Origin of the sequence: Acinetobacter sp. SwsAc6 (genome assembly GCF_013391565.1) — a bacterium.
GTDB lineage: Bacteria > Pseudomonadota > Gammaproteobacteria > Pseudomonadales > Moraxellaceae > Acinetobacter > Acinetobacter cumulans.
Genome location: NZ_JACAXE010000002.1, coordinates 57,672 through 223,336, shown reverse-complemented (window position 1 = coordinate 223,336; position 165,665 = coordinate 57,672). Strand labels below are relative to the sequence as shown.

The following is a 165,665-nucleotide window of genomic DNA, read 5'->3' as shown; positions in this document are numbered from 1 at the left end:
TGGAGAGTTTTAGCATCTATACCAATATGTAATTTACGCCATTGACGACGATATTCAGGCTGATGTTTCTTCCTTTTCCATTCACCTTCACCTAAAAACTTTAGACCGGTAGAGTCTACCAGCAAGTTAAGCCCACCACTGCTTTTTTGATAACTAATCGCAATATCAATATGTTTTTGTCTTCTGCAAAGCGTACTGTAATCTGGTGCTGTCCAATTTAATCCACAGAGTTTAATCAGACTTTGAACAAAACCTGTGACCATACGTAAAGAAAGGCGAAATAAAGATTTAATCATTAGACAGCATTGGATGGCGGTGTTGGAATAAGTTTGATTTCGTCCATGCTTGCCTTTTGGCTGCGCATACCATTGAGTCTTAGTGTCAAACCAAATTGAAATATTTCCTCGATTTATTAATGCTCGATTATAAGAAGACCAATTGGTGGTACGATAAATTTTAGGTGCAGGCTTGTTCATTTGGAAATTATATTGTGGAATAAGCCCTTAACGATAGGTTTGTGCAACAAAGCCATCCGCAACTGATTTTTGCTGGCGAAATAACGCCTATGCTGAAACAGATTTTACCGCATCTATATAGCGTAACAGAGCAAATCTGTGTAGTGGATGATGCGCTGATGCTCAATAGTCAAGAACAGCATATTCAATGGGTAGATTCTATGTCAGAGCAAGGTATTCACCACATGAATAGCTACAGCTTAATGCGACTTTGGAATTTATCTGCACCAGCAGAATGGGTTTTATCGGCAAAAGGCATATTACTGGCAATTGCAGAACAGCTGGATATGGATGCGTTGGAGATAGATCCATTAACCGATTTACGTAGCTATGGCCTAGACTCTGTTGCGATGGTTAGCCTAGTGGGCTTATGGCGTGCTAATGGTGCAAATATTAGCTATGAAAGTTTTTGGCAGCATGCAACTGTGGTTGAATTACTCAAAATTTTGCAAGCTAAAATTTAATTTTTGATGAATTGAAATTTATTTTTTATAAAATCGGAAAAATCATCGGGAAATAAGACTTTTCGCATTGTATTTCTTGGCTAAGCTTTTTATTATTGCGCCCTTGTTTTCACGATTGGCCTGGATTGAACATTGAATAATTTTCTAACAGAACATTTAATTCATCGTGATGAAGATTTTATGGTGATTCATAAGCCAGCAGGCTTGCTCACCGTACCAGGAAAAACCGCAGATCTACAGGACTGCTTAATCAATCGCTTAGTTCAAGCAGAACCCAAAACATTACTGATTCATCGCTTAGACCGCGATACCTCAGGTATTTTGGTTTTTGCGCTCTCTAAGTTGGGTCAAAACCGCATCTCCCGTCAGTTTCAAGAACGTCAAACCTCCAAAACCTATCAAGCGATTGTGGCAGGCCATTTGCATGGTGAAGGTACTGTCGATGTCCCTGTGATTTATGATCCAGAACATCCACCTTTACATATTGCTGCGCCAGAACACAATAAGCCAGCTTTAACGTATTGGAAGGTTGCTGAACAGTTTGAAATTAACGGCTCTCCTGTGACGCGGGTAATTTTGACGCCAATTACAGGGCGTTCGCATCAATTACGTGTACACATGCAGTATTTGGGTCATCCAATTATTGGGGATACCTTATATGCAAGCCCAGAACAACAGGCGCTGTCATCACGTTTATGTCTGCATGCGGCGCAATTAAGCTTTAAGCATCCTAAAACTGAACAAGACGTAGAATTTATTTGTCCTATGCCGTTTTAAGGTTTAAACAACTTCGGTTATTAGGCTCACATTTTGGTGAGCTTTATGTCAAAATATATTGCTAAAAGGTGCTATTTTTTGCTCAAATATCAAACAGTGTTTGAGTTTTAAAATATATAGCCTCAATTCAAGATAAAGGTGGAAAAATTGCAGCAGTTTGCTATTGGTCAGCGTTGGTTGTCGGACACAGAAACAGAACTTGGTTTAGGAGTTCTCATTGATGTAGATGAGCGATCTATCAGCATTTTATTCCCCAAAAGCGACGAGACTCGCGTCTATGCACGCCACAATGCGCCTTTATCTCGTATTGTTTTTAACTCAGGCGATGAATTACAAGATCAAGAAGGCTCGACTTGGACCGTTGAATCTGTAGAAGACCGTCATGGGGTGCTCCGTTATAACGTAATTCGCCAGCTTCAGGATGGTACAGAAGAACGTAAAGCACTGAATGAAACGCGTATTGGTGCGAATATTCAGCTGTCTAAACCGCTTGATCGTTTATTGGCCAGCCAAGTCGATTATAAAGAATGGTATGACTTACGTATTGAAGCATTGCTTATGCAAGCCAATATGAAAGCGAGTCCATTACGTGGTTTGGTGGGTTCACGTGTCGGTTTAATTCCGCATCAGCTGTACATTGCGCATGAAGTGGGTAAGCGTTTTGCACCGCGTGTACTTTTGGCAGATGAAGTCGGTTTAGGTAAAACCATTGAAGCCGGTTTAATCATTCACCAGCAGCTGAAAACGGGCCGTTCTGAACGTATTTTGGTGTTGGTGCCAGATTCACTACAGTACCAGTGGATGATTGAAATGCGTCGCCGTTTTAATCTCGAGTTCTCATTGTTTGATTTGACTCGCACGGCATCTATTAAAGAACACGATCCAGACTTAAATCCATTCTTAACAGAACAACGCATTATTGCTTCTGTTGACTTGATGATTGACCACGATGACCTACGTGAACAAGCACTTGAAGCAGGTTTTGATTTGTTGGTGGTCGATGAAGCACATCATTTGATGTGGAATGAAGAAGATGGCGGTAACGACCGTTACGACTTAATTGAAGAATTGGCACAGCAGACGGCGGGTGTATTGCTATTAACAGCAACACCAGAGCAATTAGGTGTAGAAAGCCATTTTGCACGTCTGCGTTTGCTTGATCCATCACGTTTTAATTCGCTTGATCGTTTCTTAGATGAAGAAGAGCAATATCAACAAACTGCAAAAATTGCAGAAGTGTTGATGTCAGATTTTCCATTAGAAGCGGTACATTTAGACGCGGTTGAAGTTTTACTTGGCCAACGTATTGATGATACGCCAGAGCAACGTTTCCGTGCAATTCACGAAATTTTAGATCGCCACGGTACAGGTCGTATTTTATTCCGTAATACACGTGAAGCGATTCAAGGTTTCCCAGGCCGTGATTGTCAGCCAGCGCCATTAACAGCACCAGAAAACTGGTCTAAAGATGGTAAATTGCGTGAGCAAATGTGGCCTGAAGAAGCACAGCTTGATGGTGCTTGGATGGAACATGACCCACGTGTGATGTGGTTAATGGAAAAACTGCGCACAGATTTAAAACACAATAAAGTGTTATTAATCGCACGTAGTGGTCCAGTGGTTGAAGCGCTAGAGAATGTACTTCGTCTACACGCGGGTGTACGTACAGCCATGTTCCATGAAGGCATGAGCTTGCTTGAGCGTGACCAAGCGGCGGCTTACTTTGCAGAAGAGTCATACGGTGCACAAATTTTACTGTGTTCAGAAATTGGTTCAGAAGGTCGTAACTTCCAGTTTGCCTCTGATTTAGTGTTATTCGATTTACCAGCTAACCCAGACGTATTAGAACAGCGTATCGGTCGTTTAGATCGTATCGGTCAAGAAAACCGTATTCAGATTCATGTGCCATACTTGATTGGCACAGCGCAAGAACGTATGTTCCGTTGGTATAACGAAGGCTTGAATATTTTCAGCAATATCTCGCCAACCGCACAAACTTTACAAGAAAACTTTATTGTGCAACTTAAAGATTGCCTATTGGCAGATTTAGGTCAGCAATTTGAAGATTTACTTGAAGAAGTATCTGTACAGCGTGAAGCATTAGAAGCAGAGCTTCAGGCAGGTCGTGACCGTTTGCTAGAGTACAACTCTTGCCGTCCGATTGTGGCACAAGAAATTGTGACTGCGCTTGAAGACTATGATGACAACACTACTTTGCCAATGTTTATGAAGCGTTTTATGGCGTCTACAAACATCGATTTTGATGAGCAAAGCAATGGCACAGTCATTATTAAGCCGACTGATCAAATGCAAGTTCAAGGTCTGACTTTAGATGAAGAAGGCATGACTGCAACGTTCTATCGTGATCAAGCACAATTGCGTGAAGATGCACAGTATTTAACCCTAGAGCATCCATTTACTGAAAGCGTAATGGAGATGATTAATACTCAAGGCTTTGGTAGCACCAATGTCGCGGTATTAAAGTCAGCTGCTTTACCGCAAGGTTCAGTATTGATTGAAGTTTGGTTTAAGGTTGATGTGATTGCACCTAAAGCATTGAATTTACCATCAAGCTTGCCACAACAGCTAGTGCGTGTATTGCTGAGTGAAAAAGGTCAAGACCTATCGCAGAAAATTGCGCCTGAAATCTTGAAGCCATATTTACATCATTTGGATGGCAACAGCTGTCGCCAAGTTGTTAAAGCACGTCGCGATGTGATTGAAGCGCGTTATAACCAAGCTTTGGATATTGCCAAAGCAGCATTACCAAACTTCAAGCAACAAGCCAAAGAAGTGTATGGTAATAAATGGCAGTATGAAATTGATCGTTTGACTTACTTAAAGCAATTTAACCCAAGCATCCGTGAAGATGAAATTGCACGTTTGCAAAAATTGCAGAAAGAAGGTTTAACGTTATTAGATGGTTTATCTGTAACGCCAGAAGCGATTCAAGTGATGGTCGTGGTTAAACCATAAGAAGCAATAATGCAAAAAAATTAAAAGCACCTTCGGGTGCTTTTTTTTAATCAATAAAGTCTTTAGGATCAATAGGAGAGAGCATGTAGGTATTTTTAAGAAACTGAACTGCTTGCTCAAAGTCCTCAACCGGAGGAATAATGGTAAAGCGCTGATTTAACGACTCATAATGTGGATGCTCAGGATCTAATTGAATGATCACGCCATACTGTGAGTTAAGCTGCTCTATATTCACGTGCTTAAAAGTTGGATGTTGCAGTGCAATAGCGCCACAATGAATGCTGAGGGGGGCTAATAAACGAAGAACATGATCGGCTTCTATACCATGAGCAACAAGGACTTCAGGTTGTCGCTCAACACAATCATTGAATAAGGTTTTGTGTAGATCTGTGTCTGACAAACTTAGGTCTAAGTGAATTTGGTGATCTTTTTGTTCAGTGTTGAAATCATCTAAAAAGCGCATGGCTAAACCCTAAAATTGTAAAATATTAAGAGAAATGAAGCATAACCTAGTCACTACGCGTGTTACATATTGCTGTATTAAACGCCCCTTAAATGAGTTAAGAGGCGGGTGTTTAGGTGTTATGCAATAAAACTTTCAAAATGTTGCCAGAGTTTTTCAGCTACTTTTTGTGCCTTATTTGAATCAGGTTTTAATCCCATTTGTTCATTTTCTATCAGTATAAGGTAATCTTTTAAGGCATCTACAGATGCATGTTCATCATCTAAAATATCAAGAAGTCCATCGATATAGCTGTCATATTCATCTTGTAATTCAGGTGAATCTCCAACACCAATAGGGTTCCAATCGTAATTGAGAGTTTGGCGAATATTGAGAATAAATTGCTCTGCTGGATCTGGTTGTGTCATGGTTTATTCCCTTGCGGTGTTATGTTTTTATTTATCACTGTATTATAAAGTGTGTTCACAATTTAGCGACTATTTAGCGTCGTATATTGACGCTTGAATCACATCATAAAGAATTTATGCTGCAATCATTGAATTGTCAAAATAGATATCTTCTACCGTAAGATACTGACTAAAAGCCTGTGCAACTCGAATGACATATTCGGGTGCTAAAGCATTGGATTTTCCTGTAAGTTGATGGAATTCATATTTAAAATATTCCTTGTTATAACGTAAACCTAAAGTGCCTCTGAAATCATGCCAGCGCACTCGAAAGCAATAATATTTTTCATCATGTATGGCTTGTACAAAGCTGAGTATGCAATGCTCCATTTCAGCAGCTTCAGCCATTAATTCTTTGCTATTACAAATTAACTCAAAGGTACATTCATGCAGTACAAATGTGCTGGCTTTAAAGTCAAAAGGGGTATTGGATACGTGTATGTGTTGGCTTTTTTTGTGCCAAATTGCACTATGACGAATCAAGCTTTGTGCAGTTGTTGCAGGGTGAATCAAAGCAATATTTGGCAATTGTGTATATTCCGTTCCCTGAATCTGCTTGCCATAAATAAAATCATTCAGGGATAAATCAACTTCATGAAAAAAGAGATGGCTATTGTTTAGAATGTATAAGTTCAAAGCCAGTGCATGACTATATTGTGCGATATATTGCTCGTACAGCGGTTCATCACTATTGAGTAATATTACGCTCAGATTCAACAGTTGCTCTGGAGTATCTAAGTGTGGAATCAAGTTAAAAATAATCTGCGAGGCATACGCTTTTTTTGTGTGTGTAGAAAAGACCAGTTTTAAGATGGCTATAAATTGTTCAGAAGGTTGGGCAAATAGCTGCTTAATTTGACCTTTATGGCGAAATAAAGGGGCATTTAAATAACAGAGCTGAATTAAATGTGTATAACTAAAATAACTTGGGTCATCGACATGGTTAAAGTCTTGCCGTAAAAGAAACCAATAGAGTCGGTTCGGATTCTCTTGTTCCCAGCGTTTTAAGTGATCTAAATGAGGGCTGAGCTTATGATTAAAATGACCATAGGCCTGCAAATTAAAATGGCTCTCAACGTGTTGAAACCATGTAGCAGTGGTTGGATCTAAGAGTTTATCTAGGATCATCACTTTTAATTGTGCCGCCAGCGTCTGTAGTTGCTGTTTACAACTCTCAATCTGTGTTTGTTCAATTGCAACTACTGGCTGTTTTGGGGATGGGCTTATGGCGGTGGCATCAAAAAAATATGAATACACTTGACGGTAGAGCGCAAACAGTTTCTTTTGTGGCTGATCTTTATATTGTGCTTGGCAATAGTGTGCGATCAGTGCAAATAAGTCATGAATGTTCTGTTGCATAATATGTCTAGCTGAGAGTAGACGATTTAAAAAATATTCAATTTCAGTAAGCGGGTTGGTTGCGGATATTGATTGATAAAAAGCGCAAATTTGCCAAGAGTGCTGTTCATTGCATTGCGGTTGCAAGGCAAAAATAGGACCGAAATGTAGGCTAGCTATTGTTTCGTTATGATGAATTTGAATGTCGTTTAAAGTGTTTTGAAATAATTGAAAAAACTCTTGTATTTCTTGTGTGTTACATTCATTCATCAGTCAATACTCATATTTTGAGATACTGCATTTAATGTAATCGATTTGAGGCTATAAGGTAAACTTATCTCTGTGCAAGACATGAAATTTTGCAGATGTACCCAGTTTTTGGACAATATTCATGTCGAAAGGAAGCAGTGGCGATTTTTATAATCTTGCGCTAAAATTAGCCTACCGAAAATAACATGAAAAATAATAACAATGTCTAAAGCACTCATTACTCTTGGCGCCAAAACTTCACATGGTGGTGTAGTCACTGAAGTTGAAAGCTCTTTTACCATCAATGGCATTGCTGTACATCTTGCAGGGATGAAGCATTTTTGTCCGAAATGTAAATCTGTAGTGGCAGCGACCGCAGCAGATCAATCTACCACAGTGAAAGGTCGAGCAGTTGTTGTTGCAGGAGATAAAACCACATGTGGAGCAAGCTTTTTACCACAACAAGCGATGGTGGTATCCGCTAAATAAAAAGCTCAAAATACATTACAGCTCATCTTTCTTAGATATTGGTCATGATTGGTTTTTAGTTTGAAAATATTCATTGTGAAGATATATTTGAGTTAATACGACAAGTTTATCTAAGTAAGATACCACAGCATTTTTATACTAAGATTGAATGAATACAAGCATGCGTTTATTAGTTCAAATAGAGTGGATTGATCGCTCTTTTTGACTTTTAAATTCAGGCTTGGGAATTTTTAATCTATATATAGAACATCTTTGAAATTTTATTGATATTTTAAGTGTCAATTAATGACCATTTTTTTGATTTTTAGAAAGAACGTTATAGATGGTAATTTTGTATAGTAGCTAAATGTTTTATTTCATCTGCTGTGATCAAATTAATTATAATGAAGTTGTTTATTTTAATTTGTGATGATTTTTTGGTTTATGGTTAATTTCTTGTATTATTTATCATTTTATGAATCTTAATTTTTTATTAATATAAATATAATACCAATTTTTAAGTATTGTGCTCTTTTAGGCTAAGTCATATTTTTAAACATGAGATTATTTAAGAGAGTTTCATGTTATGAAAAATATCAACAGTATTTCAATTCTATTGGGTTGTACCTTATTTTCATTATCTGCACACATCTATGCAAAGCCAGATTGGTCAACAAAAAAATGTAAAAATGATGATCGCGCTTGTTATAGTCTTCCTGAAGTATTAAAAGCGCCTGAAAATATTGATCAGGGGCGCGTTGCATTTTCATTTAGTGATTCTGGTTGTTTAGCGTCATCGCCATTTTATCAAAATAAAACGGATCAATATATTCAAAAAAATTCGGGTATTAGTGGTACAACAAATTTTTTTAAAGGCTATAAGGATGTATGTCAATTTAATAATCAATTAGATTATTCATATATTCTTTATAATGAAGTGCAATCTACGAATAATCCCAAATATAAAGCACGTGTATTTGGTTTATATACTGTACATGATGTGGGTGCATTTGGTCATATTCATGATTGGGAACATGCTGTTTTATGGATGGAAAATGATAAGCCTATTTATTTAAGTATTAGCCGTCATGATGAGACGCGCTATAAAAAGATTGAGAAAGCACCACACTTAAAAGATCAATCCAATGTTTTTGCTGTGAAATATATCTCTAATCTTGGTACACATAGTATGGGCTTTGCTGGTGCAGATAAAAATCATGTGGTGAATAATGCCCATCCAACACCTAATAATGAATGGTTTGGTCTCAAAGCTTCTCAACTGGTCGATATTCGAGAGTTAAATAAAAAATATACGCCAAGTGCTCAAAATTTAGATCCAAAGTATTCAAGTTTTGATGATTTTTTTGCACATCAAAAATTTGAAACAGCTGTACCTCGTGTCAATGATTTACAGTGGATTCAGTGTGCGCGACCTAAAGCTATTGTGAATAGTGGCGTAGATTTTATTGGAAGTTCTAAAAAATGTAGCATAAAAAATATAGAAGAATAATTTTAAATTGAGATTTTATAATCAATTTATCATCAAGTATAACTGGCTTAAATCATGCCAGTTATACGGGGTCTTGCTTCATCTTATTCAGTTTAAATGTATCTTATTATTAAAAAACATGAATTTTATCACAATATACAGCTGATATGATGAGTGATTTGTAGAATATATTGTTTAAAAATAACTATTTATAGGGATGGTGTTTGATCTAAAAATAATAAAAAATTAAAAAAAATGATTGAATGTTAACAATGATTGATTTGAATTTTAGCTTATTAAAACCGTTGCTGGTTTTAGAGGATGACCCAGTCCATCAATTGAGAGTTTCTAAAATATTAAAAACTTTTGGTTATAGAGATGATGATGTTTTTTATGCTCAGACCATTGATTTTGCAAAACAAATTTGTCGTGCAAATGCGATAAAATTTATGTTGGTAGATTTAAAACTGCCCGATGGCAATGGCATAGATTTTATAAAAAGTATACGAGGGAAAATAGCCAGTAGTGTTCCAATTATGGTGCTCTCTTCATGGAATACGTTTGAGGTGATTTATAAAGCTTTACGCGTAGGAGCCTCAGGCTATGTATTAAAAGAAAAAGATGACTTTGAACTCATGTTTTCTATAAGAACCATGCTCAAAGGTGGCGCAATTATTGATCCTGTGATTGCAAAGAAAATTTTAAACCATTTAACTCAAAGTTTAGTGCCTGAATTAGAACACGATGAGCACAATGATATAAATTTATCAGCAAGAGAAAAAGAAATACTAGACTGTGTTGCTACAGGACTAAGCAATCGTGAAATTGGCGTGGAACTAAATATTTCAAAATATACGGTGGATGTACATGTGAGAAATATTTATCAAAAATTAGCGGTAAATTCTCGAACAAAAGCAATTCATGCAGCCAAACAGATTGGGTTAATCCATTAGGCTACATGATCGATCTTTTAACGTATTTTTGCCTCATCTAATTGACGAGCACCTTCTAAGATCATTCGAATCATAATCATTGTTTGCTCGGCCACTTCAGTTCGTTCATTTGTAGGCATATCAATAACTTTAGCCCCCATATTAAACACCAGCTGTGTAATGGCTTTGGCTGCAATATCTGGGTGGGACAGCTTGCTGTTATTTAGTTTTTCCAACACGATTAAATCTTCTCTCAACTCTTGTTGAAAAAAGTTCAATTGACGTTCAACTGCTTTTTTATATGAAAATGAACCTGTATAACCTTCACGCAGGAGCAAACTTAAATTGCCTGTGTCTGCATCAAGCTGCTGTATAAACACTTCAACAGAACTGCGAATAATACTGTTTTGCTTAGAGGCTTTTAGGCGTGCTTCATGCAAAATTTGACGAAGTACCACACCCGCGCGATCAATCAATTCAATTGCCAGTTCATCAATATCTTTAAAATGACGATAAAAACTATTTGGGGCAATACCTGCCTCACGTGCGACTTCACGCAAACTTAAAGAGGCGATACTTTTCTGAGGCCCAATTAAATTAAGTGCCGCTTGAAAGAGTTCGTCTTTTGTAATGGTCGCTTTGCGTCCTACATTGCGAACGGTATGGGTAATTTCAGGTTGCGTTTGTTCTTGGAGCATAGTGTCTATATTCGTATTCAAGGCAGACAGATGCCATGTCTTTCAAAGGATAAGAAACCTTAACATAGATTGACTTGAGCTTAATAGTATTTTGGATGTGAATAATTTATGCGCAAATATATATACAGATATATATACATGTGTATAATAATTACAAAATCCATGAGATGTAGATGACTATGCATGTTCTTGCTAAAGCAAAATCTCCTTTAAGCTTCATTACAGACAGTGTGTTAGATCTAAATGCCATTAATTTTTGGCTTCAAAAAGTGAACCCACTTTGGTCGAGCAACAAAGCTTTAGGTAAAGTTGTGCAGAAGGATACTGCCGCTGAAGGAATGGTTAGTCTAACTATTCAGGTGAATCGTCATTTTAAGTTTGGGCAGGCTGGACAGCATCATCCAGTTTTTGCTGTGGTTGATGGTATTCGCTATGAACGTACATATAGTTTAACCAAGCTCGATGCGCAACATGTATTGCTCACGGTAAAAACCCTACAAGGTGGTAAAGTCAGCACATGGTTGGCTGAGCGCGCTCAGACTGGTGACTTGGTTGAGTTTGGAGCACCTTTTGGTGACATGGTTATTCATGCGATGAACCAACCTTTAGTATTACTGGCAGCAGGAAGTGGTATAACACCTATGCTGAGTCTGCTTAAAGATATGGCCAAGCAGAATCAACTGAAAGATCAGCCAGTTCACTTAATGTATTGGGTGAAAAAACAAAGTGATGCTGCTTTTGTTGAACGCTTTGAAAAGTTAGCGTCTAAGCATCCGGCCTTTAGTTATCAAATTTTTTATACCCAAGAAGATGTTGCTGATTCGCGTTTAAATGCAAGCCATGTAGAGCAATTGACTGATGTAGAAAAGAGCACCGTATATGCTTGTGGACCATCAGGTTTTGTCTCTATCGCAGAACAGCTTTTTTCACATGCGCAGTCCTTCAAAAGTGAAGCATTTAGCATGAGCTTAATGGCGAATGATGATATTGGCTTTGTGAATGTAACACTCACACAATCAAATAAAGTGCTGAGCATTCCAAAAGGCCAATCTATTTTAGTGGCTTTAGAGCAACAAAACATCAAACCAAAACATGGTTGCCGTATGGGTATTTGTAATAAATGTGCCTGTAACAAAGCCGAAGGTTCAACCAAAAATATGGTGAATGGTGCGCAAAACACTGAACCTGGCAACTTGCTCAAAATTTGTGTGAACTCAGCTCAGTCTGATCTTGTCATTGATTTATAAGGTAGGACCATTGCGATGAATATGCCTGTAAAATTTGAATATTTTAAAAACCCAAAAAATAGCGAATTGACGCAAAGTCAGTTAGATGAACTTGCACGTGAGCTTGATGCGATTAAGCAAGAAGTTTTGGATGATCTTGGCGAAAAAGATGCCCAATATATCCGCCGTGTGTATGCAACAATCCGCTACGCATCATTTGCGGGCCGTGCGTTATTGTTTGCGGGATGGTTTCCGCCAGCATGGGTACTTGGTACAGGTTTATTGGGTTTTGCTAAAATCATGGAAAACATGGAATTGGGCCACAATGTCATGCATGGTCAATATGACTGGATGAACGATCCGAAGTTTAATGGCCAAACTTATGAATGGGACATCGTAGGTACAGCAGATAACTGGCGTCAAACACATAACTTTAAACATCATACCTATACCAATATTAAGGGTATGGATGATGACATTGGTTATGGCCTAGTTCGTTTGTTCCCAGAGCAACGTTGGAAGCCTGGTTATCTATTGCAACCGATTTATAGCATTCCATTTTGCTTGTTATTCCAATGGGGCGTAGCCATTCAAAACCTTGAATTGGGCAAATACTTCAAGGGGCGTAAGAGCAAAGAACAGACCCAAGAAGAATGGAAGCCAATGCAAGCCAAAATTGGCAAGCAATTGTTTAAAGATTACGTGTTTTTCCCATTGATTGCAGGCCCTGCAGCTTTACCTGTATTTACAGGTAACTTGGTGGCCAATGGTATTCGTAATATTTGGACCTTTAGTATTATTTTCTGTGGTCACTTTACCAAAGATGTTGAAGTTTTCCCGAAAAAAGTACTGGAAAATGAAAGCCGTGGCCATTGGTACATGCGTCAAATTCGTGGTTCTTCAAACCTGACAGGTTCAGAAGCATTTCACATTTTGACAGGGCACCTCAGCCATCAAATTGAGCATCATTTGTACCCAGATGTACCTGCGCGTCGTTACCGTAAAATGGCACCTAAAGTACAGGCTGTATGTGAAAAATATGGTTTGAACTATAACAATGCAAGCTTAGTAAAACAGTATGGAAGCGTGCTCAAACGTATTGTGAAATATGCGTTCCCATTTAAAAAGTAATTGCTTGATGAGTGATAAAAAAACCTGCTGATGCAGGTTTTTTTATGGTCGGATTTTGTGCTGAGTAGAAACTATTTTATTCAGGTAAGAGAGTTAAGCAGATCGTGCCAGATTTAATTCAGGCAAGCTTTGTGCTTGACCAACCATAAATGGAAAGTCTGCAAGGCTGAGCATTGCAAGGTCTTCATCGCTATTGCCGTAAGCATAGATGCTGTCATAGTCATGCAGGTTGTATTTTTCTAAAATGCGGATTTTTTTCTGTTCATTGCTACAATCTTGAGTTTGGTATCGCCCAGTCATCTTCTGATTGTGGATTTCAACTTCGCTACAAATCAGCTCAATGCCCAGTAATTCACAAATTGGCTTTAAGTAAATGTCGATAGATGCTGAAACCAAAACCACCTGATGACCCAATTGCTGATGACATTTTAATTGATGTAGAAGAGCAGGATCTAAATGTTGAATCAATTCTTTTGCATAGTCATTGGCCAGCTGGTAGAGCGACTCTGCATGGGTATTACGAAACATGGCATGATAGAGCTTTGGACGCATGGCATGTGCAGGGTAAATATTAAGATAGTAGCCCTGAATCCAAGGCAGTATTTTTAAACCTTGCCGTACAATATGCCGCTTCGATAGCGTATAGAAAATAAACCCTGTAAAACTGTCTTTGTTACACAGGGTTCCATCAAAATCAAAAAGGGCTAAATTTTTAAATGTTTTATTCGGCTCATACATGTTTGATAGCGTCCGTTTACGCGAGAAGCGAACCAGTTAGTATTGTAGTCTCTACTTAATTTTGGACCAGAAATAACAACTTCAGGCATTATGGCATAAAACGGTTCTTTGCCCGTTTTTTCTTGATAAAGTTTTGTCACTGCACGGTAAGTGGCTGTTTTTTCAAAATCAATATCTTTTTCCTTTTTCAAATCAGCACGAATTTGATTTGGCGTTAAGATCACATCATTTGTAGAAAAAGCTTTTAATAATTCACGTTCAGATGAACTTTTGGTTGCCAAAGGTGATCCATCTTTAGTGTAGAGGAGTAAATCACCATCTAATGCTAAATCTGAGCCACTCACTTTATTTAACATACTTTGGAAAGCGGCATTACGGCTAGAGTATCGGCCCGAGTTGTAATCTGCGAAGCGATAGATGGGTTTGTCATAATCTGCTTCGTACATCATGAGACGGTGAATACCGTAGTACAAACCGCCGTATTGTGAATACATGTCGGTACGTAAGTCAGCCATATTGCCACTTTGACGTTTATTGTCTTTGGCATAAGTCACCAACACCTGCATTGAACCTAATGTGGTGATGGGATTCATTTTTTCACTGATGTCTTGCCCTAAAAGTTTGGCTGTACCAGTGAGGGCACTCACGTGATAGTGTTTTGCCATATAAGCGAATATTTCACGATATAGCTCATCTAATTGGCGCTCAGTACGAACACGGCTCATTTGACTTAAATAATTATCTTCAGGGCTAGGCTGGGTTTTGAGTACTTCTTGGAAATAGCCCGCGATCGTGCCACCAATTTTATCGCCTAACTTGTCTTTAAATTTTTCATCTAAACGGTCTTGTACTTCTTTCACCGCTTTTTGACCAAGCCCAGGGACTTCCGGGTCAGCATGAAAATTCGATTCTTGGTCTACCACAGCTACAATGGTGCAAACATTCTCTTTGGTTTGTGGAATGCCCAAGTGCTCTGTAATGTCGTAGATGTCTTTTGCCCATGATGTACGTTCTTGCACACGACCTGGAATGGCTTTACGAATTTGTTCGGCATTAAGCGTTGGTTCTTTGTCGTTTGACCACCAAGAGCCATTGCCACATGCGGTCAAGCCAATTGAAAGTGCTAAAACAGAAAGCGTTTTAACACCATAGGTTGGAGCAAAAGATTTTTTCATATTGAAGAAAACACATTCCGAAAAGGGAGGTCTATCTGACGCTAGCAGTATACTATGTCGGCATAAAAAACATGACAATTATCTTCGCGTCATATCTTAAAACGTCACATATATAACGCTATAAGTGCTCAACTGAAGCGCTTAAATGGCATACCTAAAGTAGTAAAAACGACACAAATTAAATGAGCCTTTAAACTTAAAGCTAAGTGAGTGCAGAATAGATATTTTTCAATGAGCTACGCTTAAAAAATATCATAATGCATTTATATTGCCTAGCCCTCCAAAATCAGTGGGGTATAAAAATAATTTTGCCATCTACTATGGGCTAGTCAGACATTTATAGATTGTCGTCAATATTGAGTAAATAAGGGCTTACACGATTGAGCTTAAATGTGTGGCATAACTTGTGAACAGGAGCTGTATTTACGCAGAAGAAAATAATTAAAAACCTTTATTTTTTAAGTTTCTTTTCAGCTTGTCTTGTTAAAAAGTAAGCATGGGAATTCAGTACACCCGTGCTTAGGTAGAGCAACTACAATAATGGATGATTGGAAGGTGTGCTGCAATTCTCGCAATCATATTTGAGCCATAATCCATGAAAATTCGTTTTCTTAAAACGCTAATCGCTGTCTCTCTTGTGGCAAGCTTGGCAAATCAAGCCACAATGGCTGCAACACCAAATCATAGTGCGACAACAAAAACACTTACTGTTATTGGTTATCACGAAATCACCAACAACAAAAATGCATTAATTCCAGAATATGCAGTTAGCACAGCACAGTTCCAACAACATATTGAGTGGTTGGAAAAACAAGGCTTTCACTTTATTACCGTTGATCAGTTGATCAGTGCCAACAAAGGCAAATCAACTTTGCCAGCTAAGCCTGTATTATTGACTGTCGATGATGGCTATGAATCTTTCTATCAAAATGCTTATCCTGTAATTAAAGCCCATAAAATTCCAGTGGTTTTAGCTGTGGTTGGTTCTTGGTTGGAGCCAAAAGCGGGCGCTCAAGTCGATTTTTCAGATGAAAAAATTCCACGCAGTGATATGTTGTCGTGGGATCAGCTTAAAGAAATGCAAAATAGCGGTTTGGTTGAAATTGCCAGTCACAGTTATAACCTGCATCGCGGGATTTTAGGCAATCCACAAGGCAACTCAGAACCTGCTGCAGTAACACGTTTATATGATCCTAAAACATCAAGTTATGAAGCTGATGCACAATATACGCAGCGTATTACCCAAGATTTAAAACACAATAATCAGCTTTTGGTTGCACATGGACTCAAGTCACCGCGTGTGATGGTATGGCCTTATGGCCGCTACAACATGGAGACGGTCAGTATTGCAAAACAATTGGGAATGCCCGTTGCGATTAGTTTAGATGATGGTGCGGATTCTGCGAAAACGTCTTTAGGGCAACTCAATCGTATTTTGGTCGAAGGTAATATGTCGACGACTGAATTGGCACAAGAGATTGAAAACCGTCAGAAGAACTTAGGCGATAACAACCGTCCACAAAAAATTATGCATATTGATTTGGATTATATTTATGATCCAGATCCCGCACAGCAAGAGCGTAATTTAGGGAATTTGCTTGATCGAATTTCGGCGATGAAAGTCAATACCGTCTATTTACAAGCCTTCTCTGACCCAGATGCCAATGGCTCTGCAGATATGGTGTATTTCCCAAATCATTATTTACCAATGCGTGCTGATTTATTTAACCGTGTTGCGTGGCAAATTCAAACGCGTACCAATGTCAGCCGTATCTATGCGTGGATGCCACTGCTTGCATGGGATTTACCAAAAAAGAATCCTGTTTCTGAGGATTTGGTGGAAACACAGCAAAGCAAAGAGGGTGAGCATTTAAATATGGGCTATCACCGTTTGAGCCCATTTTCAGCCGATGCCCGTGCAACCATTGCAGGCATCTATACCGACCTTGCAAAATCAGCGTCATTTAATGGGGTGTTATTCCATGATGATACCACTTTGTCGGATTATGAAGATGCTAGCCCAGATGCCATGAAAGCCTATGCGTCTATTGGTTTGCCACAAGATTTAAATGCAATTCGTAATAATGATGCGCAGCTCCAAAAATGGACAGCATTTAAAACCGAATATATTGATAACTTTGCGATGCAATTGGCTTCAGAAGTTCGTCAGTATCAACCGTTTTTATTAACTGCACGGAATTTATATGCACAAGTGGCATTAAAACCTTATGCAGAAAATTGGTACTCACAATCACTTGAACAATCGCTAAATCGTTATGACTTTACCGCGATTATGGCCATGCCTTATATGGAGCAAGCACCGAACAGTGCCAAGTTCTATCAAGACATTGTCAAACGCGTCAAACAATTCCCAAATGGAATAAAGAAAACCGTATTTGAACTACAAGCTGTGGATTGGCGTACCAATCAAAAAGTACCGTCAGACGAAATGGCTTCAACCATCCAGTCTTTATATGAGCAAGGTGTGATGCACGTGGCTTATTATCCTGATGACCCAATTAAAGATCATCCCGATGTACATGTAATGCGTAAAGCCTTTGATTTGAAATCAAGCAAACTTATTCCTTAGGGGAATTGAATTATGTCAACGCTTCAGCAATTTTGGCATTCAGCATTGCACTTTGTATTTTACTATCCATTGTTTATGTCGTACTTATGGATGGTCGGTGCACTGATTTTTTATTGGAAAGAACGCAAAGATCCGCCATTTTCAGAGCCACCCGCTTTAGCGGAATATCCTAAAGTGGCAGTACTGGTACCATGCTTTAACGAAGGCGATAATGCAGATGAAACCATTAGCCATGCTTTAGGTCTGCAATATCCAAACTTTGAAGTGATCGCCATTAATGATGGTAGTAAAGACAATACAGCTGAAGTGTTGGATCGCCTTGCTGGAAAATATGAAAAGTTACGTGTAGTACATTTAGCCCAAAACCAAGGCAAGGCTATGGCACTGCAAGCAGGCAGTTTGCTGACCGATGCTGAATACCTGATTGGGATTGATGGCGATGCGCTCTTAGACCCGCATGCAGCAACATGGATGGTTCGCCACTTTTTAGAAAATGATGGTGTTGCTGCGGTTACGGGTAATCCACGTATTCGTACCCGTTCAACTTTAATTGGTCGTATTCAAGTCGGTGAGTTTTCTTCGATTGTCGGTATGATTAAACGCGCACAACGTAGCTTTGGTCGCTTATTTACGGTCTCTGGGGTGATTACAGGTTTTCGTAAAAGTGCGGTGCATTCAGTTGGTTATTGGTCACCAGACATGTTAACTGAAGACATTGATATTACTTGGAAGCTACAACGTGAAGGCTGGGACATTCGCTTTGAGCCAAATGCTTTGGTTTGGATCTTAATGCCAGAAACATTTAGCGGCTTATGGAAGCAACGTCTACGTTGGGCAATGGGTGGGGCACAAGTCTTACTTAAAAATATCGATGTGTTGTTTAAACCCAAACTAAACTTTTTATGGCCATTAATGATGGAGCTGATTTTGACTCTAGTTTGGTCATATATGATGCTCATTATGGCGGTTATTTGGGTGCTACATTTTGTGATTCCTATGGGTGGAATTGGTGATTTAGTCAGTTCGCCATTCTTACCTTACGGTACGGGCATGTTATTAGGTGCGACCTGCTTATTGCAATTTGCCCTAAGTAAATGGATGGACAGTCGTTATGAGCCATCATTGGGTAAAAACTATTTCTGGATGATTTGGTATCCATTCGTATTTTGGTTGATTACCATCACGGCCAGTATTGTTGCCTTCCCTAAAGTATTACGACGCGGCACGGGCCAGCGTGCACGTTGGGTGAGTCCTGACCGTGGTATTCGTATAAAATCAGAAAGCTGAGTAAATATAAGATGAAAAATAATAGCTTAATTATCGATTTACGCCGCCAGTTGCCATGGCATAAACGATACGCATCCAATACATCTACAGCCGTGATGTGGGGTATTTGGTTGTTGTTATGGCGCCCAGCCTTGCTGGTGATGGGATTCCTAAGCTTGCAAAAACACCATGTACTTGAGCATTTGTTTGGCTCTTTTGGTACGGGTTTAGAACATGGATTTACAGCATTGGTGGCATGTGCCATTTCACTGTTGCTATGGTCGAATTATGTTCCTGCAAAAACAGTGAAAAAGCAAACGCCAAAAACATTAACAGACTATGTGCACCATTTTGATTTGCCAGTACAGGAAATTGAAAATAGCCGTCAGCAAAAAATTAGCACGGTCTATCACGACGAACATGGCAAAATTATTCATATTGAATAAAGCGCCGTATACGATTGAATCTGAAAACACTCAAGTTCACTTGGGTGTTTTTTTTTCATAAGTACTTAGCCCTTTAAAGCTTTACTAGAGGCTGAGCAAAGTACACTTAGGTGGGATTTAAGCATATTGGCGAAGCTAGAGATTTTTGCGAGAAAGATTTAGACTATACCTCTCCCATAGAAAATCGCTTTTGAGCGTCAGCATCTCGCATTTGTCAGGCAGAAGATGCAGAGTTTTGTATGTCTCATCTTAGTATCTGCAATAGATTCAATAAATATTGCCGTGATGGATAACTTATTCATCCTATAGTTAGGATTTGTGGTAGCAAAATATTTTCTAGGTTTAACCTGTACGAAGTGGAAAAAATTAATGGCGCAGCATGCAGTAATTCAAGAGTTATTTGATAAGCCCATCAGCAAAAAATTGTGGGTTGCCCCGATGGCAGGGGTTACTGATCGGCCATTTCGTACGTTATGTAAATACTTTGGTGCAGGGCATGCGGTCAGTGAAATGATGACGGCAGACAAAACCTTGCGCATGAGTAAAAAGAGTTTATATCGTGCTAATTTTGATGGTGAAATTGCGCCTATTTCAGCGCAAATTGCGGGTTCAGATCCACAAGAACTTGCAGAAGCTGCACGCTTTCAAGTGGCGAATGGTGCGCAAATTGTCGACATCAATATGGGTTGTCCAGCCAAAAAAGTCTGTAATAAATTAGCAGGCTCAGCATTGCTGAAAGATGAAGACCTTGTTGCACGTATCTTAGATAGTGTTGTGGTGGCAGTCGATGTTCCAGTGACTCTTAAAACCCGTTTAGGCTTTTTAAATGGGCATGAAAATATTTTACGTGTGGCGAAACGTGCTGAAGAAGCGGGGATTGCCGCTTTGGCTCTACATGGTCGTACCCGTGAAGATATGTACTTAAACACTGCCCGTTATGCTCTCATTAAAGAAGTTAAAGCTTTACTGAGTATTCCAGTGATTGCCAATGGCGACATCGATACACCAGAAAAAGCCAAATATGTATTGGATTATACAGGTGCGGATGCGGTGATGATTGGCCGTGCAGCGCAAGGTCGCCCTTGGATCTTTAGGGAAATTGCACACTATTTGGAAACTGGTGAACACTTGGCCGCGCCTAATATTGAAGAAGTTAAAAAAGTGCTGTTAGGGCATTTGGCAGAACTCTATGAATTTTATGGTGAATACTCAGGCTGCCGTATTTCACGTAAACATATTGCTTGGTATACCAAGGGTTTACGCTCAAGTAATGAATTCCGTCAAAACATGTATAAAGAAGATTCAACTGCTGCACAATTTAAAGTGGTGGAAGCGTATTTTGATCATTTACTTGATCATGGCGACATTATGAGTGATGTGCAGGTTGAACAAGTAAACTTGCTAGAAACCTAAATCTGTATAGTATTAACGTGCGTAACGTGACACATACGTTTTGCTCATTTAAGAAAAAACCAGCCATAGTGGCTGGTTTTTTATCTTTTGGTTGCTGTAGAGCTTAAGAGGCGTGTGCTTCAGAAGCAGGCGTTACATCAGCTTTAGTATCCGCTTGTGCTGGGGTAACTTGAGTTGATTTTTCTGATTTAAAGTGATGGGTTGTGTCTACGGACACCCCTATGAGCACTAAAATAAGGAGAACAGCTGCCATATATATCCTAATTGTTATCCTGTTGTTGTTTATTTATATGATTTACATATAGCAACATAATATTACTTTTGGATAACAAAGAGGAGTGGCTTATTCAAAAAAACGAGCATTTAGTCTGCGTTAAAATTCATTTCTAAAACCAATTGATTTATTAAGTCTGGTGCTTCTAGGGCACGAATTTTCGCAACTTGGCTTCCCGCCCAAAATGCTCCAAAACCATGATCACCATGTTGTGACGCAAGTTGATGGAGCTGTTTCGCTAAATCATAAGCATAAGGGTAGTCGGCAACTATTGGGCGCTCAGGCGTATCAATTTGACTATGCCAATGATTAATTAATCCACGTGCAGGTCGACCCGATATGCTTGTTGTTATTTGCGTAATAGGCTGATCAAATAATGCTTTACGATAGGCTTCATTGGCATTCGAGCTTTTGCATTGTACAAATGCGGTCCCGAGTTGCACGGCATCTGCACCTAATTTCAGCATATATTTAGCATCTTGGCCTGTCATAATGCCACCTGTTGCAACAATTGGAAGATTGCAGTGTTTTTTCAGTAATTGTACTAAGTCACTGGTTTGAATGCTACTGTCAAAACTTGGGTTGAATATGCCACGATGCCCACCCGCTTCAATACCCTGAGCAATAATGATATCAATGCCTGCCGCTTCAATTGCGCGTGCTTCAATTAAGTTGGTTGCAGTTACCATCGTGATAATGCCTGCTTCTTTTAAGGCTTGAATCTGATGGGGATACGGAATGCCAAAGTGAAAACTGACGGCTTTGGGACGTGTTTCGAGTACAAGCTGTAAAAAATCATCGTGATCTAAAAAACTGGGATAAATACAATCGAGCTGTGTGGGTGCGACTGCGCCGTATTGTTCGAATTGTGGGCGTATATAGTCAATCCACGCTTGGGAGCGTTGCAGATTAAATGCTTGCGATTGATGGCAAAAGAAATTGACCTGAAAAGAATGATCAGTTAAGGCTTGAGTCGCTAAGATTTGTTGCTTGGCTACATCAACACTGCTTGCCCCTAGACCAAGTGCACCTAAGCCCCCTTGATTAGATACCTCAGCAGCCAAAGTGGGTGTGGAAACACCTGCCATTGGAGATAAAAAAATGGGGTGTTTAATGGCTAAATTTTCTAATACATTCATTTTAGTTTTCTCCTCATTATATTTTTACTTTGCCGAAGGCCTAGGTTTTATGCAAATCATATTCGGCATTTTGTTTATAAATAGCAGTAGATAAAAAGAAAAAATGTGCAGAGGATTTTAAACGACATGCTGTGACGTGTAGGCATCTCAATCATACTTTTCCTAATGATGGGCAGCTTATAATTTAGTTGTACTTGATAATTTACGCTGAATTTCTCCTATGTCTGAACGTATTCGTGAAAAATTGCAAATATTGGCAGATGCGGCTAAATATGATGTGTCGTGTTCATCCAGTGGAAGCAAACGCCAAAATAAAGACCGCGGTCTTGGTAATACAGGTAATGGTATTTGCCATAGTTATACCGAAGATGGTCGCTGTGTGTCATTACTCAAAATCTTATTTACCAATGTGTGTATTTTTGACTGTGCCTACTGTGTGTCGCGTCGTTCCAATGATGTGCAACGGGCAGCCTTTACCGTGCAAGAAGTTGTGGATTTAACCATCAACTTTTATCGTCGTAATTATATTGAAGGGCTATTTTTAAGTTCGGGTATTTTTAAGTCAGCCGACCATACTATGGAGCGTATGCTACAAGTGGTCAAGAAATTGCGCTTAGAAGAAAACTTCAACGGCTATATTCATCTGAAAACGATTCCGGGTGCGTCTAAAGAAATTATTACAGAGGCTGGTTTATATGTGGACCGCATGAGTATTAATTTGGAAATGCCGACCGAAGCAGGCTTACAGCAATTTGCACCCGAAAAAAGCCATGCAGAAGTACAAAAAGATTTAGGAATTGTGCGTGACCGTTTAATCGAACTGAAAGATGAACGGAAAATTATTCGGACTGTGCCACAGTTTGTTCCTGCAGGTCAGACCACGCAAATGGTGGTAGGTGCTGCGCAAGAAACGGATCAAGATATTATTATGATGGCGGATCGGCACTATAAAGAATTTAAGCTAAAACGCGTGTATTTTTCGGGCTATATTCCAATTAATGAACAAGAAAAGGCGCTACCAATGGTAGGTTCTGCACCGCCATTGCTCCGTGAAAACCGCTTGTATCAAAGTGATTGGCTCATGCGATTTTACGGCTTTGATGCATCTGAAATAGTAGATGATGCTCATCCAAATTTGGATTTAGATGTAGATCCGAAATTGAGCTGGGCGCTTCGTCATCCAGAGCAATTTCCTATTGATATTAACCGTGCGGATTACCGCATGATAATGCGTGTACCGGGAATTGGCGTACGTTCAGCTAAAAAAATAGTACAGGCAAGACGCTTTGGGCAAATTCATATTGACCAGTTAAAGCGTATGGGTGTGTCTTACAATCGTGCGCAACATTTTATCCGCTGTGTAGATACGCCAAAGTTTCAACGTGACCAAACACCCAGCCAAATTCGCAATCAGATTTTGCAGATGGGCAATTCTAAATATACGCAGCAATTGTCACCTCAGCTTGGTTTTGGGTTCTAAACATGGCGGTCTATCAATTTGATGGAACGATGACTGGGCTATTGAGCTGCGTATTTCGCGCGTTTGAGTTTAAGGAATTTAGTGTACAACTGACCGCTGGACAGCTGCCTCAGTCAGGCTTATTTGATGAGTTTGTTGAGGTTCCATCCAATGAGGAACATGGGCAACGGGTCTGGCAGGGTTTAAAACAAAAGCTTTCAGCACAAGCACTGCGGAATTTTTATTACAGCTTTCTCTCAGAGCAAGATGAAGCATTTCAGCATTGTTTTAATTTTGCAGTTTATGTCTTTCAGTCACAGCGTCTAGTAGATCAGGATTATGGCCATGCCGATGTGTTGGGTATTTCACAATGGGCCAAGCAAGTTGGTCGTGAAAAGCATCGCATGGAGGCATTTGTACGCTTTAAAAAATGCCAAGATGGCTTGTATTTGAGTCTGATTTCGCCAGATTTTAATGTTTTACCTTTAATTGAACGACATTTTTGCCGTCGTTACCAAGATCAGCAATGGCTCATTTATGATGAAAAGCGTAAGTACGGCATTTATTATGATTTAAAAGATGTGCATCAGATACAGATGAATGCGTATGAGGTAGACACAAATCTACAGCTGGGACATAGTCAGGCTTTTAGTGTGCAACTCGACGATGATGAGCTGTTATACGACCAGCTCTGGAAAGATTATTTTAGAAGTGTAAATATTGAAGCGCGTAAAAATATGCGACTGCATGTGCAGTATGTACCAAAACGCTATTGGCGATACATGAATGAGAAATCGCTTTAATTCGGATTTTATGCATAATATGGGCTGTTTTAAAGTTTTAGACCAAAGAGTGCATTTATGAAGTTTGTCCTTGCTTTGAGCATTATGTCCAGCTTAATGCTCAGTGCTTGCACTGCCGATCAAAAGCCATCTGTAGAAGTCAAAGCCACTGATTATGCTGTGACTGATGTGGCAAGTTTGCAACAAAAGATTGATGCCTTAAATACTCAATTGGCATCTGATTATCAGCAATTGAAGCAACAGCAAAATATCGCATTTTCAGATCAATCACCTTTAGATGTCACGAATTTGAGTACCTTGCATTTGCATGCGGTGAGTGCAACCTCGCTTAAACCTGTGAAAGAAGAATACTGTCAGCTCATGAATGCTTATTTTAATGAGCTTTATCGCGTTGGGCATTTTAATTTACAGTGGTTAGATCAAATACAATTAAAGCATCAATCTCAGACAGCATTAGCACCACACTTTGCCAATGCAGATGCTTTTTATGCATTTGCTTTAACTGACTACAGTAGCTATAAGCAAGCACAGCAAATTATGGGCTTTGGTTGCAATTTAAGAGCTGCTTTAAGTCCAAACGCATAATGATAAAGCGCAATAAAAAAAAGACCATATTGATGGTCTTTTTTTCATGAAGCGTATTAACAGCCTGTGAGTTTTTCAGGTTGCGGACGTTCACCAGGGAAAAAGATTGGACGTAGTTTTACACCAATACCATTACCAATAAAAGCAAAGATCAGCCATAACCAACCATGTAAACTGCCCGATGCAATACCACTGAAGTACGCACCAATGTTACAGCCGTATGCTAAGCGTGCACCATAGCCCAACATTAAACCACCAATTACTGCAGCAGCAAGTGAGCGCTTTGGAATATTAAAGTTAGGAGCGAATTTACCCGCAAGGCTAGCTGCCAATAATGCACCAATCATAATGCCAAAGTTCATCATAGAGGTAATATCAAACCACAATGATTCGGCTAAGGCTTTTGCATTGGCAGGTTGTTGCCAGTAGTTCCATGACGCAACATCAATGCCCATAACACTTGCAGATTTGGCAGCCCACACTGCAAGTGCAGAGGTCACACCCCAAGGACGACCTGCAAGCGCCAAGGTTGCAAAGTTGAGGAGGGTTAAAATAATACCGCCCCAAATTAATGGCCATGGGCCACGAATAAAACGCTTCCAGCCATGGTTTTGGCTTACAGGTTCAAGCTCTAAACTACCGTGACGTTTCTTTTCAAAATACACTGTTGCAACAGCAATGAGTGCAAATAATACAAAGTTGATGAAGAGAGCAGGGGCAACACCTAAGCTGGTCACAATAGAAATTGGAGCTAAATGCGGCAGGTTAAACCACCAATCAATATGCGAGGTTGCAATCAGTGAGCCTGTGCAGAAGAAGATCAGCGTCACAATCATGCGCATACTGCCTGAGCCGACAGTATAAAGCGTACCTGATGCACAGCCACCACCCAATTGCATGCCAATACCAAAGATAAAAGCACCAATCATGACAGACATAGAAACAGGGTTTACATTACCTTTGACTGGCGTGCCAAATAACTCACCCGCACCTAAAGCAGGGAAAAAGAGCAACACGGCTAAAGACAACATGATCATTTGTGCACGTAAACCACGGCCACGACGTTCTTTAATAAATACACGCCAGCTCGAAGTAAAGCCAAATGAAGCATGGTAAAGCGTCATACCAAGCGCGCCACCAATAAGGAAAAGGAGGGCTTGTTTAACGCCAACCACTTGATAGGCACCGATCGTACCTAAAATTAAAAGAATAAAAGACACCCAAACCGATACATTTGATCGATTTGCAGGTGCAGCAATAACAGACATAGGAGATTAAATTAAAAATAAAAAATCAGGGCTATTGTATAAAAGTTAACAGCCCTCAAGGGACAATATATATAAATATACTATGTGTATATTTGAATTATTATATTAGTAAAAATTATATGTAAGAAATGCTATAGCGGTGTGACATTAAAGAGAGAACCAATCCAGCTGGAGAAAAGCATGGCAATAATGCCCCAAATACATACGCGCATACTGCCTTTAAGTAGCGATGTACCCGCAGCATAGCTTGAAAGTGCACCCAGTAAAGCCAATGAAACTACACCTACAACCATGACTGTTTGAGCGACATATTGCTCCGAGCTTAGCAAAATAGACAACATGGGAAATAAAGCCCCAATTGAAAATGCCAAAGCTGATGAGCCTGCAGCCAATAAAGGTTTAGCTGCCGTATTATCGTTAATACCAATTTCGTCACGCGCATGCGCTTCTAAAGCATTCTGAGCAGTAAGTTGCACGGCAACATCATGCGCCAGCTCTGGTGTTAAGCCACGAGCAATATAAATGTGAGTAAGTTCTTTGAGCTCTAGCTCTGGATTACGTTGTAATTCACGATGCTCCATAGCAAGGTCAGCTTTTTCAATGTCTTCTTGAGATTTCACTGAAATATATTCGCCTGCAGCCATAGAGGTCGCACCCGAAATTAGACCCGCAATACAGGTAATGAGCAAAGTTTGTGTGGAAGCGCCACTGGCTGCCATGCCCATAATTAAGCTTGTCACAGAAATAATGCCGTCATTTGCGCCCAATACAGACGCACGTAACCAGCCTGTACGTTGCATATAATGTTGTTCTATATGATGAGACGAAGGCATAACACATGCTCCCTTAAGTTAAATATTGTTCTGTTAAGGAGTATAGCCTGTGTGAGCAGATCGACAAAGTAAAATGGTCAATAGCAACAGGCCTTTGATTCCTTAGGGATAATGATGCTGTAAGAGCCGTGTAGTGATATTTTTGAAGACAAAACAAAGCCCTCATGTAGAGGGCTTTGTTGGATGCAATAAAATTATTGCTGTGCTTTTTCTTTAACGTCTGCAGCACCTTGTTCAACGGCACCAGCTGTTGCAGCAGTCGCATCTTTCGCTGCTTCTTTTGCATCATGTGCAGCGGCTTCAGCGTGATTTGCGGCATTGTTTGCAGCATCAGCTGTCGCAGTTGCTGCGTTGTCTACAGCAGTTGCAGTCGCAGTTGCTGCTTCTGATGTTGCATTGGCGATATCATGGCCAGCTTGGTCAGCGGCGTTTTCAAGGTGTTCACCCGTTGTAGCACCAGTTTCAGGAGCTTTGTCTTTGTTACAGCCAACAAGTGCAACAGTGGCAGCTAAACCTAGAGCAACTAATAATTTATTCATTGTACAGTTTCCTTTTTTTGTTATACCCGTAGCATGGGCTGAACATATATTAGCTGAAAGGCTGTTTATAAATCGATCAAAAATTGTTGATTAAGTGTAATTTTTACCAATATGCCTTTTAATATTTGAAATATTATTGCTGGCACAAATAATTTTCTTAACTTGGTATCAGCTCTTCAATTGAAGGTGCTAGAAGGTAGATAAATTCAGCGTCTTCATGGCGCCATAAGTAAATTTCTTCTCCCAATTGTGAGTCTTCATTAGCTCGCATTAACAAGTAATCACCATCGCCATTATGCGCAATTGCAACACTGTTTTCTGGGAAGTCTTCAATTTCTAGAGTGGATGTATGCTCTGCGACAAGATGTTCCATAGTACGCTTAATTCGTTTTACATCACTGGTGTCGTGAAAGGGGAAAAGCCACCATGCTTCAATATCGTCACCATCTTCATATTCGTCTTCATCAGATAAGCTGATCGCGAATTCGCCACCATTTTCAATTTACATTTTTGCTTTATATTTTTCAGGAAATTTAAATCCTAATAGTTCCTCGGCAGTGCTTATAAATTTGTATTCTACTGGAAATGGCTTGAAATTATTCTTTATATATTTTAGATACTTATTAATAAAAGTTGCGTAAATTTAAGTCAATAGTTGAGAGGGTTAAATTGACATATTAAAAATTGAACAATAAAAAAGCCTGCATGGCGCAGGCTTTTTTAACGAGAAATTTACAATTAAAGACCAGCAGCTACTTTAAGCGCTTCAGCTTTATCTGTTTTTTCCCAAGTAAATGCAGTATCAGAACCTTCACGACCAAAGTGGCCATAAGATGCAGTTTGTTGATACATTGGTTGAATCAAGTTCAACATACGTGTAATACCGTATGGACGCAAGTCGAAGTGTTCACGTACCAATGCAATAATCAAATCTTCAGATACTTTTGCAGTGTTGAATGTGTTGATAGAAATAGAAGTTGGCTCAGCAACACCAATGGCATAAGACACTTGGATTTCACATTTGTCTGCAAGACCAGCAGCCACAATGTTTTTAGCAACATAACGACCTGCGTATGCAGCAGAGCGGTCAACTTTAGATGGATCTTTACCAGAGAAAGCACCACCACCGTGACGAGCCATACCGCCGTAAGTATCTACAATAATTTTACGGCCAGTTAAACCACAGTCACCTACAGGGCCGCCAATCACGAACATGCCTGTTGGGTTGATGTGGAATTTAGTACCCGCATGGAACATGTCCGCTGGGATTACTTTTTTCACAATTTCTTCAATTACAGCTTCTTTTAGCTGTGCTTGAGTAATTGAAGGGTCATGCTGAGTAGAAAGCACAACAGCATCTAAGCGTACAGGCTTGCCATTTTCATAGGCAAAAGTTACTTGGCTTTTCGCATCTGGGCGTAACCAAGAAAGTGTACCTTGCTTACGTAACTCTGCTTGTTTTTCCATTAAGCGATGCGCGTATGAAATTGGCGCAGGCATTAATACATCTGTTTCACGGCTAGCATAGCCAAACATTAAACCTTGGTCACCAGCACCTTGATCTTCAGGTTTTTGGCGGTCTACACCTTGTGCAATTTCAGGTGATTGTTTACCAATCATATTGATGACAGCACAAGTTGAGCCATCGAAGCCAAGATCTGAATGATGGTAGCCGATACCATTTACAGTGTTGCGGACAATCGCTTCAAAGTCGACGTTTGCAGTCGTTGTGATTTCACCAGCAAGTACGACCGCACCAGTTTTTACAAGCGTTTCACAAGCGACCCGCGCATAAGGGTCTTCTTTTAAGATCGCATCCAAAATAGCATCACTGATTTGGTCAGCCATTTTATCTGGATGGCCTTCGCTTACAGATTCCGAGGTAAATACAGCGTACTCGCGCATAAGTCCTATCACAGTTAATTTAAAAGACGCAATATGTTACATCGACTTCAGTCTTAGGACTAGCGCATGTCGACCAAAATGAATGAATTTATTTCAATTTATTGGTGTTTTATTTGATATGGTCATTAAAAAAAGTGATAACGCTATCTTTATTAGATGTAAGTGGCTGAAATTTTATACGTTCAGTCATGTAAAGTGCTGACTATAATTCAAGGTTTTTTTGGCCTTTAAGACTTTCAGAGGCTGATTTGTTGCTGTGCTAATGTGTTTAAGTTGTTTCAAAACAAGAGGATGTAATCATATTTTGTAATTGGATGAGTGTAATGTTGTTAAGTTTTTCTATGAAAATTCATTTTTGAATTATAAACATGAATAAAATTCATCTTTTGATTAAGATATTGTATTTTAAGTATTTGTTTTGATTTTTTTGTGGCGTTTACCAGAGTGCAACTGAAGATTCATGTCATCTTAAATATATTTTTGCAGTTTTAGATGCAAAACATATATCGCAAGATTATAAAAATATAGAAAATTTTAAGGCGGTATGTGCTGGATAATTGTGCAAAAAATGATTTCATTACGAATTAATAGCGAAAACTCGGGCTTGAGGCTTTACCCCTTAGCTATTTTTTAAGACAATATACACAGTTTTGAATTTCTATTCACTTTTCTAGTTTCTTTTAGATTTATTTGGACGCTGACCTATGACGACCCCACTTAATGAACGTCGAGTTGCAAACGCAATTCGTGTATTGGCAATGGATGCTGTGCAAAAAGCGAATTCAGGCCATCCAGGCGCGCCAATGGGGATGGCAGATATTGCTGACGTTGTATGGCGTGAGTTTTTAAATCACAATCCTAGCAACCCACAATGGGCTAACCGTGACCGTTTTGTATTGTCTAATGGCCATGGTTCTATGCTTCAGTATGCTTTATTGCATTTGACTGGCTATGATCTTTCAATTGATGACTTAAAAGCATTCCGTCAATTGCACTCTAAAACTCCGGGTCACCCAGAGCTTGGTTATGCACCTGGTATTGAAACAACGACTGGTCCACTTGGCCAAGGTATTGCCAATGCTGTAGGTTTTGCTTTAGCTGAAAAAACTTTAGCTGCGCAATTTAACAAAGATGACATCGCTGTTGTAGATCACTTCACTTACTGTTTCTTGGGTGATGGTTGCTTAATGGAAGGTGTTTCTCACGAAGCATGTTCATTGGCTGGTACTTTAGGTCTAGGTAAACTTGTTGCTTACTATGATGACAACGGCATCTCAATTGATGGCGAAGTAGAAGGCTGGTTCTCTGACGATACAGAGCAACGCTTCTTGGCTTACGGCTGGCAAGTGCTTAAAGTTGATGGTCATGATGCAGATGCGCTTCGTGCAGCAACTTTGGAAGCGAAAGCTGAAACTAAAAAACCAACCATCATTATTTGTAAAACAGTGATTGGTTTAGGTTCTCCAAACAAACAAGGTAAAGAAGATTGCCACGGTGCGCCGCTTGGTAATGACGAAATCGCGTTAACACGTGAAGCTTTAGGTTGGACAGAAGGTCCATTTGAAATTCCTGCTGACGTATATGCAGCTTGGGATGCTAAAGCAAAAGGTTCTGCTTCTGAGTCTGCTTGGAATGAAACATTTGTTGCTTATGCTGCGAAATACCCAACAGAAGCTGCAGAACTTAAACGCCGTCTATCTGGTGATCTTCCTGCTGACTTTGCAGCACAAGCGGATGCTTACATTGCAGAAGTGAATGCTAAAGCAGAAACGATTGCTACACGTAAAGCAAGCCAAAATGCGATCCAAGCATTTGCACCATTACTTCCTGAAATTTTAGGTGGTTCTGCAGATTTAGCAGGCTCTAACCTTACACTTTGGAAAGGCGCTCAAGGCGTTCAAGACAATCCAGCAGGTAACTACGTACACTACGGCGTACGTGAATTTGGTATGACTGCGATTGCTAACGGTGTTGCGCTTCATGGTGGCTTCGTTCCTTACGTAGCTACATTCTTAATGTTTATGGAATATGCGCGTAATGCAGTACGTATGTCTGCATTAATGAAGCAACGTGTGATCCATGTATACACACATGACTCAATTGGTCTTGGTGAAGATGGTCCTACACATCAACCTGTAGAGCAAATTGCATCTTTACGTGGTACGCCTAACCTCAACACATGGCGCCCATGTGACACTGTAGAAGCTTCTATTTCTTGGAAATCTGCATTGTTACGTAGTGAAGGCCCAACAGCGTTAATTTTCTCTCGTCAAAATTTACCATTCCAAACACGTACAGCGGATCAAATTGCTGACGTGGCTAAAGGTGGTTATATCCTTGCGAAGGAAAAAGGCGAACTTAAAGCAATTATTATTGCAACTGGTTCAGAAGTATCATTGGCAATGGAAGCATACGCACAGCTCGAAGGTGTACGTGTAGTATCTATGCCATGTGCTGAAGAGTTTGTGAAGCAAGATGTAGCTTACCGTGAAGCAGTTCTTCCAGTAGCGATTCGTGCTCGTGTTGCTGTAGAAGCAGCACATGTTGACTACTGGTGGAAATTTGTTGGTCTAGATGGTCGCGTAATTGGTATGACAACTTACGGTGAATCTGCACCTGCAAAAGACTTGTACAAACACTTCGGTATCACTACTGATGCTGTTGTTGCGGCAGTTAAAGAAATCACTGCTTAATACCTGTTATTAAACAGTCTTTAAAAGACGCTCTCAATTGAGAGCGTCTTTTATTTTTGAACTTTACAGCAGGGCTGATTACATTGCTGTCAAAAGTTTACCCATACATAGGCAAAACGAAGAAGTGAGATAGAGATGAGTTTATATGAGCAAATCAGTGATGAGATCACTTTAATGGATGCAGGTGAGCAGAAATGGATTGGTCAAGACCTTCCATTAGAAGCCATGGTTGCAGTTGAGCTGTTGTTACAGGATATGGCTGAAGAAAAAATTATTAAGGTACGTCGTAAAAATCATGAAAAAACCACAGGTTTAAAACAGATTGATCGCATCTTGATTGAAAAGCTTTAAGTTTTGAATGCGGTGCTAAAAAAGCTTTGTTCTTTTAAGGAGAATAAAGCTTTTTTTATGTGCATATTTTGTTTATAAAAAACATAGAGCATTCAAAAGAGTAGATCGTGAGTACATTCAATATTCAGGTATTATCGTCGGCGGGCATTCAATATTCAGATTGGTTGCAACTTTGGCAAGGCTATCAACAATTTTATCAAGTACAGTTGACTGAGGAGCTCAGCCTAAATACTTGGCAGAAGTTAACTGATCCGAAGCAAGAACACATCTATGGCTTTGTGGCTTATTTAGACCATGAAGCAGTGGGCTTGGTGCATGTGATTGAACATGACAGCTGTTGGACCATACAACCCTATGCGTATTTACAAGATCTATTTGTGTTGAATGAGCAACGCGGTCAGGGAATTGCTAAAGCTTTGATTGAGCAGGTACATGCTTATACAAAGCAAAGACAATGTGATCGTGTGTATTGGTTAACCCATCAAGACAATGACGTTGCACAAAAGCTTTATGATCAGATTGCACGCAAAACAGGGTTTATTCAATATCGATTAAATTGAGTGGCCAGCTAAAAATGATTTTTAGTCTGACCATTTATCTACAGGGTGAATATCTTTAAATCGCACCAAACATTCATTTAATGTGGCTTAGATGTCGATGTGGATTTTATTCGCTTTTAGATTTTTCTGAAACTTTAAAGTTTTTTGCAGGATCGGCATCTTGTTGGATGGTCCATTCACCAGCAACACGGAAGGAAGATGCAGAAGAATAAGTGTCTTCCATGAATTGGAAATAAGTAATCAGGCCATCTTTGACAATTGCTTTAATTGAAAATGGTGAGGTGAAGGTGCGTTTTGCATATACGGATGTGCAGGTAAACTGCCCAAATACTGCCACTGTTTCACCTTCAGCGAGCATGTCGGTAATTTGAAAATCATCAATTTGCCAATAAGTCCCTAAATTTGCAAAAGTATAAATATAAACATCACGGCCTTGGTAAGAGCCAGCCCAAGGTTCAATTTGTTTTAGTTCAGGGTTACTAAAATTTAAAGAAACATAATCGGCATCTTCAGCGACCAGCTGTGCTGTTGCATCGGCTACCAGTTCTTTTGATGTGTTAAGTAAAAAGGCTAAAACGACATCTTTGGGTTGTTTTGTGCTTAAGGCTTTTTTAATTGCTTGTAAATTTTCTGACATAGGAAATCAACTTTATTTATTCAGGTAGTGAAATTATTTTAGTCATTATAGATAAGCAAAAAAGGGGCGATTGCAAGCAACAGTATCCTAAAATTAGGAAAATAAATGCTAAATATTTATTACTTATAAAGATTGTTGCATTTTTTTTAATTTGAAGTGTTTGAAAATGGTAAATCTGTGTTTTAGCTCAATGTGGCTATAGTCAAACAATAGCGCCAGCGGAATGCTGAAAATAGTCAATTTTTACAAATGTATCGTTCTAAACATGCAACAAAACGTTTTATCTTTAACAGTGTATTTTTAGCAGAACTGTATAAACTGATTTGTATTCTTAAGTGAGATAAAAACATGAACATCAAAGCATTAACAGTAGGTTTAGCACTTGCATCTGTTGCAACTTTTTCTATGGCGAAGCCTGTAGCATATCAAATTGATCCAACACATACGGCAACTGTATTTAATTGGAATCACTTTGGTTTTTCTACACCATCTGCAAACTTTAGTGATATTCAAGGTACGATTAACGTAGATAATGCAAAACCTGCAAATTCATCTGTAGATGTAACTATTCCATTGTCTAGCTTAAATACTAACGTGAAAGCTTTGGATGAACATTTAAAAACAGCGGATTTCTTTAATGCTGAAAAATATCCAAACATCACTTTTAAAAGTACGAAAGTACAAGCTTTAGGTAAAAACAAATACAAAATTACAGGTAACTTAACTGTTAAAGATGTGACTAAGCCTGTAGTGCTGGACGCTGTGTTAAATAAACAAGGCGTGCATCCTATGACAAAAGCTGAATCTATTGGTTTTAACGCAACTACTTCATTTAATCGCTCTGCCTTTGGTGTGGGTGCATACGTACCAAATGTAGGTGATCAAATTACTGTAAATATTACAACTGAAGCATCGGTAAAGAATTAATGCATTAAGATACAATAACTTGCTATGTTTTTATTAAAACGTAGCAAGTTGTTTTGTCTCCAACATCAGCACTTAAATGTGATAATTTAATTCAAATCATCAATAAAATTGGTATTATAAATACAATTCTGCACCAAATCTGCACCAAGAAAATGAAAATCCCAAAACCCATTCTGCGCGGTTCAAGCTGGCGAATCACAGTTACATATCAAAAGCAAAGATATTCAGCCACAAAAGATTCAGCGAAGGAATGTGAAGACTGGGCAACGCTGAAGTTACTTGAACTAAAAACAGGTCGTGCTAATTTAGAGAAAGGAATTAAGCCAAGTTTTCCATTTAAGCAATTATGCGAAAAATATTATGCTGAACGTGGTAGCAAGTTAAAGTCAGCTCATGTCATTCGAAACAAGCTGAATAATATAGATCGGATACTTGGAGACCTAGCGACAAAATCAATTCATGATTTTCAGCCTAACGATATTGCTCGTTGGCGAAATAATCGCGTTTTAGAAGTCAAGAGTAGTACTGCACTTCGTGAATTTGCTATGTTTTCTTCAATTTTTAGCTATGCTCAAAAAGAACTATTCATAATTGAAAACAATGTGTGGTCGACTGTAACCAAGCCTAATAAGGGTAAATCTAGAAATCAAAGAATTTACCCTGAGCAACAAGAGTGTCTTGTTAATGGTTTTAAGTGGGATACCACAACCACACCTGTGCGTGTTATGCACTATGTTTCGTGGTCAATGTTATTCGCCCTGGAGACAGCTATGCGCAAGGGTGAAATATTGGCAATGAGGAGGGCAGATATTAAGGATGGATTTGTACATCTCCCTATGACGAAAAATGGTGAATCCAGAAATGTACCATTATCTGTAGAGGCAAAAAGGCTTTTAGCTTTAATTCCTGACAATCAAGATGTCATTGTGCCAGTCAAAGAAAAGTCTTTTAGGCGGACGTTTTATCGTGTTCGCGGTGAAGTAGGATTGGACGAAATTAACTTTCATGACACCAGGCATGAAGCAATCACAAGAATGGTTAAATTTAGAAAACTCCCTGTTGAAATCTTGGCGAAAATAACAGGGCATAAGACAATTAGTATCTTGATCAATACGTACTACAACCCAGATGCACAGGATCTAGTAGAAATGTTTAATAGCACCGAGAGTTAATTAATTCTCGGTCTACCACGTTTATTTTTTTGGGTAAGTAGTGTGTGGGCGAACTTGGGATTGTAGAGCGACTTTCCGCCTGTACCTTGGTTTATGCTCACTAGCTTTGCTCGAATTGTACTAACGCTAAGATTATATTTCTCAGCTAATTGAGCAGCAGAAACCAACTCGATTTCTACCTCTTTTAATTCCTTAACAATCCCGCCTCCAATATTTTGACCAAGCATCACCTGAGGTGGAGTATCGCACTCAACTTTAATTAAGTATGAGGCCATTTAAGACACCTCCCTTAAACTTTTAACAATTTTATAAGGCAAATCATTTTCAGTAATTTTTTCACATACTAATTTATAAATTGCCTGCACTAATTCGGCGGAAAGCTCAGTAGTAAACCCAACATTTGAAACTGCATGCGATGTAAGCTCTTCTCGGAACTCTTCTAAAAGTTCGATTTCAGCAGGGGATAGGTCAGTCATTGGCTGGCTCCTCATCCAATTCACTTAAAGCATCATTTGGATCTGTTGCTGTTAATTCTATTTGAGCAAGGCATGCTAAATGCCACATGCTTTGCTCTGTTGGGTGTGTTGATTCATACAGATTTCCGTGTTGTGACCTAACGTGCGCATAACCAAGGTGCAGGTAAAATGCCTCAGCAAGATCATGGGTTTGATCAACAATTTGTTTTGCTGTTCTAGTCATTACCTTGCTCCTGTGCTTCGATCATGGTAGTTTCCAATACGGCTTTAGCGCCCAACTTAACCCCGTGATAAAACCCCTTATTCAAAGCATCTTTAAAATCTTTGGACTTGCCATCCCAGCCATAAATAACTTGGCACTCCTTAAAAAGGCCGAGTCCTTGGTTGTGTACTATGGCATCAGGGTGAACCTTTTTAACCAAAACAAATCCTTCAGGCACCGCTTGGGCTTTAGCATCCCATGCAGCACACCACGTCAACCAAGCCTCATGCCTTGGACTTGTAGGAGGATAGCGATGCCCAGTTAAGAGTTCATGTCTATCAAGTCGGCGTTTTAAGTCCTCATAGTCGCAATTACAATCGCGGGCATGAAACTTTTCAAAAGCTACTTGTTTCTGAATATCCATCACGCCACCTTTCTTCAAATTTTTAATAAGCACTTCTAAAATCTGCTCGCCGATCCGTTGGATCAATGGCATCGTGACTGAATTACCAGCTTGCATATACAAGTGACTATCTGCAATTTCAGGCATTTTAAATACATCCATTGAGTAGCCCTGAAACGCAAAGCACTCTTTTGGGGTCAGTTTGCGTATACCATAAGTATCACGGATTAATGGCACGTTATGACCGCCTGCACCCATATTTGCTGTTAAAGTCGGGCAAACATTACTTTTATTTTCGCGCACGTACTTTCTACGCCATTGAAAAACGGTATCCGTAGACTGTATTGCAGCATCTAAAGCTGGGTAATATTTGTGATCAGGTTGATAGTAATACTTTTGATCTACCTGCTCGGTTTCTAAAAAATCATGAATCGTCTTCGTTAATGGAATTACTTCAGGAAACTGAAACTCGGCATGATTAGGAACAAGTGCTTCATTAAACGCCACTATAAAAATACGTTCACGATTTTGAGGCACATTGGCATGCGTCATACTATTCAGAACTTGAAAATAAACGGCATAACCTATTTCTTTTAAAGTGTTTTTAATCACTTCAAAAGTGTTTCCTTTATCGTGAGAAACTAAATTTTTAACATTCTCTAAAAAAATAACATGAGGCTGGTGCTTTTTTGCGATATCCACAATATCAAAAAATAAGGTCCCGCGGGTTTCATTAAATCCCTTTTGATTGCCTGCAATGGAAAATGCTTGGCAGGGGAATCCACCACATAAAATGTCAAATTTTTCAGGAATTTTAGCTTTGGTTTCGTCTAAAGTGATGTCACCTTCAGGATATTCACCATAATTTTGAAAATATGTTTCTTTTGCATGTTGGTTCCACTCGCTTGAAAAAACACAGTGGCCATCGAGGTTTTCTAGCGCCATACGAAAACCACCAACGCCCGCAAACAAATCTATAAATTCGAATTTCACTAGGCCACCTCAACTTCACGTTTATTGCGGGCAAACAATGCGTATGCATCATCTTCACCAAAATGAATGTCAATTAAGAAGAAACCATTTGGTGCAATTGGATTCCATTTTGAAATGTCGCATGTATCCATCATAGCTTCCCAATCATCACTATTTACATGGCCTTCCATCCAAAAAGTCACAGTATCAATATTGAAATGACGCTTTAATTCATCCCAATCTTTTTGATCGATCCATTCAGCACCATCAAATTTTTCAGCTAAATATTTTGAGTATTCAGGATGTGTCCAGGTGCCCATTTCGTCGCGAATAATTTCAGCAGGTTCTAATTGTTTAGCTTCCATCACACCACCTTTATTTCTTCGTCAAGAAAAATTCAATGTATGCACTTAGCGAAAAGCAAAATACGCAAATAACACATAGAACAGCATTTGTTGTTGCAGGCTTATCAGCGTCAATAGCAAAAGCCGCACATACCCCAACCAACATAATCCAAAAAATCATTTCTATATTCCTTAAACTGGCCGCACCTAGTACGGCCATATCTGAATTAACCGAAAAGTTCCGATTCGCGTTTTTGTGCCGCCAAATTTAAGCGCTGTTTATCTTTATCTGACTGTTCTTCGAACTGTGGATCTGTATAGACAGCATTAATATCATCCTGATTTTTAGCAGACTCTATCTGCTTGATTGCACTATCAGTCCAAGTCAGATCAGGTACACCAGCGAACATATCTTGCTGATCCTCTAGGAACTTCTTGCGTAGCTGGTAAACATTGAGAACATCATTTAAATGATCTATTGTCATGTTTGGTTTGCTATCTCGGATCGTCTGCGCAATATCTGTCAACGCTTCAACTGTTTGTGCGCTTTCGATTGAGATCTTCAAACCGTTGGCAGTGCCTTTGCTTTTAATTTCATTGACTGCTGGCACTTGTACTTCTTGCTGAGCTGGCTGTTCCGCTGGCGTAAACTTTTGCTTGTCCTGCTGATATGCATCTTTTAAATAAGCCAAATGAGGTTCGGTTAAAATATCGTTAATAATGAATTGTTCATGAATTTCATTAAGCTCAGCAGCGCTTTGAGCTTTATTCATTTTCAGAATGTACTGCTTTTTTACGTCTGCAGATGTTGGTTTTTTGACTTGTACTTCTACAGTTGGTGGCGCTTGTTCAGCTACTGGTTCAGCTTTTTTTGCAGAAACAGTCTTTTCTGCTACATCATTTGATGTTGAATTTTGGTCATTTGCAGTAGCGCTTTTAACAACATTTTTCTGAATGTTTGCCAATGTTGTTGGTTCTTCTTGTGGCGCAGGCTCAGGCGTAACATCGATCATTGACTCAACTTCTTCATCTTGACTACGTAAACCCATAAGAAGATCAGGGGCATAGATACGGCCGAAGAATGATGCGGCACGGTAACGAAGCATTTGCTCAGGCATAGACTGCCATTTGCTTCCGTTCTTTTGATACCAACCTTCCTTAACTGCCATTTCCATAGTGATAGGAGTTGATTCAAGTCGTTCACCAGTAGCTTTTTCAATAACCCATGCAACGCATTTATAGTTTTTTACACGTGCAGTCTGGTTAGATTCAACTGGTTCTTTTTTACGTGTGTCTTTGTTAAAAATCCAATCAGTTACAGCATAAGGAATTTCAATTTCTTCATCGCCACCAGTGATGTCAAAACGTAAAGGGCTATAACGGCCACTGCTATTGATAGCCGCAATAATGAATTGGCTTGACCAGCTTGGACGACCATCAACTAAGTATAGATTTTGCATGATCATCATTGGATCTGCGCCTAAACGCTGTGCCATATTCAATGCGATGATGCAGTTAGACACACCATTCGGGTTATGTTCAGGCGTGTATAGCCATTTTTTAGCCTGCTGGTCATAACGGTCTTTAACCATGATTGTATTGCGGAATGCTTCGGGAATAATTGTACTATTTGCAAGACTCTCAGCCATGTGTGACATAGCTTGGAACCCACGATAAGTATTAAAGCTTGCTTCAACATCATCTGGTTTACGTTGAGTACGAAGTTGTTCAGTTGTCATTACTTGTGAAGTCATGGATATAATCCTTATATTTTGAAAATTAATTACTTACGAAATTTGCATGTAGAGAAAGCAGGGCAGAATTTTTCACTGCATAGCATTGATTTTGAGTTACCAAAGAACACGCCATTTTTTATGACTTTAGCGGCGTATTGGAGTAGCCCTGGTTCTTCCTCAGTGCCAAGTAAAACCTGAGCAGGAGATTCAATTTCACCAATGCCCACATGCTGACCTTTATCTGTTTTTGCCGTGGTTAGGCCATAAATTCGGGATGGGGCAGTTACTGGCTCTTGGAGTGCATGAGAGGCTAAAACTGTATAAATTCCCATTTGTGGGGTATGGCCAGAAGTTTTGACAACGCCATCATTTCCTACTGAGTTTTTACCTGTCTTAATGTCACCAATACCAAGCTCACCAGCTTCATTTTCATAAATTCGGTCAATAGTTCCAGTAAGCTCAATGCCTAGATCGGCAAGAATTAAGGACTCACAACGAACTTCAACACCGATAAATTTTTGAGTTGGTGCAATCTGAGTGATGTACTTTTGCATCAATGATTGGCCGATAGATTCAGCGCTGTTCTGATCCAAGTCAGTCCAATCAACTTCCTCATTCGGCTGCCAAATTTGGTGATGCAGAATTTCTTCACATTCTTCGGTTGAAACATCGTTACCGATTAGATTTTGATAATCCCATTGAGTAACCGCTTCATGAATCGCTGTACCGAGTCGAGTGCGCGCACCAGCTGGATTGCGCTTATTTAAAAGGTTCTTTGCTTCCCAGCGTGCAGGGCAGTCAAATAAATCACTTAAAGATGAAGCCCGTACTGAAACGATATTTTTTCGAGGTGTGACAAATGCGTTCATAAACTCAACCTCCAAATAGGCCAACTAGAACGAATGTAACGATCAACCAAAGCACAAGTGCAGTCGCAATGAAGATTGCAAAGTCTTTAGCATTAGCCCAAATAATTTCCCAGCGTGAAGTCTGCATTTCGGAAGCAGTAGGGTGTTGATATAGAACAGGCTTTGTATTGCTTTCGTTCTTTGTGAAAGCTGGCGTGTTGCTATGTGATGCGGTTTCTTTCATACTTATCTCGCTCTTTGAGTAAGCCTGCCAGTTGTCGAGACCGTTGCAGGCTTTTTTGTGGATACGAGATTTAGTTTATCAAAGGAAACTTTTAAGTCAACATAAAGTTTATTAAAGGAAACAAAATGTTTTTAACTAGGAAACTTTGTCATTTGATGGGCAAAATAAAACCCATCAACTTGATGGGTTTAGTTTCCTGTTTTATTTGTTTATTTAGTTAAATCTTCCCTAATACTCCATTTATTGGAATTGGGATTGAGTTCAGGATCTAGAATTGCGAGAACATGTCCGACTGCTTGTATATTTAGAATGTTAGTCTCCGTGGTACTTGTGAACCCCCAATAGACAATATTACCTAAATGTATTTTTTCAGATTTTTTATCGTTGAAACCAGTGACTATTTTAGTCCCATCTGAATCAGCCAATTCAATTAAAAATTGTTTTCCAGAATTGTCTTCAATTACATCCCGAACAATACCGAAACTCATAATACCTTGAAAAAAAGTAGCTTTGTTTGTTAAGCAGGCATGTTCAAAAGCTGATTGATTATTTTTAAAATGAATGTTCTTAGCTTCAGGCTTCTTTTTGTATTTAGCCAACACCCTAGCCACCAAAAAGAAAATAATAGCAGTACATATACTTACTAAAATAGATTCCATATCTTCCTCAATATTACCAACTTTCCAAACTAGATATTTGCCAAACCCAGCCGATAATCTCCAACTGTTGATCAATGACATCTTGTGCGCTTAAATGAATTTCAGGATATTCAACAGAATTATCTGAAACTATACGAATACCACCTAAAGGTAAGTTATATAAGCGTTTACAGTAAAATAGACCACCAAAACAAATAGCAAAAATTTTGCCATCTTTAATATTTTTTCTACCTAAATCAACATGGATTGTATCGCCATCTTTAATTGTAGGGTTCATAGAATCACCCATAGCCGTTGCTGCAACAGCATTTTCTTTTGTTATTGATAGATTTCGTAAAGTTGCTTTCGACATTCTTAGTTTGCGTGTTTCGTTTGCAATAGCTTCACTAATTAAGCCACCACCGCAAGCAAATGAAAAATCCTTAAAGAAGGGGATTTCAACTTCATCATCATCTAGTGGCGTATTGCTATCCCATGGTTCCACTTGTGTTAATTCGATAACAGAGTTTCCAGTCAAAAGCCAGTTTTCTGTGGTTTTTAAAACCTTTGAAAGTGCGGGCATAAATTCAGATCTAGGCACATTTGTTCCTGAAACCCACTTCGATACAGCCCCCTTGGTTGCACCAGTGGCCTCCATCAAATCAACTTGCTTGAGCTTTAGATCAGTCATTCTTTGAATTATTCGATCTCTAATTGAACTCATAAAAAAACACTCCGATGAATGTTTCCTATAGTAAACAAACGCATTGAAGAATGCGGAAACTTATGGTTTACTAATGGAAACTATTGGTTTATTGAGGTAAACATGACTGTTGATGATTTAAAGAACCATTTCGGTGTTGATAAAGATATTCAGCTTACTAAAACGGTTTTAGCGGTTACTCGCGGAACAATCAGCAAGTGGAGACACCGTGGCATTCCTTTGGATACACAGGCTCGTATTCAGATTTTGACGAAAAACAAGCTAAAAGCGGACTTGGGGTAATCCTATGTCAGAAAAACTTACTGAAAGCATCACCTTTAAATGTACGTATGAAGAAAAGCGGGATTTAGAAGCAATTGCTAAGTCAGACAACAAAACTTTATCTGAGCACGTTAGAAGTCTTGGCATATCGAATATCTCTGAAGTTCGGGAACGTATAAATCATCTCGCATCATTCATGCGTATGACCACAGATACCGTGGACACGCAAATTTTTGAATTGACGGCTGAACCACTGCAAAAAAGAACAGGCACAAAAAAGGCCCAGTTGCGCGAACAACTGAGCCTTTCTGCCGTTCATACCGAAATATAAACGAGGTAATTAACCAATGCCGAATTTAGCACATGCACTTTCCCAAACTCAAGGCGAAATAGTGCATTTTCCAAAAACAGGACAGAACGCAATGTCTAAAAAGGAAGAAGGGTTTACTCGACTACCTAATGTCTTGATTGACACACAGATCATGGCTGAATTGAACGACAAAGCGTTTAAGTGCCTGATGTTCATTATTCGTCAAACATTAGGTTTTGATCGTGAATCACATACGATCTCTATCACACAGTTTCAAAAGCATTGTGGGATAAAAAAAGAGGAGACAGTTGCTAGAGCAATTGCCGAATTAGAAGACACAAAGTTAATAAAAGTTGATCGCAAAAAAGGTTGCTTAAATAAGTATCTTCTAACTCTCAACCAGTACCACCAAACGGTAGTACCCCCATTAAAAGGGGGTAGCACCATTGAGGGGGGGGAGAGTACCACCCATGAACAGGGGGGGAGTACCCCTGTTGAGCAGGGGACTAATAAAGAAAACCTTAAAGAAAATTTAAATAAAGAAAAAAAGACCCTTCTTGTGGATAACTCTGAAAACGAAATGTTTGATGATTCTGTCAAATACCACGAGGGCGATAAAAAGCAGTACAGCCTAAGGGAACTAGCAAACGTCTACACAGTTCAAACCGATCTTGCTGAACAAGCAAAACGGATCGATCCAAAACTAGATGATGCAAAAATTCTGAGCGAGTTAAAAAACTTTGCCCAGTGGTCTACAAGCAGAGAAAAAACCACAGCGCAAGGCTGGATGAATTACTGGATCTACCGCATTCAAAAACTTGTAGCGCCTAAGGCTAAATCTCAAAAAACAACCAAAGCGAAAAGCAAAAGCTTGTCAGACGCTCAGATTAATTACTTCGTTTCAGAGCTTTGTAACTACAGCACATTCGCTTCTCTGTACTCAAACGTAGGCGAAACACAGAAGTCTTTTGAGGCTCGTATCAGCGCAAATCTCAGAAAACCTGAGTACGCAAAAACATACGGTCCATATCTAGCAGAGCTTGGCTTTGTAGTTGATCTAGGGCCAGAGCTATGAAAAACCAAATCAAACCCGACGATGCATCACACATTGAAACCGATGGCACGTATTGGAAAAACGAACAGGGTATTTGGATGTGGTGGCGTACTGGCTGGGGGTGGTGTCACTTCGTTGGGGTAGTAAACAAAAGACTATTGGATAAATTCACACCATTGTGAGGGTAAACATGACAAAACAACTGCGATGGAGTCAGCAACAGCTAGATGCACACCTAAAAGCACACAGAAATAGGGCAGAAAGCTCGCGTATGCGTCTTAAGGATGAAAATCAAGCAAAGGTAAGGAAAGCAAATAAAAGCGCTGTAAACGTCAATAAAGACTATTTGGAGCCATGCATACAAAATCAGGTTTTAAGCTGTGAAATTGCTACAACACCGCCAAGTGTAAATCACTATTGGGAACGTGCAGGCAAAGGGATGCGATTAAGCGACAAAGCAAGACAGTTTCACGCCGTAATTCGCATATTAATTCCTGCGCTAAGACTAACTTCAAGATTAAAAATGGAAGTGACTTTTCATTTTCCAACACATCAAAAGCGCGACATAGACAATCACTTGAAAGCAACGATCGACAGCTTAGTGAAATGCGGTTTTTGTGAAGACGATGAGCAATTTGATGAGCTACTTGTGAAGCGTGGAAACGTGATCAAAGGTGGTTTGATTCGATTAAAAGTTTGGGAGATGTGAGATGGTTGAAACGGTTGATTCTACAGTTTATGCACAGTCTCCTCGCGCGCGCGCGCGTTTCATTAATCAACGGACGAAGAGGAAGGTTAAAGAATTTCTTGTAAAGCAACGCGGTTATAAGCGTCCAGACTTCAATCGAATGATCTTGGATCTGTGTGCACACTGCGGTTGGACGCATGAAAAGATCGCAGATGTGTTGCCAGTTGCAAATGCTTCAACCGTGTCCGAATGGGCGCGGGGAGGAAAGCCGAACTTTGAGAACGGCGAGGCTTTCATTGAACTTTGGAAGATGGAAACAGGTATCGATATTGTGCCACGTGAAGGCGAATGGATGACCTACAAATACACTGTAGGCCAGCTGGACATATTCGATGATGGTGGGTTGTGTGATCAAGTTATAAGTGAGTTGGAAGCGGCATCAAAAAAGCCCTTGGGGTAAGGGCTCTATTATTGGATTATTTTTTATCTAGTCTTGGATGTTGATCAACATAAAGCTCATATCTATCATCCATTAGTTTTGCATCATAAATTTTAACATTGGTTTTATTTGTTTTATTAAACAATGAAATTGAGTCTTTTAATAATTTATATTTATTAGTAGATCTAAACTTAGTTCCTGTGATTACACTTGATAAAATAGAAGGATTGTATTTGATCAATAGGGAGTCATTCTCATCTCCAAATGCTCGGTATTCATTTTCATAGAACCAACAGTCAGATTTTCTCAGTAGAGCTTTTTCGATAATATCGTAGTTGATATTGCTTTTATTAGATTCACTAAAATTTTTTAGTTGAGTAAGGCTCATTTGAATAATGGGGAATGTATTGTTATATGAGACAGGAATGGGGCATAACTTTTCAGAAAAATCTTTAGAGATTTTAAACTCCAGCATTAAACCTTTATGGTGATCTGCATAATGAGACCACATCAATATATTTAATGGATTAGAATTAAAGCAGGTTATTGGAACTTTCTTTCGTAGAGTATGTATTTCTTGATTTAGTAATAATGTGTGCATTTCTTTAAATTTTTTAATAATAAATTTCCTTGAAAGTTGCCATTCTGCATTGTTCACTGATTTACCAGTTATACTTTCAAATTCATCTTTTGTTAGATTATCTAAATTTGATAACTCCAATTTGAATAAACAATCATAAGGGTCATTAAAGTTACAAGCGTAATTATACTTTAATTCAGTATTTTTAAAGATTCCGAATACTAAGTTATCAGCATCAATAGATATATGCTTATAAAAATAAAAGTATTTATCATCCTGAATAATATGGTCTGCACTATATTTTTCTAGAAAAAATTCGGGAATATGTTCGTTATTCATAAATGCTTATATTGTAAAGTTCAAAACACGAGTACGTTATATTAACTTCTAATTTTACACAACAAACCGCAACACAACACCCCGCACATTAACCCTATCAACCAAAGATAGGGTTTTTTTATGGCTACCGCTCCGCGTCGCGCAACAAAAGTACCAGGTGCAACAACTCCTACAGAAACTACAACAGCTCAAAATGCAGAAGATGCCTTGGAAGCGATTTTAGGCACAGCAGAAACTCCTAATGCAGATGCTAAAGATCAAACGCAAACCGAAGCTGGTTTAGATCCAATGCCTGCAGAGACGGAAGAAAGTTCAAACACCTCCGAATATGCCCAATTAATTGCCAATCAACAGACCATCCTTGAAGGTCAAATTCGCATTGAAAACAAAATTGATCAACTACTTAAAGCTGGCGGTGTAGATACACCTAAAAAAATGCGCTGGGTTCAGGGTAAGCATGGTCTTGAATACAAGGAATCAAAATAATGTGTGGTGGATCTGTAGGGAAAGTAATTGGCTCTGTAACTGATGCTATTGGTCTTACAGATACTAAGGCGGCTAGCAAAGGTTATGACGCTCAGGCGGCAGAAGCACAGGCTAAGCGTGATGCTCAAACGGCAGCGAATGAGGAAACTCAAGCACGTAAAAAGCGTAAAGCATCAACAGTTTTATCTTCGGTAGACGATGATAAGAAAGGCACATTAGGTGGCTAATATGAATGATCTGGCAAACCGTATTTGTAAGCGTTTAGGTGAGCTACGTGCAGAACGTGCCAAATATGAACCACATTGGACTGAGTGTTATAAGTACGGTGCGCCTGAACGTCAGCAAAGCTTTAGCGGTGGAGGTGGGCTTGCTGGTATTAGGGAAAAGCAACGTGCTGACTTATTGGACTCAACAGCGTCTGAAGCAGTTTTAAAAATCGTTGCCACTTTAATTGCTGGCACAACTCCTGCAAATGCACAGTGGTTTAAAGCTGTACCTGACGGCGTAGACGATCCTGCGGTATTGACTGATGGTGAGCATTGGCTTGAGCAAGTATGCCAGTTTATTTTTAGAAATATTCATGGTGCAAATTTCGATAGTGAAAACTTCGACCAGATGGTGGACTTCGTTGTTGCAGGATGGTCTGTACTTTATGAAGATATCGACCGCAAGAAAGGTGGCGGTTATGTATTTCAATCATGGCCTATTGGTGAATGCTTCATTGCATCAACTCGTCAAGACAATATTGTTGACACAATCTACCGAGAGTACAGCTTAACAGCGAGTCAGATCATTACTGAGTTTGGTGAAAACAAAGCAAGTCAGCGTGTGCGAGATGCGTTTGAGAAAACACCAGATCAATCTTTTAAGTTAATCCACGTTATTGAGCCACGTAAGGTCAAGAACACTTCAAGCAACCCAGTTCTACTGCCAAGAAATATGCCTTTCGCTTCGTATCATGTTGAAGTCGATGCAAAGAATATTCTTAAAGAGTCTGGTTATAACGAGTTCCCTTGTGCCGTACCTCGTTTTAGAAAGATACCCGGCAGTGTTTACGGCATTGGTCTGATGTCTACGGCATTGCCTGAGGCTAAAGCAGCAAACTCATTAATGCGCGATACGTTACGAAGTGCAGAGATTGATGTACTTGGGTTTTGGATTGCTGAAGATGATGGGGTTTTAAATCCAAGAACTGTGCGTATTGGCGGTGGCAAAATTGTCACAGCTAATAAAGTGGATTCAATGAAGCGCTTAGATAGCGGGAAGGGCTTTCAGGTCGCTGATGCTTTGCTTGGGCGTATACAAGATTCAATCAAACGTAAACTTATGGCTGACGGTATGGATTCGCCGTACAACCAGCCAATGACTGCTGCTGAAACTTACATGCGTTTAGACATGATCCGTCAACAGATTGGACCACTATATGGCCGCGCACAAGCAGAGATGCTGATCCCAATTTTAGAACGCTCATTCGGTTTGGCATATCGCTCAAAGATCCTCGGTGAGGCACCAGAAGAGCTACAAGGACGTAATACATCTTTTAAATTTACATCCCCGTTGGCACGTACCCAGCAATTAGAAGATGTCGGATCTATTGAGCGCTTTATGGCCTCTATGAGCCCTATTGCTGAGCTAGATCCTAATGCTTTAGACAATATTAATACTGATGCAATTCCACAAGTTTTAGCACAGCGTCTTGGTGTGCCTACTTCTATTTTACGCACTGAAGATCAGTTGAATGCTTACCGTCAGAAAAAGGCTCAAGCACAACAAGCACAACAGGCACAAGAACAGCAAGCGATAGTAGCTCAGCAGATGACTGGTGCAGTTGCGCAAGGCTTGGGCAAGGGATTGGAAGCAGAAATGACAAGTGAGGTGATGCAGTGATTATAGGTTTTGCAGTAATGAGCATCCTTGCATTGATTGCATGTGCATTCCTTTATGCCAAGGAAGCTCAAGTAAAGGACTTAAGCAAACAGCTGTTTGATGAAAAAGGTGTTAGTAGCCATCTACGCAATGAAAAACATCATGAGTGGGAGCGTGCTGAAACTTTTCAGCAAGAAATCATTGCGCATAAACAAGAGATTGCAGATATCAAAGCTACGTTTAAAAACTCTAATGATGACGGTGACTTTGGGAAAGTCATTCATTGGACAAATCAAATGGCTACATCTCAGACCTACTACTTAACTTTTGTTGTAGATCCGAATGGCCGAAAAATTATGAATGACTTCGAAAATAGATTTAAGCGCAGTTTATTCACGAATGATGAGCGTGAAACTTGTCGCCGTATAGGGCAATCAGAAGTATTTGATTTTATTTCAAACCGAATTAGCAATGCGCAATCACCAAATTATAGCGAACAGCTTGAAATAGCATATTTAACAGGACAATTGGAGAGCAATTATGACTGAGCAAACCACAGCACCAGCAACTACAGAAACTCAAACTACAGAGCAAACACAGGTTGCAAACCCTAATGTTACTACTGAAGCAGTAGCAACAGATACGGCGACGACAACACCAGTGGAGCAAACTGCTGAAAAGTCTGAACCACCAGCTGTGCCCGAAAGTGCGGATGCTTATGAAATTGCAATTGATGGTTTTGATGCTAGTGCATTCAAGTCGGAAAATCCCGATGTGTTTGCAAAATTTCATGAGCATGGCTTTACCAATGATCAGGCAAAAGCCGCTATTCAACTTTGGGATGATTATCAGCAAGTCAATATGGAGTCGTTGCAGGGCGAGTGGGGTGATGACTTCAATTTAAATGTAAATCTTGCAAAGCAGGGTATTGAAGCATTGGGTTTTAAGGCTAGCGATATGGATTCACCAACTGGTGCAATTAAGTTGGCGGCCGCTATTGGCAAATATATTCAAGAAGATATGCCCCCTTCAAACACTCAACAAACCGCAGGCGGTGATATTGAATCATTGATGTTGTCAGAAGCATACAGTGATGCCAATCATCCTGATCACAAATCAGTAGCGGCGCGTGTAAGCCAATATTTTAAGAAGCAATACCCAGATAATTAAGGGGCAAGAGAATGTCACAAGACTTCGCAACAAATAATGAGATGATTACGGCGGCTTTTAAGCGCGAATTTCATACCGCATTCGAAACAAAGGCACGCACAACCGAATCAGCTTTACAGGTAATGTGTGCGGATCGTGGTGCTATTGGTGGTTCATCGTTCACAGTCAATGATCTTGGCGATGTGAAAATGAAAGAAATGACTACGCGTTTTCAGGATACTGATTGGTCAGTTCCTGAGGCTGGTACGCGTTTAGCAACAATGAAAGATTACGGTTTATTTGTACCGATTGAACCGCGTGATGAGCCAAAGCTTTCTGCAAATCCGACCAGTGAATATATGCAGGCATGTTTGTCCGCTGAATATGATGAACGTGACCGCACTATTATCAAGTCGCTAGGTGCCAGCGTATTGCGCCGTACAACAGATACAGAAGACTGGACTCCTTTGGCACTTCCATCGACTCAAATTATCGGTGCGAGTGCAACACCGATGAATAAAGCGAAAATTGTTAAAGCTCGTACTTTATTCCGCAAAAATAAAATGGATCGTTTACCACTTTACATGATCTATAACTCTGAAATTTTAGAGCAAATTCTTGTAGATGATGAGCTGACACGTTGGGATCGTGAAACTATTCAAAACATTATGGATGGTGAAATCGCTAAAAAGTGGGCTGGATTCATTTGGTTGCCGTATGAAGAGCTTCCAGACGGTGCAGGCGGTGCTACAGAGGGTCGAACCTTTGCAACAGCTAAAGGCTGTACTCATTTTGGCCGTAATGTAATTTCAAACTTTGATATTGCAGTTCGTCCAGATAAATCAAACGTGAAGCAGATTGGCGGTATTACATCTTACGGTGCAGCACGAAGCTTAGAAGAGAAAGTAGTTCAAATCGACTTCCTTCGTTAATCAGTTTAGCCCAGCATCTTGAGCAATGGTGCTGGGTTCGATACTCAACAAAACGCATTCTTAAAGCCCTCAAGCTAATTAAAACTTGAGGGCTTTTTTATGACTACAACAAAAGTATCTATCTGTAATGCTGCGCTCAGCATGATTGGTGACAGCAGTATTTCTAGCTTTGACGAAGACACAGCACGTGCAGAACGTTGCCGCAGTATCTATGACCAGCAACGTAAAGCTGTTTTGCGGGATCATCCTTGGTCTTGTGCTAAGCGCCGTACTATTCTCGCACCAATTTCAACTCATCCATCATTTGGCTTTACTCATGCATTTCGTTTGCCTGCAGATTATCTACGGATTGTTTCCGCAAATATGGAGCAGTATGAAATAGAGAATCGGCATATTTTGGCAAATACAAATCAGATCAATCTTGAATATATTTTTGATAATGACAATGAAGAAACATGGGATTCAATGCTTGTTGAAGCAATGTCACTCAAAATGGCCTCACGCTTATGTAAGCCTTTAACAGGAAGTGATGCCGCTGGACAGTCAGCATTAGATGAATATGAGCGCCTGATCCGCAAAGCGCGCAATGTGAATGCACAAGAGCGACCATCTGAAAATATGGTTTATGCAGAGTCATCATACATTGGGAGTCGTTACTAATGCGCCAGTGGTTGCTGAAAAACAATTTAAGTAGCGGTGAATTAAGCCCTTTACTTTATACACGCACGGACGTTCAGCAGTATGCGAACGGTGCAAAGTCGCTATTTAACGCCTTGCCGTTGGTTGAAGGTGGTGCAAAGCGTCGCCCTGGTACTCGCTATCGTGGTACGTTTAATGGGGCTATTCGTTTAATTCCCTTTATTCCAAATTCTGAAAACTCTTATCTTCTTATTCTAGGTTTAAGCACAATCAGTGTATTTGATCCGCGTTTGCAAGAAGTGATATGGACAGCTACAACGCCGTATTCGACAGTAAGCATGATCAATGAGATTCAAGTCGCTCACACTCGATACCGCATGTACTTTGTGCAAGGCAATACACCAGTACGGCGTTTAGTGTGTAGCGCAGATTTTTCAAATTGGAGTTTTGAAGAGTTTATCTTTTCAGTTGCGCCGACAGATGAGATCGGCACTTCACCCAACGTGGCGCTTACACCTTCGGGCATAGAAGTAGGTAAAACGATTAATCTCACGGCCACAGCATTCCCAGAATGGAATGATACTGAGCAGTACTTAGCAGGCGATCGTGTAATTTATTTAGGGCAAACTTGGCGTGCAGTTACAGATAATAAAGGCTCAACACCGTCTGCAGAGGTAGAGAATCCCAAATGGGAAACAGTGACAGCAGGGGCACTATCAGTTTTTACAACAGCTGATATTGGGGCTGTTGTTTCAATCAATAGTGGCCAAGTTAAGATTACTTCTATTAGTTCACCTACAGTTGCAAAAGGCGATGTGCTTGTAAAACTCACAGCGGATATACAAGCCATTGCAAAGTCATGGACTTTAAACTCACTGGCATTTACTGCATCAACTGGTTACCCGCGCACGGTGACTTTCTTTAAACAGCGCTTAGTATTTGGCAACACTAAAACAAGCCCTAATCAGCTTTGGTTTTCAGCCATTGGAAGTGACTCAGATTTTTTAGAGTCTACTGAGGATGCGGATGCGTTCAGCATTGCATCATCATCTGCGCAATCAGACAACATTCTGCATTTAGCTCAGCGAGGCGGTGTAGTCGCACTTACAGGTGGTTCAGAGTTTCTGATTACTTCATCAGGGCCAATGACACCAGCATCAGCGCAAATAGAGCAGCATACGTCCTATGGTGCGCAAAAAGACGTACGTCCGTGTATGGTCGGCAGTGAGTTGCTATTTGTTCAGCGTGGTGGTGAACGTCTGCGCGCATTATCGTACCGATATGAGGTGGACGGCCTTGTATCTCCTGAATTATCAGCGATAGCTCCACACATTCCGCAAATGCATGGCGGTATCAAAGAAATTACTTATCAGCAAACGCCCGACTCAATTGTATGGATCGTGCTGAATGACGGCAAGATGGCCAGTATTACACTTAACCGTGATCAAGAGATGAATGCCTGGGCACAACATGACTTTGGCGGTAATGTGAAATCAGTATGTAGTTTGCCTAGAACAACAGGTAGTGATCAGTGCTATTTGATTGTTCAGCGTGGGGCACATCACTTTTTAGAAGAGCTCAGCTATGAAGCAATGTGTGATTGCGAAATACAGTATGAGTTGATGATGTTTACTGATGTTGTTGAAACACTAAATAACCAGCATGTGGCGTGGGTCAATGATGATGGGTATTGGTATGCGGAACGGAAAAATGCGGAGCACGATAGTCAAATTAAGTGGCTTGGTCAGTTATTTACTTTAAAAATTGAACTGTTGCCACCTGATTATTCAAGTGTTCCGAGCACTGCAATGTTTCATAAGATCAATGTCCACAATATCGTACTTTGGATGAATCACTCAATCGGTGGTTATGTTGAATCAAGAGAGCTGAAACACAAAAAGATCAATGGCGATGCGTTTAAAAACCTACCGTTTACTGGTTATGTGGAAGAGCCCTTGGCTGGTTGGTGTTCGTTGCATGAGCTTAATCTAAAGCTAACACACGACAAACCGCTACCATTTCACGTGCAGTCTATTTCTATGTTGGTATCAATCAATGAGAAATAAAATGCAAGTACGTTTAGCGGTGCAATCAGAATTAAATACGATTTTAGATCTTTGTAAAAATCTAATACATGAGTCACCTGTATTCAGCAAACAACGTTTTAACGAGCGAACTACAACTGCCTTCATTAATCATCAAATCAATCATGATTCAGTACTGGTTGTCTTGGATGAATATGAAAATATTATTGGTGCGGCAATTTGTGCAACCTGCATAGATTGGCGCACTGGTGATCGTTTAGCCATTGAACAAGGAATCTATGTTTTACCAGAGTACCGCAATACCAAAGCAGGCATTTTGCTTGTAAGAGGATTTAAGGAATGGGCTGTTGGTCATGAAGCTGACCGTATCCAAATCGGCACTATGTCAGGAATTGAATCTGAGCGTGTTGTAAAGCTTTATGAGCATTTAGGTTTTGAGCTGGTCGGTTATTCATTGGAGCAGGAGATTTAATATGTGTGGTGGTGGAGCAGTAGGAAATATTTTTAGTGGCATTGGCAACATTACAGGCGGACTGCAGGCAGACGCGGAAGCCAAAGGTAATGCAAAAACAGTGCTTTCAATTGCTCAGTCAGAAGCAGAAAAGTTGCGTAGACAAGGTAAGTCAAATGCGTCATCTGCACGTGCAGCAGCTGCTGAAAATGGGCTTGATGTGGATCAAGGTGCAGCTGCAATGCTTCAAGATGAGCATATAGGTGATGCAGAATATAATGCATCAATGACTGTTGCTGAGGCTGGTCATAATGCTTCAAATATTCGACGTGCTGGTAAAATGCAACGCAATAACTATGGCATGAAAGCTACGAGTAATTTCATTGGTGCTGGGGCATCTATTGCGGGGTGGAAATAATGTTAATCCCTCGTTCACAAGGTCAACGTCAAGCAGGTAATGTATCGTTAAGTCAGCACGTTCCATCAACAGGCTTGCAGGATATCGGTCAAGCCATTGGCGGGGTTATGCAGGCACGTGATGAAAAACAACAGGAGCAGGAACTCACAGCCAAACGCTTAGAGCTGATGAATAACAAGCGTGAAGCTGAAGAGGCAAAGCTTAAACTTGATGATGTTCTTACGACTGAAATGGCTGATAAAGTCACTGTTCTAAAAAATGATGTATCCAATGGCGCAAAGACAGCAGAAAATGCGCGTTTAGAAATGCAAGATTGGTCAAAGGTGCGCTATTCGGAAATTCAAAACGAATTACCCGGACACGCACAAAAACAGCTTCAAGAATATTGGCAATCAAGTACAGGAAATCAGACACAGGGTTTCATGGCTTTACAGCTTCGTGCAGATACGCAGAAAGATTCTGCGCTTGCTGACCGTGCCACAGAGATTGCCACGCGCTATGACCGTAAGCAGGGCGCTGAATATCTCGAATCATTCCTGGTTAATTCCAATCTTTCCGAACCTGAAAAGATGGTGCGCCGTAACGCATACCAAGCAACACGTGATCAATTGGATATTGATGACCGCATTACGACAGCGCTGGAAGGTAAAGACACTCAATCATTGCAAGCTATACTGGCAGACTTAAATTCCAATAAGTTCGGCTATTTAGACGGTAAGCAGATCCAGCAGAATAAAGACCGTGTAGCAAGTCGAATTGAGGCATTGAATACGCAATTGAAAGCCGAAGAAAATAAACGCGTTTCGGAGGCTGGTAAGTACTTAAATGAATACAAAAGCAATGTACTGACAGGCCGTGCCCAAGATTCAGATTATGAGGCCAATGTGGGACAGTTGGTGGCTGGAACAGAACATGAAGCAGAGTTTAAATTTCTGAAACAACAGTCTTTGAACTTCCAAAAATTTGCTAATAAATCTACATCTGAGCAATTGTCTTTAATCAATGCGCAGAAAGCTAAGATGAAAAATTCACCCTCTGCAAATGCTTCAGAAGAAGAAAAAATACTAAGTACCTATGAAGGCATGTACAGAGAAAAGTTGGACACGATTAAGCGAAATCCTAATCAAGCTGTTTCAGAAGCTGGTTTAAAAGTGCATAGCCTTAGTGGTGACTTGCTTAAGGCAAATCCTGCTAAATTTATCAGTGGCGCTATTGAAAATGGATCTAGCCAGCTTGCGCTACGTGATCCAAATATCAAAGTGAAGCCAATTTCAGAAGAGGATTTACCAGAAGCAAAACAGGCTTTTGATAAGCTTTCAGTGAATGAAAAACTCAATTTTATTGGTGGTCTTATTCAGCAGAGCAAGGGCATTCAAAACGGTGCAACTTTATGGGGTGCAACTTTAGGCCAGCTGGGTGCTGGAAATCAAAATTATATTGCTGCTGGACTGGCAAAAATGAACGGCTATGGCAGTACTGCAGGCAGACCACTGGCAACGTCAATCATCAATGGCACGCAGATCCTAAAAAACAAGCAGCTGGTTATGCCTAAAGATGCTGAGTTGAAAGCTGCATTTAATGCGTATGTAGGAAATACGGTTACAGGTACAACGTCAAACAACCTATATAACGTATTCCGTGCCGTTTATGCAGATACGATGGAAGCGCGCAATTTGCAACATTCCAAAGCGGATGAACTACCTAATGCAGAAGTACTTAAATTTGCTTTAGCATCAGCAACAGGCGGTGTACATCAGCAAAATGGATCATTCACAAACTATGCAGGCGGGAAGTTGAAAGACTGGAAAGTCTCTATGCCTTATGGCATGACGGATGATGCTTTTGAAAACCGACTAGATGCTGGATATAGCGCGATTTCTTCCAGCACAGGTATCAGTGAATCAGAATTAAAAACGCTTCGCCTGCGCCAATCATCATCAAGAACTAAAAGCGGTGAGCTGCAATACGATTTGTTAGATGAGCGTGGAAAGCCACTAGTCGTTAAAGGTGTTGCATGGCGTATTAAAATGAATGGAGTAACCCGCTAATGGCTTGGATTAATGAAATTGATGACGGTGAACAGCAGTCCATTAATGAAATGAATGCTAAAGGCTTAGGGAAAGCGCCGAAGCAAAAAAAAGAAGTTGGTTTATTTGATGGCGCAGCATCGGCAATACCGCGCGGAGCTCTAGCTGGTGCCGTTAAGGTTGTAGATACGGTAGCAAAGCCTTTTGAACGTGTGGCTGATCATGTTGGCTACTCTATAAGCGATACTTTAGACGGCGGTCTTGATGGTGCGCTTGATGTACGTAAGCCTGCATTTTCAGATATTCATGAGGAAAAAAATAAAGATCGTCGTGACAAATTGGTGATGGAAGTTGAGCAGTTGCAAGACGCGCAGAACTCAGGTTTTGTGGGGAATATGCTTTTTGGTATTTCTGATGTTGCTACACGTGCTTTAGCTGGTGGTGCGGTTGCTGGCCCATGGGGCGCTGCAGCACTTTCAGGTGTTTCAGAAACCAATTACAGCAGAGAGGATCTGATTCATAAGGGTGTCGATGAGAATACTGCAACCAAAACAGCATTAATTGATGGTGGTGTAGCGGCCGTATCTACGGTATTGCCGTTGTCTTATGGATTCAAAGGCGTTGGCGGTGTTGTTAAAGATGCTGCCTTATCTATTGGTGGAGCTACAGCCTTATCACAAGGTGGGCAAGCCGTAAGCGGTGAACTATTAAAATCAGAAGGTTATGACAAGCAGGCAAAAAAATACGAGGTCACGGGTGAAACTGTAGCAACGGATCTGCTACTGAATACATTATTCTTTGGTGCCGCACGTGGTGCTGGCCACTATCTCAATCGTACTCCTGAGCAGATTGAAGCTGACACAACAAAACAGCAGGCAGCCTTGGTTTTAAATGAATTGGAATATGATGAAATTTCAGCGCCAGTACAGCCAAGCAACGCCGTACAAGCCAATAATCATTTAAAGAATTTGGATAGTGCAACCGATGATATTCGTGCTGGTCGTCCTGTTCGCGTACAGCATCCTGTTGCTGGTGAAGAGAAGCAAAAGCCAGTTAATTATGAAGCCATGCCTATACCTACAAATGCCAAAGCAATTGCTCGTAAAGCGCAACAAGAGGGCATTAATCCTTCTGTAGCACTGACTATTAGCCATATTGAGACAGGCGGCAAGTTTGACCACACAGCAAAGAATCCAACGTCAACCGCGCATGGCTTATTTCAGGTATTAGATAAAACTTGGAAAGGGCAAGGTGGTGGTGATCGAAACAATGTGGATGAGCAAATCAAGCAGGGCCTCAAACATATCAAGAATGCCAATGCATCAATGCGTAAAAGTTTGGGCCGTGAACCTGTGGCGCATGAACAGTATTTAGGGCATTTACTTGGGCCAACTGGCGCAAGCAATGTATTAAGGGCTGATCCAAATACACCGCTGATTGATGTGGTGCGTAAATACGACTCTAAGAATGCAGATGCCATTGTAAACAATAACGGCATGGCTGGTTTGACTGTGGGACAGGCTATAACTAAATGGCAAGGCAAGTGGAATCAGTTAAGTGCACGCTATGGAGGCAACGGCACAAGTACTGCAATTGGCATGAATGGTTCAAGCTATGACATGGCTTATGAAGTTAAGAGTCTAGGCGATCTGATTGCATCAAACGATTTAGCGTATGGCGTAAATCCACTATATCCTGGCGAACTTCAACCACGTGACCGTACACGTGAAGCATCACGTCAGCAGATTGAAAACATGGCAAATGACTTGCGACCTGAATTATTGGGTGAATCAAGCATGTTGTCCAATGGTGCCCCAATTATCGGCATGGACAATGTCGTTGAATCAGGTAATGGGCGAACTTTAGCAATTACACGCGCTTATGAAGATGGTAAGGCCGAAGCTTATAATTCATTTGTGAATGATTATGCTGCTCAGCGTGGCTGGGATATTTCAGGTATAGACCGTCCTGTTTTAGTCCGTACGCGCTTAACAGATACAGACCGCGTACAGTTTTCACGTTTAGCGAATGAGGCTGATGTGGCGCAATTCAGTGCATCTGAACGTGCAGTAACAGATATAGATCGTTTGCCTGATTCATCACTTCTTAAAATTAATAACGATGGCACGTTAAATATTGACGGCTCTATGGACTTTGTACGCGGATTTGTTGACCAGTTACCGCAGTCTGAACGATCAGCTGCAATCATGCCTGATGGCCGTTTAAGCCAAGAAGGTAAGCGCCGTATTGAGTCTGCATTGGTTCAGCGTGCTTATGGTGATTCCAATCTTGTTACGAGGCTGGCAGAGGCACTGGACGATCATAGTAAGACCGTTTTAAATGCTTTGCTTCGAATGGCCCCGCAACTGGCGCAACTAGGCGATTTGGTAAAGCAAGGCGGTCGGCATCAAAACACAATTGCTCAAGACTTGGCGCAGGCAGCGCAAAAGCTCAGTGATTTAAAGGCCAACGGTCAAACCGTACCTGACTATTTAAATCAAAATCAGCTCATCGATGACGGTTTAAGTGATGGTGCAAAGCAGTTCTTAAACGTATTCGATACTAATAAACGCAGTGCTAAAGGTATTTCTGAAAATATTCAGTCTGAGATTGATCGGATCGAGGGTATGGGTGATCCGCGCCAAGGCTCATTATTTGGTGATGGTCCTGAAGAATCAGCGGCATTGGATGTGATTTTAAGAAATCCTGATATGCCATTTCCAAACGGGAAAATTGATAGTGATGGTAATCCTGAAATGTACACAGTGAAAGAATATTGGGCTGAACTTGAAGCCGAAGCAAAGCAGGCGCAACAAGACACTTTAGCTGCACAAACTGCGATTAGTTGTGCTTTACAGTTTGGGGAATAAATCGTTTAATAAGTAAACGTGCTTATGCAAAAATACTTAAAACTTGAGGGCTTACAAGTGAGTAAAAAATTATTGGGGTATGTGTTAATTCATCCGACAAAGGAGGATTTTGTAATTGGCATCAATGATAATGAAATGATGGTCACTACACTTTATGATGCTCGGCCTGATAATGCCAAGCGCTTTAAAGACTTTAAAGCAATAGAGAAATTTGTTTCACCCTTGGAAGATTTTCTACTGGATGTTGCAAAACTTTATGATACAGGTAAGCAATATGCTGTTGAATACGAGACATCTATCTCAAGTCATCCTATAAAGCAGGATGAATAACCCAACAAACAAGTCTTAAAAAAATGCTCAGATGCTAAAAACATTTGAGCATTTTTTATGAAAGACCAATGTAAAGCAGCCGTAGCGAAAGCATTAGGCAAAGACTCACTGAATCAGCAAGAAGCCACAGATATTGAAAATCGTATTAAAGATGCGATGAAATCTGTAGCACGCAAAGATATTGATGCTTGGCGCAATTTATCCGATGCAGAAAAGCTCACCAAGGCAGGTGAGTTTGTTGCGCAGGATATTCAAGACCAGCTCAAACGCAAGCACGCCATTGCAGCGCGTGACATCCTCACACAGAATAAAAATCTTACTGCTTTAGATCATCCAACCTTAAGTTCCAGTGAAGTTGTAGACCGCATTGTTGCACCGCATGGCGATATGTCAGGCATTCAATCAATTGATTCAAAAGCACGTGCAACGGCATCAATCTACCGTGGTGAATTGGTGGACTTCTACACGAACATAAAAGGCGGTACAGGTGTATTCACTGATAAAGAATTAGTGCAAAAAATTGTGCGTGAGCGATTTAATGACAACACAGGCGACCCGCTAGCCAAGAAGATAAGCGACAAAATGGGTGAAGTGTTTGAAGGTATGCGCCAGCGCTTCAACCGTTCAGGCGGTGATATTGGCAAGCTGGATGATTGGGGATTACCCCAGACACATGACCTTGCCAAAATAGTTAAGGCTGGCAAAGAAGCATGGGTAAATAAAGCTGAAAAGCTGATTGATACTTCAAAATATGTGCATGAGGATGGCTCATTTTATTCGCAACAACAGATACGTGAATTGCTTGAATACTCATACGATACGCTTAGCAGTAATGGTGCAAACAAAACCGAAGTAGGTCGTCAGTCTTTTGGTGGTAATTCAAAGGTTACATCACGTCACAGTGAAAGCCGTGTACTTCATTTCAAAGATGCTGATGCTTGGCTTGAGTATCAGGCCGATTTCGGCGGCATGCCGTTTGTAGACTTGGTTGAAGCTCACATTAACGGCCTATCTAAAGATATTGCGCTGGTTGAAAATTTAGGCAGTAATCCAAAAAGTGCTATGCGCATTTTAATGGATGCTGCGGAGCAAAAAGATTGGTTAAAAGGTATTGATGCAAGTACTACAGGAAAGTCACGTAAACGCGCACAGACGATGTTTGATGAGTTTACAGGGGCGAATACACCTGAAAGTGAAGTGTTGGCTAATTTGGGCTTAGCGTATCGATCTATGAATGTGGCAAGCATGTTGGGAGGTACAACGCTTTCGTCTATCACTGATCAGGCCATGATTAAGAAGACTGCTTCTATTCATGGCATTGCCTACCGTAAAACATTTGGTGAACTTATTTCCCAATTGAACCCAAAGAATGCGGAAGATCGATATACAGCTCATTCGCTTGGCCTAGCCACAGAAGAAATGCTCGGCAGTATTGCGCGCTGGTCAGATGATGGCCTTACTTCTGTAAGTGGCAAAAGCCAAAAGCTTGCACGTGTATCAAGTGCCATTGCATCACAGGTTATGCGTGTGTCAGGACTGAATGCTTTAACTGCAGCAAGCAAAGTCGGTTTTACCAAAATGTTGATGGAGAAATATGGACGTTTAAGCCGCGACAAGGCATGGTCGGATCTTAGTGAAATGGATCGTGAGCTGATGTCTAAAACAGGACTCAGTGAACGTGTGTGGGAAGTAATGCGCTTGGCTGAGCCAGTTGTCGATCGCAAAGGCAACCAACTTATGTCTGCACGCTCTATATATGAAATTCCAAACGAACAATTAACAGCATTTGGTGACCCGCAAAGAGTAAAAGATGAAATAGCCTCCAGCTTTCAAGCGCATTTGCTTGATGAGCAAGGTATGGCAGTTGTAGAGGCTGGATTGCGTGAACGTACATGGATGAGTGCGGGGCAAAAGAAAGGAACAGCTATGGGCGAAATCCTAAAAGGAATGCTGCAATTTAAATCATTCCCTGCAGCTTTTCTAATGCGTCACGGCAGTCGTGCAATGTCATTTGAAAAAGGGACATCAAAAGCAGCCTATGGCGCGTCAATATTTGCTATGACAACTTTGCTTGGTGCGCTGGTTGTTCAGTTGAAAGAACTGGCAAACGGCAATGATCCGCAGACAGTTTGGGATGAGAACGATCCACAAAAGAGCATTAACTTTTTAACGCGCTCAGCAGTCCAAGGCGGCGGCCTTTCCATTCTTGGTGACATACTTGTGGCCGGTACAGATACCAGCGGGCGCAGTTCTACAGACTTTATGGTTGGGCCATTGGGTTCGGATGCGAAAGCGGTGCTTGGCTTAACTGTCGGCAATTTCACGCAGTATTATGAGGGCAAGGATACCAATGCCGCCAATGAAGCTTTTAAATTGTTAAAAGGCAAAATCCCTGCACAAAACTTGTGGTACACCAAAGCTGCTGCAAATCGAATGATATTTGATGAAATGCAGGATATAGTTGCACCGGGTTACCGTGAAAAATTGCTGAGAAAAGCTGAGCGTGAACATGATCGCACACGGTTTTGGGGTGATGATATAGGCGATATTCAAGCGCCTGATTTTGACCGTATGATTGAATAAAAAAAGGACTGCAGATGCAACTTTTACCTTATTACAATAATTTACTTCCACCTATTGCATGAAATTTTTAATTATTCAATAATACCGTCAGAAACTGACGGTGTATATATGGAACAACCCGACAATATAATAATGTTTTCAGATCTCTCAGAAGCGGTTGCTAAATCGAAGTTGAGAGAGATTGCGAAAGATTCTAGTAAGGTTTTCCTTACAGATCATGTTCGCAAACGTATGAAACAACGAAAAATAACCCTACCCCAAATACTTTGTTGTATGGAGCACGGTCAGTTTGATGAAGGTCCTTATAGAGAAACTAATGGATCTTGGAAAATGAAATTATCTGTAGTTTCTGCAGGTGATGTCATTAGTGCAGTCGTGGCTTTGGACTACGATGATATAACTCAGGACCACTGTATTGTGGTTACTGTAATTAGAGGTTAATTATGTACCATTACACCGAAAGCGGTTTACGCGATGTTTGGTTGGAGAATGGTTACATCGAAAAAGATACAGCGTATGGAAAAGTTGTTTCTTTTGTAGATGTAGAAGGCTTGCATCGTGTGATTGGACTTAACTTAGTTACTCACAAGCCTCGTTTATCAGGTGCTGAAGTTCGCTTTTTGCGAAAAGAAATGAACCTATCACAAAGCGGGTTAGCTGAAATTTTAGGTGTTTCAGAGTCAAGTATTAGGGCTTGGGAAACACATCGGTCTAAAATTCCTAAACCGAGCGATCGCTTGTTAAGGGTTTTATATAAAGGCAGTGTTGAAAAAGGTAGTGATATCAGAAACATGCTAGATAAAATAGCCCATCTTGATCGCCAAAAAAGCGAGACTAAAGCTAGTTTTTCACATCAAAAACAAGGTGGTTGGTCAGAGCAATTGGTTGCATAAAGGGTTCAAATAAAAAAAGCCACTTAGTGTGGCTTTTTTATTGTATTGAAGTTTGATTGAACACACCCAACAAACCGCTATTTAAGCCCTTGTATATATGGATTATATGCGAGGGCTTTTTTTATGACGATTGAAAAGAAACCAGGTCACTTAAAACCTGAAACCAAAGAGAAATTAAAACTCTGTTTAGAAATGGCGGGAACAGATACTGTTGATTTGATCACGGAAGCTTACGGCAAAGATATATTCGAAAAAGAAGGGCGCGGGGATAAGGTTTGGCTCTATAAGGGAGCTAAAGAAGCATTGTCATGTATGGAGAAACTAAAGCGCATTCTGAATGATGATGAACTTACACGTGGCAATACAGATGAGCGTTCTATCACGCCTGAGCAACAGGCAGCACAGCTTCTTGAAAGTGTGGCCAAGAAATTAGAAGAGCGTAAACAACGCCCGAGTTGATTGTGATTAAAGTCAGCTTTGCTGCGTTCTACCTAGTTTATGCCGAGGTCATGAATTGGGTAGTGCCTGATTTTCATTTAGACGTCTGTGATTTTCTAGAGGACTACGGCGCGCTTGGCCTTTTAATGATGCCGCGTGGTCATGGGAAATCTACAATTCTAGACGTTTATAACGCATGGAAGTTGTATTGCAGTCCTGATCATTTAATCTTGCATCAAGGAGCGACAGATCCTGATGCTTATAAGGTTAGTCGAGGTACTGAGCAAGTATTAGAACGTCATCCACTCTGCCAAATATTTAATATTAAAAAGGCGCGCGGTGAAACACAGAAGTGGTGGGTGTCAGGTTCTACTGATGTGCGGCATGGTTCTATTCATGCACGAGGCATCCTATCAAACGTGACTGGTGCACGTGCTAATGAAATCCAAAATGATGACGTAGAAGTTCCGAGTAACATTGGTACACCGGAGGCACGTGAAAAGTTGCTGTACCGCCTATCTGAACAAACACATATTTTAATACCAGGAGGGCAAAAGCTTTTTGTCGGTACGCCGCATACACACGACTCCTTGTACACGCGAATTCAAAAGCTCGGCGCTAAGTGCCTTATTCTAAAAATGTTTGAAAAAGAGAAGCGTTTTGAACAAGTCATAGAGGCAATTACAGACTACAAGCCAGTCTATATTTTTAGCGGAATTGGTACTAATTCCAAACTTTTAAAAGAAGGTACTGATTACTGTGTTGAGCAAAAAGGCAATATTTATCTTATTACTTTTGATGAGTCACACTATCTTATTGATGTTTACAGTGAAGCATTGTGGCCTGAGCGATTCACTCCGCAAATCATGGAAGAACGTCGCCGTGAATGCCGAACAATCAATGAATGGGACTCGCAATACCAGCTGCATGCCAAACCTGTAGGTAATGTCCGTCTTGATCCTGACAAGATGATTCCTTATGAAATAGAGCCAGTATTAAAACGTGCTAATGGTCAGCACATAATGTTACTTGGTGAGCGCCAAATTGTAGGTATTACAATGCGGTGGGATCCATCCAGCGGTAAATTGAAATCAGATATTTCCTCTGTTGCTTTGGTGTTGCACGATGATTTTGGGGTGAAGTACTGGCATAGATCTGTAGCACTCACTGGTGATGTAGTCACACACGATGCACACGGCAATATCATCGGCGGTCAAGTTTGGCAGCTATGCGATCTGATTAAAGACTTCTATGTTACAAGCATCACCATTGAAACTAATGGTATAGGTAACTTTGCACCAGCAGCATTAAAAGGTGCACTAAAAGCTCGCCGTATACGTTGCGGTGTAAAAGAGATTCATAGCACAGGCGCTAAAAATAAACGCATTCTAGAGGCACTAGAAGGTCCATTAGTGTCAGGTCTATTATGGGTGCATACGTCTGTCATTGATACACCAGAAGAAGGTGAGAATAGCTCTAGACAGTACAAGAACATGCGTATGTTTAATCCTGCAGTTACTGAGCAACCTGATGATGATTTAGATTCACTTGCAGGAGCAGTTACAGATTCACCTGAACGTGTCGGGAAAATACACAGACAAAACGAGGTCAATGAGTCGCCTAATTGGAGATCAGACGGTGGTGTTGTTGAAGCTGCCTTGGATTTTGAGCATTAGGGTGAACTCATGGCTGTATCAGAGCAAACGCCATATACTGAATATACTGCGAATGGCACTACCACAAGCTTTGCATTGGAATTTTATTGTGAGAAGAAAGAGCATTTAATTGTACTGGTTGATGATATAGAGCCCACTGTAGGCACATGGTCTTTAGTAAATGGGGCTGTAGTATTTGAGACAGCACCAGCGAATGGGAAAATTATTACGATTCAGCGTAATACACCGTTTAGCCGAAATACAGATTATCAATCCTATAACAACTCATTCCGTCCACCTGCAGTAAATAAAGACTTTGACTGGATCTGGTTAAAGCTTCAGGAGTTAGGGGTAGCTGACTGGATTTTAAGTAATCGTATTAATGCACTGAAAAACTATGTGGATGATCGAGATGATGAGCTAAAAGCCTATCTCATGGAAGAGATTCGCAAGCAGGGTGTAGCTCTGGATCAGCTTGATGAATACTACAATTATTTGATGGAGCGACTGGCTCAGATTGCAGTAGATAAAGGATGGGATGCCTTATTTGTTGTTGACGCAAGTAGGGAAACACAGCAACAAGTCAACTACAATGGCGGTTCTAAGTGGCATTCTCGCGTTGGCGGGTATCAGTTGAATGAACGTGTCGTTCTAGCTAATGGCGACATCGTAAAAAGTACCATTGATGGTAATGTGAATAATCCGAATGTGGATATGACAGATTGGAAAATCAGCAATGGAACTATTGATTTCTATGATTTTTCTGATCTTAGATCGTACAAAGGCGGCGGTATTGTTTGTTATGTTGCAAAAGGCGGAATCGCGGGCCATTTTTTACTGTCCAGCGACACTACAACAGCGGACAATAACGGCACTGTGATCGTCGATGCTAAAAATCGCAGGTGGAAACGGTCATTTGATGGTTCTTATCAAATTAAATGGTTTGATGTGAAACCTGATTCTACAGAAAACAGTACAACCAAAATCAACAATGCAATTGACTTTATTTCAAATTTACCAGTGCCAGAAAATGGTAATGTGTTAGAGTTTGATTCAGGAATTTATTACGCAAACTTAGTGGCAAAACCGCGTGTTAGATTTCATGGCAAGGGAATTAATACTACAATTATCAAAGCTGTAGCAAACTCTACAACACCTGTGGTCTATGCTGATGCAAACATTGCATTTTTCGGTTGGCGAGATATTTCATTCGATGGAAATAAACAAAATGGTGCGACAGGTAAAGGGATATTTTTAGATCATGCACAAAGCGGAAACATAACAGCTAGTAAAATTACTGATAAGTCGGCAACTGGGGGTGCTCCGTATCGCTATAACACATCGTCAAATTTCTCTGTATCAAACTGTAAAGACAATGGCATCCACATCGGGACAGGAACATACGGAAATTATGCAATCATGTGGAGTGATTTTCACTCTGTTTATAATGACGGGCACGGTTTTTATAATAGCTCTACTGATAACTTATTTTACTCATTTTATGCAGAACGGAACGGATTATGCGGTTTATATAATGTCGGTGCTAATAATAAATTCATCGGTGTAAAAACAATCTGGAATGGTGTTAAAAATGTAGATTCAGCAGGAACATACAGCATTGCAAATCGGTGCGATTTGATTGCGGTAGAGTCGCAAGACAACTTTTGCAACGGTATGATTATCGGCGGTGATGACTGTGCATACGATGCACTTATTGATTGTAATGGTTACTCACCGGTGGGTGGCTCTAATGTTTCATCTCGTGTTAGTATTGGTCTCGATGTTCGATCTGGAGCTAGACAGCGTATTAGAGCACGTATTACAAACTATAAAGGTGGTCGATTGGGTGATGGATACTACGCTCTTGAGTATCCCTACAAAATTGACAGCGAAAGCTCTTTTGATGAGTTTGATGTAACAGTTTCAAATGCATGCACAAATAAACCGCCTGTTGGAGCAATCACTCCATCAAGCTTAAGTTCCCCTGTTGTGTCAAATCGCAACTCATCTGTAGTAGATGGCAGCATAACATACACTAAAGATCAACCTGTAATTATTCAGAATCAAGGTCTTCAAATTAATCCATCTGAGTCTGTTGAAATTGTCGGTAGTGTAAAAATTGGCTCTATGTTGTCTTATGCTTTTGAATTTGAGTACAAGTCAAGCTCATATTCAGCACCGCGATTGATTAAATCAAAAGATGGAAAATTTATAATCTATTTAATCAAAACAGGTGCTACAGATGCGCCTTACGTACAAACAACTATAAATGTCGGCGGGACAGACTTTTCAGCAGTTTTTAAAGGTATGGGGCTCGATGCGTTTGATGTTGCTGATATTCGTGACGGGTTACAGGTTCTTGTGAAGGGTAACTTAACATTGACTGGATCAAGACTTGTGCGAGATGAGTCCGTATGCTTTATTGACGCAAATGGATTGATCAAAAATATCCAACGTAGGCAATTATTGGGTTGCACCGAGACTGTTTTTGGCGATTTTAGTGGGTTTGTTGTGTCTGAAGATGCATTGCAGTCGTGGCAGGGTAAAGTTCGCGGATTTGCTTTTTTTGGTGGTAAGGAAGGTCAAAGTGTTGATCTTGGGCAGTACGTGTCAAGTAGCGCTGTAAGCAAATATCGTGACTGCGGTGGCATTTATGCTGATTTTCTTGATTATAATACGAGCAAGTTAATTAATGACCCTCGCTTAAATACTCCAACACCAAGCGAATCTTATCGAGGAATGCGATTGCAAAAATTAGGTGGAGCAGGTGTTGCGGATATTGATCAAGTCTGTGCAAAAAGTGCTGACAATTTGTACACTTGGAAGTCAGTATATTAGTGCACCAATTATTAAGGGGGAATAAATGAACTTCATAGATCAGTTCTATTTGTTCCTAATTTATTTGAGTTTAGATGTAAATTAAAGCCCTTCGGGGCTTTTCTATTACCCCCCCTAAAAGTGCTACTATAAGAAAAACTTATATCGGGGTTAGACCTGAAGTGTATATCAGGGCTAATTATTGATAATGGGTCACAAGTATCACGTGTGTTACGTGCCGTAAATATTGCAGACGGAGTGAATGTACCGGAGGATTTAAAAGCTTATCTTTAATAATTTTAAGGTTTAAACCGAAGTATAACCCGACAAAACACCACAAGCCCTAGCGCCTAATAAGCCTAGGGCTTTTTTAATGTCAAGAAATCAGGGGTAAGCAGTGAATGAACCAAGTACTGCATTGTGGAAAAAATTAAACGAAGTAGCTGAAAAGCTACAGAAAGTTTCAGAACAGCTGATTGAAACCAACGCGATTAATAAAGGTTATCACGCTGCACTTGATCAGCAACGAGAAAAGATTGAAGCGCTTGAGCAGCAAAATCACATTAACCAAGGCGCTATTTCAATGTTGCGTTGGGGGATGGGGTTTGTTTTGAGCGTAGCGCTAACAGGTGGTGCATGGACGATTAATTCAATTAACCAACTCAAACAAGACGTAGCTGTAATTCAGAGCCATAGAGAGGGCAACAAATGAAATTTACATCAGATGATCCATTGAAATATTTATCAGTGAAGTGGCCTTTATGGGGTGCTTTTATTTTAGGTTTACTACCTACTGTTTTACAGCAAGGTATGGATACGCAAGTGATCCCAGCTGAATACCACGCAATACTGTTATCAGTAGTATTGCCGATTTTGAGCTATTTCGGCAAAAAGAAATACCAGCCTGAATTGCATCCTGAGCCAACACTATTAGGCTTTGCCAGTATGCCTGCTGATTCAATTACTTTTGAAGAGGCATTCCGCCGTTTAATTGGACATGAAGGTGGGTACAGCAACGATAAGCGAGATCCGGGCAACTGGACAGGTGGCAAGGTTGGGATCGGCACATTGAAAGGTACGAAGTTTGGCTTAGCAGCCAATACTTATCCCAATTTGGATATTAAAAACATCACATTTGCCCAAGCAAAAGAGATCTATAAAAAAGATTGGTGGGATAAACTCGGCGGCCATGGCCTGCATTCTGCTGTAACTTTTCAACTCTGGGACTTTGCGATTAATGCTGGCAAAAAACGGGCAATCATTGAACTACAGCAAGTTGCAGGTGTGACTGCTGATGGAGTTATTGGCCCCAAAACAATTGAAGCAGTGAATGCTTTGGATTTGAATGATGTCTTACTTTCATTGACAGCTGAGCGCTTAAAGTTCTACACATCACTTTCAACGTGGCCAACGTACGGCAAAGGTTGGACGAATCGTGTAGCGGATAATTTGAAATATGCTGCGCAGGATAACTAAGTTTATGTTATTTTAATGCAAGTAATTCAACCGACTAATTAGAAATAATAAGTCGGTTTTCTGCTTTTTTAAATTGTGGATAAAAATAATAAAACACCAAAAATGCACCAATAGAATATATGTTATTGGTTTTTAATATTAAAATTAATCTACCAAATGTAGGTGACAAAATTACTGTAAACATTACAACTGAAGCTTCTGTACCTGCTGCAAAATAAAGCTTGATGTAAATGCCTCATTACAGCGTCTGAGCATTAAAAAGCACCTCATTATAGAGGTGCTTTTTTTATTGATTTAGGGGATGTTTAGCTTAATCACGATTTAAAATAAGCATGCAACCAAAGCTAATAAATATTCCGCCAGTAATGCCATCAATTTTCTGACTTATTTTTTGATAGTAATGATTAATTTTAGATGTAGAAAACAAGACTGCAACTAATGCAAACCACAATAAGCTTTCAAAAAAGATTAATGCCAGTACAGAGCTTTGTTGAAGTAGTGTGGCGTCAGTATTAATTGCAAGGGCAAATACACTGCTAAAGTACACCAAAGCTTTGGGATTGGCCATGTTGGTTAAAAAGCCTTGTAGAAGCAGTTTTTTACGTGATTTTAGGGTATTTGTTGGGGTGTGTTGTGTAGATGTGGTTGTTGCTGGTTTAAATGCTGACTTTAATAATTGATAGCCTAAGTAACAGAGATAAATTCCCCCGCAGACCATGAGCACTTGTTGAAGCCAGCCTATTTTTTGAAATAAATAATGTAAACCACTCACCGCGCAAATGGACCAAACCAGAATACTTAAAGCAATACCGAGCGCAGCACAAAGAGCATGTGATCGTGATTGACGAATAGCACTTTGCGTGACAAAGAAAAAATCAGGCCCAGGACTCATTAATGCAAATAGATGAATAAGGGCAATACTAATGAGCGCAGTCATGGTTGTTCGTCTTATGATTTAAGGTTGTTGAAGTTATAGGCGCTTTAAGAAGAAAAATAAAGTATTTGTTGAATTGCGTTATGCTGAAGTTGCAATTTTAGAAGTCGAGCATCATATTCTTGCTCCACCTATAAAAGGTGAAGACAAGACTAAATTTAAAACAAGACTAAGTTGAAGCGTGATATCTGAATTAGAGCGATTAAGTATTCGGATTGAGTGCTTGAAGCCATTGGCTAAATATACGACTTGCAATAACTTCTAACTGTGGCGCGTGAGCAATATTCTCTTGGCGTAGTGCAGGAATATTGATTTTGGCCTGAGTTAATTCGGCAGTATGACCAATCAGCCATTTTTCTAAGCTGTTACTGAGTACTTCCAAATGAAACTGTAATGCTAAAATTTGTGAGCCAACTGCAAAGGCTTGGTTTGGGTAAAGTTCAGAACTTGCAAGCAAAGTTGCCTGTGGGGGTAAGTCAAACGTATCACCATGCCAATGTAATACGGGCTGATGGGCTAAGGGTGCTAAGAGATTATTTTCAGTAGGATGGATGGAGAGTGTAGACCAGCCGATTTCTTTGCTATGTCCCGCATATACTTTTGCACCCAAAGCATGTGCAATTAACTGAGCACCTAAACAAATCCCTAAAGTAGGTAGATTTTTTTCCAAACGAACTTTGAGTAAGTCTATTTCTTGTTGTAAGAAAGGATAATTCTCAGTTTCGTATACACCAATAGGACCACCTAAAATAATGGTTAGGCCTTCATGTTCTAGTGCTTTACGTAGGTCATCTACACCTGCTTCAAAATAACGTACGCGATAACCCAATTGATAGCAGACGTCTTCAAAACTACCGAGGTCTTCAAAGGCAAGGTGTTGGATGGCATAAATAGTGTCTGAAAATACGTTACTCATGGTGTTATCTACATGAATAGGAGAGGTGAATAATGTAACGTGCTCGGCTAAAAATAAAAAGTGTAAGCATCTATGTATGTGTGATTTTATGTATGACGAATGCATTATGTCGTGAAGGAGTTGCACTGACTTGAAAAATGGCACAATTTTTATAGGGTTTTACAAATATTAAAAATTAAGCACAAGTGTATATGTATTTTAAATACATGAAGTGGCGAAAAAGTATACTTTTGATGTCAAACAAGCGAATTGGAATTAAAATTGCAACTGTTAATATGAACGCATAATTTCATATCTTAAGATTGACTTAAGGTGAATTAATAAATATATGAATAGTATAATAAAACCTAGAGAAAATAGTATGCGAAGAGAGGTTGAGCAGAATCGCGATGCGAGCTTGTTGCATGCGATTCATAAAATTTTATTAAAGGATTGGGATCCGCTTGGTATTGGATCACGACCTGCTATGCGTGATGAATACGACGAATTCTTACCTAAAATTTTTATGCTCATAAAGTCTGAGGTGAGTGAATCAGAAATTTTTGAATATTTGTGGCGTTTAGAAACAGTTGTTATGGAAAAGCGTGGTAATAAAGCACATACAGCACGCATTGCATCTTTACTCAAGCATATTAAAATTGATCCTTAACTGATTTTTATTTATCACTATATATTTTCAACTATTGTCCTATCCTATAAAAAAACCGGCATATCAAATGCCGGTTTTTTTATAGGTTTAAATATGATAAGGATTAGAATTTTTTCTCTACAGTTAGCATATAGCTTGGAATAGATTCATTTAAACGTGCTTGATATAAGCTACCGTCACTTACTTTCACTAAGCGTTCTTTATAATCTGTGCTAAAGATATTACGTGCATTTAATGAAGCTGACCAGTTGTTATCAAAACGCTTAGTAAAGCTTAAGTCTACCTTGACCCGTTCATTACGGGTACGGTTGTAGTTTTCTGCATTACTGCTGTTATTCAGTAGGCGTGTGTACTCAGGTGTGTAGTTGAGGTTTAAGCTACTAGAAACTCGCCAAGGTTGATAGTTATACGAAACACCTGTACTTGCCGTATAGGGCGCAACATCACTGGCTAAGCGTTTGGCACCATTTTCCTCTTCAATTTCGGCACGAACAGTTGATAATTGTGCATTTAACATGAATGAATGCCCATTATCAGTTTGTTTAAGCGCGTAACGACCTGCAAGTTCAACGCCGTATGTGGTTGCATTGTTTTGGTTGGTTGGGCGTTGTACAAAACGGCAACTAGGATCATTTGCTGTTGTACATACACCGCCTTGCGCATTTTCACTACGAATACTATTTTCAATATAGTCACTAATTTGACGATAGTAGGCCGTTAAATTCACACCACCTGCGGGCGTGTTGTAACCCAGGGTGGTTTCGTAAGCACTGATTTTTTCTGGACGTAAGAGTGGGTTACCACCTTGGTCAGGATTATTTAATGAGCCAGCATCAGCATCAGTAGAGACAGAAACAGTCGGCATTAATTGCTCAGCTCTTGGGCTACGGAAAGCTTGGCTTAAATTGGTTTGTAAAGACCATTGCTCCGTGAAGTCAAAGCGATGTGCAAGTACGGGGCTAAGGTTTTGGTCGCTGTAACTTACTAAGCCAGAACGATTAATCCATTCTTGGCGTGCGCCTAAAGTAAGGGTTTGGCGATCCGTAAACTTCCAACTACCTTCTGCATAAAGTGCGTAGCGCTGTTCGTCTAGGGTTTGTGCAATATTGCTGTCAAGCTCACTGCTTCGAAGGTCCGTACCAAATTTAATTTGCTTGGTTTCATTAAATTTACGTACACCATCATAAGCCAAACCATATTCATTGATTTGCTCATCTATGTAGCTTTGGCGTTTGCTTGAGCGCGTCGACTCAGTCTCATTTTGCTGTTCTATAGATAGGCGGATTTTGTCTGAATCACCTTTATCTTTGCGTTCATAGCGGGTGTTTAAACGAATACTGTCGTTTTTATCATTTTGAATTTGGTCTTGAGCATTACCTTCGCTTTCATTGTTACGATAGAACAATTCAGCAACCAGTTTCTGTTGATCATCAATTTGGTATTCGCCACGCGGTGCAAGCATTTGTGAGCTACGGTTGGTCGTGCGTGTTTGCGTTGTGGTTGTACCTGTTGCATTGGTTGTTTTGCTTACAGAGGTTGTGTCATTCCATGAACTATTTGCAGATAAGCTATACATCCAAGGATCTGTACGGCCATCCATTTGAATGCCAATATTTTTACGTTCTTCTTCTTCTTTGCCTTTTGCCTTGGCTAAACCATATCCCGCACGAACAGAGCCACTGATACGGGTGTCATTTAATGGCTGTTTTAAAATAATATTAATCACTGCAGAGCTAGCAACAGAGGCTTGAGCTACGCTTGGCTGTTTCACAATTTCAATGCGGTCAATCATGTCGGGTGTGATGCTGTCGACCACAGACATACCGCCACGTGGGCCACCTTGTACAGGCTCACCATTAATTAAAAATACAGGTGCACCGCCACCACGGAAACGCATACTGCCATTACCACCCCGTGGGCCTTGACCTGGGCTTGGCAGTTGGAAACCTGCAGCACGACGCAAGGCATCATTCACACTTTGGTCGCCAAACTTTTCCATTTCTTCACGGCTAATCACTGTTTTTGCAACAGCACTAATATCTGGGTCTTTGACCACAGCTGGTGCTTTTGCTACTTGAAAGGTCATGGTGGACAGCGTTTGCACAGGAGTAGGCGGTGCAGGCGTTGGCATCGTTTCTGTAGCCCAAAGTGCTGGAGAGACTGCAAAAAGTGCGCAGCTGAGCGCACTGTATTTAAATGATGTTGGCATGCATTTCATTATTGGATATACCAAATGTAATTTTGCGTAAGAGTAGCTGAAAACTGTGGAGAAAAATGGAGGAAATTGAATTTTAGGCGACAGAATGCATAAAAAAATTCACTCATAAAATCCATACAAATCTTAAGGATATGAAGTCTAAAAATACTGAACACGTATTTCGATTTATGGTCTTTAGCTCAAATGCATTGGCGCCGTAAAGGGTTTAGTAATGGATTCACAGCATGGCTGAATTGAAGCTGAAATTTAGGGTGGAGATATAAGTATTCAATTTTACATCTTGCTAAACCGTTGCTGATTTATAAGGTATATACAACGAACCAAAAAAAGTTCGCAGAATTAGTCACTATTTTTTCTGTGAAAACTTTATGAAAAATAGTGCTTAGGTTAAGATGAGCCATCATTTCGTAGAAGCATTTTGAAAAGCTATGCAACCTTTTGTTCTATATAACTCAGAGCAACGTAAAAAAGTTGAATTTGTACCTCGTAAAGAAGGTCACATCGATATGTATGTATGCGGCATGACTGTATACGACTATTGTCATATCGGTCACGCTCGGGTGATGGTTGCATTTGACTATATTATTCGCTTTTTGCGCAGTCAGGGATGGAATGTAAAATACGTACGTAACATTACCGATATTGACGACAAAATTATTAAGCGTGCCAATGAAAATGGCGAAAGTATTACGGCGCTAACTGATCGCTTTATTCAAGCAATGAATGAAGATGCAGAAAACCTAGGCTGTTTACACCCAGATGAAGCACCACGTGCGACAGATTACATTGACCAAATGCAAAATATGATTGGTAATTTGGTTGATAAAGGTACAGCGTATCCATCTGCAAATGGCGATGTATATTTTGAAGTTGAAAAATTTGCCAAATATGGTCGTTTATCTGGTCGTAAGCTTGAAGATATGCAAGCGGGTGCATCTGAGCGTGTTGATGTAGAAGTTGAGAAAAAGCATCCGTTTGACTTTGTACTTTGGAAACATGCCAAAGAAAATGAACCTTCTTGGGCATCACCTTGGGGCAATGGTCGTCCGGGTTGGCATATTGAATGTTCGGCAATGTCGACTTGCTGCTTAGGTAACCATTTTGACATTCATGGTGGCGGTTCTGACCTAACTTTCCCACATCATGAAAATGAAATTGCACAATCAGAAGCATCTACAGGTGAACAGTATGTAAACTACTGGATGCATGTAGGTTTTATTAATGTCGATGGCGAGAAAATGTCGAAGTCATTGGGTAACTTCTTCACTATTCGTGATGTGATGGATAAGTTCCATCCTGAAGTTATTCGCTACTTTATTGTGTCTTCACACTACCGTAGTCCTGTGAATTTCTCAGACTTTGCACTTAAAGAAGCCAAAACTACGCTGACACGTTTCTACCATTCATTTAAAGCATATCAAGCGCTGTATGGCGATAAACTGGTTGAAACTTTAGATGAAGCACTGGTGGAGCGTTTTAATGCTGCCATGCGTGATGACTTTAATACAGCAGAAGCGATTGCGGTATTGTTTGAAATTAACAAAGCCTTGAATACTGCTGTAAAAGAAGAAAATGCATCTCAAGCAGAAATCTACTATGCAACTTTACGTCATTTGACTAATGTGTTGGGGCTAGTACAGTACAATGTAGATGAGTTTTTAAAGTCTGATATTGGCCAAGAAGCATTAGGTTTGTCTGAAGAGCAAATTGCAGATTTAATTCAACAACGTGTTGATGCGAAAAAGGCAAAAGAATTTGCGCGTGCAGATGAAATTCGTCAATCTTTGCTAGATCAAGGGGTTGTATTGGAAGATACACGCCAAGGTACAGTATGGCGTCGTGCTGATTAATTCGGCAAACGAATGAAAAGAGTGTTGACAGTAATGAAAAAATCTCTATAATTCGTTCCCATATTGCGGGAATAGCTCAGTTGGTAGAGCACAACCTTGCCAAGGTTGGGGTCGCGAGTTCGAGTCTCGTTTCCCGCTCCAAAATTTAAAAAACCTTAGTCTTACGGACTAAGGTTTTTTTTTGCGTCAAATTGTTAAAACAAGGTGTGAAGTCTTAAAAGTTGAACATTTAGAAACGTTCAATTTCATGAGATATGCTAAAATAGCCAAAATTATTCTTAGTTTATGACAACAACTCAGACCTGATTATTGGGAATGAGTGAAAAAGGTAAACCGACTTTGAATCCACAAAATATGCCAAATCAAATTGATTTCCAGAAAACAGCTCTAGAAACACTGAGCATCGAGCGCCATGCACTAGAAGTATTGGCGAATGAAATAGATGATCGCTTTAGCAAAGCCTGTGAAATCATTTTGCAGTGTAAAGGCCGATTAGTCATTAGTGGTATGGGTAAGTCAGGCCATATTGGCCGTAAAATGGCTGCGACTTTTGCCTCTACAGGCACACCTTCATTTTTTATGCATCCTGGTGAAGCGGGTCATGGCGATTTAGGCATGTTGGTGAAAGGCGATGTGCTCATTGCAATTTCATACTCAGGCAAGAGTGATGAAATTATGATGCTGATGCCATTGATTAAGCATGTGGGCGTACCACTTATTACTATTTCAGGCCATGACCGTGGCCCAATGCCACAAAATGCTGATGTCGCTTTAACTTTGGGTGATATTCAAGAAGCATGTCCACTTGGTTTAGCACCGACATCAAGCACGACTGCCACTTTGGCATTGGGTGATGCTTTAGCAGTTGCCTTACTTGAAGCACGTGGCTTCACTTCAGATGATTTTGCACGATCTCATCCTGCAGGTGCTTTGGGTAAGCGCTTGTTGTTACATGTAAAGCATTTAATGCATACAGGTGATGAGTTACCAAAAGTATTACCAGAAACACCAATGAATAAGGTGTTGTATGAAATTTCAAATAAGCGTTTAGGCTTAACCACAATTGTTGATGCCAATGATAAGTTGTTGGGTATTTTTACAGATGGTGACTTGCGTCGTTTAATTGATAAACAACAAGGTTTTGATGTGAATTTACCTGTATCCGAGGTTATGATTCAGCATCCTTCAACGATTTCAAAAGAAGCGCGTGCTGTAGAAGCACTTGAGCAAATGAATGTGAAGAAAATTAACCAATTTGTTGTTGTAGATGACGAAAATAAAGTCATTGGTGTCATTGGTATGCATGATTTGATTCAAGCTGGGGTAAATTAATTAATGGCATCTTATGTGTTATTAGAGCAAGCGCGTCATGTAAGTGCGTTGGTGCTAGATGTAGACGGAATTCTAAGTGATGGTTTTGTAACACTCACCAATACAGGTGATGAGCTGAAATCATTTGATATTCGTGACGGATTGGGCATGAAATTGGTTCAGCAAGCTGGAATCAAAGTCATTATTATTACAGGCCGTAAAAGCAATATCGTTGAAAAGCGCATGTCTGATTTGGGTGTGGACTTGGTGTACCAAGGCCGTGAAGATAAAGGCGTAGCACTGCGTGAAGCGTGTGCCAAGCTCAACCTTGACCCGCAAGAATGCTTGTATATGGGTGATGATTGGCCGGATTTGTCTGCTTTTGCAATCGCTGGAATGAAAGTCACTGTGCCGAATGGCCATGTTGAAGTTCGTCGCCGTGCTGATTTAGTTACACAAGCAACAGGCGGTCGTGGCGCAGTACGTGAAATTTGCGATATGTTGTTGGTAGCCAAAGGGGTTTATCAAGAACTACTTGAAAAATATGCCAGTGCCCCGAATTAATAAACTAAACATTCATTAAATGTGGATAAATGCCCCGCTTATGGATACAAAATTTTTATATGTGACTGCTATTGCAATTGCAGCTGTAAGCGGTGGTTATTACTACTACAGTGGTAAAGGCAATAAACTTCAGGCTGAATCTTCACGCAGTATGAATTATTCTGCGGATAATATTCATCTGACACAAACCGATGAGAACGGCAAGCTATATGTCCGTGCTCAAGTCGATCGACTTGAACAAAACGTACAACAGAAAACCGCACAATTGTCGAATTTAAATGCTTCTACTTATACCAATGGTCAAGTTGACGCGACTTTTTTTGCAAAAACAGCCAATGGCTATAATGACAATGAAAAAGTTGTGCTAAAAGATCAAGTAAAGGCAACAAAATTGATGGCTGAAGGGCAAATGCAATTTACAACTGATGAGTTGACGGCATTTCCTAAAACCCGTGAAATTGAAACCAATAAACAAGTTTTGGTGCAATCACCACAGGCTGAGTTCGTTAGTAATGGACTTAAAGCAAATCTAAATGATGGGCAGTACGAATTTTTTAATATTCGAGGAAAGTATGAACCTAAATCTTAAATCAAAATTATCAACAGCATTCTTAAAGCGAGTTGCGTTATTAGGTTCATTGGCTGTCGTTTCTGTGGGCGCATTTGCTTTACCTTCAGACCGTAATCAGCCAATTTCATTGGTTGCTGACCGTGCAACGTTTAATGAAAAAACAGGTGTAACCACCTATTCAGGAAATGTGATTATTGAGCAAGGTACAATGAAGTTACAGGCTAACTCGATTGTAGCTAACCTCAATAGCGGTCGCAAAATTAGCACTATTACAGCTACAGGTAGCCCAGCACATTTCCAGCAAAAGACTGATCCAGCAAAAGGTCCAGCAAAAGGGCAAGCGCAAAAAATTATTTATAATGCCGAAACAGGTATTATTACCTTGTCTGGTAATGCTTTATTAGAGCAAGAAGGTGCATCTATTCGTGGTACTAACCTCAAATACAGCATGAACAAAGGTGATATTGTTGCCGAAGGTACCCCAAATAAAACGGGTTCTGAAGGTGGTCGTGTGAAAATTGTGATTCCACCATCAAGCGCTAAATCATTCCCAGGAGCAAGTGATTAATGGATCAATCTGCTCATAAGGTACAGACTTTATGCATTAAGCATTTAGCAAAAAACTATAGCAAACGTTGGGTGGTAAAAGACGTTTCTTTCAATATGCAAAGTGGTCAAATTGTTGGCCTGCTTGGGCCAAATGGTGCAGGTAAAACCACTAGCTTTTACATGGTGGTCGGGCTAGTAAGAATGGACAAAGGTGAAATTCATTTAGATGATTTAGACCTGTCTGATCTAGCCATGCATGAGCGTGCTCGTAAAGGAATTGGTTACTTACCGCAAGAAGCTTCTATTTTTAGAAAATTGACAATTTCTGAAAATATTATGGCGATTTTGGAAACGCGTAAAGACCTGAATAAACAACAACGTCAGCAACGTTTACAAGAGCTTTTGGCGGATTTCAAAATCACGCATATTAAAGATTCTTTAGGTATGAGTGTGTCGGGTGGTGAGCGTCGTCGTGCTGAAATTGCACGTGCTTTAGCAGCTGATCCAAAGTTCATGCTATTAGATGAACCATTTGCTGGTGTCGATCCTATTTCGGTAGGTGATATTAAAGACATTATTCGGACCTTAAAAGACCGTGGAATTGGTGTACTAATCACGGATCATAATGTGCGTGAAACCTTAGCAATTTGCGAGCATGCTTACATTGTGAGTGAAGGTGCAGTGATTGCTGAAGGCTCGCCAACTGAAATTCTAGAGAATGAAATTGTTCGTAAAGTTTATCTTGGAGATGACTTTACCGTTTAGATACATAAAAAACCTCAAAAATGTGACTTATGTCATTGTTTTGGGGTTTTTAAATTATTAGAATAATAAGAATAATCAGTAAAAAGATAAAAATATTTGCTGATACAGTATACACTTGATTAAAAAATAGAATTGTTCAAAAGAGCGTTAATAAAAGTAGAAAGGATTGGGGGCATCATAAAATATGATAACTAAAAGAGGGAGCTTTGTTATTTTGCTTTTACCATTCTCTATATCTATGGTACATGCAGAGTCGACAAGCAAAGATTATTTACACTCTTTTAAAGACGGAATTAGTCAGATTTTTTCACCAAAGCCGACTCGTTCAGCCGATAAAATAGACATTACTGAGCTCAGTAAATTTCCACTTGATACATCTCGTGTAGCTGAACTTCCAGTGATTGGGCGTGCAGACAATGCACCATTAACACAATATGGAAATATTGCGCCACGTCGATTAAGTTTTAAAGAAGCGGTACACATTGCTGTACAGCGACGCCCAGAAATCACTCAATCTATTTCGTCTGTAGCAGAGCAGGCGTCAAATATCGATTTAGCAAAATCTAAATACTATCCTCAACTTTCGGGTGGCTTGCAAACAGCCGATTTAACCAAAGCTGAGCGCGGTGGTCAGGTCGTTTCATTGAGTGCGTCACAAATGCTTTACGATTTTGGTAAGGTTAAAAGTGGCGTAAATATTGAAGAAGCCAAGATGTTGCAGCAGCAAGCACGAGTATTGGTCAGTTTAGATGAAATTTCTTATGATGTTGCTAGTGCAATTGTTAATGCAAAACGCTATCAAGAAATCACCAACATTGCTCGACAACAGATTAAAGGCATTGGGCGTATTGCAGAAATTGCAAATCTACGTGCAAAAGCTGGGATTAGTAGTCAAGCCGATCCGATTCAAGCACAGTCCAATTTAGAAGCAGCTGAATCTAATTTAGTGGTACAAGAAACCCAGTTAAAACAGTACCAGCAACGCCTTAGAACCTTACTAGGTTTTGATGTATCCAATGTTGAGTGGGATATTCCAGATGAATTGGTGCGCAAAGCAGAATTGTACCAAGATCCAGATTTCACTCAAATTCCAAATATGATGTTGGCGCAATCTGGGGTAGAGGTCGCTAAACTTCAAAAGCAACAAGCCAAATTGAGCGCTTATCCAACCATTAATGTGCGTGGCAGTTTAAGCCAAGCTGTAAATGGCCGTAACCCAAATAACAACAAGGATGATGGTTTTTATAATTCCATCATGCTTGAAGCAAGCAGTAATTTTTATCAAGGTGGAGCGATTGCAGCACAAACTCGTGCAGCGAGTTATGCTGAGGAAGCAGCACGTGCACAGGTCAATACATCTTATTTGGACGTATTGGATCAAGTTCGTTTAATCCGTGAACAAATTGAAAACAAAAAGCGTCAAATGTCTATTTTGGTACAGCGTCGTGAGACTACAGTGCGTACCAAAGAACTTTATCAAGAACAATATAAGCTAGGCACTCGAACTGTCGTTGATCTATTAAACGCAGAACAGGCCATTCATAGCGCAGCTCAAGAAATCGTTTCTTCTCAGTACGATGTTTATGCAGCACTTGTGCAATACATACAAGTGACAGGGCGTACGCGTGCGACTTACGATTTAAATAATACGACTATTCAGGGGTTTGAAGTCCAGCCATGAGTAATACAATAAATTATCAGCCGTGGCTTCAAGCGGTGTTAAACATCGCTAAGCACTACCGCATAGAACCATCAGAAGAGCGTATCCGTTTACAATTGGATTGGAACCAGCACGCCAATGTAGATGAAATGCTCGGTGTTATGGCGAAGCAAATCGGCCTCAATGTACGTAAAAATAAATTTGATAGTAGTTTTTTAAATCCGTGGCGCTTGCCGTTGCTGATTGATTTTAACAGTGGTGAAGTGGGGATTATCGAACGCATAGATGTGGACGGTAATGCTAGTGTGCAACTCAGTGGAGATGAAGGCTTATCTCAAGTTTTTCCAATTGAGCGTTTAAGTCATGGTGTGCGAAATATTTATATTTTGCGCCCTGAATCCTCTGTGCCAGACATGCGTGTCGATGAGTACATTAAGCCATTTGAAAAGAACTGGTTTTGGTCAATTGTACTAACAGACTGGAAGCGCTATATCGATATTATGTTTGCATCTTTAATGGCAAATATTTTAGCGCTTGCTACGGTCGTGTTCTCCATGAATGTGTATGACCGTGTAGTGCCATCGCAATCTATTCCAACGCTATGGGTCTTGGCAGGTGGTGTACTCATTGCAGCTATCTTTGAGTTTGCCTTACGTGTTGCACGTATTCACTTATCAGACATTATTGGTAAGCGTTCCGACTTACGTATTTCCGACCGTGTATTTGGTCATGCATTACGTATTAAGAATAATGAACGCTCAAAATCTACAGGTACTTTCATTTCACAAATTCGTGAGCTTGAAGGTGTACGTGAACTGGTGACTTCAACTACAGTTACAGCCATTGCAGACTTGCCATTCTTCTTCCTGTTCTTGGGGATTTTCTGGCTCATAGGTGGTAACCTATTTTGGGTGATGGTAGCCATTGTACCTTTAATGATTTTGCCAGGCATTTTTGCACAAAAACCATTGGCGCGTTTGGCACAAATGGGTATGCGTGAATCCGCTATTCGTAATGCGATGCTGGTAGAAGCTGTACAAGGTATTGAAGATATTAAGCTTTTGCGTGCAGAATCACGCTTCCAAAACCAATGGAATCACATGAATGAAGTGTCTGCCAGTGTCAGTATGGAACAACGTAAAATCGTTGGTCTGATGAGTGCATGGACACAAAAAGTACAAGGTTTGGCCTTTGCAATTGTGGTTTTGGTGGGATGTTTTGCGGTAATGAAAGGTGAGATGACCACAGGTGCATTGGTTGCTTGTTCAATTTTATCTTCACGTATGTTGGCACCTATTTCACAGCTCACAGGTGTATTGGGTCGCCTACAACAAGCCAAAGTTGCAAAAACGGGCTTAGATGAACTGATGAAACGTTCAGTCGATCAACCTGACTATTCACATTTGGTACATCGTCCAGTGATTCAGGGGAACTATGAGCTGAATGGTGTAGTTTTCAAATATGGTGAAGATGACCCACGTCCTAGCTTGGTCATTCCAAAACTTGAAATTAAACCAGGTGAAAAAATTGCAATCTTAGGCCGTAACGGCGCGGGTAAATCAACCCTATTGCAATTGCTATCTGGTATGCAAACGCCAATTCAAGGCAAGGTCAAACTTGATGGTATTGATTTGGGCCTAATTGATCCATCTGACGTGCGTCGTGATATGGGTTTATTGAATCAAAACTCACAATTATTTTATGGTTCTATACGTGAAAATTTAACTTTAGGCGCGCCGTTGGCAACCGATGAGCAAGTGATGCAAGCATTACAACTCACAGGTGCATTGGCATTCGTTCAAGAGAAAAAAGAAGGTCTCGACCACGTTATTTTGGAAGGTGGCGTTGGTTTCTCTGGCGGTCAGCGTCAAGCTTTACTCCTTGCGCGGTTATTAATTCGTCAACCCAATATTTTGTTATTAGATGAACCAACAGCAGCAATTGATGATGTCTCTGAAAAGCAGTTGATCAATCATTTGAAGCTGTACCTACGCAATAGAACGATGATTGTGGCAACGCATCGTCGTGCTGTGTTGGAGTTGGTTGATCGAATTATTGTGGTCAATGACGGAAAAATTGTGATGGATGGTCCACGTGACCAAATCCTTAACCAATCTGGTGGTGCGCAAAACCGCGGTACGGGAGCAAGCACATGAGTGAAAATAATCAAGAAATACAGCGCTCAAACAAAGTTTCGTATCAAGAGCCACCATTACCTAAAGCCAGTCTGATTATTTGGATTATCTGTATTGGTTTATTGGTGATATTGGTTTGGGCGTGGTTGTTTAAGTTGGAAGAAGTGTCAACGGGCACAGGTAAAATTATTCCATCTTCAAAAGAACAAGTTATTCAGTCTTTAGAAGGCGGTATTATTACCAAAATGAATGTGCGCGAAGGCCAAATTGTGGAGCAAGGTCAGGTTCTTGCACAGTTAGACCCAACCCGTTTAGAGTCCAATGTAGGCGAGTCAGAGTCTTTATTGATAGCTTCACGTGCAACCTCGGCGCGTTTACGTGCGGAAGTAAATGGTACGCCTTTAAGCTTTCCACCTGAAGTACAGCGTGATCCAAAATTAGTACGTGAAGAAACCGCGCTTTACCAAAGCCGTCGTGACAACCTTGAACAATCACTGGCGGGTTTAAAGCAGTCTTTACTATTAATTGAAGAAGAATTAGCAATGACAGCACCACTTGTTGCTAAAGGTGCAGCCAGTGAAGTGGAAGTGATTCGTTTAAAAAGTCGTGCCAATGAATTACGCAACCAAATGAATGACGTGCGAAATCAATATTATGTGAAATCGCGTGAAGAGTTGTCTAAAGCCAATACTGATGTGGAAACACAACAACAAGTGGTACGTGGTAAGTCTGATACTTTAAGTCGCACCACCTTTAAGTCGCCTGTACGCGGTGTAGTGAAAGAAATTGATGTGATGACCTTGGGTGGTGTTGTACCACAAAATGGCAAGCTGATGACTATTGTACCGTTGGATGAGCAACTCTTGGTTGAAGCGCGTATTTCACCACGAGACATTGCATTTATTCATCCGGGTCAAGAAGCCTTGGTAAAAATCACCGCTTATGATTATTCAATTTTTGGTGGACTAAAAGGTAAGGTAACTGTTATTTCACCAGATACACTGCGTGATGAAGTGAAACAAGATCAGTTCTATTACCGTGTTTATATTCGTACAGACAGTGATAAATTAGTGAATAAAGCTGGCAAAAGCTTTGCAATTACACCAGGTATGGTGGCGACTGTAGATATTCGTACAGGCCAAAAAACAGTATTGGATTATTTGGTTAAACCGTTTAACAAGGCACGTGAAGCATTGCGTGAACGTTAATCCAAACTAAGTTAGCTTTGTTTTTATACAGCCTCCGCATGCGGGGGCTTTTTCATCTCTGCCAAAAATAAAAACACGTTATAATTAGGCGTTTGGATTTTACTTTGTAGACGTTATGCCATTTACCATTGCCAGTCAGGTCAGCTTTGAAGAAGACATAAAAAAAAGTCGCTTTCAAGCGATTGCTGTGCCTGTTGAAAATGAACAGGACGTTAAAGATTTTTTAGAATTAAACAAAGATGTGAGTACAACACATCAATGCTGGGCATGGAAAATTGGTCATCATGTACGATTTAATGATGATGGTGAACCTTCGGGTACAGCAGGACGTCCAATTTTAGCGACGATTGAAGGCAATGAGCTGACCAATATTTTGGTTTTAGTCAATCGTTGGTATGGAGGCATCAAATTAGGCACAGGTGGCTTGGTGCGTGCTTATGGCGGTTGTGCTGGGCAGTGCTTACTACTGGCAGAAAAAATTGAATTAATTGAAAAGAAAAAAGTAAGTTTCAGCTGTCAGTTTAATGAATGGGCAATTTTTCAATACGAATTGAATCAGCAACAAATTGAATATACTGAAGAATATACTGCAACTGGTGTAAGCGTCATTGCGCTGTTGCAAGTCCATCAAATTGAGCCACTGACTTTAAAAATTCAAGATGTAAGTCGAGGCCGTGAGCAATTAAAAGTGATTGAAGACATACAAAATGACTGAGCAAGATCCTTTACTGAAATATCGTGAACAGCATAAGCATCGTTTAAATTATATGTCTTGGTTGTACTGGAACTTAAAACCGAAAAACCGCGTATGGGCAGAGCAATGGCAGCAAGAATACCAAGCTTATCTGATGGAGATGGAAACAGTAGAAATTGGCAAAAACTGTTTTATTTCACCGTTGGCACATATTTTTGCTGAACCTGGCCGTAAAATTATTATTGGTGATAATACCTTTATTGCAGCGGACTGTACCTTGCATGGCCCATTGGATATTGGGAATGAAGTTGCCATTAACCACCATTGCATTTTAGATGGCGGTCGAGCAGGGATTAAATTACATGACCAAGTTCGTATAGCTGCTTATAGCCATCTATATGCGTTTGACCATGGTATGGATTTAGAGCAACCTATTTATCAGCAAGCTGTTCGTTCGCAGGGTATTGAAATAGGGCGTGATGTATGGCTTGGGGCGCATGTGGGCATAAAAGATGGCGTGACCATACATGAACAAGCCGTGATTGGTATGAATAGCATGGTGACCAAAGATGTAGAAGCTCGTACGATCGTGGGAGGAAATCCTGCGAAATTTATACGTTTTCGGGATTAAGCATGAAAAAAGGCGGGTGCAAGCTAGGAAAATCATACACAAAAGCCTGCACAGTCTTAAAAACTTGTGATACTTTAAAAATAACAACAACAGATAGCCCAAAAGAAGCAAGAGAGGCTAATGATGAAGCGTGTTATTGCTTGTATAGATTCTTCGCCGTGTATAAATGCATTGGCTGAAGCTGCCGTTTGGATTGCCAAACAAACCCAGCGTGAACTGGTGTTACTGCAAGTACTGGACTACTATCCAGCCAGTTATCACTTGGGTGAAATCAGTGGCGTGATAGGTTTTGAAAGTAATGCAATGCTCCTTAAAGAGCTGGCAGAGCTAGAACAAAAACAAAGCGAATTGGCACAAGATTATAGCAATAACTTGCTTAAGCACATTTCAGAACTCATTCATGAAAAACATGACCTACAACCTGCACATATTCAGCTCAAGGGTGATTTTTTAGAACAAAGCTTTAAGGAACTCCGAAGTGACGATATTGTTGTCATTGGTCGAGTAGGTGAGCGCTCTGCGGAACGCAATAAGCCAATGGGGAGCAATGTTGAAAACTTCATCCGTGGTGCCAAATGCACAGTCATGACCGTGGGCGCTAGCTTTAAACCACCGACACGGTTTATTTTTGCCTACGAATATTCACCTACTTGTGTAGATCTCATGAAGCGTATTGCACAAAGTGATTTACTGCGTTTATTGCAATGCCATTTACTCTACGTTGGCGATCATCCTGAAATTTTAAATGAACCTTTGCAGTATCTGCAAAATTCGGGACTGGATGTGGTCACTGAGTATCGCTATGGTGATGTAGCTGAAAATATTTTGTCTTATCAGCAAGAACATGCGATTCAACTGATTGTATTAGGCGCCTTTAGTCACAGTAAAATTCATCAATTCTTTTTGGGAAGTATTACGACGACAATTTTCCGTAACTCAACAGTTCCTTTGCTAGTGGTAAAGTAAACTTGATTTAATTGAATTGAGTGATTTATTGAATTTTTGGTGTAAATAATAGCCAAAGTTATCCTCACTTACTGTGGATAACTTTGTGACTAATATTTGTAAGCTAATGTTTTTAAATAAATAAAAACAAAAGTTTGTTTTTTGTACAATTGTGTTATTTTACAATTGCAATTGCAAAACCGTCATGGCCTTTGCTACCAATTGTTTGCAAAGCAGTGCTTGATAATAAACGTGGATGGTTTTGCATTGCGCGGAACATGTCGCGAATACCTTCAATACTAGGCTTATGATTTTCTGGATTTAAGATTTCACCGGCACGAATCACATTGTCTAATACAATAATTGTTCCTGAGTGCGAAAGCTTCAAACTCAGTTCTAAATATTCAGGATAGCTTTGTTTGTCAGCATCGATAAAAATAAAATCAAAGGCTTCAGTGTCATCAGGTAGAGAACGTAAAATATCTGCAGCACGACCACATTTAAGCTCAATGGTTTGAGCTAAATTGGCACGATCAATATTTTCTTGGCCTAAGGCTGCATGTGTATCACGACCTTCAATCGTCAGAATATAACCATCTTCAGGTAGGGCACGCGCCAGCCACATTGTGCTATAAGCCGCAAATGTTCCAAGCTCTAAAACACGTTTGCATTTGTTCATTTGAATGAGCATTTGCAATAGCATCCCTTGATTGGGTGCAACAGCAAGGTGGTCTGGGAAGCCACGTTCTTCTGTGTGTTTTAGAGTTTGAGTCAGAATAGGATCTTCTGGAATTAAATGTGAATCGATATACGTATCAATGTCTGTCCACATTTGTTGCATAACTTGAGCACCTCATTTTTGATGCAGACATTTTAAACCTTTCCCGCTGAAGCGCAATTTTTTGAAGCGGATCTCTGCGTATATACACAAAAAAATAGCCTCCGAAGAGGCTATATCATCACATTGTCATGCATTAGTAATTACACATAGAGCTACGACTACTTAAATCAGGCCCCCAGGTACGATAACCTTGGGTATCAATATGAATTTGCCCAGATGCATATAAACCTAATCCCATATTTAGGCTTTGTCCATGTTGTGACCAGAATTGGCATAATTTGAATTTGGAGTTTTCAATATATGCATAATCTTCTGGCTGCGGATATTCTGGGCCAATACGGAAATCGATGGCTGAGTTATAAAGGTGACGTGAAGAACTTGCACCACCAGCACATTGGTTTAAAGGCAAGTCACGATATACAGAGGTCACGCTAAAGTCGGTCAGTACGTTGGCTGCGATTAAGTATTTAAATACACGAAGCGTTGGAATTTGATTGGCCCAAAGCTCACGACTGGGCACCATGTATTGTTCTCGACCACATTTTTGCCAATCTCGCGCAGTACGCATTAATTCAAAGCTAGGAATAATATTTCCCACGCCATTTTTTTCTAAAAAAACTTCATATTCCCGCACGCGACGTAAATGATCTGCAACAGCAATCCAGTTGTTATACGCATAGGGCACAGTTTTAGGAGGAATGGGGCGCTGAAAACTAACACGCTCTTGTGGTATGAAAATACGTTTTCCTGATGGATCTGTAATGATCTGTCCTTTTTTAGGAGAAGATGTACAGCCAACAAAAACGATAGGGACTAATACAATACCGAGTAGTCCCTTTATCAAATTCTTCATTATAGAAAACAATTATTTATAAACTCTTATTATTTTAATCCAAATTAAGTGAAAAAAATGGAAAATATTGCAATCAAATGTGTGCTTTGGGTATAAAAAAGATCAGCAGAGGCTGATCTTTTTTATGACTTGGTAACGGACGATTACTTTTCTAAGTATTGTAATTTGTCTGTTTTACCATTCCACTCTTCACGGTCAGCTGGCTGATCACCAATTTGTGTGATGTTTGGCCATTTTTGTGAAAGTTCAGTATTCAGCTCAAGGAACACTTCTTGACCTTCTGGAAGCTCATCTTCAGAGAAAATAGCATTTGCAGGGCACTCTGGTTCGCATAGTGCACAGTCAATGCATTCATCTGGATTAATTACAAGGAAGTTTGGACCTTCATAGAAACAGTCTACTGGGCAAACTTCTACGCAGTCTTGATATTTACATTTAATACAGTTTTCAGTGACAACAAAGGTCATGGCGACAGCTACCTAAAAATATGGTTCTAATAACTAATGCTGTATTTTAGGCAAAAATACCCCTAACTAACAATTCCTTTTATTGATATTTATTATATGCAAGGCTGTTAAATTTGATAAAAACTGAACAATTTGATCGAAAAGTGCCTGTAATGAGAATCATCTGCAAAACCTACGGATCATTTGAAGATACGTAGGTTTTTGTTACATATTAATTAGGCTTTGAGTTGGTCCTTTAAAGCATAGAGTTGTTGTAACGCCTCACGGGGACTGAGATTATCGACATCTAAGTTCTTAAGAATTTCAAGCGCAGGCGATGCTACTTCAACTTCGACCACACGCTCTATAATTTCAGGCGTTGCAAGCGCGCTAAACAAGTCATTTTGTACGCCTTGATTGAGCTGTTGCTTCTGCTGTTTTTCCAAAATATGTAAACGATTTTGTGCATCTTTAATTACACTGTTTGGAATACCTGCTAATTTTGCCACTTGTAAGCCATGACTCTGACTTGCAGGGCCGTGTTGTACTTTATGTAGCAAGATTAAATTACCATTCAATTCCTTGGCTGTAACATGGAAGTTTTCAATGGCAGCTTCTTTGCCCAGTTCGGTCAATTCAAAATAATGCGTAGCAAATAAACATAAGCATTTAATGCGCTTAGTCAGATCATTTACACATGCCCATGCTAAAGATAAGCCATCATAAGTACTGGTACCACGGCCAACTTCATCCATGAGCACCAAAGACTGATTTGTCGCGTGGTGCAAAATTTGTGAAGTTTCCGTCATTTCCACCATAAATGTCGATTTGCCTGTAGATAAATCATCTGCTGAGCCAATACGTGTAAAGATACGGTCGATTGGACCCAATAGCGCCGATTTTGCAGGAACATAACTACCACAGTAGGCCAGTAAAGCAATCAGTGCCGTTTGACGCATAAACGTCGATTTACCACCCATATTTGGCCCTGTAATAATGGCCATACGGTGATTGAAATCAAGACTGGTGTCGTTGGGGGTGAAGGCAGCTTTGCTGAGTGCTTCGACCACAGGATGACGGCCTGCTTGAATTTGCAAACCAATTTCAGGACTAAACTCTGGTCGTGCCCAATTTCGCAAACGGGCTTGATGAGCAAAGTTGGTCAACAAATCAATTTGAGCAATGGCGCTGCTCATCATTTGTAAGTGTCCAATATCTTGGCGTAGCTCTTCGAGTAGCATTTCAAAGAGCATTTTTTCACGCGCCAAAGCACGTGATTCACTAGAAAGAACCTTGTCTTCAAAAGATTTGAGCTCTGGGGTGATATAACGCTCAGCATTTTTTAAAGTCTGTCGACGAATATAATGATCTGGTGCTTGTTCGGCTTGAGCCCGTGTGAGCTCAATATAATAACCACTGACACGGTTATAGCCGATTTTTAAGGTAGAAATTCCTGTATTTGCACGCTCTTGGATTTCGAGATCAATTAAGTACTGGCCAGCATGATCACGAATTTTACGTAATTCATCTAGCTCGGTATCAAAACCTTCGGCGATCACATTACCATCACGAAGCAGTACAGGTGGATTCTCCACAATAGCGCTCATAAGGCGTTCATGTAGACCGTGAAAATCACCTAACTCAGTATTTAATTCAAGCAAAAGCTGAGATTGCTTTTGCTCGATCAGTGGCAATAAGGCATGGCGCAAATAAGGGATTTGTGCACAGGCTTGACGTAGTTGAACCAAATCACGTGGGCGTGCACTGCCTAAGGCCACTCGACTGAGGACGCGTTCAATATCGCCAATCTCTTTAAGTACTAAACGCGTAGGGACTTCATGGCAACCTTGTAAAAGTGCCTGCGTTGCATCGAGGCGGGCATCCAGTAGAGCTGTATCACGAAGTGGTTGCATCAGCGTTCGACTGAGTAGACGTCCGCCCATTGCAGTTTGGCAGTCATTAATCAATTGAAATAACGAGGTGCCATGTTCAAATAAGGGTTCAATCAGTTCTAAATTACGACGTGTAACTGGATCAAGCGCAATAAAGTCTGTGCTTTGTTCTAACTGAATTGAGCGAATATGTGGCAAAGCGGTTTTTTGAGTCTCTTTGGCATAATGAATAAGCGCCGCTGCAGCCGCTTTTGCCAAAGGTAAATGATCAATACCAAAGCCTGAAAGTGTAGATACACCCAATTGGTCGCATAAAGTTTTTTGAGCATTGTTCAGATTAAAATCGACATTTGGGCGCTTAGTTACAGGGCAGTCTAGTTGGCGTTTGGTCTGCTCTATGATGTTTTGGTCAATGACGTTTTCATCAATAATAATTTCACTTGGCATTAAACGTGAAAGTTCAATGCTCAGTTGTTCGATATTAAATTCGAGTTGCTGTACTTTAAAAATACCAGCACTCAAGTCAAGCAGTGCAATGCCAATTTGATTTTGTTGGATGCATAAAGACACTAAGTTTGAGCTTTGATGTGCGGTTAATAGCGCATCGTCTGTCAGTGTGCCTGGTGTAATAATACGGACAACGCCGCGCTCTACAGGGCCTTTACCTGTCACTTCACCAATCTGTTCACAAATTACAACGGTTTCTCCTTTTTTAACCAGTCGTGCTAAATAACCTTCAGCAGCATGATAGGGTACGCCTGCCATTGGAATAGGTTCACCATTGGCTTTGCCACGATGTGTAAGCGTGATGCCTAAGATTTTGGCTGCTTTGTGGGCATCTTCAAAGAACAGTTCATAAAAGTCACCCATACGGTAGAACATTAATGAATGCGGGTGCTGCATTTTGACGCCCATGTATTGTTGCATCATTGGGGTCAAGCTGGAAAGATCAGCCATAAGTTCTGAACTGGTCATTGAAAAAAATCCTTCATCCTTTGTAAAGTGAGTACAAACTCAAATATGACGTAGCGTACAGTACAGCGGAGTCATTGCTCAGCTAGTGCAATTACTGTATTGGCTTTTTCATTTATTTGTAGCGCAAAAGCGAATGTGCAAGTTTAGCAAAATTCAAAACAGAGCAACATGCTCGTTTTATGGGAAATATAGAGTGCTTTGAATGGCGGGTGAAAAACCATTCACTCCTGCGAGTGATAATTGATTTGTTGTGCACGTTTGCATTGTATGATGATGTGCCTCATACAATGCAAAGTTATGATGTGCTAATGCTTAGGCAGCCGTTTTTTTCGCAATAAAATATTGGTTGCGCCCGTGTGTTTTAGCGTAGTAAAGCGCTTGGTCTGCTTGTTGAATAAAGGCAGTCATGTCTTGATCAACCGTTGGAATAGTACTGGCAATACCAATACTGACGGTCACTAAGCTTGAAATCGGGCTCGCTGGGTGTGGTAAGGCTAATTTTTGAATCCGTTGAATTAAAATGCGAGCGAGTGCTTCAACTTTTTTTTCGTCAAACATTGGGAAAAGAAGTAAAAACTCTTCACCGCCATAGCGGGCTGCCAAATCATTACTACGAGAGCTTAAATTATCAAGCTCTTTCGCAATGATCTGTAGGCATTCATCACCTGCAATATGCCCTAAGTGATCGTTATAATTTTTAAAGCAGTCAATGTCGACCATGAGTATGCTAATGGGGGTTTGATGTCGTATTGCATAGCGCCATTGCTGATCCAGAATGAGCGATAGATGACGACGATTCGCTAATCCTGTGAGAGAGTCAATTTGTGAAAGGTGCTCAAGTTGCTTAGCTTGCTCATCCATTTCTAATTTGTTGAGCTCGATAATACAGTTTTGCAAATAGTTTTCACGGTGCTGACGGTCAATCGCGTATGCCAAAGACATACCTAAAAAGCTACTAAACGTGTAGGTACGGTGTAAAAAAGTCCAATCAATGTCATATTGTAAAAAATGTGTACCCGCAATCCCAATAAGACCGCCGACCCAGCCCGCAATGAGAGCTGTATAAAACCGTAGCCCTACAAAGCCATAAATGATCACAACGGCATACATCATGGCTGCATGTAATAGTGAGTTGTCATTTCCATGACCAATAATGGTGACAGTCATAAAAGATATAGTGACCGCACCCATACAGCCAAAGCCTGTATAGAGGTCAAAATAACGGTTTAAACATTTAAAAAAAGACAGAATCCATGCAAAGAGGACGATGACGCCAACCCATGAATAGAGCGCAAACCAACGAAACACAATGGGATCATTTTGAATGGTTTGATAAATACCATAACTTAAGAAAGCATATAAAAAGAAGATAATAGGGGCGCGGAAGCGAAATTCATAAGCAGCCTCTGCTCGATATTGTTGCCTGTAGGCTTGTTCTAGGCTGGGTGAAAAATGTACATAATTAAGCCCTTTGGAAATAATTTCTTCAATTTTGTCGCGACTTAAAAGTTTTGACCCATATAGTTTCATTGGATACTGCCAAATTTACACTAATTTTATTTGTAGGTACGGGGTACAGCTCCGTACCTCCTTTTTATCTTCATGTATTACTTATGCTTAGTATTAACATAAAGCTTCTTGAGTTAACAAGCGCAAAAAATAGCAAAACAAAACATAACATATCAAATTAGTGTGAATTACTTAATGGAAAGCGATTGAAATTGAATTTATTGCTGATTAAAAGTAAAAATATAGCGATAAATGGTCAAAAATAGCTGAAAATGTCCTTGTTTAATCTAGTGTTTGGATTATGATCGAAAACAGATCCGCAATAAGAAATCAAATGAGGGCAGGGATATGACTTCAGTCGTGCGTGGTTACGAAAACCAACTAGAAATTACACCGCATAACACGTGGTCACAGCAATTCTGGGATGAATTGATTCCACATAAAAATAGAATTAGTGAGCACCCATTCTTTAACGATATGGCCAATGGGCAGTTAACGCTCGAAAGTTTCCGTTTTGCTTTATTACAGTTTTACCCATTGGTGGCGCATTTTCCATCTTACATGGGATTAGGGCTGTCTAAAGCCACCAATTTCTCAGATGCAGGTGTAACAGAAGCGCGTGATTGGCTAATTCAAAATATTAAAGTTGAAGAGCGTCATCTGAACTGGTATCGCGACTGGGCTGGCGGTTTTGGTATAACGGTTGAAGAGCTAGATCAGGTACAACCGACAGCTGCAATGAATGCAGTAAATCACTTTTTGTGGAATATCAATACGCGAGGGAGTCTGGTTGAAAGCCTAGCTGCAACCAATCTTGCAATTGAATGGGCGACAGGCGACTGGAGCGGTAAAGTGTATGCTGGAATTAATGCCTACACAGATCATCCTGAAGTTAATATTAATAAACGTAGCATTGCGTGGTTACGTGCGCATGCACATTATGATGATTTACATCCTTATGAAGCAATGGAGCTGATTAAACGAATTTGTGATAATAAGCCGGCCTTGCAACAACAAGCCCTACGTGCAGTAAAAGAAGGGTTGGCGTATTATGAATTGGCTTTGGATGAATGCAGTAAAGTGCAGGCTCGAACTTTGAAGCTAAATTAATTTATACTTAAAGCTACGACATAAAAAAACCGATCAAAAGATCGGTTTTTTTATTTGCGATCCAATAGGCTATTTGGGTTTATATAGGCCAAGTTCTGTTAAATGTAGACGTAAAATACGGCGTAGTTCGAGTACTGCTTCGGGTGTTTCTTGAATAGAATGTCCACCTTTTAACACCACTTCAGAAACGGCTCCGTTTAAATGAGCACTTTTATAAGGAACAATGCCATCTGTAATCAGTGCTGGGTCATTACTACCGCTAATATTGCCAATAATTGAGTGAAACTTTAAGCCTGGACGTGGATTAATATCGTCTGTAAGTTGCATGAAGTTTGATTTATGGCTTAAGTCACTTGGACCATTTTGTATTAAGCCTTGGTCGACTTGTTTTAACAAGTCTTTCAAATCTTCTTCCTGCGTCAGTACATCTGCAAAAGCAGATAGAAATGCGCCTGGTAATTTAATCACTTTACGGGCAACTTTGGTAAACCAGCGGTCTGCATAGTCTGTTCCGCGGTGCGGTGATGCCAAAAAGATTGCACGATTGAAGTTAGGAATGTCGTTCATCACCATGCGTTGTTTGACTACAGGTATTTTTTGATATTGATGCAACTGGCGAGAGCTCATTTTTTTGAGTGCTTCATTGCTAATATCTGCGTCACTCACTAAAAGACGCGCAATAATACCTCCCATACTATGACCAATTAAAACTGCATCTTTTTTTGCCGTACTTTTAGGATCGACTCTTGCAAAAGCTTGGGTTAGAAGTGCATAAATTTGGAAGCGACTTTCAATAATTGGCATATTTGTGGAATAGAACACTTGCCAGACTTGATAATGCTCCCTTAAAACATTATCTCCCATAATATCATTGGTCAGGCGGATCCATGCTTCTGGACTACTGGCTAGACCGTGTACCAATACAATCACTTTTTTATCTGGATTGTAGGGTTCTAACATATAGAGTTGTGGCATCGTGATATTTTCATCACGGTCAATTAGCGATAAATAGGCGGCTTTACCGAGGTTATTTTCTGCTAACCATAAACCATAGGGTGCTGAGAAATTGGCCGCCAATGGGTAGTTTTTGGATGCAACATTCAGTGTTTCATATTTATAAGGATCGTAAACCTTAATCACGAAATCTGGGCTATTTAAAATAGCATCAATGGAGTTGCCTTGTAGGGGTTCTGCGGTCAAGGTGGCAGCCAGATAACGCGCCGTATTGATGTTGGGGTTAATGTTATTTGGATATTTATAATCCATTGGATTAATAATGTATTTGTTTTTAGTTCCTTCAGGTTTTTTATCTTCAGGTAACACAATTAAGAACTCGGCACCAAAACCATCTCGGCGGGTGATAGAGCGTAAGCCAGAGAAGTTAAGATTATAAGTTGACATTAACTGCTCAACTTTGCTGTTTTGTAGGCCAGCATAATGGCTGTAATCGATACGATAGCGACTTTTCCCTACTTGAATTTGTGTAACAGCCTCAGCTTGAGCATGGTAGGTGGTATACAGTCCAACGAGTTTTGCAATTCCTTGATTATAGAAATCGCGGATTTGAACTTGTCTGTTGTCAAAAATACGGTCTTGTGGCGCACGCTGGGTTTTGAACATATAGGCATAGCTATAACGAATGCTACGATCGAGCATATTCATTTGTTCTATTACACAGTTCTGTAAATTTTGCTTTTCAATGGCCTTTTTTTCTTCTGAACGGGTACTAGACAGCACACTAGACTTACAGGCAGAAGAATCACCAAGTGCGATAGCTTTTGCTAAATAGAGTTCACTGGCTGCAGAGTAAATTTGCTCATCTTGTATTTGGGGGATTTTTTTAATTTCACCAATACATTGTTCTGGTGTGTCGGTACAGCTTTTGGCTTCACGTCCACTCATAGACAAAACGTTGAGTGTTGCTTCACTGAGTTTACTGCGTGACAAAATACTGTCACGTTCATTAGCAATACTGACATTTAAGGCTTGGTTCTTCACGCTGACGACCTGACAGCCAGACAGTAAAGAAGTTGTTAATAATACGCCGAGCAGTAATTTATTCATTTTATGCTGCATCTTCATGCGATTTTGAGGGGAATTATTTTAAATCATACTGCAAGTTGAATTTTTTTCAATTCGCCATAAATAAAAATAGGCCAAAAAATGGCCTATTTTTAACAATATAGATTAACCCGCTTTTGGTGGGTTCAATACTTGCCACACATTCCAGCGACCTTGCTTTTCAATTTCTTGAATCAAGCGGTCAGCTACGTCAGCTTCTTGAGGGTATTTAATTTTGTAATTACGCAAGATTTGAACAGCATTTTTCTTTTGTTCCATTGCGATGTAGTTGTTAGCTGCAGAAAGATAAGCTTCTTGTACGCCAGCTTTCATTGCTTTGTCTAGGTATGGAATTGCTTCGCGTTGACCGCCACCTTCAGATAAACCAAAACCAAACCAGAAGTTTGCTTCGGCATCATCTTTGTTAATTTTTAAAATACGCTGTGCATAGTTTAATGATTTAGTGGTGTAAACAGAACCTAAGTCTAGGTTACGTGCCATAACGCTTGCTTTGAATGCGCGAACTAGAATGTCAAAAGAAGCATTATCTTTTGATGCTAGCGTATCAAGTTGCTGAGTCACTTGTTTAAGTTTTAACTCAAAACCTTTGCGTTCATTACGTTGCACAAAACGTGGTGGATAGTGGCGTGCTTTGCCTTCTACTAATTGTAAGAAATCATCAATTTCTGTGATGTCAATTTCGTTGTCACCAGCAAGGACTGCATATTTCATTGTGCGTACTTTGCTGTTGACGGTTGGAATAATTAAACGATTGGTATCTAGCGTTAATGTTTTTGATGGATCGCTTGCTAGATTAACATTCATTTTTGTTACGGGTTGCGCCGCAGCTTTTTGTAGATTGATTTCAAATGGAGGTGGTGCATCATAATTAAATGGATTAAGTGCATAGAATGGTGGTGTAAGTTCAGGTTCTACAAACACCATTGAACCTTTAGGTACATTATTATTTTTATTGGTTGGTGCGCTTCCACATGCAGCAAGGGTTAAAGCAAGACAAGCAACTGCCAAGGGCTTAAGCATCATAAGAAATCTTCCATTTAAATTATTTTAAAATGTTCATCAATTGCATATTCGCCAGTCTATTTAAAGTCTGGCGAACATGCAAGCCAGCAACTTGATCCTTCCTGATCATTTGCTGTAAAGCTAGGCTTTTGATTGTTTACTTTGTGCTTCACACTCACGTCGTGCTTCTTCAATGATTTTTAACTCTTCTTCACTGAAGGGCTGTTCATCTAAAGCTTGTGTTTTAAAGCTCGGATCAAGCAAAGATAAGCGATGGCACAAGGAGTTCATGCGCTGTTCATTTAGCTGAATCCGCTCCAATAACACGCGCATACCATCTAAGATTGGATCTGACTGATCCTGTGTGGTGGCATAAGCTTGGAAACCAATGCTTTCGGCGTAGTTATTGCGACGCGCTTCTTTGTCGTCTTTTGATTTGTCTTTGGTAATAAAACGTGCAGGACTGCCCACAGCTGTCGTTTCTGGTGGAACTTCTTTGGTCACCACAGCATTTGAGCCGACTTTGGCATTTTTACCCACAGTAAATGGCCCAAGGATTTTTGCCCCTGCACCAATCACAACACCATCTTCTAAGGTTGGGTGACGTTTACCCTTGTTCCATGTTGTACCGCCTAAGGTAACACCATGATAAAGGGTAACATCATCGCCAATTTCAGCTGTTTCACCAATCACGACACCCATGCCATGGTCGATAAAAAAGCGTCTACCAATTTTAGCGCCAGGATGAATTTCAATACCAGTTGCAAAACGACTAAAAGAGGAAAGTAAGCGTGCTGAGCCTTTACAGTCTTTTTTCCACAGTTCATGTGCAACGCGGTGCATAATGAGTGCGTGAATACCTGGGTAGGTGGTTAAGACTTCAAGTGTATTGCGAGCGGCAGGATCGCGCGCAAATACAGCTTGTATATCCTCTTGGAGCTGTTTAAGCATTAGTGTTGATCCTCATCATTTTTTGATTTTTTCCATGTGCCATTATTGAGTGCTTGTACACGGCTAAAAATACCACGGAGCAAATGATATTCCATACGGTCTAATTGAATTCGGCCAAATAAACGACGCAAACGCAAAGGCAATAAGCGTGGATTTTTTGGGTCCATAAATTCAATGTCTGCCAGCATTTTTTCAATATGCGGGTAAAACTGTTCCATTTGCTCATGTGTTACCAGTGGCTCATCCCATTGCATATCAACATCATCTGTCACATGCATTTTGGCTTCTGGATCTGCAATTTTAGCAGTAAATTCCATGGCTGCCATCCGCATTTCATAACAAATCACTTGAATTGCTTGTGCAACATTCAGTACGCCGTAATCGGTGTTTACTGGAATGGTGACATGGTAGTTCGCCATCGCCAATTCTTCATTGGTTAGACCGCGGTCTTCACGACCAAAGATGACAGCCACTTCTTGTTGTTGGGTGGCTACAGCTTTCAGTGATAATTCTGCTGCAAGACGTGCATCCAGTAATGGCCAAGGAATGGTGCGACTACGTGCGCTGGTACCAAATACAATATGACAGTCTTTGATCGCATCTTCTAAGGTTTCAACAATTTCAATTTGTTCAATTAAATCGGTTGCGCCAGCAGCCAAAGCATCAATGTCAGGATGTGGGTAGGTTTTAGGTGCGACTAAAACCAACTTTACTAAGCCCATCGTTTTCATAGCACGAAGGGCACTACCAATATTGGCAGGTAAAGTGGTGTTTACCATAACGATGCGGACATGGGAGAGATGCGCTGAAACAGCTGCATTGTCAATTTGACTCATTATTGTTCCAAATTAAATAATTAAACATTTAAATTTTGCTGTGAATGGCAGTAAAGCTTATGAAAATTGATTCATCGTTTCAGCCTGATATTGATCCATCGCATCATCCATCGTCATATTTGACGGTGGGGGCGGAATTTGTACTGGCTGAGCTTGCTCATAGCTGACGGCTTTGGCTGCTTTTGATTTCACATGGTATTCGATATGCAAAGATGCTTTACCAAAATAATCACGTAGCTTTGATAAAAGCTCATCAAGAGGTGCAACTTTCCAGTCTATGCCCAAATGCAGTTCTGCGCTGGCATAGTCAAAGTCGACCAATAAATGCACAGGGATGTGGGTAGACATATCGACATTGCAATAAGGATGCAAAATGTTTTGCATGTCTTTGCTCAGGGTAGCACTCAGGTGCTCTTTGTCTAAAGTAATCTGAATACTGTTGGCACGCTTTTGGCGAATTTCATTTAAGCTAAAGGCTTTGGTTAAACGGCCCATAGGACGATCATAACCTTCGCGTTCATAGATTTCGCCTTCAATGACGACGACTTTTTCATTTTGAACAATATCTTTAAAGCGTTGGAAGCGTTCGTGATTTGCTGAAACTTCAATTCGTGCTGTGCCGTCATCCAAGGTAATCATCATGCGATTTGGGAAGTTGGCTACATCGACCACGAGACCTGCAAATACTGTGGTGACACCACGACGTGTAGGCGTAAGTTCATTAATGCGCTGTGAAATAAATGATTTCAATTCAGGACGATAAACATCGATCGGGTGGCCAGTCAGGTAAAGACCAAGTGTGTCTTTTTCACCTTTTAAGCGAACTTCATCCGACCAAGGTTTTACAGGCTTAGCAGGCTTACGTTGAACTTCTTCAACTTCGCCAAATAAGTCCATAATGCCAGTTTCTCGGTTTGAGCGTGCTTGTTCGGCTGCTTGCACGGCTTCTGGCAATTGTGCCATGAGGCTTGAGCGTTCTATGCCTAAGCAGTCGAGTGCACCTGCGCGAATGAGTGCTTCTAAGGTGCGCTTATTAATTTTCTTTAAATCAATACGATGACAGAAATCAAATAAGTCGCGATATGGGCCTTCTTGCTTGCGTGAGTCAATCACGGATTGCATTGCGGCTTCACCCACACCTTTGATTGCGCCTAAACCATAGACAATCGTTTGTGGGTCGCTGGCATGGAAATTATATAAAGACATATTGACTGAAGGTGGTAATACTTCCAGTTTATTGCTACGACAGTCATCAATTAAGAACACCACGTTGTCGGTGTTTTGCATTTCCGAAGTCATTACTGCAGACATAAACTCTGCAGGATAGTGTGCTTTTAACCATGCTGTTTGATAAGCAACAAGGGCATAAGCTGCAGCATGTGATTTGTTAAAACCATAGCCTGCGAATTTTTCCATATAGTCGAAGATATGGTTGGCTGTATCTGTATCGATGTCTTTAAGCGCCGCACCTTCAATAAAGATTTGACGCTGTTTTACCATTTCTTCAGGTTTTTTCTTACCCATGGCACGGCGGAGTAAATCGGCGCCACCAAGTGTATAGCCAGCACAGAACTGTGCTGCCTGCATTACCTGTTCTTGATACACCATAATGCCGTAAGTCGGTTCGAGTACTTTTTCGAGCAATGGATGTAAGTATTCAAACTCACCGCCGTGCATACGGAAAATAAAGTCTGGAATCAGATCCATTGGGCCTGGACGATACAGCGACACGAAGGCAATAATTTCTTCAAATTTGCTTGGACGCGCTTCCTTCAGCATTTTTTTCATACCGACGGATTCAAACTGGAATACCGCGGTCGTGTTTGCATCGGCAAACACAGCGTATGCATCTGGGTCGTCTAGTGGAATATAAGAAATGTCGATTGGATCAGTAATATCTGGACGTGCATTAATATGCTTAATGGCATCTTCAATTACGGTCAGGTTTCGTAGACCCAAAAAGTCGAACTTAACTAAACCTGCGGACTCAACATCGTCTTTATCAAATTGGGCAACACGGGCTGTACCATCGGCATCACACATAACCGCTGAATAGTCAGTTAGTTTGGTTGGTGCAATAACCACACCACCTGCGTGTTTACCCGTGTTACGTGTAATCCCTTCGAGTTTAAGCGCCATTTCCCAAATTTCTGATGCATCATCAAAATCTGGGTTAGAAGGATTGGTCACCACATCTTTAAGTTGTGGCTCAGCTTCAATTGATTCTTCTAAGCTCAAGCCCAAAGGTTTCGTTGGAATCAGCTTAGAGATTCGATCGGCCAAACCATAAGATTTACCCAAGACACGTGCCACGTCACGAATCGCACCTTTGGCCGCCATGGTACCAAAGGTTGCAATTTGCGATACTGCATCACGTCCATAAGTACGTGCTACATAGTCAATGACACGGTCACGACCTGCGATACAGAAATCGACGTCGAAATCGGGCATCGATACACGCTCTGGGTTTAAGAAACGTTCAAATAGTAGGTCATAACGCAGTGGATCAAGGTCGGTAATTTTTAAACTATAGGCAACCAATGAGCCGGCACCTGAACCACGACCCGGGCCTACAGGTACGCCATTTCCTTTAGACCATTGAATGAAGTCCATGACAATCAGGAAGTAGCCAGGGAATCCCATGTCTAAAATAATTTTAATTTCAAACGCCAGACGTTCATCGTAAGGCTTGCGAATGTCTGCCCAATCATCGCCACGTTGTGCGAGTGGGTAGAGGAATTCTAGGCGTTCATCTAAGCCGACTTCACACAAGTGTGCAAAATAAGTGTCGATGGTGTGACCATCTGGAATTGGGTAATCTGGAAGGTCGTGGAAACCTAAGCGGAGTGTGACATTACAACGCTGAGCAATATAAAACGTGTTTTCGATGGCAGTTGGAATGTCTGCAAATAACTCCGTCATTTCCGCTGCAGTTTTGAAGTATTGGTCTGGGCTGTAGTTTTTAGGGCGACGGCTGTCTCCTAAAACATAACCATCGGCAATACATACACGCGCTTCATGTGCTTCAAAGTCTTCGGCTGTAATGAAGTGCACATCATTATGTGCAACCACGCCAATATTGAATTTTTTTGCGAGTTTTACAGCTTCTTGAATAAAGTCTTCTTCACCCGAACGATTGGTACGTGTTAAGGCTAAATAAACACGATTGCCAAATTTTGAAATCCATTCTTCCAGTAAAGGCTCGGCTTTTTGCGGATTGGATGTCATCAGCATCTTGCCGACATCACTGTGCTGGCCAAGCAACACGATTAAATCTTCGTGTTGCTCTAAAATCCAGTCTTTTTGTACGCAAGGAATATCAAGTTGTTGGCCACGAATATAGCCTTCAGAAACTAATTCTGTCAGGCTACGCCAACCTTTTTTGCTCATGGCCAATAAGCTAATACGATGCTCTGCGTCATTTAAACGAAGGGTAGAGCCAAAAATTGGCTTAATGCCTTTGTCTAAACATTTTTTATAGAATTTAACAGACGCATGTAAATTGGACAGGTCTGTAAGGGCCAAGGCTGGCATTTCATCTGCAGCTGCAGCTTTTACTAGATCAGGTATACGTACAATAGATTCGGTGATTGAAAATTCTGTATAAATACCAAGATGTACAAAGTGCATAGATGAGTCCCAGCGAAAACAGCTGATTATTTTAGCATGCTCTAGAGTGAAACTTACGTTTATTGCATGGCTTTCTACAGTTTTATCGGTTCACTGTTTACGCAATAAACGCAGATCGAAGTTGGTGTTCAGCAAGCAATTCCTTGATTAATTGAAAATGCGCTTAATTTTCCATTTTTAAAATTAAAAGCTAAGTTGCTTATATAGGGTAAATCATAGTTTTGCGGTTCTTTTAAAACCCTTTTAGCCTTTTGGGGTGGGAGTAAAATGACATAAGCGATTTCATTTGAATTGGCTAATTTTGCGCTCTTGGGAAAATCTTTTTGAAATTGCTGAAAGGTATATCGGGGCGTAATAGAAATTTGACCCATTTGAATTTTATCGTAGATTTGAGAGCTATTACTCCATTCCATCCAAACCTTTCCTTTGGTTTGACCTAATTGGGTAAAACTGTTTTTATTTTTATAAAATGATTCATTTTTAATTTGAGGATTATCCTCAGCATAAATTTCAAACCTTAAAAACTTAGCTTGGGTTGATCCGTGGAATTCGGTATTACCTGTACAATCAGAATATTCATACTTGAGTCTGACGGGATTTTTGTCGATTAGAACATTTGCTTTTGCTGCAGTTACAGGTGATGCTAAATCTTCGCCATTGACTTGAATGCTGGTGACATAATTATAGTCAGCGATTGAGGCAGAAATTGTTGTGCAAATGGTTGAACCAATAATGAGTGCTGGAAAGAGTTGATAGGTGAGTCGCATAACTGTCCTTTTTTTAATTTTGTTGGGTAGGTGTTTCAAAGCATAAGTCTATTTATGTTAGGTCTATTGATTCATTCATTGAAGGAATTTTGGACTTTGGGCATAAACATGAAAATGGCAGAAAATGATATATTTTTGCTCAGGTCTTGAAATATATTTGCTTTTGAAGTTTTCGCGGAATTTGGATTTATTATTTTATAATTCATGTATTTATAGTGATTTAAGTGAGGGGTGAGTGATATTTTTTCTAATTTTACATAAATTCTGAAAGAATAAAATAATATCGACAAAATTAAACCCTCCGAAGAGGGTTTTAAAATGCAAGGGCTGACGGCTTAACGCATTTTAGATAGCCAGTCACCCAAACTTTGCACAATCTGCACCAAGATTAATAGGACGATAACGGTCAAAATCACCACGCTGGTATCGAAGCGTTGATAACCATAAGAAATGGCCAAATCACCAATACCGCCAGCACCTACAGCACCTGCCATAGCAGTTGCACCAATTAAACTAATGGTGGCTGTTGTAAGATTTAAAATGAGCGAACTACGTGATTCAGGCAGTACAAATTTAAAAATAATTTGTAATGGTGTCGCACCCATCGCTTGAGCAGATTCGATAATCCCTTCATTTACTTCAAGTAAAGAAGTCTCAATTAAACGACCAATATAAGGGCCGACATAAATCGTCAACGGAACAATGGCTGCCCACGTACCGATCGAAGTGCCCACAATCACTTTGGTTAATGGAATGACCGCAATTAACAAGATAATAAAGGGCAAAGAACGTAGCGCATTTACAATCGGGTTAAGGCCATGATAGACCACGCGGTTAGGTAAAATACTTGTAGGGCGAGTCACAAATAAAATAATGGCTTGAATAAAGCCCCAAATACAACCAAACAACATGGCAAAAAACACCATGTGGAAGGTTTCTTGCAGTGCTGTTACAAACTGATCAATTGAAAGTGAACTTTTCCAAAAAGGAGCCGTTACTTCAGTGAGCCATTGAACAATCATATCTCTCATGCTTGGACTCCTGATTGTTCAACTTGTACACCACTATTTTCAAGGAACTGTAGGGCTTGCTGAATTTGACTTGCATCGCCAAGTAATTGAATAAACATTTGTCCAATTACAGAACCATTAATTTCAGTCATGTTGGCAAATAGAATATTTAGGCTGACATCAAAGGTTTTAATCACGGCTTGAATAACAGTTTCTTGAGCAGAACTGCCTAAAAATTTTAAGCAATAAATACTATTATGATTTTTATTTTCAAGATTATTCAAGATGTTAATCGGCAATTGTTGCTGCAGTACAGTTTGAATAAAGGTGCGGGTAGTTGGGTGCTGTGGTTGGCTGAAAATGTCCAATGTAGAGCCCATTTCAATGACTTTACCTTGTTCCATCACCGCGACATAGTCACAAACACTTTCAATCACATCCATTTCATGGGTCACCATGACAATGGTAATGCCTTGCTCTTGATTAATCTTTTTTAATAAAGCTAAAACAGACTGAGTGGTTTGCGGATCTAGTGCAGAGGTTGCTTCATCACATAATAAAATTTTAGGATGATTAGCAAGCGCACGGGCAATCCCGACACGTTGTTTTTGACCGCCAGAAAGTTCATCTGGGTAGGCATTTTTCTTGTGTGTAAGATCAATAAATTCGAGTAATTCTTCTAAGCGTTTTTGACGTTCAGCTTTAGAAACACCCAATAATTTGAGGGGGAGTTCAATATTTTCTGCAACGGTTTTGGTTTGCAGTAAATTGAAATGCTGGAAGATCATACCAATGTTGGTACGTTCTTGGCGTAATTCAGAAGCACTTAAGGCAGTAAAATCTTTATTGTTAATAAAGATTTGCCCTTGGCTTGGGCGTTCCAAAAGGTTGATTAGGCGAATAAGCGTACTTTTGCCTGCACCGCTGTAGCCAATCAGACCAAAAATACAGCCAGCCGGAATCTCAAGATTGATTTGATCCAGCGCCTTAACAGTTTGACCTTTAAGCTCAAAGTGCTTAGAAATGTCTTTAAATTGAATCATATCGTCAAAAGCTTTAAATAAAAGAAAAACAGGCAAAGTAAATTTGCCTGTTTAGATGTGCAAAGTATATTACTATTTTGCGTCTGTAAGATAGCTTACAGGTTTATTTACATCAACTTTTGTACCGCCAAAGTGATCTTGTACATATTCGCCTACAGCAGCAACATGGTAAAGCTCACCAACTTTTTTCAATACTGGGTCATTTTGACGATCAGCTGCAACCGCTAAAACGTTAACGTTCATTTTTGTGCTTTGGTCAATTGGCTCATAATAAATCGCGTCTTTTAATACGTTTAAGCCACCTTCCATTGCCAATGTATTACCCAATACAATCGCATCTACTTCGTCTTTAACACGTACAGCAGTTGCCATTTGAATTGGTTTAATTACAATTTTCTTCGAATTTTCAGCAACATCTGCTGTTGTACCTTTAACGTTGTCAAAGTTAGCTTTTAGTTTAACTAGGCCAGCAGATTGTAAAAGTAATAATGCGCGAGATTCGTTTGCACCATCATTTGGAATGGCAATGGTTGCACCTGTTTTAAACTCATCCAATTTTTTTACTTTGCTTGAGTAAATACCCATTGGCTCTAAGTAAGTTGTAGAGAGTGGAGCAATTTTTTCTTTGTTACTGTCATTGAATGCAACCATATATGCGTATGATTGGAATGCATTGACATCCATTTCATGGTTCGCAACTGCTGTGTTCATAGACACATAATCGGTAAAGTTTTTAACTTCAAGCTTAATGCCTGCAGCTTTAGTTTCTGGCAATGTTGCAATATAGCGCCATACATCTGCGTCTGAGCCTGTAGATGCCATAGTTACTGTTTGAAGTTCAGCAGAATCTTTTTTTTGTGCGGTATCTGTAGCAGGGGCTTCTTGTTTACCACAACCTGTTAGAACAACAGATGCACCGAGCACTAAACCAAGTAACTTTTTCATGTTTTCACCCAAGTAAATTAAATTTTGGCGTTCAACTTACATATCATAAATGTAGAGAGATTAAATTAAGCGTGAAATCAGTCAAACTGACTTATAACCGCAAATTGTATATGGCTCAAATATTGTTGCAATTAGATTTCAGTCTAAATAAAAGAGAGAGTTTTATATACAAAGTAATTGTAAATAAAAGAATTTAATTAGGCTGAGCCCTAAATTGCTGAAATATAATAGCAATAATTTAATATGCAATATAGTGATGAAAAAATCTATATTTAGCACTAATAGTGCATAAAAGGTTTGAAATTTAATTAAAATAATATGAAAAACAATATATTGTCTTTATTGAATTTGATAAGTGGATGAAATATGAGCTTATTTGGTGCTTTATAAGATTTTTGGCATTGTTATGCAGAAAAATGCATATCATCACGATATGTTTATTTTGAGTCTTTTATTTTCTTTACTTATTTGTTTAAGCCATTCGCAGAGTTCGTATGAGAAGGCCTTAATTTTATGTATCACAGAGTTTCAATCGAAGGTCGTGCAACTCGGTGTGAGTTGAGTTGCACTTAAAACGCTACTTATTTTATTCAATCATTTGTATGCATAACATGAAGAAATTAAACCAATTTAATCATGATCACTGACGGGTAGAAAATTAAAAGCAGGTGCAATCTTGAAAGAATCATTTGATTTACCTGCATAGATTTGGGATTGATCTTGTCCTAATTGCAATACTTTGCATTGACCATTACTGAAATCAATTTCGTTTAAATCGACCCAAAATACATTGGGCGATACTGCCGACTCAAAGAAATATAGCATTCTTTTGTGACCGGCCACGGTTCGCCAGCGCGTTGAAGAAATATTTGGTTCTTCCGCTGTATTTAGCCCAAAAGGCACAGAGGCATTGCGGATGACACTGAATACACTGGCCAATGCATCGTTTGGCTCGGCTTTTTTAGGAATAGCGTTGATATAAAAAGACGCACGTGCAAAACGGTCAGCTGCACGGTTAGTACCTGGAAGCATGACTGTGCCACCAATTTGTTTCCAATACTGATTGAGTGCCAGTTGTTGGTCAAAAGTAGGGGAATTGGTCATCACTTGATATTCACGGTTATGGTGAATCACTTGTTTACCTTGAATATATTCAATAATTGCACTGTCGCCACTGGTATCGGAAATGGATAAGTGTAGTGAGGCCAAGCGGTTTTGCCCCGGGACTTGGTCTGAGATCACTGCAAAAGGTTCAGTTTCCATAAATTGTATGGCTTCTGCGACGTTTGCAAAATTATCTAAGACATATTGCGCCCATAGTGAAATGCTCAGCGTGGGTTTTGTATTTTTAATGCGTTTAGGGTATTCGGATTCGACCAGCCAGAGCAGGTTGGCACATAAGCCTTTTTCGTTCATTCCATCTGTGGTGGCAATGTCATAGCCAGTGGCAACCACTGATCCATATTTTGCTGTCCATTCAATCGAATTTTCGCCAGCCGATCCATTTCTTTTAATGTTATTGGCTAAGATCCATAAATTGGTGCCTACATCGACTTTCCAATCCATAGAACGAGCTGTCATGTTTTGTTGTTCGTCACCTAAATATACGACACGTGTACACGTCATAGTGATCTCTATTCTTTGAAAGCATCAATTTCATCATAGAGCTTTTTTTAGGGTTTTTGCATTATTTTGCTTGATTTATAATTGTTATTTTTTTGAGCAGATTGGCTGGATCTATTTGGCTGTATCCACATTATAAATTTCGCAAAACGAGTGTTTTATATATTGATACAGCACTGCAAAAGATGATTGTCTTGATTGATTTGTTAAAGCGAGAAGAGTGACTTCTAGCAAAATGGAATGTGTAAATAGTCACTGCGCTTTATTTCATACAAGACATGTTTATTTAAAGGATGCTCTAGTGGTACAAGTGGATGATTAAATTCACGGACTTTTTTTCATACCAATGCGTTGCATTACTCGTTCTGATGGTGTGTTTAAACTTGCTGTAAAGGAAATAACTTTATCTAATCTTAGGTTTCTAAAAGCATGTTTGAGTACGGCTTTTGCACCTTCGGTGGCATAACCTTGATGCCAAAATTGTGGCAGTAAGCGCCAGCCAATTTCTGGTGCATCGGCTATTTCAAACTTAGGGGGATGTACATGTAAGCCGATAAAGCCAATAAATTCACCTGTGGCTTTCAACTCAACGGCATATAAACCCCAACCGGGTGTTTCGATTGCATCGCGTAGGTGCTGCATAAAAGCAGTAGCTTCTGAAGCATTGAGTTTTTTTAGAAAATAACGCATGACGTCGTCATCTGCACACATTTGGAGGAATGGAGCAGTGTCAGAGTCTTGCCGTTGGCGGAGGATTAGGTGAGGGGTTGTATTTTAAAAATCATTAAAGCTGAGTCTAGGGAAGCTTCATTAAATAGAATGTGATTCACTATGCTAATAGCAAAGTAAGATGATTTTATAGTGAGCTATTTGGTCTTTAGAAAGGGATTTTTGGGTCTCTGAAAATGAACTGATTAGGATGTAAATCTGATTCTACAGCTTTTAGAGTTCTTGAATTTAAGAGTCTTTCTGGGTCTTTCTTTATTGAATCCATAATTTTTTCGCTTTGAGTTTTTGAAATTTTATCCGTGAATTCATTTGCAATGAAATTTAGTTTATCTTGCAAGTATTTATAAAATTCAGGTGGTAGAAGGTAATTTTTACTAATAATAGCGCCTTGTTTTAGAGTAATACGGCTTGGGCGCATCTTATTTATGTGTGTATAATTTATATTTGAAATCAAAATAAAATTAGGTAATTTAATATAGATTAGATGATCTCTATCCGCTATTGTCAGTAAGTCAATATCAATAGTTCTTGTAAAGTAGGCATTAAGGTTTGACTTTGTACATTTAAAATCAGCTATAGCACCACCTTCTAATGGTATTAGATGTTGTTCATATATACCTAAGTTACTTGAATTCCCTAATATATATTCTCGAAGAGTTGATTCAGCATTTTCAATCTCTGAACTCTTATCTGTGTCATGAATTTCAGTTAAATATATTAAAACTCTCCAAGATAATCCTGCACAAAATCTGCTTAACTGTTTGCTGTATGGAAGGTTATAAGTATGAGATTTTCTGTTCATGTAAGGATGAAAGATAGTATCTGCAAAATATGATTCGTCATTGGATAGAAGATCCTCACATTCTTTACACAATAATTTGGTTTTAATGATGTCTTGGCATCTAAGATTTGGTTTGTTTATGTCCCTTAAATATCCTGTCGCAGAGGTTTTGATTAGCCAACGACCAATAAATTTGGGGATAATATGACTCTCAATGAGCACTTTTTGTTTTTTACATAGTCGACAAGGTTTCATTTTTAGTAATTATGATTTTATATAAGGTATTAAATTAACACTTTAGCTTCATCAAAAAAACCCGCATTTAGCGGGTTTTTTTAGACTTAATCTTCTGCGAGAAAAAATTAAGCATTTTCGCGAGCAATTGCACGGTAACCAATATCTTTACGGTATTGAACACCATCAAAAGTCACTTTTTGGCAAAGCTCAAGCGCTTTCGCTTGCGCTTCACCAATTGTATTGCCAAGAGCCGTTACGCAAAGTACACGACCGCCAGCAGTTACAATGTCACCATTCTCAAGTGCTTTTGTACCTGCATGGAATACTTTTGCATCCGCCATTTCTGTGTCTAAACCAGAAATCACATCACCATTGCTAGAAGTTTCTGGGTAGCCACGTGACGCAAGTACGATACCTACAGTCTTACGCTCATCCCACTGCGCTTCCGCAGGTAAGTTACCTGCAATACCAGCTTCAACCAAATCAACTAAAGATGATTTTAAACGCATCATAATTGGCTGAGTTTCAGGGTCGCCAAAACGACAGTTGAACTCGATCACTTTAGGTTGACCTTGTTCATCAATCATCAAGCCTGCGTATAAGAAACCTGTATACACGTGACCGTCTTTTTTCATACCTTCAACGGTAGGAAGCATCACTTCATTCATGGTTTTTTCAAATACGTCAGCCGTCACAACAGGCGCAGGAGAGTAAGCACCCATACCGCCTGTGTTTGGACCTTGGTCGCCTTCAAAGATACGTTTGTGATCTTGTGAAGTTGCCATAGGCAAGATGTTGTCACCATCAATCATACAAATGAAAGATGCTTCTTCACCAGCAAGGAATTCTTCGATCACAACGCGTGAGCCAGCATCACCAAATTTGTTGCCTGCAAGCATGTCATCAATCGCATCAAATGCTTCTTGATTTGTCATGGCAACGATCACGCCTTTACCTGCAGCAAGACCATCAGCCTTGATTACAATTGGCGCGCCATTTTTTTCTACAAATGCTTTCGCTGCATCTACTTCTGTGAATACGTCATAGAAAGCAGTTGGAATGTTGTGGCGTTTTAAGAAGTGCTTGGCAAATGCTTTAGAACCTTCAAGCTGCGCAGCAAATTGAGTAGGACCCCAAATTTTTACACCCGCTTCACGGCAAGCATCTACAACGCCATTTACAAGCGGTGCTTCAGGACCAACCACGATTAAATCAACTGCATTGTTTTTTGCAAAGTCGATAATCGCTGCATTGTCTAAAATGTTAAGCGCAACATTTTCGCATTTATTTTCAGTTGCAGAACCCGCATTACCCGGTGCTACAAATACTTTTGCGACTTTGTCATCTTGTGCGATTTTCCATGCAAGTGCATGTTCACGACCGCCATTACCCAAAACTAAAATATTCATCGGTTCATACTCCATGAATCGAAAATGACATAAAGTCCTCAGCCTAAAAATAGGAGAGGACTTTATGCAAGATTAGAAATCTTTTAGCCCTAAATTGATTAAGGCTTTTTTGAAACGTCTTTGCTTGATCGGCACGTCGGAATCTTTCCAGTATACATTCAGATAAGGGAACAGACCTTCGGTTGGACCTACTTTTGTTAAGGCAAAAGTAGGCAAAACCATTGTCATCCGCAAAACTCGTCATATTTGATCTATGACCTCATTTTTCGCAGAAACAGGATATATTGAAATAAATCCTGCCTCAAACAATTGCGGATGACGGGTACGCGTATCAACTTAGATCTTGTTCCACAAAATCATGTATTAGTGGCGGAAGTGACGCATGCCAGTGAAGACCATTGCAATACCAGCTTCATCAGCAGCAGCAATCGTTTCTTCATCACGCATAGAACCACCCGGTTGGATAATGCATTTGATACCAGCTTTGGCAGCGTTATCAATACCATCACGGAATGGGAAGAATGCATCAGATGCCATTACAGCGCCTTCAACCACTAAACCAGCATGTTCAGCTTTGATTGCAGCAATACGAGCAGAGTTCACGCGGCTCATTTGACCTGCGCCCACACCAATCGTTTGACGGTTTTTAGCATAAACAATTGCGTTTGATTTAACGTATTTCGCAACTTTCCAAGCAAAGATCATGTCATCGATTTCTTGTTCAGTTGGTGCACGTTTAGTCACAACTTTTAAGTCATCTTTCGTGATCATGCCTAAGTCTTGGTCTTGAACCAATAGACCACCATTTACACGTTTGTAATCTAACTGAGCTTTACGTTCAGTGATTGCAGGAAGTTCGCCACATACAAGTACGCGTACGTTTTTCTTCGCGCCAGTTACTTCAAGCACGCCTTCAGCAACGCTAGGAGCGATGATCACTTCAACGAATTGACGGTCAACAATTGCTTGAGCAGTTGCAACGTCTAATTCACGGTTGAATGCAATGATACCGCCGAATGCAGATTCAGGGTCGGTTGCGTATGCAAGGTCATAAGCAGCTTGAATGCCGTCAAGTGATACTGCAACGCCACATGGGTTTGCGTGCTTAACGATTACACAAGCAGGTTTAGCGAATGATTTAACACATTCAAGTGCAGCGTCAGTGTCTGCAATGTTGTTATAAGATAATTCTTTACCTTGTAACTGTTTTGCAGTTGAAACAGATGCTTCAGTTGCTGTGTCTTCTACATAGAACGCAGCAGATTGATGCGGGTTTTCACCGTAACGTAGATCTTGAGCTTTGTTTAATTGCGTGTTGAATGTACGTGCAAATTTGTCAGCAGTACCTTCTTCTTTACCTACGCGAGCGCCTAAGTAAGATGCGATCATACCGTCGTATTGAGCAGTATGTTCGAATGCTTTAACTGCTAAGTCAAAACGTGTTGCGTAAGATAAAGCACCCTCAGCTTTAAGCTCAGCAATCACAGTTGCATAGTCAGCAGCATTTACCACGATACCTACAGAAGCATGGTTTTTAGCAGCAGCACGAACCATTGTTGGACCGCCAATGTCGATATTTTCAATCGCATCTGCAAGTGAACAGTTTGGTTTAGCCACAGTCGCAGCGAAAGGATAAAGGTTAACAACAACTAAATCGATTGCATCGATGTTGTGTTCAGCCATCACAGCTTCGTCTAGACCGCGACGAGCTAAGATACCGCCATGAATTTTCGGATGCAATGTTTTAACACGGCCGTCCATCATCTCTGGGAAACCAGTGTGCTCTGAAACTTCAACTACAGCCACATTATTGTCTTTCAACAATTTGTATGTGCCGCCAGTAGATAAAATTTCTACCCCTAGAGCAACTAGGTTTTGTGCAAATTCAACAATTCCGGTTTTATCGGAAACAGAGATTAAAGCGCGTTTAATAGTCATGATCTTCGTCACAGTTATCAAGGAACAAATTAAATCAAAAAAGGCAAATGCAAGATAAAAAAAATGCCTGCGGAAGCCGCAAGCATTTTATCACTTATTCGCTCATTAAACCGTGAGCTTTTAACTTTTTACGTAAAGTGCCACGGTTCAAACCGAGAATCTCGGCAGCGCGTGTTTGATTACCACGCGTATACTCTAGAACTACAGATAAAAGAGGTTTCTCCATTTCTGCTAGCACCATGTCGTACACTTGAGAAGGTTGCTCACCTTGCAATTGTGCGAAGTAATGGCGAACTGCGCGATCTACGTGAATACGAAGAGCGACATCAGATTGTGCAGTAAAAATAGGAGATTTGCTATTCATGCGAATTAATCCGAAAAATCAAAATATCACTTGGGTAAAGTGATAGTTATAAAGTGGTCTAAAATTTAAATGAACTCCGTTTTAGATCCTAAAACGGTTGGTTCTAAAACTGTACATTTAGCATGCCACAATCTGTCAACTTGGTCGAAAAATAAGCGTAACAATAGTTAAATATATGTTACGGACCATTTTAAAAACAAAAAAATCTGCTCTATACGCGATATATATATAAGGCGCATTTCGCTGATGTTCTATTTGTATTAAAAAGACTGAAGAGATTGCAGCACAAAGCTTTCGTGGCGCGTATCATACCATTGTCTAAGAAAAAGTGAGCAAGAAAACTGCATTTTTTTTTAATTTTTTTTGCAATTTTTAATAGTTTTTTTCAATTTTACGGGCGAATGATTTCTAAAGTATAGCTGTCGAAGCTTTTACGTGCATGCGAGAGCTTAAAATTGAAGTTATATGGTGTGTTGCTTGGTATGCGTTGAATACCTGTAAGGCTGTCTGTGAGATAGTCTTTAGGTTGAATGTTGTAAACTGCAAATTCTTGTCCGTTGTGTTTTAGCTCTACACGAATGATTGGCAGTAATAGGCTACGAGTGTGATGATTGATAATTTCACCTCTAAATAAGACTTGGTCTTCACCATCAGCTTTTACACGTACTTTCTTTAAGTTAACTAAATTGTAGTGCTCTTCAAGCTTTGAACAGGTAAATACTTCACAGATACCATTAAAAGCACTGCTCATGATAGGGCTGTTTTTTAAATACTGTGGGTTAAACCAAAAGAACTGAAAGAGCAGTACGCTAAAGAGTAGGACGTTAACTGTTGTCCAACCTATATAGCTAAGTACGGAACGTTTTTTTTCTACTTCCGTATTTTCAGACCAGTTTAAAGCAGGGAAGTTGCCAATTGGGTCTGTACTAAAATAGTTAAGGTTATTAAGGTAAGTGCGGAGGTCAATATTTGAGTTTTCGACTTTTTGATCAAATATTGCTAGTAGTCTATTGCTATAAATGTTGGTTGCAATTTCAGCTTGATCTGCCTCTAAGTTGATTTGTGCAACATCTATAGGTTCAGCCGAAATAGGGGCAGGTTTTTTTTCAACAGCGTTAAACATCTGGACGTTGTCACTTTGGACATCGACCAGATGTGATAATGCATTAAATGTATGGGAACATTTTGCACAGCAAACCATACCCTGCGAGATCGTCAACTGAGCGACAGATATGCGGTAAGTGGTCGAACAAGATGGACAAAAGGTCTGTTTGTTGCTCATAAATGCTTTTACATAAAATGATTAATACGAGTGACGTTTTCCAGAGATTCTGCACCAGTATTCGTCACGTTTTTCGACCTTTAATATATCAAAGAATTTACTGTAAATGTTAGAAACATCAGCAACTTGCTCTTCAATTACACCTGCAAGTGCGAACTCTCCCTCAGATTTAATTAAAGTTGAGAATTCTTCGGCAAGCATCATTAATGGGCCTGCAAGAATGTTTGCAACAAATACGTCAGCTTTTTCATTTTTAAGCTCAGAATTGAACTCTTCTGGTAGGCCGACATACAGACGATCAAGAACACCATTTAGTTCTGCATTTTGTTTTGTTGCTAAAACAGCTTGTGGATCGATGTCAGTTGCATAAACTTTTTTTGCACCCAACAATAATGCAGCTACGCCTAAAATACCTGAACCACAACCGTAATCGATGACAATTTTATCTTTTACGTCAGTTTGACCTAACCATTGTAAGCATAAGAATGTGGAAGCATGGTTACCTGTACCAAATGCTAGGCCCGGGTCGAGCTTAATATTTACAGCATCGGCTTCAGGTGGTGTCATCCATTCAGGCACGATCCAGTATTTCTCACCAATTTGAATTGGCTCGTAAGCATCCATCCATGTGCGTTCCCAAGCTTGATCTTCAATAAACTCATGGCGTAATGGTGCTTCTGGCATTTGGGCAGTAATAAATGTTAATAAAGCATCAACATCAATTTCTTCGCCTTCTTCTTCGGCGTAGATACCTGTCACAATGACTTTGTTCCAAAGCGGTGTTTCACCCGGAAGCGGTTCTAATAAATCCTGATTTTCAGCATCATCTAAAGTTACGCTGACAGCACCTAGTGAACTTAGTAGTGTTTCTGTGAAATCTACTTGTGCTTGATCAACAGTAATATGAATTTGTAGCCACTTCACAGTTAAGAACCTAATCGTATTATTTAAAGAGCTATTGTAGCGGAACTTCATGAACTCCGACTATAGCTTGACGGGCTAACATAAAAATAAAAGGATACTAAAAACGTATCCTTTTATTAGTTTGGGCTTGAGTGAGTAAATGAAACTAAGTTAGTTGGGTTGAGTTTCAACTTCTGTTGGGGTAAAAGCTGCAAATTTATTGAGCAACAGACCAAAGAGTGCGGCAAAGATATACATAAAAATTGAATAAACCGCTGCAGGCATTGCAATCGCTGTATTCATTAGTACAGTCAGTGCGATAGTCATAGCTAAAGTGCTATTGTGAATACCAATTTCAAAGGCACAGGCGCGGGCTTGTGTACTATTAATACCAAATAGGCGCGGTACAAAATAGCCAATACATAAGCTACAAATACAAAATAGCGCAGTTGCAATACCAACTTGAGAAATATATTCACCAATATTCTGCCGTTCTGCCACTATTGCACCAATAATGATTAAAACCAGAAAAATCACGGCAAATATGCGTAAAGGTTTGTTGAGCTTTTCGCTTAGGCGTGGTGAGTAATGGCGAATGAGCATACCAATGGCAACGGGTACAATAATAATGCTAAAAACTTGTAAGATTTTAGAGAACTGTAAGGTGATTTGTTGACCATCTTGCAGAAAGTGGGAAATCGCAAAATTGACAATTAAAGGTAAAGTAAACGCGGCAATCACTGAGTTAATGGCAGTGAGGCTGATATTGAGCGCTAAGTCACCTTTAAATAAATAGCTAAATAAGTTGGCTGTACTCCCGCCTGGTGAGGCAGCTAAAAGCATGAGTCCGACAGCGAGTAATGGGGGTAATGCCAGTAGTTTACATAGTAAAAATGCAATACTCGTAAGTACGATGAGCTGGCAACACAATGCAACAAGAACAGCTTTAGGGTGTTTTCCGACGCGAGCAAAATCTTTTAAAGTGAGCTCTAGGCCAAGTCCAACCATAATAATGGCAAGTGCTAAAGGGAGTAATATCGTAATAATTTGTGAGTTCATCCTTGCCTCGTTTGTTAATTTTTTCGAACTTAGTAAGCAGTGTTAAGTGAGCAAGCTCCTTGGTTGTGGATTGAAAGTTGTATTTAATTTCTTGTTGTTGCGAGATTTGATCTCAGATTTTTTATGGATTGCCTCAATCTGGTTGAGGCATGATTTGTTACTTCTTAAATAGTGTGTCGTTTGTGCAAGATTGAATACTGTATTAAGGCTTAACTTGGTTGCTGAGTAAATTGCTCTTTTTGCGCGTTAAGATATAGCCAAATCCAAAAGCGAATAAATACATATATATGGAATATACACCAGCAGGGATGGCAATGGTGGTACTAGATAGTACGGAAATTGCAATCGTGATTGAAATGGCAGTGTTGTGAATACCAATTTCAAAAGTACATGCACGGGCTTGTCGTTCTGTTAAGCCTGCTAAATGTGGAACCAGATAGCCAATAAACATACTGCTAAAGCAAAAAATTCCGACTGCAATACCAACATCGACAAAATATAAAATCACATTTGAGCGTTCACGGAACAGTGCATAAATAAAAATTGCGGTGAGAAATAAGATACACAGCATCCGCATGGGGCGATTACATTTTAAAGCAAGGTGTGGAAAATAATGGCGAATAAGCAAGCCAATACACACTGGGATAAAGATGATCAGAAAAATATAGGCGAATTTATCGGCCTGTATGCCAATCGTTGTATCAGACTGCATAAAGTAGTGTAATGATAGATTGACAATAAAAGGCAGGGTAAAGGTGGTAATAATTGAGTTAATAGCAGTTAAGGTTAAATTTAAAGCCACATCACCTTTAAATAGAAAACTCAGTAAATTAGCAGTCGGGCCACCCGGTGAGGCAGCTAAAAGCATAAGCCCAACAGCCAGCAATGGCTCAAGAGCTAAAACGACGCAAATAAAGAATGCAATGCTGGTTAAAATGACCAGTTGGCAAAAAAGAGCCAAAAAAATAGCTTTAGGATAACGCCCTACACGTAGAAAATCTTTAACCGTTAACTCTAGGCCTAGCCCCATCATCATAAAAGCCAAGATGACGGGTAGGAAAAAAACAAATACACCCGAATCCATGGAATATCCTTATTTTTATGTTCCTTCTGGATTGAGTTTAAACAAGTTTTCTAAATAAGCAACAAAGAAAAAGGGCGAAAATTAAGCATTTTGCCCCTTAGTTTGGATGGAGTGTGAACTATATTACATTCATATATTAAAAATTATCGGGGACTGGGTGGTGCAAAGCCTAAAGCACATTTACCTTTCACTTCTTTACCATCTACTGTAATTGATTTGGCGTTTGCATCACTATGACATGCCGAATTCAGCTCGGCTTCTGTGCCTAGTAGTTTAGTTTTGCTGCTAGAGAAAAACTGAGGCTGGCAGGTCCCATTCCAAATAATGCCGCGATAAGCAAAACTAACTTGATCGCCCTGGGTTTTGCCTTTACACACTTGTTGATACTTTTGTGCATCATAAGTGCTTTGAACTTTGTCATTTGCAGAGGCTGTAAATGAAGTTAAACATAAACCATAAAGCATGGCTGAAAGAAAAATATTCTTATACATGGCCGTTGTCCTTAAGTTTTTGTTGGAACACACTCTAGATTAATAAATAGTCAAAATAAAACAACCGCTATTGCGTTATGAAGAGGATATAAATGTTTTAAATTGCTGAATTTTGCAAATTACGTACAGGCTTAAATGGATTTAATGTGCTTTTGTGTAGTGAAAATAAGATAAAAAACGACTGAATCAGTCAACTTATAAGTGAAATTTTGCTATAATCTTGGGTCATCCATTTTTTGAAATCTCTCCATACCACTATGCATTATCCTAAAGTTTACGATGTCATTGTTATCGGTGGCGGTCACGCAGGTACCGAAGCAGCTCTCGCTGCGGCTCGCATGGGTCGACAGACTTTGCTTTTAACTCATAACATTGAGACTTTAGGGCAGATGAGCTGTAACCCAGCCATTGGTGGTATTGGTAAATCGCATTTGGTGCGTGAAATTGATGCCTTGGGCGGTGCGATGGCATTGGCTGCCGATAAAGGCGGTATTCAATTCCGTATTTTAAACTCACGTAAAGGTGCGGCAGTACGTGCAACACGTGCGCAAGCTGACCGTGTACGCTTTAAAGCGGCAATTCGTGAAACATTAGAAAACCAAGCGAACTTAGATATTTTCCAGCAAGCTGCTGATGACCTCATTGTAGAAGGTGATACCGTTAAAGGTGTGATCACACAAATGGGTGTTCGCTTTGATGCAAAAACTGTCGTATTAACTACGGGTACATTCTTGGGCGGTGTGATTCACATCGGTCTAAACAATGCATCGGGTGGTCGTGCGGGCGATCCGCCTTCAATTTCGTTGGCTGCGCGCTTACGTGAATTGAATTTACCTGTAGGTCGTTTAAAAACAGGTACACCACCACGTATTGATGCACGTTCTGTCGATTTTTCTGTAATGACAGCGCAGCCGGGCGACTTCCCATCTCCGACGATGTCATTTATGGGTGATGCGTCTATGCACCCAGAACAAATTAACTGCTATATCACGCATACCAATGAACGCACACACGACATTATTCGTGGCGGTTTAGATCGTTCACCGATGTATACAGGTGTAATTGAAGGTGTAGGTCCACGTTACTGCCCATCAATTGAAGATAAAATTCATAAATTTGCCGATAAAGACTCACACCAAGTATTCCTTGAGCCTGAAGGTCTGGATACTCATGAGCTATATCCAAATGGTATTTCAACATCACTTCCTTTTGATGTGCAGTTTGAATTGGTTCGTTCAATCCGTGGTATGGAGAATGCACACATTCTTCGTCCGGGTTATGCAATTGAATACGATTATTTCAACCCACAAGCATTGAAATTCTCTCTTGAAACCAAAGCAATTAATAACTTGTACTTTGCTGGTCAAATTAACGGTACAACAGGTTATGAAGAAGCGGGTGCACAAGGTTTACTTGCAGGTTTAAACGCTGCGCGCCGTGCATGGGATCAAGAGCAATGGACACCAAAACGTGATGAAGCGTACATGGGTGTATTGGTTGACGACTTAATTACATTAGGTACGAAAGAACCGTACCGCATGTTTACCTCACGTGCGGAATACCGTTTGATGCTACGTGAAGACAATGCGGATCAGCGTTTAACTGCGATTGGCCGTGAAATGGGTCTGGTAGATGATGCGCGTTGGGATTCGTTCTGCCAAAAAATGGAAGCGGTAGAAACTGAAAAAGGCCGTTTACAGCATCTTTGGGCTGCGCCAAACAACCCATTGGGTAAAAAATTCGTTGAAATGACAGGTGATGATCTGTCTAAAGAAACTAACGCAATTGATTTGTTAAAACGTCCAAATATTAATTTTGCTCAAATTGCTGAGCTTACAGGTTCAGAAGTGTCTGCATTTGTGGGTGAGCAAATTGAAATTGCAGTGAAATATGCGGGTTATATTAACCGTCAGCAAGAAGACGTTGCGCAAATGAAGCGTTTGGAAGATACCAAAATTCCTGCTGATTTTGATTATGACGCAGTTTCAGGTCTTTCTCGTGAAATTACCATGAAGCTTAAAGGTGTGTTGCCTGAAACACTTGCACAAGCCAGCCGTATTCCGGGTGTTACACCAGCGGCGGTTCAATTGGTGATGATTACGATTCGTAAAAATGCCAATGCTAAAAAATCTGCTTAAGATTTCAAGTTGAAATAAAAAAAACCCGCTTAGGCGGGTTTTTTTAAATTGTTTGGATTAATAAAGAAAGACCAAAATCAATAATGGTATTTTTTGCTATAAGAATATAAATCTTTAATAACAATATATGGGTTGGGGTTTAAATTGAATCAATTAAGTTTAGAAGATTTGCATTTAATTATTTGTGCAGATTTGTGTGATCAGATTGGAGATGGTGAATATACTCAGTCTGAGCAGGCATGCTTTGTCGCGGGAACTTTAGTACATACGAATAAAGGATTAGTTTCAATTGATCAGCTTAAGATCGGGGATATGGTGCTTTCTAAACCTGAATCTGGTGAAGGAGAATTGGCTTATAAGCGAGTTGTACATACATTTAAGACCAAAGATAAGAAGCCGATCATTTTTCAAAGATATATGACACAAGAGGGTGTCGGGTATTTGTTTTGTACTAAGGAGCACTTGTTTTGGGTGGATGAGTATATAAATGAAATTGAGGGAAAAGTTATAATAAAAGCGATAGGTTGGGTGCCAGCAATTCAGCTTGATGCTACGTGCTTACATTGCTTGCAAACTTCTAATCTTAAATTTGTTGCAGTTGATACATTTGAAGATCAATATAAACTCTTACAAAGTTCTACATTAGACTCTAGATTGGTTTATATGCATAACACCCAAGAACGTATGGGGATTTTTGATTTTCGTAGTGGTAAACCTGTTTGTTTAAAAGGAGGCGGAACTTCATTTGATTCACTCACATCTATATCGAGTGGTAATCTTTTGCCGACTGAAGATGTTTATATTTATCCTTCATCAGATGATATTCCTGAAGTGCAGGAAATATTAAATTCAGATGCTTTAGGAGAATATTGTGATTATGTCTATAATATTGAAGTAGAAGATTATCATACATATTATGTGGGGGATATTGGTATTTGGGTTCATGATATGGGTGGGTGTAAGGTATCTATCGGAATCTGATTTAAGTAGCATTTAAAGTGTGCGATCAGTGCATAATTTCAGGATTCGATGCGTTTTATAATAAATGGTGGCCTTTATGTTTCTTAAATGTAGTTTCAGGAAATTTTGGCGATCAAGGTATTTCATTCGCATATTATGCACGATTATTTTAAATACTTCGTTTTAAATAATCAGATGGGGATAAATCTTTTATTTTGAGTTTTTATTCTTTGGAAGCAATCAACATAATTTTTAAACTGATGGAAAATCTTTGCTAAAATACTCAAAGTTCCAAATTTTGATCATTCCAATGTCATGCTAACTCATTGAACTTGACACTTAAACCACTCAAAACATCGCTTGCCCACATTGTCATCAATACATCATCAATTGTTAAGAAGAGCAATATATTTAACTATGTGAGCACATTTTATTTATGGTGTGAATACATTACCAATGAATCCAAGCAAACCATGCAACAAACAGTTGCTGATTTTCCTGCCAATGATAATCAAATCAATACGTTTGCTGAGTTAATAGTTACGAACAATTCGTGCAATATTTGATTATAAATTCTGATTTCGGTGTGGCAGGCTATTCGCGTTTTAATGGCTTAGCCTTTAACTTCTTCTTCGACTTTATCGTCAGCACTGTCCATGCCAAGCTTTTTAAGTTTGAGTGTCAGCGTATTGTCACCAGTCTTGAAGTCCAGCCATATGGTGCTTACGGCCACGGGGTTGCTGTAAAGTATCATTGATTAGTGCGCAATTTCTTGGACTGTAAAGCTCATTATAAATATTTATTAGTAAGTAATTATTTGATTGTAATACATTTTAAAACCAGAAAAAACACGGATAGAATTTTCAACAGCACAGCATTTTATCTGAAATCATATTATCTATTGTTTTTTGTTATAGCTGTATAGCTAGAAGCTTTGTTTTTATTAAGTTGCTGTTTTTTAGTAATAAAATTAATAAATAAGACTTGAAATGTATTGTTATGCAACCTTTTGCTTATAAGTTTCATTAAGTTTGGCTTATAAATTAAACTTTAATCCGACTATTGTAGTGGTATTTATTGTGACTCAATCGGCAGAGAATGCACACACAGTCAGATGTGGCTGTGTGTGTACTACGGATGGAGTTAGATCATGGCACAAGTACAAACGAGGAAAATACAGAAAATTTTAACGGTATTTTTGTGTTTCTGGGTGGCGTTTTTTGAAGGTTTTGACCTACAGGCACCTGGGATCGCGGCGAAAGGAATTGCAGCGACATTTTCATTAGATCAGGTACAAATGGGCTATGTGTTTAGCTTAGGGGTATTTGGTATGTTATTCGGTGCATTTTTTGGTGGCCGTGTAGCAGATTATTTAGGGCAAAAGAAAGTGTTGATGCTTTCAATTGCAATCTTTGGCGTATTTATGACAATCACTGCATTGGCGCCAAGTGTAGAAATATTATATGCAGCTCGCTTTTTTACAGGCTTAGGTTTGGGGGCTGCTATGCCAACCATGATTTCAGTGGTGGGTGATGAAGCAACTGAAGCAAACCGAGGTAAATTAAACAGCTTGATGTATTGTGGCTTACCTGTAGGTGCAATCTTTGTTGCAAGCTTGGCTATTATCTTTAAAGATATTTCTTGGCACACATTATTTTTAATTGGTGGTTTAACACCTTTAGTATTGCTTCCATTTATGGCAGTTATCTTAAAAGATAAGCGCAAAGAAAAGATCGAATCAGTAGTGGCAGAAGCTGTGCCGCCAATGGCGCAAGTGCTTTTTGCAGAAAATCGTTACAAATACACATTGCCGCTGTGGGTAAGTTTCTTCTTTACCCTAATGGTGAATTACATCTTAATCAGTTGGTTGCCAAACTTACTGATGGAGCAAGGCTTAGAAAAATCACAAGCATTCATGATTATGCTGATTTTCCAAGTAGGTGCGGTTATTGGTACGCTTGGCCTAGGTTACTTACTTGACCGTTTAAAATTGTGGCAAATGGCTGTGATTATCTATATCGGTCTATTTATTGCGGTATTAATTTTATTCACAACCAAATCCATTCCATTGTTGGTATTTGCAGGCTTAATTGGGGGTATTTTCTCTACAGGCGGTCAATCGATTCTGTACGGCATTTCACCAATTTTCTATAACTCAGCCGGCAAAGTAACAGGTGTAGGCAGCGCAATTTCTCTTGGCCGTTTGGGCGCGATGACAGGGCCTCTGCTGACAGGTAAAATTTTAGCGCTCGGTTTGGGCACGACAGGTATCTTGCTTGCAAGTGCGCCGGGGATTGTGCTTTCAGCGGTGGCTGTGGCAGCGTTATCTGCTTATAAATCGAGTAAAAAATAACGCGAATTGTTGTGGTAAAAATTGAGATATAAAAGGAAGCTTTGGCTTCCTTTTTTGTGGAATCTGACATTCAGGCTAAGTTAGAATATAAAAATAGCATCAGCAAATACTGAGTTTTTGCTAAAATCATTTGATTCACTCAAGATATAAATATTCATGGCTTATCAACTTATTCAACTTTCTATTCAGGCAACCGACAATATTAACTGCCCGCACTGCCAGCAAGCCGTGATTAATTGGTCAGAAGAGCAGTATGTACAGCCGTGTGAGCACACGTTATTTATCGCTATGGATATTGGTTTTGAATACATTACGGATGAATTTGAGCATACTTTGCGCCGTACTGTAGATGATATGCATGCCAATGACGATCAAGTGGTGGTGATTGAGGAACTAACAGCATCAAGTTATCCAGATTTTGTTATTTATCAGTCAGATTTAGGTATTGATGGTTACTTGCGCTATGTGGGGATTACTGCTTAATGCACTAAGGTTTCAATAAAAAAGGCTAATCCGAAGATTAGCCTTTTTTATTGCATGAGCCGAAAGAATTAGCTTTCTAATTCTTCTTCAACTTCATCGTCGGCACTGTCCATGCCTAGCTCTTTGAGCTTACGGGTAAGCGTATTACGTCCCCAACCTAAAAGCTCAGCTGCATGACGTTTACGACCACGGGTTTGCTGTAATGCGGCATTAATCAGTGTGCGCTCAAACATAGGTGTGGCAATGTCTAGAATCTTCATTTCGCCATTTTTAAGCTTTTGTACCGCCCATTGGCCAAGTAGCTCGTCCCAATGGTGAATTGAAACACGATCTAAAGTATTTGGCGCAGGCGAACCTTCACCACTTTGGTGAATTGGAATTTGTTTGAGTTCAGAAGGTAAATCTTCAGGATAAACCTCACGACCTGTAATCATCACTGTGAGCCAGCGACAAGTATTTTCCAATTGGCGCACGTTGCCTTGCCAAGGCAGTTTTTGCATATATTCTTGCGTTTCAGGACGCAATATTTTTGGACTGACGCCCAATTCTTTACCTGCACGCGCCAAGAAATGCTGCGCAAGCATAGGTATGTCTTCGCTACGGTGTGCAAGTTTTGGAATGTGAATACGAATCACGTTCAGGCGGTGATACAAGTCTTCGCGGAAGCGACCTTCATGAACAAGTTTTTCAAGGTCCTGATGGGTTGCAGCCACAATACGTACATCAACCTTTACAGGAATATGTCCGCCTACGCGGTAGAACTCGCCATCGGCCAATACACGTAGTAAACGTGTTTGGGTTTCAAATGGCATATCGCCAATTTCGTCTAAAAACAGCGTACCGCCATTGGCTTGTTCAAAGCGACCTTGGCGTTGTGTATTTGCACCCGTAAATGCGCCTTTTTCATGACCAAACAATTCTGTTTCAATCAAATCTTTGGGAATAGCAGCCATGTTGAGTGCAATAAACGGTTTGCTACTACGCGGAGAGTGGCGATGTAACGCATGCGCAACCAACTCTTTACCTGTACCAGATTCACCATTAATGAGTACCGTAATGTGCGATTGTGATAGACGACCAATAGCACGAAATACTTCCTGCATTGCAGGAGATTCACCAATAATTTCAGTGGATTGAATGGGTTGAACGGTTTTTGCAGATTCTTGTTGTTGAAGCTTCGCAATATGCAAAATTGCACGATTGACCAAGGCTAATGCTTCATCAATATCAAAAGGTTTTGGTAGATATTCAAAAGCACCAGTTTGATAGCTCGACACGGCAGATTCTAAATCTGAGTGCGCTGTCATAATAATGACAGGAAGATCGGGATGACTACCTTTGACTTTGCCTAGGAAAGTCAAACCATCAATACCGGGCATACGAATGTCAGTTAAGATGACATCGGGTGCATCTACACTAAGTTGATCGAGTGCAGATTGAGCCTCTTCAAAGCTGGTAACATCAAAACCTTCTTCTTTAAATGTTTTTTCTAAAACCCAGCGCATCGCGCGATCATCATCGATGACCCATATTTTATTTCGCGACATGTCCTGACTCCCAAGGTAAATATAAGCTAAAAGTTGTTTTGCCGGGAACAGATTGGCATTCAATCATTCCGTTGTGTTGATGCATAATATTTTGCGCAATACTGAGGCCTAAGCCTGTACCTTTAGCACGTCCAGTCACTAAAGGATAAAACACAGATTCTAAAATTTCTTCAGGTACACCTGGGCCGTTATCTTCAATGTCAATGCGTACAGCAGAGCGTTTGAGTACACCATTTATGGTAACTAGGCGCTGAATACGCGTGCGAAGAATCAGTTCTGGTTGGTGTTCTTCAAAGAAATCTTTATTTTCAGTCATGGCTTGCACAGCATTAACGCTAATGTTGAGCATGACTTGAATGAGTTGATCGCGATCGGCCATGACATCGGGTAAAGAAAGGTCATAGTCACGTGTGATTTTTATTTTCTTTTTGGTTTGGTTCGCAATGAGGGCACGTACACGTTCTAAAGGCTCGTGTACATTGGTTGGTTCATAGCTTGGAAGTTGGCGTGAACCCAGCATGGTGTCGGCCAAATTACGCAAACGATCGACTTCACTAATAATAATGTCGGTAAATTCACTGTACTGAGGGTCATTTAAACTACGAGCCAAAAGCTGTGTTGCACCGCGGATGCCACCCAATGGGTTTTTAATTTCATGTGCCACGCCACGAATCAGTTGGCGTGCGACTTGATGTTGCTGAATGAGATTCTCTTCTTTAGATATTTTGAGCATTCGGTCAATTGGATTAAGCTCAATAATCAATAAAGGGTGATATGACTTGCCTGAACTTAAAAGCGATACCGTGTAATCAACATGAATGTCTTTGAAGTTCACATTAATCGTTGCTTCGCGTCGTGTATAAGGTTGCCCAGATTGTAGGGTGTTGTTTAGGGCTTCTTCTGTATTGAATTCATCATTGGGCATGTGCAATAAATGAAGTACAGGCAGGCCTTCAGCCCGAAGTAAACTGATGTCAAAAAGTGCTTCACATGACGAATTTAAGTAATAAATATTGAGATTACTATCGACCAGTAAAATCGCTGTGGTTAAATTATCTACTAATAGCCGATAATCGATGGTCATAGGTTGATCCATTAGCGGTGGGTGTTCTGTTTTAAAATGGCGCAATGGCATCTTCATAAGGCATTCTGTTTTCAGTAAACGGACTGAATTGATGCAGAGTAAGCAAAATGCACGCCAACTTTTCTAAAAGAACGCCAAATTTGAGTGCTGAATTAAAAGAATGTGCCGAAGTTGGCCTTTAATTTAAATGTATAGCGAATAAAAAAAGGGCTGTAAATAAAATATGGTTCAAAATGGTGCATTTTTAATTATATGGATGAAATTATAGCATTATTTTGGTGCATGATATAAAGAGTGGCCTTTTCACCTATTTTTATGCAAAGAAAAGACATACAATACGCGCATTCTAGTGGAGCGCAGATTCATGAAATCCCCCAAAGTCGGTTTTGTTTCTTTAGGTTGTCCTAAGGCATTGGTTGATTCCGAACGAATTTTAACTCAGTTAAAAACTGAAGGTTATGATGTTGCATCAGATTATGATGGTGCAGATTTAGTTGTTGTAAATACCTGTGGTTTTATTGAATCTGCAGTACAAGAGTCTTTAGACGCCATTGGTGAAGCAATGAGCGCGAATGGTCGCGTGATTGTGACAGGTTGTCTAGGTAAAGACGAAGACAAAATTCGCCAAATGCATCCAAACGTCTTAAAGGTGACAGGTGCTGCGGCATATCAAGAAGTTATGGAAGCGGTACATGAGTACGTTCCAGAGCCACCAAAACATAATCCATTCATTGACCTTGTTCCAGAACAAGGGATTCGTTTAACACCAAAACATTATGCATATTTGAAAATATCAGAAGGATGTAACCACCGTTGCACATTCTGTATTATTCCAAGCATGCGTGGTGATTTAGTTTCACGTCCAGTGGGCTCGGTATTAAGCGAAGCACAAGCACTCAAAAATGCGGGTGTAAAAGAAGTTCTTGTCATTTCACAAGACACTTCTGCATACGGTGTAGATACAAAGTACAAATTGGACTTTTGGAATGGCCAACCTGTAAAAACTAAGTTTTACGATATGTGTGAAGCTTTAGGGCAGTTGGGTATTTGGGTTCGTTTGCATTATGTCTATCCGTATCCGCATGTCGATGCTGTGATTGATTTGATGGCACAAGGTAAAATTCTTCCATATTTGGATATTCCATTCCAACACGCAAGTCCTAAAATCTTGAAGTTGATGAAACGTCCTGCTCATAGTGAAAATACACTAGAGCGTTTAAAAGTATGGCGTGAAAAATGCCCAGACTTAGTCCTTCGTTCAACTTTTGTTGTAGGTTTCCCTGGTGAAACTGAAGAAGACTTCGTGATGCTGTTAGATTGGTTAAAAGAAGCACAGCTAGACCGTGTGGGTTGTTTTACATACTCACCTGTTGAAGGTGCTACAGCAAACGATCTGCCAGATCATGTGCCTGAAGAGATTAAGCAACAACGCTATGAACGCTTCATGGAAGTTCAACAAGAAATTTCTGCAGCGAAACTGCAAAAACGTATTGGTCAAACCATGACAGTGTTGGTTGATGATTTAGAAGATGAGTTCCCAGTTGCAGTTGCACGCTCTTATGCGGATGCACCTGAAATTGACGGTAACGTCTTTGTCGAAGATATCGATAAATCATTGATTAAGGCAGGTGATTTGCTTGAAGTGGAAATTACCGATGCAGATGAATATGACTTATATGCGAAATTAATTCGTATTAAATGATTCACGAAAAATAATTGAAATTAAATAATTCGGAGTTGATGATGCTTGATTCTAAAAAACCGCGTTTTGGTCGCATTCTTCTAAAGCTTTCTGGTGAAGCTTTGGCAGGCAATAAAGATATGGGTATCGATGCACAAGTGCTCGATCAAATGTCACTCGCAATTGCGCACCTTGTTGGTTTGGGTGTTCAAGTGGGTATCGTTGTTGGTGGTGGTAACTTATACCGTGGCAGCCAGTTACAAAAGGATGGCCTCGTTGGTCGTGTAACAGGTGATCAAATGGGTATGTTGGCAACTGTAATGAATGGCCTTGCATTACGTGATGCTTTGGTGCGCCGTAATATTAAAACGCGCTTGATGTCTGCATTGCCAATTGGCGCAGTAGTAGAATCATATTCAAGCCGTGATGCAATTCGTCATTTAACTCGTGGTGAAGTGTGTGTATTTGTTGCGGGTACTGGTAACCCATTCTTCACTACAGATACAGCAGCATGCTTACGTGGTATCGAGATTGAAGCAAACTTAATCTTAAAAGCAACTAAAGTTGATGGCGTATACAACAAAGATCCAAGCAAATACGATGATGCTGTGAAATACGATGCTTTGACATTTGACCAAGTGTTAGATGAAAAATTAGGTGTAATGGATTTAACAGCAATTTGCTTATGCCGTGATCACAACGTGCCACTTCAAGTATTTGACATGAACAAAGCAGGTTCATTGTTGTCTGTAGTGATGGGTGAAAAAGAAGGTACTCACGTTACGAACTGATGTACGTGGGGCTGAAAGCTCTCTATACTACAGATTATATTTAGTTATACCTCATTTAAAATTTAGTAAGGAAGATCTTATGATTAACGATCTTAAAAAAGACGCCGAAGAACGCATGAACAAGTCGCTGGAGTCTTTAGAGCATGGTTTTGGAAAAGTACGTACAGGTCGTGCGCACCCATCGATCCTTAACGGTGTTATGGTTCCTTACTATGGTTCTGATGTTCCATTAAATCAAGTTGCAAACGTAGGTGTTGAAGACTCACGTACACTATTGGTTCAACCATTTGAACGTACAATGGTTGCTGCAATTGATAAAGCAATTCGTGAATCTGACCTCGGTTTAAACCCGATTACTGCTGACGCGATTCGCGTGCCAATGGCAGCACTAACTGAAGAAACACGTCGTGATATGCAAAAAGTTGCGCGTAACGAAGCTGAAAATGCAAAAGTTGCGATTCGTAACATTCGCCGTGATGTTTTAGGTGATATCAAAGCATTGTTGAAAGAAAAAGAAATTTCTGAAGATGATGAGCGTCGTGCTGGTGATGACATTCAAAAAATTACAGACAAATTTGTTGCTGAAGTGGAAAAACGTTTAGCTGCAAAAGAAGCTGAATTAATGAAGGTCTAATCTTGAATGACCGTTTCTGAAGAAAATTCCAGTCTTCCAAAACATGTTGCCATCATTATGGATGGCAACAATCGTTTTGCCAAAAAAAATCTAATGCAAAAAGGTGAAGGTCATCGTTCTGGTAAAGAGATCCTAGATCCAATTGTAGAGCATTGTCGACAAGCGAATATCCAAGCATTAACTGTGTTTGCATTTTCTAGTGAAAACTGGAAACGACCTCAATTTGAGGTTGATTTGTTGATGAAATTGTTAGAAGAAACAATTCATGAACAATTGCCACGTATGGAAAAATTTAACATTTCGCTTCGTTTTATCGGAGATCGATCACGTTTATCTCCAGAATTACGTGCACTCATGTTGCATGCCGAAGAAAGGACTGCTAACTTCTCTAGCATGACGCTGACCATTGCGATAAGTTATGGCGGTATGTGGGATATGGCGCACGCTGCACAGCAGATTGCGGCCGATGTTATGGCAAACAAATTAACGCTTGATGCAATAGATACCGATGTATTTGGTCGCTATGTCAGCATGAGTGATTTACCTGCAGTAGATTTGTTAATTCGTACAGGTGGAGATTTCCGTCTATCGAACTTTCTATTGTGGCAAGTCGCTTATGCAGAATTGTATTTTACAGATACATTATGGCCAGAATTTACCGTTGAAGAATTAGATGATGCTTTTGCAGTATTTGCAGGGCGTGAACGCCGCTTTGGTAAAACATCAGAACAAGTTCAACAAGCGTCACTTGAGAATTAATAAATGTTAGAGCGGATTATTACCGCATTGGTGCTAGTTGCGGTTGTACTGAGCTGTATGTTTGCTTCGTCTTCGCATTACCCAATGTTTGTGCTGATGATCATTGCAGCTGGGGTTGCTGGCTATGAGTGGTTTAAACTCATGCCTAAAAAATCTAAGAATGTAAATAAACTGCTTGCATGGGGCTATGGTTTAGTCACTGCTGCGATTTCTACCTTAGCATTAAGCTATAATGATGTGGCTTTATTACTTTGGGCAGCCTCGATTTTGACGTGGTTGCTCAGTGTTTATTGGGTGAAATCTTATCCAGAATATGACGGTTGGTATAATCCAACGCTTAAAGTCATAGGTTTGGTTTTGGTTTCAGCTGCTGTTACAGCCATTTTCTCTGTTTGGCAGAGCTCACCGTGGTGGCTCATGTACTTATTCCTGTTGGTTTGGGGTGCAGACAGTGGTGCTTACTTCGTAGGACGTAAGCTGGGTAAAAAGAAACTCGCACCCGATGTGAGTCCAAACAAATCTTTAGAAGGTTTGTATGGTGGTGTGTTTACTGCAATGTTAATCGTGGTTGTAGTTGAGGTGGTTTATCTTGACTTAAGCTTAGCAGAACATGCTTTATTCCTTATTTTATCTGTGATTACCGTATTTAGCTCAGTATTGGGTGATTTATTTGAATCGATGATTAAACGTCGTGCTGGCATTAAGGATTCGGGTCGAATTCTTCCTGGTCATGGCGGTGTGCTCGATCGAATTGACTCATTATTAGCTGCTGCCCCAATTTTTGCTGCGGGCATATATGTTTTAAAACTTCTTGGCGTAGATTTATAAATGTCTCAATCTGTTTGTATATTGGGTGCAACAGGGTCGATAGGTCAAAGTACCTTGAAAATCTTGGCGCAACATTCACAAGAGTATTCCGTTTTTGCAGTGACTGCGCAGAGCAGACTTGCAGAGCTGGTAGAAATTTGCAAACAGTACCGACCGAGATTCGCTGTTGTACCATCCTCTAAAGTAGATGAATTACGACAGCTCCTTGTGGCAGAGCAATTGGCTGACATCGAAATTTTGGCTGATGAAGCAGGCTTAATTGCTGTTGCTTCACATTCAGATGTTGATGTGGTGATGGCAGCAATCGTTGGTGCGGCTGGTCTGCTTCCGACTTTAGCTGCTGTAAAGGCAGGTAAGCGAGTTTTACTTGCCAACAAAGAAGCATTGGTGATGTCGGGCGATATCATGATGCAAGCTGCTTTGGATCATCATGCGACACTATTGCCTGTAGATTCTGAGCACAATGCTATTTTTCAGTGCTTACCTCAAAATTATTTTCAGGCCGAACGAAATGGTCAACCTAAACTGGGTGTGTCCAATATTTTACTGACCGCGTCTGGTGGTCCATTTCTAAACCATAGCCTAGAACAATTACATTCGGTGACACCTGCGCAAGCATGTAAACATCCAAATTGGTCTATGGGGCAAAAAATATCTGTAGATTCTGCTACGTTGATGAATAAAGGTTTAGAGTTGATCGAAGCCTGCCATTTATTTTCAATTGAAGAACATTTTGTAACAGTTGTTGTGCATCCACAGAGTATCATCCACTCTATGGTGCAATATGTAGATGGTTCGACCTTGGCACAAATGGGTAATCCAGATATGTGTACGCCAATTGCACATGCTTTGGCTTGGCCTGAACGCATACAAACGCATGTTCCAGCATTAAATGTATTTACACATTCGCAATTAAATTTTGTTGAGCCTGATACAACTCGATTCCCTGCGCTTCAATTGGCACGTCAAGCTATGAAAGTAGGTGGAACTACACCTGCGATTTTAAATGCAGCCAATGAAATTGCGGTGGATGCATTTTTAAAGCAAAAAATTGGATTTATGCAGATCCCTGCGATTGTTGAGCAAACATTGAATCAACTGGCACATCAGGCTGCAAACAATCTGGATGTGATTTTACAAGCAGATGCTGAAGCGCGTGCAATTGCACAACAATTGGTGACCAATAAAGGAAGTTAGTATGAGCGCCTTGTTTATTATTGTGGCTGCAATTCTGTTGTTGGGGCCCTTAATTGCAATACATGAGTTTGGTCATTATTTTGTTGCACGTAAACTTGGCGTAAAAGTGTTGGTTTATTCCATTGGGTTTGGGCCAACTATTCTGAAATGGACTTCTAAGAAATCAGGGATTCAATACCAGCTTTCGGCATTGCCATTAGGTGGCTATGTCAAAATGCTAGATGAGCGTGAAGGCAATGTTGCAGAAGAGGATTTACCTTTTGCATTTAACCGTCAGCATCCTTGGAAGCGAATTGCAATTGTAGCTGCTGGGCCATTAATTAATTTGGCCTTAGCCGTGGTTTTGTTTTGGGTACTTTTTTTACCTGCACAAGAGCAATTAAATACACGTGTAGGTAAAGTGTTGCCAAATACACCTGCTGCAACAATGCAGATGCATACAGGTGACAAAATTACTGCAATTGATGGTACACCTGTAAGTACATGGGAAAAGCTCAATTATGCGTTGGTTGACCGTGTAGGTGAAACAGGCAGTATTTTGGTGACAGCGGATCGTGCTGGAGAAGTCAAAAACTTTCAATTGCCTATCCAAGGTTTTCTTAAAGATCAATCTGAATCACCTTTAGATATTTTAGGTTTTGTTCCATACCGTCCAGTAATTCCAGCGACTGTCACAAAATTGAGTGAGGATGGGGCTGCGATTCGCCAAGGCATGAAGGCTGGAGATCGTATTGTTGCGATTGATGGTCAAAAGATGAATGATTGGTTTGATGTGGTACAAGTGGTAAAAGGATCACCAGAAAAGTTATTAAAGATTGATGTATTGCGTGATCAAAAAATTGTGCATTTAGAAGTAATGCCACAAGGTCAACGCGATAATATGGGTAAAGTCACAGGTGTGCTTGGGGTGCAAAGTGACCCTGGTAAAGTTGTGATTCCTGCAGAATATAAGCAAACAATTCAATACACACCAGTTGAAGCGTTTACAATGGCGCTAGATAAAACAGGTCAACTTTCGAGTATGATTCTGAACTCCATTGTAAAAATGGTTCGAGGTATGATTGGTTTAGATAACTTATCTGGCCCAATCACGATTGCAAAAGTGGCAGGCCAAAGTGCAGAAATGGGTTGGCAAACCTTTATCTCATTTATGGCACTCATGAGTGTGAGTTTGGGAATTTTAAACTTATTACCTATTCCGATGCTGGATGGTGGTCATTTAGTTTACTATTTTATTGAATTAATTCGTGGTAAACCTGTTTCTGAACAAATACAATTGGTTGGACTGAAAATTGGTATGGTACTGCTGGGTAGCATGATGCTACTCGCACTCTTCAATGATTTTATGCGTTTATAAGCGTAGATGACGAAATAAATTTAACAGCGGAAAAGACTGGCATGCAGCACACACATTTATTTATGCCTTTGGCACTCGTTAGTGCAATGGCAGCTACACAACAAATATATGCAGCGGATGATTTTGTAGTACAAGATGTAAAAGTAAACGGACTTGTCCGTTTAACACCAGAAAGTGTGTATGGCATGTTGCCAGTCACTAGTGGTGATCGTGTCAGCGATTCTTCAATAGCAAATGCAATTCGTACTTTATACGCAACAGGACTTTTTGATGATATTAAAACATCACAAGAAGGCAATAACCTGATATTTACAGTTGTAGAACGTCCTGTTATTTCTAAAATTGAGTTAAAAGGCAATAAGCTGATTCCTAAAGAAGCCTTGGAAGAAGGCTTAAAAAAAATGGGTCTAGCTGAAGGCGAAGTACTGAAAAAGTCTGCATTGCAAATTGTTGAGACTGAGCTTGAACAGCAATATATGCAACAAGGCCGCTATGATGCTGATGTTAAAGTAACAACGACTGCAAAACCAAATAACCGTGTTGATCTTTTACTGGAATTTACTGAAGGTAAAGCTGCAAAAGTTTTTGATATTAATATTATTGGTAATACAGTATTTAAAGATACTGATATCAAGCAAGCCTTTGCTGTGAAAGAAAGTGGTTGGGCATCTGTTGTTTCACGTAATGACCGTTATGCACGTGAAAAAATGGCAGCCAGCCTTGAATCATTGCGCGCAATGTATTTGAACAAAGGCTACATCAATTTCAATATTACCAATTCAAGTTTGAACTTGAGTGAAGACAAAAAGAACGTCTTTATTGAAGTATCAGTAGATGAAGGTGAGCAGTTTAAATTTGGCGAAACTAAATTCTTAGGTGATGCGCTTTACTCTGAAAAAGACCTTCAAGCATTACAAATTTATAAATCGGATGAGCTGTATTCACAAGAAAAAGTGAACGCAGTGAAGCAACTATTACTGCGTAAGTATGGTAACTCTGGTTATTACTATGCTGAAGTCAATGTGGTGCCACAAATCAACAATGAAACAAAACAAGTTGATTTAAACTACTACATTAATCCAGGTCAGCAAGTTACAGTTCGACGCATTAACTTTACCGGGAATAGTAAAACTGCGGATTCTGTATTGCGTCGTGAAATGCGTCAGATGGAAGGTGCATTGGCAAGCAATGAAAAAATTGATTTGTCAAAAGTACGTTTAGAGCGTACTGGCTTCTTTAAAACTGTAGATATTAAACCTGCCCGTGTACCAAATTCACCAGACCAAGTGGACTTAAACATTAATGTTGAAGAACAGCACTCAGGTACAAGTACACTTGCTGTTGGTTTCTCGCAAAGTGGCGGTGTGACTTTCCAAGCAGGTTTAAGTCAAACTAACTTCTTGGGAACAGGTAACTCAGTTGCGATTGATTTATCACGTTCAGAAACACAAGATTACTATAACTTAAGTGTTACAGACCCGTACTTCACTATTGATGGTGTACGTCGTGGTTATAACATGTACTACCGTAAAACCAAGCTAAACAATGACTATAACGTAAACAACTACGTTACAGACAGTTTTGGTGGTGGTATTAACTTTGGCTATCCAATTGATGAAAACCAAAGTATTAGTGCTGGTTTAAACATTGATAGTACTAAAGTGACAGCAGGTGCGTATGTATCAACTTATGTGCGAGACTACTTATTAGCCAATGGTGGTAAGACCACAAATACTTCAACCTATTGTTTGGTTGAATTGGAAAAAGATCCAACTACAGGTGAAATGGTATGTCCACCTGGTAAATTGTCACCGAAGTATGGCTCAGCATTTGAGGGTGATTTCCTAACCTATAACTTAAACTTAGGTTGGTCATATAACACATTAAACCGTCCAATGTTCCCAACCAGCGGTATGTCACATCGTGTGAATGCTGAAATTGCGGTACCGGGCAGTGATGTTGAATATCAAAAACTAACTTATGATGCGCAAGCCTTCTTCCCGCTGGGTAAAGACTTTGTATTACGTGGTTATGGTAAGTTGGGTTATGGTAATGATTTACCGTTCTTTAAAAACTTCTATGCAGGTGGTTTTGGTTCGGTACGTGGTTATGATAATAGTACTTTAGGCCCTAAATATCCTGGCGTTCAATACAGTGAAACACATCAGAAAGATTGGGATCCTGAAGAAGTTGGTGGTAATGCCTTGGTGCAATTTGGTACAGAGCTAGTGCTTCCAATGCCTTTTAAAGGTGATTGGGCACGTCAAGTTCGTCCTGTATTGTTTGCTGAGGGTGCACAAGTCTTTGATACACAGTGTAATGTGTCATCAGAAAAGATTTATCTCGATGCAACACTTGCAGTGGATGCTAAAAAGTACTGTGAAGACAATTTTGGCTTTGATGCAAAAAATATGCGTTATAGCGTAGGTGCAGGCTTTACATGGATTACCATGATTGGTCCATTATCGTTGAGCTATGCATTCCCATTGAATGAAAAAGCAGGCGATAACACGAAGAATATCCAGTTTGAAATTGGCCGTACGTTCTAAGTACGGTCCATTTCGGAATAAGTGATGGAAGTTAAAATGAAAATAATACTTAAAAGCCTATTCGCCCTTAGCGTATTGGGCTCTACTGCTGTACATGCCGCAGGCTATGGTGTGGTAGATCTAGAGCGTATTGTTGAGCAAAGTGCATATTTGAAACAGCAAAATATGTCTTTTCAGCAACAAATTAAGCCCCAAACAACACAGATTGAAAATCTGAGCAAAGAGCTTGAAGCTATGCAATTAAAAGCACAACAAAGTGCAAATAAATTGTCAGATGCGGAAAAGCAAAAACTTGCTCAGCAATATCAAACTAAGTTAAGCACTTTAAATGCTTTGCAGCAAAAAGTTCAAGCTACGGTACAGTCGAATATTCAATCGATTAACCAAGTTATGGACTCAAGAATTAAGCAAGCAGCTGAACAATTGCGGAAGGAAAATAATCTGGACGTGGTTTTGAATAAAAATTCAGCGTTAGCTTATGACGCTAAGTATGATTTAACTGATAAAATGATTCAAAAGGTTAATGCAATTAAGTAATCGATGAATCCTGAACAGTTAAGTTTAAAACAGCTCGCCGGCCTCGTGCAAGGCGAAGCTGTTGGTAATGCAGATTTACGACCCAAAGGTTTGGCTAGCCTTGAGCATGCACAGCCAGAGCATATCGCATTTGTAAATGCAGAAAAATATCTTGATCAAGCTAATCAATCTCAAGCCGGCGCACTGATTGTCACGGCAGAGCTTAAAGCACATCTCAATTCAGCCCAGCAAAACTTTATTGTGGTGGCTAATCCATATCTTGCCTTTGCCATATTGACCCATGTGTTTGAAAAAAAGAACACAAAAACGGGTATTGAAGCGACAGCCCAAATCCATCCATCTGCCATGATTGCCGAAACAGCCTATATTGGTCACTATGTTGTCATTGGTGAGCATTGTGTTGTGGGTGAGCATACTGTTATTCAAGCACATGCAACTTTAGATGATGATGTTGAGGTGGGGAGGGATTGCCTAATTGAATCACATGTTACCTTAATGGGTGCGTGCAAATTGGGTGATCGTGTTCGTATTCATGCAAATACAGTGATTGGTAGTGAAGGTTTTGGCTTTGCACCTTATCAAGGCAAATGGAACCGAATTGCACAATTAGGTTCAGTACGTATCGCAAATGACGTACGTATTGGGTCAAATTGCAGTGTTGATCGTGGTGCAATGGATGACACAATTTTGGAAGAAGGTGTCATTATCGATAACCTTGTGCAAATCGCACATAATGTTCATATAGGTGCGCATTCGGCTTTAGCTGCAAATATTGCAATCGCAGGTAGCACAACCATTGGCAAAAATTGTATCATTGGTGGTGCTAGTGCAGTCTCAGGGCACCTTAAAATTGCGGATAATGTGACTTTGACAGGAATGTCAATGGTGACAAATAATATTTCTGAAGCTGGAAAGTATTCTTCTGGTACAGCGTTGTTTGAAAATCAGAAATGGAAACGCACAGTTGTTCGTATGAGACAATTAGCAGATGTGCCATTGACCCAGCTGGTCAAACGACTTGATAATATGCAAGCTCAAATTGAGTCCCTTGAATCAACTTTTAAACTGCGTAAATAATATGATGACTGAGTCGAATACACCTGCATTCACGAAACCAGAGTTGCCAATGAGTGCACAAAAAATTCGTGAATATCTTCCACACCGCTATCCATTTTTGTTGGTTGATCGTGTTACTGATATCACTGAAAATAGCATTGTTGGTTATAAAAACGTTTCAATCAATGAAGAGTTTTTACAGGGACATTTCCCAGAATTTCCGATTATGCCGGGTGTGTTAATTGTTGAAGCAATGGCGCAAATTTCAGGTATTCTTGGCTTCGTAATGAACAATAAATTACCAACACCGGGTAATCTATTTTTATTTGCTGGTGCCGAGAAAGTGCGTTTTAAAAAGCCAGTCGTTCCAGGTGATCAATTGGTGTTAAAATCTGAACTTGTCATGCAAAAACGTGGTATTTACAAATATAATTGTATTGCTACTGTGGATGGCATAGTCGCAGCAACTGCGGAAATTATGATTTCGCATCAGAAAATAGAGCAAGCATGAGTAATAACGAATTCATTCATCCCACCGCTATTATTGACTCATCAGCAGTCATTGCTCCAGATGTGAAAATTGGCCCTTATTGTATTATTGGTCCAAATGTCACAATTGGTGCGGGCACCCAACTGCATTCACATGTTGTGGTTGGTGGTTATACCCGTATTGGTGAATACAATGAAATTTTCCAATTCGCAAGTGTTGGAGAAGTCTGTCAAGACTTAAAATATGCAGGGGAAGAAACTTGGTTGGAAATTGGTGACCACAATTCGATTCGTGAGCATTGCAGCTTGCATCGTGGCACAGTTCAAGATCAAGGTCTGACAAAAGTGGGTAGTCATAACCTATTAATGGTGAATACACATATTGCACATGATTGTGTGGTCGGTGATCACAATATCTTTGCAAACAATGTAGGTGTTGCAGGGCATGTGCACGTGGGCGACTATGTTGTAATTGGGGGTAACTCAGGTATTCACCAATTCTGTAAAATTGATTCTTACAGTATGATTGGTGGTGCATCACTTATTTTGAAAGATGTCCCAGCGTATGTCATGGTGTCAGGAAATCCTGCACATGCATTTGCAATGAATATCGAAGGCATGCGTCGTAAGGGTTGGTCGAAGAACGTGATTCAAGGTCTTCGAGAAGCATTTAAGTTGATTTATAAATCAGGCTTAACCACGCAAGAAGCTTTAGATAAAATTCGTGCAGAGATTTTACCTGAAGTATCTGAAGCGCAATTACTAATTGATTCATTAGAGCAGTCAAAACGTGGTATTACACGTTAAGCTTTAATCTAAAAAAGACCGCCATGAGGCGGTCTTTTTTATGGGTGTTTAACAGAAAATTTAACGTACATTATCTGCTATAACATCTAAATTATTTAAAGTATTTGGCTTCTTCAGACTGCGGGTAGCTCTTAAGTAACTTTTGTTTGTACTGCGTTGCTTGTGCTGTGTTGTGATCGACATCTTTTGCAATGCTATACAGCTGATAAAGTGCTCTAGAAGCACGTGCTGAATTTGGGTATTGGTTTGCGACAATGCTGTAATTTCGCTTAGCCTCGCTAAAATTAGATGGCTCTATCGCAACGTTAAACTCGGCCAGCCAGAAATGAGCATTACTGATATAAACGCTGTTTGGATTGTTTTTGATAAAGTTTTGCATTGGTGCAATGGCTTTTTTAGCTCCGCCTTGTTTATAGGCATCTAATGCTACTGTATATGCAGCTTTATCTAACTCATCGGATTTAACTGCAATTGGAGCAGTTTTTGTTGTTGTAGGTGTAACGGTTGATTTTGCAGGAACAACAACAGCCGATGTTTTAATCGTTGGGGTTGGTGTATTGTTCACTGGCGCAGTTTTTAAGGTGTTGCTGGTGCTGGGTGCAGTACCTTGTTGGTTATCCTCCTCGGGCGTAGCGCTTTCTTCTGAAGGCTCTACTTTTTGTTGTAATGTTTCTAGGCGTTGATCCAAATCAGCATAACGGTTATTTAATTCATTTTTAAGTTTTTCAATTTCGTTATCATGCTCTTCAATTTTACCGCGTAAAGTACGAATGTCATTTTCAAGCTGTTGATTTTTCTGCATGAGTTGCCAATTTAGATTGGTGGTTACCGTTTCACCTGAGCCTGTAGAAATAGCGGCTTGTGTATTGTTAGGTGCGTAACTCGCCGAATTTTGGCTTAAACCCCGTGATTCAATTGGAATATTGGCAAAAACGGGTGCGGTGCAGCAAAGAAGCAGTGTGCCGAGCGCATGTTTTTTTAACATAATTTAAGTTCCATATAGTCTTTTCATTAGCTACTCAACTTCAGTTGAGTCAGGCATCATGTTGATTTTCAATAGACACATTAAAAACGCCAACTTCATTAAATGCAATACGCATTTTCATGCTTGTTGTGATGAAAGGTAAATAAAATTCATTATGATGGAGATGGTATTTTTCTAAAAAATCCTTATTTTGATTTAAAAATAATCAAACGAATAAATGGTTTAGCTAATTTATGTCAGAGTGCTTGCAAGTTTAATAAAAATCTCTATACTCTGTTCTTGCAATGGTAGCCCTGCTGGTTACTTCGCAATTGTACTCTACGAACCCCGCCAGGACCGGAAGGTAGCAACGGTAGTAGAATTATGATGTGCCGAAGTTTTGCTGGTAGGGTTGCCACCAGTTTCTTTTATTATTATAAAAATTAAATCCTCTCTTTTATTTTCTCAATTTTACTTCTTTAATCAAAGTCTGTATCTGATTTACGTTTAATTGCCTTCATAATCGCATCCATTTCAAAACCTCGATACATTAAGAATCTAATTTGCTTTGCTTTTAGCTTTTGATCTGTCGCGACATCAGTTCCATACTTTTTTACTTTAAGTTCATAGGCCTGCTGTACCCAATCGGTTTCTTTTAGTTCATCTTGTATCAGCTGATGATCAACCTTTTTATTTTTTAATTTCATTTTAATTTGATTCGGGCCTTTGCCTTTACGCATTTGGCTCGAGAGCATCATTTCTGCAACACGCTGGTCGCTCTGATAGTTTTCACGTGAGAGCTCATCGACCAGTGTAATGACCTCATTGCGATCTTCTGCATATAGGGCAAGCTTTTCAATTAATTCGGCTTTAGAGAACTCTTTACGTGTAAGCACAGCAAAGGCGTAGGAGCGTAAGCGTGTGCCTTTTAGTCCGGGCTTAGTTTCCTTCACTGGGTCTGCAAATAAGCCATCTTCTGCTTTAAATGATGGGTTATCTGTTTCTTTGGGGTTATTTTGCGTTGTTGTGGCGGATTCTTCTTCACCAAACTGTTGTTTGAGCGCTTCATAATCGAGGAGTTTAGGAAATTTTGGATCGGTCATATCAAAAGTGGCATATTGCTGAACAATGAAAAACGCCCCGTAGGGCGTTTTATAGTTTAACCTGATTTAGATGTCATTATGCATCTAGAAAATCTGGTTCTTCTTCGTCTTTATCTTCAACAACAGGAGTACCTGTGGTCAGAAGTTGCTCACGGATTAATTTCTCAATCGTTTGTGCTAATTCTGGATGTTCTTCAAGATGGCGAATGGTATTGTTTTTACCTTGGCCAATCTTGTCGCCTTGGTACGAATACCAAGCACCCGCTTTATGTACGATGTCTTGTTGTACAGCAAGATCAATCAATTCACCAAGGTGGTTAACACCTTTGCCGTACAAAATTTGGAATAGTGCTTCACGGAAAGGAGGCGCCATTTTGTTTTTTACTACTTTGACTTTAGTTTCAGAACCGATGATTTCATCACCTTCTTTCACTTGGCCAATACGACGGATATCTAGGCGTACAGATGCATAGAATTTTAATGCATTACCACCAGTTGTAGTTTCTGGGCTACCAAACATCACACCAATTTTCATACGAATTTGGTTAATGAAGATAACCATACAGTTTGAGCGCTTAGCATTACCTGTAATTTTACGTAGTGCTTGGCTCATTAAGCGTGCTTGTAGGCCCATGTGCGAATCGCCCATTTCACCTTCAATTTCAGCACGTGGCGTTAATGCAGCTACAGAATCGACAACGATTAAGTCAATTGCACCAGAACGTACAAGCATGTCTGCGATTTCAAGGGCTTGTTCGCCATTGTCTGGTTGAGAAACCAATAGGTTGTCAATATCTACGCCAAGTTTGCGTGCATATTGAGGGTCAAGTGCATGTTCGGCATCGATAAATGCACATGTACCACCTGCTTTTTGACATTCAGCAATGGCTTGAAGTGTCATGGTGGTTTTACCTGATGATTCAGGACCATAGATTTCAATAATACGGCCTTTTGGTAAGCCACCAATACCTAGCGCAATATCAAGTGTAAGCGAGCCCGTAGACACTGCTTCAACTGCTTGTGTGGTATTGTCGCCTAAGCGCATTACTGTGTTTTTGCCGAATTGCTTTTCAATTTGGCTTAAAGCTGCGTTTAACGCTTTGCTTTTATTATCATCCATCTTACAACCTCAATACGATGTCACTAAACAATATACTCAAGTGGATGTATTTACTTTAAACCTTTTCCACCAGCGTATAGTGACAGAATTCATCCTGATTAACTATACCTATCACAGTGTGTGCGACACATTGTGACGCGTCATTCTACATCATCATGATACGACCATTGCTGGTCAAACATCTGATCATTTTCTTTTTTAAATTTACCAATATCACGACGATCTTTTTTGCTAGGTCGGTGATCTGGTCGAGCTAGATTATGCAACTTTCTTTGTGATGCAAGCAATTCCCGTTTGGCTAAACTCACTTCCGTTTCATCATAAAGTAGCTGAGCAACAGGAGCAGGGCCACGTACATCAGAGAGTGATTTTACTACAACGGTCTTTTTCTCAATGCCTTGTTGAATGGTGAGTTCCATTCCTACACGTACTTCACGTGAGACTTTTACGCGCTCACCATTTTGGTGGACTTTACCACCTTCTATGGCATGTTTAGCAATAGAGCGGGTTTTAAAAAACCGTGCAGCCCAAAGCCATTTGTCTATACGCATTCCAACCGCATCTTCGGCTAGGTTTGACTTACGCATATTTTTTGAGTTCCTCAGCTTGTTGTAAAATAGGGATGAGATCTGTTAATGCATCGAGCATTGGATAATTGAACGAATCGCGTGGTGCTTTATGTGAAGACGGTTGGCGAATACTAAACAAAGCATCTATTCCGTAGCCTTGCGCACTTTTTAAGACTTTTTCCGTATCATCAATAAAATAGCAATGTTTTGGGTTAAAAGGGTGACGTTCATGCAAAGCTTGCCAAAATTCATTAAATTCTTTGGCATGACCGACGGTTTCACTACTGATAATGACATCGAAGTAGGCGGCAAGCCCTGTTTCTTCTAACTTAAAAGCAAGGCCAGCTGTATCAGCATTGGTGGCCAGCCAAATCGGGTACTGATGCTGTTTTAAATATTCGAGTAATGCGATACAGCCTGCACGTTTTGCGACCTTATGTTTCTGTTCAATTTGCATCGCTAGCACATCTACGCCAACTTGTGAGGTCCAAAAGCGTGATGAGTACCATTTTAAGGTATGATTATGTTGTTGATAAAAATTGAATAAAGTCTGAGTGCTTTGCTCTAGACTACATTGGTGTAGCTCGGCATAACGAATGGGTAAGAGCTCATTCCAAATAAAGTCATCGTAGGCAAGATCAAGGAGCGTGCCATCCATATCAAAGATGATCGTTGGCTTTTCTGAATAATTTGACATATATAGGGCATTCTATGTTTAAAACTACAGCAATACCGCAAGACCCGACAATCTTACAGTTGATGCCCATTGTGACACAGGCATGTGAAATTTTGCGAGAAGAATATCGCCAGTATTGTGTCGGTGGTAATTTTGAGGTGCTGAAAAAGTCTGATCAATCACCTGTCACACAGGCGGATTATCGGGTAAATGCTTATATTTGTGAGCAGTTAATGAACTTGTCTGACTTGCCTATTTTGTCAGAAGAAGGTGAGCAGGATTTACGTCGGCAATGGTCTGAGTTTTGGTTACTTGATCCTTTGGATGGAACCAAAGAGTTTTTACATCAACGGCCTGAATTTACCATTAACCTGAGTAAGGTCTCAGGTGCAAATACGGTTTTTGCAATATTGGCCATACCAGGTGCAGGAGATGTTTATATCTGCCCAGAACAGGGAATGCCTCTAAAATATAATATTGATAGCCAACAATGGTTTGAATACGATGTTCAAACAACAACTGTAGTGCAGGTTGGTTTAAGTCAAAGCAGTCAAAACAAACCTAAGTATGCAGAATATCTGCAAGCTTTGTCGCAATTGACAGACTATGCGGTATTTAAGGCGGGAAGTGCGTATAAGTTTTGCATGATGCTAGAAGATCGTGTGGATATTTACCCGAGATTTCATCCAACCTGCGAATGGGATACCAGTGCGGGTCAATGTTTGATCGAACGCATTGGTGGTGGCTTACTTGATTTTAAAGGTCGTCCCTTTGTTTATAATCAGCGTGAGAGCTTGTTAAATGGCGGTTTTATCGCTTTTAAAGATGACAATATGAAAAAACTTGCTTTACAGGCACTTGAGTTAATGCAGATCAGCGATTGAGCTAAAAACTGTTCATGCTATAGTAATGCAAACGATTGTGCATTTGATGTGTTATGGCTTTAGATCTGCTTCCTCCTAGTATGCTCAAGGCTCTAGATTTATTGCCTGATGCTAAAACTCCAGTGACTTTATTTACACGACACTCGATTCGTGAAGTGGTTACTGGTCAAGGATTAGCAGGCTATGATTTACAATTGACCAATCAAGGCCGTGATTTGGCACAAGCTTGGGGTGAGTATTTAATTGAAAATACGGACCGGGTTATTGAGCATTGCATTTCAAGTCCTATTCAACGTTGTGTAGATACCGCTGCGCTGATGATTGAGGGTGCGGATGCAAAGTCTGTTGCAGTAAATACGCATCATATTGAAATTATTGAGCAAGGCTTATTGGTCGAGCCAGGAAGTTTTGTTTTAGATATTAAACAGGCAGGCCCATACTTTAAAAAGCAAGGTGCATTAGGCTTTATCAATAGTTTTGTAAATAATGCTTTACCAGGCATGAAACATCCTATTAATGGTGTCGTGGATGTACTGGAATTGATATATAACACGCATCCAAGTAATCATTCGGGTTTAAGCCTAGCGGTGAGCCATGACACGATTTTGGCGGCTATATTGGCGGTTATTTCGGGTAAGCATGGGATTACACGTGAAGAATGGCCAAAGATGATGGAAGGGCTATTTGTGTGGTTTGAGGGAGATATTTTTCTCGAATCCAAGCTGAAGTGGATTTGGCGTGGCCAATTAAATGAACTCAATATTGCAGATTTTCAACCGCAAACCTAATACATGTATTAAAGCGCATTAAAAATCTAGTGCTTCATTCTAAAAGTAATGTAAAAAGCTCAATATATATCTATTGAGCTTTTTTTATAGTTGATGATTCATTTAAATTTTAGCTTTGATTCGTTTTGGATAATCATTCAGGTTAATGTAGCGTCCAGTATCATTTAAAGGCCAAATCGCTGTATTGGTTGCGGTGTTTTGCTGATGAATGCGGCTGTATTTATCAGCGGCAATCAAAGTCGCAATCTCATGCTCAGCAAGGGTATAAGCCTCGACAACCTCTTGCGGGTATTGGGTGCGTTGATAAAACTGGCTTTCTGACTCACCTGAATGTAAGGCAAATATACGTTCAATTGCAGGTAAATAAACGCCATAAGCCAACCATGCATCAACCCCTTGTGAGGCTTGTATTTCGGCTGTGCCTTTCATATTAAAAATGACTTTGGATAAAATATCTTTTTCGCCTTTGGCACTAAAATAGTTGATGTATTGCTGTTCGGTCTGTTGAAATTTTTCAAGTGTGGGTAGAAATTTGTCAATCATGCTATGAATATCCCAAAGGATGGTGTTATCAACATACAATAGATCGATTTGGAATACCATAAAAAAAATATGGGATTATTGGGTTTGGAATGATATTGGTTTGATTTAAATTATGAGGGAATAGCTTGGTTTTTAGATGATACAAAAACAAAAAAAGCCCAAAAATGGGCTTTTTTCACTGCGACAAATTAGTTAGCTAACGCTTTAACTTGTGCATTTAAACGGCTCTTATGACGAGCAGCTTTGTTTTTATGGATGATGCCTTTATCAGCCATACGGTCGATTACAGGTACAGCTTTTTTGTAAGCTTCTGTAGCAACAGCATAGTCACCAGCAGCAATAGCAGCTACTGTACGTTTAAGATAAGTACGAACCATAGAACGTAAGCTAGCGTTGTGTTTACGTGCTTTAACGTTTTGACGAGCACGTTTTTTTGCTTGAGCAGAGTTTGCCACTCGTGCACTCCTTGAATTAGATTGGTCTGGGCGGGCTGAAATTACATCTGAAAACCAACATCAGAAGAACTATCACCAGCCCGTAAACAAGTGCCATATTGTGATTAAACTAAGTGCTTAAGTCAAGTCTTGACATGCTTTGACAACATTTTAGATGAAGAAAATGTCCTAAGAAAAGCGTAGATTAGTCATGTTTAGAGGATATTGTATAAAAAATGAGTAAATCTATAGAAAATGCAATCGTGATCGGGGCAACAGGTTTGGTGGGTCGACGACTAATTCAGTCGCTGAGTTTGTTGGACGACTGTAGCAATATTACAGCTGTTGTTCGAAAAAGAGATACGCAACTGAATCAAACGGCTAAAGTGCAACAATTAGTGCTAGATGATTTTTTAAAACTCAATAAACAAGATGTGATGGCATATACACATGCATTTAGTTGTTTGGGCACCACAATGAAACAGGCAGGAAGCAAAGAAAAATTTTATCAGACGGATTTTAGTATCAATGCACATTTTGCGGAATTACTAGAATATTCGCCAACACATTTTATTTTGCTCAGCGCTTTAGGTGCAAATAGCCAATCGCCATTTTTTTATAATCGGGTCAAAGGCGAGCTAGAGTATTATGTAAAAAGTTTAGATTTGTGTTGTACCTCCATTATACAGCCCTCATTGCTTTTGGGAGAGCGAGAAAGTTCACGTACCTTAGAAGATGCTGCACAAAAACTGTATAGACGCTTTTCGCATTTCGTACCCGATTCTTTTAAATATAAGCCAGTGACAGCCGATCAAGTGGCTCATACTATGGTCGAGGTAGCACATACGCAGACCGAAAAATTTCAGATTTATGATAATTTACGCATACAAAAAACCAAATGAGGGGAAATATTGTGTCTACAGTGCCATTTGTGACGTGTGACTTACTCGATGACAATCCAGAAAAAAATATTCAAGTGATGTGCCCATCATTAGACGGAAAGTTTTTTAAGAGCTATGGCGGGCGTAAAAGCTTTAGTGGCCAAGTGGTTACAGTGAAATGTTTTGAAGACAATTCGCGTGTAAAAGAACTATTGGCGACGAATGGGCAAGGTAAGGTGCTGGTTGTTGATGGTGGTGCTTCCATGCGTTGTGCACTGATGGGTGACATGATTGCAGAATCAGCAGTAGAAAATCACTGGAATGGCGTGATTATTTATGGTTGTGTCCGTGATGTAGATGCAATTGCAACTTTAGATATTGGTGTACATGCTTTGGCTGCGATTCCACAAAAAAGTAACCGTAAAGGCTTAGGTGAAACGGATGTTGCACTCAGCTTTGGCGGTGTTGTTATACAGTCAGGCCAATTTATTTATGCAGACAATAACGGAATTGTGATTGCAGAAGAAGCTTTGGTTCAACTTTAAGTTGTAGAAGTGGATGTGGTCTGTCAGGTCTACGATGTATATGCCTGATTATAAATTGAATGTAAGCGCTCAATAAAATTTTAGATAGCACAGTACTGAAGTGGTGCTGTGCTATCAGTCATTAAGTCATTTTCTGCTGAGCGTCACCTTTTAAAGTGACCTGCCATAAAAATACCAATACATAAAACGAAAAAGGATGAGATCTATGCTCCATCAAATTAAAGTGATTCAAGCAATTGCCTCTGCTGTATTAGAAGGTGGGCGGGGTACCAATGGAACAGCTCATCCTAAACAACCAGAAAAGGCCCTGAAACTTTATGAATTTGAAGGTTCACCGTTTTGTCGCCGTGTGCGTGAGGTAATGACGACACTCAATTTAGATTATGAAGTATATCCTTGCCCCAAAGGTGGTGAGCGTTATAGAACTGAAATGAAAGCATTGGGTGGGCGTCGCCAATTTCCATTTTTAGTTGATGACAATACGGGGACGCAACTATATGAATCGCAGGCGATTATTCATCATTTATTTAAACATTATGGCAAAACAGGCCAAACACCAAAACAATATTCACATTACCCTAAAGTACCTGTACTCGCTTTAGCGGGAACTGTGGTAAATGGCGCGCGTGGTGTTTGGGTTAATAAAAAGATATTAAAACGTGAAGCCCCTGAAAAGTTACTAGAGTTGTGGGGCTTTGAAGCGAGCCCATTTACGCGTATTGTGCGTGCAGAGCTGACTGAGTTAGAGCTGGCTTTTAAGTTTCATAACGTATCCAAAGAACGCTGGCAAGATCAAGGGATGGCGATTTTACGTTTAAAGCCAGGCCAATATGTGCCACTCGAAGGTGGAAAACGTGAGCAAGTGTTGAAATTAATGGGGGATAATATTCAAGTCCCTTATTTGGTCGACCCAAATACAGGTGTAAAATTATTTGAGTCTGCGAAAATAGTAAAGTATTTGCGCGCACAATATGGTGCCTAAATCAAATACAGGCGTAGAATAAAATACATTGGCAATTTAGGGCAGTAAGAAACGTCTATTTCAACTTTTTATATGTCATCGCTTTAAAGCTGTAGATAAAAAGAACGTTTCGCAATATTGCTCCTTAAAAGTAATTAAATACTTATTTCTAGGGATATTCTTAGAGCAATAAATTGATTACTTTAAGAAAATTTTGGGGTGATAGATAAATGGCTGTTTCTGATGTGATATTACCAGTTCCTGTATTAGTGGTCGAAGACGAAGAGATTATTCAATTTAGGCTACGTCAAATTTTAACGGAATTGGGCTATAAGCCCGCTGATTTGCTCTTTGCAAAGAATGTGAAGGAAGCTTTTCAGATCATTGAGGAACAGCCTATTTCATTGGCTTTGGTCGATTTAGGCTTACCTGATGGGAATGGCCGACAAATTATTGAAAAGCTTCGTGCTATAGAAAGCAGTGCGATGATTTTGGTGATTTCTGCATGGAGCACTCAAGAAAGTTTGTTTGGTGCAATTAAGGCAGGAGCGACAGGTTATGTGCTCAAAGAGCGTGATGACGCTGAAGTGCTGTTGTCGATTCGGAGTATTTTGCGTGGTGGTGCGCCAATTGATCCGTTTATTGCCCGTGAAATTTTAAAGCAAATTGCAGTTGAGGAACAAGGACAGTCTGAGCCTGAGCAGATTGGTTTAGTTGATGCGGAGCAGGTATTGCTCACTGTACGCGAAACAGAAATTCTTAACTTGGTTGCACAGGGCTTGAGTAATCGAGAAATTGCAGAGAAATTGTGTGTCTCACGGTATACCGTTGAAAGCCATATTAAGCATATCTACCGTAAACTTTCCGTAACAAAACGAACGAAGGCCGTGAGCGCTGCTCGCTCTTTAGGAATTTTATAAATGAGCAAGCTAAAATTTACATGCTTACTGTTATGGTTTATTTGTAGTTTTAGCTTTGCTAGTGAAAATTTTGTTATCAATCAACAATGCCAAGTCATTGTAAAGAACATTCAAAAAGCACAAACACCCTCTATAGATTCGATTCCTACTCAAGGTTGGGAAGACGTCGCGAAATTACCTGATCGATGGTCAAATAAGGGACCATGGAAAGATTATGTTGGCGGAGCATGGTATCGGGTGCAGTGGCATTGGCAATGCCAAAATCATGAAAAATTAAAAGAACCCATCGCATTTTCGCTCGATTATATTAATGTTGCAGGCGCCGTATATCTGAATGGGGATATGTTGTGGCGGGACCAAAACTTGGTCGAACCTTTATCTAAGAGTTGGAATATTCAACGCTCTTGGATTTTACCTATCTCAGGCTTACGCACGCATGAAAATGAGATCATGATTTATGTCACAGGCTATTCAGACTTGGGTGCAGGGGTTGGGAAAATAGATTTTAATAATGTTGTTGGAAATAGTGCGATGATCCGGCAAAAAACATGGGACCATCGCACACTTTTTCAAATCAATTCGATTTTATCGAGTACTCTGGGCATTATTTGCTTAATTATTTGGCTATTTCGCCCTAAAGAAACCAGTTTTGGTTGGTTTGCTTTAAGTTCATTGTTTTGGGTGCTTTTCATTACCAATATTCTGATTTCAGAAACGGCGCCATATCCAAATACTGTGGTCATGATTAAATTTAACATGATCTGTTTGGTTTTATATTTACTCACTTTTAGTACTTACTTGGTTCGTTTTATTGAGCAAAAACATCCGAGGCTTGAAAAGGTGCTCTTGTGTATTACTGCAGTGAGCCTTCTTGCGATAGCTTTGACGGGGTTAAGCACACTTAATTTAGTGGTTGTAGTGGTATTGCTCTTTTACATACTCTTGTTTTTATGCGTCTATTTTTATTTATGCATAATGGCATTTCGTAAAAAGCGAGGCGATTTTATATTTTTAGCATGTTGTATGACGGTTGTATTGCTACTCGGTTTATTTGATTTAGTGGTATTTGTGGTGGGTGTACCTTATGAGGTTACATCACTTACGCCGTATACTTCACCCATTGTCACGATTTTTATCGTGGTGATATTGGGGGGTAGGCTCAACCGAAATATTAAAAAAGTCGAAGATTTTAATAATTATTTAGCAACTAAAGTAGAAGAAGTCAGTGCAAACTTGAGTAAAAGTTTAAATGAACAACATCAGCTCGAATTGAGTAATGCGCGTTTACACGAGCGTATGGATTTATCTCATGATTTGCACGATGGTTTAGGTGCATCACTGGTACGTTCTATGATTATTGTCGACCAGTGTGAACATCAAATACCGAATCAACAGTTTTTATCAATGTTAAAACTTTTGAGAGATGACTTACGTCAAATTATTGATACTGGATCAGCTGAAGGGAGTCGAGTGCCTGATTCACCAGTTTTATGGCTTGCACCTGTACGTTATCGTTTTAATTTACTGTTAGATGAGTTAAATATTCGTGTTGCATGGCATGTTGCGCCATCTTGGGTATTTCAGCCTACCGCATTACAATGTTTAACACTCATTCGAATTTTAGAAGAAAGTTTGGTGAATGTCGTTAAGCATAGCCAAGCAACGTCAATTGTGGTGAGCTTAAACTTTACAGCAACGCAACAACTTGAATTAACGGTGCAAGATGATGGCGTTGGTTTTGATGTAGAGTGTGTGAATCAAAACGGTATGAGTATTGGTGTACGTAGTATGAAAACTCGCGCTGAACGCATGGGTGCAACTTTTTCAATTCAATCTGCATCTGGTTGTACTCGTATACAAGTACTAATTGACGCCCCCATTGATGAGAATGATTCATCTGTATAAATGATGATATTGATGTCTAAGTTGAACGATTGAAGTGATTTGAGCTTAAAAATGAATCCAATGAAGAGAATGGCCCTTCATTGGATGATTCCTTTAGCTTAGAACAAAATATGTAATCGGCTAAATCGTCAATGCTGTTATTTATTCGGCATCGTCCGTTGGAGCAAGCATAACAATCGATTCATTCAGTAAATGTGCGATATCTTCCAAAATGTCATTATCTGCAAGATTTTCATCTAATAAAATGAGTTCACCATCGGCAAGGCGTTTTAAGTAGCTTGCAGAAGCATCTGAAGTACATATAGCTTCGCCATTGGCCCAAAATAGCAATTGGCCATCTTGTTCGGTATAAAGTAGGCGTGAAGCAGGTTCCATCAGCAATTGATAACCTTGCTCAAGTACGGCCTCTAAGTCACCTGTACCAATTTCTTCAGCTTCAGGAATGTTGTCTAAATATTTTGGTTCAGACATCAAGCTCATGATGGCATCTTCTAAAATATTTGAGTTTTGCAAATGCTCAAAAAGTTTAGTTTTTAGATATTCCAGTTCATTTTCAGTCACTTGACCAATCGCACTTTGTTGATCACGAATAATATCAAGCAATGGATTTTTTAAAGCACTATTTTCTGAAAATTTATCGCTCACACGATCCATCATGTCGGTTACATTCGGCATGCGGAAGCCAAATGAGTAGGTGAGGCAGTCATCTTCAGCAACGCCGTAATGTGCCAAACCTGGTGGTACATACAATAGATCGCCAGGTGCTAAAACTTCATCAAAATGAATGTCCATTTCTGGTAATAGGCGTAGAGGCTGGCCTGCAACAAACTCTGTATCTGCATTACACATTTGACCTAACTGCCAACGGCGATGCCCATAGCCTTGAACTAAAAATACATCATAAAAGTCAAAATGCTTGCCCACTGAGCCACCTTGCGGTGCGTATGACACCATAATGTCATCACGGCGCCATTGTGGAATGAAGGGGAATTTTTTCCATAAAGCCGCCAAATCAAAAGAATAATGATCTACAGCTTGGATGAGTACAGACCAAAGCTTGGGCATTTTTTGGAAGTCAGCTTTGATTAAAGGTGAAGATTTTACAGACCATTGATTTGGGTCTTTGTCTTTTTGCTTAATTAGACGTGCATTGACGTTTTCATCAAGTGCCAATTCCATAATATCGCTTGGCTCTAAAATATCAGCAATTTCAGGAAGCGCATTACGTACAAGGAGCGGTTTTTTTTGCCAATATTCGGCAAGGAATTGCTCAGCGCTAATACCGCCGAGCACGTCTAAAGGTTGGGACATAAGAAAAACCATAAATTAAATTTCCCATATTGTCCCTTGTGTCTTTGGCTGGTGCAAGTAAAAGCTTTATTTTAAGAATTATTTACAACTTACTCAAAAGATCCTGCTTTTTGAGGAGCTGATATGTTTCTTCGGCATAATACATCACGCGATCACATAACTCGCCAGATAAGATCATGGGCCATGCTTCATGATGTGATTGCCAATTAAAAGGGTATTTTTGATCGATATAAAATGGCCACCATTCACTGTGTTGAATTTTGTCCGTACTAAAATGTAAAGACGCATTTTGATGAATTTCTTTCCATAAATCAGGATCATGGTAATCAGATATTTTTTTAGATAAGCCCCAGAAGAAATCTCCATAGTTTTTGGCATAAAATTGAATAATAAAATCAATATGCGTGTGTGGGTTGTCAAAGTTGATTGTGAGACCTGTGGCTTTTTCTCTAGAAAAATGACCTGTAATGTGCCAGTTTTTTTGTTTACATGTCTGAATTAATTGTGATTCAAATTTTTTGATCAGTTGATCTTGTAGCTCATTTTGATATTTTATTATTTCAAAAGCAGACGCCATATATTGATCATTTGAGCTGATGAGATTAAGTAAATGTTGCTGTTCAGACATGTCTTGTATTCCTAAAAAACTTTTTCGAATAAAGGTGTTAAATGCATTTAGAAAGTTATTTACGCGTTCATTTTGGCATCGGAGCATGCACTGATTAAGCCATTCAATTAATTCCGGATACGAGATTAAGGTGAAGTGATTTTTAGATTTCCATTCTTCTAATTGACTCGGTTCGTTGCCATAACCAGCCAAATAAACCAGATGCCAATGGTGTTGCATATCTTGGTTTCTATCATGCCGTTTAGATAGTTCAGATGCGTAGTCTTTTAACTGATTTTTTTGATCAGCGGCATAAGGTTTATTTTCAATACAAATACCGAAGCTTTGTGCGCTGTCTATATATGGAATTTCTAAATAAATATCCATGCGACGTTGCGTTTGGTTGCGAAAGGTTAAGACTTCGATAGCTACTTTGGCACGTTGAATATCTAACAATAAATAGTGCGATGCGTTGGTCAGTTGCTGTAAAAATAAGGACAGAAAAATATGTCCTTGAGCGTGATCTCCTTTTGGATTAAGCAAGTCAGCAATCATGCGACTGAGCATTAACTCATCGGTATAAATATAATTAAAAATAGAAAAATTGGGTGCGAGTTGTTGCACATATTTGCTTTTGGCAAGCGCTAAGGCTCTGAGTTCATCTGAAACTGAGCGGAGTAAATGTTCGATATTTTGCATGGGAGTATTCCAATTTTAATATTCTACAGCACGCATGTACTATAAGTTTTATGCACACCATTTCTAATAAGTAAAAGTACTAATTGTTTGTTTTATCTAAGTATATCTGAAAATTTCAAACCCATGTTAGCTTAATGGTGGCCCAATATGCTTGGGTATACACAATGAAATAGCGCTTTAAAATAATCAGATTTATTGTGCTATTTGGCTACCAGCACATGCTTTCTATTGTGGATGTACCTTGCTCGACGTCAAACGAACAATCACAATACTGGCATTATCATAAGGCTTATGTTGTTCGAGTTTTTCTTTGAGTTGTAGTAACCAATTTGCCAAAGATAGATTGGGCTGAAGCAATGGCCAGTGAGAACAGGCCAATGATTGATAGATGCCATCTGTACAAATGACCAAGGCCTCATTTTCAGTTAAAAACTGCTCTTGTAACGGTGAGAGGCATACCTCATGGCTGTCATCAGCACAAAAGTATTGGGTGAGCATGTCATAACAACTGGCATAGGACACTCTATTTTGAATGTCGGTTGGTGCAAGAAGTTCTTCAATAAAACTATGGTCACGTGTAAGTTGACGCCATTGGGGCGTTGCTTGTGCGAGTGAATAAAGATAGGCACGACTATTGCCCAAATGCTGTATCTCAATAAATTGTGATTGACTGTGTGTGAGCGTAATCAGTGTTGTACTGGTGCCGTGGTGCTCAGGCAGTTGCGAGAAATATTGGCAAAATTGTTGCTGTAAAAGGGCAAAGTTGAAAGGGACTTGCATTGACTGATTTTGATCGACCAATTGTAGAATTTTTTTAGAGGCGAGCTGTGCCTGAGGGCTTTGGCTGACACCATCAGCAAGTGCAGTACACCATGCTTCATGTATGGGATATATACGACGTTTACTCAGGATACGGTCATGTTGTAGCACTTTATGCGCAATCAACATGGCATCTTGTTGTTGTGGTGATTTGAACTTGAGTGAAAAACCTTGTAATTCAAAGTTCAGGTCGTTCATAAATTACTCCGCATCAAAATATGGCAGAGTGGTTACGCCTTTGCGCTTTGCTTCGCGGCCTAATTTATAAAAATAATTTAAAAAAACAGCGCACTTAAATACTAAGGCGCTGCCTATTAATTTGTTTTAGACGTCGTACTTAGAAATTAAGGTACTAAAATCTTCAGTTCACGCAAAATCTGACAAAGTTTAATCATTGGCATGCCCATTAACGTGGTTTGATCATGGCCAATCATTTCTTCAAACAAACTAATCCCCAAGCTTTCACACTTAAAGCTACCCGCACAGTGTAAAGGTTGTTCAACGTCTACATAGCGTTCAATTTCAGGCAAGCTCAGTTTGCGGAACTTCACTTTATAATGTTCGATCAAGGTCTGTTCAAAGCCAGAACTCGCATGTTGTACGCTGAGCGCCGTACTAAAGTAAACAATTTTGTCCGAGTTGGCTTGTAATTGTTTAATGGCTTTTTCTGTGCACAGTGGCTTGCCAATAAAAATATCGGGAGCGCCTTCACGCCAAGCGACTTGGTCCGAACCAATCACGATCGCATCTGGATATTGGCTACTAATACATTTGGCTTTTTCAAAAGCCAGTCGTTTTGCCAAATCATCCGCATGGTTTTCACCGCGCGGCGATTCATCTATATCAGGTACGATTGAACGGTAATCAATCCGTAAACGATCCATTAAATCTTTACGGGTTTGGCTAGAGGAGGCCAAAATGATTTCGGGAGTACTCATTACACTGCATATTCCATAAGTACATCAAGCGGTACATAAGACAGCACAGCTTGATGACATGCTTGTATTTTGACAGGTGGGGCAATGCCAGCTTGGTATGCTTCCACCCAACGCGTCACACAGATGCACCAAAAGTCGCCGGGTTGTAAACCTGGAAAACCAACTTCTGGTAATGGGGTGATAAGGTCATTTCCCGCTTTTTGCGAAAAATTAAGAAATTCAGAGGTCATTTGTGCGCACATGGTGTGCTGGCCTAAATCCGAAACGGCTGTATGACAGAAACCATTACGAAAAAAACCGGTAATGGGATCAAAACAACAGCTGGCCAAAGGCTCACCTAAAGCGTTAAGACGATTAAGATGCGGGTCTGGATGAATAGACATAGGCTTTGAATCTTGCTCTGATTTTTCCCTATGATAGCAAAACTTTAAGTTTGGATGCCTTTTCTGCAAAAGAAGCTAACCTTTTTTCACATAATCATTTAAAATCTTCGCGTTTTGATATCAATAAAGAGAGCAATGCATGAACTTTCAGCGTATGACTGATCTTGATTTAGCGGGTAAGCGTGTTCTAATTCGTGAAGACTTAAACGTACCTGTTAAAAATGGCGTGATTACAAGTGATGCCCGTTTACGTGCGGCATTACCAACAATTAAAGCAGCCCTTGCGCAAGGTGCAGCTGTAATGGTGTATTCACACCTTGGTCGTCCTGTTGAAGGTGAACCTAAAGCGGAACAATCGCTTGCTCCTGTAGCGGCATACTTAACAGAAGCTTTAGGCCAAGAAGTTAAGTTAATCACTGAATACTTAGATGGCGTTGAAGTTGTACCAGGTCAAGTGGTATTACTTGAAAACTGCCGTTTTAACGTTGGTGAAAAGAAAAACAACCCAGAATTATCTGCAAAATATGCAGCACTTTGTGATGTCTATGTAATGGATGCATTTGGTACGGCTCACCGTGCAGAAGCATCAACTGAAGGCGTTGCACGTTGTGCAAAAGTTGCAGCTGCAGGTCCTTTATTGGCAGCTGAATTAGATGCTTTGGGTCGTGCGCTACAAACTCCTGAAAAGCCAATGGTTGCGATTGTTGCGGGTTCTAAAGTATCAACTAAGCTTGATGTATTAACATCACTTTCAGATATTTGCGATCAATTGATCGTTGGCGGTGGTATTGCTAATACATTCTTAGCTGCTGCTGGCTTTAACGTGGGCAAATCACTTTGCGAAAATGATTTGATCGACACTGCAAAAGCAATTGCTGCCAAAGTATCTGTACCACTTCCTACAGACGTAGTTGTGGCAGATGCGTCAGAAATTAATTTTGATGACTTCTTAGGTTCATTGGCTGCAGCGAAAGCAGTTGTGAAAAAAGTTGAAGATGTAACTGACAACGACATGATTTTGGACGTTGGCCCAGAAACAGCGAAAGCATTTGCTGAAATTTTAAAAACTTCAAAAACAATTCTGTGGAATGGCCCAGTAGGCGTATTTGAAGTTGATCAGTTTGGCGAAGGTACTAAAACATTATCTTTAGCGATCGCTGAATCTGCTGGTTTCTCAATTGCTGGTGGTGGCGATACTTTAGCTGCGATCGACAAATATGAAGTTGCAGACAAAATTGGTTATATCTCTACAGGTGGTGGTGCATTCCTTGAGTTTGTAGAAGGTAAAACACTTCCTGCAGTTGCTGCGCTTATTGAGCGTGCATAAGCATTTCGTCTTTGATTAAGACTGAAATACAAAAAAGGGCTGACAATTGTTAGCCCTTTTTTTATGGCCGTTCATTTTTCAGTCATAAAAATGCAATATTTCTGCAATAAAATTTTCTACGAAGTTAATCATCAACCCGTAGGACAATGTGATGAACCTAAAACTGGCACTTGCAGCAGTATTAATTGCGCCTTTAGCATTAACAGCGTGTGCAAAAAAAGATGCAGCTCCACATGATGCGACTGAAGCATCTGCTGCAGTTACAAATGACAAAGTGACGCCAGAGCAACAAGCGGCAATTGACTCTTTAGATAAACCAGTCTTGGACGAAAAAAATACGGATGTACCTGCAGAAATTGCGAATGCACCTGCAGATGAGGCGACAGCAGACACTGAGCAAACAGAAGCTTCAGCAGCAGCTCACTAAAATTGCTGACATTATTTTAAAAGTCCCTGCATAAGCAGGGATTTTTTATATAAAAGTTGGTTTTTTTGCTGAATTGAAATGATTGTGCATGTAGAATATGTCGCATTACCTGGGAGGACATTATGGCTCTTATTTCATTGCGCCAGCTCTTGGATCACGCCGGCGAACACAACTACGGCGTACCAGCGTTTAACGTAAACAACTTAGAACAAATGCGCGCTATCATGTTGGCCGCAGACGAAACGAATTCACCTGTAATCGTACAAGCTTCTGCTGGTGCGCGTAAATATGCAGGCGCTCCATTCTTACGTCACCTTATTTTGGCAGCAATTGAAGAATGGCCGCATATTCCTGTTGTAATGCATCAGGACCATGGTACAGACCCTGACGTATGTCAGCGTTCTATCCAATTAGGTTTCTCATCAGTAATGATGGACGGTTCTTTGGGTGCAGACGGCAAAACACCAACAACTTACGAATACAACGTAGACGTAACTCGTCGTACAGTTGCAATGGCGCATGCGTGCGGCGTATCAGTTGAAGGTGAAATTGGCTGTTTAGGTAGCCTAGAAACTGGTATGGCTGGTGAAGAAGATGGCGTAGGCGCAGAAGGCGTTCTTGACCATTCACAGCTTTTAACTTCTGTTGAAGAAGCAACTCAATTCGTTGCGGATACGAATGTAGATGCGCTTGCTATTGCAGTAGGTACGTCACACGGTGCTTACAAGTTCACGCGTCCACCTACAGGCGACATCCTAGCGATTGACCGTATTAAAGAAATTCATGCGGCATTGCCAAACACGCATCTTGTAATGCATGGTTCAAGCTCTGTTCCTCAAGAATGGCTTGCAATCATTAACCAATATGGCGGCGACATCAAAGAAACTTATGGTGTTCCTGTTGAGCAATTGGTTGAAGCAATCAAACACGGTGTTCGTAAAATCAACATCGATACAGATTTGCGTTTAGCGTCTACTGGTGCAATGCGCCGTATGATGGCTGAAAAACCAAGCGAATTTGACCCGCGTAAATTCTTTGCTCAAACTGTTGATGCAATGAAACAAATCTGTGTAGACCGTTACACAGCATTTGGTACAGCTGGCAACGCTGACAAGATCCGCCCGATTTCTTTAGAGAAAATGGTTGATCGTTATAAATAATTTGTCATAGATTATTTATCAGCAAAAGCCCACAATATGTGGGCTTTTCTTGTATTGATAAGAAAAAATATAAAATATCGCTTGATAGAGGATACACCATCATGGAATTGATATTTGCAGCTGCGCTGTGCAGTGTGGCGGTATCTATAATCTTAAAAATATGCCGAGATCGAGGCTTAGTTCCAATGCAAATGATTGCATGGAATTATGCGATGGCCAGTGTATTGACCTATTTATGGTTTAAGCCAGATTTAGTCCATGTGTCAGTCGAGCATACACCATGGTGGTTGATTACCGTTTTAGGCATATTGCTCCCTGCAATTTTTTTCTGTTTGTCTAAATCATTGCAAAGCGCAGGTATTTTAAAAACCGAAATTGCCCAGCGTTTATCGGTGGTGTTGTCATTGCTGGCAGCGTATTTCATTTTTCATGAAGCCTTTAATCAGCTGAAAATTTTGGGCATTATCATGGGGGTTTGCGCCGTATTTTGTATATTAGATTCACATAAAAGCAAACAGTTGAATCATGGTGCAAAACCGATGGCTTTTATTTCGCTTTTAGCGGTTTGGGTAGGTTATGCACTCATAGATGTATTGCTGAAATATACGACAGGCTTGGGTTTACAATTTTCAGTGACACTGAATTTGATGTTTATTTTTGCCTTTGTTTTGTCCATGCTATACATCATTGTTAAATATAAAAGTATGGGAACATGGCAAAATATTGGAGCAGGTTTACTACTTGGCGTATTAAATTTTGCCAATATTGCCTTATATGTGAAAGCACATATGTTATTGAAAGATTCGCCAGCAGTCGTATTTGCAGGCATGAATGTATTGGTGGTGATGCTCGGTGTGCTCAGTGGATTATTTATCTTTAAAGAGCGTGTGAAGCCCATTGTTGCTTTGGGTTTAGCTTTAGGCTTAAGTAGTGTTTTGTGCTTGGCCTATGCGATGTAAAAAATCATGCATAACTGGAGGAAGTTATGCATGATTTACTGTAGGCTGTTACATTTTCTAGATTATTCTTTTTGCATTATTTTTATTGTCGTTAAGCATTAACTCAACGCATTACTTAAGTCATTTAGTGACTATGTGGCGTAAATTTACTTTTGACCCATGACAAGTAGCTGTTCATCGCATGAATAGGATTTTGTATTAAATCACCTGTTTCAGCAATGCCAAGTAACTGACCTTGTGCCTTACATTGAGGGCAAGCAGGGTAATGGTGTTCTTGTGTTTGATAAGGGTGCATATAGCAGGTATTACAATGGGTACATTCAAACTTCATTGGTAGGTTAAACAGCATAGACATGAGTATTCCCCTTGATTGAATATAAAAGTATTTAATAAAAAGCAAAATACAGGCCAAAAAATAAAAACATTAATTTAATTTTTGGCTAAAGTATTATTTTTAAAAGAATATTTTAACTATTTAAAGATCGGCTGAAGCCTTGTAAATAGCTTTTGATGAGGGGGATGGGGTATTTAATAAAGTCTTGTGTCTCTACTGTGCCTTGTAATTGTCCAGGTTGCTGACATTGAGGGCAGTGTGGATAAAAAAGGTATGCTTTTGCTTGGTAGGGTTGTAGATAAATGGATTTACATGAAGCGCAATAAAATTTCATCGGTAATTTAGGTGCAACAAACATGATAATTGACCAAGATATTAAGTTGCGCAAAATATACTCGATTTATGTTTAAAAAAATAAGTCCTAAAATGACATGAAAGAGGGAATAATCCCCCTTTCGTCGCTTTATTGAAAATATTATAGCTTGGTGAATATTTCTTCTTGGCTCAGGCGTGATTTTGGTAGTTTGGCGTTGAAGTCTTTTTCACTGCGGTAGCCCAAGGTTAATAATACGGAGGGAATTAAGCCCTTCTCAACAAGCTGTAGCTCATCGCTCATAATATCCTCATCAAAACCACCAATCGGCGTTGCATCCACACCTTCAATCCCTGCAGCTAAAAGCATTTGGCCAAGGGCAATAAAGGTTTGATTTTCGGCCCAGCGCTGAATATCACCTTTTTCGTTGCGATAAAAATTCACATAGCCCGTACGGCTGTCTTTTTGACCTTGTTTGGCTTGCTCATCTTTAAATCGACCACTTGCTTCATCACGGCTCAGTAAGTGCTCAAGGTGCGTTTCGCTAATATCGGCTTGGGTACAAAATAAAATGGTGTGTGATGAGTCGAGTACTTTTGGTGCATTGTAGGCATATTTACCCACCAAGGCTTTTGCAATACGTTCTTTCGCAGCGCTATGATCGGCAATAAAAAAGTGCCAAGGTTGAATATTGATGGAAGAGGGGGTTAAACGAAGAATTTCAAGTAAACGTGCAAATTGTTCTGGTGGAATTTTCTTGTTTGGGTCGTAAGCTTTAGTGGTATAACGACTTTTTGAAATATTGAGCAAATCCATGATGAAGTCTTCCAGAACGGTCTAAAATAATGGTTCTATTTTAATATAAAACTTTGGGGTGAGTTCTTAAATATCTATATACATTTGGATGAATTCGGTAGTGTTTTTTAGCACCTTCAAATTTATTTAAATCAATGATTAATTTTTGGCTTAGTAATATTTGAATCGTTGGATTTTTAGGGTCAAAACTCAGTTCAAGTACTTGTTTTTCTGTAAATAGAGACAAAAAGTATTTTTCATCATGACTTAATTGGTTCAATGCATCTTGTATATCTTTATGTGCGCTTTTTAGTCGGTTTTTTTCATTCAAATGGCCGTGAAATTTATGTAAAAATTCATACAGTATTAAAGCTGTGCTTACTAAGTAAATGAGTAGCAATGGGGTTTTAATGATTGAGATCACGTATGTGAGTGCAGGGTCGAGATCAATAAGTATGACAATAAAAAGCAGTATTAGAAAAATATTGAAAATTTTATTGGTTTTAGAAAAGTCTAATTTCATTGTTTCAATGATAAGTTTGATTTTTCTAATAATCTCAATATTTACAGTTTACTACAAGTATTCAATTAATAACTTTGAGCAATGAATTGATATAAAATCTCTATTGGAAGAATCTACCAAAAGGCGTTTAATCAAAGGATGTCTCTTCTCCTGCACTGAGCAAGTAAATGATAGATTATACAAACCACTTTAAACGTAAATTAAAAACTCAGCAGCAAATTGGCCTCTGGGTTGGGCTTGCAGATGCTTATGGGACAGAAATTGCTGCCAATGCCGGCTACGATTGGTTACTCATTGATGGTGAGCATGCGCCGAGTGATTTGCGTACAACCTTATCGCAGTTGCAAAGTATAGCAGCCTATCCTTCACAAGCAGTCGTGCGCCCGCCGATTGGTAGTGTGCAATTGATAAAGCAATTATTAGATATTGGTGCACAGACTTTGTTGATTCCAATGGTGGAGTCGGTTGAGCAAGCCGAACTAATGGTCAAAGCAGTTCGCTATCCGCCAGAAGGTGTGCGCGGCGTAGGGGCTGCATTAGCACGTGCAACACGCTGGAACAGTATTCCTGACTACTATGCAACTGCACATGAAAATATTTGTTTATTAATTCAAATTGAGTCTGTAGAAGGGCTGGCCAATTTAGATGATATTTTAAAAGTAGAAGGGATTGATGGTATTTTTATTGGTGCAGTAGATTTATCTGCAACAATGGGCTATGAAGGTAATCCGAACCACCCTGAAGTACAAAAAGCCGTGATTGATGCTATTCAGCGCATTCGTGCATCTGGTAAAGCAGCAGGTATATTGTCTACACAACATGAAGCAACCGAGCAGTATTTAGCCTTAGGTACGGAGTTTGTAGCAGTCGGTGTAGATACCAGCGTATTAATGCAGTCGCTAAGAACTTTGCTTCAGCGTTACAAACCAGATGCAGAAGAGGTACAAGTTTCTGCAGGTTATTAAGCAGTCGAGCGTTAAAGTTGTAATGCTGAATTGCACACATTATGCGCTTTCATGTCTTGAACTTTAGGCATGAAAGCACCTGTAATAAAACACAATATTTTTTAAAGCGATTGAATAAAACAGTGAAGAATAAGAAAAAAATAAGCACTTTTATACTGATTGTTTAAAAAATGTTACAAGTTAAATTTGCTTTGTTAAGTTAAAAAATGTATAAAAGAATAACTAATAGGCGGGTATTGTTCCTGCTTTTCTATTTATATAGCGGTTTGTGATTTATATAAAATCTAAGTGAGTTGCTTAGATTGCATCTAGTAGTTAGTAATACAGAATAATTCCTCTATCTGCGTTAATTTATCTCTTTGCGTGATTGTCACAAATGCTCAACTTTGAGTAATTGTAATGAAAAAATTAAATGAATGGCATATTGCCAGCCAGTCAAATGGCGGTCAAATTAATGTGAAATTGGTACCTATGCAACGCCAACAAAATACACCAAATGGTTTTGTTTGGGTGGATGTAGGTCAAATGATTGAATTGGAAACAGGTGAAACTTTTGCTTTAAATTTGGATGGTAAAAGCTTCTATACGGGCCCAAATCAATTGTATCGCTTAAGTCATTAATCTGATATCAAAAGACTGTTTATACAGTTCAACAAAAAACGGTAACTTGAATAGTTACCGTTTTTTTATGCTTGAATTTATGTCGTGCTATACGCTGACAGTATCCGCTTCAAGGCTTGGTGTTGTTTTGGGTGCTGAATTACGGTGGCGATATTGCGCTGCACGATGCTCATCTGGAAGTCTTGGCCCTTGTGCAAACAGCTTCTCGCGTAAGGTGCCTTCACGATATGCTGTAGGATAAACGCCTCTACGTTGCAATTCGGGGACAACATAAGTCACAACATCTTCAAAGCTCTGATGAGCCAAAATATATGCGAGGTTAAAGCCATCAATTCCTGTCACATCAATCCACTCTTGCAGTCGATCTGCAATCGTTGTTGGTGAGCCAACAATGACAGGCCCATTACCACCGACACTGGTCCAGTGTGCAATTTCTTCAATGGTCCACACTTTATTTGGATCTGCTTCAACATAAGACTGCAACATTGATTGAATGGCATTGGTCTGAATATATTCGACTTGGTCTGTGGCTTTAAATTGAGCAAAATCGACACCTGACCAACCCGATGCAAGCGTCAAGCCACCATCGTAACTGCCATATTGTTGATATTCACGAAATTTAGCTTGAGCTTTTTCATCAGTTTCATCTACCACAATTGACAACATGGTGTAGATCAGTACAGAGTTTGGATCTTTGCCTTCTTGGGCTAAATTATGGCGAATACCTGAAGCTAATTTTTTAACAGCGACTTGTGTTGGTGCAGAAATAAACACACATTCAGCATTTTGACTGGCAAATTTTTGCCCACGTGCCGATGCGCCAGCTTGATATAAAACGGGAGTACGCTGCGGTGACGGTTCACAAATATGAATGCCTGGTACGCTAAAATATTGCCCTTCATGTTGAATAGGATGAACTTTTGTATGATCTGCAAAGATGCCTTTTTGCTTATCACGTAAGACAGCATCATCCTCCCAAGAACCTTCCCAAAGCTTATATAAAACCTCTAAATATTCATCTGCAATATCATAGCGGTTGTCATGGCTGACTTGAGTTTTTAGGCCTAAATTTTTTGAGCCACTTTCTAAATAAGATGTGACGATATTCCAGCCAGCACGGCCTTTGGTAAGATGGTCTAAGGTACTCATACGCCGTGCAAATGGATATGGATGTTCGAATGAAATAGAGGTCGTTACCCCAAATCCTAAATGCTTCGTCACGGCTGCCATAGCAGGAACAATTTGCAAGGGATCATTGACAGGGACTTGTA

160 protein-coding genes, 1 tRNA gene, 1 other RNA gene and 4 pseudogenes (1 of these 166 only partly in view) are annotated in these 165,665 nt (G+C 39.9%); 93 read left to right on the top strand and 73 right to left on the bottom strand.

Features of this window, described 5'->3' with window-relative positions:
• The coding region (locus HYG93_RS02625) for an IS5 family transposase (protein WP_178961796.1) at positions 1–476 on the bottom strand (476 nt) is incomplete at its 3' end.
• Between the two features lie 50 nt (positions 477–526).
• Here HYG93_RS02625 and HYG93_RS02620 point away from each other — a divergent pair.
• The 3 genes and pseudogenes from HYG93_RS02620 to rapA form a co-directional block, all read left to right on the top strand.
• A pseudogene (locus HYG93_RS02620) lies at positions 527–979 on the top strand (phosphopantetheine-binding protein); the annotation flags it as partial.
• Between the two features lie 132 nt (positions 980–1,111).
• Positions 1,112–1,756: an RluA family pseudouridine synthase gene (locus tag HYG93_RS02615; RefSeq protein WP_106985409.1), complete on the top strand. Its 645-nt coding sequence runs from the start codon at positions 1,112–1,114 to the stop codon at positions 1,754–1,756.
• 138 nt (positions 1,757–1,894) lie between these two features.
• Positions 1,895–4,732, top strand: coding sequence for an RNA polymerase-associated protein RapA (gene rapA / locus HYG93_RS02610; protein WP_106985410.1), 2,838 nt, complete (start codon positions 1,895–1,897; stop codon positions 4,730–4,732).
• A gap of 46 nt (positions 4,733–4,778) precedes the next feature.
• Here the strand turns inward: rapA and HYG93_RS02605 are convergent, their stop codons facing one another.
• From HYG93_RS02605 to HYG93_RS02595, 3 genes are all read right to left on the bottom strand, one after another.
• Positions 4,779–5,195: a hypothetical protein gene (locus HYG93_RS02605; RefSeq protein WP_106985411.1), complete on the bottom strand. Its 417-nt coding sequence runs from the start codon at positions 5,193–5,195 to the stop codon at positions 4,779–4,781.
• Positions 5,196–5,314: 119 nt separating this feature from the next.
• On the bottom strand, positions 5,315–5,602 hold the full coding sequence (locus tag HYG93_RS02600) for a hypothetical protein (protein WP_106985412.1): 288 nt from the start codon (positions 5,600–5,602) through the stop codon (positions 5,315–5,317).
• Positions 5,603–5,716: 114 nt separating this feature from the next.
• Positions 5,717–7,249, bottom strand: a complete 1,533-nt coding sequence (locus HYG93_RS02595) for a hypothetical protein (RefSeq protein WP_106985413.1) — start codon at positions 7,247–7,249, stop codon at positions 5,717–5,719.
• Between the two features lie 201 nt (positions 7,250–7,450).
• On the opposite strand from HYG93_RS02595, the gene HYG93_RS02590 reads away from it, so the two are divergent.
• The 3 genes from HYG93_RS02590 to HYG93_RS02580 all read left to right on the top strand — a co-directional run bounded on the left by HYG93_RS02590 (position 7,451) and on the right by HYG93_RS02580 (position 10,138).
• A complete protein-coding gene (locus HYG93_RS02590) occupies positions 7,451–7,717 on the top strand; it encodes a PAAR domain-containing protein (RefSeq protein WP_106985414.1) in 267 nt (88 codons plus the stop codon).
• 565 nt (positions 7,718–8,282) lie between these two features.
• Positions 8,283–9,206, top strand: coding sequence for an NPP1 family protein (locus HYG93_RS02585; protein ID WP_106985415.1), 924 nt, complete (start codon positions 8,283–8,285; stop codon positions 9,204–9,206).
• Positions 9,207–9,457: 251 nt separating this feature from the next.
• Entirely contained in the window at positions 9,458–10,138 is a 681-nt protein-coding gene (locus tag HYG93_RS02580; RefSeq protein WP_106985416.1) for a response regulator transcription factor, read from the top strand.
• A 17-nt stretch (positions 10,139–10,155) separates the two neighbouring features.
• Here HYG93_RS02580 and fabR read toward each other — a convergent pair whose 3' ends face one another.
• Positions 10,156–10,815: an HTH-type transcriptional repressor FabR gene (fabR, locus tag HYG93_RS02575; RefSeq protein WP_106985417.1), complete on the bottom strand. Its 660-nt coding sequence runs from the start codon at positions 10,813–10,815 to the stop codon at positions 10,156–10,158.
• Positions 10,816–10,994: 179 nt separating this feature from the next.
• Between fabR and HYG93_RS02570 the strand changes: the two genes are divergently transcribed.
• Positions 10,995–12,062 (top strand): ferredoxin reductase, encoded by a 1,068-nt coding sequence (locus HYG93_RS02570; RefSeq protein WP_120366235.1) that lies wholly within the window; start codon positions 10,995–10,997, stop codon positions 12,060–12,062.
• A 15-nt stretch (positions 12,063–12,077) separates the two neighbouring features.
• Positions 12,078–13,172: an acyl-CoA desaturase gene (locus HYG93_RS02565; protein ID WP_106985419.1), complete on the top strand. Its 1,095-nt coding sequence runs from the start codon at positions 12,078–12,080 to the stop codon at positions 13,170–13,172.
• 93 nt (positions 13,173–13,265) lie between these two features.
• On the opposite strand, the gene HYG93_RS02560 is transcribed toward HYG93_RS02565, so the two are convergent.
• A complete protein-coding gene (locus HYG93_RS02560) occupies positions 13,266–13,910 on the bottom strand; it encodes an HAD-IB family hydrolase (RefSeq protein WP_106985420.1) in 645 nt (214 codons plus the stop codon).
• Positions 13,877–15,085, bottom strand: coding sequence for a DUF1615 family protein (locus HYG93_RS02555; protein WP_120366234.1), 1,209 nt, complete (start codon positions 15,083–15,085; stop codon positions 13,877–13,879). Before HYG93_RS02555 ends, HYG93_RS02560 begins: the two co-directional genes overlap by 34 nt.
• Positions 15,086–15,680: 595 nt before the next feature.
• Here HYG93_RS02555 and pgaB point away from each other — a divergent pair.
• The 4 genes from pgaB to dusB all read left to right on the top strand — a co-directional run bounded on the left by pgaB (position 15,681) and on the right by dusB (position 20,800).
• The gene (pgaB, locus tag HYG93_RS02550; protein ID WP_106985422.1) at positions 15,681–17,675 is read left to right on the top strand and encodes a poly-beta-1,6-N-acetyl-D-glucosamine N-deacetylase PgaB; all 1,995 of its coding nucleotides are present in this window, start codon (positions 15,681–15,683) and stop codon (positions 17,673–17,675) included.
• A gap of 12 nt (positions 17,676–17,687) precedes the next feature.
• On the top strand, positions 17,688–18,962 hold the full coding sequence (pgaC, locus tag HYG93_RS02545) for a poly-beta-1,6-N-acetyl-D-glucosamine synthase (protein WP_106985423.1): 1,275 nt from the start codon (positions 17,688–17,690) through the stop codon (positions 18,960–18,962).
• An 11-nt stretch (positions 18,963–18,973) separates the two neighbouring features.
• Entirely contained in the window at positions 18,974–19,387 is a 414-nt protein-coding gene (pgaD, locus tag HYG93_RS02540) for a poly-beta-1,6-N-acetyl-D-glucosamine biosynthesis protein PgaD (RefSeq protein WP_106985424.1), read from the top strand.
• A 369-nt stretch (positions 19,388–19,756) separates the two neighbouring features.
• On the top strand, positions 19,757–20,800 hold the full coding sequence (gene dusB / locus HYG93_RS02535) for a tRNA dihydrouridine synthase DusB (RefSeq protein WP_178961794.1): 1,044 nt from the start codon (positions 19,757–19,759) through the stop codon (positions 20,798–20,800).
• Positions 20,801–20,903: 103 nt separating this feature from the next.
• Here dusB and HYG93_RS02530 read toward each other — a convergent pair whose 3' ends face one another.
• The gene (locus HYG93_RS02530) at positions 20,904–21,053 is read right to left on the bottom strand and encodes a hypothetical protein (protein WP_171356319.1); all 150 of its coding nucleotides are present in this window, start codon (positions 21,051–21,053) and stop codon (positions 20,904–20,906) included.
• 110 nt (positions 21,054–21,163) lie between these two features.
• Positions 21,164–22,213, bottom strand: a complete 1,050-nt coding sequence (locus tag HYG93_RS02525; RefSeq protein ID WP_121594475.1) for a nitronate monooxygenase family protein — start codon at positions 22,211–22,213, stop codon at positions 21,164–21,166.
• A 220-nt stretch (positions 22,214–22,433) separates the two neighbouring features.
• On the opposite strand from HYG93_RS02525, the gene HYG93_RS02520 reads away from it, so the two are divergent.
• The 3 genes from HYG93_RS02520 to HYG93_RS02510 are packed head-to-tail and all read left to right on the top strand — an operon-like array spanning position 22,434 to position 25,060.
• The gene (locus HYG93_RS02520; protein ID WP_106985427.1) at positions 22,434–23,693 is read left to right on the top strand and encodes a putative DNA modification/repair radical SAM protein; all 1,260 of its coding nucleotides are present in this window, start codon (positions 22,434–22,436) and stop codon (positions 23,691–23,693) included.
• A 2-nt stretch (positions 23,694–23,695) separates the two neighbouring features.
• Complete coding sequence (locus HYG93_RS02515) at positions 23,696–24,475, top strand: TIGR03915 family putative DNA repair protein (RefSeq protein ID WP_106985428.1); 780 nt, start codon at positions 23,696–23,698, stop codon at positions 24,473–24,475.
• 57 nt (positions 24,476–24,532) lie between these two features.
• Positions 24,533–25,060: a hypothetical protein gene (locus HYG93_RS02510; protein WP_106985429.1), complete on the top strand. Its 528-nt coding sequence runs from the start codon at positions 24,533–24,535 to the stop codon at positions 25,058–25,060.
• A gap of 56 nt (positions 25,061–25,116) precedes the next feature.
• On the opposite strand, the gene HYG93_RS02505 is transcribed toward HYG93_RS02510, so the two are convergent.
• The 5 genes from HYG93_RS02505 to metK form a co-directional block, all read right to left on the bottom strand.
• Complete coding sequence (locus tag HYG93_RS02505) at positions 25,117–26,328, bottom strand: YeeE/YedE family protein (RefSeq protein ID WP_106985430.1); 1,212 nt, start codon at positions 26,326–26,328, stop codon at positions 25,117–25,119.
• A 131-nt stretch (positions 26,329–26,459) separates the two neighbouring features.
• A complete protein-coding gene (locus HYG93_RS02500) occupies positions 26,460–27,161 on the bottom strand; it encodes a VIT family protein (RefSeq protein ID WP_106985431.1) in 702 nt (233 codons plus the stop codon).
• Between the two features lie 194 nt (positions 27,162–27,355).
• Complete coding sequence (locus tag HYG93_RS02495; RefSeq protein WP_106985432.1) at positions 27,356–27,700, bottom strand: hypothetical protein; 345 nt, start codon at positions 27,698–27,700, stop codon at positions 27,356–27,358.
• Between the two features lie 157 nt (positions 27,701–27,857).
• Positions 27,858–28,202 carry an SMI1/KNR4 family protein gene (locus tag HYG93_RS02490; RefSeq protein ID WP_117006972.1) on the bottom strand — a complete coding sequence of 115 codons (345 nt, stop codon included), beginning with the start codon at positions 28,200–28,202 and terminating at the stop codon, positions 27,858–27,860.
• 236 nt (positions 28,203–28,438) lie between these two features.
• Positions 28,439–29,605: a methionine adenosyltransferase gene (gene metK, locus HYG93_RS02485; protein ID WP_120365306.1), complete on the bottom strand. Its 1,167-nt coding sequence runs from the start codon at positions 29,603–29,605 to the stop codon at positions 28,439–28,441.
• Positions 29,606–30,309: 704 nt separating this feature from the next.
• Here metK and tkt point away from each other — a divergent pair.
• The 3 genes from tkt (at position 30,310) to HYG93_RS02470 (ending at position 33,209) form a co-directional block, all read left to right on the top strand.
• Entirely contained in the window at positions 30,310–32,298 is a 1,989-nt protein-coding gene (gene tkt / locus HYG93_RS02480; protein WP_178961792.1) for a transketolase, read from the top strand.
• 135 nt (positions 32,299–32,433) lie between these two features.
• Positions 32,434–32,649 carry a hypothetical protein gene (locus HYG93_RS02475; protein ID WP_106985436.1) on the top strand — a complete coding sequence of 72 codons (216 nt, stop codon included), beginning with the start codon at positions 32,434–32,436 and terminating at the stop codon, positions 32,647–32,649.
• A 107-nt stretch (positions 32,650–32,756) separates the two neighbouring features.
• Positions 32,757–33,209 carry a GNAT family N-acetyltransferase gene (locus HYG93_RS02470; RefSeq protein WP_178961790.1) on the top strand — a complete coding sequence of 151 codons (453 nt, stop codon included), beginning with the start codon at positions 32,757–32,759 and terminating at the stop codon, positions 33,207–33,209.
• A gap of 106 nt (positions 33,210–33,315) precedes the next feature.
• On the opposite strand, the gene HYG93_RS19285 is transcribed toward HYG93_RS02470, so the two are convergent.
• Positions 33,316–33,846 (bottom strand): nuclear transport factor 2 family protein, encoded by a 531-nt coding sequence (locus HYG93_RS19285; protein ID WP_171356317.1) that lies wholly within the window; start codon positions 33,844–33,846, stop codon positions 33,316–33,318.
• A 348-nt stretch (positions 33,847–34,194) separates the two neighbouring features.
• Here HYG93_RS19285 and HYG93_RS02460 point away from each other — a divergent pair, with 348 nt between their 5' ends.
• Both HYG93_RS02460 and HYG93_RS02455 read left to right on the top strand, forming a co-directional pair.
• Positions 34,195–34,773 carry a YceI family protein gene (locus HYG93_RS02460; RefSeq protein WP_178961787.1) on the top strand — a complete coding sequence of 193 codons (579 nt, stop codon included), beginning with the start codon at positions 34,195–34,197 and terminating at the stop codon, positions 34,771–34,773.
• Between the two features lie 152 nt (positions 34,774–34,925).
• Positions 34,926–35,945 (top strand): site-specific integrase, encoded by a 1,020-nt coding sequence (locus HYG93_RS02455; RefSeq protein WP_120366824.1) that lies wholly within the window; start codon positions 34,926–34,928, stop codon positions 35,943–35,945.
• On the opposite strand, the gene HYG93_RS02450 is transcribed toward HYG93_RS02455, so the two are convergent.
• The 11 genes and pseudogenes from HYG93_RS02450 to HYG93_RS02405 form a co-directional block, all read right to left on the bottom strand.
• Positions 35,942–36,220, bottom strand: a complete 279-nt coding sequence (locus HYG93_RS02450; RefSeq protein ID WP_120366775.1) for a DNA-binding protein — start codon at positions 36,218–36,220, stop codon at positions 35,942–35,944. The genes HYG93_RS02455 and HYG93_RS02450 overlap by 4 nt on opposite strands.
• Positions 36,221–36,421 (bottom strand): hypothetical protein, encoded by a 201-nt coding sequence (locus HYG93_RS02445; protein ID WP_178961785.1) that lies wholly within the window; start codon positions 36,419–36,421, stop codon positions 36,221–36,223.
• Complete coding sequence (locus HYG93_RS02440; protein WP_178961784.1) at positions 36,414–36,644, bottom strand: hypothetical protein; 231 nt, start codon at positions 36,642–36,644, stop codon at positions 36,414–36,416. The genes HYG93_RS02445 and HYG93_RS02440 overlap by 8 nt, the downstream gene beginning before the upstream one ends.
• Positions 36,637–37,047, bottom strand: a complete 411-nt coding sequence (locus tag HYG93_RS19625; protein ID WP_218646759.1) for a hypothetical protein — start codon at positions 37,045–37,047, stop codon at positions 36,637–36,639. The genes HYG93_RS02440 and HYG93_RS19625 overlap by 8 nt, the downstream gene beginning before the upstream one ends.
• Before the next feature lie 48 nt (positions 37,048–37,095).
• Positions 37,096–38,019 (bottom strand): annotated as a pseudogene (dcm, locus tag HYG93_RS19280) (DNA (cytosine-5-)-methyltransferase); the annotation flags it as partial.
• Entirely contained in the window at positions 38,019–38,363 is a 345-nt protein-coding gene (locus HYG93_RS02430) for a hypothetical protein (protein WP_120365312.1), read from the bottom strand. The gene HYG93_RS02430 and the pseudogene dcm, both read right to left, overlap by 1 nt.
• Before the next feature lie 206 nt (positions 38,364–38,569).
• On the bottom strand, positions 38,570–40,096 hold the full coding sequence (locus tag HYG93_RS02425; RefSeq protein ID WP_178961782.1) for a recombinase RecT: 1,527 nt from the start codon (positions 40,094–40,096) through the stop codon (positions 38,570–38,572).
• 29 nt (positions 40,097–40,125) lie between these two features.
• On the bottom strand, positions 40,126–40,947 hold the full coding sequence (locus HYG93_RS02420; RefSeq protein ID WP_178961780.1) for a PD-(D/E)XK nuclease family protein: 822 nt from the start codon (positions 40,945–40,947) through the stop codon (positions 40,126–40,128).
• A gap of 4 nt (positions 40,948–40,951) precedes the next feature.
• On the bottom strand, positions 40,952–41,170 hold the full coding sequence (locus tag HYG93_RS02415) for a hypothetical protein (protein ID WP_120364150.1): 219 nt from the start codon (positions 41,168–41,170) through the stop codon (positions 40,952–40,954).
• A gap of 209 nt (positions 41,171–41,379) precedes the next feature.
• The gene (locus HYG93_RS02410; RefSeq protein ID WP_120366770.1) at positions 41,380–41,829 is read right to left on the bottom strand and encodes a hypothetical protein; all 450 of its coding nucleotides are present in this window, start codon (positions 41,827–41,829) and stop codon (positions 41,380–41,382) included.
• A 13-nt stretch (positions 41,830–41,842) separates the two neighbouring features.
• Complete coding sequence (locus HYG93_RS02405; RefSeq protein WP_178961778.1) at positions 41,843–42,532, bottom strand: helix-turn-helix transcriptional regulator; 690 nt, start codon at positions 42,530–42,532, stop codon at positions 41,843–41,845.
• 102 nt (positions 42,533–42,634) lie between these two features.
• On the opposite strand from HYG93_RS02405, the gene HYG93_RS02400 reads away from it, so the two are divergent.
• Genes HYG93_RS02400 through HYG93_RS02375 form a run of 6 tightly spaced genes read left to right on the top strand, consistent with a single transcriptional unit; the run spans position 42,635 to position 45,305 of the window.
• The gene (locus HYG93_RS02400; RefSeq protein WP_120366823.1) at positions 42,635–42,814 is read left to right on the top strand and encodes a hypothetical protein; all 180 of its coding nucleotides are present in this window, start codon (positions 42,635–42,637) and stop codon (positions 42,812–42,814) included.
• Positions 42,815–42,818: 4 nt separating this feature from the next.
• Positions 42,819–43,124, top strand: a complete 306-nt coding sequence (locus tag HYG93_RS02395) for a hypothetical protein (RefSeq protein ID WP_178961776.1) — start codon at positions 42,819–42,821, stop codon at positions 43,122–43,124.
• A gap of 16 nt (positions 43,125–43,140) precedes the next feature.
• The gene (locus tag HYG93_RS02390; protein ID WP_178961774.1) at positions 43,141–44,178 is read left to right on the top strand and encodes a replication protein; all 1,038 of its coding nucleotides are present in this window, start codon (positions 43,141–43,143) and stop codon (positions 44,176–44,178) included.
• Positions 44,175–44,339, top strand: coding sequence for a hypothetical protein (locus tag HYG93_RS02385; protein ID WP_178961773.1), 165 nt, complete (start codon positions 44,175–44,177; stop codon positions 44,337–44,339). Before HYG93_RS02390 ends, HYG93_RS02385 begins: the two co-directional genes overlap by 4 nt.
• Before the next feature lie 8 nt (positions 44,340–44,347).
• Positions 44,348–44,866 carry a RusA family crossover junction endodeoxyribonuclease gene (locus HYG93_RS02380; RefSeq protein ID WP_372658455.1) on the top strand — a complete coding sequence of 173 codons (519 nt, stop codon included), beginning with the start codon at positions 44,348–44,350 and terminating at the stop codon, positions 44,864–44,866.
• Between the two features lies 1 nt (position 44,867).
• Positions 44,868–45,305 carry a hypothetical protein gene (locus HYG93_RS02375; RefSeq protein WP_178961771.1) on the top strand — a complete coding sequence of 146 codons (438 nt, stop codon included), beginning with the start codon at positions 44,868–44,870 and terminating at the stop codon, positions 45,303–45,305.
• Between the two features lie 16 nt (positions 45,306–45,321).
• On the opposite strand, the gene HYG93_RS02370 is transcribed toward HYG93_RS02375, so the two are convergent.
• The gene (locus HYG93_RS02370) at positions 45,322–46,203 is read right to left on the bottom strand and encodes a DUF2971 domain-containing protein (RefSeq protein ID WP_178961769.1); all 882 of its coding nucleotides are present in this window, start codon (positions 46,201–46,203) and stop codon (positions 45,322–45,324) included.
• Positions 46,204–46,323: 120 nt separating this feature from the next.
• Here HYG93_RS02370 and HYG93_RS02365 point away from each other — a divergent pair, with 120 nt between their 5' ends.
• The 22 genes and pseudogenes from HYG93_RS02365 to HYG93_RS02260 all read left to right on the top strand — a co-directional run.
• Positions 46,324–46,689: a hypothetical protein gene (locus tag HYG93_RS02365; protein WP_178961767.1), complete on the top strand. Its 366-nt coding sequence runs from the start codon at positions 46,324–46,326 to the stop codon at positions 46,687–46,689.
• A complete protein-coding gene (locus tag HYG93_RS02360) occupies positions 46,689–46,916 on the top strand; it encodes a hypothetical protein (protein ID WP_120364160.1) in 228 nt (75 codons plus the stop codon). The genes HYG93_RS02365 and HYG93_RS02360 overlap by 1 nt, the downstream gene beginning before the upstream one ends.
• Before the next feature lies 1 nt (position 46,917).
• Positions 46,918–48,576, top strand: a complete 1,659-nt coding sequence (locus HYG93_RS02355; protein WP_120364161.1) for a portal protein — start codon at positions 46,918–46,920, stop codon at positions 48,574–48,576.
• Positions 48,577–48,593: 17 nt separating this feature from the next.
• Positions 48,594–49,103 carry a hypothetical protein gene (locus tag HYG93_RS02350; RefSeq protein ID WP_218646756.1) on the top strand — a complete coding sequence of 170 codons (510 nt, stop codon included), beginning with the start codon at positions 48,594–48,596 and terminating at the stop codon, positions 49,101–49,103.
• Positions 49,096–49,725, top strand: a complete 630-nt coding sequence (locus tag HYG93_RS02345; RefSeq protein ID WP_178961763.1) for a hypothetical protein — start codon at positions 49,096–49,098, stop codon at positions 49,723–49,725. Before HYG93_RS02350 ends, HYG93_RS02345 begins: the two co-directional genes overlap by 8 nt.
• 11 nt (positions 49,726–49,736) lie before the next feature.
• Positions 49,737–50,636, top strand: coding sequence for a phage capsid protein (locus tag HYG93_RS02340; RefSeq protein WP_178961761.1), 900 nt, complete (start codon positions 49,737–49,739; stop codon positions 50,634–50,636).
• A 99-nt stretch (positions 50,637–50,735) separates the two neighbouring features.
• Complete coding sequence (locus tag HYG93_RS02335; RefSeq protein WP_178961759.1) at positions 50,736–51,296, top strand: hypothetical protein; 561 nt, start codon at positions 50,736–50,738, stop codon at positions 51,294–51,296.
• Positions 51,296–53,341, top strand: a complete 2,046-nt coding sequence (locus HYG93_RS02330) for a carbohydrate-binding protein (protein ID WP_178961757.1) — start codon at positions 51,296–51,298, stop codon at positions 53,339–53,341. The genes HYG93_RS02335 and HYG93_RS02330 overlap by 1 nt, the downstream gene beginning before the upstream one ends.
• A gap of 1 nt (position 53,342) precedes the next feature.
• On the top strand, positions 53,343–53,792 hold the full coding sequence (locus HYG93_RS02325; RefSeq protein WP_178961755.1) for a GNAT family N-acetyltransferase: 450 nt from the start codon (positions 53,343–53,345) through the stop codon (positions 53,790–53,792).
• 1 nt (position 53,793) lies between these two features.
• Positions 53,794–54,189, top strand: a complete 396-nt coding sequence (locus tag HYG93_RS02320) for a hypothetical protein (RefSeq protein WP_171406312.1) — start codon at positions 53,794–53,796, stop codon at positions 54,187–54,189.
• Positions 54,189–56,237 carry a methyl-coenzyme M reductase gene (locus HYG93_RS02315; protein ID WP_218646755.1) on the top strand — a complete coding sequence of 683 codons (2,049 nt, stop codon included), beginning with the start codon at positions 54,189–54,191 and terminating at the stop codon, positions 56,235–56,237. The genes HYG93_RS02320 and HYG93_RS02315 overlap by 1 nt, the downstream gene beginning before the upstream one ends.
• A complete protein-coding gene (locus tag HYG93_RS02310) occupies positions 56,237–59,086 on the top strand; it encodes a lytic transglycosylase domain-containing protein (protein ID WP_178961753.1) in 2,850 nt (949 codons plus the stop codon). The genes HYG93_RS02315 and HYG93_RS02310 overlap by 1 nt, the downstream gene beginning before the upstream one ends.
• Positions 59,087–59,110: 24 nt before the next feature.
• Positions 59,111–59,416: a hypothetical protein gene (locus HYG93_RS02305; RefSeq protein ID WP_178961751.1), complete on the top strand. Its 306-nt coding sequence runs from the start codon at positions 59,111–59,113 to the stop codon at positions 59,414–59,416.
• Between the two features lie 57 nt (positions 59,417–59,473).
• A complete protein-coding gene (locus HYG93_RS02300; RefSeq protein WP_178961749.1) occupies positions 59,474–61,999 on the top strand; it encodes a hypothetical protein in 2,526 nt (841 codons plus the stop codon).
• Between the two features lie 108 nt (positions 62,000–62,107).
• Positions 62,108–62,440, top strand: coding sequence for a DUF4258 domain-containing protein (locus HYG93_RS02295; protein WP_120366756.1), 333 nt, complete (start codon positions 62,108–62,110; stop codon positions 62,438–62,440).
• A gap of 2 nt (positions 62,441–62,442) precedes the next feature.
• Positions 62,443–62,892: a DNA-binding transcriptional regulator gene (locus HYG93_RS02290; RefSeq protein ID WP_120366755.1), complete on the top strand. Its 450-nt coding sequence runs from the start codon at positions 62,443–62,445 to the stop codon at positions 62,890–62,892.
• Between the two features lie 123 nt (positions 62,893–63,015).
• Entirely contained in the window at positions 63,016–63,351 is a 336-nt protein-coding gene (locus HYG93_RS02285) for a hypothetical protein (RefSeq protein WP_120364173.1), read from the top strand.
• Positions 63,352–63,353: 2 nt separating this feature from the next.
• On the top strand, positions 63,354–65,006 hold the full coding sequence (gene terL, locus HYG93_RS02280; protein ID WP_178961747.1) for a phage terminase large subunit: 1,653 nt from the start codon (positions 63,354–63,356) through the stop codon (positions 65,004–65,006).
• Positions 65,007–65,015: 9 nt separating this feature from the next.
• Positions 65,016–67,823 carry a hypothetical protein gene (locus HYG93_RS02275; RefSeq protein WP_178961745.1) on the top strand — a complete coding sequence of 936 codons (2,808 nt, stop codon included), beginning with the start codon at positions 65,016–65,018 and terminating at the stop codon, positions 67,821–67,823.
• Positions 67,824–68,199: 376 nt separating this feature from the next.
• Positions 68,200–68,514, top strand: coding sequence for a hypothetical protein (locus tag HYG93_RS02270; RefSeq protein ID WP_120366748.1), 315 nt, complete (start codon positions 68,200–68,202; stop codon positions 68,512–68,514).
• 248 nt (positions 68,515–68,762) lie between these two features.
• Positions 68,763–69,278 carry a glycoside hydrolase family 108 protein gene (locus HYG93_RS02265; RefSeq protein ID WP_178961800.1) on the top strand — a complete coding sequence of 172 codons (516 nt, stop codon included), beginning with the start codon at positions 68,763–68,765 and terminating at the stop codon, positions 69,276–69,278.
• A gap of 149 nt (positions 69,279–69,427) precedes the next feature.
• Positions 69,428–69,496 (top strand): annotated as a pseudogene (locus HYG93_RS02260) (polyisoprenoid-binding protein); the annotation flags it as partial.
• Between the two features lie 92 nt (positions 69,497–69,588).
• Here HYG93_RS02260 and HYG93_RS02255 read toward each other — a convergent pair.
• Positions 69,589–70,215 carry a LysE family transporter gene (locus HYG93_RS02255; protein WP_121594469.1) on the bottom strand — a complete coding sequence of 209 codons (627 nt, stop codon included), beginning with the start codon at positions 70,213–70,215 and terminating at the stop codon, positions 69,589–69,591.
• Positions 70,216–70,414: 199 nt separating this feature from the next.
• Positions 70,415–71,128 (bottom strand): glutamine amidotransferase, encoded by a 714-nt coding sequence (locus HYG93_RS02250; protein ID WP_106985439.1) that lies wholly within the window; start codon positions 71,126–71,128, stop codon positions 70,415–70,417.
• A gap of 328 nt (positions 71,129–71,456) precedes the next feature.
• Between HYG93_RS02250 and HYG93_RS02245 the strand changes: the two genes are divergently transcribed.
• The gene (locus HYG93_RS02245; protein WP_228198897.1) at positions 71,457–71,777 is read left to right on the top strand and encodes a hypothetical protein; all 321 of its coding nucleotides are present in this window, start codon (positions 71,457–71,459) and stop codon (positions 71,775–71,777) included.
• 103 nt (positions 71,778–71,880) lie between these two features.
• On the opposite strand, the gene HYG93_RS02240 is transcribed toward HYG93_RS02245, so the two are convergent.
• Positions 71,881–73,995, bottom strand: coding sequence for a TonB-dependent siderophore receptor (locus tag HYG93_RS02240; protein WP_178961743.1), 2,115 nt, complete (start codon positions 73,993–73,995; stop codon positions 71,881–71,883).
• A 428-nt stretch (positions 73,996–74,423) separates the two neighbouring features.
• Here HYG93_RS02240 and cysS point away from each other — a divergent pair, with 428 nt between their 5' ends.
• The 13 genes from cysS (at position 74,424) to HYG93_RS02175 (ending at position 86,899) form a co-directional block, all read left to right on the top strand.
• On the top strand, positions 74,424–75,845 hold the full coding sequence (gene cysS, locus HYG93_RS02235) for a cysteine--tRNA ligase (RefSeq protein WP_106985442.1): 1,422 nt from the start codon (positions 74,424–74,426) through the stop codon (positions 75,843–75,845).
• A 65-nt stretch (positions 75,846–75,910) separates the two neighbouring features.
• Positions 75,911–75,986 (top strand) — tRNA-Gly (locus HYG93_RS02230).
• Positions 75,987–76,199: 213 nt separating this feature from the next.
• Positions 76,200–77,177 carry an SIS domain-containing protein gene (locus tag HYG93_RS02225; protein ID WP_106985468.1) on the top strand — a complete coding sequence of 326 codons (978 nt, stop codon included), beginning with the start codon at positions 76,200–76,202 and terminating at the stop codon, positions 77,175–77,177.
• Between the two features lie 3 nt (positions 77,178–77,180).
• Positions 77,181–77,720 (top strand): HAD family hydrolase, encoded by a 540-nt coding sequence (locus HYG93_RS02220; protein ID WP_120365337.1) that lies wholly within the window; start codon positions 77,181–77,183, stop codon positions 77,718–77,720.
• A 40-nt stretch (positions 77,721–77,760) separates the two neighbouring features.
• Positions 77,761–78,309 carry an LPS export ABC transporter periplasmic protein LptC gene (gene lptC, locus HYG93_RS02215; protein WP_106985444.1) on the top strand — a complete coding sequence of 183 codons (549 nt, stop codon included), beginning with the start codon at positions 77,761–77,763 and terminating at the stop codon, positions 78,307–78,309.
• Complete coding sequence (lptA, locus tag HYG93_RS02210) at positions 78,293–78,859, top strand: lipopolysaccharide transport periplasmic protein LptA (RefSeq protein WP_120365338.1); 567 nt, start codon at positions 78,293–78,295, stop codon at positions 78,857–78,859. Before lptC ends, lptA begins: the two co-directional genes overlap by 17 nt.
• Positions 78,859–79,605 (top strand): LPS export ABC transporter ATP-binding protein, encoded by a 747-nt coding sequence (lptB, locus tag HYG93_RS02205; protein ID WP_106985446.1) that lies wholly within the window; start codon positions 78,859–78,861, stop codon positions 79,603–79,605. Before lptA ends, lptB begins: the two co-directional genes overlap by 1 nt.
• Before the next feature lie 184 nt (positions 79,606–79,789).
• On the top strand, positions 79,790–81,286 hold the full coding sequence (locus HYG93_RS02200; RefSeq protein WP_120365339.1) for a TolC family outer membrane protein: 1,497 nt from the start codon (positions 79,790–79,792) through the stop codon (positions 81,284–81,286).
• The gene (locus tag HYG93_RS02195; protein WP_178961741.1) at positions 81,283–83,421 is read left to right on the top strand and encodes a type I secretion system permease/ATPase; all 2,139 of its coding nucleotides are present in this window, start codon (positions 81,283–81,285) and stop codon (positions 83,419–83,421) included. Before HYG93_RS02200 ends, HYG93_RS02195 begins: the two co-directional genes overlap by 4 nt.
• Entirely contained in the window at positions 83,418–84,608 is a 1,191-nt protein-coding gene (locus HYG93_RS02190) for an HlyD family type I secretion periplasmic adaptor subunit (protein WP_106985449.1), read from the top strand. Before HYG93_RS02195 ends, HYG93_RS02190 begins: the two co-directional genes overlap by 4 nt.
• Positions 84,609–84,723: 115 nt before the next feature.
• Positions 84,724–85,323, top strand: coding sequence for a YigZ family protein (locus tag HYG93_RS02185; RefSeq protein WP_106985450.1), 600 nt, complete (start codon positions 84,724–84,726; stop codon positions 85,321–85,323).
• Positions 85,316–85,933 carry a DapH/DapD/GlmU-related protein gene (locus HYG93_RS02180; RefSeq protein ID WP_120365340.1) on the top strand — a complete coding sequence of 206 codons (618 nt, stop codon included), beginning with the start codon at positions 85,316–85,318 and terminating at the stop codon, positions 85,931–85,933. Before HYG93_RS02185 ends, HYG93_RS02180 begins: the two co-directional genes overlap by 8 nt.
• 123 nt (positions 85,934–86,056) lie before the next feature.
• Entirely contained in the window at positions 86,057–86,899 is an 843-nt protein-coding gene (locus tag HYG93_RS02175) for a universal stress protein (RefSeq protein WP_106985452.1), read from the top strand.
• Between the two features lie 154 nt (positions 86,900–87,053).
• Here HYG93_RS02175 and HYG93_RS02170 read toward each other — a convergent pair whose 3' ends face one another.
• The 5 genes from HYG93_RS02170 to HYG93_RS02150 form a co-directional block, all read right to left on the bottom strand.
• Positions 87,054–87,719 carry an O-methyltransferase gene (locus HYG93_RS02170; protein ID WP_106985453.1) on the bottom strand — a complete coding sequence of 222 codons (666 nt, stop codon included), beginning with the start codon at positions 87,717–87,719 and terminating at the stop codon, positions 87,054–87,056.
• Positions 87,720–87,852: 133 nt separating this feature from the next.
• A complete protein-coding gene (locus HYG93_RS02165) occupies positions 87,853–88,572 on the bottom strand; it encodes a D-Ala-D-Ala carboxypeptidase family metallohydrolase (RefSeq protein ID WP_106985454.1) in 720 nt (239 codons plus the stop codon).
• A 143-nt stretch (positions 88,573–88,715) separates the two neighbouring features.
• Positions 88,716–89,039, bottom strand: coding sequence for a ferredoxin FdxA (gene fdxA, locus HYG93_RS02160; RefSeq protein ID WP_106985455.1), 324 nt, complete (start codon positions 89,037–89,039; stop codon positions 88,716–88,718).
• A gap of 215 nt (positions 89,040–89,254) precedes the next feature.
• Positions 89,255–91,885 carry a DNA mismatch repair protein MutS gene (gene mutS / locus HYG93_RS02155; RefSeq protein WP_106985456.1) on the bottom strand — a complete coding sequence of 877 codons (2,631 nt, stop codon included), beginning with the start codon at positions 91,883–91,885 and terminating at the stop codon, positions 89,255–89,257.
• A gap of 312 nt (positions 91,886–92,197) precedes the next feature.
• On the bottom strand, positions 92,198–93,415 hold the full coding sequence (locus HYG93_RS02150; protein ID WP_106985457.1) for a diguanylate cyclase: 1,218 nt from the start codon (positions 93,413–93,415) through the stop codon (positions 92,198–92,200).
• A 327-nt stretch (positions 93,416–93,742) separates the two neighbouring features.
• On the opposite strand from HYG93_RS02150, the gene HYG93_RS02145 reads away from it, so the two are divergent.
• A complete protein-coding gene (locus HYG93_RS02145) occupies positions 93,743–94,504 on the top strand; it encodes a TenA family transcriptional regulator (protein ID WP_106985458.1) in 762 nt (253 codons plus the stop codon).
• Positions 94,505–94,573: 69 nt separating this feature from the next.
• Here HYG93_RS02145 and HYG93_RS02140 read toward each other — a convergent pair whose 3' ends face one another.
• From HYG93_RS02140 to HYG93_RS02045, 20 genes and pseudogenes are all read right to left on the bottom strand, one after another.
• On the bottom strand, positions 94,574–96,568 hold the full coding sequence (locus HYG93_RS02140) for an esterase/lipase family protein (RefSeq protein ID WP_372658444.1): 1,995 nt from the start codon (positions 96,566–96,568) through the stop codon (positions 94,574–94,576).
• 123 nt (positions 96,569–96,691) lie between these two features.
• The gene (locus tag HYG93_RS02135; protein ID WP_106985459.1) at positions 96,692–97,609 is read right to left on the bottom strand and encodes an ABUW_2363 family tetratricopeptide repeat lipoprotein; all 918 of its coding nucleotides are present in this window, start codon (positions 97,607–97,609) and stop codon (positions 96,692–96,694) included.
• 120 nt (positions 97,610–97,729) lie between these two features.
• Entirely contained in the window at positions 97,730–98,539 is an 810-nt protein-coding gene (cysE, locus tag HYG93_RS02130) for a serine O-acetyltransferase (protein WP_106985460.1), read from the bottom strand.
• Positions 98,539–99,375: an RNA methyltransferase gene (locus tag HYG93_RS02125; protein WP_178961739.1), complete on the bottom strand. Its 837-nt coding sequence runs from the start codon at positions 99,373–99,375 to the stop codon at positions 98,539–98,541. Before HYG93_RS02125 ends, cysE begins: the two co-directional genes overlap by 1 nt.
• A gap of 57 nt (positions 99,376–99,432) precedes the next feature.
• Positions 99,433–103,005 (bottom strand): DNA polymerase III subunit alpha, encoded by a 3,573-nt coding sequence (gene dnaE / locus HYG93_RS02120; protein ID WP_120365342.1) that lies wholly within the window; start codon positions 103,003–103,005, stop codon positions 99,433–99,435.
• A 128-nt stretch (positions 103,006–103,133) separates the two neighbouring features.
• Complete coding sequence (locus HYG93_RS02115; protein ID WP_228198898.1) at positions 103,134–103,811, bottom strand: hypothetical protein; 678 nt, start codon at positions 103,809–103,811, stop codon at positions 103,134–103,136.
• Positions 103,812–104,107: 296 nt separating this feature from the next.
• The gene (locus HYG93_RS02110) at positions 104,108–104,803 is read right to left on the bottom strand and encodes a methionine ABC transporter permease (protein ID WP_120365344.1); all 696 of its coding nucleotides are present in this window, start codon (positions 104,801–104,803) and stop codon (positions 104,108–104,110) included.
• Positions 104,800–105,825, bottom strand: coding sequence for a methionine ABC transporter ATP-binding protein (locus tag HYG93_RS02105; protein ID WP_106985470.1), 1,026 nt, complete (start codon positions 105,823–105,825; stop codon positions 104,800–104,802). Before HYG93_RS02105 ends, HYG93_RS02110 begins: the two co-directional genes overlap by 4 nt.
• A 72-nt stretch (positions 105,826–105,897) precedes the next feature.
• Entirely contained in the window at positions 105,898–106,770 is an 873-nt protein-coding gene (locus HYG93_RS02100) for a MetQ/NlpA family ABC transporter substrate-binding protein (RefSeq protein WP_178961738.1), read from the bottom strand.
• A 630-nt stretch (positions 106,771–107,400) separates the two neighbouring features.
• Complete coding sequence (locus tag HYG93_RS02095) at positions 107,401–108,396, bottom strand: linear amide C-N hydrolase (RefSeq protein ID WP_178961736.1); 996 nt, start codon at positions 108,394–108,396, stop codon at positions 107,401–107,403.
• Between the two features lie 224 nt (positions 108,397–108,620).
• Positions 108,621–109,104: pseudogene (locus tag HYG93_RS02090) on the bottom strand (GNAT family N-acetyltransferase).
• A 166-nt stretch (positions 109,105–109,270) separates the two neighbouring features.
• Entirely contained in the window at positions 109,271–110,158 is an 888-nt protein-coding gene (locus tag HYG93_RS02085) for a hypothetical protein (protein ID WP_137287924.1), read from the bottom strand.
• A gap of 107 nt (positions 110,159–110,265) precedes the next feature.
• Complete coding sequence (gene purD, locus HYG93_RS02080; protein ID WP_178961734.1) at positions 110,266–111,549, bottom strand: phosphoribosylamine--glycine ligase; 1,284 nt, start codon at positions 111,547–111,549, stop codon at positions 110,266–110,268.
• Between the two features lie 363 nt (positions 111,550–111,912).
• Positions 111,913–113,487, bottom strand: coding sequence for a bifunctional phosphoribosylaminoimidazolecarboxamide formyltransferase/IMP cyclohydrolase (gene purH, locus HYG93_RS02075; RefSeq protein WP_106986703.1), 1,575 nt, complete (start codon positions 113,485–113,487; stop codon positions 111,913–111,915).
• Positions 113,488–113,581: 94 nt separating this feature from the next.
• Positions 113,582–113,851, bottom strand: a complete 270-nt coding sequence (gene fis / locus HYG93_RS02070; protein WP_001086304.1) for a DNA-binding transcriptional regulator Fis — start codon at positions 113,849–113,851, stop codon at positions 113,582–113,584.
• Positions 113,852–114,242: 391 nt separating this feature from the next.
• Positions 114,243–115,133, bottom strand: coding sequence for a DUF3426 domain-containing protein (locus HYG93_RS02065; RefSeq protein WP_106986704.1), 891 nt, complete (start codon positions 115,131–115,133; stop codon positions 114,243–114,245).
• Between the two features lie 21 nt (positions 115,134–115,154).
• On the bottom strand, positions 115,155–116,057 hold the full coding sequence (gene prmA, locus HYG93_RS02060) for a 50S ribosomal protein L11 methyltransferase (RefSeq protein ID WP_106986705.1): 903 nt from the start codon (positions 116,055–116,057) through the stop codon (positions 115,155–115,157).
• 150 nt (positions 116,058–116,207) lie between these two features.
• Entirely contained in the window at positions 116,208–117,095 is an 888-nt protein-coding gene (locus tag HYG93_RS02055; protein WP_120365348.1) for a bile acid:sodium symporter family protein, read from the bottom strand.
• Positions 117,096–117,297: 202 nt separating this feature from the next.
• Complete coding sequence (locus tag HYG93_RS02050) at positions 117,298–118,179, bottom strand: bile acid:sodium symporter family protein (RefSeq protein WP_106986707.1); 882 nt, start codon at positions 118,177–118,179, stop codon at positions 117,298–117,300.
• A gap of 143 nt (positions 118,180–118,322) precedes the next feature.
• Complete coding sequence (locus tag HYG93_RS02045; protein WP_106986708.1) at positions 118,323–118,670, bottom strand: hypothetical protein; 348 nt, start codon at positions 118,668–118,670, stop codon at positions 118,323–118,325.
• 257 nt (positions 118,671–118,927) lie between these two features.
• Between HYG93_RS02045 and mnmG the strand changes: the two genes are divergently transcribed.
• From mnmG to HYG93_RS02025, 4 genes are all read left to right on the top strand, one after another.
• Entirely contained in the window at positions 118,928–120,808 is a 1,881-nt protein-coding gene (gene mnmG / locus HYG93_RS02040) for a tRNA uridine-5-carboxymethylaminomethyl(34) synthesis enzyme MnmG (RefSeq protein ID WP_106986709.1), read from the top strand.
• A gap of 144 nt (positions 120,809–120,952) precedes the next feature.
• Positions 120,953–121,789: a Hint domain-containing protein gene (locus HYG93_RS02035; protein WP_120365349.1), complete on the top strand. Its 837-nt coding sequence runs from the start codon at positions 120,953–120,955 to the stop codon at positions 121,787–121,789.
• A 1,129-nt stretch (positions 121,790–122,918) separates the two neighbouring features.
• A complete protein-coding gene (gene mhpT / locus HYG93_RS02030) occupies positions 122,919–124,121 on the top strand; it encodes a 3-(3-hydroxy-phenyl)propionate transporter MhpT (protein WP_106984837.1) in 1,203 nt (400 codons plus the stop codon).
• A gap of 156 nt (positions 124,122–124,277) precedes the next feature.
• Complete coding sequence (locus HYG93_RS02025) at positions 124,278–124,604, top strand: hypothetical protein (RefSeq protein WP_106984836.1); 327 nt, start codon at positions 124,278–124,280, stop codon at positions 124,602–124,604.
• Positions 124,605–124,672: 68 nt separating this feature from the next.
• On the opposite strand, the gene glnG is transcribed toward HYG93_RS02025, so the two are convergent.
• Together glnG and glnL are read right to left on the bottom strand one after the other, a co-directional pair.
• Positions 124,673–126,151, bottom strand: coding sequence for a nitrogen regulation protein NR(I) (gene glnG, locus HYG93_RS02020; protein WP_106984835.1), 1,479 nt, complete (start codon positions 126,149–126,151; stop codon positions 124,673–124,675).
• Complete coding sequence (glnL, locus tag HYG93_RS02015) at positions 126,138–127,247, bottom strand: nitrogen regulation protein NR(II) (RefSeq protein WP_106984843.1); 1,110 nt, start codon at positions 127,245–127,247, stop codon at positions 126,138–126,140. The genes glnG and glnL overlap by 14 nt, the downstream gene beginning before the upstream one ends.
• 352 nt (positions 127,248–127,599) lie before the next feature.
• On the opposite strand from glnL, the gene rimO reads away from it, so the two are divergent.
• From rimO to lpxA, 12 genes are all read left to right on the top strand, one after another.
• Positions 127,600–128,937: a 30S ribosomal protein S12 methylthiotransferase RimO gene (gene rimO, locus HYG93_RS02010; protein WP_106984834.1), complete on the top strand. Its 1,338-nt coding sequence runs from the start codon at positions 127,600–127,602 to the stop codon at positions 128,935–128,937.
• Between the two features lie 41 nt (positions 128,938–128,978).
• Positions 128,979–129,707 carry a UMP kinase gene (gene pyrH / locus HYG93_RS02005; protein ID WP_106984833.1) on the top strand — a complete coding sequence of 243 codons (729 nt, stop codon included), beginning with the start codon at positions 128,979–128,981 and terminating at the stop codon, positions 129,705–129,707.
• A gap of 79 nt (positions 129,708–129,786) precedes the next feature.
• Entirely contained in the window at positions 129,787–130,341 is a 555-nt protein-coding gene (gene frr, locus HYG93_RS02000; protein WP_106984832.1) for a ribosome recycling factor, read from the top strand.
• A 6-nt stretch (positions 130,342–130,347) separates the two neighbouring features.
• Positions 130,348–131,100 carry a polyprenyl diphosphate synthase gene (uppS, locus tag HYG93_RS01995; RefSeq protein ID WP_178961732.1) on the top strand — a complete coding sequence of 251 codons (753 nt, stop codon included), beginning with the start codon at positions 130,348–130,350 and terminating at the stop codon, positions 131,098–131,100.
• A gap of 3 nt (positions 131,101–131,103) precedes the next feature.
• Complete coding sequence (locus tag HYG93_RS01990; protein ID WP_106984830.1) at positions 131,104–131,928, top strand: CDP-archaeol synthase; 825 nt, start codon at positions 131,104–131,106, stop codon at positions 131,926–131,928.
• Positions 131,929–133,125 (top strand): 1-deoxy-D-xylulose-5-phosphate reductoisomerase, encoded by a 1,197-nt coding sequence (gene ispC, locus HYG93_RS01985; RefSeq protein WP_106984829.1) that lies wholly within the window; start codon positions 131,929–131,931, stop codon positions 133,123–133,125.
• A 1-nt stretch (position 133,126) separates the two neighbouring features.
• Positions 133,127–134,482: an RIP metalloprotease RseP gene (gene rseP / locus HYG93_RS01980; RefSeq protein WP_120365350.1), complete on the top strand. Its 1,356-nt coding sequence runs from the start codon at positions 133,127–133,129 to the stop codon at positions 134,480–134,482.
• Positions 134,483–134,523: 41 nt separating this feature from the next.
• Positions 134,524–137,031, top strand: a complete 2,508-nt coding sequence (gene bamA, locus HYG93_RS01975) for an outer membrane protein assembly factor BamA (RefSeq protein WP_120365351.1) — start codon at positions 134,524–134,526, stop codon at positions 137,029–137,031.
• A 36-nt stretch (positions 137,032–137,067) separates the two neighbouring features.
• Positions 137,068–137,568, top strand: coding sequence for an OmpH family outer membrane protein (locus HYG93_RS01970; protein ID WP_106984842.1), 501 nt, complete (start codon positions 137,068–137,070; stop codon positions 137,566–137,568).
• A gap of 3 nt (positions 137,569–137,571) precedes the next feature.
• A complete protein-coding gene (lpxD, locus tag HYG93_RS01965; RefSeq protein ID WP_178961730.1) occupies positions 137,572–138,645 on the top strand; it encodes a UDP-3-O-(3-hydroxymyristoyl)glucosamine N-acyltransferase in 1,074 nt (357 codons plus the stop codon).
• 4 nt (positions 138,646–138,649) lie between these two features.
• Positions 138,650–139,135, top strand: coding sequence for a 3-hydroxyacyl-ACP dehydratase FabZ (gene fabZ, locus HYG93_RS01960; RefSeq protein WP_171356300.1), 486 nt, complete (start codon positions 138,650–138,652; stop codon positions 139,133–139,135).
• Entirely contained in the window at positions 139,132–139,920 is a 789-nt protein-coding gene (gene lpxA, locus HYG93_RS01955) for an acyl-ACP--UDP-N-acetylglucosamine O-acyltransferase (RefSeq protein WP_106984824.1), read from the top strand. The genes fabZ and lpxA overlap by 4 nt, the downstream gene beginning before the upstream one ends.
• Positions 139,921–140,011: 91 nt before the next feature.
• Here the strand turns inward: lpxA and HYG93_RS01950 are convergent, their stop codons facing one another.
• Positions 140,012–140,908 carry a YbgF trimerization domain-containing protein gene (locus tag HYG93_RS01950; protein WP_106984823.1) on the bottom strand — a complete coding sequence of 299 codons (897 nt, stop codon included), beginning with the start codon at positions 140,906–140,908 and terminating at the stop codon, positions 140,012–140,014.
• A gap of 291 nt (positions 140,909–141,199) precedes the next feature.
• Here HYG93_RS01950 and ffs point away from each other — a divergent pair.
• Positions 141,200–141,296, top strand: an RNA gene (gene ffs / locus HYG93_RS01945) — signal recognition particle sRNA small type.
• A gap of 67 nt (positions 141,297–141,363) precedes the next feature.
• Here ffs and HYG93_RS01940 read toward each other — a convergent pair.
• The 4 genes from HYG93_RS01940 to HYG93_RS01925 form a co-directional block, all read right to left on the bottom strand.
• Entirely contained in the window at positions 141,364–141,987 is a 624-nt protein-coding gene (locus tag HYG93_RS01940; RefSeq protein ID WP_106984822.1) for a regulatory protein RecX, read from the bottom strand.
• A 76-nt stretch (positions 141,988–142,063) separates the two neighbouring features.
• Entirely contained in the window at positions 142,064–143,107 is a 1,044-nt protein-coding gene (gene recA / locus HYG93_RS01935) for a recombinase RecA (protein ID WP_106984821.1), read from the bottom strand.
• Between the two features lie 140 nt (positions 143,108–143,247).
• Positions 143,248–143,694 carry an RNA-binding S4 domain-containing protein gene (locus tag HYG93_RS01930; RefSeq protein WP_106984820.1) on the bottom strand — a complete coding sequence of 149 codons (447 nt, stop codon included), beginning with the start codon at positions 143,692–143,694 and terminating at the stop codon, positions 143,248–143,250.
• Complete coding sequence (locus tag HYG93_RS01925; protein ID WP_106984819.1) at positions 143,687–144,373, bottom strand: HAD-IA family hydrolase; 687 nt, start codon at positions 144,371–144,373, stop codon at positions 143,687–143,689. Before HYG93_RS01925 ends, HYG93_RS01930 begins: the two co-directional genes overlap by 8 nt.
• A 14-nt stretch (positions 144,374–144,387) precedes the next feature.
• Here HYG93_RS01925 and HYG93_RS01920 point away from each other — a divergent pair, with 14 nt between their 5' ends.
• Entirely contained in the window at positions 144,388–145,236 is an 849-nt protein-coding gene (locus HYG93_RS01920) for a 3'(2'),5'-bisphosphate nucleotidase CysQ (RefSeq protein ID WP_106984818.1), read from the top strand.
• A gap of 53 nt (positions 145,237–145,289) precedes the next feature.
• Entirely contained in the window at positions 145,290–146,024 is a 735-nt protein-coding gene (locus HYG93_RS01915; protein WP_106984817.1) for a histidine phosphatase family protein, read from the top strand.
• Positions 146,025–146,126: 102 nt separating this feature from the next.
• On the opposite strand, the gene HYG93_RS01910 is transcribed toward HYG93_RS01915, so the two are convergent.
• A complete protein-coding gene (locus tag HYG93_RS01910; protein WP_178961728.1) occupies positions 146,127–146,567 on the bottom strand; it encodes a hypothetical protein in 441 nt (146 codons plus the stop codon).
• A 188-nt stretch (positions 146,568–146,755) separates the two neighbouring features.
• Positions 146,756–147,022, bottom strand: a complete 267-nt coding sequence (gene rpsT, locus HYG93_RS01905) for a 30S ribosomal protein S20 (protein ID WP_106984815.1) — start codon at positions 147,020–147,022, stop codon at positions 146,756–146,758.
• Positions 147,023–147,237: 215 nt separating this feature from the next.
• Between rpsT and HYG93_RS01900 the strand changes: the two genes are divergently transcribed.
• From HYG93_RS01900 to HYG93_RS01880, 5 genes are all read left to right on the top strand, one after another.
• Positions 147,238–147,903, top strand: coding sequence for a nucleoside-diphosphate sugar epimerase (locus tag HYG93_RS01900; RefSeq protein ID WP_106984814.1), 666 nt, complete (start codon positions 147,238–147,240; stop codon positions 147,901–147,903).
• A gap of 11 nt (positions 147,904–147,914) precedes the next feature.
• Positions 147,915–148,427, top strand: a complete 513-nt coding sequence (gene rraA / locus HYG93_RS01895) for a ribonuclease E activity regulator RraA (RefSeq protein WP_178961726.1) — start codon at positions 147,915–147,917, stop codon at positions 148,425–148,427.
• A gap of 205 nt (positions 148,428–148,632) precedes the next feature.
• On the top strand, positions 148,633–149,409 hold the full coding sequence (locus HYG93_RS01890) for a glutathione S-transferase N-terminal domain-containing protein (protein ID WP_117006663.1): 777 nt from the start codon (positions 148,633–148,635) through the stop codon (positions 149,407–149,409).
• 209 nt (positions 149,410–149,618) lie between these two features.
• Positions 149,619–150,308 (top strand): response regulator transcription factor, encoded by a 690-nt coding sequence (locus tag HYG93_RS01885; protein WP_117006664.1) that lies wholly within the window; start codon positions 149,619–149,621, stop codon positions 150,306–150,308.
• Positions 150,309–152,213: an ATP-binding protein gene (locus HYG93_RS01880; RefSeq protein WP_120365352.1), complete on the top strand. Its 1,905-nt coding sequence runs from the start codon at positions 150,309–150,311 to the stop codon at positions 152,211–152,213.
• 141 nt (positions 152,214–152,354) lie between these two features.
• On the opposite strand, the gene HYG93_RS01875 is transcribed toward HYG93_RS01880, so the two are convergent.
• From HYG93_RS01875 to HYG93_RS01855, 5 genes are all read right to left on the bottom strand, one after another.
• Entirely contained in the window at positions 152,355–153,524 is a 1,170-nt protein-coding gene (locus HYG93_RS01875) for a cupin domain-containing protein (protein ID WP_106984809.1), read from the bottom strand.
• Positions 153,525–153,606: 82 nt separating this feature from the next.
• Positions 153,607–154,830 carry a PD-(D/E)XK nuclease family protein gene (locus HYG93_RS01870; RefSeq protein WP_120365353.1) on the bottom strand — a complete coding sequence of 408 codons (1,224 nt, stop codon included), beginning with the start codon at positions 154,828–154,830 and terminating at the stop codon, positions 153,607–153,609.
• Between the two features lie 225 nt (positions 154,831–155,055).
• Positions 155,056–155,847 carry a PP2C family serine/threonine-protein phosphatase gene (locus HYG93_RS01865; protein ID WP_117006668.1) on the bottom strand — a complete coding sequence of 264 codons (792 nt, stop codon included), beginning with the start codon at positions 155,845–155,847 and terminating at the stop codon, positions 155,056–155,058.
• A 146-nt stretch (positions 155,848–155,993) separates the two neighbouring features.
• Positions 155,994–156,587, bottom strand: coding sequence for a nucleoside triphosphate pyrophosphatase (locus HYG93_RS01860; protein WP_106984806.1), 594 nt, complete (start codon positions 156,585–156,587; stop codon positions 155,994–155,996).
• Entirely contained in the window at positions 156,587–156,970 is a 384-nt protein-coding gene (locus HYG93_RS01855) for a DUF2237 family protein (RefSeq protein WP_106984805.1), read from the bottom strand. Before HYG93_RS01855 ends, HYG93_RS01860 begins: the two co-directional genes overlap by 1 nt.
• Positions 156,971–157,109: 139 nt before the next feature.
• Between HYG93_RS01855 and HYG93_RS01850 the strand changes: the two genes are divergently transcribed.
• From HYG93_RS01850 to HYG93_RS01835, 4 genes are all read left to right on the top strand, one after another.
• Positions 157,110–158,297, top strand: a complete 1,188-nt coding sequence (locus HYG93_RS01850; protein WP_106984804.1) for a phosphoglycerate kinase — start codon at positions 157,110–157,112, stop codon at positions 158,295–158,297.
• Between the two features lie 151 nt (positions 158,298–158,448).
• Positions 158,449–158,724, top strand: coding sequence for a hypothetical protein (locus HYG93_RS01845; RefSeq protein WP_106984803.1), 276 nt, complete (start codon positions 158,449–158,451; stop codon positions 158,722–158,724).
• A gap of 122 nt (positions 158,725–158,846) precedes the next feature.
• A complete protein-coding gene (gene fba / locus HYG93_RS01840) occupies positions 158,847–159,884 on the top strand; it encodes a class II fructose-bisphosphate aldolase (RefSeq protein WP_106984802.1) in 1,038 nt (345 codons plus the stop codon).
• Positions 159,885–159,985: 101 nt separating this feature from the next.
• A complete protein-coding gene (locus HYG93_RS01835; RefSeq protein WP_106984801.1) occupies positions 159,986–160,843 on the top strand; it encodes a DMT family transporter in 858 nt (285 codons plus the stop codon).
• 124 nt (positions 160,844–160,967) lie between these two features.
• Here the strand turns inward: HYG93_RS01835 and HYG93_RS01830 are convergent, their stop codons facing one another.
• The 3 genes from HYG93_RS01830 to HYG93_RS01820 all read right to left on the bottom strand — a co-directional run bounded on the left by HYG93_RS01830 (position 160,968) and on the right by HYG93_RS01820 (position 162,808).
• Positions 160,968–161,198 (bottom strand): hypothetical protein, encoded by a 231-nt coding sequence (locus HYG93_RS01830; RefSeq protein ID WP_120365355.1) that lies wholly within the window; start codon positions 161,196–161,198, stop codon positions 160,968–160,970.
• A 454-nt stretch (positions 161,199–161,652) separates the two neighbouring features.
• Positions 161,653–162,306: an oxygen-insensitive NAD(P)H nitroreductase gene (gene nfsB, locus HYG93_RS01825; protein WP_120364206.1), complete on the bottom strand. Its 654-nt coding sequence runs from the start codon at positions 162,304–162,306 to the stop codon at positions 161,653–161,655.
• Positions 162,307–162,346: 40 nt separating this feature from the next.
• Complete coding sequence (locus HYG93_RS01820) at positions 162,347–162,808, bottom strand: super-infection exclusion protein B (protein WP_120365357.1); 462 nt, start codon at positions 162,806–162,808, stop codon at positions 162,347–162,349.
• A gap of 167 nt (positions 162,809–162,975) precedes the next feature.
• On the opposite strand from HYG93_RS01820, the gene hpaI reads away from it, so the two are divergent.
• Together hpaI and HYG93_RS01810 are read left to right on the top strand one after the other, a co-directional pair.
• The gene (hpaI, locus tag HYG93_RS01815) at positions 162,976–163,773 is read left to right on the top strand and encodes a 4-hydroxy-2-oxoheptanedioate aldolase (protein ID WP_120364208.1); all 798 of its coding nucleotides are present in this window, start codon (positions 162,976–162,978) and stop codon (positions 163,771–163,773) included.
• A gap of 399 nt (positions 163,774–164,172) precedes the next feature.
• On the top strand, positions 164,173–164,394 hold the full coding sequence (locus HYG93_RS01810; protein WP_106984795.1) for a transposase: 222 nt from the start codon (positions 164,173–164,175) through the stop codon (positions 164,392–164,394).
• 87 nt (positions 164,395–164,481) lie between these two features.
• Here HYG93_RS01810 and HYG93_RS01805 read toward each other — a convergent pair whose 3' ends face one another.
• A protein-coding gene (locus HYG93_RS01805; RefSeq protein ID WP_120365998.1) for an LLM class flavin-dependent oxidoreductase crosses the window boundary here: on the bottom strand, positions 164,482–165,665 show its 3' portion. Its footprint extends 232 nt past the window's final position; only the last 1,184 of its 1,416 coding nucleotides appear in the window; its start codon lies beyond the right edge, outside the window; the stop codon is at positions 164,482–164,484.

Excerpts from the sequence above, each read along its gene's own strand:
- HYG93_RS02605 (WP_106985411.1), bottom strand. The coding sequence starts at position 5,195 with ATGCGCTTTTTAGATGATTTCAACACTGAACAAAAAGATCACCAAATT.
- HYG93_RS02600 (WP_106985412.1), bottom strand. The coding sequence starts at position 5,602 with ATGACACAACCAGATCCAGCAGAGCAATTTATTCTCAATATTCGCCAA.
- HYG93_RS02595 (WP_106985413.1), bottom strand. The coding sequence starts at position 7,249 with ATGAATGAATGTAACACACAAGAAATACAAGAGTTTTTTCAATTATTT.
- HYG93_RS02590 (WP_106985414.1), top strand. The coding sequence starts at position 7,451 with ATGTCTAAAGCACTCATTACTCTTGGCGCCAAAACTTCACATGGTGGT.
- HYG93_RS02585 (WP_106985415.1), top strand. The coding sequence starts at position 8,283 with ATGAAAAATATCAACAGTATTTCAATTCTATTGGGTTGTACCTTATTT.
- HYG93_RS02580 (WP_106985416.1), top strand. The coding sequence starts at position 9,458 with ATGATTGATTTGAATTTTAGCTTATTAAAACCGTTGCTGGTTTTAGAG.
- fabR (WP_106985417.1), bottom strand. The coding sequence starts at position 10,815 with ATGCTCCAAGAACAAACGCAACCTGAAATTACCCATACCGTTCGCAAT.
- HYG93_RS02570 (WP_120366235.1), top strand. The coding sequence starts at position 10,995 with ATGCATGTTCTTGCTAAAGCAAAATCTCCTTTAAGCTTCATTACAGAC.
- HYG93_RS02565 (WP_106985419.1), top strand. The coding sequence starts at position 12,078 with ATGAATATGCCTGTAAAATTTGAATATTTTAAAAACCCAAAAAATAGC.
- HYG93_RS02560 (WP_106985420.1), bottom strand. The coding sequence starts at position 13,910 with ATGTATGAGCCGAATAAAACATTTAAAAATTTAGCCCTTTTTGATTTT.
- HYG93_RS02555 (WP_120366234.1), bottom strand. The coding sequence starts at position 15,085 with ATGAAAAAATCTTTTGCTCCAACCTATGGTGTTAAAACGCTTTCTGTT.
- pgaB (WP_106985422.1), top strand. The coding sequence starts at position 15,681 with ATGAAAATTCGTTTTCTTAAAACGCTAATCGCTGTCTCTCTTGTGGCA.
- pgaC (WP_106985423.1), top strand. The coding sequence starts at position 17,688 with ATGTCAACGCTTCAGCAATTTTGGCATTCAGCATTGCACTTTGTATTT.
- pgaD (WP_106985424.1), top strand. The coding sequence starts at position 18,974 with ATGAAAAATAATAGCTTAATTATCGATTTACGCCGCCAGTTGCCATGG.
- dusB (WP_178961794.1), top strand. The coding sequence starts at position 19,757 with ATGGCGCAGCATGCAGTAATTCAAGAGTTATTTGATAAGCCCATCAGC.
- HYG93_RS02530 (WP_171356319.1), bottom strand. The coding sequence starts at position 21,053 with ATGGCAGCTGTTCTCCTTATTTTAGTGCTCATAGGGGTGTCCGTAGAC.
- HYG93_RS02525 (WP_121594475.1), bottom strand. The coding sequence starts at position 22,213 with ATGAATGTATTAGAAAATTTAGCCATTAAACACCCCATTTTTTTATCT.
- HYG93_RS02520 (WP_106985427.1), top strand. The coding sequence starts at position 22,434 with ATGTCTGAACGTATTCGTGAAAAATTGCAAATATTGGCAGATGCGGCT.
- HYG93_RS02515 (WP_106985428.1), top strand. The coding sequence starts at position 23,696 with ATGGCGGTCTATCAATTTGATGGAACGATGACTGGGCTATTGAGCTGC.
- HYG93_RS02510 (WP_106985429.1), top strand. The coding sequence starts at position 24,533 with ATGAAGTTTGTCCTTGCTTTGAGCATTATGTCCAGCTTAATGCTCAGT.
- HYG93_RS02505 (WP_106985430.1), bottom strand. The coding sequence starts at position 26,328 with ATGTCTGTTATTGCTGCACCTGCAAATCGATCAAATGTATCGGTTTGG.
- HYG93_RS02500 (WP_106985431.1), bottom strand. The coding sequence starts at position 27,161 with ATGCCTTCGTCTCATCATATAGAACAACATTATATGCAACGTACAGGC.
- HYG93_RS02495 (WP_106985432.1), bottom strand. The coding sequence starts at position 27,700 with ATGAATAAATTATTAGTTGCTCTAGGTTTAGCTGCCACTGTTGCACTT.
- metK (WP_120365306.1), bottom strand. The coding sequence starts at position 29,605 with ATGCGCGAGTACGCTGTATTTACCTCGGAATCTGTAAGCGAAGGCCAT.
- tkt (WP_178961792.1), top strand. The coding sequence starts at position 30,310 with ATGACGACCCCACTTAATGAACGTCGAGTTGCAAACGCAATTCGTGTA.
- HYG93_RS02475 (WP_106985436.1), top strand. The coding sequence starts at position 32,434 with ATGAGTTTATATGAGCAAATCAGTGATGAGATCACTTTAATGGATGCA.
- HYG93_RS19285 (WP_171356317.1), bottom strand. The coding sequence starts at position 33,846 with ATGTCAGAAAATTTACAAGCAATTAAAAAAGCCTTAAGCACAAAACAA.
- HYG93_RS02460 (WP_178961787.1), top strand. The coding sequence starts at position 34,195 with ATGAACATCAAAGCATTAACAGTAGGTTTAGCACTTGCATCTGTTGCA.
- HYG93_RS02455 (WP_120366824.1), top strand. The coding sequence starts at position 34,926 with ATGAAAATCCCAAAACCCATTCTGCGCGGTTCAAGCTGGCGAATCACA.
- HYG93_RS02450 (WP_120366775.1), bottom strand. The coding sequence starts at position 36,220 with ATGGCCTCATACTTAATTAAAGTTGAGTGCGATACTCCACCTCAGGTG.
- HYG93_RS02445 (WP_178961785.1), bottom strand. The coding sequence starts at position 36,421 with ATGACTGACCTATCCCCTGCTGAAATCGAACTTTTAGAAGAGTTCCGA.
- HYG93_RS02440 (WP_178961784.1), bottom strand. The coding sequence starts at position 36,644 with ATGACTAGAACAGCAAAACAAATTGTTGATCAAACCCATGATCTTGCT.
- HYG93_RS19625 (WP_218646759.1), bottom strand. The coding sequence starts at position 37,047 with ATGGATATTCAGAAACAAGTAGCTTTTGAAAAGTTTCATGCCCGCGAT.
- HYG93_RS02430 (WP_120365312.1), bottom strand. The coding sequence starts at position 38,363 with ATGGAAGCTAAACAATTAGAACCTGCTGAAATTATTCGCGACGAAATG.
- HYG93_RS02425 (WP_178961782.1), bottom strand. The coding sequence starts at position 40,096 with ATGACTTCACAAGTAATGACAACTGAACAACTTCGTACTCAACGTAAA.
- HYG93_RS02420 (WP_178961780.1), bottom strand. The coding sequence starts at position 40,947 with ATGAACGCATTTGTCACACCTCGAAAAAATATCGTTTCAGTACGGGCT.
- HYG93_RS02415 (WP_120364150.1), bottom strand. The coding sequence starts at position 41,170 with ATGAAAGAAACCGCATCACATAGCAACACGCCAGCTTTCACAAAGAAC.
- HYG93_RS02410 (WP_120366770.1), bottom strand. The coding sequence starts at position 41,829 with ATGGAATCTATTTTAGTAAGTATATGTACTGCTATTATTTTCTTTTTG.
- HYG93_RS02405 (WP_178961778.1), bottom strand. The coding sequence starts at position 42,532 with ATGAGTTCAATTAGAGATCGAATAATTCAAAGAATGACTGATCTAAAG.
- HYG93_RS02400 (WP_120366823.1), top strand. The coding sequence starts at position 42,635 with ATGACTGTTGATGATTTAAAGAACCATTTCGGTGTTGATAAAGATATT.
- HYG93_RS02395 (WP_178961776.1), top strand. The coding sequence starts at position 42,819 with ATGTCAGAAAAACTTACTGAAAGCATCACCTTTAAATGTACGTATGAA.
- HYG93_RS02390 (WP_178961774.1), top strand. The coding sequence starts at position 43,141 with ATGCCGAATTTAGCACATGCACTTTCCCAAACTCAAGGCGAAATAGTG.
- HYG93_RS02385 (WP_178961773.1), top strand. The coding sequence starts at position 44,175 with ATGAAAAACCAAATCAAACCCGACGATGCATCACACATTGAAACCGAT.
- HYG93_RS02380 (WP_372658455.1), top strand. The coding sequence starts at position 44,348 with ATGACAAAACAACTGCGATGGAGTCAGCAACAGCTAGATGCACACCTA.
- HYG93_RS02375 (WP_178961771.1), top strand. The coding sequence starts at position 44,868 with ATGGTTGAAACGGTTGATTCTACAGTTTATGCACAGTCTCCTCGCGCG.
- HYG93_RS02370 (WP_178961769.1), bottom strand. The coding sequence starts at position 46,203 with ATGAATAACGAACATATTCCCGAATTTTTTCTAGAAAAATATAGTGCA.
- HYG93_RS02365 (WP_178961767.1), top strand. The coding sequence starts at position 46,324 with ATGGCTACCGCTCCGCGTCGCGCAACAAAAGTACCAGGTGCAACAACT.
- HYG93_RS02360 (WP_120364160.1), top strand. The coding sequence starts at position 46,689 with ATGTGTGGTGGATCTGTAGGGAAAGTAATTGGCTCTGTAACTGATGCT.
- HYG93_RS02355 (WP_120364161.1), top strand. The coding sequence starts at position 46,918 with ATGAATGATCTGGCAAACCGTATTTGTAAGCGTTTAGGTGAGCTACGT.
- HYG93_RS02350 (WP_218646756.1), top strand. The coding sequence starts at position 48,594 with ATGAGCATCCTTGCATTGATTGCATGTGCATTCCTTTATGCCAAGGAA.
- HYG93_RS02345 (WP_178961763.1), top strand. The coding sequence starts at position 49,096 with ATGACTGAGCAAACCACAGCACCAGCAACTACAGAAACTCAAACTACA.
- HYG93_RS02340 (WP_178961761.1), top strand. The coding sequence starts at position 49,737 with ATGTCACAAGACTTCGCAACAAATAATGAGATGATTACGGCGGCTTTT.
- HYG93_RS02335 (WP_178961759.1), top strand. The coding sequence starts at position 50,736 with ATGACTACAACAAAAGTATCTATCTGTAATGCTGCGCTCAGCATGATT.
- HYG93_RS02330 (WP_178961757.1), top strand. The coding sequence starts at position 51,296 with ATGCGCCAGTGGTTGCTGAAAAACAATTTAAGTAGCGGTGAATTAAGC.
- HYG93_RS02325 (WP_178961755.1), top strand. The coding sequence starts at position 53,343 with ATGCAAGTACGTTTAGCGGTGCAATCAGAATTAAATACGATTTTAGAT.
- HYG93_RS02320 (WP_171406312.1), top strand. The coding sequence starts at position 53,794 with ATGTGTGGTGGTGGAGCAGTAGGAAATATTTTTAGTGGCATTGGCAAC.
- HYG93_RS02315 (WP_218646755.1), top strand. The coding sequence starts at position 54,189 with ATGTTAATCCCTCGTTCACAAGGTCAACGTCAAGCAGGTAATGTATCG.
- HYG93_RS02310 (WP_178961753.1), top strand. The coding sequence starts at position 56,237 with ATGGCTTGGATTAATGAAATTGATGACGGTGAACAGCAGTCCATTAAT.
- HYG93_RS02305 (WP_178961751.1), top strand. The coding sequence starts at position 59,111 with ATGCAAAAATACTTAAAACTTGAGGGCTTACAAGTGAGTAAAAAATTA.
- HYG93_RS02300 (WP_178961749.1), top strand. The coding sequence starts at position 59,474 with ATGAAAGACCAATGTAAAGCAGCCGTAGCGAAAGCATTAGGCAAAGAC.
- HYG93_RS02295 (WP_120366756.1), top strand. The coding sequence starts at position 62,108 with ATGGAACAACCCGACAATATAATAATGTTTTCAGATCTCTCAGAAGCG.
- HYG93_RS02290 (WP_120366755.1), top strand. The coding sequence starts at position 62,443 with ATGTACCATTACACCGAAAGCGGTTTACGCGATGTTTGGTTGGAGAAT.
- HYG93_RS02285 (WP_120364173.1), top strand. The coding sequence starts at position 63,016 with ATGACGATTGAAAAGAAACCAGGTCACTTAAAACCTGAAACCAAAGAG.
- HYG93_RS02275 (WP_178961745.1), top strand. The coding sequence starts at position 65,016 with ATGGCTGTATCAGAGCAAACGCCATATACTGAATATACTGCGAATGGC.
- HYG93_RS02255 (WP_121594469.1), bottom strand. The coding sequence starts at position 70,215 with ATGACTGCGCTCATTAGTATTGCCCTTATTCATCTATTTGCATTAATG.
- HYG93_RS02250 (WP_106985439.1), bottom strand. The coding sequence starts at position 71,128 with ATGAGTAACGTATTTTCAGACACTATTTATGCCATCCAACACCTTGCC.
- HYG93_RS02245 (WP_228198897.1), top strand. The coding sequence starts at position 71,457 with ATGAATAGTATAATAAAACCTAGAGAAAATAGTATGCGAAGAGAGGTT.
- HYG93_RS02240 (WP_178961743.1), bottom strand. The coding sequence starts at position 73,995 with ATGAAATGCATGCCAACATCATTTAAATACAGTGCGCTCAGCTGCGCA.
- cysS (WP_106985442.1), top strand. The coding sequence starts at position 74,424 with ATGCAACCTTTTGTTCTATATAACTCAGAGCAACGTAAAAAAGTTGAA.
- HYG93_RS02225 (WP_106985468.1), top strand. The coding sequence starts at position 76,200 with ATGCCAAATCAAATTGATTTCCAGAAAACAGCTCTAGAAACACTGAGC.
- HYG93_RS02220 (WP_120365337.1), top strand. The coding sequence starts at position 77,181 with ATGGCATCTTATGTGTTATTAGAGCAAGCGCGTCATGTAAGTGCGTTG.
- lptC (WP_106985444.1), top strand. The coding sequence starts at position 77,761 with ATGGATACAAAATTTTTATATGTGACTGCTATTGCAATTGCAGCTGTA.
- lptA (WP_120365338.1), top strand. The coding sequence starts at position 78,293 with ATGAACCTAAATCTTAAATCAAAATTATCAACAGCATTCTTAAAGCGA.
- lptB (WP_106985446.1), top strand. The coding sequence starts at position 78,859 with ATGGATCAATCTGCTCATAAGGTACAGACTTTATGCATTAAGCATTTA.
- HYG93_RS02200 (WP_120365339.1), top strand. The coding sequence starts at position 79,790 with ATGATAACTAAAAGAGGGAGCTTTGTTATTTTGCTTTTACCATTCTCT.
- HYG93_RS02195 (WP_178961741.1), top strand. The coding sequence starts at position 81,283 with ATGAGTAATACAATAAATTATCAGCCGTGGCTTCAAGCGGTGTTAAAC.
- HYG93_RS02190 (WP_106985449.1), top strand. The coding sequence starts at position 83,418 with ATGAGTGAAAATAATCAAGAAATACAGCGCTCAAACAAAGTTTCGTAT.
- HYG93_RS02185 (WP_106985450.1), top strand. The coding sequence starts at position 84,724 with ATGCCATTTACCATTGCCAGTCAGGTCAGCTTTGAAGAAGACATAAAA.
- HYG93_RS02180 (WP_120365340.1), top strand. The coding sequence starts at position 85,316 with ATGACTGAGCAAGATCCTTTACTGAAATATCGTGAACAGCATAAGCAT.
- HYG93_RS02175 (WP_106985452.1), top strand. The coding sequence starts at position 86,057 with ATGAAGCGTGTTATTGCTTGTATAGATTCTTCGCCGTGTATAAATGCA.
- HYG93_RS02170 (WP_106985453.1), bottom strand. The coding sequence starts at position 87,719 with ATGCAACAAATGTGGACAGACATTGATACGTATATCGATTCACATTTA.
- HYG93_RS02165 (WP_106985454.1), bottom strand. The coding sequence starts at position 88,572 with ATGAAGAATTTGATAAAGGGACTACTCGGTATTGTATTAGTCCCTATC.
- fdxA (WP_106985455.1), bottom strand. The coding sequence starts at position 89,039 with ATGACCTTTGTTGTCACTGAAAACTGTATTAAATGTAAATATCAAGAC.
- mutS (WP_106985456.1), bottom strand. The coding sequence starts at position 91,885 with ATGACCAGTTCAGAACTTATGGCTGATCTTTCCAGCTTGACCCCAATG.
- HYG93_RS02150 (WP_106985457.1), bottom strand. The coding sequence starts at position 93,415 with ATGAAACTATATGGGTCAAAACTTTTAAGTCGCGACAAAATTGAAGAA.
- HYG93_RS02145 (WP_106985458.1), top strand. The coding sequence starts at position 93,743 with ATGACTTCAGTCGTGCGTGGTTACGAAAACCAACTAGAAATTACACCG.
- HYG93_RS02140 (WP_372658444.1), bottom strand. The coding sequence starts at position 96,568 with ATGAATAAATTACTGCTCGGCGTATTATTAACAACTTCTTTACTGTCT.
- HYG93_RS02135 (WP_106985459.1), bottom strand. The coding sequence starts at position 97,609 with ATGATGCTTAAGCCCTTGGCAGTTGCTTGTCTTGCTTTAACCCTTGCT.
- cysE (WP_106985460.1), bottom strand. The coding sequence starts at position 98,539 with ATGCTTAAACAGCTCCAAGAGGATATACAAGCTGTATTTGCGCGCGAT.
- HYG93_RS02125 (WP_178961739.1), bottom strand. The coding sequence starts at position 99,375 with ATGAGTCAAATTGACAATGCAGCTGTTTCAGCGCATCTCTCCCATGTC.
- dnaE (WP_120365342.1), bottom strand. The coding sequence starts at position 103,005 with ATGCACTTTGTACATCTTGGTATTTATACAGAATTTTCAATCACCGAA.
- HYG93_RS02110 (WP_120365344.1), bottom strand. The coding sequence starts at position 104,803 with ATGAGAGATATGATTGTTCAATGGCTCACTGAAGTAACGGCTCCTTTT.
- HYG93_RS02105 (WP_106985470.1), bottom strand. The coding sequence starts at position 105,825 with ATGATTCAATTTAAAGACATTTCTAAGCACTTTGAGCTTAAAGGTCAA.
- HYG93_RS02100 (WP_178961738.1), bottom strand. The coding sequence starts at position 106,770 with ATGAAAAAGTTACTTGGTTTAGTGCTCGGTGCATCTGTTGTTCTAACA.
- HYG93_RS02095 (WP_178961736.1), bottom strand. The coding sequence starts at position 108,396 with ATGACGTGTACACGTGTCGTATATTTAGGTGACGAACAACAAAACATG.
- HYG93_RS02085 (WP_137287924.1), bottom strand. The coding sequence starts at position 110,158 with ATGAAACCTTGTCGACTATGTAAAAAACAAAAAGTGCTCATTGAGAGT.
- purD (WP_178961734.1), bottom strand. The coding sequence starts at position 111,549 with ATGAATATTTTAGTTTTGGGTAATGGCGGTCGTGAACATGCACTTGCA.
- purH (WP_106986703.1), bottom strand. The coding sequence starts at position 113,487 with ATGACTATTAAACGCGCTTTAATCTCTGTTTCCGATAAAACCGGAATT.
- fis (WP_001086304.1), bottom strand. The coding sequence starts at position 113,851 with ATGAATAGCAAATCTCCTATTTTTACTGCACAATCTGATGTCGCTCTT.
- HYG93_RS02065 (WP_106986704.1), bottom strand. The coding sequence starts at position 115,133 with ATGAGCAACAAACAGACCTTTTGTCCATCTTGTTCGACCACTTACCGC.
- HYG93_RS02055 (WP_120365348.1), bottom strand. The coding sequence starts at position 117,095 with ATGAACTCACAAATTATTACGATATTACTCCCTTTAGCACTTGCCATT.
- HYG93_RS02050 (WP_106986707.1), bottom strand. The coding sequence starts at position 118,179 with ATGGATTCGGGTGTATTTGTTTTTTTCCTACCCGTCATCTTGGCTTTT.
- HYG93_RS02045 (WP_106986708.1), bottom strand. The coding sequence starts at position 118,670 with ATGTATAAGAATATTTTTCTTTCAGCCATGCTTTATGGTTTATGTTTA.
- mnmG (WP_106986709.1), top strand. The coding sequence starts at position 118,928 with ATGCATTATCCTAAAGTTTACGATGTCATTGTTATCGGTGGCGGTCAC.
- mhpT (WP_106984837.1), top strand. The coding sequence starts at position 122,919 with ATGGCACAAGTACAAACGAGGAAAATACAGAAAATTTTAACGGTATTT.
- HYG93_RS02025 (WP_106984836.1), top strand. The coding sequence starts at position 124,278 with ATGGCTTATCAACTTATTCAACTTTCTATTCAGGCAACCGACAATATT.
- glnG (WP_106984835.1), bottom strand. The coding sequence starts at position 126,151 with ATGTCGCGAAATAAAATATGGGTCATCGATGATGATCGCGCGATGCGC.
- glnL (WP_106984843.1), bottom strand. The coding sequence starts at position 127,247 with ATGGATCAACCTATGACCATCGATTATCGGCTATTAGTAGATAATTTA.
- rimO (WP_106984834.1), top strand. The coding sequence starts at position 127,600 with ATGAAATCCCCCAAAGTCGGTTTTGTTTCTTTAGGTTGTCCTAAGGCA.
- pyrH (WP_106984833.1), top strand. The coding sequence starts at position 128,979 with ATGCTTGATTCTAAAAAACCGCGTTTTGGTCGCATTCTTCTAAAGCTT.
- frr (WP_106984832.1), top strand. The coding sequence starts at position 129,787 with ATGATTAACGATCTTAAAAAAGACGCCGAAGAACGCATGAACAAGTCG.
- uppS (WP_178961732.1), top strand. The coding sequence starts at position 130,348 with ATGACCGTTTCTGAAGAAAATTCCAGTCTTCCAAAACATGTTGCCATC.
- HYG93_RS01990 (WP_106984830.1), top strand. The coding sequence starts at position 131,104 with ATGTTAGAGCGGATTATTACCGCATTGGTGCTAGTTGCGGTTGTACTG.
- ispC (WP_106984829.1), top strand. The coding sequence starts at position 131,929 with ATGTCTCAATCTGTTTGTATATTGGGTGCAACAGGGTCGATAGGTCAA.
- rseP (WP_120365350.1), top strand. The coding sequence starts at position 133,127 with ATGAGCGCCTTGTTTATTATTGTGGCTGCAATTCTGTTGTTGGGGCCC.
- bamA (WP_120365351.1), top strand. The coding sequence starts at position 134,524 with ATGCAGCACACACATTTATTTATGCCTTTGGCACTCGTTAGTGCAATG.
- HYG93_RS01970 (WP_106984842.1), top strand. The coding sequence starts at position 137,068 with ATGAAAATAATACTTAAAAGCCTATTCGCCCTTAGCGTATTGGGCTCT.
- lpxD (WP_178961730.1), top strand. The coding sequence starts at position 137,572 with ATGAATCCTGAACAGTTAAGTTTAAAACAGCTCGCCGGCCTCGTGCAA.
- fabZ (WP_171356300.1), top strand. The coding sequence starts at position 138,650 with ATGACTGAGTCGAATACACCTGCATTCACGAAACCAGAGTTGCCAATG.
- lpxA (WP_106984824.1), top strand. The coding sequence starts at position 139,132 with ATGAGTAATAACGAATTCATTCATCCCACCGCTATTATTGACTCATCA.
- HYG93_RS01940 (WP_106984822.1), bottom strand. The coding sequence starts at position 141,987 with ATGACCGATCCAAAATTTCCTAAACTCCTCGATTATGAAGCGCTCAAA.
- recA (WP_106984821.1), bottom strand. The coding sequence starts at position 143,107 with ATGGATGATAATAAAAGCAAAGCGTTAAACGCAGCTTTAAGCCAAATT.
- HYG93_RS01930 (WP_106984820.1), bottom strand. The coding sequence starts at position 143,694 with ATGCGTAAGTCAAACCTAGCCGAAGATGCGGTTGGAATGCGTATAGAC.
- HYG93_RS01925 (WP_106984819.1), bottom strand. The coding sequence starts at position 144,373 with ATGTCAAATTATTCAGAAAAGCCAACGATCATCTTTGATATGGATGGC.
- HYG93_RS01920 (WP_106984818.1), top strand. The coding sequence starts at position 144,388 with ATGTTTAAAACTACAGCAATACCGCAAGACCCGACAATCTTACAGTTG.
- HYG93_RS01915 (WP_106984817.1), top strand. The coding sequence starts at position 145,290 with ATGGCTTTAGATCTGCTTCCTCCTAGTATGCTCAAGGCTCTAGATTTA.
- HYG93_RS01910 (WP_178961728.1), bottom strand. The coding sequence starts at position 146,567 with ATGATTGACAAATTTCTACCCACACTTGAAAAATTTCAACAGACCGAA.
- HYG93_RS01900 (WP_106984814.1), top strand. The coding sequence starts at position 147,238 with ATGAGTAAATCTATAGAAAATGCAATCGTGATCGGGGCAACAGGTTTG.
- HYG93_RS01890 (WP_117006663.1), top strand. The coding sequence starts at position 148,633 with ATGCTCCATCAAATTAAAGTGATTCAAGCAATTGCCTCTGCTGTATTA.
- HYG93_RS01885 (WP_117006664.1), top strand. The coding sequence starts at position 149,619 with ATGGCTGTTTCTGATGTGATATTACCAGTTCCTGTATTAGTGGTCGAA.
- HYG93_RS01880 (WP_120365352.1), top strand. The coding sequence starts at position 150,309 with ATGAGCAAGCTAAAATTTACATGCTTACTGTTATGGTTTATTTGTAGT.
- HYG93_RS01875 (WP_106984809.1), bottom strand. The coding sequence starts at position 153,524 with ATGTCCCAACCTTTAGACGTGCTCGGCGGTATTAGCGCTGAGCAATTC.
- HYG93_RS01870 (WP_120365353.1), bottom strand. The coding sequence starts at position 154,830 with ATGCAAAATATCGAACATTTACTCCGCTCAGTTTCAGATGAACTCAGA.
- HYG93_RS01865 (WP_117006668.1), bottom strand. The coding sequence starts at position 155,847 with ATGAACGACCTGAACTTTGAATTACAAGGTTTTTCACTCAAGTTCAAA.
- HYG93_RS01860 (WP_106984806.1), bottom strand. The coding sequence starts at position 156,587 with ATGAGTACTCCCGAAATCATTTTGGCCTCCTCTAGCCAAACCCGTAAA.
- HYG93_RS01855 (WP_106984805.1), bottom strand. The coding sequence starts at position 156,970 with ATGTCTATTCATCCAGACCCGCATCTTAATCGTCTTAACGCTTTAGGT.
- HYG93_RS01850 (WP_106984804.1), top strand. The coding sequence starts at position 157,110 with ATGAACTTTCAGCGTATGACTGATCTTGATTTAGCGGGTAAGCGTGTT.
- HYG93_RS01845 (WP_106984803.1), top strand. The coding sequence starts at position 158,449 with ATGAACCTAAAACTGGCACTTGCAGCAGTATTAATTGCGCCTTTAGCA.
- fba (WP_106984802.1), top strand. The coding sequence starts at position 158,847 with ATGGCTCTTATTTCATTGCGCCAGCTCTTGGATCACGCCGGCGAACAC.
- HYG93_RS01835 (WP_106984801.1), top strand. The coding sequence starts at position 159,986 with ATGGAATTGATATTTGCAGCTGCGCTGTGCAGTGTGGCGGTATCTATA.
- HYG93_RS01830 (WP_120365355.1), bottom strand. The coding sequence starts at position 161,198 with ATGTCTATGCTGTTTAACCTACCAATGAAGTTTGAATGTACCCATTGT.
- nfsB (WP_120364206.1), bottom strand. The coding sequence starts at position 162,306 with ATGGATTTGCTCAATATTTCAAAAAGTCGTTATACCACTAAAGCTTAC.
- HYG93_RS01820 (WP_120365357.1), bottom strand. The coding sequence starts at position 162,808 with ATGAAATTAGACTTTTCTAAAACCAATAAAATTTTCAATATTTTTCTA.
- hpaI (WP_120364208.1), top strand. The coding sequence starts at position 162,976 with ATGATAGATTATACAAACCACTTTAAACGTAAATTAAAAACTCAGCAG.
- HYG93_RS01810 (WP_106984795.1), top strand. The coding sequence starts at position 164,173 with ATGAAAAAATTAAATGAATGGCATATTGCCAGCCAGTCAAATGGCGGT.